The organism is Marivita sp. S6314 (genome assembly GCF_023015985.1).
In the GTDB taxonomy this organism is placed as follows: Bacteria; Pseudomonadota; Alphaproteobacteria; order Rhodobacterales; family Rhodobacteraceae; genus Marivita.
Map to the genome: position 1 here is coordinate 1 of NZ_JALKAO010000001.1, position 228,905 is coordinate 228,905.

Genomic DNA, 228,905 nt, shown 5'->3' on the forward strand with positions numbered 1-228,905 from the left:
GTGCCGTCGCGCCAATGGTACTGCGTCTCAAGACGTGGGAGAGTAGGTCATCGCCAAACCTAATAAATACCTCATATCTCTCGTAAAACGATGAAACATCTAATCCCGATATATTCAGTGTCCCTACCTGTGTCAGGGTGGGACTGCTGCAAACGCATCCGGAATTCTTCATGTCCGCACGATCCGAAACGCCTCGCACGTCACGCCACCTGCGTAGCGCAGAAGAATTGTGCCATCATGGGCATGACGTGCAAACGCGTCGGTCATGACGTCTCGTTCTGCAGGCCAGAAATACGCATAAACCAAATCAAAATCGAACAAGCCAAAACCGTGACCGGTATCAAAATCGGTCATGGCGGCGGAGGCGTCGAACATGGCGCTGGGTTTGTAGCTGCATCGATAAAAGGATGCCGGGATGTGATGCCGGGCGGCCAACTTCCGCGCGGCGCTGACGAGGCGGGGTTCGATCTCTATTCCGGTTGCCGCCCACCCCATGCAAGCTGCGAGGCAAGTGACACTCCCAAGGCCACTTCCCCATTCACAAAATCTTGGACGTGGCTTGTCGACATAGGCAGAGGCTGCTTGCAGAAATTGCGAGGCAATACGGCCATCCGTGCTGACCAAACCTGGAATGCGGTTTGCCCCGGTTTCTGCCGCAAACGACTCGGAGAGGTTCCGGGATGCCGTGATGAACGGCATGTGCTCCGCCGGCGTTTCCCCGGAAAGGGAAATTGGCAAAGCTTCCAGTCCGCGCATGCCTCGTCTCCTGCAAAACACATGGCATAATTTTTTCAGATCACGCGGTCCTCGTCGCAATTTCGCGCCTGTCCGCCGACACCGGTTGATACTATAGCAGACAAATTGCACTTGGGCGTAGGCTTTGACATGGTGCGCAGACGGAAACAGAGGCGGGTCAGATGGCAGACGGAACTTTTGCGGTATTGTTGTTCGTGCTTGGTTTGACGGATATGAGCCTCAACCACTGTGGAACCGAGGCAGGGTGTCTTGGCACGTCGGACACAACGCCGCGATTTTCGCTGTCTGGTGGGGAAGTGCTGGAGCGTCGGGCAGATCCTGCAGGAGAGGTGTACCTGCGCTACGATCTTGGACACAAGCGTGGACCGTTCGGCAATGCTGCAGGTTTGTCGGTTGGCGAAAACGGTGAAACATGGATCGGGTTCGGCTCCACCTATACGATCCCGTTTGGTCGAAGCGGTGCTTATGCGGAACTGCATTCCATGCCGGGTCTGTATTTCGACAATGGCGGGTTCGATCTTGGTGGTCCGATCGCGTTCCGGTCCGGAATCGAACTGGGTTATGAGACCCGCCAAGGCTGGCGCATGGCGCTGAGCTATGACCATCGGTCCAATGCGGGCATTTACGAGGACAATCCGGGGATCGAAACGGTTCAGTTCAAGGTCTCGATTCCACTGAACTAGCGCCGGGTGACCGATTCCACACTTAGAACGGTGGGCAGATGCGCCGCGATCTCGCGCCAGGTCTCGCCGGTGTCCAGCGAGGCGAACACGGATCCGGAATTGGTGCCGAAATAGACGCCCGGCTCCGGTTGCTGATCCACGCACATGGCTTGCCGCAACACGGTAAAAAAGCAGTTTTCCCTTGGAAGACCAACGGTTTGCGCGGTCCATGTCGTCCCGCCGTCCGCACTGCGCCAGACGGCGGCTTTGGCGTCGGGCGGGTAGCGTCCGGCACTGTCGCCGTTCAGCGGGAAACACCACACCATTTCGGGATCAAACGGATGGACCGCGATGGGAAAGCCGAAGGTCGACGGCAGACCAGCGGTGATGTCCTGCCAGGATCGCGCACCGTCAAGACTGCGATACACACCATGATGGTTCTGCTGATAGAGCGTGACCGCGCCATCAGACTGCGCGATCTGCATGTTGTGCACGCAGCCACCGATTTCGGTGTCGCTGCCCCAGGCGGGATGGTCCGATGCGGTGTGCGGGGCGCTGTTGTCGCGGCGGATGCGGCGCTCCCAATCTGCGCCGCCGGTTTCGGTTGCAAAGACGCCGGCGGCGGAAATTCCGACCCACAGGCGCAAAGGGTCGTCAGGGTGCGGAACGATTGTGTGCAGGGTCAGGCCCGCTGCGCCGGGTTGCCATGCATCGCGGCCAGGGAAATCGGCCAAACCGGCAAAGCGGGTCCATGTGGCACCACCATCCGCGCTTTGATAGAGGTTCGCAGGTTTGGACCCGGCATATAGCGTTCCATGCGCCGGGCAGAGCGACCAGATCGCATCAATTTCGCCGTCATACGGGGCGTCCGGGGCAGGGGACATGCCGAACAAAGCCGCATCTTCCGGGTTGTCCCGCGCCCAGGCATCGGCCTCACCGTTGGCCAGCTTGGTCAGGGACCAGGTCGCGCCGCTGTCATTTGAGGCCCACACACCCGCCCCGCTCCAGGCATTACCGCCAGCGGCCCAGATCTCGTCCGAATGGGACGTGCCGACCGCGTGATTGATGGTCCACAGGTCACAATGCGGTCCGCTGACGGTCCAGTCGCTGCGGGTTTCGGTGGATGTCAGCAGGAACAACCCCTTGGTTGTTCCAACCAGAAGCGTCGTGCGCGCGGTCATGATGTGTCCCCCCCGTTGTCTGGCGAGGATATCACAAATTCAGCGCAAACGCTGCTCTGTCTTGGCGTCGAAAAAGAACAGGTGGTCGTGATCAATCACCAGATCCACCATATCGCCTTCCGCTGAGCGCTCGTCCCCGCGTTCTTCGACAACAATCTTTTCACCGCTTGGGCAGGTGATATAGGCATAAGATACACCGCCCAGACTTTCTGTCAGATCAACGCGGTGCTGCCCGCCTTGGCGCATGCCAAGATGTTCGGGTCGAAGGCCGACAAGAACCTCTTGCCCGTCCTGGGCCGAGGATGGTTTTGCCACGCTGCCGCCCAGACCGGTCGATGTCACCTCGGTACCCGACACGGTGCCAGCCACGAAATTCATCGCCGGAGAACCGATGAAGCCCGCGACGAACTTGTTGTCCGGATCGCGGTACAACTCCATCGGAGCACCAACCTGTTCGATGCGGCCCAGACGCAGCACAACGATCTTGTCGGCCAATGTCATGGCTTCGACCTGATCATGGGTCACATAGATCATCGTCGCGCCGATTTCCTTGTGCAGACGGGCGATTTCGACCCGCATTTCCACGCGCAGTTCGGCGTCCAGGTTGGACAGCGGTTCGTCGAACAGGAACACTTCGGGGCCGCGGACAATCGCGCGGCCAATGGCGACGCGCTGGCGTTGTCCACCGGACAAGGCGGCGGGTTTGCGTTTGAGGTAATCATCAAGTTTCAGGATCCGGCTGGCCTCAGCGACCTTTTCCTTGATCTCTGCCGCCGGGTGGCCGTTCATCTTGAGGCCAAACCCCATGTTCTCCTGTACGGTCATATGCGGATAAAGCGCGTAGGTCTGGAACACCATGGCGACGCCGCGATCCGACGGATCCAGCCGCGTGACATCCCGCGTGCCGATGGTGATCTGGCCTTCCGTGGTTTCTTCAAGCCCGGCCACCATGCGCAGCAACGTGGATTTGCCGCACCCGGACGGGCCGACAAACACGCAGAACTCGCCGTCATTTATCTCCAGGTCGACACCGTGGATGACCTGCGTGTCGCCATACCGTTTGATGACCTTTTCAAGCGTCACTCCGGACATGAGGCGTCTCTCCCTTTGATATATATTGTGCTGGCGTGGCAGCGCTGTTTGTCTGCGGAAACAGCCAGCTTTCGGCGTCGGTGGCGATGGCATGCGCGGCCTGTTTCAGCCGGGGACCCAGCGCGCGCAACGCGTCAAGACTTGTCCGCCGGGTGGTGCCCGTTACCGACAAGGCGCCCAGCGGGCGCTGGTGTGCGTTCAGGATCGGAACGGCGACGCAAATGATTCCGGCTTCGTGTTCTTCGCGGTCAAAGCTAAGCCCGTCGCTGTGAATGTCGTGCAATTCCGTGCGCAGGCTGTCCGGGGATACATGTGTGGTTGCGGTAAACCTGTGCCAGCTCTGCTGCGCAAGGGCGGCGTTCAGCTCGGGCTCTGGCAGATACGCCAGCATCGCCTTGCCAACCCCGGTGCAATAGGCGGGGCCAACCTTGCCCGCCTGGCTGAACATTTCGACCGGGTCGCGCGCATTGCGTTTGTCGACATACAGCACCTGTGCGTGATCAAGCTGCGCCAGATGCACGGTTTCGCCGGTTTCAGCGCTCAGCGCGTCAATATGAGGGCGTGCCACGGGCGCCAACGAAGACTGCGCCCAGGCGGCGTGCGCCAAGCGCACGAGCCGCAGACCGGGCGCATAGGTTTGCCGTTCCGGGTCGTATTGCAGCATGCCCTGATTGGTGAGCGTCTGCACAAACCGGTACAGCGTCGCCTTGGGCAGGGCCGAGTCACCCAGCAGTTCGGTAAACCGCACGGGCCGTCCGTAAGACGCAATCTGATCAAGCACAGAAAGGGCCTTGCCCACGGTTCCGTCGTTTTTCAGCGCCGCCGTCATACTCGCGAAATTCCTCCCTTAGCCGCCTGTCGCGTCAAGCGGGCTGTTGACAAGCATAGGTGAGTCGCTGCTATGATTTCAATATGCAAAACTGAGTTTCAAATAATGAAACCTATTTGCACCAGATTTGGGAGCATTAGGGAGGATACCATGCGTTCCACACTCAAAGCGTCAGCACTGGCGCTTGCAGCGGCGTTTGCCGCTCCGGCTGCATTTGCAGAGACACTCAGCGGTGACCTGAAAATTTTCCTCGACACGTCAAATCCGGCGCCGCGCGCGACGATGGAAGCGATGATCGAGCGGTTCGGGGAAAAGCACCCGGACCTGAACATCGAAACGACCGTGATCGACCGCGAAGCGTATAAGACGCAAATCCGGAACTTTCTGACAGCGGACGCGCCGGACGTGGCGACATGGTACGCCGCCAACCGCATGCGCCCCTATGTTGAGGCGGGTCTCTTCGAAGACGTGTCTGATCTCTGGATGGAGCCCGAGATTGCCGAAAACCTGGCCTCCACCAAGGGGGCGATGACCATTGATGGCAAGCAGTGGGGCGTGCCGTACACGTATTACCAGTGGGGCATCTACTACCGCAAAGACATCTACGAAGAGCTGGGCTTGTCCGAGCCAACCAACTGGGACGAGATGAAGTCCAACTGTCAGGCGATCGTCGACTCGGGCCGGGCCTGCTACACCATCGGGTCCAAGTTCCTGTGGACCGCAGGTGGCTGGTTTGACTACCTGAACCTGCGCACCAACGGGTTTGATTTCCACATGGATCTGGCCGCAGGCAACGTCGCCTGGACCGATGACCGCGTGCGTCAGACCTTCGCCAACTGGCGCGAGCTGATCGACATGGGCGCGTTTGTCGAGAACCACCAGAACTACAGCTGGCAGGAAGCGCTGCCCTTTATGGTCAACGGCGAAGCAGCCGCGTATCTGATGGGCAACTTTGCCGTGGCCCCGTTGCGCGAAGCGGGTCTGTCAGACGATCAGCTTGATTTCTACCAGTTCCCGGCCATCAACCCGGATGTCGAACTGGCCGAAGACGCGCCGACCGACACATTCCACATCCCGGCCAATGCCGCGAACAAGGACGCAGCCCGCGAATTCCTGCGCTTTGTTGTGTCGGCTGAGGAACAGACCGAGATCAACAACGGTGCGAACCTTGGCCAGCTGCCGGTGAACGCGTCTGCGTCCATCGACGACGACAAGTTCCTGAACGAAGGGTTCGCAATGCTCAGCTCCAACAGCCCCGGTGGCGTGGCGCAGTTCTTTGACCGCGACTTCCCGGCGGAAATGGCAGCCGAAGCGATGCAGGGTCTTCAGGAATTCATGGTGTTCCCGGACAACCTGAATGACATCCTGAACCGTCTCGAAAAGGTGCGAGCGCGCGTTTACAAATAATCAGGTTGGGCCGGGCAAATGCCCGGCCCACGCCAAACCGGTAGGCCGGGCATTTTGCCCGGCACATCCCGACATATCCGCAAGCCCAAACCCGGTTTTCGCATGTGCCGTGTGGAGGAGACCCGACCATGACCGTCACAGCTTTGCCCGACACCACACCGCCCAAACGTGGGTGGTACAAGCGCAACGAGATTGCGGTGACGCCGTGGCTGTTTCTGGCGCCTGCGATCCTGTTCTTCGCCGTCTATGTCATCATCCCGATCTTCCAAAGCTTTTCGATCTCGCTTTACGATTGGGACGGGCTGGGCGAGGCTGAATTTGTTGGTCTGGGCAATTACGTCGAACTGATGGATGACAGCGCGTTCGAGGTGTCGCTTTGGAACAACCTCAAATGGCTGTTGTTCTATCTGTTGGCGATCCCGGCGGGACTGTTCATCGCGTTGTTCCTGAACCAGACGGTGACCGGCATTCGCATTTACAAATCGCTGTTTTTCTTTCCCTTTGTACTAAGCCAAGTGGTGGTTGGGCTGGTCTTTGCGTGGTTCTACCTGCCCAACGAAGGGCTGTTGTCGAACATGCTGGGATGGTTCGGGTTTGAGCCGATCAACGTGTTGGGCGATCCGACGCTGGCGACCTACGGCATCATCGCAGCCGGGCTTTGGCCGCAGACCGCCTATTGCATGATCCTGTACCTCACTGGCCTGAACGCCGTTGATCCCGAACAGGTCGAGGCCGCGCGCCTTGATGGGGCCAAGGGCTGGAAGATGCTCTGGTACGTGATCATTCCGCAGCTCAAACCGGCCACGTTCATCGCCTTCGTGGTGACGATCATCGGCGCGTTGCGGTCGTTTGACCTCATTTCAATCATGACCAATGGCGGCCCGTTTGGTCAGACCCGCGTGTTGTCTTTTTACATGTTCGAAAAGGCGCTGTCTGAATACGGGTTCCGCATGGGCTACGGCGCGGCAATCGCGGTGGTGCTGTTCCTGATCATGCTGGTCTTCATCGCCTATTTCCTCTGGTCGATGTACCAGGAAGACAAGGGAGCCCGCTGATGTTTCCCCGTCCCATCCAACAGGCCAGCCCGGTTGCACAAACCGCCTACAAGACGTTGTTGCCCATCGCGCTGATCATGTGGCTGCTTCCGCTGATCGCCGTGGCCATGTTTTCGATCAAACCGGCGTCGGATTTCACGCAAGGCAATTACTGGGGCGTGCCGGGGTCGTTTGATTTCTTCAAGAACTACGGACAGGTGTTCTTCAACTCGGACATGCCGCGCTACATGTTGAATTCGGTGCTGATCACCGTGCCAACCGTGATCGGGGCCGTGGCATTGTCGGCGATGGCCGGGTTTGCGCTTGGCATCTACAAGTTCAAATCGAACCTCTGGGTGTTCTTCATGTTCGTCGCGGGCAATTTCGTGCCGTTCCAGATCCTGATGGTTCCGGTGCGCGACCTGACGCTGGATATGGGGCTCTACAACACCAAAACGGGTCTTGTGCTGTTCCACATCGCGTTCCAGACCGGATTCTGCACGCTCTTCATGCGCAACTTTATCCGCGCCTTGCCGTTCCCGTTGATCGAAGCCGCGCGGGTCGAAGGTGTCGCGGAATGGCGCATCTTCTGGTTCGTGGTTCTGCCGCTGATGAAACCCGCACTTGCGGCGCTGGCGGTGCTGATCTTCACCTTCATCTGGAACGATTATTTCTGGGCGATTGTCCTGACCCAAGGCCCGGATGCGCAACCGGTCACTGCCGGGATCACCAGCTTTAACGCGCAGTTCCGGGCCGCCTATCACCTGATGAGTGCGGGAAGTATTGTCGCCGCCTTGCCGCCGGTGCTGATGTTCTTCCTGATGCAGAAACACTTCATCGCCGGTCTGACACTGGGTGCGGTCAAGTAAGATGCGGGCCTGGAGACTGGATGATGGCCGCCAGACGCTTGCGCTGGCGGCGACGGGGGACCGCCTGCCACAGGTTGTGTATTGGGGCGCGCGTTTGCCGGACGACGAGGATCTGAGCATCCTGCAAGCCGCACAAATGATTGACGTGACGGGCGGCATGCTGGACGAAAACCCCGATCTGTCGATCTGCCCCGAGGCGACCCGCAGCTTTCCCGGACAGCCGGGATTGGTTGTGCGCGCGCAGTCCGGCACGCCGATGTTGCCCAAGTTCTGTTATCACGGCGACGATGCAGGCGAGGGGGCGCTGACGCTCACCTACCGGGATGCGGATCACGGTCTGGCGCTGATCTTCAGCTTTGCGATTGATCCAGAGACGCATCTGATCACCGCCAAAACCACGCTGGAGGCAGACGCCCCGGTGCACCTGCACTGGCTGGCCGCGCCGGTTGTGCCTGCGCCGCAACTCTCGGAAGAGATGTATGATTTCAGCGGGCGCTGGTGTGGGGAATTCCAGTTGAACACGACCGCGTGGTCGCCGGGCATGCGTTACCGCGAAAACCGCACCGGGCGCACGGGGCACGAGCATTTCCCGGGGCTTCTGATCCCTGTCCGTGGTGCCACGAATGCGCAGGGCGAGGTTTACGGCTTTCACTATGGCTGGTCTGGCGGGCACCGGATGGTGGCCGAAGAGTTGCCGGACGGGCGGCGTCAGGTGCAGTGGGGGCATGCGTCGCGGCTTGAGGCGGGCGCGGCGACGGTGTTTGAGACCGCGCCGCTGTACATGGTCTATTCCAATGACGGCCTGAACGGCTGTGCCGTTGCGTTCCAGCGCCATCTGCGCGACCGGATCGTAACATGGGCCAAACCGGACGCCCCGCGCCCGGTGCATTACAACTGTTGGGAAGCGGTCTATTTCGACCACAAGGTCGATGTGCTCAAGGACATCGCCAACCGCGCAGCCGATCTTGGGGCCGAACGTTTTGTGCTGGATGACGGCTGGTTCGGGCAGCGCGACGATGACACGCGCAGCCTGTCGGATTGGCAGGTGGACCCGCGCAAATATCCAGAAGGGCTGCACCCGCTGATTGACCATGTGCATGATCTGGGGATGAGCTTTGGCATCTGGTTCGAACCCGAGATGATCAATCCCGACAGCGATCTGCACCGGGCCCATCCCGATTGGGCGCTGGGGTCCGAAGACCAGACCCTTGGCCGCCAGCAAAAGGCCCTGAACATGGCGCTGCCCGAGGTCCGGGATTTCATCTATGACCGCATGGCGGCGGTGCTGCGTGATCACGACATCGACTATATCAAATGGGATCACAACCGTGTCCTACCGATGCCGGACGCCGCCCAGACACGCGGGTCCTACGCGCTGATCGACCGGCTGCGGGCCGAGTTCCCGCAGGTCGAGATTGAAAGCTGCGCCAGCGGGGGCGGGCGGATTGACTTCGGTATCCTCAAACGCACCCAGCGGGTGTGGTTGTCCGACAGCAACGACGCCATCGAACGCCTGCGCATTCAGCACAATGCAGCGCTGTTCCTGCCGTTGGTAGTGACGGGGTCACATGTCGGTCCACGCACCTGCCATACGTCTGGACGGGTGATCGACATCTCCATGCGGGCCTGGGTGGCCGCGCAACGTCATATGGGGTTCGAAATGGACCCGCGCGAACTGACCGAGGAAGAGGCGCGGGTGTTGCGCGAAGTCACCGCGTGGTGGAAGACCAATCGCGATTGGATGGCCGGTGCCGATATTTTACGGCTCGACAGCGCGGACCCGGCTGTTCTGGCAGAACAACAATTGTGCCGGACCGGGGATCGCTTCGTCGTCTTTGCAGGCAAAGAAGACACCAGCCGCCAGATCGCGCCGCGCCCGATCCGCCTGACACGGTTGACGCCGGATGCGATGTACCGGATTGAACTGATCAACCGGGGCACCGCGCATCATCTGTCGCGCGGCACACCAGAGCTGAAATCGACCCCGATCACGGTGTCGGGGGCGTGGCTGATGACGCAGGGGATCACCTTGCCATGGTCGTTCCCGGCAACCATGTGGGTGCTGGAAGGCACCCTGACCGACAAAAAGGAGCGCTGACATGACCAGCCATGCAAGCTTTCACGACCTCAAAGACGCGTCCGTGTTCATCACCGGCGGCGGGTCGGGCATCGGCGCGGCGCTGACGGACGGGTTTCTGGCGCAGGGCGCGCAAGTGGCATTCGTTGGTCGCTCGGACGCCACGGCGTTTGCCGATGACATGGGTGCAAAGCACGGGGCAAAACCGTTGTTTATTCCCTGCGATATCACCGACACCGACGCCCTGCGCGCGGCGATTGCGCAGGCATCTGACGCACATGGGCCGGTGCGCGTATTGGTCAACAACGCGGCCAATGACAAACGCCACACCGCCTTGGAAGTGGACAAGGACTTCTGGGACTGGTCGCTGTCGATCAATCTGGACGCCTATTTCTTTGCCTGCCAGGCGGTCATCCCCGGAATGCAGGCGCAGGGTGGCGGCGCGATCGTGAACTTCAGTTCGATCAGCTACATGATGGGCAACGCGGGCTATGCCGCCTACACCACATCCAACGCAGGCATTACCGGCATGACCCGAAGCCTTGCGCGTGAATTCGGTGTCGACAATATCCGCGTGAACGCGCTGGCGCCCGGTTGGGTGCTGACGCCGAAGCAAAAAGAGCTGTGGGCCGATCCGGACTCGCTTGCCGCGCATCTGGAAAAACAGTGTCTCAAGGAACATCTGGTCGAACAGGACATCGTGGACGCGACGCTGTTCCTGGCGTCCAGGACCAGCCGAATGATGACCGGGCAAACCATCGCCGTGGATGGCGGTGTGGTGACGGTGGCGGCGTGATGGACTGGATCGCGGTGGATTGGGGCACGTCGCATCTGCGCGTCTGGGGCATGGGCCGCGATGGGTCCGTGCGGGTTCGCAAGGACAGTGATGCCGGCATGGGGGGCTTGGATCGCAGCGGGTTTGAACCGGCGCTGCTTGCCCTGATCGGCGACGATCTGGGAACAGGCACCACACCCGTGATCGTGTGCGGCATGGCCGGGTCCCGGCAGGGCTGGGCCGAGGCGAAATACGCCACCGCCCCCTGTTCGCCGCCAAGTGCGGACACCGCAACGCGGGTACAGACCGAGGACACCCGCCTGTCGGTCCATATCCTGCCCGGTGTCAAACAGGACAAACCGGCCGATGTGATGCGCGGTGAGGAAACCCAGATCGCGGGCTTTCTGGCGCTCAACCCGAAATTCGACGGCGTGGTTTGCCTGCCCGGCACCCACACGAAATGGGTGCATATCAGCGCTGGCGAAATTGTCAGCTTCCGCACGTTCATGACGGGGGAGATGTTTGCGCTGCTCTCGGAACACTCTGTTCTGCGGCATTCGATGGCGGGATCCGGCTGGGATGCCCATGCGTTCGAAGACGCGGTCGGCACGGCAATGTCCAAACCCGAAGACATGGCCGCGCGACTTTTTTCGTTGCGAGCCGAAAACTTAGTGCACGATCTTGATCCAAATGCCGCACGTGCGCGCCTGTCCGGGCTGCTGATCGGGTCAGAGCTTGCCGCGACGCGTCCCTATTGGCTGGGTCAGCACGTGGCGCTCATTGGCGATGACACATTGTGCAAGGCCTATGCCGACGCCTTGGGCGCGCAGGGGTTGCCGGTGGAACGCACCGACGCTGAACGCATGACGCTGGAAGGTTTGAAAGCCGCCTATGCCTGCCTGAAGGAGCGCACATCATGAGCCGCAAGATCATCGCCATCCTGCGCGGCGTCACCCCGGACGAGGTGGGTCCCATCACCCAAGCGCTGATCACCGAAGGGATTGATCGGATCGAGGTGCCACTCAATTCGCCGGACCCTTTCCTGTCGATTCAACGCATGGTCGACGCCTTTGGCCAGACTGCGCTGATTGGGGCAGGCACCGTGCTGTTGCCCGACGATGTGTTGCGTCTTGCCCAGATTGGTGCCGGGATGGTGGTGTCGCCTGACTGCAACCCGCGTGTGATCGTGGCGACCAAGCAGGCGGGGATGCAAAGCTATCCCGGCGTGATGACGCCCACCGAATGCTTCACCGCGCTGCGCAACGGGGCGGATGGGTTGAAGCTGTTTCCCGGGTCCTTGATCGGCCCGGACGGGCTTAAAGCGATCAAGGCGGTCTTGCCTGCAGGAACGCAGACCTATGCTGTGGGCGGCGCAGGGCCAAGCAATTTTGCCGATTGGGCCAAGGCAGGTGTGGATGGATTTGGTCTTGGCACAGCGATCTACAGCCCCGGACTGTCCGCCGCAGAGGTGCAGGCCCGCGCAAAGGACATTGTCGTGGCCTATGATGCGGTGATGAACGATGCGTGACGTTTTCAGCGATACTGTCTGCGCCTTGGGCGAGGGACCACTCTGGCACCCGACCGAACAGGCGCTGTATTGGTTCGACATCCTTGGCATGCGCCTTTATCGCCGCAAAGGGGCGGAGGAGACGTTTTGGGAATTTGACGAACACGTGTCCGCCGCCGGATGGGTGGAGGACGGCCAGCTGCTGATCGCCAGCGAAACGGCGTTATCGCATTTCGATACCGCGACCGGGGAAAGCACGTTCCTGCAGCCGCTGGAAAGCGACAACAGCGTCACCCGGTCCAATGATGGCCGCGCCGATCCGTGGGGTGGGCTCTGGATCGGGACGATGGGTAAGAACGCCGAACCCAAAGCGGGCGCGATCTATCGCTATGTCGAGGGCACGCTGCACAAGCTGTTCGACAAGATCACCATCTCGAACGCGATCTGTTTTGCACCGGATCACAGCTGCGCCTATTTCACCGATACGCGCAAGCGCAAGGTGCTGCGGGTGGCCCTGGATGCGGACGGGTTTCCCGATGCCAAGCCAGAGCTTTTCGTCGATCTGACGCAGGACGAGCTGAACCCTGACGGGGCCGTTGTGGATGCGGATGGCAAATTGTGGGTTGCCCAATGGGGCGCGTCGCGGGTGGCGTGTTATGACACGGATGGCAGGTTTGAACGGGCGATCAATGTGCCCGCGGTGCAGACCTCCTGTCCGGCTTTCGGGGGCCCGGACCTTGGCACGCTCTTCATTACGACCGCCGCTGTCGGGCTTGATCCGGCTGGGCCAAACGATGGCATGACCTTTGCTGTGGACGCAGGCACGACCGGACAGAAAGAACACCAGATCATTCTATGAAACGAACGCTTGGCACTTGTTATTATCCCGAACACTGGTCGCGCGACATCTGGGAGGAAGACGCCGCGCGGATGGCGGCGCTTGGCCTGACCTGGGTGCGGATCGGAGAATTCGCGTGGTCGCGGATCGAGCCATCCGAAGGCGCGTTCGATTGGGCGTGGCTGGACGACGCCATCGAGGTGCTGGGGGCTGCGGGACTGAAAGTTGTCTTGGGCACGCCAACGGCCACACCGCCGCGATGGATATGCGACAAACATCCAGACATGTTTGCCGTCGACGCCGAAGGCCGTCCGCGCGGATTTGGGTCCCGGCGGCATTATTGCTTCAGTCACGACGGATATCTGAACGAATGCCGCCGGATCGTGACAGACGTGGCCAAACGCTATGGCCGCAACCCCCACATTGCCGCGTGGCAGACCGACAATGAGTACGGTTGTCACGACACGATCCTGTCTTACTCTGACGCCGCGCGACAGGCGTTTCGCACATGGCTGCGCGCGCGCTATCCGGGGCAGGGCAATGATGGCGACATTGACGCGCTCAATGCGGCCTGGGGCAATGTGTTCTGGTCGATGGAGTACGATGCGTTTGAGCAGATTGATTTGCCTAACCTGACAGTGACCGAACCCAACCCGGCGCATGTGCAGGCGTTCCGGCGGTTTTCGTCCGATCAGGTGGTGGCGTTCAACCGCGCGCAGGTCGAGATCATTCGCCAGTATTCCGACGCGCCGATTTCGCACAATTACATGGGGCGGATCACCGAGTTTGACCATTTCGCCGTGGGCGAGGATCTGGAGATCGCCACATGGGACAGCTACCCGCTGGGCTTTCTGGAAGACCGTGTTGGCGCCAGCGCGGAGGATCAGCGCCACTATGCCCGACAGGGCCATCCTGATTTTCAGGCGTTTCACCATGATCTGTACCGCGCGGTGGGCAAAGACCGCTGGTGGGTGATGGAACAGCAACCCGGCCCGGTGAACTGGGCCCCCTACAACCCCGCGCCGTTGCCCGGCATGGTGCGGCTGTGGACGTGGGAGGCTTTTGCCCATGGGGCCGAGGCGGTGTGCTATTTCCGCTGGCGACAGGCCCCGTTTGCGCAGGAGCAGTTGCATGCCGGTCTCTTGCGGCCCGACAGCGTGGCGGCACCGGGCTTCTTTGAAGCGGAAGAGGTGGCAGAGGAGTTGGCCGATGCGCCCGACATCGGGAACTCGCAAGCCCCCGTGGCGCTGATCTTTGATTACGATGCAGCCTGGGCGTGGGATGTCCAGCCACAGGGGCAGGGGCTGGATTACTTCGCACTGGTGTTCGACCTCTACCGCGCGTTCCGGCGGGCGGGGGTGTCGATCGACATTCTGCCGCCGACCCAGCGGCAGTTCGAGGACTATCGCATCGTGGCCGCGCCCGGGATGATGACGGTTCCCGACGATCTGAAATCCGCGCTGACCGAAGCGTCGGCCCATGTGCTGATCGGCCCCCGCACAGCAGCGCGCGATGCCGATTTCAAGATACCGGTGCCATTGCCGCCGGATTGGCCGGCTCTAGACGCGACCGTGTCACGGCTGGAGACGTTGCGGCCCGACATGCCGATCCCGGTGAGCGGTGGTGGGCAGGTGAAGAACTGGTTTGAACATCTTGAAGGCGGGGCGGAAATTGTCTTTACGACCGGATCTGACATGCCAATCGTCTTGCGGTCGGGGCGCACCAGCTACTGCGGCGGTTGGGGGGATGACGCATTTTTTGACCGTTTGGTAAAAGATCTATGCGCGCAGGCGGATGTGGACGTGTTGGCGCTGCCGAAAGGCGTGCGGGTGCGCGATACCGCAACAGAACGGTTCTGGTTCAATCACAACCCGCATGATGTGGACAGTCCAGCCGGACCATTGTCCCCTGCGGGTGTGATCCGGCAAACCTTAGCCGATAAGCTCGATCAGGTGGGCGGCTGACCCGGACAGGGCGGCATAGTCGTCATCCACCAGATACACCGGGAACTGGTGCATGAAATCGGCGAAACGGCCTTTATCCTTGAACGCAGCTTCGAACCCCAACCGTTTGAGATGCGGTGAAAAATGACGTGCGACGCCGCCGCATAGATAGATCCCGCCGAACGGCAAATGCACCAAGGCCAGATTGCTGGTGGCACGGCCCAGCATGCGGACGAACATCCGCGCGGCCTCTTCCGCGCGGGCGTTGGATCCGTCGTTGACACCTTGCATGATAGCCCCGGCGTCCAGCAAATCGGTGCTGCCTGCCTCATCGCACAGCCACGCGTAAACACGTTCAAAACCGCGGCCCGACAAGACGTCCTCCAGACCCGGTGTGCCGTGCTTGGCGGCAATCCAGTCCAGCAGGCGCAGTTCATCGGTGTCCTGCGCGGGAAGCGACACATGTCCGGCTTCTGACGGGGGAACAAGCGTGCGATCACCCAGCCGGTACACGGCAGCGGCGTTCATGCCGGTGCCAACGCCAACCACAAGCCGCGCGGCATGGGTGCCTGCGGACTGACCTGGCAGGATCGTGGTCAGCACATCCGGCGTCAACCGGTCAAGCGCGTGGCCCTGCGCCTGCAGATCGTTCAAAACCGCCACGGTTGTGGCACCGGTTGCCGCCGCGACGGCCTCGCGTTCCACCAGCCAGTTCAGGTTGGTCAATTCTCCCACGCCGTCACGCACCGGGCCTGCCATGGCGACACAGGCGGCGTCCGGTATCACGGTCTGTTCCGCCATGTAGGCGCGCAGCACGGCGGGCAAGTCCGCATGGTCGGCGTTGCGGAACCGCTTGATGCTGTCCGTGCGGACAATGTCGCCGTCGGTGAGGGCGACACGCGTGTTGGTGCCCCCAAGATCGGCGACCAAAGCGGTTAGGGGATGTGTCATGGTGTCAGGTCCGGGCCAATGCAGATGTCAGCGCGTGATAAGAGGATTTGGGCGTGCGGTCCAGCGTGTCAAAATCAACGTGGATCAGACCAAAGCGTTTGTCATACCCCAGCGCCCATTCGTAATTGTCCATCAGCGACCAGATGAAATACCCCTTCAGCGGCACGCCGTCGGCCATCGCGCGTTGCGCCGCACCAACATGCTGATTGAGGTAGTCGATGCGATGCGGGTCCGCGACCTGACCATCCTTGATCACGTCCGGCGCGGCCATGCCGTTTTCGGTCACGTAAAGCGGCAGGTCGCCGGTATAGTCGCGCGCGGTGCGGGTCAGGAAATTGTACAGCCCGTCGGGATAGATTTCCCAATCCATGTACGTCTTTGGCAGCGGGCCTTCGACCTCTTCATGGCTGGGCCAGGGGCCATCATTGGGCGCAATGATCTTGCGGGTGTAGTAGTTGATCCCACACCAGTCGAGCGGGCTTTGAATGACGCCAAAGTCATCCTGCCAGCCTTTGGGCATGTGGGGCTCTAATCCCTCCAGCACGTTGTCGGGGTAGGTGCCTTTGAACACGCCGGACAGGAAGAAGTGGTTGTAATAGCCGTCATAGAGTGCGGCGGCCTTTTGCGCGGCCGCGCTGTCATCGACCGGGGTGGCCCATTCCATGTTGAAGACACCGCCGAGGTTCGACATGCCCAGCCCGCGCATCGTCTGGATTGCGTGACCATGCGCCAGCAGCACGTGGTGCATCGCATGCGCTGTCGCGCGGATGTCGCGCAGGCCGGGGGCGTGGTGGCCGAGGAAATGCGACAGCCACCCCACGCACCACGGTTCATTGATGGGGGCTACCGAAAACATGCGGTCGCCGATACGGGACATGATCACCTCGGTATAGTCGGCAAACCACTTGGCGATGTCCGGATTGCGCCAGCCGCCCAGATCGGCAAGCGCCACGGGCAGTTCCCAGTGATAGAGCGTTGCGCAGGGTTTGATCCCGCGCTCCAGCATGGCGTCGGTCAGGCGATCATAGAAATCCAGCCCTTCCGCGTTGGGCGTGCCGCGCCCTTCGGGCAGGACGCGGGCCCAGCTGATCGAAAAGCGATAGGCGTCCAGATTGGCGGCGGCCACCAGATCAAGATCGCTTTCATACCGGTGATAGTGATCGCAGGCCCGGTCGCCGTTTTCGGCGCGCACGACATTGCCGGGGGTGGCCGCGAAGGTGTCCCAATGGGTTTTGCCGGCACCGCCAAAGGCATGGCCCTCGATCTGGTAGCTGGATGTGGCCGTGCCAAACAGGAAATCGTCAGGAAACTCCTGTCGTTTGAAAGTCAGCATGTGGGGTTCCTTCAGGCTGGGGCAGGGCCGGTGGACCGCCCGATGATGAGGTCTGCTTCCAACAACCGGGATTGGACCGCTTTGCCGGGATCGGCGATCAGCGACAACAGCATATCCGCAGCTTCGCGCCCGGCGTAGCGAACCGAAGACCGAAGCGCGGTGAAGATCGGAACATCGTCGCCGTTTTCAAGATAGCTCAGCGCGTCGTCAAAGGTGATGATGGACACATCGCGGGCCAGGATCAATCCGGCATCGTGAACGGCGCGCCGTGCGCCAAGCGCGGTGATGATCGACGAGCAGATAAAGGCGGTGGGCGGATCATCCTGCTCCAGCATGTCGCGGGCGGCCCGGTAGCCGAACACTTCGGTCATTTCCTCGCTGCGCATCAGGCGCGGGTCCGGGGTCAGGCCCTTGCCGATCAACCCGGTTTCGTACCCGTTGCGGCGGCGATGCGCGAAATCCATGTGTTCCTGACCATTGAGCAGTGCAATCCGCGTGTGGCCGAGTTCGATCAGAAACTGCGTGCCGCGCTCGAAGGCGCCCCGGTTGTTGACGTCAATCCATGAATAGGGCTGATCGACATCCGTGGACCGGCCATGCACCACGAAGGGCAGGCCAAGCCGGTTGAGCACACCGATACGCGCATCATCGATCACCGGGCCATGCACGATAATCCCGTCCACGGTGCCGCGGGCGCGAATGTCCTGGTAGGCGCGGGTCATGTCCTGATCGGCCACCAGCGACAGCACCATGTCATAGCCCGCGCGGGCATAGGATTCCCCGGCACCCGCGATGAAATCGCCAAAGACCGGGTTCACCATTTCATGTTGGTTGGACACCGGGATCACGTGACCGATCGCCAAGGCCCGCCCGGTGGCAAGCCCCTTGGCGCGGGTGTTGGGGCGATAATTCAGATCCTGTGCCGCCTCCAGAACCCGCTTGCGCGTGGCCTCGTTGACCTCTGGATACCCGTTCAGCGCCCGGCTCACAGTGGTCTGCGACAAGTTCAGATGCTGTGACAGTTGTTTGAGATTCACGCAGGCCATTCCTCAAAGCGCTTTGAATATGTCGCCATAATAATTCACAAAAAAATCTGTGTGAAAAGCCCCTTTGCGCGCGCAAAATTGCTGCAAAGCAGCAAAATATCTGGAGGTTTCACACGATTCAGATGATTGACAGGTGACGTCAAATACGCAATTTTAAAACATCCAAAGCGCTTTGGGGTGATTCCGGAGCGCGATGATAGGGTAAGCGCGACGAAGCGCGACTTGGGAGGTACTTCATGAAAAAGACACTCACTTCGAGTGTGGCCATTGCTGCGCTTTGCGCATCCGCCGCATCCGCAGAAGATCTGACCGTTTTCGGTCCGTGGCTTGGCCCGGATCAGGCACTGGTCGAGCAGGTGCTTGCGGATTTCTCGGAAAAGTCCGGACATAATGTCAGCTACGTTGGCTCGGACAGCTTTGAACAGCAGATTGTTGTGGACGCCGAAGCGGGCTCTGCGCCGAACGTGGCCGTGTTCCCGCAGCCGGGTCTGGCATCCGACATGGCGGCACGCGGGTTCCTGACACCGTTGAAAGACGGCACAGGCGACTGGATTCGCGACAACTACGCGGCGGGTCAGTCCTGGGTTGATCTTGGCACCTATGCGGGTGCGGACGGATCGGACAACCTTTACGGCTTTTTCTACAAGGTCGATGTGAAATCGCTGGTCTGGTATTCGCCTGAAAACTTCGAGGACGCGGGCTACGAGGTTCCGACCACGATGGAAGAGCTGAAGGCGCTGACCGACCAGATCGTTGCCGATGGTGAAACACCGTGGTGCATTGGTCTGGGGTCCGGCGGTGCGACAGGCTGGCCTGCGACCGACTGGGTCGAAGACATGATGCTGCGCACGCAGACGCCTGACGTGTATGACCAGTGGGTCGCCAACGAAATCCCGTTCAACGACGAACGTGTGGTTGCCGCGATCGAAGAATTCGGCGCGTTTGCCCGCAATGACGATTACGTCGCTGGTGGGGCCGGGGCCGTGGCGTCGACCGATTTCCGCGACAGCCCCAAGGGTCTCTTTGCGGCACCGCCACAGTGCTACATGCACCGCCAGGCGTCGTTTATCCCGGCGTTCTTCCCAGAAGGCACCGAAGTGGGCGCGGATGCGGACTTCTTCTACTTCCCGGCCTATGAGGGCAAAGACCTTGGTGCACCGGTTCTGGGGGCGGGCACGCTTTGGGCCATCACCAACGAAAACGATGCTGCACACGATCTGATCGCGTATCTGCAGACGACGGACGCACATGAGATCTGGATGGCCAATGGTGGCTTCCTCACACCACACAAAGGTGTGGACAGCTCCAAGTTCGTGGATGCGCCGACCGCCAAGATGAACGACATCCTGCTGGGCGCCACAACCTTCCGGTTCGACGGGTCCGACCTGATGCCAGGTGGCGTGGGTGCCGGCACGTTCTGGACCGGTATGGTCGATTACGCAGGCGGCGCCGATGCAGGCGACGTTGCCAGCCAGATCCAGGACAGCTGGGACGCGCTGAAGTAAGCGCCTTCTGAACAAAATAGGACTGTCCGGATTTCCGGGCAGTCCGCAGCGAATAGACTGCAAGACCAAGAACCCGCCAAGGGTCCACCAGTGAAGCGCACTGGATCAGCCAACATTTTGGGAGGGACATCATCATGAATCCCGCACTACAAGGTCTTCTGACCATTGCCATCGGTGTCGGTGGGTGTCTGAGTTATTTCTACTTTTCCAACCAGATTCTCGACAAGGTGATCTTTCCGGCGAAAGGGCCGAACGCAGGCAAGAACATCAACCGCGCCAATCTTGTGCGCCCGTGGCTGTTCCTGTTGCCCGCGATCCTCGCGTTAGGGCTATACCTCGCCTATCCCGTCGTCGAAACGATCCGCCTGTCCCTGACAGAGCGTGTGACCCAGCCGGACGGCACAACGACCTATGATTTCGTGGGTCTTGCGAATTACGCGCAGATGGCGTCGGAACCGAAGTTCTGGGAAGCCATGCGCAACAACATGCTGTGGCTGATCGTGGTGCCTGCGATGTCGACGGCCTTTGGCCTTCTGGCGGCGCAGCTGACCGACCGGATCAGCTGGGGCAACATTGCGAAATCGCTGATCTTCATGCCCATGGCGATCTCGTTTGTGGGTGCGGCAGTGATCTGGAAGTTGGTCTATGACGCGCGCCCGCCGGGGACGGAACAGATCGGCGTGCTGAACGCGATCTATGTCTGGCTGTCCGGGAATGACCCGCAGCAGTGGCTGACGGTGCCGTTCTGGAACAGCTTTTTGCTGATGATCGTTTTGATCTGGATTCAAACCGGTTTCGCCATGGTGATCCTGTCCGCCGCCCTGCGCGGTATTCCGGAAGAAACCATCGAGGCGGCGATTGTGGACGGGGCAAGCCCGTTCCAGATCTTCTTCAAGATCAAAATTCCGCAAATCGCTGGCACCATCGTGGTGGTCTGGACCACCATCACACTTGTCGTTCTCAAGGTCTTTGACATCGTGTTCGCGATGACCAACGGCCAGTGGGAAACGCAGGTTCTGGCCAATTACATGTTCGACAAGCTGTTCCGCGCCAATGACTGGGGTGTCGGGTCGGCGAGTGCGATCGTGATCATGCTGCTGGTGACGCCGATCCTTGTCTGGAACGTGCACAACGCCCGCAAAGAAATGCGCTGAGGGAGACTGGATCATGGATAATATCGCAGGAACCAAATCATCCCTCACATGGGCGGTCCACATCTCGGTTGTGGTGCTGGTCGCGCTTTGGCTGTTTCCGACGGTGGGTCTGTTTGTGTCGTCCTTCCGGACGGCAGACCAGATTGCCACATCGGGCTGGTGGAACGCGCTGTTCCCGACGGAACAAAGCCTGACCCTGCGCGCCGCAGGTCCGGATGAGCAGGTGCTGACAGACGGCGTCTACGTGATCGAGGGCAACCTGTTCGCCGGCGAAGACCTGTCGGACGAAATCGACATGTCGGCCTGGGGCACGTCTTCGCGTGACGTTGGGGCCTATGCGCCCGGTGACACGGCAGAGCTGCGCAACGGCAGCAGCATCACCGTCAATGCGGACGGATCGTACCGGATCGAAAGCGCCGTTGAGATGGAGGGCAGTCGCGGACAGCGTGTCTTTGTGACCGCCGAACTGCCCCCGGATTTTACCTTGGACAATTACCGGCAGGTCCTGTTTTCAGGTGATGCCACAGACAGTATGTCCAAAGCCTTCTTCAACACGCTGACCGTGACCATCCCGGCGACCATCATTCCGATCGTCATTGCCGCTTTTGCGGCCTACGCGCTGGCATGGATGGACTTTCCGGGGCGGGCGCTGTTGATCGCGGTGGTCGTGGGTCTTTTGGTGGTGCCGCTGCAACTGGCGCTGATCCCGCTGCTGAAACTGCATCTGGGGATTGGCATTGGGAAAGGGTACCTGGGTACGTGGATGGCCCATACCGGTTTCGGCCTCCCGCTCGCCATATACCTCTTACGCAACTACATGGTCGGTCTGCCGCGTGACATTATCGAAAATGCGCGGGTAGATGGGGCAACGGAGTTTCAGATCTTCGTCAAGATCATCCTGCCGCTGTCCTTCCCGGCGCTGGCCAGCTTTGCCATCTTCCAGTTCCTGTGGACATGGAATGACCTGTTGGTGGCCAAAGTGTTCCTGATCGACGCGACGGGGCAGACGACGGTGATGACGAACCAGATCGTCGAATTGCTCGGTACGCGTGGCGGCAATTGGGAAATCCTTGCCACGGCGGCCTTTGTTTCAATCGCGGTCCCGCTCTTGGTGTTTTTTGCGATGCAGAAATACCTCGTGCGCGGACTTCTGGCCGGGTCGGTGAAGTAATACCGGCCTGACCGCCCCCTGATAACGACCGGCCCATCGTGGCCCAACGAAGGAAAACTCGAATGAGCGTTGCACTTAGCCAAGCCGCGCAATTGCCAGAGATGGACAAAGACTGGTGGCGCGGCGCGGTGATCTACCAGATCTACCCGCGCAGCTATCAGGACAGCAATGGCGACGGCATTGGTGATCTGCTGGGCATTGCACAGCGCCTACCACATGTCGCGTCACTGGGCGTCGATGCGATCTGGATCAGCCCGTTCTTCACGTCCCCGATGAAGGATTTCGGCTATGACGTGAGCAATTACTGCGATGTTGATCCGATGTTCGGGTCGCTGGCGGATTTCGACCATCTGGTCCAAACCGCGCATCAGCTGGGCATGCGGGTGATGATTGATCTGGTGTTGTCGCACACATCAGACCAGCATCCGTGGTTCAAACAAAGCCGCGCCAGCCGCGACAATGCGAAAGCCAACTGGTACGTCTGGGCAGACCCGAAACCCGATGGCACTCCCCCCAACAACTGGCTGTCGATCTTTGGCGGATCGGCCTGGCAGTGGGATGGGCGGCGCGAGCAGTATTACCTTCACAACTTCCTGACATCGCAACCCGATCTTAACTTCCACGAACCCGAGGTGCAGGACGCGCTGCTTGAGGTTGCGCGGTTCTGGCTGGACCGGGGGGTGGACGGGTTCCGTCTGGATACGATCAACTTTTACATCCACGACAAGGAATTGCGGGACAACCCGCCTCTGCCGCCGGAAAAGCGCAACGCGACCATCGCGCCCAGCGTGAACCCGTATAATCATCAGGAACATCTCTATTCCAAGAACCAGCCCGAGAACCTGGACTTCCTGCGCAAGCTGCGCGCCGTGATGGAACCCTATGGCGCGGCGGCCGTGGGCGAGGTGGGTGACGCGCAGCGCGGGCTTGAGATCATGGGCGAATACACCGCCGGTGATGATCTTATGCAAATGTGCTACGCGTTTGAATTCCTCGCCAATGCGCGCCCCACGGCGCAGGACATTGTCGAAGTGATGGACCGCGTTGATGACGTCGCGTCCGAGGGTTGGGCCTGTTGGGCGTTTTCGAACCACGATGTGAAACGCCACGCGTCGCGCTGGAACCTGAATCACGGCGGTCTGAAACTGATGACCACGCTGATGATGTGTCTGCGCGGATCGGCCTGTATTTACCAGGGCGAAGAATTGGGCCTGACCGAAGCCGATGTGGCGTTCGAGGATCTGCAGGATCCTTATGGCATTGAATTCTGGCCGGAATTCAAAGGCCGCGACGGTTGCCGCACGCCCATGGTCTGGGAGCATTCGAACCAGAATGGCGGTTTCACGACAGGCATGCCGTGGCTGCCCGTGAGCCACGAGCACCTGCACAACTCGGTCCAGCATCAGGAGGACGACCCGTCCGCGATCCTGCACCACTACCGCCGCGCCATCGCGTTCCGCCATGCCCATCCGGCGCTGGACAAGGGCGCGCATGACAAGGTCAAGGCCACCGGTTCGGTGATCCATTTCACCCGCACCCATGGTGACGAAACCATCTTCTGTGCCTTCAACATCAGCGATGACCCCGCGGTTATCGACATGCCCAAAGGCAAGTGGGCGCAGATCGGTCTGGAACTGGGGAGCGCCGGACCGCAACCCGATGGAAAATTACATCTTGGCCCGTGGCAACCCAGCCTCGCGCTGAAAATGAAGTCCTGAAACAGCAGGAAAAGGGAGGGACGACATGGCCAATCTCAAGCTGACGGATGTCGAAAAGACATATGCGGGCGCGGTGAACGTGCTCAACAACATCAACCTCGACATCAAGCAGGGCGAATTGATCGTCTTTGTCGGCCCATCCGGCTGCGGCAAGTCCACACTGCTGCGCATGATTGCCGGGCTGGAAAAGATCACCGGCGGCACGCTCGAAATCGACGGTGAAGTGGTCAACGACATGCCGCCCGCGATGCGCGGGATTGCCATGGTGTTCCAGTCCTACGCGCTGTACCCGCACATGACCGTGCGCGAGAACATGAGCTTTGCGCTCAAGATCGCCAAGAAACCGCAGAACGAGATCGACGCGGCGGTGGATCGGGCGGCGAAGATGCTGCAACTGGATGAATACCTCGACCGTCTGCCCAAAGCCCTGTCCGGTGGTCAACGTCAGCGTGTTGCCATCGGCCGGTCCATCGTGCGCGACCCGAAGGTCTATCTGTTCGACGAACCGCTGTCGAACCTTGATGCCGCGTTGCGTGTGGCGACCCGGATCGAGATTGCGCAGCTCAAGGAACAGATGCCCGAGTCGACGATGATCTACGTGACGCACGATCAGGTCGAAGCGATGACGCTGGCGACCCGCATCGTGGTGCTGGCGAATAAAGGCATCGCGCAGGTTGGCCCACCATTGGAGCTCTATGAACGTCCCAATAGCGAATTTGTGGCGCAGTTCATCGGGTCGCCGTCGATGAACCTGTTGCCCGGTGAGATTGTCGGCACGGGTGTGCAAACCACGGTCAAGATGGTTGGGGGCGGCACGGCGGTGTCGGATTACCCGTCCACAGAGGCCGATATGGGGCTGAAGGTGAACGTGGGCGTCCGGCCCGAGGATTTCCTGGAAACCGCCGGCGACTATATCTTCGAAGGCAAGGTGAACATAACCGAAGCGCTGGGTGAGGTGACGTTGCTTTATTTCGAAAAGCAGGGCGATTCGGAAGCGGTGATCGGCAAACTGCCGGGCATCCACGCCGATTTGCGCGGCAAGCCGGTGAAGCTGGGGGCCAGCCCCGACAAGGTGCACGTGTTCCACAACGGCACATCCTTGCTCTATCGGTAAAGCGCCTTCGAAGGCGCTTAACACCCGCGTTTCGAAACGCGGTCACAAGGCCGTTCGAACGGCCTTGTTAAAGACTATTCGAATAGTCTTACGCCACGTCTGGCTGCGTTCTATTTTTGTTCTCATTTTTCGATTGGCGAAACCCGCACCGTCAACTATGTGTTAACCGAGCCTATCGGGGGACAACATGGCCGAGCTGAAGCAAATCGAAGTGCGCGGCGCACGCGAGCACAATCTCAAGAATATCGACGTGGATATCCCGCGGGATCAGCTTGTGGTGATCACCGGGCTGTCCGGGTCGGGGAAGTCCTCATTGGCGTTCGACACGATCTATGCCGAAGGCCAGCGCCGCTATGTGGAATCGCTGAGCGCCTATGCGCGGCAGTTCCTTGATATGATGGAAAAACCCGATGTGGATCACATCGCGGGGTTGAGCCCGGCGATTTCCATCGAACAGAAAACCACGTCCAAGAACCCACGCTCCACGGTCGGTACCGTGACCGAGATTTACGATTACATGCGCCTGTTGTTTGCGCGTGTCGGCACGCCATATAGCCCCGCCACCGGTCTGCCCATTGAGGCGCAGCAGGTGCAGGACATGGTCGACCGCGTGATGGCGATGGAGGAGGGCACGCGCGCCTATCTGCTTGCCCCAATCGTGCGCGACCGTAAGGGCGAATACCGCAAGGAATTCCTTGAACTGCGCAAGCAGGGCTTTCAGCGGGTCAAGGTGGATGGGGAATTCTACGAATTGGACGAGCCTCCGACGCTCGATAAGAAATTCCGCCACGACATCGACGTTGTGGTGGATCGCCTTGTCGTGAAAGAGGGGCTTGAGACGCGTCTCGCCGACAGTTTCCGCACGGCGCTGGATCTGGCCGATGGCATCGCCATTCTGGAAACAGCACCAAGTGACGGCGAACCGGAACGGCACACGTTCTCTGAAAAATTTGCGTGCCCGGTTAGTGGCTTCACCATCTCGGAGATCGAACCGCGTTTGTTTTCGTTCAACGCGCCATTCGGGGCATGCCCGGACTGTGACGGTCTTGGGGTCGAACTGTTCTTTGACGAACGCCTCGTTGTGCCGGATGCCACGCTCAAGATCGCCGATGGCGCGCTGGCGCCGTGGCGTAAGGGCAAATCCCCGTATTTCCTGCAGACCATCGAAGCCATCGCCAAGCACTACGAATTCAACAAGAACTCCCGTTGGAAAGACCTTGATCCCTTTGTGCAGCAGGTCTTCCTCTATGGCTCGGGCGACGAAGAAATCCCGTTCCGGTATGACGAAGGTGGGCGTGTATATCAGGTGACGCGCACTTTCGAAGGCGTGATCCCGAATATGGAACGCCGCTACCGTGAAACCGACAGCAACTGGATCCGCGAAGAGTTCGAGCGCTATCAGAACAACCGGTCCTGCGGCACCTGCGGTGGGTATCGCCTGCGGGAAGAGGCACTGGCGGTCAAGATCGCGGGTCTGCATGTCGGGCAGGTGGTGCAGATGTCCATCAAAGAGGCGTTTGAATGGTGCAATACGGTGCCGGACCACCTGACCAATCAGAAGAACGAGATTGCAAAGGCGATCCTGAAGGAAATCCGCGAACGTCTTGGGTTCCTGAACAATGTGGGCCTTGAATACCTGACCCTGTCCCGCAATGCCGGAACGCTGTCGGGGGGCGAAAGCCAACGTATCCGTCTGGCGTCGCAGATCGGCTCTGGCCTGACGGGCGTTCTGTATGTGCTGGATGAACCGTCCATCGGCCTGCACCAGCGCGACAATGACCGCCTGCTGGGCACACTGAAATCCCTGCGGGATCAGGGCAATACGGTCATCGTTGTGGAACATGACGAAGAGGCGATCCGCGAGGCGGATTACGTGTTCGACATCGGGCCGGGGGCCGGGGTGCATGGCGGGCAGGTGGTCAGCCACGGCACGCCGAAACATGTGGCAGACGACCCGGCATCTCTGACCGGGCAATATCTGTCCGGATCGCGTGAAATCGCGGTTCCGACGACGCGGCGGAAGGGAAAGAAAAAGACGGTCAAGGTGGTCAAGGCCACCGGCAACAACCTGCAGAACGTTACGGCCGACTTCCCACTGGGCAAATTTGTCTGCGTGACGGGGGTGTCGGGCGGCGGAAAATCCACGCTGACGATTGAGACCCTGTTCAAAACCGCCTCCATGCGTTTGAACGGCGCGCGCCAGACGCCTGCACCATGCGAGACGATCAAGGGGTTGGAGCATCTGGACAAGGTGATCGACATCGACCAGCGCCCCATCGGCCGGACGCCGCGGTCGAACCCTGCGACCTATACCGGGGCGTTTACACCGATCCGTGACTGGTTTGCGGGGCTGCCCGAAGCCAAGGCGCGGGGGTACAAGCCGGGACGGTTCAGCTTCAACGTCAAGGGTGGGCGGTGCGAGGCCTGCCAGGGCGATGGCGTGATCAAGATCGAGATGCATTTCCTGCCGGATGTCTATGTCACCTGCGAAACCTGCAAGGGCGCGCGCTACAATCGCGAAACACTAGAAATCAAGTTCAAAGGCAAAAGCATAGCCGACGTTCTTGATATGACGGTTGAAGATGCACAGGAGTTCTTCAAGGCGGTGCCAAGCATTCGGGACAAGATGGATGCGCTGGCGCGGGTTGGTCTGGGATATATCAAGGTGGGCCAGCAAGCGACAACCTTGTCCGGCGGTGAAGCGCAGCGCGTGAAGCTGTCCAAGGAACTGGCAAAACGCTCGACCGGGCGCACGTTGTATATTCTGGATGAACCCACAACTGGCTTACATTTCGAAGATGTACGCAAACTTCTTGAAGTGTTGCATGAACTTGTTGACCAAGGCAATTCGGTGATCGTGATCGAGCACAACCTTGATGTGATCAAAACCGCGGACTGGCTGATCGATATCGGCCCCGAAGGCGGCGATGGCGGGGGTCAAATCGTGGCAACAGGCACGCCGGAACAGGTGGCCGAGGTCACGGCATCCCATACTGGGCGGTACCTCAAACCCATGCTGCAGGCCAAGAAACCCCTCGCGGCCGAGTAATGCAATCAGGCGGCGCGGGCAGTCAGCGCACGCGCTTCGTGTGATTTCAGGATCGGGCGCGCGGCCTGCCATCCGCTTGATTGCAGATCGGCAAGCTCTGGGAACAAGGCAAGGATCTCTGCCTGCGCCTCTGCATCAAAGCTTTTCGACATCATCGGGCCGGGCAGGTAGCTTTCGGAGGCCAGACCGCTGCTGTTCAAAATTTGATGACGGTCGAACAGCAGATGCACATAGGTGACCGGTGTGCCAGAGGCCACACGGGTGACGGTGCTGCCATTCACCAGATCTTTGGCTTTCACCAGAACTTCGGCTTCGCCAAACAGCAGTTCAGCCCAGATGTCGCGCACCAGCACACGGTGCTGCGGCGACAGCCACACGTCAGATTGCGCGCCGTAGGAACCCGCCGCAATCACCACGGGGGCAAAATCGCCCATCGCCTCGGTCTCGCGCGACCCGGCCCAGCGGACGGGCTGGGGGCCATCATCCAGCGTCAGAACCAGATCACCCTCGCGCAGGTCTTGAACGGGTTTCGGGCCGTCGGGCGTGTCAATCATCGTGCCCGCAACAAAGCAGGGCATCTGCGTGACCTGCACAATCGCGGTGTCCGAGTTTCCAAGCCCGTCGGTGATCGAGTAGTTGAAATAGACGGTTTCATTATCGGCATCAGCCAACACGGTCAGCGTGCCATCGGCATTCAACGTGACTTGCTGGCCGGATGTCAGGGTGACGGTGTCGCCCGCAACAACGGCGATGCCGTTGATATGGGTGACGGTGATCGTGCCCGCCGCGTTGACGTCATTGTTGGTGACATCAATCGTCTTTGTGCTGTTCAGACCGACATTCGCGGCGTCATCGACCGCCACAAGGTTGGCTTGCGCGGATCCACCGGCGATCAAGAGGTTTGTATCGTAAGACCCGTCGCTCAGGTCCGCCACCCCGATCTTGATCGTGTTGGCGACGCCCGGATTGACCGGGGCAGACACACTCAAAGTAACGGTAAACCCATCCATTTCAGTGTTATAGGTGTCGTTGTTCGTGCCCGAGAAATTGTCGTTATACAGATTGGGGGATGTGCTTCCGTTGATATTGCCAACCGACACCTGGCCAGATCCGACCGTCACGGTGGCCTGAACACCATTGATCCAGATGCCCACCGTATCAAGATAGGCTGAGTTGATGAATTCCGGGTATTCTTCAGAGCTGATGACAAAATCTAGCGTCAGCATATTGCCGTTCGGCGTGAATTCGGCCTGCAGGAAGGCCACGTCGTAGATACTGGACGCACCGGCAAGCGCGCTGAAATCCGGATCACTGCTTGGCCCGTTGCCATGACTTGTCGTGGTTGACCCCGAGGTGTTCGTGTTCGTGGTTCCGGAGTTGTTGGTAATATCCGTCGCGGTCCCGGTCGACAGGATCACTCCGGTGTCGCCCGGTGTCAGCACCGGCGAAATCGTGTCACCGTTTGTGTAAATGCCCGATGAGATCGCTTCGCCGCTGTAAAAGGTCCGGAGCGGGTCCGAATTGACGGTGATGCCTGCGCCAAAGATGGCTTGCGCCATGTCAAACGCCGAAGCGCCTGTGTTGATGGGAAGATCTTGTGCAATGGGCATACAAACACCGTCTTACGAGAAACCAAAGGTGACCTTGGATCGCGCGGTAAGACGGCATTGATGGGAAGGAATTTAGGTAAATTCTTGGTACATGCGGGGCGATTGTTTCCAATCCTGCCGCAATCAGGATTCGGGCCGTTGTCGCATTTCGCCACGATGACAGGTTTGACCGGGCAGAATGTCCTCTGCCCGGACGTTATTCGCTAACCGTTTCTCTTGCGCGCCTCGAAACGCGGCAACATGGCCGAGAAATCCCGGCCGCGCCCGTCTTCTGCCTCGACAAACCGGGCGTAGAGTTCGGTCGCGGACTGTCCAAGCGGCGTGTCGGCATCCGATGCTTCGGCGGCCTGCTGGCTAAGTCTCAGATCTTTCAGCATCAATTCGGCTGCAAACCCCGGGGTGTAGTTGTTGTCGGCGGGGCTTTGCGGTCCCACGCCCGGCGCCGGACAATAGGCGTTCATCGACCAGCTATAGCCGGACGAGGTGCTGACCACGTCGAACATCGCCTGCCGGTCAAGGCCCAGCTTATCGGCCAGCGCAAAGGCCTCGCAGGTGGCGATCATCGTGACGCCCAGGATCATGTTGTTGCAGATCTTGGCGGCCTGACCGTTTCCAGATGCGCCACAATGCACCGACTTCTGGCCCATGATGTCGAAGAGGGGCAGGGCGGTGGCATAGGCCTTTTCCGATCCCCCGACCATAAATGTCAGCGTGCCTGCTGACGCGCCTCCGATACCACCGGACACCGGCGCATCCAGCGGCAGGAGACCGGCCGCTTCGGCCTCTGCCGCGACGGCGCGGGCGCTTTCGACGTCCACGGTGGAGCAATCCAGCAGGGCTGCGCCGGATTTCATGGCCGGGATCACCTCGGACGCCACGCTGCGCAGGATGTCTCCGTTGGGCAGCATCGTGATGACCACATCTGCGACTGCGGCGGCCTCGGCCGCTGTTGCGGCCCGGGTCACGCCCTCCACACTGACATCCATCGTATCAAAGCCAACCACCGTATGACCGGCGGCTGCCAGATTTGCCGCCATTGGCGCGCCCATATTCCCCAAGCCAATAAATCCGATCTTCATTCCGCGCTCCTCTTGTTCGAATGTCAGTTTCTCACCCATGACCGGGCGCAGCATGGCTGCGACGTCGACGGACGGAACCTTTGCCAGATCATGCCGCCATTTCGGCGATTTGTCTTTGTCGATGATGACCGCGCGGATGCCTTCGATGAAATCACCTTTCTCCATGCTGCGCGAGGTGAAGCGGTATTCAAGCTCGAGCGCCTTGCGGATATCGAGCGTGCCTGCGCGCAGGCGGTGGATGATTTCGAGTGCACATTCCATCGACAGCGGCGCGTTGCGGGACAGCTTCTTGAGCGCCGCTTCGGCAAAATCGCTGCTGTCCCGCGACAGGGTGTTGACGATATCGCTGAGCCGCGCGCCGCCAAACGCCATGTCGATCTGAGGCTGGCTGGTGCGCAGCGGGGCGTCGGGGGGCACCTGTGCCGCGTCTTCCAGCGCCTTGACATCGCCAGTGGCGCAAAGTGTCGATTTCAGCGCAGTCCATTGGTCTTCGGGGATGTACAGGTCGGCAAACCCGACATAGATCGCATCGCCGGGGCCCATTCGGTCGGCGGTGAGGCCCAGATATTCCCCAAGCCGTCCCGGCGCGCGCGCCAGCAGGTAGGACCCGCCCACATCCGGGATCAGACCAATGCCGCATTCCGGCATGGCGATCTGGCTGCTGTCCCCGACAATCCGGTGCGACCCGTGGCATCCAACGCCAACACCGCCGCCCATGGTAAAGCCTTGCAGGAAACTGACCACGGGTTTGGGATATTCGGCGATCAGCGCATTCATCCGGTATTCGTCGCGCCAGAATTTCTGGCCGTAGGCATAGTCGCCCGCTGTGCCGGTGGCATACATTTCGGCAATATCACCGCCAGCGCAGAACGCCTTGTCACCTTCGGCATCAATCACGATCACCTTGACGGTCGACTCTGCGCGCCAGGCCCACAGCGCGGCTTCGATCTCAAGGCACATCTGGTAAGTGAGCGCATTCAGCGCCTTGGGGCGTTGCAACGTGATGCGGCCGGCATGGCCGTCCTGGCGAATGTGGATGTCGGTCATATGCGGGTTGCCTTCTGGTCAGCGGGGGCAGGGGGCGTTGCCCCCTCGGCCTGCGGCCTCACCCCCAAGGTATTTTTGAAACAGAGACGATCAGGAAGCCAGCATTTGGCGGGCCACGATCAGGCGCATGATTTCATTTGTGCCTTCAAGGATCTGGTGGACCCGCAGGTCGCGGACCAGCTTTTCAATGCCGTAATCGGCCAGATAGCCATAGCCGCCATGCAGCTGCAGGCACTGGTCCACGACATTGCTGCCGGTTTCGGTGACGAATTTCTTGGCCATGGCGCAGAATTTCGTGGCGTCCGGCGCGCCGGTGTCCAGCTTCCATGCCGCCTGGCGCAGGAAGGTGCGGGCGGCCTGCAGCTCGATCTCCATATCGGCAAGGCGGAATTGCAAGGCCTGAAACTGGTCGATGGATTTGCCGAAGGCCTTGCGCTCAGCCATGTAGGCCAATGTTGCATCCAATCCGGTTTGTGCGGCGCCCAGCGAACAGGCTGCGATGTTCAAGCGCCCGCCATCGAGACCGGCCATCGCGTATTTGAAGCCCTGACCCTCTTCGCCCAGCAAGTTGTCGGACGGGATCTTGCAGTCGTCAAACTGCACCTGACGGGTGGGTTGCGACCGCCAGCCCATCTTGTCTTCCAGCCCGCCAAAGCTCAGCCCCGGTGTTCCGTCTTCGATCAGGACTGCAGAAACACCCCTTGGCCCGTCTTCCCCGGTGCGCACCATTGCCACGTAGAGGTCAGAATACCCGCCGCCCGAGATGAACGCCTTGGTGCCGTTCAGCGTGTAGCCTTCATTGGTGCGATCCGCGCGGGTTTTGAGGGCGGCCGCATCCGACCCGCTGCCCGGTTCGGTCAGGCAATAGCTGAGCACGGTTTCCATGGTCATGGCCTTGGGCAACACGCGCGCTTTCATGTCGTCGCTGGCGAAGGTGTCGATCATCTTGGCGCACATGTTGTGGATCGACAGGAACGCCGCGACCGAAGGACAGGCCATCGAGAGCGCTTCGAACACCAGTGTCGCATCCAGCCGCGACAGGCCGGTGCCGCCGCTGTCCTCGGACACGTAGAGTCCGGCAAAGCCAAGCGCGCCGATCTGGGGCCACAGCTCTTTCGGGATGGTGCCTTGCGCTTCCCAGTCCCGTGCATGCGGCGCGATATTGTCCTGGCCAAAGGCATAGGCCATGTCGAAAATCGCGGTTTGCTCTTCGCTCAGGGCAAAATCCATCGCGGTGCTCCTCCCGGTGTCTGTGAATTGAACACGCGTTTAATTGCCAACTGTTTCAGGAGTTTTGCAAGCCTCAAAGCCCGTCGTGAAACGCATCGACAAGATCTGCGACAACGGCCCGCATCTGGGCGTCCTGATCCGCGCCCGTTGCTTTGGCCGAGGCCGCAACCGCGCGTTGCCGTGTGGTGCCGTTGCCCTTGGCGACGATGTCCTTGCTGAACTCCACGTCGCGCACGCATTGCAGGACACCGGCGTCTTCTTCGATCAGCTCCATCAACTCGTGCATCAGGTCCGGCATGGAGACAATTTCACCGCGTCCAAAATCGATCAGCCCGTCGCTGATGCCGTAGCGCTGCGCGCGCCAGCGGTTTTCGCCGATGAGAAACGGATCGTAGCGCCGCCAGCGCTGGTTGCGCACCCGCAGCCGCCACAGCATGCGCATCAGGCATTGGTTCAGGGCTGCAAGGGTCAGCGTGTGGTCAATGCTCGGCTGCACATCCATGATGCGCGTCTCCAGCGTGGGAAACTGCGCCGAGGGCCGCAGGTCCCACCAGATCTTGGAACTGTCTTCGATTGTGCCAATGTCGATCAGCACCTGCACCGACCGTTCGTATTCCGACCAGTTGTCAAACTGCGGCGGCAGGCCGGTGCGGGGCAGGTTGTCGAACACCGAAATGCGGTAGGACGCCAGACCGGTATCTTCGCCCTGCCAGAAGGGTGACGAGGTTGAGAGCGCCAGCAGATGCGGCAGGAAATACGCCATCTGTCCCATCAGGTCAGCGCGCAGCGCGTTGTCGTTTAGCCCGACATGCACATGCATGCCGCAGATCAACATCCGCCGGACCACGCCGCCAAGCGCGTCTTGCAGATCGTTGTAACGGTCCTTGTCAGTATGGTGTTGCCGCTTCCAATCGCCGAACGGATGGCAGGAGGCCGCGATTGGGGCAAGGTTGTGCTCTTTCGCGCAGCGCGCGACCGTGCTGCGCAGACGCTTGAGATCCTCCCGCGCTTCGCTGATATTGGCACAGACCTTGGTGCCGATCTCGATCTGGCATTGCAGGAATTCGGGGCTGACCTGTTTTTCCAGTTCCGCCGCGCAGGCCGTCATCAGGTCTTCCGGCGCTTCGGCCAGCGCATAGCTGTCGAGGTCCACCAGCAAGTATTCCTCTTCGATGCCGATTGTGAAGTCTGGTTCCTGCATGACGCGTCCCCCCTACGTGTTATTTCAGGTGAGTTTACGGACTGAGGGAGATTTGTCACTTGTTGCTGGATCAGGCGCTTTCCGCGGCCCCGTCGTTGAGCATTTCGGCAATCGATCTGTGCGGGATGCCAAGGGCTTCCAAGGCGGCTTCCTCGCTATCTTGCACGATGGCAACAACACCACTTTCCGGCGTCCAGCCGTTCTTGCCGATATTGGCCGCCTGACGCCCAATCGGGGTTGTGGCGAGGTAGACCATAAACGTCTCAACACCCGTGCTGGCCAGCGTTTCGATCTTGGCCGCCTGCAATTCCATGAATTTCGGAAAATCCCGGTCGATATCGGTCAGACGCGTCATATCGACAAGGTGCCGCAGACCGGGGCGCGCATCGGGGTTCTGGGCGAAGGCCGCAAAGGCTTCGGCGCTTTCCTGCACCAGCATCACACCGGTGTAGCGCACGAAGACAAGGTTATGCTCTGGAAGAATATCAACAGTAATCGGCATCTCAGCGTTCTCAAAACGACGGTTTAACCACACAGTTGTTGAACAGGATTGATTTTGGATCAATCTGTTACGGAAGGATTGACGTGGCGTTAGTTGTTTCCGCCGCCCGGTTTTTCGAACGCATTTGCCAATGGATCACCCGGCCTTAAACGTCAGCAGGGCGGCGTATTCGCCGCCCTGCAAGGGATCAATCCATCGCTTTGAAGTTGAACTCGCCGCCTTCCTTGATGCCCGAGGGCCAGCGCGACGTGATCGTCTTGGTGCGGGTGTAGAACTTGAAGCTGTCGGGACCGTGCTGGTTCAGGTCACCGAACATGGATTTCTTCCAGCCTCCGAACGTGTGGTAGGCCAGCGGCACAGGGATCGGCACGTTGATGCCGACCATGCCGATGTTCACGCGGTGCGCAAAGTCACGGGCGGTGTCGCCGTCACGGGTAAAGATCGCGGTGCCATTGCCGTATTCGTGATCCATCGCCAGCTTGAGTGCTTCTTCGTAGCTGCCTGCGCGCACGGTGCTCAGGACCGGGCCGAAGATTTCCTGACGGTAGATGTCCATGTCAGGCGTCACCTTGTCGAAGAGGTGCGGACCGACGAAAAAGCCATCCTCATAGCCCTGCAATTTGAAGTCGCGGTTGTCGACAACCAGCTCCGCGCCTTGGTCGACGCCGGACTGGATGAGGCCAAGGATCCGCTCTTTCGCTTCGCGGGTCACAACGGGTCCGAAATCCACATCGTCGCCATCGGTATAAGGGGCCACGCGCAGTTTTTCGATGCGCGGGACCAGCGCGTCGATCAGGCGGTCTGCGGTTTCTTCGCCGACCGGAACCGCAACGGATACCGCCATGCAGCGTTCGCCCGCGGCACCGAACCCGGCACCGATCAGCGCATCAGCGGCTTGGTCAATGTCCGCATCCGGCATCACGATCAGGTGGTTCTTGGCACCGCCAAAGCACTGCGCGCGTTTGCCGTTCGCGGTGGCTCGGCTGTAGATGTACTGCGCGATGGGGGTGGATCCGACAAAGGACACGCCCTGAATGATCTCATGATCGAGCAGGGTATCCACGGCCTCTTTCGTGCCGTTCACCACTTGGAACACACCGGCGGGCAGACCTGCTTCGACAAACAGTTCCGCCAGCATCAGCGGCACGGACGGGTCACGCTCAGACGGCTTCAGCACAACCGCGTTGCCACAGGCAAGGGCAGGGCCAACATGCCACAGCGGCATCATCGCCGGGAAATTGAATGGCATGATCGACGCGACAACACCCAAAGGCTGGCGCATGGAGTACATGTCGATGCCGGGGCCTGCGTCGTCGGTGTATTCCCCTTTGAGCATCTGCGGCGCGCCGATGCAGTACTCGATCACCTCAAGACCACGCTGCAGATCGCCCTTTGCGTCTGGGATCGTCTTGCCGTGTTCGCGGCTGAGCGCCTCGGCCAGAACATCCATGTCGCGGTTCATCAGCGCGACCATCTTCATCATCACGCGGGCGCGTTTCTGCGGGTTGGTCGCGCCCCAGGCAACCTGCGCCTTGGCGGCATCCTCGACAGCGGCCGACACTTCTTCGGGTGTGGCCAGCGGAAGCTTCGCCTGAACTTCACCGGTTGCCGGGTTGTAGACGTCGCCGAAGTTGCCAGAGGTGCCCTTGACCTGAGCGCCGTTGATAAAGTGCGTAAGCTCTTTCATGATATCTCTCCCATTCTGCGCGCACGATAGCCTTGCAAATTTGCGGATCAAAGAGGCAATGTGCCAAAGACGTTTTGCATTTTTGCAAAGGAGCCCGCATGCAAAGCTGGGATGATCTGCGAATTTTCCTGTCCGTGGCGCGGAATGAAACCCTTTCGGGCGCGGGCAAGGCCTTGCGTATGGATCCGGCCACCGTGGGCCGGCGCATCGCCCGGTTGGAAAACGCGATCGGACAAGCATTGTTTGTCAAAAGCCCGCAAGGCTACGCGCTGACCGAAGCCGGCACGCGGTTGGTGGATCACGCCGAACGCGCCGAACAGGCGATGCAGGGGGCCCGGTCGGTGCTGACCGGAGATGCAGAGACGCTGTCAGGCCAGATCCGGATCGGGGCCCCGGATGGTTGTGCAAACTTCGTTTTGCCGCGCGTCTTTGCCGACCTGTCCAAAGCCAATCCTGATCTTGACCTTCAAATCGTGGCCCTGCCACGGGTTGTGAACCTGTCCCGGCGCGAAGCGGACATGGCCATCACCGTCAGCCCGCCCACCGCGTCGCGGCTGTCGTATCAGCGCATCACGGATTACCAATTGCATCTTGCGGCCAGTGAAACCTACCTGTCGACCCGCCCGCCCTTGACGCGGTTGCAGGATCTGCATGCGCATCGGATCGTTGGCTACATTCCGGATATGATCTTTGACAAGGAACTGGACTACCTGAGTGACCTGAACCTTGACCGGGTTGCGCTGGCGTCAAACTCGGCGTCGGTGCAATTGCAGCTGTTGCGACAACATGGCGGTGTCGGCATTGCGCACGATTTTGCACTGCCCTTTGCGCCACATGTCAAACGGGTTCTCACCGGTGAAGTGTCCTTTACACGCAGCTTTTACTTGGTCCGGCATGCCGAAGACCGGCGCCTGGACCGGATCAGCCGCTTTGCCAAAGCGCTTGCGCAAGGGGTCAAATCCGAGGTCGCCAGACTGGAAGCGCTACTTTGACGGCTTGACAGATCACGGTCAGGTGAAGACGCTAAGGGAAATGCGCCGCTACTGGAGGAACCGCTATGACAGTGCAAAAGATCCTGAAAAGTAAAAACAATGACACGGTGGTGACGGTTGCTTCGGGGACGCTTGTTTCCGAAGCTGCGAAAATCCTTGCGGAAAAGCGGATCGGGACGGTTGTCGTGTCGGACGATGGCGTGACCGCAAAGGGCATCCTGTCAGAACGGGACATCGTGCGTGAACTGGCGGCGCGGGGCGGGGCGTGTCTGATGGACACGGTGGACAGTTACATGACCTCGAAACTGGTCACCTGCGAACGCAGCGACAAGGCCGACGACGTTCTGGCCCAGATGACCAAGGGCCGGTTCCGCCACATGCCGGTTGTGGAAGACGGAAAACTGGTGGGACTGATCACGCTTGGTGACGTGGTCAAGGCACGCCTGAATGAACTGGCGATGGAGAAAGATGCGCTCGAAGGGATGATCATGGGGCATTAATGCCGGTGCAAAGCACGACTTGCACTCTCCCGCGTTTTGATGCCAGACAGGCGAAACACCACGACACACCGGAGATCGCCCATGCGCATCGGTCTTTATCCCGGGACATTTGACCCGATCACAATGGGCCATATCGACATCATCCGCCGCGCGTCCGCGTTGGTGGATCGGCTGGTGATCGGTGTTGCCATCAACCGCGACAAGGGCCCGCTGTTTTCGCTGGAAGAGCGGGTCGCCATGATCGAAGCGGAATGCGTGTCACTGACCGAACAGACCGGGATCGAGATTATTGCCCATCCGTTCGAGAACCTGCTGATTGATTGCGCCCGCGATGTCGATGCCTCGCTGATCATTCGCGGATTGCGCGCGGTGGCCGATTTTGAATATGAATTTCAGATGGTTGGCATGAACCGCGCGCTGGACGACAGCATCGAAACCGTGTTTCTGATGGCCGAAGCGCGCCATCAGGCCATTGCATCGAAACTGGTCAAGGAAATCGCGCGTCTGAATGGCGATGTCAGTAAATTCGTCACCGCCCCGGTGCGCGACGCGTTGGTCGCTCGGTTTCGCAATACAAAATGACAAAAGCCGCGCGGGGGCCGCGCGGCTGTGCCTCAGTGTCTGGATGTCCGGAGCTTATCTGCCGTAGACAGCCTGGTACGCAATCCTCTCGGCATCGCCGGGATAGATATCCAGGTCCAGTGCCACATCCAGTGGCATCGATCGGATTTCATTGACTGTACGATTGTACGCGGCCCGCTTTTCAAGACGGTTCCGCAGGGAAGACATAAATTGGGCCATCTGTCAGTCCTTTCGTTGCTCTATGGTCCTGAGCCATTGCGCTGTGAGCGCTAACAGCTACAGAACAACAGATAGTCATGCTGCGCTGCAGCGCAACGGACAGAAGGGAAAGGCCGCCTTGCAGTTTGTGCATTGCTCTTCACAGGGCTGTGAAATGCGTGGCGTGAAAAAACGGGAATTGGTGCGGCAGGTCGGGCAGGGTGCCCGACCGCCAGAGGTCAAATGAGTTTGCCCATCGCAACAGCGGTATCCGCCATGCGGTTCGAGAAACCCCATTCATTGTCATACCATGTCAGGATTCGGACCATCCGGCTGTCCATGACCTTGGTCTGATCCGTGTGGAAGATGGACGAGTGCGGATCGTGGTTGAAATCCGACGATACGAGTTTCTTGTCAGTATAGCCAAGAATCCCCTTCAACGGACCGTTTGCCGCTTCGCGGATCGCGGTGTTGATTTCGTCCACGGAGGTGTCCCGCGTCGCGGTGAAGGTCAGATCAACCACAGACACGTTCGGGGTTGGCACCCGGATCGCCACGCCATCGAGCTTGCCATCCAGTTCCGGTAACACCAGACCAACCGCCTTGGCCGCCCCTGTGGAGGTCGGGATCATGCTCAACGCGGCGGCACGGGCGCGGTACAGATCGCTATGCATCGTGTCCAGCGTTGGCTGATCGCCCGTATAAGAGTGGATCGTCGTCATGAAGCCACGCTCGATCCCGATGGCAGAGTTCAGAACATGCGCGACGGGGGCCAGACAGTTGGTTGTGCACGACGCGTTCGAGACGACAATGTCATCCTTGGTCAGCGTGTCATGGTTCACGCCATAAACAATTGTTTTGTCAGCATCCTTGCCCGGCGCGGAAATCAGCACCCGGCTTGACCCATTATCAAGATGCGCCTGGCACGCTTCTTTCGATTTGAAGATCCCGGTGCATTCCATCACCACGTCCACATCCGACCAGGGCAGGTCGGCAGGGTTGCGGATGGCTGTGACCTTGATCGGCCCACGGCCCACATCAATGCTGTCATCCGTGGTCTTGACCTCGACAGGAAACCGTCCGTGGACGCTGTCAAACTGCAAAAGATGCGCATTGGTCTCTACCGGCCCAAGATCGTTTATGGCCACGACCTCGATATCGGTGCGGCCAGACTCGATGATGGCACGCAGGACGTTCCGGCCAATTCGGCCAAAGCCATTGATGGCAACTTTGATGCTCATGGAAGACTCCTCGCTCATTCGGACAGAGTGCTCTGCCGGATTGTTACCGCTAACAATCAGAACGCGTCGAAGCTGTCAAGCGACGACATCAGGCCGTCTATCGCCAGAAGGCAATCCACTCCAAAAGGTCGAGACCTTTGCCTGCTAGAAAAAGAAGTCCGTCGCCGCCGCTCAGGAAGGCGTCAATCGCGATCCCGCCAAGGATCAGAAGTCCCAAACCAATGGCAATCGAATTGGTCATCGCGCCCACGCCCCTGTGCTCTGGCATCCTGGATGCCAGAGGTACTGAGTGGTGTCCCGTTCGTAAAGCGCTGTTAGTGCAACAGGCGACCCATCGCGCCAGCGACATCCGCCATGCGGGCCGAGAAGCCCCATTCGTTGTCGTACCAGGCCAGGACCCGCACCATGCGCTTGCCCACGACCTTGGTCTGGTCCGGCGCAAAGATTGAACTGTGTGTGGTGTGATTGAAGTCAATCGACACCTTGGGTTCGGGGTCATAGGACAAAACCGTGCCCATATGTGTGGCCGCGGCTTCGGCGACGACTTCGTTCACATCTGCCAGGGTGACGTCCTTCTTGGCGTAGAAGGTCAGATCAACCGCAGACACGTTTGGCGTCGGCACGCGCACGGCGGACCCATCCAGCTTGCCCTTCAGGTTCGGCAGCACTTCGCCAAGCGCCTTGGCGGCCCCGGTTGAGGTTGGGATCATCGCCATCGCGGCAGCACGTGCGCGGTAAAGGTCGGCATGGCGACGGTCCAGCGTTGGCTGATCGCCGGTGTAGCTGTGGATCGTGGTCATGATGCCCGACTCGATGCCAATCGCCTCGTCCAGCACTTTTGCCAGAGGTGCCAGGCAGTTGGTGGTGCAGGACCCGTTCGAGATTATCGTATCGCCCGCCACCAGATCGCGGTGGTTGACGCCGTAGACGACGGTTTTCTGAACATTCTTGGCAGGCGCGGAGATCAGAACCGATTTGGCACCACGGTCCATGTGGATACCGGCCTTGGTGCCGTCATTGAACTTGCCGGTGCATTCCAGAACCACGTCACAGCCGGACCAGTCCAGCTCTTCGGGGTTGTAGGTTGAAAACACTTCCATCGGGCCACGGCCCAGATCCATCGTGTTCCCGCTGACCTTGACGTCGCCGGCAAAGCGCCCGTGTACGCTGTCATAGCGCAGCAGGTGGGCATTGGTTTCGATGGGGCCCGTGGCATTGATCTTGACGACCTGCACGTCATTCCGAGAGCTTTCGGCGATATGTGCGAGGGTGCAGCGTCCGATGCGCCCAAATCCGTTAATTCCCAATGTGACCGTCATGAAACCGTCTCCTGCATCTGCGTCTGCCGCGCGTATACGAACCTATGGTTACCAGGGAAAGAAAAAACCTGAATTTTGCCAGCATGTTAGCGTTAAATGTGGCGGACCGTCCCGTGCTTGCGCTAACAATTTCAATGTTTCAGGAAACAGTTTGCGATAACAGCGCGTTTCGTTGACGGTGCCTTGGAATCAGGGCACTGGCAGCCGGGGCCGGGAGGCACTACCTTTTTATGACCAATGCGAGTGGAGAGACAGTATGAGCGGCTTGTTGGCCTTGCTGGATGATGTTGCGGGCATCGCCAAAGTTGCGGCGGCGTCGGTGGATGATATCGGCGCGGCGGCCGCCAAGGCGGGATCGAAAACCGCCGGGGTTCTGATCGACGACGCTGCGGTCACACCGAAATACCTGCAAGGCTTTGAACCGGCACGCGAATTGCCCATCATCTGGCGCATCGCACGTGGGTCGATCATCAATAAAATGGTGTTCCTGCTGCCCGCCGCATTGCTTTTGTCAAGCTTCGCCCCCTGGCTCATTCCACCCTTGTTGATCCTTGGCGGCAGCTACCTGTGTTTCGAGGGCGCCGAGAAAATTGTCCATGTGCTTCAGAAACATGATGACCATTCCGGAGGGCCGGATGGCAGCCATGACGTCAAAGATCCGACCCATCTGGAAGAGGAAAAGGTTAAGGGTGCGATCAAGACAGATTTCATCCTGTCGGCTGAAATCATGACCATCGCGCTGTCGGTGATCGACAGCACCAATATCTGGATGCAGGGCGCCACGCTGGCATTGGTGGGCCTGATGGTGACAGCGGGCGTCTATGGGGCCGTCGCAGTGATCGTGAAGATGGACGATGTCGGGCTGTGGATGTCCAAGGTCGGGCGCACCGGAGTCACGCGGTCGTTGGGGCGGGGCATCGTGCGGTTCATGCCGTGGCTGTTGAAAACGCTGACCGTGGTGGGGACAGCGGCGATGCTCTGGGTTGGGGGCTCCATCATTGTGCATTCCGTCGCACAGATGGGCTGGCACGGCCCCGAGGACGCGATTCACGATCTGGCAGTGGCACTCGGTGGCGGGTCCGGGTTCCTCGAATGGGCGGTCACGGCGTCGGTCGATTTTGTGCTGGGCTTCATCTGGGGGCTGATCCTGATTCCGATTGGGGTCAAGATCGTGACGCCGATCTGGAATGCGGTCACACCGAAGGGCATTTAACGGCGCGTCGTTAATCCGATTTTAACCGCGAGCACGCGAAGGTCAGGGCATGACCCGACCAACGCATCTTGATCCCGATGAATGGCTACGTGCCGTGTTTTCCGCCAAATCCGTAGGGCGGGGTGGGGTGATCCACCGCGCCACGCGGGATGTGGAACGCTTTGCCGGCCGCAAGGCGTTTCTGGCCGAAGTGCGCAAACGGGGTTTCACCCTTGTTGAAAACGGCAGCCAATTCGTGGTGTTCTGCAACCGCGAACCCGTGCGGCTGGTGGTGGAACGTGATCCACCCCGCCTGTCAGATCGCGCCTTGCCGACTTTTCGCCGCTCTGCGGTTGCCAATCAAAACGCGTCAACGCGTTTATAGCACTGCGATGCCGCAGTGCGGATCGCGTTTCCAAACGCGACCCAGCGCGTCACCGCGCTGGCACGATGCAGCGCTGCATCGTGGCGGTTCTTGTCACGGAACCGCCACTGCAATGGGCTCAGGTGCGCGGGTCCGCCTGCCATTTGCCCTCGACCAGATCACGCACTTTCTGCACAACCGCGTCGGGGGTGATGCCGAACTGTTCGTAGAGCGTTTCGGCGGGGGCAGAGGCCCCAAAGCCGTGCATGCCAACGAACCCGGACTTTTCGCGCTTGCCGCGCTCGCCAAAGAGCCACCGGTCCCAGCCGAAGCGCATACCCGCTTCAACCGCCACGCGGACTGGTCCACCCGGCAAGACGCGTTTGCGGTAGCGTTCGTCCTGTTCTTCGAAAAGCTCCCAGCACGGCATGGACACAACCCGCGTACCAATGCCGTCGGCCTGAAGAATGTCGCGCGCCTTCATCGCGATCTCGACCTCAGACCCGGTGGCCATCAGGATCGCCTGACGTTTGCCGTCCGCATCGGCCAGCACATAGGCGCCTTGCGCGACCATATTCTTGGTCTTGTGCTCTGTCCGCACGGTCGGCAAGCCCTGACGGGTCAGGGACAGAACGGAAGGCGTGCTTTTCTGTGTCAGCGCCAGCTCCCAGGCTTCGGCGGTTTCCACCGTATCGGCCGGGCGGAACACCAGCGTGTTCGGGGTCGCACGGCTGATGGCGAGGTGTTCGACCGGCTGGTGGGTGGGGCCATCTTCGCCAAGACCGATGGAATCGTGGGTCATGACAAACACCGTCGGCACTTTCATCAGCGCCGCCAGACGCATGGCCGGACGGGCGTAATCGGTGAAACACATAAACGTGCCGCCATAGGGGCGGATACCGCCATGCAGCGCCATTCCGTTCATCGCCGACGCCATGCCGTGTTCGCGAATGCCCCAATAGACATAGCGCCCATTCCGGCTGTCCACGTCAAACACACCCATATCGCCGGTTTTCGTGTTGTTCGATCCGGTCAGGTCCGCCGACCCGCCGATGGTTTCCGGAAGGATCGGGTTCACAACCTCAAGCACCATTTCGGAACTCTTGCGGGTCGCCACTTTCGGTGCGGTTTCCGCGATCTGCTTTTTCAGCGCCTTGATGGTCGAGGACAGCTTTTTCGGCGCGTCGCCCGCCATGGTGCGCGCGAATTCGGCCTGCTTGGACGCGGACATTTTCTCAAGCCGCGCCTCCCACGCTTCGCGGTCTGAGACACCGCGACGACCGATGTCTTCCCAGGCAGCCTTGGTGTCGCCGGGCACTTCGAACGGACCGGTGGTCCAGCCCCAAAGCGCCTTGGCGGCTGCGTTCTGGTCGCCGTCGGTCAGGGCACCGTGCCCCTTGGACGTGTCCTGTGCGGCATGCCCCAGCGCGATATGGGTTTTGCAGGCGATCATCGACGGGCGGTCGTCTTTCTTGGCCGCCGTGATGGCCGCGTCGATTTCGGCGGGATTGTGCCCGTCGATTTCCTGTACGTGCCAGCCGGCGGCCTCGAACCGTGCCACCTGATCGGTGCGGTCGGACAGGTCCACGGTGCCGTCGATGGTGATGTTGTTATTGTCCCAGAACACAACCAGTTTGGACAGCTGCTGGCGTCCGGCGATGCCGATGGCCTCGTGGCTCACACCTTCCATCAGGCACCCGTCACCGGCGATGACATAGGTGTAGTGATCCACAAGTTTGGGTCCGAACCGCGCGCGCAGCGCTTCCTCGGCCATCGCGAAGCCGACGGAATTGGCAATCCCCTGACCCAGCGGGCCGGTGGTTGTCTCGATCGCCTGCGCGAGGAAGTTCTCCGGGTGGCCTGCGGTTTTCGCGCCCCACTGGCGGAAGTTCTTGACCTGGTCGAGCGTGATTTCCGGATCGCCACACAGGTAAAGCAGGGAATAGAGCAGCATCGACCCGTGCCCTGCGGACAGGATAAAGCGGTCGCGGTCGTGCCAATCGGGGCGTGACGCGTCGAACTTCAGGTGCTTTTCATAAAGCACGGTGGCAACGTCCGCCATGCCGATTGGCATTCCGGAATGGCCGGAATTCGCCGCAGCGACGGCATCCAGCGTCAATGCGCGGATGGCAGCGGCTTTGCTCCAATGGTCAGGGTTCTGGGCTTTCAGAGTCTCGATATCCACGGGCCGTTTCGTCCTTATCATCAAGGTAAGAGGGGTCTGTTAGCGCGCTCCATATCAGTGTTGGGCCAGAGATCAAGCGGCACACCTGTGCCGGTTGCGTATAGGGGGGCGCAATTTCGGTCTTAGATTGTTAAACTTTCACATTAAGAGGACCGAGCGATTCGTTTCGGGAGCACGGAAAAATGTGTCTGACATCGCAGGATGCGGGCCAGGCGAACAACACACAGGGATCAGGCAAATGACCCAAATTGACGAGCTTCAACATCGCATCACTGCGGCTTTGGACCGCGTGGCACTGGGTGTCGCGAAAATTGACGCACGCGCAGCAGACGTGCCGGACACCCCGTCCGGACCCGAGATTGACCCCGACGAGGTTGCGCGGCTGAAAGAGGCGTTGGACGAAGAGAAACTGGCCAATGCCCAGTTGGAAGAGCGGGTGCGTAAGTTGCACGAAACCCACCGGGCCGAACTGGAAGAGGCCCGCGCCGCCGCAACAGCCGCGGCCGTCGCAGCCGCTGAACCGGCGCCTGCTGCGCCAAGCGTGGATGTCGAAGCGCTGGATCTGGACATACAGCGCCTGCGCCATGCCAACGAAATGCTGCGCACCACCAACGAGGAATTGCGCAGCGCATTGGCCGAGAACGTGGGAGAGCCGCATCTGATCAACAAGGCCATGCTGGCCGAGTTGGAAGGGTTGCGCGCCGCGCGGGCGGTGGAAGCCGCCGAAACCAAAGCGGTGCTGGCGTCATTGACGCCGTTGCTGGAAGCCGCAGCCGATGCCGATGCACAGGAGGCGAACTGATGCCCGAAGTTGAAATCTCGATCGGGGGCCGCAGCTTTGACGTGGCGTGCCAGGAAGGCGAAGAACAGTACCTGCGCTCTGCAGCCAAGATGCTGGACACCGAAGCACAGGTTCTGGCGCAGCAGGTGGGCCGTATCCCCGAAGCGCGGATGCTGCTGATGGCGGGGCTGATGCTGGCCGACAAAACGGCTGGTCTGGAAGACAAGCTGCGCGAGATGGAAGACCGCGCTGCCGGATATGCCTCGGAATTGCGCGCGCTGAAAGATGCGCCGCCGCCCGAACCCGAACGGATCGAGGTGCCCGTGGTGCCTACCGAAGTGACGGAAACCCTGCAAGAGGTGGCCGCGAGGGCCGAAGCCCTGGCGCGCGATATCGAAGAAAAGGCCGGGTAGGGGCACTGCCAGCCCGAGACGCAAAACGGCGCCCGCGAGGCGCCGTTTTCATTGGGTCTTTGCGTGGATGTTACGCGTTGGCTTCGCGGATCTTGTTTGCCGCGTCCTTGTCAAAGGCAACGCCGTTTTCTTCCAGCAGCGCGTCCAGTTCGCCCGACAATGTCATCTCGATGATGATATCGCAGCCGCCGACAAATTCGCTTTTGACATAAAGCTGCGGGATGGTGGGCCAGTCGGAATAGTCCTTGATCCCCTGGCGGATGTTTTCATCGGCCAGCACGTTCACGTCCTCGAACTCGACGCCCATGTAGTTCAGCACCCCGGCCACTTTGCTTGAAAAGCCACATTGCGGCATGGTTTTGGTGCCTTTCATGTACAGCACCACGTCGTTTGATTTGACGGTTTCGTCAATGATTTGTTTCGCGTCAGTCATTGTCTTGCTCCATGCGTTCGCGGCGTTTCCGATCGCGCCGAATATACGGCATCGTTGCGCCGTACGTAATGAGGCCGACCAGCGCAAGCGCGCCAAGGACCGGCCAGGTGTTGTTAAGGAAAGTCAGAATCCAGTCCAAACGATTAGTCCGGCGCCCGCGTGGTCAGCGCAAGGGCATGCAGTTCGCCTTGCGAACCATCCATCTTGCCCTTCAGCGCCGCATAAACCGCGCGCTGTTGCTGAACCCGGTTCTTGCCCTTGAAGCTGTCGTCGATCACTTCGGCGGCGTAGTGATTTCCATCTCCCGCCAGATCGGTGATCGTGATTTTTGCATTTGGAAATTCGGCCCGGATCAGGTCTTCGATTTCCTGCGCTTGCATGGCCATGTGGCAGCACTCCGTCATGTGATCGTGAAAGATGTATGTTGCAGAAACGTTATGCGCAAGGCGGCGACCAAATCAGGCGTCCAGTGCCACCCAAACGGGGACGTGGTCGGACGGTTTTTCGCGGCCACGCACGGCCGATTCAATCCAGCAATCGCTTAGCAAATCGGCGCAGGCCGGGGTCAGCAGGAAATGATCGATGCGGATGCCGTCATTCCGGTCCCACGCGCCCGCCTGATAATCCCAGAACGAATAATGCCCGCCACCATGGGTGCGGGCGCGGAACGCTTCGGTAAAGCCAAGGTTCAGGATTTCGCGGAACGCCTGCCGCGTTTCGGGGCGAAACAGCGCATCCTCGACCCAGCGTTCAGGCTTTTTCGCATCCTCGGCTTGCGGGATCACGTTATAATCGCCTGCCATCAGCGCGGGCATTTCATCATTCAGCAAATCCTGCGCGCGCGCCTTGAGCCGTTTCATCCAGGCCAGCTTGTAATCGTATTTGGGGCCCGGTGCCGGGTTTCCGTTGGGAAGATACAGGCCACAAAGCCGCACGGCGGTGGTGTCGCCGATCACGGTCGCCTCGATCCAGCGCGCCTGTTCGTCGCTGTCATCACCGGGCAGGCCCCGTGTCACATCCTCCAGCGGCAGCTTCGACAGAATGGCGACGCCGTTGAAGCCTTTCTGGCCATGCGTCTCGACCCGGTAGCCCAGGTCTTCCAGCGCCTCGCGGGGGAATGCCTCATCAACCGACTTGATCTCCTGCAACAGCGCAACGTCAGGCGCGCTTTCGCGTAGCCAGTCGGTCAGCGCAGGCAGGCGCGCCTTGATGCCGTTGATGTTAAACGTGGCGATTTTCATGTCGCACCTCCCCGGATTGCCCCTCTATCCCAAGTTGGGGCAAGGCGTACAAGCCGAGAATCTGTCGAATCGACACACGCGATTCTGTCGATTTGCAGTCTCTTCGACGCTGTTCCAACCGCGGTGCTGCCCCGGATCTGACAGCTTTCGGATAGGCCGAAAAGTTATCCCCAGATTTTTGCGCTCTGTGGATAACTGAAACTCCCTCACATCAAGAACAACCTATGAGTGTATCTTGATGTGGATAACTTCCCGTAATGCAATTTAAACGGGATTTACTCTTCTCACATTCAATTTTTGCGTGTCAGCCTGAGGGCATCAACTCAGCAACAGGAGGTCCAAATGACCGCACTTCGTAAAATCGAAATTACTGAAAATTCCGTTGACGCACAGCAGGATACGGGCGTTTCCCGCAGCCTTCATGGCGGTGATGCAACAGCTCTGTTCACATCCGGCTCTGCACCCATGGCGTCAGCCGACGCGCTCTTGGGGGACGCCGTCGAAATGTTCACCTCCGGGTCCGCGCCACTGACCAGCTCAACAGCGCTGACCGGCGACGCAACAGGCCTGTTCACCTCCGGCTCCGCCCCACAAAGCACATCCGCAAGCACCGGTGATGCGGTCGAGCTCTTCACGTCCGGCTCGGCACCGACAACGTCCGACGCTCGCACAGGTGACGCGGTTGAAGCGTTCACATCCGGTTCCGCGCCAACCACGTCCGACGCCCGTACAGGTGATGCAGTTGAGGCGTTCACATCCGGCTCTGCGCCAACCACATCAGACGCCCGCACAGGCGATGCGGTAGAGGCGTTTACGTCCGGCTCAGCTCCGACCACGTCCGATGCCCGTACAGGTGATGCGGTTGAGGCGTTCACGTCCGGCTCTGCACCAACCACATCTGATGCCCGTACAGGTGATGCGGTCGAAGCGTTCACATCCGGCTCTGCTCCGCTGACAAGCGATGCGACAACCGGCGATGCGGTTGAGGCGTTCACCTCGGGGTCCAGCCCAACCACGGCCGAGCGGACCAGCGACGGCGAAGGTTGCGCGCTTTTCACCTCTGGGTCCTGACCCCTGATTTGACCCGGGGCGGGCGGTTGTCCTGTCCCTTCCAAAGGAGATATGGATCATGACAAATGTCATCGAATTTACACCCCCGTCCCGGATCAATCCTCAGGAAGCGCGTCTCGGCGCGCTTCTGAGCTGCTTTGCCGAACACCGCCGGTTTGGTGATGACGTGTTCTGGCTCAAGGAAAACGCGGAAATCCTGAACATTCTGGAAAGCACCGGAACCGGACCGGGCGAAGCCGCGCTTGCGCCTTACGCCGCGTTCTACGAAAGCCTCGAAAAACGCATGCGGTTTTTCCCGCAATATTATCGTTTTTTCCTGTCCATCGCGCTGGACCTCGAAGATCTCGGCATGACGGGCAACCGCGCGGAATCGCTGGTGGCCTGGGCCGATGCGCAGGATTTGCCACAAGCGGAACTGTCCGATCTGCAGCGCCTTGAAGCGGTTCGCCTGATGGCCCGCCGCGGTATTCGTTCCAATGGCGATGTCCCGGCGCTGGAAGACCGCGCGAGGGCCTTCATGGCACGTTCGGACACCTTTGCCTTGCCCAACAAGAAAGCCGCGTACGAGCTGACCCATATCGTGTTCTACCTGAGCGAATATGGTCGGAAGGACCCGCATTTGGACGCCGCTGCCAAGCGCAGTCTGCATTTCGCGGGTCTGCTGGCCTTTATCGAACAAAACGCCGACCTGCTGTCAGAGATTTGCATCGCCATGCATTTCGCAGGGGAGACCCCGCCGGATCTTTGGACAGACTGGCTGCAACGCGAAACAGCGTTGTTTACCGTGCAGGACGGACCCGATGTCAGCGTGCAGGACGATTACCACGAATTCCTTGTCTGCAACTGGCACCAATCCGTTGTTGGCGATGCGGCCTTTGCCAAGGGTTTTGTCTATGACCGCATGCGGTTCGATCACAGCCAATGGCGCGCCGCGCCGATGCGCGAAATGTCCGAAGCGATGTTCAATCTTGATGACGCGCGCAGCGGCGATTGGGGATCAATGCGCCTGCACATGGAAGACGCGCTGTCGCCAGAAGCGATGACCGTGCTGTCCCAGGCCGAAACCTCATCCGCCCATTTCGAAGCGTTTTTCCACGGGTTTGCGCGCGCCGATGCTGGCACGGTCCATTAGACCCTCTCTGTTTCGAAAATACCTCGGGGGAGTCCCGGATCCCATCCGGGACGGGGGCAGCGCCCCCAGTCTACATCGAAAAACTTGTGCCGCATCCGCAAGAGGATGTGGCATTCGGATTTTCGATCACAAACCGCGCGCCGATCAGTTCTTCGGAAAAATCAATCACGGCATTGGACAGGAACGGTAGAGACACCGAATCCACGACCACGCGTTCGCCCTGACCCTCAAGCACCAGATCATCCTCGGCAGGGTCGTCCAGCTTGATTTCGTATTGAAAGCCTGAACATCCCCCGCCTTCCACGGCAATGCGCAAGGCTTTGCCTTCGGCGCTGGCCCCGATTTCGGAAAGCCGCTCGAATGCGCGGGTGGTCACGGTGGGAGGAAGCTGCATATCGCCCTCGGATTGCTTTAAATTCTGCGTTGCCCCGAATATAAGGGCTGTTGGGACAGGCGACAAGAACAGGCGGGCGGCGATGACGGCGCAATTTGCGTGCGATCCGGCAGGATCACGCGGCAGGCTCTATCCGGAAGAGGAAAGTGAATTCCGATCCTGCTTTCAGCGGGACCGGGATCGTATCATCCATGCCTCGGCCTTTCGTCGGCTGAAACACAAGACGCAGGTCTTCATTGAACATGAGGGCGATTACTTCCGCACCCGTCTCACGCATTCTATTGAGGTGGGGCAGGTGGCCCGCACGATCTCCAAAACGTTGGGTCTGGACCTGGAACTGACCGAGGCCGTCGCGCTGGCGCATGATCTGGGGCACACGCCGTTCGGCCATACCGGCGAAGATGCGCTGGATCGTCTGATGCGCCCCTATGGCGGGTTTGATCACAACGCGCAGGCGATCCGGATTGTGACCTCTCTGGAACGGCACTACGCAGATTTCGATGGGTTGAACCTCACCTGGGAAACCCTTGAAGGCATTGCCAAACATAACGGTCCGGTGGGCAAACCGGTGCCTTTGGCGCTGGCGGATTACAACAAGGTTCACGATCTGGAACTGCACACCCATGCCAGCGCCGAAGCGCAGGTGGCGGCCCTGTCAGATGACATTGCCTACAACCACCACGACCTGCATGATGGTCTGCGGGCCGAGTTGTTTTCAACTGATGAGCTGGCCGAGCTTCCCATCGTAAGTGATTGTTTTGCCGAGGTGGATCGCACTTATCCTGGCCTGAACTATTACCGCCGCCGCCACGAGGCACTGCGCCGGTTCTTTGGCCTTCTGGTGTCTGATGTGATCACCGTCACCAAGCGCAATTTGCGCGATCTGGGCCCGCAAACGCCAACCGATATCCGTCACGCTGGCAAGATGATGGTGCAGTTTTCCCCCGGTCTTTGGGCCGATCTGAAGGTGATCCGTGAATTTCTGTTCCACCGGATGTACCGCGCGCCGGATGTTGTTCTGATGCGCAAACAGGTGACGGATGTCATCGACACTTTGTTCCCGCTTTTCATGTCGGATCCGTCCCTTTTGCCCAAGCAATGGCGCAAGGACGTCGCGGAAGTTTCATCGGACACGGAACTTGCACGCATCGTCGCGGATTATATTGCCGGGATGACCGACAGGTTCGCCCTCCAGGAACACGCGCGCCTGACCGGCGCGGATGTCATGGCCGACAGGTCTTAAGAAAGGACAACGGATGGCGACACCAGCAGAGGGGGGACTGACCCCGGTCACCGCAATTGCCTTGATCGGCGCTTTGGGCGTCGGCGCGCAATGGTTGGCGTGGCGCCTGAACCTTCCGGCCATCGTGCTTATGCTGGCCGCAGGCCTTCTGGTGGGGCCGGTCTTGGGGATTCTTGATCCCTCTGTGGCTCTGGGCGATTTGCTGCAACCCATTGTGGCCATCGCCGTTGCCATCATCCTGTTCGAAGGCGGGCTGACGCTGAATTTCAAATCGCTGACGGATGCGGCCACCGGGGTCAAACGGCTGGTCATTGTTGGTGCGCCTGTGGGCTGGGTCCTGTCTGCGTCGGTTCTTCACTATGTCGGCGGGCTGAGCTGGGCCACATCGGCGGTGTTTGGCGGCATTATGATTGTGACCGGGCCGACGGTTATTGCGCCATTGCTGCGTCAGGCGCGGCTAAGACGGCGTCCGGCGGCGTTGCTGCAATGGGAAGCCATCGTCAACGATCCGGTGGGCGCGCTGGCGGCTGTGCTGGCGTTCGAGGTGGTGTTGGTCTGGAGTGCCGCGGCCTCGGCGCAAGAGGCCATCACATCCTTGATCGTCGGCATTGCCATTGCCACGGCCGTCGGGATCGCGTCCGGGCTTGGCCTGTCCCGCGCGTTTCAGCAGGCCTGGGTGCCGGAATACATGAAAGTGCCGGTGTTGTTTGTGGTGGTGCTGTGCACCTTTGCCGCAACGGATTCGGTCCTGCACGAAAGCGGATTGCTTGCTGTGACCATCATGGGGGTGCTGATCGCCAACGCACATCTGCCCAGCCACGCCGAATTGCACCGTTTCAAGGAACACGCGACCATTCTTCTTGTGTCAGGCGTATTCATCCTGCTGGCCGCGAACATGTCCCAGGACACGCTGCGCGCGATGAACTGGCAGACCTTGGCCACCGTTGCCGCCGTGATCCTGTTTGCCCGCCCGGTGACGGTGCTGGTTGCGCTGGCCTTTTCCAACGTGCCTTGGGCAGAGCGCCTGTTGGTCGCCTTCACCGGTCCGCGCGGGGTTGTGCTGGTTGCGGTGGCGGGGCTGTTTGGTGACCGTCTTGTGCAGGCCGGGATCGAAGACGCCGCCGGTGTGTCGGCGCTGGCCTTTGCGCTAGTGGCGGGAACCGTTGTGTTGCACGGGTTTTCGCTCAAACCGCTGGCCAAGGCGTTGGGTTTGACCGCATCGACCACGCCGGGTGTCCTAATTGTCGGGGGCAACAAGTGGTCGGTTGAATTGGGAAAAATCCTGACGCTTCAGGATATCCCTGTCATGGTGTCTGATCCGAACCGAAGCCACCTGCGCGACGCGCGCGAGGCCGGGTTGCGCATCTATTCGGGGGATATCCTGTCCGAAGCCGCCGAGCATTGGCTGGACTTGATGGCTTACGAAAAGGTCATCGCCGCAACCGACAATGACGCTTATAACACGCTGGTCGCCACCGATCTTGCACCGGAATTTGGCCGGGAAAACGTCTACCAACTGAACCGGGAAACCTCGGACAGTGCGCGCTACGCGCTGCCGCCAAAGCTGGGCGGGCGCAAGATTGGCGCAAACGAGACCTACCGTCAGCTCCAGCATCGCATGTGGGATGGGTGGGAATTCCGCGCCACAACCCTGTCTGATGAATTTTCGATGCAGGACTGGCGCGACACCAATCCCGACGGTGTTCTGTTTGCCGAAATTGGCCCGAAGGGGGCGCTGCGCATCCTGAATGCCGACGCCGAGGTCAAGGATCAGCCGGGAACGCGCCTGATCTCGATGGTGCCCATGAAAGAGCATCGCGCAAAAGCGGAGGGACAGGCGTAAGCGCCATTTGACGCCGCGCCCTCAGGTGGTAGAGGACGCCCAAGACAAAGGACGTGTGACATGAACCTCTTTTCCGACATTCGGACGCTTGTAATTGACAGCCTGACAGCGATGGTCGCCGAAGGTGCGCTGCCTGAAGGTTTGGCCTTTGACAATGTCACGGTGGAACCGCCGCGCGACCCTCTGCATGGCGACATGGCCACCAATGCCGCGATGGTGCTGGCCAAACCCGCGCGTCAGAAACCGCGCGATATTGCCGAGGCATTGGCCGCCAAACTTGCAGATGATCCGCGCGTCTCCTCGGCCGAGGTGGCCGGACCGGGATTCCTGAACCTGCGGCTTGATCCGTCTGTCTGGCAATCGCTGCCCAAGGCGATCCTGTCGGCGGGGAAGACCTATGGCACATCTACCGTTGGGCAGGGGAAAAAGGTCAACGTGGAATACGTGTCGGCCAACCCGACCGGCCCGCTGCATGTGGGCCACACGCGGGGCGCGGTGTTTGGTGATGCGCTGGCCTCCTTGCTGGATTACGCGGGCTATGACGTTACGCGGGAATATTACATCAACGACGGCGGCGCGCAGGTCGATGTGCTCGCCAGGTCGGTCTACCTGCGGTATCTTGAGGCGCACGGACAAGAGGTTGCGTTTGAGGACGGCACCTATCCCGGCGATTACCTGATCGAGGTCGGTCAGGCGCTCAAGGACAAGGTGGGCGGCGCCTATGTCGGACAAAGCGAAGATGTCTGGCTCGAAGAGATCCGCAACTTTGCCACTGAAGCGATGATGGATCTGATCCGCACCGATCTGGCCCAGCTTGGTGTGAAGATGGACAAGTTCTTCAGCGAAAAATCCCTTTACGGCACGGGCCTGATCGAATCCGCGATCAAGGATCTTGATGATAAAGGCCTGATCTATCGCGGTGTGCTGGAACCCCCCAAGGGCAAAAAGCCCGAGGATTGGGAACCGCGCGAACAGACACTGTTCAAATCAACCGAACATGGCGACGACGTGGATCGCCCGATCCAGAAATCGGATGGCGCCTGGACATATTTCGCCCCCGACATCGCCTATCACTATGACAAGGTGCAGCGCGGGTATGACCTGCTGATCGACATTTTCGGGGCGGATCACGGTGGCTATGTCAAACGGATGAAAGCGGCCGTCAGTGCCTTGTCCGGTGGCAAGACGCATTTGGACATCAAGCTGACCCAGCTTGTGAAGCTGTTCAAAAACGGTGAGCCGTTCAAGATGTCCAAGCGGGCAGGGACGTTTGTGACCCTGCGCGACGTGGTCGAACAGGTTGGCCCGGATGTGACGCGGTTTGTCATGCTCACCCGCAAGAACGATGCACCGCTGGATTTCGATTTCGACAAGGTGCTGGAACAGTCCAAGGACAACCCGGTCTTCTATGTGCAATACGCCAACGCGCGTGTGCATTCGGTGCTGCGCAAGGCCCGCGATGCCGGGATTGCCGTCGATGACGCGGCCCTTGCGAACACCGACCTGTCTCAAATGACCCATGACAGCGAACTCGCCGTTGCCCGTAAACTGGCGGAATGGCCGCGCCTGGTGGAAATCGCCGCGCGCACAAATGAACCGCACCGAGTGGCCTTTTACCTTTATGAACTGGCGTCCGATCTGCATGCGCTGTGGAACAAGGGCAACGATGTGCCTGACCTGCGCTTTTTGCAGGAAGGCAACACCGAGGCGACACAGGCGAAAATCGCCCTCGCGCGGGCCGTGTCGGTTGTTATTTCCTCTGGTCTTGGTATCTTGGGTGTGACGCCAGTCGAAGAAATGCGCTGACAAAAGCGCCATGGCTGGCCGAGGCAAAGGCAAGAAACACCGGTGGCGTTGACCGCCGGGACAAGAGGCGGACATGGCAGACATGCATATGACGGGCCCCGCACGCGGGGAAGAAACGTCAGGTGGGATTGCGTCGGCAGCCAATTGGCTGGGTGCAGCAATGTCTCTGGCGTTGATCATTGGTGTATCGGTGTGGGGGTATCGGCTGATCATGCGGGACGTCTCGGGCGTGCCGGTGGTGCGGGCGATTGACGGACCGATGCGCGTGGCCCCGGACAACCCCGGCGGCCAGATCGCACGACACGAAGGTCTGGCGGTGAACGATGTGGCTGGAACAGGCGCCTCTGCGCCACCGCCGGAAAAGCTGGTTCTGGCCCCGCAACCCCTCGATATTTCGGACGAAGACATGCCAGTGGCACAGCTTGCGGTCCCGGAAACGCTTAGCGAACAGGAAGTTGTGGCCCTGGCATCCTTGCGTCAGGACGCGGCCGAAGACGAAGCGGCCATCGCGCTGAGTGACATCGTGAACGCCGAAGACCCGATCAAGGCGCTTGCCGATCAGATTGCCGCCAATGCAACGCCCTTGGGCGAAATCGCACCGGATCCGAATGCCGGGTCCTTTGAAGCCGCGGTTGAAGCGCAGGTCGCCGCGATTGCGCCCACGGCCAGTCTTATCCCCGCGTCCGTTCCCGGCGTGTCGCGGTCATTGCGTCCCGCGCCGCGCCCGACCGGGTTGCGTCAGGCGTCATTGTCGGTCCCGACACCTGCGTTGACGGGTGCCTCAGAAATGAAGGCTGCGGACATCCCGGCTGGCACGCGGCTTGTCCAGTTCGGGGCCTATGACAGCCCCGAGATCGCGCGCGAACAATGGATCAAACTGAACGTGCGGTTCAGCGAATACCTGAACGACAAGGACCGCGTGATTGAACAGGCGACTTCCGGCGGACGCGTGTTCTACCGACTGCGCGCGCATGGCTTTGCCGATCTCAGCGACTCGCGCCGGTTCTGTGCCGCGTTGGTGGCCGAAGGCGCTGATTGCATCCCGGTGGTAAGCCGGTGAGCGCAAAACCCTTTGCGGCAGCAATTTATGGCTGCGAGGACGTGCGGTTGTCGAAAGACGAGCGCACGTTTTTTTCTGAGGCAAACCCGTTCGGGTTTATCCTGTTTGACCGCAATCTGAAGGACAGGGACGGCATCCGCGCCCTGACACAAGACTTGCGCGACTGTGTGGGTTGGAATGCGCCGATCTTCATTGATCAGGAAGGCGGTCGCGTCCAACGCCTGCGCGCGCCACTGGCCACAGACTGGGCACCGCCACTGGATCACGTGACGCGGCTTGGTGCCAACGCGGTCGAGGCCATGCGGTTGCGCTACCAGATCATTGCGATGGAGTTGATGGACTTGGGCATCGACGCCAACTGCGCCCCGATGCTGGATATCGCGCGGCCCGAAACACATCCCTTTCTGCAGAACCGTTGCTATGGATCGAGTTTGGATACCGTGGTGTCGATTGGTCGGGCCGTCGCCGACGGATTAATGGCGGGCGGCGTTTTTCCGGTGATCAAACACATCCCCGGCCACGGTCTGGCACAGATGGACAGCCATCTGGATTTGCCGGTCATTGATGCACCTGCCGATGACCTAAAAGCTGCGGACTTTGCCGCGTTCACACCGTTTTCGGACCTCGCCATGGGAATGACCGCGCATCTGGTCTACACCGCCTTGGGCGAAACCGAACCGGCAACCACGTCGCCCAGCATGATCCGGCGCATTCGGGACGAGATCGGGTTCACCGGCCTGCTGATGACCGATGACGTCTCCATGCAGGCCTTGTCTGGCACCGTGCCAGAGCGCGGCGCGGCGTCGATGGCGGCCGGATGTGATGTGATTCTGCACTGCAATGGCGATCTGGCTGAACGACAGGCGCTTTTTGATCGCGTCGGCCCGATGCCGGCGGCCAGCCAGGCACGGGCCGAAGCGGCCCTGAAAACCCGGCCCATACCGCAGGATATTGACATTGCGGACCTCAAAGCCAAGCTGGCGGCATTGGAGCAAAGGTCCGGTGCATGACGGAAACGCCCACAGACATGTTTGACAGCTCTGTCGCCGACCGGTTGGCAGCGGAAGCGTTGATCGTGGATGTGGACGGGTTCGAAGGCCCGTTGGACCTGTTGCTCAACCTCAGCCGTACCCAAAAGGTGGACCTGCGCAAGGTGTCGGTCCTGCAATTGGCGCAGCAATACCTGGCCTTTGTTGAAAAGGCCAAGGAACTGCGGATCGAACTGGCGGCGGACTATCTTGTCATGGCGGCATGGCTGGCCTTTCTGAAATCCCGCCTGCTCTTGCCCCCCGACCCAACCGAGGATGGCCCGTCCGGCGAAGACCTTGCCGCGCATCTGGCGTTTCAATTGGAGCGCCTTCAGGCGATGCGCGACGTTGCGGCCAAGCTCATGGCGCGGGACCAGCTGGGTCGTGACTTCTTTGCCCGTGGTCTGCCGGAAACCGTCGAACGGGTGCGCAAGGTGGACTACACCGCGACCTTGCTGGACCTGATGCAGGGCTATGCCCGCATCCGCACCAAGGATGAATTTCGCCCCTTTGTCATGGACCGCGACGCCGTGTTCACGATGGAGCAAGCGCTGGAACGGATGCGCGGATTGATCGGCTTTGCCGGCACCTGGACCGATATCGCCACCTATATGCCGGACGGTTGGGATGCCGATCCGGTGCGCTGGCGGTCGGCCACGGCGTCGACATTTGCCGCCTCGCTTGAGCTTGCGAAGGAAGGCAAGGTCGAGATACGCCAGTCTGACACCTTCGCCCCGATTGAACTGCGCCGCAGGGAGCCCCGCAGTGACTGACACGCCCGACATCGAAGAAAGCCTGTTCGAAGCGCCCCCCTTGGCAGAACAAGAGCGCATGGTCGAAGCGATCCTGTTCGCCACGGCGGAACCGGTCACGGTGAAAGAGTTGAACGACCGGATGCCGCATGGATCAGACGCAGCCGAAGCCTTGGTCTATCTACGCAAGCGGTATGAGGGCAGGGGTGTGAATGTGGTCAAGGTGGGGGATGCCTGGGCGGTTCGGACGGCTCCCGACCTTGGGTTCCTGATGCAGAAAGAAACGGTCGAGACCCGCAAGCTCAGCCGTGCGGCTGTCGAGACGCTGGCGATCATCGCTTACCATCAACCCGTCACCCGCGCCGAAATCGAAGAGATTCGTGGCGTTTCGGTCAGTCGGGGCACCGTGGACCAGCTTCTGGAAATGGAATGGATCCGCTTTGGCCGCCGCCGCATGACGCCGGGACGCCCGGTCACATTCGTGGTGACGCAGAATTTCCTCGATCACTTTGGCCTCGAATCCGCCCGGGACCTGCCCGGCCTCAAGGAATTGCGCGCAGCCGGGCTGTTGGAAAACCGGCCACCGCCGGGCACCATGCCGCAGGTTGGGGACGGTGATATCGATGCCGAAGAAGAAACCGAAGAGGGCCAGTCCGAGTTGTTCGAGGACTAGGGTTTCCTTCTCGTCACCGCGTCGAGCGACCCGTCCAAATTGCATCAAAATTTGCGAACAATGCCTGAAATTCGACGCAATTGTCTCCTATCTCCTGCGGTGAGGCAGATAATTTGCAGGAATGGAGGACGACATGAACCTCAATCAGATCATCAATATGGTCATGCGCACCGTGATGCGCCGCGTGGTCAACTCGGGCATCAACGCCGGGATGAACGCAGGCCAGAACGCGCTGGCCAAGCGTAAAAAGCCAAGCCAGCCGCACCCGGATGACCGTCAGCCCTGATCGCTGGCAAAGTGTTTGGACAGTTTTAATCCCTGTCCCTGATAGTTCGACTTGATCCCCGCGCCATAAAGCTGGCTCGGGGATTGATCCATTTTCTCATAGACCAAGCGTCCCACGATCTGCCCGTGCTCTAACACGAAAGGCGCTTCGTGGCAGCGCACTTCCAACACGCCGCGCGATCCCGATCCGCCTGCCGCATCGTGGCCGAAACCGGGGTCGAAAAACCCGGCGTAATGCACCCGAAATTCGCCCACCATCGCCAGAAACGGGGCCATTTCCGCAGCATAATCCGGTGGAATATGCACCGCTTCGCGGCTGACAAGGATATAGAACGCGTCTGGATCAAGGATCAGCCGCCCGTTTGACGTGTGCAACTCTTCCCAGAACTCTGACGGCGCATAGTGCCCCAGCTTGTCCAGATCAATCACACCCGTATGAGGTTTGGCGCGGTAGCCCACCAGATCGCCGTTCGCTGGTTTCAGGTCCACCGAAAACCCCAACCCGTCGCTGATCACGGCGGGTCCGCCATTCACCAGTGTCTGTTCGTTGTGCAGCGCGTGCAGGGTGTCGTCCGACAGGATTGATTGCCCATTGCGAAACCGGATCTGGTTCAGGCGCATGCCGGGACGGACCAACACGGAAAACGACCGCGGGCAAATCTCGGCATAAAGCGGCCCGGTATATCCCGGAGCGACGCGGTCAAATTCGGTGCCTTCATCGGTAATTGTACGGGTCAGCAGGTCCAACCGTCCGGTCGAACTTTTGGCATTGGCCACAGCACTGATCCCATCGGGCAGGGACAGACGCTCCATCAAGGGCACCAGGTACACACACCCTTTTTCAAGGACTGCGCCGCCGTTCAGCGAAATGCGGTGCATTTCGAAATCCGCCAACCGGTCTTCGACGCGTTGACCTTTGCCCGCTAGAAACGACGCCCGCACGCGGTAAGCCACGGTGCCCAGGCGCAGATCAAGACTGGCGGGTTGAACCTGACCGTCGACAAAGGGACGCTCGGCGGCGATGACGCCTTGTTCCATCAGCGCGGTGATTTGCTGGTTGGCCAAAACGCCGGTCATATCTGTCGTCCTTGTCCGCAGTTGGCCTTGCATATCAAGCTGGAGACCGCCACGCGAGAGCGATTTTCGCGTGGGCAAAAGTGATAGCGATGTAAATGATTGGTCGGGCTAGCAGGACTCGAACCTGCGACCTTCCGTCCCCCAGACGGACGCGCTACCAGGCTGCGCCATAGCCCGACTGGTGCCTGTCATAACGGTTTTGGATCAGGCCGCAAGGGCGAAAATGCGTGAAATGTCGCGGGCTGTCAGGCCACCAATTTGCGCAGCTTTTCGACAAGTGGCGCAATCTCGCGCGCCGACTCGGGTGTCAGCCGCGTGATCCTGGCCAGCGCAGACAAGGCACCGGCGCGCGGTTCCGTCGGCGGGGCGACGGCGGGTTCAACCTCGTGTTCCGGCTCGGGCGCACTCTCGTCGGCAACCTCTTGCGGCGCATCTTCAACGGCTTCCGCTGCGTTGCGGTCATCAAGGGAGCGCTGCAAGAACCCGGGCAACGGGGTCGGGTCCGGGTTGTCTTCAGCCGCGTCATCTTCGGCGAAGTTTGCCTCTCGTTCCGGGCCCGCTTCGCCGACTGGTTCAGGCGTCTCAAGGGGCTCCGCAATCGTTTCCGCAACGGGCGGCAGAAGGTCGTCCTGCGCAGTGTTCTCCTCCAGTGGAGGTTCGTCTACGGCCTCTTCCGGCGCATCAGCCACAGGGACCGGGTCAACAGTGTCCTTGGCTGCCACAGGGGCAGGGTCCGCAGTTTTGGTGAACGGCACAACCGTGTCCAGCGGTTCGGTGGCAACCACGTCTTCGATCATCACGTCATCGCCGTCGTCGTCTTCTCCAACACTTAATGTACAAAGTGAAGCAACGTGCTTAATACCTTTTTCCCGAAGGATTTTTTGCGCGCCCTTGATGGTCATTCCATCTTCGTGCAGCAGTTTCTTGATACCGCCAAGCAACCGCATGTCGGCGGGACGGTAATACCGTCGACCACCGGCGCGTTTGACCGGTTTGACCTGGGTAAACTTGCTTTCCCAGAACCGAAGAACATGCGCGGGCGTGTCCATCCAGTCAGCCACTTCACTGATCGTGCGGAACGCGTCTGCGGACTTGCTCATGGCGGATTACCTTTTGTTCCCAGCGGCGACCCGGTCTTTCATCAGGTGGGAGGGGCGGAACGTCAGAACACGGCGCGGGTTGATGGGAACCTCTTCGCCTGTCTTGGGATTCCGGCCCACGCGCGCGGCCTTGTCGCGGATCGAGAAGGTGCCAAAGGACGAGATCTTGACCTGTTCGCCAGCGACCAGCGCGTCGGACATATGGTTCAAAACGGACTCGACCAAGTCCGCACTTTCGTTTCGCGACAACCCCACTTCGCGAAAGACGGATTCACTTAGATCCATACGTGTCAGCGTTTTTTGACTCATCGAACAGGCCTCCCCAGTTTGAGCCAGAATGAGGCCAGCCAAATTCCGAGTCAATATCAATGGCTTGCGCGCAGGAATTTAGAGGAAATTTGCCTACCAGCGCAGGACAACGGCCCCCCAGGCCAAACCGCCGCCGATGGCTTCGGTGACAACCACATCCCCGGTCTTGATCTGGCCGCGTTCGACTCCCACCGAAAGGGCCAGCGGAATTGAAGCTGCAGATGTGTTTCCGTGGTCCTGAACGGTGACCACCACATGATCCATCGACAGGCCGAGCTTCTTGGCGGTGCCCTGAATGATCCGGATATTGGCCTGATGCGGGACAATCCAGTCGACCTCATCATTTGACAGGTCGATCTTCTCCATCGCCGTGGTCGCGGTTTTTGCAAGTTTCTCAACGGCGTGGCGGAAGACTTCCTTGCCCTGCATCCGCAAATAGCCGGTCGTATGCGTGCTGACCCCGCCATCGACGTAAAGGATATCCCTGTATTGCCCGTCCGAGTTCAGATCGACGGACAGGATACCCCGGTCAGTCTTGTCCCCAACGCCGTCCTGCGCTTCAAGGATGACCGCCCCGGCACCGTCACCAAACAGCACGCAGGTGCTGCGGTCGGTCCAGTCCATGATCCGGCTGAAGGTTTCCGCACCGATCACCATGACGCGCTTGGCCTGACCGGACACGATCAATGCGTTTGCGTTGGCCATCGCGTAGACGAACCCGGCGCAGACGGCCTGAACGTCAAAAGCAAACCCGCGTGTCATCCCGATGGCGGATTGCACCATGGTGGCTGCTGACGGAAAGGTCAGATCGGCTGTGGAGGTGGCCAGAACGATGGCGTCCAGATCGTTCGCCTCAAGCCCTGCAGATCGCAGGGCCTTTTTCGCGGCCTGCGTGGCCAGATCAGAGGTGGTTTCCCCCTCTGCCGCGAAATGACGCCGTTCAATGCCCGACCGGGAGCGGATCCATTGATCCGATGTGTCCAGTGAGGCTTCGAATTCGGAATTCGGCACCACACGTTCAGGAAGGTAATGCCCAAGTCCAACGACAACCGCGCGTGTGGTCATTTTGGGCTCTCCTCGGTGTCGTGATGGTCAGCAAGTGTGTCGGCCGCAACATCTGAAATCGACGCCAATCGCGCAGCAAGCCGGTCTGAAAAGCCCGATTGTGCCAGTTGATGCGCAAGCCGGATTGCCGCGGACACGCCTGTGGCATCAGCCGATCCGTGCGATTTCACAACCGTGCCGTTCAAGCCAAGAAAAACCCCGCCATTGACGCGGCGGGGATCAATTTTCTTTTGCAGACGGCGCAGCGACGTCAAGGCAAGAACGGACGCAATCTTTGACAGCAGGGAATAGGCAAACGCTTCTTTGAGCCGGTCGCCGATCAGCGATGCGGTGCCTTCGCCGGTCTTCAACGCGACATTGCCGGTAAAGCCGTCGGTGACAATCACGTCGCAGGCCTCACCAGGAATATCGCCGCCTTCGACAAAGCCGACAAATTCGAACTGGGCGCGGTCGGAGGCGTTGGAAATCAGGTCATGCGCCTCTTTCAATTCGGCGCGGCCCTTGTGTTCTTCGGTGCCGACATTGAGCAAACCGACACGCGGACGGTCAAGTTCAAGACCGTTGCGCGCGTAAGACACGCCCATCAGGGCGTATTGCAAAAGATCCTCGGCATCGGCGCGAATATCTGCGCCCACGTCCAGCATCACGTTGAACCCTTGCGGATTGCGCGAGGGCCACAGGATCGCAATGGCAGGGCGGTTGACGCCGGGCAGCTTGCGCAGGCGGATCATCGACAGCGCCATCAGCGCGCCGGTATTGCCACAGGACACCGCGACCGTGGCTTCCTTGTTGCGCACCGCATCAATCGCCGCCCACATGGACGTGTCCTTGCCATGGCGCATGACATGGCTGGGCTTGTCCGTCATCGACACGATGTCGGTTGCGTTGCGAACTTCGCACCGCCCGGCAAGCTCTTTGCGGCGCTCAATCAGACGCGTGAGTTCGGCCTCTGGTCCGCAAACCAGAAACCGAATGTCAGGGTTTGATTGTGCAGAACGAGACATGCCGGAGACAATTGCCTCCGGCCCAAGATCGCCGCCCATAGCGTCGATTGAAAGCACAATTGGCGCATCTCCCGCTTTCATATGATCCTGCGACGAGGTCATGCAGAGAGGTACGCCTTTTCGTTGCTTATGCTGCGTCTTCGTCCAAGTCGATTTCGTCGGCCTGCGCGATCACTTCGCGGTCCGCGTAATGTCCGCAGGACGGGCACACGTGGTGCGGGCGCTTCAGCTCGCCGCAGTTGGTGCATTCGTTCGGGTTCGCAGCGACCAGAGCGTCATGTGCGCGACGGTTGTTGCGACGCGATTTTGATACTTTGTTCTGTTGGACAGCCATGTCTCAACCTCAATTATCTATTACCTGTGGCATGCTCGCCATGCCGCGTTTCGGGTGTGTCCGGCCTCTTACGGGAAACTCGGGCCGGGGGGCAACCCCCCACCTCGGATGAAGGCGCGAACATAGGGGCAAACTTGAAATCCGCAAGCGTTTTCTGGACCGGGCGTCAGGTCTTTTTGTCCAGCTGATCGCGCAACGCCGCCAAACCGGCAAAGGGCTTGGTATCTTCGTCTTTCATGGGCGTCACGCCGTCTTCTGCAAACACCGCTTCTCCCAGATCGACGCCTTCGCTGCGCGGGTATTGGGGCAGGGCAAGCAACAGCGATTCTTCCATCACCGCCACCGCGGAAATGACCGCGCCCAGCAGTTCGGTGCTGGTGTCCTCCGGCATCTCGGTTTCCGCGCCTTCTTCGCCGATGTCGAAATACTCTGCCGGAACGTAGGTGCGTTCCACATGTTCGTCGATCCGGGTTGTGACCGGTTCAAGGGTCACAACACAGGGCTGCACCACGGTTGCCCCCAACGTGCCCCGCAAGGACCAGCCCTGCGCACCCGCCGGCGCAATCTCGCCCTCGAACCGCAGCTTTTTCAGCGCTGACAGCCCCAATTGATCGGCAAGAGCGTCCCGCGCCGCAGCGTCCGGACGGATTTCGAATGGGGTCGGATGCCGCGTCGACAGATCGTGGACGCGGAATTCTCCGGGTTTGAGGGCCGATTGTGGCATATCTAGTGTGCACCCTTTGCTTGAACGCAGGCCAAAGGCCGTGTAATCGAGATAGAAGGCAGTGAACGCCAACGCAAGAGAGGCGCTATGCAGGGCAACGGATCGAGACTCAGGATCGGACTTGGGGCGCTTGCGCTTGTTGTCCTGGCAGGATGCACCGCACAATACCGCACACATGGCTATGTGCCATCCGAAGATGAGCTTCAGCAAATCGTCCCCGGTGTCGACACACGGGGCACAGTCGAGGATCTGGTGGGTGTTCCGTCAACCTCGGGCACGCTGAATGAATCCGGGTTCTATTACATCGAAAGCGACGTGCGCCATTTCGCATGGCGTCGCCCCGAAGTGGTGGACCGCCAGGTGCTGGCCATCACCTTTGATCAGGCGGGTGTTGTCGAAAATATCGAACGCTACGGGTTGCAGGACGGGCAGGTTGTGCCGCTGACACGTCGGATCACGCGGTCTGGCGATGGCGATATCAACTTTATCCGCAAGCTCTTCGGCAATATCGGCGGCATCAACGCAGCAGATTTCTTCAATTGATCATGGCAGACGTCGCAGAATGCGATGTCGCTGCCCCTGATCTGCGGGTTGATCTGGCGCTGGGGGCGTACCGGGCACGGATTGATCGCACGCCAGAGCTACAGGCCGACGCGCTGCAATTGCGCGGGCAGAGCTTTCGTCAGGGGCGGATGGACGCGGATGCCTTTGATGCGGTGTCCTGGCATGGCACGGTGACAGGCCCGCACCGGCAAAATCTTGTGGCCTTCCGCCTGCGGATCGTGTCGGCTGCGCGCTTGTCCAGCACCTATACCGGGCAGGCCTATGATCTGTCGCCCCTGACCAAACGCCACCAGCGGTTTCTGGAACTTGGGCGGTTTTGCCATGCCAATGGCGCGATTGACACCACGGCCATCCGATTGGCCTGGGCCGCCATCGGCACGTTGGTGGATGCCTACGATGTTCACATGCTGATTGGATGCAGTTCGTTCCCGGGCGTCGATCCTGCCTGCCACAGCGCCTGTTTTGCAACGCTCTACCGTCATCATCTTGGGCCAGCTGATCTGCGGCCAAGGGCACGTTCGCCGGACGCCATCGCGCTGTCTGAGTCTGCCGCGCCGGACGTCGCGCTGCCGCCCTTGTTGCGGGCCTATCTGGGTATGGGCGGTTGGGTCGGGGATCAGCTTGTCATCGACCCGGACCTGAAGACCCAACACGTGTTTACCGGGATGGAGGTCGCCGCGATCCCGGAGCCGCGCAAGGCCCGCTTGCGTGCGCTGGCGCTGGCCGCGCAAGGCGATCCGGCTGGCCCCCTTGACCTTACCGGTCCCGCACCGTAGCGCCACGTCATGGCTGTGATACCTCTTTTACAACTCAACGATATCTCGCTCACCTTCGGGGGCGATCCGGTGTTCCATGATCTTGGTCTGATTGTCCAACCGGGCGACCGGGTGGCGCTTGTCGGGCGCAATGGATCGGGCAAATCCACCCTGATGAAAGTCATGGCCGGGCTGGTCGAGGCCGATACCGGCGACCGCGTCGTGTCGCCCGGTGTCAGCGTGGGCTATATGGAACAAGACCCGGACCTGAGCGCCTTTGACACGCTGGGGGAATACGCGATGCACGGGCTCGATCCGTCCGAGCTTTACAAGGTGGAACGCGCGGGCGAGGGGCTGAAATTCGATCCTGACCGTCTGGTCGCCACGGCATCGGGCGGCGAACGGCGTCGTGCGGCCTTGGCCCGGCTGATGGCGCAGGACCCTGAACTGATGTTGCTCGACGAGCCGACAAACCACCTTGATATCGAAGCCATTGGCTGGCTGGAGGACGAACTCAAGCGCACCCGCAAAGGGTTTGTCCTGATCAGCCACGACCGGCGCTTTCTGACCGAACTCACCCGCGCCACGCTCTGGATCGACCGGGGCCAGGTGCGGCGACAGGAAAAGGGCTTTGCAGCTTTTGAGGCCTGGCGCGACAAAACCTGGGAAGAGGAAGACCTCCAGCGTCACAAGATGGATCGCAAGATCAAGGCCGAGGCCCGATGGGCCGTGGAAGGCATCAGCGCCCGACGCAAGCGCAATATGGGCCGCGTACGCGCGCTCAAGGACCTGCGGCAGGAACGCGCGTCACTGATCCAGCGTCAGGACACCGCTGCGATGGCGCTGGCGTCGGGGCCGAAATCCGGACGCAAGGTGATCGAGGCCAAGGGCCTGAAAAAGACCTTTGGCGACACGGTCATTCTGCGGGATTTCTCATTAACCGTGCAGCGCGGGGACCGCGTGGCGTTTGTGGGTCCAAACGGCGTTGGCAAAACCACCCTGATCCGCATGCTGACCGGCGAAATCCCACCGGATGAGGGGACGGTCAAACTGGGCACAAACCTCGTGCCCGCCGTTTTTGATCAGACCCGCGCGCAGTTGAATGGCGATCTCAGCTTGTGGGAAAACCTCACCGGTGACCCCGAGATGCGGGTGTCGGGCAAGGCCGATCAGATCATGGTGCGGGGGATGCCGCGACATGTGGTGGGGTATCTTAAGGAGTTCCTGTTCGATGACAGTCAGGCGCGCGCGCCGGTACGGTCCCTGTCGGGGGGCGAAAAGGCGCGTCTGCTGCTGGCGCGGATCATGGCGCGGGAATCAAACCTGCTGGTTTTGGACGAACCCACCAATGATCTGGATGTCGAAACGCTGGATCTGTTGCAGGATCTGCTGGGCGACTACGATGGCACCGTGCTGTTGATCAGCCACGACCGGGACTTTCTGGACCGCGTCGCCACCACGACCGTTGCCATGGAAGGCAAGGGCCGGGCCACGGTCTATGCCGGCGGGTGGAGCGATTACCAATCGCAACGACAGGCCGAACCGACAACAGCCGCGTCGCCGAAACCGCAAGCAAAACAGGCCCAACCCAAACCCGAGGCCGCCAAGCCAAAGACCGGGCTGAGCTTTACCGAAAAGCACAGGCTTGAAGCGCTGCCTGCCGAAATTGACAGGCTGACAGCCGAGATCGCAAAGCTCGAAGGCCTGATGGCAGACCCAGAACTGTTCACGCGGGAACCTGTAAAGTTCAAGAAAGCCAGCGAAGCACTGGTGGCACGCCAGACAGCGCTGGCCGACGCCGAAGACCTGTGGCTTGAATTGTCGGAAAAGGCCGAAGCCGGGTGACCCTCCGTCGACGGAAGGTCAAAATGCGGTGCCGCATTTTGGCCTGCGCGGGGACCGGCCTATCTCATGCCCATGTCTGACCCGGTTTTTATTGGCGCGCGGATCTATCGCGGATCCAGCTATGGTGCGCATCACCCCTTGTCGATCCCGCGCGTGCCCACGGTCACCGATCTGTGCCGAACGCTGGGATGGCTGCCTACGGACCGGTATCGTACCAGCCCCTGCGCCAAGCCGGGTGCCCTCTATGGCTTTCATTCAAAAGACTACATCACCGCGTTGCAGCGGTCCGAAGTCACGCAGAACACGGATCTTGCCTACGGGCTTGGCACGCTCTCCAACCCGGTCTTTCCGGAAATGTACCGCCGACCCGCCACTGCGGCGGGGGGCGGTTTGCTTGCGGCCGAGCTCGTCCGGACCGGCGGGGTGGCGTATAATCCGGGTGGTGGCACCCATCACGGATTGCCGGACCGCGCCAACGGGTTTTGTTATATCAACGAACCGGTGTTAACGATCCAGCGCCTGCTTCAGATGGGCCTGACGCGGATCGCCTATGTCGATATCGACGCCCATCATTGCGACGGTGTCGCGGTGGCGTTTCATGGATCGCGCCAGGTTCGCATGATCTCGGTGCATGAAGACAAGCGCTGGCCGTTCACCGGCGCGCTTGAGGATAATGCGGGTGGGGCGGCGTTGAATATCCCCGTGCCACGCGGGTTCAACGACACGGAATTTGATCTGATCCTCAATGACCTGATCCTGCCTGCCGTGGACGCGCACGCGCCCGATGCGATCTACCTACAATGTGGCGCGGATGCGGTGACCGAAGACCCGCTGTCGCGCCTGACCTTGTCAAACCGCTGCCATATCCGCGCCGTGTGGGCGTTGCGGCCGTTGGCCTCGCGGCTGATCGTGTCCGGCGGCGGCGGGTACAATCCGTGGAGCGTTGGACGCGCCTGGGCCTGTGTCTGGGCCACATTGGCTGGGCAAGAGATCCCGGACAGGCTGCCACATGACGCGGAACAGATCCTGCGGGGGCTGCGATGGACCCGACGCGCGCACCCAACCGAGCAGATGCTCACAACGCTGCTGGATCCTGCGCGCCCCGGACCGATCTCGGATCACGTGCGCTCAGTGGTCGACGCCCTGCAGCCCCGAATTCGGGGTTTGGGGCAGGGTCAGGCGCAGCATGATCCGACCGTCGGCTGACCCGTCCTCGACCGCAAGCGCGTCATCGGCGCTAAGATGGCGCAACAAAGCGAACTGGACATGGGCCGGGCGCAGCTCTGGCAGGGGCGCGCCACCGGTCATGGACAAGATCGCCCACAAGTCCCGATCCGGCACGCAAACCGGGCCTTGTCCGGTGATGATCAGATCCGGACCGTCTGATCCAACCGACAAAAGCCCGCCTTGTTGCAGCGCCGTTTCCGCGCAGAGCACGGCCAGGTAGGCCAGTTGCACCGCGTCGCGGCCAATATCGTGGTACAGCGTCCATTCTGTGCGAAGGCGGGTGCCGACATAGTGGTCGGCAAGGGTGCGCGCGGCCTGCGCATTGGGAATGGTGCGACTGTCGCCCGCCCCGCCGAAGGCGATGCGGAAAAACTGGATTCGCGCGGTTGCGTTGTCACAGCTTTGCTGGATCAGCATCATTTCCGGACTTGCCGGGCTTGGTGCGGTGAGTGAAACCAGTTCCAACCCATTGGAAATCGCGCCAAGAGGGTTGATAAGGTCGTGGCAAATCCGCGATCCGATCAATGCGGCCAATGAAGATGGGGGGTGCTGCACTATGTTCTCCGACACATGGCAAGGAGCCCACACATGACCGACCTCAACGGCATTCTGGAACCGGGTTCGCTGGTCCGCCACCCGGATGAACCGGATTGGGGCATCGGACAGGTGCAATCCAACATCGGCAATCGGATCACGGTCAATTTCCGCGAGGTTGGCAAAGTGGTCATTGATGGGTCGCGCATTGGCTTGCTTCCAGTGTTTGACGAGTAGATATTCAACCAAAGGTTGATATTTCATTAACGCATTCCGCCCAACTTGTCGCGCGTTTTTCATCGCGTTGCGTGGACCAGAGGCGGGGATTACACTGTCTGTGCAACGTGCTGCGTGGATGAGATGCTTCAGAACGCCCCTTTCTTACATGCGTCCCTGGCGCAAACAGAGGCCGACATCCGTTCCGCGCAACGGCTGCGATACCGCGTTTTTGTGCAGGAGATGGGCAGCGACGGACCCGGTGTCGACCACGCGCGAAGCCTTGAGACAGATGCGTTCGACCCTTATGCCGACCACCTGTTGCTGCGGGATTCGCGGCTTGTGGATGGTGACAATGACGGGGTCGTTGGCGTCTACCGGCTGATGACCCGGGACCACGCCGCCAAAGCCGGGCGGTTCTATTCGGCTTCTGAATTCGATCTTGCGTGCCTGACACAGACCAAGCGGACAGTTCTTGAGCTTGGCCGGTCCTGTTTGCATCCCAAATATCGCGGCGGCGCGGGGTTGCTGGCAATGTGGCAAGCGTTGGCGGGCTATGTTGCTGCGCGGGATATCGACCTGATGTTCGGGGTGGCCAGTTTTCGGGGCACCGATCTGAACAGCCTTCTGCATCCCGTGTCGCACCTGCACGATGCCTATCTTGCGCCTGCGCCCATTCGGGTGCGCTCACGGATGCCACTGCCCATGCCGCTCCTGCCGCGCGATCAGATCAACCGGAAGACCGCGATGCGGGACACTCCGGCGCTGATCAAGTCCTATCTCAAGATCGGTGGCGTCATTGGCGAGGGCGTCTACGTGGACCACGCGTTCAACACGGTGGATGTCTGCCTGCTGCTTGAAACCGACACGCTCAAACAGCAGGGTTTGGCCCGACGGATGAGGTCCTCTGCATGAGCACACCGACATGGGACAGCCATGATCCGATCGAGACCCCTCCGATCACACCGATGGGATGGGTCCGTGTGGCGCTTCGCGGAACCGGTCTCGGGACACTTGTGTTCGGCGGGCTTGCGGTCCTGCTGCTGATCCGGCTTGTGGAACGGCCGATCTTTGGCGTCGATCGCCCGCTGACGCCATATATCACCCAGGCGGTGTGCCGTGCGGCGTTCGTGATCCTGGGTCTGCCGATGCTGGTGCGCGGTCCGCGCATGAAAGTGCGCGGCGCTGTGGTGGCCAACCACAGTTCCTGGCTGGACATCTTTGCCTTGAACGCACGCAAGAATGTCTATTTCGTTTCGAAATCGGAAGTCGCCTCCTGGCCTGGGATCGGCTGGTTGGCGCGCGCGACAGGCACCGTGTTCATCCGCCGCGACCGGCGCGATGCCAAGGCCCAGCTTGCGGTGTTCGAAGAGCGTCTGCAGCACGGGCATCGGTTGCTGTTTTTCCCCGAAGGCACCTCAACCGATGGGGCCCGGGTGCTGGCCTTCAAACCCACATTGTTTGCGGCGTTCTTTTCGGACAACCTGATGCACGACATGCATATTCAGCCCGTGACGGTGATCTATCACCCGCCAGAAGGCGAAGACCCGCGGTTTTATGGCTGGTGGGGGGACATGGGGTTCGGCGCACACTTGATCAAGGTGCTGGCGCAATCCCGGCAGGGCAAAGTCGAACTGGTGTATCACCCACCGGTCCGGGTGGACGCCTTTCCCAATCGCAAATCGCTTGCCAGTCATCTTGAGGCGCAGGTGCGCGGGGGGCATAGCCGATTGGCCGTCTGAGCACGACCACATCCGACGACGCTGTGGGGTCCTCATGGATCGCGGATTTTGTCTGTCCCTGCCGAAACAGCCCGATGATGCCGAAGGTGATAAAACCGATCTGGATCAGAAACGCACCAAGGTTGAATGCGCCCACAAGGCTGATCAATACCAGCAGGGCCGCGATTACCTTGCTTGCCGAATAAACCGCGCCGTTGCCGCAGGTGCGCCCGGATTGAACCAGCGCAAACCCACCAACGTAAATGATCGATCCGATCACACCGCTCAGCTGAAGCAGGTCGGGATACGCGCGCATGAGATCAAGGAGGGCCGACATGAACAGGCTCCGGGAAATATGCCCGACCATCCTTGAACAGATGATCGGGCTCGCGTTCTAAAATGCCGTGCCGGGATCAAATGAGGGTCGACCCCGACACATTTCAAAAAAAGGACTTGTTGGAAACAAAGTGGAACAAATGACTTTGGGCAGCACGAGATTGGATATGTCCAATCAGACCAACAGGGAGGAATATTGATAAAGTCTGCCGTGCTGCGGGGAACTATCCTTTCTACGTCTCTTATACACCTGACGCCGGGTAAGCGCAGGTCAGGAATACCAGACCATGCGACAGGGCCCGTGTGAAAAGGGTGTGAAATCCTGCGTAAGGCATTGAAGGCGGCGCAGACGCTCCGCACTCGACAGCCAAGAAAAAAGCAGCGCGGGATGTGTCCCTGCGCTGCTTTTATGTCATTGTATCAGTGTGTTGAGGTGCCGAGCTTATTCTTCGGTCGGCTCGTCTGCCTCATCCCCCTGATCGGCGATCCATGCAACAGAGACCACTTCTTCATCCGCGCCCGTGTTGAACACCTTCACGCCGCCCGCGCTGCGGGACCGGAAGGAAATGCCGTCCACCGGGACCCGGATGGACTGCCCCTTGGACGTGGCCAGCATGATCTGGTCATCCATGTCGACCGGGAAACATGCCACCAGCGTACCGCCCCGCATGGCCTTGTCGATGGCCTGAACCCCCTGACCGCCACGGCCTCGGACCGGGTAGTCATGGCTTGAGGACAGCTTGCCTGCGCCCTTGGCGGTGATCGTCAGGATCAGGTTCTCTGCCGCCGACATTTCGGCGTAACGTTCCTGCGTAATCGAACCCGGCGCAACACCGTCCTCGTCATCAATCTCGGCGTCATCCGCCAGCCCGGCCACAGCGCGGCGCATCTTGAGATACGCGGCCCGTTCCGCGGGATCAGCTTCGAAATGCCGGATCACCGCCATGCTGACCACGCGGTCGCCGTTGTTCAGGCGAATGCCGCGCACACCGGTGGATTTGCGGCCCTTGAACACCCGGACATCCGTCGTCCGGAAGCGGATCGCGCGCCCGGCATCGGTGACCAGCATCACGTCGTCATCTTCGGACGCGATGCGCGCATTAACCAGTTCGACACCGTCGGGAAGGTCCATCGCAATCTTGCCGTTGCGCATCACATTTGTGAAGTCTGACAAGGCGTTACGCCGCACATCTCCTGCACTGGTTGCAAAGATGATCTGCAGATCGGCCCATTCTGTTTCGTCCCGGTCCACCGGCATGATCGCCGCAATCGACACGCCCGTCGGAATGGGCAGGATATTCACGATCGCCTTGCCCTTGGACGTGCGCCCGCCTTGCGGCAAACGCCAGGTCTTGAGCTTGTAGACCATGCCTTCGGTGGTGAAGAACAACAGCTGCGTGTGCGTGTTGGCCACGAACAGCCGCGTGACGACATCATCATCCTTGGTCGACATGCCCGACAGACCTTTGCCGCCACGCTTCTGCGCCCGGAAATCGGCCAGTGGCGTGCGCTTGATGTAGCCGGACTGGGTCACGGTCACGACCATGTCTTCCCGCTCGATCAGGTCTTCGTCTTCCATGTCGCCGGACCAATCAACGATCTCGGTGCGGCGTGGCACGGCAAACAGGTCTTTCACCTCGCGGAGTTCGTCCGCGATGATGCTCATGATGCGGTCCCGTGATCCCAGAATCTCAAGGTATTCCCGGATTTTCCCGGCCAGTTCTTCCAGTTCGTCCGTGACTTCCTTCACACCGATCTGCGTCAGACGCTGCAACCGCAATTCGAGGATCGCCCGCGCCTGTGTCTCGGACAGGTTGTACGTTCCGTCGTCATTGGCCGTATGGGTCGGATCATCAATCAGCGCGATATAGGGCAGGATGTCCGCCGCAGGCCAGCGCCGCGTCATCAACCGTTCGCGCGCTTCGGCGGCATCGGCAGAGGATCGGATGGTGGCCACGATCTCGTCGATATTGGTGACCGCTACGGCCAAACCACACAGGATATGGCTCCGCTCGCGCGCCTTGCGCAGCAGGTACGCGGTGCGCCGCGCAACAACGTCTTCGCGGAAATCAATGAACGCTGTCAGGAACTTGCGCAGCGTCAGTTGTTCAGGCCGCCCGCCGTTCAGGGCCAGCATGTTGCACCCGAACGACGTCTGCATCGGGGTAAAGCGGAAAAGCTGGTTCAGCACCACCTCGGCCGTGGCATCCCGTTTCAATTCGACCACAACCCGTACACCGTTGCGGTCGGATTCGTCCTGAACGTGGCTGATGCCTTCGATCCGCTTCTCGCGGGCGGCTTCGGCGATCCGCTCGATCATGGTGGCCTTGTTGACCTGGTAGGGGATCTCATCAATCACGATGGCCCAACGATCCTTGCGGATCTCCTCGACGCGGGTCTTGGACCGCACGATGACCGACCCGCGACCTTCAAGATACGCCTTCCGCGCGCCGGAGCGGCCAAGCATGATGCCACCGGTCGGAAAGTCGGGACCGGGCACGTATTCGATCAACTGCTCGGAACTCAGGTCCGGCTCCTCGATCAGGGCCAGCGTGGCATCCACCACTTCGCCCAGATTGTGCGGCGGGATATTGGTGGCCATACCCACCGCGATACCACCGGCCCCATTGACCAGCATGTTCGGGAAGCGGGCCGGCAGGACCGTGGGTTCCTGGTCCTTGCCGTCATAGTTATCCTGAAAATCGACCGTGTCCTTGTCGATATCCGCCAGCAGATAGGCCGCCGGCTTGTCCATGCGCACCTCGGTATAGCGCATCGCCGCCGGGTTATCGCCATCCATCGACCCGAAATTGCCCTGACCATCCAGCAAGGGCAGCGACATCGAGAAATCCTGCGCCATCCGCACCAACGCGTCATAGATCGCAGAGTCGCCATGCGGGTGATATTTCCCCATCACATCGCCCACGGGCCGCGCCGATTTGCGGTAGGATTTGTCGTGGCTGTTACCGCTTTCGTGCATCGCATACAGGATACGCCGGTGCACCGGTTTCAGCCCGTCCCGCAAATCCGGGATCGCCCGGCTGACGATCACGCTCATCGCGTAATCGAGGTAGGATGACTTCATTTCATCCGTGATCGACACCTGCGGCCCGTCATATTTGGGGCGCTCTGGCGGCATTTCGCTATCGTTCTCAGGAGTTTCTGGCGTGTCGCTCACGTGGATTGCCTGCTGTCTGCATGTCTATATTTTGTTGAGGTTACCTATATCAGATGCAGGATGTAGCCTGCAATCCAAATGACCACCACAGCCACATCCCAGAATTGGCACTCAGGCAGCGCGCTGGCTAACACACTGTTTTTGTTGAATAGTAAGGAAATCATGGCAAACTGAGTCGCATAAGAAAAAACGAATGAGGTTGGCATGACTGAACTTAGCGAAACCGAACTCATGTTGCGCGGCTATGGCCTGACTACGGCGCAGCTGTTTTACCGGATGCCGGATTACCAGAACGTGCTGAACACGTTTGTCTGGCAAGAATACGATCTGGCCCCGGATCACCCCAAGCTGTTCGAATTCATCGAATTCTGGCAGGACAGCATCGATGGCCCGCTGCATTCGGTGCAATACACGCACCGCAAAATGCTTGCCTCGGGGGAATGGCAGCAACTGGTGGGTGAATTCACGCTGCACTGAACCAGATCCGCAAAAACCTGCGCGTCCACCCCTCGCCAAGGGCGCATTGATCCGCTTGCGGATTTCGATACGCGTGGGTCGCGGACCAAATTGCGCTTTGCCGGTTGAGGCGAATGGCTGGTTGGCCCCCGATGTGCCGGGTGTTACCCCGCATTCAAAGGTCAGCTTCCTATCTATTTCTATCGACGGCACGCAGACGGCTCATTGTGACTGGCGTGACGCCCAAAAAAGACGCAATCAAAGCATGGGTAAATATGTCTTCATAGCCGGGGAAGGATTGGCGAAACCAATTGAGCCGCTCGGCACCTCCAAGCGCCGCGAGGCACCACTCGCGTTCAGCCTTCTTGCTCAATGCGTCTCGCAGGATTGCATTGGCCCAGTTCCGGATGGGCTCGGATGAGAGCATCAGATCCGAAAGCAGTTCACTGTCCATCCAAGCAAGCGTGGCATCCGTCGTTGCTGCAATGGACACAAGAGACAAGCCGTCCCGCGTTCGCGCGATATTGGGCGTGACAACACAGGGACCCATGTAAAAGCCAACGCAAACGTCCTTGCCGTCCTTGTCACAGATGCTGCTCGCCAGACATCCTTCCAACAGTATGAATTCACGTGTTTCGGGCTGTTCTTGTCGGGAGAGGTGCGCCCCCTTGCTCACGCGCTTTCGTCGCCAGCAAGATGCGAATTCGTCTGCGCAGGCCATATCTGACAAGTCAGGTGACTGCGTGAGAAAGGTCCGTACATCCATCTTGGCAAGCCTTATCAAATGATAATGCGGGTGTCTCCGTCTGGGGCCATGAGTGGCACAGTTCACGGAGGATACAAAATGACGAACGGAAATCTGTCCCGGCACATCGGCGTGGTCGCGATTGGCTGCGGGTCGATTGGGACATCGATCTACCTACTGATGATCAAGGTCACGCTTGCCCACATCGAGGCAATCTCGGGGCACATCCCGTTTGATATGCGGCCTTTAGGCTATGGCCCTGCAGACGCCGCCACGCTTCTTGAGGCACTCGGCGCCGAGGGGCGCGCGTATTATCTTAGTCGCCAGATACCTTTGGACACGCTATATCCGGCGATGCTCGCCTTGACGCTGATCGCCACGTTTCTCTGGATCGGGCAACGGATACCAGAAAGCAAACTGGTCCGCTTCGGTATCGCCCTTTCCGTCAGCAGCGCTGTGTTCGATTACATCGAGAACATTGGTATCGTTGCCATAATCTGGAGCTGGCCCAGTATTTCAGGCCCTCTGGTGTATGCCGCCAGCACAGCCACGATTGCTAAATCCGTCTTCACGACTTTGGCAGTCCTTGTCGTGCTTTTTTCAGGAGTTATCTGGACGCGCCAGCGCAAAGCCAACCTGTGTCTATAGATGCGCAACAGCATCTCCGTTGCGCACAGCCGACTTTGCCTAAACCCCGTAAATCTCGCCGAACTTCGCCTCCAGATACGTCAGCAACGGCGCCTCGGACGGCGCAAACCCGCAGGCGCGTTCGATGACGTCGCGCGGCTCATACAGACCGCCGTAGCGCTGCACGTTGTCCCGCAGCCAGCTTGTCGCCGCAGTGGTATCGCCCGCCGCCAGTTGCGCATCCAGATCCGGCACCGCCTTGCGCAAGGCTTCGTGCAGGCACCCGGCATAGACATTGCCCAGCGTGTAGGTGGCGAAATAGCCAAACAGGCCCACGGACCAGTGTACATCCTGCAACACGCCGTTGGACGGTTTATCGACAGGGTATCCGAAATCGGCCTCGAACCGCGTGTTCCAGGCCTCCTCCAGGTCCGAGACCTCAAGCGTCCCGTCAATCAACTGCCGCTCCAGATCGAACCGCAGAAGCACGTGCAGGTTATACTGCGCCTCGTCCGCCTCGGTGCGGATATAGCCTTTGTTGACCCGGTTCACCGTCCCGTAGAATGCGGCGGGATCGTCGATCCCGAAATCGCCGAAGACGTCAACCATCTGGCCATGCAGCCAGCCTGTAAACGCCTTGGACCGGCCCAGTTGGTTCTCGTAAATCCGGCTTTGGCTTTCATGCACGCCCATCGACACGCCGGATCCCAGCGGTGTCAGCAGGTAGGCCTGATCGATGTTTTGCTCGTAGGCCGCGTGCCCGACCTCGTGGATGGTCGAATAGATGCAGTTGAACGGATCGTTCGCTGCCGTGCGCGTGGTGATCCGCACGTCGTTGCCCGACCCGGAACTGAACGGATGGACCGCCTTGTCCACACGTCCCCGACTCATGTCATAGCCAAACACCTTGGCGATCTGACGCGACAACTTCATCTGCGCGGGTTCATCAAAGGTTCCCGACAACGCGGTTGGGGCAGGGGCACCCAGCACGGCGTCGCGCAGCGCGACCAAGCGGGGCCGCAAGGCGCCGAACATCGCTTCCAGGTCCGCCGCGGTCGCGCCGGGCTCGTAATCCTGCAACAACGCGTCATAGGCATCGCCACCATCCGCCAGTGCCGCGCCTTCCTGACGGCGCAGATCCAGCACACGTTTCAGCGTCGGCGCAAAGGCGGCGAAATCATCATTTGCGCGCGCCTCGGCCCAGACGCCTTGCGCCACCGACGTGGTCCGCGCCAGCTCTGCCGCGAGGTCTGTCGGCACTTTCGACGCGCGGTCGAAACTGCGGCGGATGTGGCGCAGGTTGGCCTTGGCCTCCTCGTCGGTTGGCGTGGATGCCTCCAGCCAATCCCCGACGCGGGGGTCCATGCGGCGGGCGTGCAACACGGCTTCCAGCGCGGCCATTTCCTCGGCCCGTTGGGCGGCCGCGCCGCGCGGCATGGTGGTTTCCTGATCCCATCCCAGACGACCGGCAATCTGGCCCAACGCCTGCGTCTCCCGGGTGAAGGCCATCAGGTCGTCATATGCCGTGCTCATGTGGTCGCTCCTCGAATGGATTGTTCTTTTGGATATCCGGCGCCGAACCGGGCCCGCAGGATCAACACCCACAGGATCACCGCGCCGATCTGGTGGACGATCGCGATTTCGACCGGGGCCATGTAGAGAACGGTCACCACCCCAAGCACCATCTGCAGCCACAGCACCGCGTAAACCGCGTTGAAGCGGAAGCGCGTGTCGGCATTGGGCGATTTGCGCGCCCGCAGCCAGACGACCGTGCCAAAGATCAGCAACAGGTACCCGGCAATCCGATGCATGAACTGTACCAGCCCGGCGTTTTCAAAGAAGTTGCGCCAGATCGGCTCAAGCTCGAACGGGAAGGGGGGCAGGAACGCCCCGGCCAACAAGGGCCAGTCATTATAGGTGCGGCCCGCGTCAATCCCGGCCACCAGCGCGCCCAGCAGGATCTGCAAAAAGGTGAAATGCAGCAGCCCGGTGCCCAGTCCGAACAGCTTGGTTTCGCGCGACCGGCGCGCCTGCATCAGGTCCCGGTCTTCGCGGCCCAGCTCAAACGTGTACCAGGCGATAAAGCCCAGAATGACAAAGGCCAGCCCCAGATGCGTCGCCAACCGGTAAGAGGCCACATCGAGCATCGTGCCGGTCAGGCCCGAGGCCACCATCCACCAGCCAATCGCCCCCTGCAAGCCGCCCAGAACACCCAGAAAAAACAGCCGCCCGGTCCACCCGGTCGGGATCTTGCGAAACGCCAGGAAGCCGAAAAAGCCCAGCGCCCAGACAAGACCGATCACGCGGCCCAATTGCCGGTGGCCCCATTCCCACCAGTAGATGAACTGGAACTCGGCCAAGGTCATCCCGGCGTTTTGCAACTGGTATTCCGGGATCGCGCGGTAGAGATCGAATTCGCGCTGCCAATCCTCGGCCGTCAGCGGCGGGATTGCGCCAGTGATCGGCGCCCAGACCGTGATCGACAATCCGCTGTCGGTCAGACGCGTCAGCCCGCCCACCACGATCATCACCATCACAAGGACAAACAGGATCATCAACCAGATCCGGATCGCGCCGCGCGCGCCGCGTTTGCCTGCGTCGATCATGCCGCCCTTGGGTTCGGTTTTCCGCGGCGTCTCTGCGCCGACCTCTTCAAAGATGCTGCGTTTGCTGCTCATGCCATCTCCGTCATTTTGCCAGACAGTAGGGTTGCACCCGGGGATCGTCCAGTCAGTCGCGACGTTCTTTCCAACGCACCATTTGCCGCAGGACCCCGTGCAGCATTTGCACGTCCGCCCGGGTCAATGGCATGCGCGACCACATGTTGCGCAGATTGCGCTTCATACTGTCCGCCTTGGTCTCGGGGAAAAAGAACCCGGCCTCGTCAAGCCGGTCTTCATAATGCGCCGCCAGCTTTTCCGTTTCGATGGCCGTGGCCCAATCTGTGCCTGCCATCTCGGTTGTGTCCGGCACGATGTCCGACGTCTGCCGTCGCCATTCGTACCCTGTCAGCAGGACGCATTGCGCCAGGTTGAGCGAGGGAAATTCCGGATTGACCGGCACCGAAATGATGGCATTGGCCAGCGCGATGTCGTCATTTTCCAGCCCGGCGCGTTCCGGGCCGAACAGAACCGCCACTTTTTCCCCGGCCGCGATCTTGTCGCGCGCCATTTCCATCGCGCGTTCCGGGGTGACAACGGGTTTCGTCATATCGCGCTGGCGGGCTGTCGTGGCAAAGACAAACGAACAATCCGCCACCGCGTCCACCGTGCGATCAACCAGCACCGCATCGTCCAGCAACCGGCCCGCACCCGACGCCATGGCGACCGCCTTCTGGTTCGGCCAGCCGTCGCGCGGCGCAACCAGCCGCATCCGTTCAAGCCCGAAATTCAGCATGGCACGCGCCGCCGCGCCGATATTCTCACCCATCTGCGGGCGGACCAGCACAAAAGCAGGTTGAGGTGTGTCGCTGGGCATGGTGCCAGTCTCCGTTTTCACAGGTCGAGCGTACCTATTGCGCCATGTCTGAAAGGGCAACCCGCGCAAGCCCTTGGCGGATCGTCCCAAATCATCGTATAGGGGCTCGACCAACCAAGAAGGGGCCGCAGATGTCCGATACAGAGCAGCCGCAAATTTACCTGATCACGCCACCCGAGATCGAACTCAGCCATTTTCCGACAGACCTGTCGCGCGTGCTCGACGCTGTCGAGATCGCCTGTCTGCGCCTGTCGCTGGCGACTCGGGACGAAGACCTCATCCTGCGCGCCGCCGACGTGGTGCGCGAGGTGGCGCATCGCTTTGACGTGGCTTTGGTGATCGACACCCATGTGGTTCTGGCCCAGCGCCTGGGTCTGGACGGTGTGCATCTCACGGATGGCGCACGATCGGTGCGAATGGCGCGCAAGGAACTGGGGGCCGACGCGATTGTCGGGGCCTATTGCAGCCAATCGCGCCATGACGGGATGACCGCCGGCGAGGCAGGCGCGGATTACGTCAGTTTTGGCCCGGTTGGGCAAACCACGCTTGGCGATGGATCGCGGGCCGAAGCTGAACTGTTTGACTGGTGGTCGCAGATGATCGAACTGCCGGTTGTCGCCGAAGGCGGCCTGAGCCTCGACACCGTGCGGGCACTGGCGCCAATGACAGATTTCTTCGGGATCGGCGAAGAGATTTGGCGCAGCGATGACCCGGTGGCCACGCTGCAAGGTCTGACGGACGCGATGGCAGGCTGACCGGGCAGGGGGCTGTCTGCCCCCTCGGCCTTCGGCCTCACCCCCGAAGGGTATTTTCAAACCAGAGAAGCCATCATCCGGTAACCCTGCGTTAAGGTTAATGCGCCATGGTGCCGGGGCGGTACAGGCGGAGGCGCCGATGACCGTAACCGGAGAAGCCCCCTGCCTGATGCGCAGGGGGTGGACCTGTTTTTCGTCTTCTCTGGTTTTTTAAATACCTCGGGGGAGGCCGAAGGCCGGGGGCAGCGCCCCCAATCACAGACGGATCAGGGAATGATACGTGTGTATTTCACACCTTCCAGCGTCGCCCCCAACCGCAAACCCGCCTGGCCAAAGATCACCGCAATCACGGGTGACAAAGACGTTGTGGTTTCTGCGGCAATGGTTTCCCCGCCTTCGGGGATTGCATATTCCACGTTGGCCCCGGCCGCCCAGCCGGGTGAGCGACGGAAGCCCATGAGCGCGTCCTCGGTCATAAAGAACAACACATGCGCATATTGCTGCGCGCCGATCTGTAACCCGGCGCTGGCTTTGGTGGTGGAGTAGTAGTCCACCGTCACGCCGTTCACGCGCAGCGCGCCACGCCCGAACGCGCCACCGATGCCAAGCCCGGCTTCGGTGACCAGCGGCATGACCAGCAGCCCGTTGGCATTCGCCGCCAGTCCCTGGGTGCCGGGGAAGCGGCGGTACATTTCGGCCAGGGTTGCATCCACGCGCGCGTCGATCCGCGCCGCGCCATTGCCACCCACGCCATTGGCGCATCCCGCCAAAAGGAAAGTGCCGCCCAGGCCAAGGGCCAGCTCGCGTCGTGTCAGAGATGTCATCTGTCTGCTCTTTCTTTGCCGATGCCTCTAGGTCCGGCTGTCCCGCCGGTTGCCTCGCACTATAGCAATGACCGCCTGTTCTGTCACGCGGCTTGGATCACAAGTGGCTGATCTCTGCTATCCGTTCAAAAGGCGGGCCGCCGCCGGGGCGAAATAGGTCAGCACCCCGTCACACCCGGCGCGTTTGAACGCCATCAGGCTTTCCAGAATCACATGGTCATGGTCCAGCCAGCCGCGCTCGGCAGTGCCGGCCAGCATCGCGTATTCCCCCGACACCTGATAGGCAAAGGTGGGCACGCCGAACATGTCCTTGGTGCGGCGGCAGATGTCTAGGTACGGCATGCCAGGTTTGATCATCACCATATCCGCGCCTTCACTCAGGTCGCGGGCCACCAGCCGCATCGCTTCATCCGAATTACCCGGATCCATCTGGTAGCCCTTCTTGTCGCCTTTGAACGCGCCCGACGCGCCCACCGCATCGCGGAACGGGCCGTAAAAGGCGCTGGCATACTTCGCGGCATAGCTGAGGATCGACACGTTCTGAAAGCCTTCGCCCTCAAGCGCCGATCGCATCGCGCCGATCCGGCTGTCCATCATGTCGGACGGTCCGATGATGTCCGAACCGGCGCGCGCCTGGCTGAGCGTCTGCTTCACCAGCGCTTCGACCGTGCGGTCGTTTTCGATGTACCCATCCGCGTCCATGTAGCCGTCATGGCCGGTGATGTTGTACGGATCGAGCGCCACATCCGTCATCACCATCAGGTCTGGCACCGCGTCCTTGATCGCACGGGTGGCTCGGTTGGACAGGTTCTCGGGGTTCCAGGCCTCGGCGCAATCCTCGGTCTTCAGCGCCGGATCTGTATAGGGAAAAAGGCAAATTGCCGGGATGCCCAACGCATGTGCCTCGCGCGCCGCTTCGACGACCTTGTCCACCGACCGGCGCACCACACCGGGCATCGACGCCACCGGTTCTTCCACGCCGTCACCATCGCGCACGAAGACCGGCCAGATGAAATCCGCAGGTGTCAGCGTGTTTTCCCGGACCAGAGATCGCAGCGCTTCGGTGCGGCGCAGGCGGCGCAGGCGTGTGGCGGGAAAAGCGGGGGTGATCGGTTTCATTTTGGCGGTCCTTGTCTTTGCCGTATTTGGGTGGCATGGAATGACCGCTGGAACAAGGCCTGCTGCCCCGCAAAGGCCGTCGCAACAAGGGAAAATTTCCGCTTTGGATTGGTACTCCAACGTCTTCGAGCTGATTGATTTGCGGTCTTTTTCGAACTTGTGGTTCTGGATCGCCCTTGCTGTTGTGTGGTCCTCGGCCAGCCATTGGGTGCTGGGCGTGCCTTATGACATGGTGGGCCGGGCCCGGCGCAAAGGTGGGCAGGCGGCGGAGGACCTTTTGGATTTGCTGCGCATCAATACCACCCGATTGCTGTATATCGCGGACGAGGCGGGGCTGTGGATCATCACCGTGGGCACGTTTTTCCTGACGGGTTTCATGATCCTTGGCTGGGTTTACGGCGTCGAGATTGCGCAGGCGTTGTTCCTGCTTGGGTTCCCGATGTCGCTGGTCAGCCTGATCTCTGTGCAAACTGCACGCGCCCTGCATACCGAGGATCACGATCTGGACGCCGTCTTCAAACGACTTTCCCGGCACCGGTTGAGTGTGCAGGCCATCGGCATGGTGTCGATCTTTATCACCGCCATGTGGGGGATGTATCAAAACCTCAGCGTTGGTGTTTTGGGCGGTTGACGTGGGCCGGTCTGCGGGCCACATGACCCCGCTATGAGCACATCCAAGCACATCACGATGGGCGGCGCACCCGAAGGGTTCGACGCGAAACTGGTCCTGGCCGAAGCGGAAAAAGCCGGCGGCGCGGTTTGTCACGTCGCGCGCGACGACAAACGGGCCGCCCAGATGGCCGATGCCTTGCGGATCTTCGCCCCCGACGTGCCGGTGTTCCTGTTTCCCGGTTGGGATTGCCTGCCATATGACCGGGTGTCCCCCAATCCCGATATTTCGGCCGCGCGGATGGCGACGCTGGCGGCGCTGACCCACGGGATGCCGTCAACCTATGTGTTGCTGACCACCATGAGTGCCGCGACGCAGCGGGTGCCGGCGCGTCAGGTGCTGACAGAAGCCGCGTTCAAGGCCGGTGTGGGCAACCGCATCGACGAAGCGGCATTGCGCGCATTTCTGGTGCGCATGGGCTTCAGCCAGGCCCCCACGGTGCTGGAGCCCGGCGATTACGCCATCCGGGGCGGCATCATCGACATCTATCCGCCGGGGGATGGCGGTCCGGTGCGGCTGGACCTGTTCGGCGATGTGCTGGACGGGGCGCGCCGGTTTGATCCGGCGACACAGCGGACGACGGAAAAGCTCGACTTTGTCGAATTGGCCCCGGTGTCCGAGGTCATTCTGGACGAGGCCGCCATTACGCGGTTTCGCCAGAACTACCGGATTGAATTTGGTGCGGCGGGCAGTGACGATCCGCTGTACGAGGCCGTCAGTGCGGGCCGCAAACAGGCGGGGATGGAGCATTGGCTGCCCTTCTTCCATGACACGCTGGAGACCCTGTTTGACTATCTTCCGGGTGTGACCATCACGCAGGATGATCAACTGACACCGGCGCGCCTGTCGCGGTGGGACGGGATCGTGGACCAGTACGAGACCCGCAGACATGCGCTGTCTCAGAAGGCCCGGATGGATACGGTCTATAAACCCGTGTCACCGGAACAGCTTTATCTTGATGACGACGCCTGGGTGCAGGCCCTGGGCGACCGGCGCGTGGTGCAGTTCCATCCGCTGCCACAGGCCTCCGGACCCGGCGTTGTGGATGCAGGCGGTCGGATCGGGCGCAACTTTTCGCCCGAGCGTCAGCTTGAAAATGTCAGCCTGTTTGCCGCGCTGGCCGACCATGTGCGCCAGAAAATGGCGGACGGGCCGGTGTTGATTGCGTCCTATTCCGAAGGCGCGCGGGAACGGTTGACCGGTCTGATCGAAGACGAAGGTCTGACAGAAACGATCCCGGTCAATACGGCTGCGCGCGTAGGCAAGCATGGTCTGCACCTGACGGTCTGGCCATTGGAACACGGCTTCGAAGCGCCGTGGGGGGATCGCCGCCTGACGGTGATTTCAGAACAGGACGTGCTGGGCGATCGCCTGATCCGCAGCCCCAAGAAACGCCGCCGCGCGGATAATTTCCTGACCGAGACCCAATCGCTCAGCCCCGGCGATCTGGTGGTGCATGTGGATCATGGCATTGGCCGCTATCTGGGGATGGAGGTCATCACTGCCGCCGGGGCCGCGCATGAATGCCTGCTTCTGGAATACGCGGAATCCTCCAAGCTGTATCTGCCGGTCGAAAACATCGAACTGCTGTCGAAATACGGTCACGAGGAAGGGCTGCTCGACAAACTGGGTGGCGGCGCGTGGCAGGCCAAGAAGGCCAAGCTGAAAGAGCGCATCCGCGAGATGGCGGACAAGCTCATTCGCGTTGCTGCCGAACGCGCGTTGCGCAAGGCCCCGGTGATGGACCCACCGCCCGGCGCGTGGGACGCGTTTTCCGCACGCTTCCCGTATCAGGAAACCGACGACCAGTTGCGCGCCATCGAAGACGTGATGACAGACATGCATTCCGGGCAACCGATGGACCGGCTGATCTGTGGCGATGTCGGATTTGGCAAAACCGAAGTGGCAATGCGCGCGGCGTTTGTTGCGGCGATGTCCGGTGTACAGGTGGCTGTCATTGCGCCCACCACCTTGCTGGCGCGTCAGCATTACAAAAGCTTTGCCGAACGATTCCGTGGCTTCCCGCTTGAAGTGCGTCCGCTGTCGCGCTTCGTGTCGACCAAGGATGCCAGTGCAACCAAGGACGGTCTGGCCCGTGGCACGGTGGATATCGTGGTGGGCACCCATGCCTTGCTGGCCAAGGGTATCCGGTTCCAGAACCTGGGTCTGCTCATCATCGACGAAGAACAGCATTTCGGGGTGGGCCACAAAGAGCGGCTCAAACAGTTGCGGTCGGACATCCACGTCCTGACCCTGACCGCCACACCCATCCCGCGCACGCTGCAATTGTCGCTGTCAGGTGTGCGCGACCTGAGCATCATCGGCACGCCGCCTGTCGACCGGCTTGCGATCCGCACCTACGTGTCCGAGTTTGACGCCGTCACGATCCGCGAAGCGCTGTTGCGCGAACACTATCGCGGCGGGCAATCTTTTTACGTGGTTCCCCGCATCAGTGACCTGCCTGAGATCGAGGAATTCCTGCGCGAACAGGTGCCGGAAGTATCCTATGTCGTGGCCCATGGGCAAATGGCGGCGGGTGAATTGGACACCCGCATGAACGCCTTTTACGACGGCAAATACGATGTTCTGCTGGCGACCACGATTGTGGAATCCGGTCTTGATATCCCGACCGCCAACACGATGGTGGTGCACCGGTCCGACATGTTCGGCCTGAGCCAGCTCTATCAGATCCGGGGCCGGGTGGGCCGGTCGAAAACCCGCGCCTATGCGTATCTCACCACCAAACCACGGGCCAAGCTGACCGCTACGGCGGAAAAACGTCTGCGGGTGTTGGGCAGTCTCGACACGCTGGGGGCTGGCTTTACGCTGGCGTCGCAAGACCTTGATATCCGTGGCGCAGGCAACCTTTTGGGCGAAGAACAATCCGGCCAGATGCGCGATGTGGGGTACGAACTCTACCAATCCATGCTGGAAGAGGCGATTGCCAAGATCAAATCCGGGGAAATGGAGGGCCTGTCCGAAGCCGACGACCAATGGGCACCGCAGATCAATCTGGGTGTGCCGGTTCTCATTCCCGAAGATTACGTGCCCGATCTTGACGTCCGTCTGGGTCTTTACCGTCGCCTGTCGTCACTCAGCACCAAAGTGGAATTGGAAGGCTTTGCCGCCGAACTGATCGACCGCTTCGGCAAGCTGCCGCGCGAGGTCAACACGCTTCTACTTGTGGTGCGGATCAAGGCCATGTGCAAACGCGCGGGCATTGCCAAGCTGGATGGCGGGCCGAAGGGGGCCACGATCCAGTTCCACAATGACAAGTTCGCATCGCCCGAAGGGCTGGTCGATTTCATCCGCGATCAGAAGGGCCTTGCCAAGGTCAAGGACAACAAGATCGTGGTCAGACGCGACTGGGCGAAAGACAGCGACAAGATCAAGGGCGCCTTCGCCATCGCGCAGGATCTGGCGATCAAGGTGAAGGAAGCCAAAAAGCGCAAGGACGCGACGAAAGCCAAGGCCTGACGGCGCTGTCAGGTCGGCGTTTTGCGCGGGCGCAGCGCGGGCAACTTGAGATGGGAATGCACGCGGACTTCGTTTGACGCAGAGACCGACACGACGCGAAGATACTGCGCGCCTGCAGAGGGATCATCGGCGTGATCCTCGCTCAGACCGGCTACCACAGCCCCGTTCCGCGGCTTGCGCGCGTGGTTCGCGATCAAGGCCCGACGGGACGGGCATTGGAACGTGTTGCAGATATCGGCCCGCAAATGCCGGGGCAGGGTGCAGCCCTGCGCGCCGTGATAGACACAGCTGTTCTTGGTCGACGCCTCGGGATAGTAAGAGCGGTACATCTCAAGAATGTCATCGCGGCTTTTGGTGGGATGCGTCCAACGGATGTAATGCATCGTCTCCTCGGTCAGAAAACCGTGCCGATCCCCTCCCAGCGTGCAGCAATCGCCCTGACAGGCGATACAGGCGGCATTGTAGACAAAGGGTTCGGGCTGTTCGTCCTTGCGGCGCGTGGCGTAGTCGGGATCCTCGTCCGGGCGCGGCAGGTCATCGGGGTCGTCTGCGGCGTCAAAGCTTTTGTCGATCACCGTCTTCAAATGAGTTTCGAACGCTATCCGGTGGGGTTCCGGCAGCGGGATGATCGGCAGATCAATGTAGGGCGCTCGCCCGGTGGCGATTGTCCGCAAGTCCGGGTGCCCGATTTCAGCGGCCGCCTGTTTGATCACCCTTTGCGTGCGGGTCTTCGCAATCGCCGCAGCCTGTGCGTCGGCATCTTCCACCGATTTGACCAGCGCAGCCGTGTCCTGCACGCGTTTACGGGTCTGGCAGGCGGGACGGTCGCAAACCCCGTTGCGAGCCGTTGTCGTCTTGTCCAGCCGTTGATGACACATCGGACAGACCGCAGCACCGTGCGCGGCATGAAAGGGTTGGTGAACCATAGACAGGGCGCTTTCAAATAAGGCGGAACGAAAGGGGCTATTCAAAAAGGGCAGTCGGGATATGTGCAGTCTTGCAGAAAGCGTCTTATCTGCCAATGGCGTCCTTTTCCGGCAAAACCCGTTCAGACGATGAACGGGTCCTCTGCCAGGCCGACAAGCTGCACGAGAAATGCGCCGGTTCCGTCGCTTGCCAGAGCCGCGTCATACCGCGCGTCTGCGGCAGACAACGCGGCGGTCAGGCTGTTGTCGCTGCCGTCAAAGAGGTTCAGGATTTCGGTGGCATGATCCGGATCGCTCAGACCCAGAGTGGCCGAATAGTAAAGCCCGATATCAATCCGCGCATCGAGAAATGCCTGATCCGCCGCTTTCTGCGCCACAAAGCCAGCGTCCGCACCATCGGGAGCCTCTGATCGCGCGCCCTCAAGAACCTTGAGCACAAATTGCCCACGGCTGACCGCACCATTGGCCAAGGCAGTGGACCAAAACGCAAATCCGGCATCGTCCGGGGCGCGGCCCAGGGCGTTCTGGTAGACTGCGGTCACGAACGTGGCATCCGGTCCGTCCAAAGGGAAAACCACTTGCGCCTCGTCGGATGCGGCAAACGCCTCGGCGATCTGGGGCAGGGTTCGCCCATCGGCAAACGCGTTGGCCCAGAAGGCCAGCCCCAAGGCATCCGGTGCCCGGTCGAAGTAACTCAGATAGACCTCGGCAAGGCTGCGCAGGTCCTCGGTCGACAACGCGGTGCCGCCATCGAACTTGCCAAGGGCAAAGCCCTGACCGTCAAAATCAAGCGTTTCGATGTCGATCAGCGTGTCTGTCCCGTCAGCGCCACTGCGGTCGGTCAGGGTGATCTCGGTGTCAATCGACAAGGTGTATAGGTTTTGCGGTCCCGACAGCACCGCCAGATCTGATCCGCCCTGTCCGTCAAGGATGTCATCGCCAGCCGCGCCGGTGAAACTGTCATCGCCCTGCGTTCCGGACAGCATGTCATCGCGGTCCGATCCCGGCACCACGTTGCCCGCCAGCGCGGTCAGGTCAAAGCCAGCCGTGTCGGCAACGGCCACGACATGCGCCGCGATCACGGCATGGCCCGCGCCGGTGGGGTGGATGCCGTCAACGCTGAAATAGCTTTGATCGTCCAGAGCCGCATCATCGGCGAAGATATCGCTGGTGACATTGTCGAACCCGAACGCCTCTGGCGTGTCCTCGATCTCTTCCACCAGCGCCGCAATGTCGATGAAAAGCGCGTTTTGCCCGGGTGTGGTGTTCAAGTCGTCGACATAGGCGTCCAATCGGGTGTTGAAGCCTTCGGCGATATTGTTCCAAAGCGAGGCGATCAGTGGACTTTCCGCCGCCCGGTTGCCCAGAAACGCCCCGCCAACCGTGGGCTGCCCCAGGATCAGGAAATTCGACGCGCCTACCGCTTGCAGCGTTTCCACCGTGGTTTCGATGTTTTGAGTGATCGACGGGCCAAGATTCAGGATCTGGAACAGTTCTACGAGGTTTGCATCCGCAAACTGCAGGAAATCATTGCCACCAATCCAGATCACGAACACATCCTGATCATCCGGGGCCGGGATATCGCCGGACGCCACCAGCGCGGCAAAACCTTCGGCCTGTTGGACGGCACCGGGCAGGGTGGGTTTGCTGTCTGAATCCGACACCGCACCGCTATGTGCAAAGTTGATCCCGTTCAGATCGGACCCGCTCAGGAATCCCTGCGCATTCGGGGCCTGGCTGATCGACGTGGCAGCGGGCGCGACCGCCAGATCGTTGCGGATGTTTTCGTGCCAGACCAGACCGTTGGACGCGCGCCCGGCGAAAAACAGGTCAATCGGTTCGTCCTGAAGCTGTACCGCAGACGCGCCATCGTCTGACAGGCTGTCACCAAAGATATAAAGCTGACCCGTTTTGGGCATCACCGCCCCCTTGCTGGTTACTCTGCCGCGCGCGGTCGGCGCGTTGTGACCAAGTGTAAAGACAGAACCGTCAGGCGCAATGCACCGCGTCACACAAAGCGGCATCGTCCTGAAATTGTGAAGATTGGAGCGGGTAACGGGAATCGAACCCGTAACTTAAGCTTGGGAAGCTCGCGTGATACCTTTTCACCATACCCGCGCTAAGGCCGGGATACGCAGAGCGCACAGGCGCGTCAAGCGGTGTTGGCGGCAAAAACCGATCCGCAGATTGTTCCGGATTTCACGGGCTCTGAATCATCGCGTTTTCCCATTCGCGCAAAAAGACCCTGCGTTTCTGGGCATCAAGATAGGTCATCAAGGCAGGCTCCAGCGTGATGATCGCTTTTCCGGCATTTTCTTCGCCGGATTTGAGCGGCGGCAACGGCGTGTTTTCGCCTCCTTGTGATTGGGTCGAGATCAGATGAGCCACAAACGCCTCGGCAAGATCCGGTTGCGTCGTCGAACCGGACACAAGCGCGGTGCGCATCATGGTGGTGGGGAAATCAGACGGCAGGATCACGTGAATCCTGTCGGAAATGTCGTCACGCGCCACGGCGTAGCTGCCCAGCACGTTGTAGGCCACGGCAATACTGCCATCGGCCAGATCGTCAATCATATCACCGGAACAGCAATAAAGCCGGGTCTGCAACCCGCCCATCACCTCCATCAGGCGCCAGTAGGTCTCGGACGCGCGCGCGTCTTGTGTGGCAAACAGGTATCCCAACCCCGATTGCCGCACATCATAGGTGCCCAGCCGCCCGCGAAACCGGTCCGGATCGGCGCGCAGCGTCTCGATCAGATCCTGCCGCGTTTGCGGGATCGCGGCCCCTTCAAAGGCGGCCCGGTTGACCACGATGGCGGCGGGTTCCTGGGTAAAGGCAAACAGGCTGTTGCGCCATTCCGCCCAGTCGGGGTGGTCCAGCCCGTCCAAGCGCCGGGCAAACCCGTCATTGGCCAGCTTCAATTGCAGGTCCATGGCGCTTGAGATGACCACATCATACTGATCCGGCGCGGCACGAAAGATCCGGTCAAGACTGGCCGTGCTGGTCACCAGATACTCGATGGACACGCCCGGAGATGCCGCAAGAAAGCTGTCGACCACCGGGGCAAACAGATCGGTGTCCGTGCTCGACAACACACGCAACGGGGGCTGGTCTGTTTGAGGGCCAAACCGCTGTTGATCCTCCCAGTCCTGCGCCTGCGCGGCAAAGCCCACGGCCCAGACAATTAGAACGATAATGTAACGCATGCGCCGCCCTCCGGCCGGTTGCTCAGATCAAGAATACCGCCATGCGCCTCGGCCACGTCCTGCGCAATGGTCAGACCCAGACCGGACCCGATGGTCCCGGCAGCATTGTCACCGCGCGTGAACCGGTCCGCGAGGGTGTCAATCTGCGCATGGGGAAAGCCCTGGCCTTCGTCCACCACCACCACTTGCGGCGTCGGCGTATTGGTGACGCGCACCAGCACCAGACTGTCACCGGGCGCGTATTTCAGTGCATTGTCCAGAATATTGCGCACCGCGTTCTGAACCAGAATGGCATCCCCCGAGATCACAACCGGTTCAGGCCCGTCCAGACGCACCGTGACGTCCTTCAATTCGGCCACCGGGGTCAACCGCACCACAAGGTCCTGCACAAGCTCCACAAGATCAAAGGTGTCGCGCTCAAGGTGGTCGGCGCGGAAGGTGATCATCGCATGATCCAGCAACTGCCCGGCTGCGCGTGAACTTTCATCAATTGCGCGCATCATGGACCGCACGGTCGCCCGGTTTTCCTCTCGTCCGACACGCTGCAACATGGCTTCGGCATGGGACCGCACCGTGGCCAGCGGGGTGCGCACCCGGTGCGCGGCCTCTGCGATAAAATCCTCGGACCGATTGAGCGACTGATCCAGCCGTCCCATCAACGTATTAAGCGAAGACACCAGTGGCACCATCTCGGTTGGCACCGGCTTGTCGAACGGGCGCAAATCCTGCGGTCCGCGCTTGGTGACCGACTGGGTCAGACGCTGCAACTGGCCGATGGTGCTGGAACTGGCCCAAAGCGCCAGAGCCGTGGCCAGCAGGAAAAACCCAATCCCGAACCCGGCAACGGTGCGCGAAATCCGGTTCAGTGTACCCGACAGCGCATCCTGCGTCTGGGCGACAATCACCGTGATCGTCGTGCGCTGGTCTGCGCCGATCAGCGTCCGGCTGGCACTGGCGCGGCGCACGGCGGTGCCCATGATCTCGGCGGTGGCGTAGGCGGGCAGGGCCGGCGCGCGGGTGGCATCGCGCGTCAGGCTTGCGTAGCCGGACAGCAAGGTGTCATCCTGGTAAATCGCATGAAACACCCGATCATCCGACGGTGTGCTGAGCATGGACAAGGCGGAATAGGGAAAATCCACTTCCACCTGCCCATCCTGAATAATCGCCGTATCAAGGATCGAGGTCACGGACGCGCCAAGCACCTGATCCTGCCCTTGTTGCGCGATCTGTGCCGCATAGCTGCGCACCAGCAGCACAAGAAACAAAGCGAGGATCGCTGCCCCGCCAATCAGGATCAGCGCCAGCCGGTTGCGCAGGGATCCCGAGACGCGCAGCGGATCAGACATTGTCCAGCCGGTAGCCCAGACCACGATGCGTGGTGATGGTCAGACACGAACCTTCGAGATGTTTACGCAGGCGCGCGATATATACCTCAACCGCGTTCTCCGACACATCGTCATCATAGGAAAACAGACGGTCGACCAGTTTCTGCTTGGGAAAGATCTGGCCCGGCGCGGTGATCAGGACCTCAAGCAAACGCAGTTCGCGGTTGCGCAAGAACGTCTGCGTGCCATGTACGGTGATATGTCCCGCGACCGGGTCAAATGTCACGTCCCCCAGCGTCACGACGGTCTGTGCCGTCCCGTGTTTGCGCCGCAGAACGGCACGGCAGCGGGCCTGCAATTCGGCATGGTCAAAGGGCTTTGTCACGTAATCATCCGCGCCAAGATCCAGCATGCTGATTCTGTCGGATACCTGTGATCGCGCGGTCAGCACGATGACAGGCGTGTCCGATTGACTGTTTCGATGGGCCTTGAGAAAGCTGCGGCCGTCGCCATCGGGCAGCATGATATCAAGCAGGATCAGGTCATACTCGCCGGTCTCCAGAAACCCGGACGCATCGGCGATTGTCAGCGCATGATCAACAACATGCCCGTCAAAGCTCATGCGGGATGCGATCGCCGCCCCCAGCTCTTCATTGTCTTCCACTAGCAGAAATCGCATCGCGTTTTCCCAGTCTTTTTCATCCGTGACAGGTTTGTGTCAGGTTGTCATGGTTGTGTTGGTCAACTGAGCCGCGCTGCGGACGGTTGTCAAATGGGAGGAAACACAATGAAACCACTGAAACTGGGCCGCCGAGCCCTGATGGCGTCGGCTGTTGCCGCGCTGAGCTTTGGAACACCGGCCTTCGCGGACGGCCATCAGGTTGTGGACAGCATCCACTTCATCATCCCCGGCGGCGCCGGTGGTGGCTGGGATGGCACCGCGCGGGGCACGGGCGAAGCGCTGACCAATGCGGGCCTTGTTGGCTCTGCATCATACGAAAACATGTCCGGTGGCGGCGGCGGGAAAGCCATCGGCTACCTGATCGAAAACGCCGAAAGCAACCACGGGTCGCTAATGGTGAACTCCACACCGATCGTGATCCGGTCGCTCACAGGGGTGTTCCCGCACAATTTCCGGGACCTGACATTGGTGGCCGGCACGATTGGCGACTATGCCGCGATGGTTGTGTCCAAAGACAGCCCGATCAATTCCATGGATGATTTGCTTGCGGCCTATGACGGGGACCCAAGCGCAACCGCCATCGGCGGCGGTTCGGTTCCCGGCGGGATGGACCACCTTGTTGCGGCCATGGTGATGGAAGCGGCGGGCAAGGACGCACTGGGCGTCAAATACATCCCATATGACGCGGGCGGCAAAGCCATGGCGGCGTTGCTGTCAGGCGAAATAGCAGCGCTCTCCACCGGCTTTTCCGAGGCGGTCGATCTGGCCAATGCGGGCGAAGTGAAGATCATCGGTGTCACAGCCCCCGAACGCGTCGACGCGGCACCGGATGCGATGACCATGAAAGAGCAGGGCATCGACACCGAATTCGTCAACTGGCGCGGTTTCTTCGGGGCGCCCGGTTTGCCGGAAGACAAACTGGCGATGTATCAGGACGCTCTGACCAAGATGTACGAAACCGAGGAGTGGGAAGACGTTCGCGCCCGCAACGGGTGGGTGAACATCCACAACAATGGCGATGACTTCAAAGCGTTCCTGGAAGAACAGGAAAAGGTCATCGGTGACCTGATGAAGAAGCTCGGCTTCCTCTGATCCAAATGTGCGGCTGACGCCGCGCAGATACTCTTGTGCGAGGGGTTTCACCCCTCGCGCTCCCTAAGGTATTTTCGGCAAGAGGAAGGGGAGGCTGTGCTCCCCTCCCATTGGTGAAGGCAAAACCTTCCCCTTGCACGGTCATCGGCTCCTCAGCCTGTACCGTGTCCTTGGAATATCGGCATTTGATTAAAAATGTCTTTCCTCTTGCCCAAAATACCTCGGGGGAATTCGCCAAAGGCGAATGGGGGCAGCGCCCCCAAAACACAATGGGAGGGGAAAGACATGGCACTCGACAGATGGATTGCTTTGGTGCTCTTGGGCATCTGCGGCATTTACGGATACGCCGCGTGGTTCACCATGGACGCGGGCCTACCGCCCTTCATGCAGCGCAACCCGATCTGGCCCTCAACCTTCCCCAAAGTGCTCAGCATCCTTGCCATGGGGGCGGCGCTCGTGATCGTCCTCGGCCTTGAAAAGGGGGAGGAAAAGATCGGTGAGATCGACTACCGCAAAATCTGGGAATACAATCTCGGGCAGGCGCTCCTGCTGCTGGCCCTTATGGTCGCCTACGCGCTGCTGCTCCGCCCCATCGGGTTCATCGGCGCAACGGCAGGCTTCCTGATCCTCGGGTCGGTCATCCTTGGCGAACGACGCTGGCTTTTGATGATCGTGGTCGCCGCCATTGCCACGGGGGGCGTCTGGTATCTGGTCTCCGAAGTGCTTGGCATCTTCATGGCCCCGCTGCCCGCAATGATGAGAGGCTGACATGCTCGAAGGACTTCTGATCGGCCTGCAAACGGCCTTTTCGCTGCAGAACCTGATCATGGTGATCGGGGGCTGCCTGATCGGGACATTCATCGGGATGCTGCCTGGCCTTGGCCCCATGTCGATCATCGCGATCATGATCCCGGTGGCGATCTCCATGGGCGATCCGTCCGCCGCTCTGATCCTGCTCGCCGGTGTCTACTACGGCGCGATCTTCGGGGGATCGACCTCCTCCATCCTGCTCAACGCGCCGGGCGTTGCAGGCACCGTCGCCAGTAGCTTCGACGGCTACCCGATGGCCCGCCAAGGCAAGGCGGGCAAGGCGCTCACCATCGCCGCCATCGCGAGTTTCGCGGGCGGCACCATTGGCGCGCTTCTCCTGATGGTCTTTGCGCCCGCGCTGTCGTCGGTCGCGCTGCTCTTCCACTCTGCCGAATACTTCGCGCTCATGGTTGTGGGCCTCTCCGCCATCGCGGCCTTCGCGGGCAACGGGCAGGTGGCCAAGGCGCTGCTCATGACACTTCTGGGCCTCATCATGGCCACCGTCGGCGAAGGCGCGCTCTTCAACATGCCGCGCTTTACGATGGGGCTGATGGACCTGCAGTCGGGCTTTGGCTTCATCACGCTCGCCATGGCGATGTTCGCGCTGCCCGAGGCGCTGTTCCTTGTCCTCAAACCGCGCGACACCGCGGGCCCCGACAACGAAATCAAGGACCTGCGCATCACCCGGCAAGAGGCCAAATCCATCGCGCCCGTCATCGGCCGCCAGTCGGTGCAAGGCTTCTTCATCGGCGTCCTGCCGGGGGCAGGGGCCACCATCGCGTCCTTCCTCGGCTACGCGGTCGAACGCAACATCGCGCCGAAGAAGGAGCAGGAGGAGTTCGGCAAAGGCTCGATCAAGGGCCTCGCCGCCCCCGAGACCGCCAACAACGCCGCCTGCACCGGGTCGTTTGTACCGCTCCTGACGCTGGGCATCCCCGGTTCCGGCACCACGGCGATCCTGCTGGGGGCGCTCATTGCGCTCAACGTCACTCCCGGCCCGCGCCTGATGATCGACGAACCACAGGTGTTCTGGGCCGTCATCATGTCGATGTTCATCGGCAACCTCGTGCTCTTGATCCTCAACCTGCCGCTCATCCCCTACATCGCCAAGGTCCTGAGCGTGCCGCGCACGTTCCTCATTCCGTTCATCCTGTTCTTCACCCTGATGGGCGCCTATATCGGCCAGAACAATGCGACCGAGCTGCTGATCCTCGTGGGCTTCGGCATCTGCGCGACGATCCTCAAATTCGCCGACTACCCGCTGGCCCCGCTGCTGATCGGGTTCATCCTGGGCGGCATGCTCGAGGACAACTTCTCCCGCTCCATGCAGCTTTACGACGGCATCTCTTTCATCTGGGAGCGCCCCATGACCCTCGGCCTGCTGGTGATTGCGGTTATTTTGGTGGTGCTGCCAAGCTGGCGGACGCGGCGAGAACGCGCGAAAGAGCGCAAGGCGCGCGGGATCGCCGAAGGGGATTGATTGGGGATTGGCCTGTGCCAGAACGCGTTCCCGTAGGCCGGGCTTAAGCCCGGCACGGAGCGAACAGGCGGGCAAAAGCCCGCCCTACGACAATCACACAAGCCGGGCGACCGCCAGCCCTTGGGAGGGCGATCCAACCGCTGCTCCAAAGCGCTTTATGCCAGCCAAGCCCGCCGGTCCGATGGGAGACGCGAGACCCAAGCCAAATCGCCATCCCGCCGGAACGGGCTGGCGATCACCCGGCGGCTTCGCCGCTGTTCGGGTAGGGTACATGAAACCGGATAATGGGAGCGTCGTAGGATATGCGCTTGCACGCACCCGAAATTTTGTGATTTTGCTGGTAGTGCTTTGCGCGATACAATTCGCTGACCATTGCTAACACCACCTTAATCCTTGAAACAGTCTTGAGACTTATCTGTGAGAATAACCGTAGGCTTTCCAATAAAAAACCACGTTGAGGTCATGGAGGGTTGGCCGATTACGCGTGACAATCTAACGTTCCTAATCGAGCGAGAAAAAAATAAGGCTATTAAGATCTTACTATCGGTCGACGGGGTGGATGTGAAGCACGCACCGTTAGTTGCAATGGGAGCCGACGAAGGTGTCTCAGCAAGCATCACGATTAGAAGTGACGAATATGTTCAGTTGGCCATAAATGAAATCTTGAAGTGGCAAACGGTCATAAGTGGTATTCAGATCTTTGATATTAATTTCGATGAATATGAAGTCAGCTATCACCCCGAAACCTCCGACGAAGAAGAGAAAATTCTTCTTAAATCATATAAAGGTTCATATGAAAGCCTGAATAACGAATGTGATTTCGAACAGATTGGACGAGCCTTTTGTGTAAAAGATGTTGATGTAGAGCGAATTGAGTATACGTCACACTATCGCGATGGCCGGTTGGCATTCGAAGTGGGAAGATACATCGACGCTTATAATCACTTCTTCTTATTTCTAGAGACTCGCTACTGTGACGGTAAGACGCAAACAAATTTACAGACAAAGTTACTGTTGGAAGCGGGGCATTTCATATCGGCTTTGAAAGAGTCCATCAAGGAGTATTCTTCTCATGGAGCGGCAAAATCTAAGCATTTGGAGCCATTGTTTTCTCCCGAAGCTACAGATGAGAAGAAGGTGAAATGCATAATCAATTTACGTGGTCGTCTCCGCCATCATTCTCTAAAAAACCCAAATCGATGGGATCCCAACAAGCATGACGAGTACAAGCAACCAGCTCAATTGCTACAAGCAATCGTTTCGAAGGTCGTAATCAATAGCTCCATATCTGATATCTATTCAAAAGATAGCCTAAAAATGTTCCAGGATATCTCAACGAGCACTGGATTTGAGACGAAATTAATTGTTCATACAAAACGATTGAACAAGGAGCCCGCTCTTACCATAAATATGAGTTACCCAACAGTAATACTATCCTCAAAGCTATGTCGAACGGTGCTTATAAACGCAATTGAAGCTTGCGCGCAGAACCTACAACACTTTGACACAGTGCGTTTGGATGCTATCGATGACCGTCATGGATTAGACGTTCTTATTTCTGAGCTTGGGGTTTGGGCATATACAAAGGAAAGGGCATTCGAATTTTCCGATTCCACAGAACAAGCATCTTGTATCTTTGAAAGATATAGAGGAGGAATAGTGATTAAGGAAGAATTCTCGGTACCAATAAATGCTTCGACTCTAAAAATACATCATGCATGGAGTTTATTGAAGTATTGTTTTGAAAGAATAGATCACGCTAACCCAACTACGCGAATATTGAGCCTAAAAATTGTCGCCAGTATAAGCGGGCGACCCATACTGAATTATCGAGTAGGCGCTCAAATAAGAAACTAAAGATGTATTGGCTAAAAGCTCGCAACATGATCCCAAGCGCGACCGAGAATATGCATTCAATTTCACCCCCGCCGCCTCCTCCGCACACGCCCCCCATCACTGCCATCCCCCTGCGCATTGAACCCCACAACCGGCAGTGTCACCACTTTCCCCAACTCCGGGAAGGGGTCGGTGGCGTGGGGGATGGCGTTGGCGGCGACGAAGTGCTCCTGGAATTTCGGCTCGATGGCGGTTTCGACCTTGGTGATCTCGCGGACGGTGCGGGTGATATGGGATCGGGCGGTGAGGTTGCAGAGGGCGATGCGCGCACCTGTGCCGGCGGCGTTTCCGGCGCTGGTAACCTTATCTAAAGGAACGTCTGGAATCATTCCCAGAACCATCGCGTGTTTGGCTGAGATGTGGGCCCCGAACGCCCCGGCCAGCACAACGCGGTCCACGGTGTCGACGTTCATTTCGTCCATCAAAAGGCGTGCGCCCGCGTAAAGAGCGGATTTGGCAAGCTGAATGGCGCGGATGTCGCCTTGGGTGACGGTGATGCGCGGGCCTCCGTCCGCTGTGGCGTCGTGGATCAGGTAGGCATGGGTGCGGCCTTCCGGGATGCTGCGCGCCGTCCCGGTCTGCGCGGCGGACCCGATCAGGCCCGAGGGGTCCATCAGCCCCGCCATGCGCAGCTCGGCCACGGCCTCGATGATGCCCGACCCACAGATGCCGGTGATGCCGGTGCCTGCGGTCTGGGTCCAGAACTCCGGGTCGTCGGACCAGAGGTCACAGCCGATGACCTTGAAGCGCGGGTCTTTGGTGACGGGATCAATGCGGATCGCCTCGATCGCACCGGGGGCGGCGCGTTGCCCGGAACTGATCTGCGCGCCCTCGAACGCGGGGCCGGTGGGCGACGAACAGGCCAGCACGCGCGTAGTGTTGCCCAGCAGGATTTCCGCGTTGGTGCCGACATCGACGATGAGCACAAGGTCCTCGGACTTGCCCGGCTCTTCGGACAGCGCGACAGCGGCGGCATCCGCCCCCACATGGCCCGCGATACAGGGCAGGATGTGGATCTGCGCCGACGCGGGCAGGGCGTTGAGGTGCAGGTCAGCCGCCGTGAGGTTCATCGCCTCGGAGGTGGCGAGCGCAAACGGGGCCTGACCCAGTTCGACCGGGTCGATGCCCAGAAGCAGGTGGTGCATGACCGGGTTGCAGACGAAGACCGTCTCAAGGATCAGGTCGGGCGTGATCTGCGCCTCTGCCGCGATTTCCGTGGCCAGCGTGTTGATCGCCTCACGCACCGCGCGGGTCATTTCCATATCGCCGCCGGGGTTCATCATTGCGTAGGACACGCGGGACATCAGGTCTTCACCAAAGCGGATCTGCGGGTTCATGATGCCGGAACTGGCGACAACTTCGCCGGTATCGAGGTTCGTCAGATGCGCCGCGACGGTGGTGGAGCCGAGGTCAATCGCCAGCCCATAAAGCCCGCCTTCATGCAGGCCGGGCCACGCCGCGATGATCGTGGGCGTGGCGGCGTGGTGGGTCTTGTGCAGGGCAACGGTGATTTTCCATTGGCCTTTGCGTAGGATCGGTTGCAGCCCGGTCAGGACCGGGAACGCACAAGTGACGGTGTCGATGTCCCACTGCGCCTTGAGCGCGCGCGCGACGCGCTCGAGATCGCCGGTCGGTTCGTGCATGTCGGGTTCGTCGACTTCGATGTAGTAAAGCCGCGTGGCCGGGTCCATTTCGATCACCCGCGCAGAGGCGGCCTTGCGTACAACCTGCCGGTGCACCTGGGATTCGGGCGGGACGTCGATGACGATGTCGCCCATGACCTGCGCCTGACAGCCCAGACGCCGCCCCGGTTTCAGCCCGCGCTTTTCATCATACCGCGCCTCGACCTTGTTCCAGTCGGACAATGCGCCGTCGGCGGCTGTTAACCCGTGTTTAGGAAATTCACCGTAAGACGGGGTGATCTGGCATTTCGAACAAATCCCGCGCCCGCCGCAGACGGAATCCAGATCCACACCCAACTGCCGGGCGGCGGTCAGGACCGGTGTGCCCACGGGAAAGTGCCCGCGTTTGCCGGAGGGGGTGAAAACGACGAGAGGATCTTGGTTGGACATGGAACACCCTGTGTGTGTGATTGCTGTGGATCATAGGCGCGCACGGGTTTGGAAAAAGGAGAATTGCGTCACAATCTTGGTGTTGAGCGGCATTCATCGCATCGTTGACCGGACCACCAGAACAATGCGACGGTGCAAGGGTTAAACAATAGGCGGGCGGCATGCGAATTATCCTGGCACTCCTGACACATGGCGTGGCATTGGCCGTTGGTTTTGCGCTTGGGATCTACTTTTTGCCAATCCTGACCGCGCCCCCGGCACCCGATGCCGCGGTGCTTCAGGCGGAAGCGGCGAAGGCGCAGTTTTCAGCAACGTTGACACGAGATTTGCGGGGCAGTGACCGTCTGCATTGGGGCGAAGGCACGATCAGTGTGTCATCGGATATGATCGTGCATGAAGGTGCGCTGGCACCGGGGCCGGATTACAAGCTTTATCTGCTGAAGCAATTTGTTGAACATGAAGATGAATTCGAGCCGATCAAGTCGGACGCGGTGCAGATCGGCGATGTGAAAAGCTTTGGCGGGTTCCTGCTGGACATACCGGACGGCGTGGACGTGACCGCGTATAACACTGTTCTGATCTGGTGTGAGGCGTTTGGGGAATTCATCACGGCGGCGCAGTACCAGTAACGCCGATCGCCCCGCGCCGTCTTTGGACGGGCAGGGGATCTGCGTGTGATCCTTGGAGAAAGCGGCGCCGCTTGAGGTGCTGACGGTTCTCTCGTGTATCCGCAATTCAATGCGGGACCTGTACTTTGGGGATACCAAAGCCTGTTCAGACCGGTCTCTCATGGTCGGCCTTCCGGCGTCAGAGAGAGTGCGTGTTTTGCAATGTCATGAACCACCAATACCCTGCCGCGCTCCGCGACCTGGGGACAGTGTTGGTTCACGAAATTTTGTCATCACAAAACCCGCGTGTCAGGATCGTGTCGCGGCATGGGAGTGACCCTTCCCGCTCGATGCGCATCGTGGGGGAGGGTATGCCCAAGTAGTTGTAAACAAGAGGATAATGGTGCGGACGGTGCCAAGAGCTTTGCAAAGCACTTGGCCCGGTGAACAACCGGGATGCCGCCTTTTGGAAAAAGGCGGCTAAGCCTTTTTACAAAGGCTTTCCCGCCGTACCCGCCAGCCAGCGCAGGATTTCCCCACGGTTGCCATCCAGTTCGGGGGCCGCTGTGCGCACGGCGGGATCGCCGAGACCGGACATCTTGATCGGGTTGCCCGCAGCCTTGAACGCCGGGCGTCCATTGCGATCCAACACATCGACCACCATGTTCCGGGCCAGGATCTGGGGATCCCGCAAGACCTGATCGACGCTTTGGATCGGCCCGCTTGGAATCCCGGCTGCCCCGAGTTTGGCAATCCAGTGGGCGCGGGTCTTGTCGATGGTCACGGCCTCGATCAGACGTTTGAGAAGGCGGGCATTGTCCACCCGCGCGGGGTTGGTCGCGAACCGCGGATCGTCCGACAAGGGCAGGTTCAGCGCGACGCAGAGCTTTTCGAACAAAACATCATTGCCCGCCGCGATCACGAACAACCCGTCGCTGGCGTGGAAGGTTTCAAACGGGGCGATACTGGGATGGCGCGCGCCCGTCGGGACTGGGGGAGTTCCGGTGACCGTTGTGATGGCGATGGCGTGTTCGAGGATCGCCAGTTGCGCATCGAGCATGGCAATATCAACCTTGCGCCCGATCCCGGTTTTCGTGCGGTCCACCAATGCGGCCAAGACCCCCTGCGCGAGGTACATGCCCGCGATGATATCCCCGATGGAGGCCCCGACGCGTACCGGGTCGCGCCCCTTTTCGCCGGTGATCGACATCACGCCGCCGCGCGCCTGCACCACCATGTCATAGGCGGGGCGTTTGGCGTCCGGTCCGGTGTGGCCGAACCCGGACACCGCGCCGTAGATCAGTTTCGGAAACTGCGCGTGAAGGTCGTCATACCCATAGCCAAGCCGCTCCATCACGCCCGGACGGAAGTTTTCCAGAATGATGTCGGCATGCGGCAAGAGCCGTTCGAAGATGTCGCGATCAGCGTCGGATTTGAGGTCCAGCGCGATGGATTTCTTGGAATGGTTGATGGCTGCGAAATAGGCAGATTTGCCGCCAACGAACGGCGGAAAGGCACGGGTGTCATCCCCGCTTTCGGGGCGTTCGATCTTGATCACCTCGGCACCCAGATCGGCCAGCGACATCGAGCAGAACGGCCCCGCCAGCACATGGGTGAGGTCAAGGATTCTGATGCCCGCAAGTGGATCGGTCATGGGTCTGCCTGTGTCTGCGTTTTTTTCCTTCAATGAACGCCGGTGGCGCTGCGCTTGCAAGCTGGATTTTGCGCGCGCAGCAGGGTCGGCGGATTTTCGGCGCTCAGGCGCGGGTGCTCCGTGCGTCGAAGATGAAGCCGAGCAGGTTCATCAGGACCTGGGCGGCCAGGATGGAGGTCGAGCCGGTCGGGTCGTAATCCGGGGCCACTTCCACGAGGTCGATGCCGACGATGTCATGTGAGCGGGCGACGTGCTGCAGCAATTCCAGCACATCGTAATACAGGAACCCGCCATGGCTGGGCGTGCCGGTGCCCGGTGCGATCGAGGGGCAGAACGCGTCAATGTCGATGGTGATATAGATCGGTGCCTTGGGCGGCAGCCGCTTGGCAACGCCATCGGGGCCAAGCGCCCGCGCCTGGCGCACCGACAGGATATCCGACCCCCGGGCGCGGGCGTCTTCGTAGCCTTCGCGCGCGGTCGAGCTGACATTGCGGATGCCGACCTGGGTCATCCCGGACACCCATGGTTTTTCCGAGGCCCGGCGCATCGGGTTGCCATGTCCATTGCGCACCCCGTGCCGTTCATCGACGAAATCGAGATGGGCGTCGATCTGCAGGATATGGATCGGGTCATGGCCTTCGAACGCGTCAATGCAGGGGATGTTGATCGAATGATCGCCCCCGATTACCACGGGCAGGGCCCCGGCGGCGCGGATGGCGCGTACACCTTTGGCGATATTGGCGTGGCTTTGCACGGTGTCGGTATGCACGATATCGGCGTCGCCCAGATCCACGATCCGCGTGTTGGCCAGATACGTGACATCGTCTTCGTGGTCATAGGCCCCGGCATGCCCAAAGCTGAACAGCGTGGAGGCCTCGCGCACCCCGCGCGGACCGAACCGCGCGCCTGCGCGCCATTGGGTCCCCGCGTCAAAGGGGGCACCCAGAATCGCGACATCGGCGTCAATGTGGCTCCAATCGTCCTGATAGGGGCTGCGAGCAAAGGTGCAGATTCCGGTAAAGGGCAGATTCAGGCGTCCGGCCTCGTATCCATGGGTCATGGTGATCCTCGTGACTTGTTTTTCCCGACAGTGGTCCAGCCGATCTGCAAGGTAAAGGCCGAACCGAACGGGCACGTCCTGGCCGATTTGGGCTTTCCCCCAAACGGAACCCGTGCAATAGGGACGTGCCTAACGATGCTGTCCGTGGAAAGGGATTCCGATGGAGATTCGAGAGGCTCTCACCTTTGATGATGTATTGCTGGTGCCTGGCGCGTCCGAAGTGCTGCCGGCCACAGCGGATACCCGCACGCGGGTGACCAAAACCATCGCGTTGAACATTCCCTTGTTGAGTTCGGCCATGGACACGGTGACCGAAGGCCGGATGGCCATCACCATGGCCCAGGCGGGCGGCATGGGGGTCATTCACAAGAACCTGTCCGTCGAGGATCAGGCCCGCGAAGTGCGGCGGGTAAAGCGGTTCGAATCCGGCATCGTCTACAGCCCCGTGACGCTGCGGGTGGATCAGACGCTGGCCGACGCCAAGGCCTTGATTGAGCGTTATAATTTTACCGGGTTCCCGGTGGTCGATGACAAGGGCCGCGTGATGGGCATTGTCACCAACCGCGATATGCGGTTTGCCACGTCGGATGACACGCCTGTCAGCCTGATGATGACCTCTGACAACCTGGCGATCCTGCGCGAACCTGCGGACCGGGAAGAGGCGATCAGCCTGATGCGCGCGCGCCGGATTGAAAAGCTGCTTGTGGTCGATGCCGACAACAAGCTGACGGGTCTTCTGACCTTGAAGGACACCCAACAGGCGGTTTTGAATCCGACCGCGTGCAAGGATGATCTGGGCCGCCTGCGTGTCGCGGCCGCCACATCGGTGGGCGAAGCCGGGTTCGAACGCACGCAGGCGTTGGTGGATGCCGGGGTGGATATCGTGGTGATCGACACCGCGCATGGCCACAGCGCCGGGGTGATCGAGGCGGTGACGCGGGCCAAAACGCTGTCGAATGAAGTTCAGGTGATCGCGGGCAACGTGGCCACAGCCGAGGCCACACGTGCCCTGATTGACGCAGGAGCGGATGCAGTCAAGGTGGGTATCGGGCCGGGTTCAATCTGTACAACGCGGATGGTGGCCGGTGTGGGTGTGCCGCAACTGACCGCCATCATGGATTGTGCGCAAGCTGCGGGCGAGACGCCCGTGATCGCCGATGGCGGCATCAAGTTCTCGGGCGATTTTGCCAAGGCCATCGCGGCAGGGGCCTCTTGCGCGATGGTGGGCAGTATGATTGCCGGCACCGATGAAAGCCCCGGCGAGGTGATCCTGTACCAGGGCCGCAGTTTCAAAGCCTATCGCGGTATGGGGTCCATCGGGGCGATGGCGCGCGGATCGGCGGATCGGTATTTCCAGAAGGACGCGGCCAATGACAAGCTGGTACCCGAAGGGATCGAAGGCCAGGTGCCGTATAAAGGGTCCGCGGGCGCGGTGATCCATCAGTTGGTCGGCGGTCTGCGCGCCGCCATGGGCTATACCGGCTGTGCCACGGTCGAGCAGATGCGCAGCCAGTGCAAATTCGTGAAAATCACCGGGGCGGGGTTAAAGGAAAGCCATGTGCATGACGTGCAGATCACCCGGGAATCGCCGAATTACCGCCTTGCCTGATCTTCTGGACCTGCACACATGACGCCCGCCGCCCGATGGGCCGCAGCCGCGCAGATCATGGATCAGATCACGGCGGGTGACCCGGCCGAGAAAGCGCTGACCACCTGGGCGCGTAAATCGCGCTTTGCCGGATCCAAGGACCGCGCGGCGATCCGCGATCATGTCTTTGATATCCTGCGTTGCTGGCGCAGTACTGCGGCGCTTGGCGGCGGCGACACGGGGCGTCAGCTTGTTCTGGGTCGGTTGCGGCAGATCGGGGTCGATCCCGAGCTTGTCTTTACCGGTGATGGCTACGCGATGCCGCCCTTGACCGCCGAGGAACGTGCCGCTGGGTGTGCGCCGAAGGGGGCCGAGGCAGGTGATCTTCCCGATTGGCTTTATGACATGTTTGTCAGCTCTTTGGGCGATAAAGCTAAAGCGCATGCTGAAGCGCTGCGGCATCGGGCATCGGTGTTCCTGCGGGTCAATATGTTGAAGTCGGATGTGGCCACGGCGCAGGCGGCATTGGCGGATGCATCAATCCCCACACGCCCTCACCCGCTGTCAAACACCGCGCTGGAAGTTCTGGAGAACCCGCGTCGGGTGTCACAAAGCACCGCCTATCTGACCGGGCAGGTGGAACTGCAGGATGTGGCCAGCCAGGCGGTTGTTGACGCATTACCGTTAACCAAAGGCATGCGCATTCTGGACTATTGTGCAGGTGGCGGTGGCAAAACCCTTGCGATGGCGGCACGATTGCACGGTCCGGTCGACGCGCATGACCATGATCCGAGCCGCATGACGGATATTCCGACCCGTGCGGCGCGTGCGGGCGCGGATGTTGTTCTGACAGCTCAGCCGAAAGGGGTATACGATCTGGTGCTGGCGGATGTGCCATGTTCCGGCAGCGGTTCGTGGCGGCGCGCGCCCGAGGCCAAGTGGCGGTTGACGCCCGAGATGCTGACATCGGTGATCGCCACTCAGGCGAGTATTCTCGACACCGTCCAGACCCTTGTCGGCCCCAAGGGTGTGCTGGCCTATGCGACCTGTTCGGTCCTGCCGAGCGAAAATGAAGATCAAATTGATGCCTTTCTTGAGCGGGCACCGGGTTGGACATGCACGTTGCAACAGCGTTTCGATCTTGATCAGGGGGGCGACGGGTTCTTTTTGGCGCTCTTGACGCGTTCCTGAAGACGAAATACAACTTAAAGATGTGTTCGACTTAAGTGTCGCTTAATCATCTTGAGGTCAGATGGCGGGAATGGTCTTCCGAGGACTGTCATAATGACGTATTTCGACCGATCCGCTCCGGTAACCCGACAACTGGGGTCCGCAACTGGCCTGTGCGCGATCTTTGCCAGCCTGTGCTTTGTGCTTGGCGTGGTTGCGCCACATGCGACGGTGCAAGCCGGATTCTTTGCGGCCGGTTTCGCTTTCTCACTTGCGTTCCTGGGGATCTGGCTGGTCTCCAAGTGGCGTGAGCGACAACAAAAACAAGCGTTTGCGAAGCTGGCTTTGCTTGTTGAACACGATGTTGCCGCCTGTCTTCTGACCGATCTGGACGGGCGCGTCCTGCGCCGCAACCGGGCGGCCGGAAAGACGTTGAAAGCGTCCAAGGGGCAGTTGCTGCGCACGCTTATCGGCGCGCATGTTGCCGATGCCTCAGGCCTGATTCACCGCGTGCAATGCGCCGCTGTGGACGAGGGAATCGCCTCGGAAACCGTGGTTTTGCCCGACAAACATATGCGAATCTGTGCACATCAGGTCGGACGTGACGCGCTGCTATGGCGGCTTGAACTTTTTGAAGATCGCAACCCGAGCGCCAAACAATCGGTCGACTATCCCACATTGACCATTGGACGCAGCGGAACTGTTCTGTGGATGAACGAAGCCGCGCGCGCGCTGGCTGGCGGACGGGTGCGGACGCTAAGCGACATCGTGGCGGATACGCCGGTCATCTCCGGGCGCACGCATATGGTTGGGTCGGCCGGAAACGCATCTGACTATATAGTCAATCGGCATGATGCCGGATTGGGACGCGAAGAAGTGGTGTTTGTCCCGGTGGAACACCCTACGGATCCCGGCTCAAGGGATGCGGGGTTCGAAGACCTTCCCGTGCCACTGTTGAAGTTGCGACCCGATGGCGTAATCGACCGCGCGAACAAGTCTGCGCGTGCCTTGCTGAACATTGCGGATGTGGGATCGCAGACCCTCTCGGATGTGATGGAGGGATTGGGACGGTCAATCCCGGATTGGCTGGCTGACGCGGCAACGGGGAAGGGCCTTCGGCGATCAGAATTCCTGCGGCTCACACGGGCAGATCGCGAGGTGTTCGTGCAAGTCACCCTGACGCGCATCGTGGAAGGCGGAGAAAGCCTTTTGATTGCCGTGTTGAATGACGCCACCGAACTCAAAAGCCTTGAGGCGCAGTTCGTGCAGGGGCAAAAGATGCAGGCCATAGGGCAACTTGCAGGCGGCGTCGCGCATGATTTCAACAATTTGCTAACGGCGATATCCGGCCATTGTGACCTGTTATTGCTGCGCCATGATCAGGGGGATCCGGATTACGCCGATTTGATTCAAATCCACCAGAATGCCAATCGCGCGGCGGCCTTGGTGGGGCAATTGCTGGCGTTTTCCCGAAAGCAGACTTTGCGCCCCGAACAGCTTGATCTCAGGGATACGTTGTCGGATTTGACCCATCTTCTGAACCGACTGGTTGGTGAGAAGGTCGCTTTGCAGCTGCGGCAGAACCCGGTTTTGCCAGCAATCCGCGCGGATAAGCGTCAGCTTGAGCAGGTGATCATGAACCTCGTGGTCAATGCACGCGACGCGATGGCGGACGGTGGCACGATCCTGATCGAAACCGATGAACAGGTGCTGGAGGATGACCTGCAAAACGGCCGCGCCAAGGTTCCGGCCGGGGCCTACGTCGTGGTGCGGGTTAAGGACGAAGGCAGCGGCATACCGCAAGACAAGCTGGAGAAAGTGTTCGAGCCGTTCTACACGACAAAGCGGACCGGAGAGGGAACCGGGCTGGGACTGTCAACGGTGTATGGCATCGTCAAACAAACCGGCGGGTTCATCTTTGTGGACAGTGTTCCGGGCAAAGGCAGCACCTTTACCTTGATGTTCCCGGTCTGCGATGACCCAGACGCGGACGTGCCTGAAGTTCAGGAGCGTGCGGAAGACGTGCCGATGAGCTTTGATGGCGGTGTGGTTTTGCTTGTGGAAGACGAAGCGCCGGTGCGCGCGTTTGCCTCGCGTGCGCTGGAACATCGCGGGTTCAAAGTGATCGAGGCCGATTGCGCCGAAACTGCGTTGGATCTTCTGAAGGACCAAACCCTCAAGGTCGATGTGTTTGTCACCGACGTGGTGATGCCCGGGCTGGATGGCCCAAGCTGGGTCCGCAAAGCGCGCGCCGACCGACCGGATGTTCCGGTGGTCTTCATGTCCGGCTATGCGGAAGACGTGTTCAAATCCCAGGGGTCGCGCATTGAAGCCTCGGCCTTTATCGCGAAACCATTTTCACTGACAGAACTGACATCGGTGGTGAACCAACAGATGTTGTCACCGACTGAAACATATGCCTCCGGCGCACCCCAGTAACTGCACAAGTCATCTGTCCGGCAAGGATGCCCAAAGGGCGAAGTCGTCTTGCCTGACCGCCCGCAGTTTCACCATCGTGTTCGCCGACGCGGTCAAATCCGCTTGCGGCGACACGTTCACGCGCGGGATATCGGGCAGAGAGCCAAGCCGTGAGGTCAGAAACGCCCTTAAACCGGACTGGTTTTCGTACCGGAAAAGATGCTGCACGGATGTGCCATTGGGGCGGGCTTCGACGAATTTCGCCTGGCTTCCAACATTTGCATAGGCTGGCGGTGTGTCTTCGCAACACCCCTGCAAGAACGCATCAAAGCTGACATGTTTTGTGGAGGCGGGTCGACTATCCAAAGCCGGTCGCTGGCGATACCGATACCAGCTGCCGAACCAGTCCATCGGTTCTCGGATCACCGCCACAAGTTCAAGATCATCACCACCCATCTTATCAAACATCGGACGAAAGAACCGGTTATAGCGATACAGCGGCGCGTGTTTGAGCTCGGGCGGATCCGAGATCACCATGGACGCCCTTTCGCCTAAGGCCTGCGCATAGGCATGGGTTCCGGTCTTGGGCACCGACAGCAGCACCAAACGTTCCTTCCAAAATACCAGCATCGCGGTCTGCCTCCCTCAATCCGTGCCGCCATAAACCACTCCTTAACCAGAACGCGCAACAGTGGGCGTGAAATTAAAGATTGAAATGTTCTACTTTTGATCTCATAACCAATGAGAACAAGAGGCGAACAAAAGCAGCAATTGCCGCCCGGCAGCGGGTGTGGAATAAGGATCAAAAGCAATGGCAACGGCAGATCTTCTGACAATGGACAGCAAGCGCGACGCGAACAAGCAAAAGGCTCTCGATTCGGCCTTGGCCCAGATCGAACGGCAGTTCGGAAAGGGTTCGATCATGAAATTGGGCGGTGACAACGCCCTGCGGGATATCGAGGCAACATCGACCGGGTCGCTGGGCCTGGACATTGCGCTTGGCATTGGCGGGCTTCCCAAGGGCCGGATCATTGAGATCTACGGGCCGGAAAGCTCGGGCAAGACAACGCTGACGCTGCATTGCGTGGCCGAAGAACAGAAAAACGGCGGCGTCTGCGCCTTTGTGGACGCGGAACACGCGCTTGACCCGCAATATGCCAAGAAACTGGGCGTTGATCTGGAAGAGTTGCTGATCTCGCAGCCAGACACCGGGGAACAGGCGCTGGAAATCACCGATACATTGGTGCGGTCCGGCGCGGTCAACCTTGTCGTTGTGGATTCGGTTGCGGCCTTGACCCCGAAATCGGAACTTGAAGGCGACATGGGCGACAGCAGCGTTGGCGTACAAGCCCGCCTGATGAGCCAGGCGATGCGCAAACTGACGGGATCGATTGCACGGTCGAACTGCATGGTGATCTTTATCAACCAGATTCGCATGAAGATCGGTGTGATGTTTGGCAGCCCGGAAACCACCACCGGCGGCAATGCGCTCAAATTCTACAGCTCGGTGCGTTTGGACATCCGCCGTATTGGCGCGATCAAAGATCGCGACGAGGTGGTCGGCAACGCCACACGTGTCAAAGTGGTCAAGAATAAGGTGGCCCCGCCTTTCAAACAGGTCGAGTTTGACATCATGTATGGCAAAGGCATCTCGAAAATGGGCGAATTGATTGACCTGGGCGTCAAGGCGGGCGTCGTGGAAAAATCGGGCGCGTGGTATTCCTATGGCGATGAACGCATTGGCCAGGGCCGCGAGAATGCCAAGACGTTCCTGCGCGAAAACACCAGAACCGCGCTTGAGATCGAAGACAAGATCCGCGCGGCCCATGGTCTGGAGTTCGACATGGATCGGAATTCGCCCGAGGATGATGACATCGTCGAATCCTGATCCGGCACGCTGAACCGCGCGCCTTTGCGGCGGTGGGTTTGGCACAGAAATGACAGCAATCGGGCAGGGCGGCACATCGGGCCGCCCTGTTTGCATATTGGACCGGTCTCTGCGGTGGACAGCCCTGCGACCAAGGGCTATTTCACGGCGAACCGCAATGCCCGCTAAGTCAGGTCCAATATGCCCACGCTGAATGATATCCGTTCCACTTTCCTGAACTACTTTGAAAAGCAGGGGCACGAAGTTGTCGCATCAAGCCCGCTTGTGCCGCGCAATGACCCGACCTTGATGTTTGCCAATTCGGGTATGGTTCAGTTCAAGAACCTGTTCACAGGCGTCGAACGGCGGGAGTATACGCGCGCAACCACGTCGCAGAAATGTGTCCGTGCCGGGGGAAAACACAACGATCTGGACAATGTGGGCTACACCGCCCGCCATCACACGTTTTTTGAAATGCTGGGCAATTTCAGCTTTGGGGATTATTTCAAGGACGAGGCCATCGCCTTTGCCTGGGAGCTGATCACGCGGCATTTCGAGATCCCGGCGGACCGGCTTTATGTCACGATTTACCACACCGATGATGAGGCGTTCGAGATCTGGAAAAAGGTCGGCGTGCCCGAGGATCGGATCATCCGCATCGCGACATCGGACAATTTCTGGCAAATGGGGCCAACCGGCCCGTGCGGACCCTGTACCGAGATTTTCTACGATCACGGCGATCATATCTGGGGTGGCCCTCCGGGAAGCCCCGAGGAAGACGGTGACCGGTTTATCGAGATCTGGAACATCGTTTTCATGCAGAACGAACAGTTCGAAGATGGCTCGATGAAGGCGCTCGACATGCAGTCGATCGACACCGGCATGGGGCTGGAGCGGATCGGCGCGTTGCTGCAGGGCAGCCACGACAATTACGACACCGACACCATGCGGGCGCTGATCGAAGCCTCTGCGGATATCAGTTCCTCTGATCCGGACGGACCGGGCAAGACGCATCATCGTGTAATTGCCGATCATCTGAGATCGACGTCGTTCCTGATCGCCGATGGGGTGATGCCGTCGAATGACGGGCGGGGGTACGTGCTGCGCCGGATCATGCGGCGCGCGATGCGACATGCTCATCTGTTGGGGGCCAAAGACCCAATGATGCACCGGCTGGTGCCTGCGCTGGTGCGCCAGATGGGGGCCGCCTATCCCGAGTTGGGACAGGCGCAGCCGATGATCGAAGAGACTCTTCGGCTTGAGGAGACGCGCTTCAAACAAACGCTGGATCGCGGGTTGAAGCTGCTGGATGACGAACTGGCGGGTTTGGCGGCGGATGCGCCGTTGCCAGGGGCTGCGGCGTTCAAGCTGTATGACACCTTTGGGTTCCCGCTTGACCTGACGCAGGACGCGTTGCGCGAAAAGGGCCGCACCGTGGATACCGACGGGTTTGATGCCGCGATGGCGGAACAGAAGGCCAAGGCGCGCGCCGCTTGGTCCGGTTCTGGCGAGGCCGCGGATGCCGCTGTCTGGTTCGATCTGGCAGAAGCGCATGGCGCGACGGATTTCCTGGGCTATGACACCGAAAGCGCCGAGGGTCAGATGCTGGCGCTTGTTCAGGACGGTGCAGCCGTTGATGCGCTGAAAGACGGGCAATCGGGATGGGTCGTTCTGAACCAGACGCCGTTTTATGGCGAATCCGGTGGCCAGGTTGGCGATACCGGCTGGTTGCGGCGGCTGGAGAACGAAGATGACATCGCCGAAGTCACGGACACCCAGCGCATGGCGGGCGGCAAGGTGATTGCGCATCACGTGACGGTCAAATCGGGGACCTATTCCAAGAACGAAGCGGTCCAGCTTGAGGTGGATCACCGTCGGCGATCTGCCATTCGGGCGAACCATTCGGCCACACACCTGTTGCACGAAGCATTGCGGCGCGCGTTGGGGGATCACGTCGCGCAGCGCGGGTCGCTGAATGCGCCGGATCGGCTGCGGTTTGATTTCAGCCATGGCAAAGCCCTGACGCTGGATGAATTGCGCGCGGTGGAAGCCGAAGTGAACGCCTATATCCGTCAGAACGCGCCGGTCGAGACGCGGATCATGACGCCGGATGATGCGCGCGCGCTTGGGGCGCAGGCGCTGTTTGGCGAAAAATACGGCGATGAAGTGCGCGTCGTGTCGATGGGAACGCAGTCCGGGTCTGGCAAAGGCACCAATGGCAACACCTATTCGCTGGAATTGTGCGGCGGCACGCATGTGTCCCGGACCGGCGACATCGGCATGATGGTCACCCTGGGCGACAGCGCGTCGAGCGCCGGTGTGCGCCGGATCGAGGCGCTGACCGGGGCCGAAGCGTTTGCTTACCTGTCGCAACAGGATCACCGGCTGGCCGAAACCGCGCTGGAACTGAAAGCGCAGGCCGCAGACGTTCCGGCACGGGTGCGGGCGCTGCTGGACGAGCGCAAGGCGTTGAGCAACGAGGTCGCGCAGTTACGCCGCGAACTTGCCATGGCCGGCGGGGCCGGTCAGGGTGGCGGGTTCGAAGCGCGTGAGATCAATGGCATCAAGTTCATGTCGCAGGTCCTGAGCGGGGTGTCAGGAAAAGACCTTCCGCCTTTGATTGACGAGCATAAACAACGGCTTGGGTCTGGCGCTGTGTTGCTTATTGCTGATACCGGCGGCAAAGCCGCCGTGGCTGCAGGGGTCACTTCTGATCTGACAGGCACCGTTTCAGCGGTTGATCTTGTCAAAGCCGCCGTGCCAGAATTGGGCGGCAAGGGGGGCGGTGGCCGTCCGGATATGGCCCAGGGTGGCGGCGCGTCGTCAGAGAACGCCGAAGCCGCCATCAAGGCCGCCGAAGCCGTTTTGGGAGGATAATCATGCCTGCGCTGTGGATTGCTCATGTGACTGTGACGGACCCCGAGGCCTATGCGAAATACGCGGAATTGGCCGGGCCTGCGATTGCCAAACATGGCGGTGTGTTCATTGCCCGGGGCGGACGCTATGTGCAGCTTGAAGGGCAGGAACGCCCCCGCAACGTGGTGGCAAAGTTTCCATCGGTCGAAGACGCCGAGGCCTGTTACAACAGCCCCGACTACCAGCAAGCGCTGAACCACGCGCGGGATGCTTCCGAAAGAGAACTGTTGATCGTCGAAACCTCTGAGTGATTGAACTCAAAGACCTTTTGGCGCGCCATTGGCAAGATGGGTGCGTCGCGTGGCTTGGCGTGCGGTCTGCGCGCCATGCGGACATGTTGCCCGTAACAGAAGCGGGATTGGCGGTCGATGGCCTGAAGGGCGATCACGCACGTCCCGGAAAACGCGCGGTAACACTCATTCAAGCAGAGCATCTTCCGGTTATCGCGGCATTGATCGGACGAGAGACCGTTCCTCCAGAGGTCTTTCGCAGAAACATAGTCGTGTCTGGTTTGAACCTTAACGCATTGCGCGGATCCGTGCTGAGCGTTGGGTCATCGCTTGTGCGCATGACAACCGTTTGCGCACCGTGTTCGCGCATGGAAACGGCATTGGGCCACGGTGGATACAACGCGATGCGGGGGCATGGTGGGTGGTGTGCCGAAGTGATCGCGCCCGGTCATGTCGCCCTTGGCGATGCTGTGATCGTCAAAGGCTCATAACGCGGTTTGTGGCGAACGCATTAACTGGACTTGGACATCCGCTTGCGTTCATGCGGATCAAGGTAGCGCTTGCGCAGACGAATAGCGTTCGGCGTGACCTCCACCAGTTCGTCATCGTTGATATAGGCGATGGCTTCTTCCAGCGACAGGATCACCGGCGTTGTCAACCGCACCGCTTCGTCCGTGCCGGAGGCCCGCACGTTGGTCAGCTTCTTGCCCTTGAGCGGGTTCACCTCAAGGTCGTTTTCACGGCTGTGTTCGCCGATGATCATGCCTTGGTAGACGGGCGTTTGCGCACCGATCATCATCTTGCCGCGATCTTCAAGGTTCCACAGCGCGTAGGCGACAGCTTCGCCGTTTTCCATCGAGATCAGCACACCGGCCCGACGGCCCGGAATCGACCCCTTGTGAGGGGTCCAGCCGTGGAAGACGCGGTTCAGAACGCCTGTGCCGCGCGTGTCGGTCAGGAATTCACCATGATAGCCAATAAGGCCACGCGACGGGACATGCGCAATGATGCGGGTTTTGCCCGCACCGGCGGGGCGCATTTCGGCCAGTTCGCCTTTGCGTGCGCCGGTCAGTTTTTCGATCACGGCACCCGAGTATTCGTCGTCCACGTCGATGGTGGCTTCTTCGACGGGTTCCATCATCTGGCCGTCGATTTCTTTCATGATCACCTGCGGGCGCGAAATGGACAATTCGAACCCTTCGCGGCGCATGTTTTCGATCAAGACACCCATCTGAAGTTCGCCGCGGCCCGACACCTCGAACGCTTCGCCACCGGGTGTGTCGGCGATCTTGATGGCGACGTTGGTTTCGGCCTCTTTCATGAGGCGGTCCCGGATGACGCGGGACTGCACCTTCTTGCCGTCACGGCCTGCCAGCGGGCTGTCGTTGATGCCGAAGGTCACCGTGATGGTGGGCGGATCAATCGGTTGCGCCTCAAGCGGCTCATCCACCGCCAGCGCGCAGATCGTATCGGCCACGGTGGCTTTCGACATGCCCGCGATGCTGACGATGTCGCCCGCGAGCGCTTCTTCGATGTCCTGCTGTGCCAGACCACGGAACGCCTGGATCTTGGTGACGCGGAACTGTTCGATCTTCTGGCCCACGCGGCTGAGCGCCTGCACGGTGGCCCCCACCTTGAGACGGCCTGCTTCGACGCGGCCGGTCAGGATGCGGCCGACAAACGGGTCGGCGCCCAATGTCGTTGCAAGCATTTTGAAATCTTCGTTCTGATGCGCGATCTGCTTGGGGGCAGGAACGTGGTTCACGATCAGGTTGAACAGCGCATCAAGGTCCTTGCGCGGGCCGTCAAGCTCTGCATCGGCCCAGCCGGATCGGCCAGAGGCGTAGAGATGCGGGAAGTCGAGCTGATCTTCGTTGGCGTCCAAGGTGGCAAACAGGTCAAAACACTCGTCCAGCGCGCGGTCGGGTTCGGCGTCGGGCTTGTCGACCTTGTTCAGAACCACGATGGGGCGCAGGCCAAGTGCCAGCGCCTTGGAGGTGACGAACTTTGTCTGCGGCATCGGGCCTTCGGCAGCATCGACAAGCAGCACGACGCCGTCCACCATCGACAGGATGCGTTCGACCTCACCGCCGAAATCGGCGTGGCCGGGAGTGTCGACGATGTTGATGCGGGTGTTTTTCCATTCCACGCTTGTGGGCTTGGCAAAGATCGTGATCCCGCGTTCGCGTTCAAGGTCGTTGCTGTCCATGGCGCGTTCGGCCACAGCCTGATTGGCGCGGAATGCACCGGATTGCTTGAGCAGTTCGTCCACCAGCGTTGTCTTGCCGTGGTCAACGTGTGCGATGATCGCAATATTGCGAAGGTCCATTGGGGTATCTCGTACAGGAAGAAGTTGCGCGGGGGTTACAAGCCCCGTTCCCAGAACACCAGCAAAAAAGCCGTGCCATGTGGGTGTGCCGCAGTCCGGCCACAACCCCACATGCCGGGCCTCACCAGAGTGTGACCGGACACCGGCGGGTTTGCACTGATCGCGAAGGCGCGATTGGGCGGGGTTTGGCCGGATTTGCGATGCTTTGGCAAAGGGTCTCACAAATCAATCCGCCGCGCGCCATGTCTGCGCTGTGCACCGCGTCAGATGACGGGCAGGGCAGTCCTGTTTTGTCTGCGCGGACCAACTGAGAGAAAGGACATCTCATGAAACGCATCTTGCTTGGCACGGCGGGCCTCTGGCTTGCCTCGACCGCAGCTTTTGCCGGCAGCGCAGGCGCGCCGGCGGTGGAACCGGTGATCGCAGATCCGATCGCGGTGACGCCGGCCCCGATGGGGGGCGACTGGACGGGCGCTTACGGGGGTTTGAGCCTTGGGAACCTGTCGGCCGATGCCGATGATCTGGACGATAGTGAAATGGTCTACGGCCTGCATGGCGGGTACGATTACGATTTCGGGCAATTCGTCGTGGGCGGCGAACTGGATTACCAGACCGGGAGTGACATTTCGCTGGGAGACATCGACGTTGACGACGTGCTGCGCGTCAAGCTGCGCGGCGGTTATGATCTGGGCCGGGCGCTGGTCTATGGCACGGTGGGTGCAGCCCAGCTGGGCACCAGCATCGGCGATGATACCGGCCTCGTCGGCGGTTTGGGGATGGAATACAAGGTGACCGAGCAGTTTACCGTTGGTGGTGAATTCCTGGCCCACCGGTTCGATGATTTCGACGATACCGGTCTTGATGTGGACGCCAACACCCTGTCGCTGCGCGGAAACTTCCGGTTCTAAGCGATTGGCATGGCATGCTCTGTGCGCCCTGTTAGTGGCGCACAGATATTATCGGTTCAATGCGTCGCGGTGTTCGACAGGAGGTTGATGACCAGGATCCCGCCGATGATCATCGCCAGCCCCGCAATGGCGGCGAGATCAAGCTTTTGACCGAACACCACGAAGCCGATGATCGAGATGAAGATGATCCCGAACCCGGACCACATCGCATAGGCCACCCCGACCGGGAACGTCTTTAATGCGATGGCCAGAAGGTAGAACGCCACACCGTAGGAAATGACGACGATAATCGAGGGTGCGGGTTTGGTGAATTGCTGACTGGCTTGCAGGGCCGTTGTGCCGATGGTTTCGGCCAGAACGGCAAGCATCAGAATAAGATAGGGCATGGGGCGGTCCTTATGATCTGGGCAGACCATGCCCCAAGGGCGCATGGGGGGCCAGCCCCCCAAACCCCCGAGGTATTTTCAAAACAGAGACAGGCAGACCGGTGTCAGGTCAGGTGAATATTGAAGCGGGCCCGGAGGTTTCTGTCGGTCTCGGCGTCAAACCGGGCACGGGACGGGTGGGCGAGGATTGCCTCTTTGCGGGCAGTTGCGCCTTCGACCAGCACCGGCTGTCCCTGTTCGACCCATTCCTTGGGTGATGCGCGATTGCCCAGGGACGGGTAGACATAATCCCGTTGCATGCGGTTGAGCGTGTCATCGCTGCCCAGATAGTGACCGGGACCCCCAAGGCAGGTGGCGCGCATGACGTCCAGGCTCAGGTCATCTTCGCGCACCTCGATCCCGCGCACGCAGCGCATCGCCTGTCCAATCAGGTCATCGCCGAGGATCAGGCTTTCGTGACAAAACCCAAGCAGGGAGGCATGCATGCCTGCCGCTTCGTACACCATGTTCAACCCGGACAGACCCGCCATGACATTGGAACACATCTGTTCCCATCCCGCTTGCATATCGGGCAACTTGGTATCGGCAATGCCAGCGGCGGCACCGCCGCACAGCCCGTAATACTGGTGCATCTGTGCGCATCCGGCGGTCAAAAGCGCTTGTTCGCCCGACCCGCCGGACATCGCGCCGGTGCGCAAATCCGAGACGAAGGGCCAGGTGCCAAAGATCGCGGGGTGACCCGGCGCGATTGCGTTGACATAGACAAGTCCGGCCAGACATTCCGCCGTCGCCTGCACAATGGCCCCGGCGATGGAGGCGGGCGCGGTCGCCCCGGCCTGACCTGCGCTGAGCAGCAGAACGGGCATGCCGCCGCGAATGCAGGCTTCCATCACTTCGCAGGATTCGGTGGCGAATTTCATCGGCGGCACAACAAAACAGTTGCTGTTGGACACAAACGGCCGCGCGCGCCACGCGTCTTCGCCGCCTGCCATCATGTGCAACATCTCAAGCGCATGGGGGACAAAGCCGGGTTCGGTAAAAGACGTGCCCACATGTTTGGTGGTGCCCGAACAGCAAGCATAGATTGTATTGAGGTCCATTTCCAGATTGTCGGTGACATCGCGGGCCACCATGGGGCGTTGCAGGAAATGGATATTGTCCAGCTGATCGGCGATGCGGGCGGCATCGTGCAGATCCTGCAGAGTGCTGTCGCGATAGGACCCGGTCCTTACATCGACCAGATGTACAGCCGCCCCGGCGGTGCCATAGTGAACACGGGTGCCGGACAGATCGAGATCATGCGCCGCATCACGTCCGCACAGCGTAACCGACCGGTTCGCCAGCGCCAGCATGTCTTCGACCAGGGCGCGTGGAAAACGGATGCGCCCGTCATCGCCCAGCGTGGCGCCTGCCTTGGTCAGGATGTCGATCCCCGAAGCGGGCGCATCGCTCAGCCCGATCTCTTCCAGCGCGGTCAGGGCGGCGGCATGGATGCGGTCAAGGTCCGGGTCTGCAAGCGGCCGGTAGCGACCGCCGGACATGCCCGGGCGGATCGGGCGCAGGCTGTCGGCGAGAGGGTTTGCACGCGCTTCGCGGCGGGCAGCCCGGCCTCCGGCGCGGCGGGGGGACAGTTCGGTCATGGTCAGGTCTTTCAAACAAGGGGCGGTTCAGGGTGACTGCGGCGTCACTCTGAGGGTCGTCCTCTTGCAGCGCGGCCCCGTCTTGCGCCGATGGTGCGCAAGATCAGGTTCAGCGCGGGCCGTTCTGGGCGCATGGGCTCCTCCTGTCCGTAGAGGAAGGCTGCGGCGGGTCGGGCGTGGTTTCTGCGCCAATCACGACATGATGTCGTTTTTCGGCAGGTTGGACCTGTTGAACGGACCGGCGTGCCGGTCAGGCCGCTACCATCGACCGGATGCGCCAGCGCCACCAGAGCGCCCCCCACCAAAGCTTCCGCCAGAGGAGGAGCGCGTTGGAGAAATGGTGTAAAGGTCGCGCTTGCGGAAACTGCAGGCGCTGCACCGGGTCAGCGCCTCGCCCTGACCTTTGACCGCGCGCGTGGCTTTGGTGAGTACGTTGCGTTTGCGGCTGAGGGTGCGTCGGCCACAGTTCGGGCAGCGGCGCAGTTTGGTCAGCACGTCGCCAAACCACCGGCGTCCGACGATCAGGCCTGCGCCCAATAACGCGATGACGACGAAGATGATGTCGGTGGGAATGCCCGCCGACGGCGCGTCAGCGCCGGATGAAAACGGAAGCGCGATGGAGGTGAGGACATCCTCCACACCGGTTGTGATCCCCTGCGAATAGTTATCATTGCTGAATGCGGGCAGGAACGATCGGTTGATCACCTCGGCCGCAACGCGATCCCAGTCGCGGCCATAGCCCGCACCCAGCTCGATCCGCATGGCGCGATCCTCTTTCAGGATCAGGACAAGAATACCGTCGTTGCGGCTCGCATCGCCGATGCCCCAGTGATTGAACAGCCCGGTGGCGAAGGCCTCCATGCTGGTTTCTGGCGCATAGGGCTGTTGCGAGGGTAGGGTGAGCACCGCGAATTCGATGCCCGTGTCCTGCCGGACGCCTGTCAGACGCGCATGCAGCGCGTCTTCCTCGGCGTCTGACAACAGATCCGCCAGATCGGTGATCGTGGTGCGGGTGTAGTCGGGATAGGTCTGCGCCAAAACGGGCAGGGCGCAAAGACAGACAAGGCAGATCAGCAGGTTGCGCAGCATGGGTTACCCCGTCAGCGCCGCATTCAGACGCTCATCCAGCTTTTCAAGGAAGCCCATGGTGGTCAGCCAGCTTTGTTCGGGACCAACCAACAGCGCGAGATCCTTGGTCATGAACCCGGCTTCCACCGTTTCAACGATCACCCGTTCCAGCGTTTCGGCAAAGGCGCGCAGGCTGATGTTTTCGTCCAGCTTGGCCCGGTGTTTCAACGCCCCGGTCCACGCGTAGATGGATGCGATGGAGTTGGTGGAGGTCTGTTCACCGGCCTGATGCTGACGGTAATGGCGCGTCACGGTGCCGTGGGCGGCTTCGGATTCGACGATCTTGCCATCGGGGGTCATCAGTTGGGACGACATCATGCCCAAAGACCCGAAACCCTGCGCCACAGTGTCGGATTGCACGTCGCCATCATAGTTCTTGCACGCCCAGACGAACCCGCCGTTCCATTTCATCGCACAGGCGACCATGTCGTCGATCAGGCGGTGTTGGTATTCGATGCCCTTGGCGTCGAACTGATCCTTGAATTCGGCGTCGAAGATTTCCTGAAAGATTTCAAGAAACCGGCCATCATATTGTTTCAGAATGGTATTTTTTGTGGACAAGTACACCGGCCAGCCGATGTTGAGACCGTAATTGAACGACGCACGCGCAAAATCGCGGATCGAGGCGTCAAGGTTATACATCGACATGAAGACGCCCGCGTCTGGTGCGTCGAACACCTCGCGTTCGATCACCGTGCCGTCTTCACCTTCGAACTTCATGGTCAGTTTGCCGGCACCCGGAAACTTGAAATCGGTCGCCTTGTACTGGTCGCCGAAGGCGTGACGGCCCACCACGATGGGCTGCGTCCATCCCGGCACAAGACGCGGCACGTTGCGGCAGATGATCGGCTGCCGAAAAATCACACCACCCAGGATATTGCGGATCGTGCCGTTGGGGCTGCGCCACATTTCCTTGAGGCCAAACTCTTCGACCCGCGCTTCATCCGGTGTGATGGTGGCGCATTTGACGGCGACGCCGACCTCTTTGGTCTTTTCGGCTGCATCAATGGTGATCTGGTCATTGGTGCGGTCGCGTTCTTCGATCCCCAGATCGTAGTAGAGCAGTTCGATATCCAGATAGGGCAGGATCAGCTTTTTCTTGATGAAATCCCAGATGATCCGGGTCATTTCATCGCCGTCCATTTCGACAATCGGATTATCAACTTTGATCTTCGACATGCTTTGGTCCCTTTGGGTCGAATTATGCGGCGGGTGTGGGTGCCCCGACATCCCGTTTGGCCATCATGCGCATTAACGCAATGGCTGCCAATGCCTCGATCAGGATGGCCACAGCCAATGGCAACGGTGTGCCGTTGAACAAAAGCCCAACCGGGATCGCAAGCAGGGCTGCCACCACGGTCGAGACGGCGGCGATGACGCTGGCGGCGGTTCCGGCGATGTGGCCCATCGGTTCTTGCGCGATGGCGTTGAGATTGCCGATGGTCATACCTGCCTGAAAAAACAGCGAGAATTGCCAGAAAATAAACACCGCAAAATAGAGCGATGCGCCGATCTGGCCGACACCGTAAAGAAGGATCACGCCGACCATCACAGCAGAGATCACCACCTGCGCCATGAACATGGTGGTCACCATGAACCGCATGCCAAGGCGCGTGACCAAGGCCGCGTTCAGAAAGCCGGAGCTTGCCGCGGCCACCGCGATTCCGCCGAACCAGTAGGGAAAGCTATCTGCGCGGCCAAAAGTGATATCAAAGATCTGCTGGGTGCTGGACAGCACCGAAAACAGCATCCCCATGCCAACACATTGCACCAAAACGGAAATCCGCACGATAGGGTGGCTCAGCACTTCGATGAGCGCGTGTTTGAGCGGTTGAAATTGGAACGGACGCCGGTTTTCCGGTGCAAGCGTTTCCGGAAGCCGCGTGGCGAGCCAAATCGCGGTCAGCGCCGAGAAGACGACGAACATGTAAAACACCGCGCGCCAGCTTGACCACGCAATCAACCATGCGCCCAGCAACGGGGCAATTGCCGGAACGATGGTGAACACGATCATGATAAAGGACACGATCCGCGCCATCTCGCGTCCCGAATGCAGATCGCGTGTCACCGCCATTGCGACGACACGGGGACCCGCCGCCCCAAGACCCTGCAAAACGCGTGCAGCCAGAACACCTTCGATGCTGCTGGCTTGCGCCGCCCAGATCGCGCCGACCATATAAACAGCCGCCCCCCCCAGCATCACGGGTTTGCGGCCGAACGTGTCGGATAATGGACCGGTGAAAAAGGTGCCGACGCCCATGCCAAGCACAAAGCTGGTGATGATCAATTGCGCACGGTTGAGATCGCCCGGCGACAATTCGGCCCCGATTGCAGGCAACGCGGGCAGCATAGCGTCGATCGACAACGCAACGGTTGCCGCAAGCATTGCCATCAAGGCAATGAATTCGTTGCGCGGCATGGCGTGGGGCATAATGGCTCCTGAAAGGGTCAGCGCAGCCCTAACATCCCTGATCTGCAGGGAATAGGGACAACCGACAGTTTGGCGTCACGTGCGGTCGGTGCTGTCTTTCGACGGGTCGGTATCTTCGTTGGCCGCCTTGTGCGAGTCGCCCAAGCGGGCCACCAGCCATTCGACATGTTCTTCACGCTTGCGCATCGCAAACGCGCCGAATTGCTGGATGGCCACGGCAAACACACCCAGGCCCACGACAATGAACACCGTGGTTCCGATCTTGCCGATGGCCGTTTCTGGAACAAGGCTGCCATACCCCACGGTGGACAGGGTGATGACGGTGAAGAAATAGGAATCCAGCCAGCTCCACCCCTCGGCCCAGCGAAAAAACACCGTTCCGCTTGCAATAACGGTGCCCAGCGTTGCCAGGATCGTGATAACGCGAAACCCGTCGATCATGCGGTCTGCGCGGCTCCCTCCGCGATGTCGTCCATCACTTTCAGCCAAAGCTCAGTTGGCTGAGCGCCGGGGACCGCATGCTGGTTGGCGACAATGAAGGTCGGCACCGAGGTGATGCCCATTCCGCGCGCCGCCGCATCGCGGTCAACGATTTCGCGGCGGTCTTCCTCGGTCTTGAGCAGACGCAGGATCACGCTTGCGTCCAGACCTGCGCTGTCGGCGATGTCGGCCAGGACATCGACGTCACCAATATCGCGGCCATCCACGAAATAGGCCTGAAACAGCGCATCCACCACTTCGGTCTGGCGTTGTTCGATCCCCGCCCAATGGATCACCCGATGGGCATCCAGCGTGTTTGGTGTGCGTTTGATCGCTTCAAGATTGATCGTCACTCCGGCCTTTTCGGCATGTTCCACAACTGGTGCATAGGCCTGCACCGCGCCGTCCTGCCCGCCGAATTTTGCCTCAAGGTATTCGCGTCGGTCTATTCCACCTGCAGGCATGTCAGGGTTGAGCTGAAACGGATGCCAGGTGATGACAAACGGATGATCCGGGCGTTGCGCCAACGCACGGTCCAGATTGGCTTTGCCGATGTAGCACCACGGGCAAATCGGGTCGGACATGATGTCGAGCTTGACCATGCGAGGTTCCTTATCCTGAACGTGGGCCGGGCATACCAGAGTCCGTTCCGAATGATAAGGTCCGTGCCGTCACAGGGGGGACAGGTCCGGCAACCCGCGGCGCACCAGTTTGCCATTGGCATTGCGCGGCATCGCCGCGACCCGCCGGTACACGCGCGGCTGTTTGTACCGGGCCAGCCGGGTGGCCGCCCAGGATTTCAGGGCTTCTTCGTCCAGATCGGTGTCTGCCACATAATACGCGGCGATCACGCGGGTGTCGGCCTTGATCTCGATATCGGTGACGCCAACCTCGTGCAGGCCCGGGAACGGCATCAGCGCGGCCTCAACCTCCAGCGGGCTGACACGGTAGCCGCCCGCGTTCATCAGATCATCGGCGCGCCCGTGATAGAGGATATCGCCGTTCTCCGTTTGCTCACCGGTGTCGCCCGACAGGAACCAGTCACCGCTATATTTCGCCTGTGTGGCCTCTGGTTGATCCAGATAGCCGAGCATCAGGCCCGGATCGGATTTGTGAATGGCGATCATGCCGGTCTGTCCGGCTGGCACCGGGTCGGTGTCACCCAGAATCGCCACCCGGCGTCCCGGCTGCGGCCATCCAAGGCTCGTCTCGGCCACCTCTGGATCGCCCGGTGCGGTGGAAATGAAGGTGGAGCATTCCGACATGCCGAAAGCCTCGTAAATCCGGGTTCCGGTGCGGTTGTACCACGCATCGCGAATACTGGCGGGCAGCTTTTCCCCGGCGGATAATCCGTGTCGCAGTTTCGGCAGATCAATCGTGTCGGACTTGAGGATATTCCGATAAACGCCCGGAGCTGCGGCAAAAATGCTGGCTTCATTGCGTTTCAGCAAGAGCGGGATCTGCGCGTGTTCGACCCCTTGCGCGGGGATCAAGGCGGTGGCTCCCTTGGTCCAGGGGTCCAGCAATCCGGTGCCCAGCGTATAGGTCCAGTTGAACGCACCGGCATGCATCAAACGGTCGGCTTCGGTCAGGCCGTACCAGCCCTCGATCATCATGCCCCGCGCCCAGATGGCCCGATGCGCGTGGCACACGGCGCGCGGGGTGCCAGAGGTTCCGGAGGTGAAGATGATATAGGCCATCCGGTCAGGATCGCCGAACACGTAAGATGCAGGCGGCAGCGTGGCCCAATCGGCCATATCCGCGGTCGACAGGATACGGGGATGGGACGGGCACGGCGTGACGCCGTCATGCAGAATGGCGGCGGGTTTCGTGATCTGCGCCACCACCTCCACTTCGCGTTCGGTCAGCTGCGACGAGGTGGGAATGGGCACGATGCCCACCGTGATCGCGGCAAGAAAGGCCACCGGAAACTCAACCGTGTTTCCGACACGCATCAACAGGCGGTCACCGGGGGTCAGACCTGAAACGAGCAAACCCGTCGCACAGCCAAGGATTGCCTGTTCCATCCGCGCATAGCTCCACCTTTCGGCGCCGGTGGGCTTCACAATTGACAGGGCAATCTTGTCCGGCAGGCGCGCCGCGTGCGTCAGCACATGGGCGGTCAGATTGAACGGTGACGGGCAGGGCGGGTATGCTGCGGTATCGGATCGGGATGTCATGCCCTAGCCCTATGAGCCTGAACCGGCAGGTGCAAGCGCACGTTGCGCGCACAGTGCCGCGTGGCTATAGCTGGGGCATGTCCGACGATCCCAAAACCCTGATCCGTATTGCCCGCGACAATGGCGCAGAAGACCATCCCGAGCCGGTCAACCTGGGCGAACGCGTGCGCGATTTGCGCAAGGCGCGCAGTTGGACGCTGGAACAGGCGGCCCAGCAAGCGGGTTTGGCGCGTTCTACATTGTCGAAGATCGAGAACGGTCAAATGTCGCCGACCTATGACGCGCTGAAAAAGCTTGCGACCGGATTGCAGATCTCTGTGCCGCAACTGTTCACGCCTCCACAGCGGGAAAAGGTCAATGGTCGGATGGCCATGACCGCGTCGGGACAAGGTCAACGTCATGCCACAACCACTTATGAACATGAACTTTTGGCCGAAAATCTGACCAAGAAGCAAATGTTGCCCTACCGCGCGCGGGTGCGGGCGCGCAGTTTCGAGGAATTCGACGGCTGGGTGCGCCATGACGGCGAAGAGTTTCTATACGTGCTGACCGGCGTGATCCGTCTTTACACCGAATTCTATGAGCCGATTGAAATGAGGCGCGGCGATAGTGCGTATTACGATTCCACGATGGGACACAATGTGGTTTCGGTGTCGGATGAAGACGCAAATATCCTTTGGGTGACGTCGCTTAGCTAAGTCACTTAAGTCTATGATTTTAGTATGCGCGCTAAGCTATTGAAGTAAAGCGTATCCAACCTGAACCAAGGCACGTCACGCAGGCACCAGACATGCCTGCGCGCGTCTTACCGACCCCACTCCCTCGTGGGGTTACTCGTCTTCCCACCACCAGACATTTGGCTGCCAGCCGATCCAGTCGCCGTAGATTGGCAGTTCCTCCGGGTATTTCAGTTCCTTGGCATGGGCGACGCGGCTGATGTTGAACTGATAGATCGGGATCACGTAGCGCCCGGTGGTCAGGACACGGTCCAGCGCGCGGGTCGCGGCGATGAAATCGTCCCGCGTGGTCGAATTCAGGATCGCATTGATGATGCTTTCTGCCGCAGGGGAACACATGCCCATCCAGTTGCGGGTGCCGGGCGCGTCCACGCCGTCGCATCCCCAATACAGCATTTGTTCATTGCCGGGCGACAGGGACAGGCCACGCCGGTAATAGGTCATGTCGAAATCGTAATTCGTGGTCCGTTCCTTGTACTGGGCGCTGTCGATGGTGGTAACGGTGGGTTCGATGCCCATGCGTTCCAGTGACCGGGCGAACAGATCAATGATCGACCCGTTTTCCGCGCTGCCCTGGCTGAGCACGATTTCAAACGTATAGGGCGTGCCATCCGGGCGCGTCATGACGCCGTCCTGAATGGTGTAACCGGCGTCCTCCATCAGCGCGATGGCCTTGCGGATGTTGCTGCGATTGCGTTCCGTGCCATCGCTGACGGGCAGGGCATACCCGTCAATCGCGCCGGGCAGCAGATCATCTGCAAAGGGCTCCAGCAGGTCTTTCACACGGCCTTCTGCCGGGCCCTGCTGCATGCCCAGAACCGAGTTCGAAAAATACGACGTGATGCGCGGCTGCTTGGAGCCGGTCATCGTTTCGTTGATGAATTCGAAATTGAACGCATGCAGCATCGCGTCGCGCACACGCCAGTCGCTGAACGCCGGATTGCGCGTGTTCATCACGAAACCGGTGATCCCGGAAGGGCGTTCGTGGGGCAGCACCGATTTGATCACGTCGCCGCTGTCAATCGCCGGGAAATCGTACTGTGTCTCCCATTTTTCGGCGTTGAACTCGCGGCTGGAATTCAACTCACCGGCCTTGAAGGCTTCGAACATCGCGGTGCCGTCGCCATAAAACTCCATCCGGATCTCATCGAGGTTGCCCTGACCGCGCATGAACGGCACGTCTTTGCCCCAATAGTCGGGATTGCGCTTGAGGCTGACAAAGCGACCAGCTTCGAAATCGTCGATCACGTATTCAGCCGAAGAAATCGGAATGACATCAATGCCAGACGCGGTGAAATCCTTACCGTCCCATTGCGCTTTCTTAAGGATGGGTCGCATGCCGATCAGCAGCGCCAATTCGCGATCTTCGACACCAAAGGTGAACTTGACCGAACGCTCGCCGGTTTGTTCCATCGAGGCGATCTTGCCCCATGCCCCGTGGTAGCGGGGGTGACCTTGCGTCCCCAGCGTCTCGTAGGACCACATCACGTCTTCGACCGTGACCGGGGTGCCATCCGAGAATCGGGCCTCGGGTCGCAAGGTAAATTCGGCCCATTCGCGGTTAGGTCCGACCTCAATCGATTCGGCCAGCAACCCGTACAGCGTGAAAGGTTCGTCGTAACTGCGGCCCATCAGGCTTTCATGTGCCAGAAAGCGCAGTTGCCACGGAACGGACCCTTTCGCGATATGCGGATTGAGGCTGTCGAACCCGCCAACTTCACCGGTGACAATCCGTCCCCCGGTGGGCGCGTCGGGATTCGCGTAGGGCAGAGACACAAAATCCGGTGGAAGCTGCGGGTCGCCATACATAGCTATGCCATGTTTCGGTTCGGCAAAGCCCATTTGCGCGCTGAGCGCGACCGTCAGTGCGGTGCCGCCAAGCCATTTCGGTTGGAAAAAATCCGATCTCATTTTCGCAACAATCCCTGTCTGCCCTTGTTTTATTGACAATGACGGTAACGAGGCTTTTCAGCCATTTCAAACTTTTAGCTTGGACGAACGCAAAAGATTGCCTATAAAGGGGTCACTGCTCGATAGGTTTCTTGCCTGTATGAAACCTGCCTCAATAACTTAACCCCAGCTTCGCGCTGGGGTTTTTTTTGTCCGGATTTTTTCCGACTTTATCCACAGGGACTCCTCCGAACGGTCAGTGTAGCAAGGGCCAACGCGCCCTTCGTCATGTGGCGGTTCTGGGCTGACCAAGTCGCGGAATAGGGTCTCTGATCGCAGGACATGCGGGTTTGGCGAATCGATTCGCAGGGATCGCTGCGCCCGATGCGAGTCGGGTTTTGTATTATGCATCCGCAGCATATAGATTGCTGCGAAAGCAAAGCACACAGAGTAGGAACCGCTATGTCGCTCAAGGGAAAAACCGCCGTCATCACCGGGTCAAATTCGGGGATCGGGTTGGGTGTTGCGCGTGAAATGGCCAAGGCTGGCGCGGATGTGGTGATCAATTCGTTCACCGATACCGACGACGATCACGCGCTGGCCGCCGAGATCGGGAAAGAGTCTGGCGTGACCGCCCGCTACATTCAGGCAGACATGTCAAAGGCGGATCAATGCCGCGCCCTGATCGAAAAGGCGGGCGCGTGCGATATCCTGATCAACAATGCCGGCATTCAGCATGTGGCCCCGATTGATCAGTTCCCAACGGAAAAGTGGGACGCGATTATTGCCATCAACCTGTCCTCGGCGTTTCACACAACGGCGGCTGCCTTGCCAATGATGCGCAAAGCGGGATGGGGGCGGGTTGTGAACATCGCATCCGCCCACGGGCTGACGGCCTCTCCGTATAAGTCGGCCTATATCGCGGCCAAGCATGGGGTCGTGGGGTTGACCAAGACCACCGCGTTGGAAACCGCGGAAGAGCCGATCACGGCGAACGCGATTTGCCCAGGCTACGTTTTGACGCCGCTTGTTGAGGCACAGATCCCCGACACGATGAAAGAATACGACATGAGCCGGGAAGACGTGATCAAGAACGTCATGCTGAAACGGCAACCGTCGAAAGAGTTTGCGACCGTTGAGCAGATGGGCGGCACGGCGGTGTTCCTGTGTTCGGATGCGGCTGCACAGATCACCGGTACGACGATTTCGGTGGATGGCGGCTGGACCGCGCTGTGACGAGACGCTTGGCAGGAGGGGCGCTGCCCCTCGGCCTGCGGCCTCACCCCGAGATATTTCAGAAACAAAGACGCAGGGCAGCATGGTAAAGATCAATCTGGCACTGCAGGGCGGTGGAGCGCATGGCGCGTTTACGTGGGGCGTGCTGGACCGGCTGTTGGAAGAGGACGATATCGAGATCGCCGCGATCACCGGCACATCTGCAGGTGCGCTGAACGGCGCCGCCTTGAAGGCCGGCTGGCTGAAAGACGGGCGGGCTGGCGCGCGCGAAAACCTTGACTGGTTGTGGACGCAGGTGGCGCGGCTGGACGACGTGTCCGTGCCAAGATGGATGCAGGCCTGGCTGCCGGAGCCTGCAACGATCAGCAAATCGATCGAGTATTCGCCGATCTACATGCTGGGCGACGCGTTGGGGCGCATGGTGTCGCCCTATGCGTGGGGGCCGCTTTACCAGAACCCGCTGGAAAAGATCGTCGACAGGTTCGATTATGGACGTGTCTGCGCTTTGGAAGGACCGGAATTGTTCATCTGCGCAACGCAGGTGCGCGACGGCAAGGTGCGCATTTTCCGTGGGGACGCGATTTCAACGCAGTCCATTCTGGCATCTGCCTGCCTGCCAACGCTGTTTCAGGCGGTGATGGTAGAAGACCCGCAAACCGGTAATATGGAAGCGTTCTGGGATGGCGGTTATACCGGCAATCCGGCCTTGTTCCCGCTGTTTGATGCGTCGCTGCCCGATGACGTTTTGATCGTGAACATCAATCCATTGGAACGTGACGAGATTCCGGTGATGCCAAACGAAATCCAGAACCGGATCAACGAGATCAGTTTCAATTCGTCCCTGCTTCGGGAATTGCGGGCAATTGAATTTGTGCAACGGCTGATCGACGCCGGGTCCGTGAAGGAAGGCGCGATGAAGAAGATGCGCGTGCACATGGTCGCCGATGACGACCTGATGAACGATTTGTCTGTGGCCACGAAAATCGTGCCCGTGCCGTCCATCATCGCCCGCCTGAAAGAGGCCGGGCGTCGCGCCGCCGGAGATTTCCTGGCGCATCACAAGGATGATCTGGGGCATCGTCAGACCGCAGATCTGACCACGATGTTCGGCTAAGCCGCCTTGGCCGGACGGGTGGGGTCCTTGGCGTTCGGGTAGACCAACCCAGCGGAGATTACGAGCTTGGCCGCATCTTCGATGGTCATTTCCAGTTCAATGATGTCTTCGCGGGGAAAGAACAGCAGAAAACCCGAGGTCGGGTTGGGCGTTGTGGGCACAAAGATCGACACAAGCCCACCAACGGTTTCGGCTTTTTCCGCCACTTCGCCGCGCGTGTCGGTTGAAATAAAGCCAATCGCCCAGATGCCCTTGCGCGGGTATTGGATCAGGCAGGCCTTTTCGAAATTGCGTTCGGATTGCGCAAAGATGGTTTCCGCAATCTGTTTGACGCCGCTGTAGATCGACCGGATCACCGGCATACGTTCCACAAGGCTTTCGGCAAAGCGGATGAACGACCGCCCGATCAATCCCTTGGCCACCCATCCGACAAAGATGGTGAACAGGAAAAAGATGATCACCCCGATCCCGCGCAGGTTGATCCCGATATATTGCTCGGGGTTGAACCACCCAGGCACCAACGGCAAGACAAATCCATCGACCCAGCCCATGATCGACCAGATCAGCCAGATGGTCAGGCTGACCGGGGCGATGACGACGATCCCGGTCAGAAAGCTTGCCCGCAAACGCGAAAACAGGCCCGGACGGCGCGGTGTCGGAGTAAAGGGGGATGTCATAAACAGTCCGTCGCTTGTTCGACCAAAAGTTAAGTTGTGCAAGCGCCATCTACAATGGGTCGGACGGTTTGCCCCCGGAATTTCACTTCAGAGACGTCAATTCCTGCGCAATCTTCGCGCCAAGGCGCGCATTGTTGAGCACAAGCGCGATATTGGCGTCCAGTGACCGTCCATCCGTCAGCTCAAATATGCGCTGCAGCAGGTAGGGTGTCAGATCCTTGCCGGAAATCCCGTGTGTGTCCGCGTCTTGCGTCGCACGCTTGATGATCGGGTTGATCTCGGATTGCGGAACTTCCGCCTCGATCGGGATCGGGTTTGTGACAAGCTGGCCGCCCGGAACCCCAAGCGCTTTGCGCATCACGTGGGATTTGGCGATGGCGGCAGGGTCGTCTGCGCGCAACGGGGCTTTCAAAGACGACGCGCGCGACCAGAACGCGGGCAGGGTGTCCTGGCCGTACGCCATCACCGGCACGCCGAGTGTTTCAAGCACTTCAAGCGTTTTTGGCAGGTCCAGAATGGCCTTTGCCCCGGCACACACCACGGTCACCGGCGTTTGCGACAGCTCTTGCAGGTCGGCCGAGATGTCAAAGCTTTGATCGGCTCCGCGATGCACACCGCCGATGCCGCCCGTGGCAAAGACAGAAATCCCGGCCAGATGGGCGGCAATCATGGTGGCGGCCACCGTGGTGGCGCCGGTGCCGCCTTTGGCAATGCAGACGGCCATGTCGGCGCGGCTCAATTTGGAGACCTGCTTGGCTTGTGCAAGCTCTTCAAGCTGCGTGTCGGTCAGACCGACATGCAGCACGCCCTTGATGACGGCGATGGTGGCAGGCTCTGCCCCGGCCTCGCGGATGGTGTCCTCGATCGCGCGGGCAGTCTCAAGGTTTTGCGGCCACGGCATGCCGTGCGTGATGATGGTGGATTCCAAGGCCACCACCGCACGGTTTTCATTCATGGCAGCTTGGACGGATGCCGAGATTTCAAGGGGGAGTTGTGTCGTCATGGTCAAGTTCCTCCGGCCACGTAGGCCGCTGCTGTCGCTAATGCGCGGTGAAGCGCAACGTCTCGTTTAGCGCCGCGCAACTCAGACACAATATGCGCGGCCATAAATGTATCGCCCGCCCCGGTGACACGGGTCACCATGACTTCGGGGGGCCGTTCAGCCAGAATGCCGTCCTTGGTGGCGTCGCAGGTTACATTGCCGCCATCCGTGACCAAGGCCCGCGCGGCCCCGCGTTCGATCAGGGCGGCACCGGCCTGCGGCGCGTTGTTAAAGCTTGTCTGGCACAAAAGCCCGGCTTCTTCGAGGTTCACATAGAGCACGCCGCGTCCGGTGCGCAGGAACGGCAGAAGGCGTTCCGCCTTACCGGGCGATGCTGGCGCGATGCGCAGGTCTGCCTTGGCAAATGCCGGATGGCGCGCGATCTGGTCCAGCAGGGCTTCGGTCAGGTTTCCGTCAAGCGCAATCGGGCCGGGGAAGGGCGCTTCGACAAAGCCAAGCGGTCCGTCAATCAACGGGCGCAGGATCTTGTCACCCGCCTGTTCCAGCGAATGCGCATCCGCGATGGCCGCGATCAATCCGTTCGCCCCTTCAACCGCCATGTATTGATCCGTGGGCAAATCTTCGGACCGATAGAGATGATCTGTCTGCAGCCCAAGGCTCTGACAGGCCGTCACCAGCTCGTCGCCTTCGGAATCGCGCCCCACAACACTCAGAAGGGCCGGGGACAGATCAAACCGCGCAAGGGTCATCGCGATATTGAGCGCAACGCCGCCGGGCAGGCGCGTAATATGACCCGGCACATCGCTGCCGCTTTTCATGTGGCGATCCGACCGGCCGATCACGTCCCAAAGAACCGAACCGATGCAAAGAATATCAGGGCGCTGTGTCATGCCCCGTCATCGCGCGCGCGCGCCGTCTGTGCAAGAGGGGCGACACGAGAAATCTCAACCGCATAGGCATTGTTGCGCTTATCTCTTTGTGGCAGGGCTGCAATCAAAACGTGGATCCCCGTGGAAAGAGAGATCGTGATGATGAAGCGAACCTTGATGCGCCCCGATGGACTGCCGGACAGTGCCTCGACACCGGTCGTCACCCCTTTGATGCCGTCGGTTGTCTATGCCAGTGAATCGCCGGACCGGCTGGACGACCAGTATGAAGGCCGTGCTGCAGGCTATACCTATGCGCGCGAAGGGCATCCGAACGCCGATGTGCTGGCGCGCCGGATTGACACGATGGAGCAAGCGCCGGTTCCCGGGCTTGTGGTTGGCTCCGGCATGGCGGCGGTGACGGCGGTGTTGCTGGGGATGTGCAAATCGGGGGATCACGTGGTGGGCGGAGACCAGCTATATGGCCGGTCCCTGCGCATGATGCGCGATGATCTGCCCCGGTTGGGGATTGAAACGACCCTCGCCGATCCAACCGATGCCAACGCCATTGCCGCCGCGATCCGGCCCAACACCCGGCTGGTGCTGATCGAGGTGGTGTCCAACCCGACGCTGCGGATCGCCGATGTCGAAGGCATTGCAGAAATCTGCCGCCAGAAGGATGTGCTGCTGGTTGTGGACAACACCTTTACCACGCCCCGCGCGGTGAAACCGTTCGCGCTGGGGGCGGATGTCGTGCTGCATTCGGTGACCAAGCTGCTGGCGGGGCATTCCGATGTCACGCTGGGCTGGGTCGCGGCGCGGCAGGCCGAGCATGCGAAGGTGATCTATGATTTCGCCGTGACAACCGGCCTGACACCCAGCCCGTTTGATTGCTGGCTGGCGGAACGGGGGTTGATGTCGTTTGACCTTCGGTTCGACCGGGCAGAGGCAACGGCGGCGCGACTGGCCGACCACCTGGGCGCGCACCCATTGGTCAAACGCGTGCTGTTCCCGACGCGCCCCGATCATCCGGACCGCGCCCGCGCGCAGGGGCTGCTGCAGGGGCATGGCTGTAACATGGTCAGCTTTGAACTGGAGGGCGGGCGCGTGATGGCAAACGCGTTTACCAAAGGCGCGGATCAGATCGCCTTTGCCCCAACCCTGGGCGATGTCGGCACCACCCTGTCGCATCCCGCCAGTTCGTCGCACCGGGCACTGACACCGGACGCCCGCGCGGCTTTGGGCATGTCCGAAGGGTTCTTTCGGGTGTCGGTGGGTTTGGAAGACCCCGAGGCACTGATCGCGGCGTTTGATGCAGGGCTGGCTGCCGCACAGGCGGCCAAATGACAGCATCGCCGCGCGATATCCTTCGGGTGCTTGGCATCCCGGCGCTGTTGATCGCGCCCGATGAACGGATTGCGGCCGCCAATGACGCCGCCGAGGCGTTGCTGGGCAAGAATATCGAAGGGCGTCACTTCATCGCGGCGCTGCGCCAGCCGATCCTGCTTGAGACCATCGAACAGGTGCAGCGGGATGCCACGTCCCGGGACACGCGGTTTTTGACGAATGACGGTCAGCACGACGTGACATACCGGGTGACCTGCGGCCCGGTGCCGATGGAGGGCCAGCACGGCGTTCTGGTGTCCTTTGTCGATATCACGCCGGTGGAACAGGCGGGCCAGATGCGGCGCGATTTCGTGGCCAATGTCAGCCACGAATTACGCACGCCATTGACCGCGCTTTTAGGCTTTATCGAAACGCTTCAGGGGCCAGCGCGGTCCGATCCCGCCGCGCAGGAGCGGTTTCTGGGCATCATGGGCTCCGAGGCGGAACGGATGAACCGGCTGGTGTCGGATCTTCTGTCGCTCAGCCGTGTCGAAGCGGACGAGCGGGTGCGACCGGTCGATGCAGTGGATCTGGGTGTCCTTGTGCACCAAACCCATCACAGCCTGTCACATCTGGCCAAGGATGCCGGGATCACCCTGTCGGTGGACGTGCCGGATGGCACGGTTTCGGTGCCCGGAGATGCCGATCAATTGCGGCAGGTTCTGACCAACCTGACGGAAAACGCGATCAAGTATTCAGGTGAAGGCAGCGCGGTTAAGATACATCTGGGACGGCCCACCTACGAAAACCGTCTGCGCGGGCAGGGGGTGCGGATCGAGGTGGAAGACAGCGGACCGGGCATTGACGCGGTGCATTTGCCGCGCCTGACGGAACGGTTTTACAGGGTCGACAACCACCGGTCGCGGGAATTGGGGGGCACAGGACTGGGCCTTGCCATCGTCAAGCACATCCTGAACCGGCATCGCGGGCGGCTTCAGGTGCACAGCCGTCTGGGCGAGGGCACCCGGTTCACCGTCATCCTGCCGGTGGAGGCCTAGGCGTTTCCGTGAACGGAAATGATCGGATGCGTCACCGCATCCGTCTCTACCCAAGCGCATACCCGGCACCGCGCACGGTGCGCAGCGGGTCATCGCCACCCGCCCGTGTGAGCGCCTTGCGCAACCGGCCGACATGCACGTCCACGGTGCGGGTGTCGACATAGATGTCACGGCCCCACACCCGGTCCAGTAGCTGCTCGCGCGACCACACACGGCCCGGTTTTTCCATGAACGTGGACAACAGCCGGAACTCAGTGGGGCCCAGCTTCACCTCTTCGCCGCCCCGCGTCACCCGATGGGTTTCCGCATCCAGAACGATATCAGCATAGTCCAGCCGCATCCCCGCCGCCGCCGGACGGGTCCGGCGCAATTGCGCGCGGACGCGGGCCATCAGTTCGATCACCGAATAGGGCTTGATCACATAGTCATCCGCACCGGTTTCCAGCCCGCGCACGCGGTCCACCTCTTCGGATCGGGCCGATAGCATGATGATCGGGACATGGCGGGTGTCGGACCGCGTCTTGAGTTGGCGGCAGACCTCGATGCCCGACACATTGGGCATCATCCAATCCAGCACGATGATGTCGGGCTGTTCCTCTGCGACCAGCAACAACGCCTCTTCGCCGTTTTCGGCGCGGACCACGCGGAAGCCTTCGGCCTCAAGATTGTAGCCCAGCACCTCGCGTTGCGCGGGTTCGTCTTCGACCACCAGAACTGTCGGCTGTCCCACCCCCATGCCTTAGGCTCCGGGCACCGGGGTGGCGGACAGGTCCGCATCGGTCGACGTCACATCATCCTTCTGGCGCGGCTCTTCCGGCTTTTCGCCGGTGACAAGAAACACCACCTGTTCGGCAATCGACGTGACGTGATCGCCCATGCGTTCCACGTTCTTGGCGATGAAGTGCAGGTGCATACACGGCGTGATGTTGCGCGGGTCTTCCAGCATGAAGGTCAGGAATTCGCGGAACAGCGTGTTGTACATCTGGTCAATGTCCACGTCCCGTTCGATCACGTCGCGCGCCAGCGCATCGTCGCGCTGGATATAGGCGTCCAGCGCATCCTTGAGCATCCGCTGCACATCCCGCGACATGCGGCGCAGTTGCGACGCAGAGCCGTTGATCTGTGGCATGGTCATCAACACCGCGTTTCGCTTGGCCAGGTTCTTGGCCAGATCGCCGATGCGTTCCAGCGTCGCGCTGATACGCATCACCGACAGGATCACGCGCAAATCAATCGCGGTGGGCGCGCGCAGGGCGATGACGCGGGCGGCCTCTTCGTTCAGAAGCTCTTCGAGATCGTCAATCGCCTTGTCCCCGTTGCGGACCTTTTCGGCCAGTTCGGGGTCGCGGGTTTCCAGCGCCTGCGCGCTGTCAAGGATCGCCTGTTCGACCAGACCGCCCATTTTCATGATGCGGGCCTGAATACCTTCCAGATCGCGGTCAAACGCGCTTGAGATATGGTTTTGCATGCCGTTCATCATCTTATCCAATCCGTCCGGTGATGTAGCTTTCGGTGCGGCTGTCTTCGGGGTTGGTGAAAATCTTGGACGTGTCATCGTATTCCACGAGGTTGCCAAGATGGAAGAACGCCGTTTTCTGGCTGACCCGCGCGGCCTGCTGCATCGAATGGGTGACGATCACCACCGCGTAATTCTGGCGCAACTCGTCGATCAGTTCTTCGACCTGCGCGGTGGCGATAGGGTCAAGCGCAGAGCAGGGCTCGTCCATCAAAAGCACTTCGGGCTCGGTGGCCACCGCACGCGCGATGCACAGGCGCTGTTGCTGACCGCCCGACAGACCCGTGCCGGGGGCATCAAGGCGGTCCTTCACCTCGTCCCAGATCGCACCGCGCCGCAGGGCTTTTTCGACGATCTCGTCCAGCTCGGCCTTATTGCGGGCCATGCCGTGAATCCGGGGGCCGTAGGCGATGTTGTCGTAGATCGATTTCGGAAACGGGTTGGGTTTTTGAAACACCATCCCCACCTTGGCGCGCAACTGCACCGGATCGACCCGCTTGTCATAGATGTCTTCGCCGTCGATCCGGATGTCGCCGGTCACGCGGCAGATGTCGATCGTGTCGTTCATCCGGTTCAGACAGCGCAGAAAGGTGGATTTGCCACAGCCGGACGGGCCGATAAAGGCAGTCACGGTCTTGTCGTCAATGGCGACCGAGACGTCTTTGATTGCATGGTTGCCGCCATAGTACACCTGTACGTCACTGGCTTGGATTTTGACGTCGGTCACGGCCGTCTCCTGTTTGGTCACTTGGGGTGCATCGTACATGGGTCAGGGTCCTTTCTACCAGCGACGCTCGAACTTACGGCGCAGCAAGATGGCGACAAGGTTCATCGCCAGCAGGAAAACGAGCAGGACAATGATGCCGCCCCACGCTTTTTCGGTGAAAACCGCGTCAGAGCGCGCGGCCCAATTGTAGATCTGTGCCGGCATGGCAGAGTTGGGGCCTTCCAGACCGCCGACAAAGCTGTCTGGATAGCGGGCAACAAAGCCAACCATCCCGATTAGAAGCAGCGGCGCGGTTTCGCCAAGCGCCTGTGCCAGACCGATGATCGTACCGGTCAGTATGCCCGGCATGGCCAGTGGCAGGACGTGGTGAAACACGGTCTGCATCTTGGACGCGCCGATCCCAAGCGCGGCACCACGGATGCTGGGCGGCACGGCCTTGAGCGACGCGCGGGTCGAGATGATGATCGTCGGCAACGTCATCAGCGTCAGCACCAGCCCCCCCACCAGTGGCGCGGATTGCGGCAAGTGCATGAACTGGATGAACACCGCAAGGCCGAGGATACCAAACACGATGGACGGCACAGCGGCGAGGTTCGAGATGTTCACTTCGATCAGGTCAGTGAAACGGTTCTTCGGGGCAAATTCCTCAAGATAGATAGAGGCGGCAACGCCAATGGGCAGCGCAAGGATCAGCACCACAAACATCATCAGGAACGAGCCGAGTACCGATGCGCCGATGCCCGCACCGCCGGGGTTGTCGACGCCCGTGTCCACACCTGTGAGGAACACCCAGTTGAAGGCAGAGCGGATGAGGCCCGCATCGCGCATGTCATCTACCAGATCAAAGTCAGCGTTGATGAAAAAGCGGTTGCCTTCCTCGGTCACGTCATCGCGGCCAAAGGTGCCTTTGAGGTAGCGGTCCACACGCGATGACGCGGCCAGTTCGAACGCGACGGGTTGGTCGATCTGATCCGGGTTTTCGCGGTAGAACGCGCGGATGGTGCCGCCGACGCTGCCCAGAAGACGATCCACGGCGGCGGCGTCAAATTCCCGGTCAATGCCACGCTCCCGCAGTGTTTCCGACAATGCGGTGATAAACAGGGTGTTATACTCGGCGGTTTTAAGCAGCTTGCTTTCCGCCGCGTCGAACTGGTCCTGCGTCAGCGTAAACTCAACCTCGACCACCGCGCGTTTGAATGCGGGCAGGCCGTTGGTCAGGATCGCCGTGACCAGCATGACCAGAAACAACAAACCGGTGACGACAGCCGCCATTCCGTACAGCTTGAACCGTTTCTCAGCGGCGTTGCGCTTGGCGGTGCGGGCGTCGATCTCGGTCAGGGATTTGACCTTGCGTTCGGGTGTGCCGGTCGCCGTTGGCATGGAGGCATCGGTCATTCGTATTGCTCCCGGTATTTGCGCACGATGTAGAGGGCGAAGACATTCAACCCCAGCGTTACGATGAAAAGGGTCATCCCAAGCGCGAAGGCGACAAGCGCCTCGGGCGAGGAAAAGTCGGCGTCGCCTGTCAATTGGCTGACGATCTTGGCTGTGACCGTGGTCATCGCCTCGAACGGGTTGAGGTCAAGCCGGGCTGCAGCACCGGCCCCCAGCACAACGATCATCGTCTCGCCAATCGCGCGGCTGGCCGCCAGCAGGATCGCACCGACAATGCCGGGCAAGGCGGCAGGCAGGATCACCTGGCGGATGGTTTCGGATTTCGTCGCGCCAAGCCCGTAAGACCCGTCGCGCAGCGCTTGCGGCACCGCGTTGATGATATCGTCGGACAAGGACGACACAAACGGGATGAGCATGATGCCCATCACCAGACCTGCCGTGATCACCGCTGTCCCGGCCTGCATCCAACCCACACCGTCCGGGCCAAAGATGCCAAGCAGAAACGGCCCGACCGTCAGAAGCGCGAAAAGGCCGTAAACAATCGTCGGAATACCGGCCAGCACTTCCAGCAACGGCTTGGCAACGCCCCGCACTTTCGGGCCTGCGTACTCTGCGAGGTAAATCGCCGAGAACAGCCCGATGGGCACCGCCACCAACAGCGCGATGATCGAGATATAGAACGTGCCCCACAGAAGCGGCAGGATGCCGAGCTCCGACCCGCCGCCAAAACTGGGCGACCACGTAAGCGAGAAGAAAAAGTCACTGGCCGGGTACACGCGGAAAAAGGCAATCGCGTTAAAGACAAGGCTCAGCACGATGCCGATGGTCGTCAGGATCGCGATGCAGGCCGCCGCGATCAGAACATAGCGGATGCCACGTTCCACAACATTGCGGGCGCGGAAATCCTTGTGCGTCCGTTGATACGCCCAGCCGAACCCGACGATGGCCACGGCAAGCACGAGAATAGACATCACCAAGCGTCCGGTCGCGGCCTTGGTCCGGTAGTCTTGCGCCGATGTCAGGATATCTGTTGACACGTCCGACCCAAGCGCCACGCCCACATTCCCCAACCGGGTCCGGATGCCGGACAGATCGCTGCCCATTGCGTCAATGTCTGCCTCGGTCATCACACCTTGTGCAACCGCTCGGTCAAGACCATCCGCCAGGCGGCGCACGTCGCTCATCACCAGACTACTGGACGATCCGTCTGCCACCGCGCTGACCGGCAGATCCGCCAATACCGCGCTGTTCACCCAGAACGGCTGCGCCAGCAGCCAGAGCAGCATCAGAGAAATGGCAGGCACACCGGTCATCATCGCCACGTAGGAGCCGTAATAGCTTGGCAAGGAATGCAAATTCCGGATGCGCCCGTCACCCGACGCCAATGCGCGCCGACGTCCGATCACATAGCCGAGCGCGGCCAGCGCAAGCACAATCACCGTCAACCAGAGTATCGGCATAAGGCCACCTGTAAGGGAAATTCAAAGGGCAGGGCGGCGCACTGCGCCACCCCGAAAGTCAGCCGTTGGGCTTACATGTTCTGACCGATGGTCTGCTCGTCCGCGATCATCTTTTGCGTGGTCGCCAGCTCCGGATCAGACACAAGCCCGTATTGCGCCAGCGGGCCAGACGGACCGGCAAGCTCGTCCGCCACAAAGAACCCTGCGAATTCCTTCAAACCAGGGATCACGCCGATATGCGCTTTCTTGATGTAGAAAAACAGCGGCCGGGACACCGGGTATTCGCCAGAGGCAATGGTGTCGGTTGTCGGCGCAACACCGGACATTGTCGCCACTTTCAGCTTGTCGGTGTTGTTTTCGTAGAATGCGAGACCGAACACGCCGACGCCATTGGCATTGCTGTCGATGCGGGCAAGGGTTTCGGTATAGTCCCCGTCGATATCAACCGAACGCCCGTCGGTGCGCACGGACATGCAGGCGTGTTCGGCATCGTCTTCAGACATGCCGCTGTCCAGCATGGCCTGCAGCGCACCGCTGTCTTCACAACCTTTCAACAGGACCTTTTCTTCAAACACTTCGCGTGTGCCGTGCTTTGTTCCCGGGATAAAGGCCGCGATTTCAACGGCGGGCAGGGCGGCGTTCACGTCCGCCCATTGCGTATGGGGGTTGTCGACAATCGCGCCGTCGACCAGCACACGTTCCCCGATCGCATTGAACCAATCCGTCGGCTCAAAGGCTGTGAACGCGGGGCCGTTGGTTTGGCTGGCGAAGACGATCCCGTCATAACCGATCCGCACTTCGATGATATCGGTCACACCGGCATCCGCGCAGGCCTTGATTTCGTTCTCGCGGATCGCGCGCGATGCGTTGGCAATGTCGATGGTGTTTTCGCCAACACCTTCGCAGAACCGTTTCAGGCCTGCGGACGACCCACCCGATTCTACAACCGGTGTCGGGAACTCTGTGTTTTCACCAAACGCTTCGGCCACGATGGATGCGTAGGGCAGGACGGTCGATGATCCGGCGATCTGAACATTGTCCCGTGCCGCAGCGGTCGTTGCAGATACGGCAGCAATGGCCAGAACCGATATAGAGAGTTTGACAGACATCAGGTCAGCTCCTTGAACTCAACATTTCCCGGTCATCCCATCGACGACCGCAAGCGCATCCCTAGGCGCGTTTCGCCATGCTTTTGTGACACTTGCGTAACGGTTTTATGACAAGCTGTGCGGTGCTGAAGAAATCTGCGGGTTGGCGTTTTAAAGAATTGATTTTGCGTTTTTATTTGTTGAACGTTGACCAAACGTAAGATCACGCCCGAGCCAGAGGATTTGCCTCTTTGTACAATCATCTCTGTCGGCATTCCCCGAATCCGGCGGTGCTGTGACAGTGGGGTCAGCATCAAGGCTTGCCTGTTGCCGGATCGGCTATGAACAATGACACTCTGTTGAAAGGGGGCAAAATGCTTGAACCGAAAACAGCCGCTGCCATTGTCCGCGCCGTTGAACAGGGCTTTGATCAACAGATCGCGTTTACGCAGGATCTGATCCGGTTTCCATCGACGCGCGGACAGGAACACGCGGTGCAGGAATTTGTGTATGACGCGCTAAAGCAGCGCGGCTACGCGATGACCCAGTTCCCGATGGACCGGGCTGCCATCGAACGACACGAAGGGGGCGGCAAATTCAGTGTGGACCACTCGGATGCGCCCATTGTCATCGGCACATACTCCCCCTTAGAAACGCGCGGTAAATCCCTGATATTGCAATCACATACCGATGTGGTTCCAACCGGTCCACGTGATATGTGGCGGTTTGATCCGTTCGATCCGCAGATCGACGGAGACTGGCTTTACGGTCGGGGCGGTGCGGATATGAAGGCCGGTCACGCCGCGATGATCTTTGCAATGGATGCGTTGAAATCTGCCGGTCTTGCGCCTGCCGCCCGGGTCGAAATCCAATCTGTGGTGGAAGAGGAATCGACCGGCAACGGCGCGTTGATGACCTATCTCAATGGCCACACGGCAGATGCGGTTTTGATACCCGAACCTGAGGAAGAGATGCTGGTCCGCGCCAATGTCGGAACACTCTGGTTCGAGATTGAACTGCGCGGCGTGCCGGTCCATGTGCGCGAAATGGGCGAGGGTGCCAGTGCCATCGACGCCGCGTATCGCGTGATAGCCGCCTTGAGAGAGATCGAGGAAAGATGGAATGCCGAACGACATAAACATCCGTATTTCAACGATCTGGAGCATCCGATTAATCTGAATATCGGCAAGATCGAAGGCGGCGATTGGGGATCTTCCGTACCTGCGTGGTGCCGGTTTCAATGCCGCATCGCGATCTATCCCGGAACGTCCGCCGCAGATGCGGCCGCGGAGATCGAAAACCATCTTTCCCAGTTCGTGAAGACTGACCGCTATCTCTCTGACAATCCTCCGAAAGTCACATTCAACGGGTTCTTCGCTGAAGGCTATGTTCAGGAACCGGGATCTGCCGCAGAAGAGGTTCTTGCCCGTGCGCATCATGCGGCAACCGGACAACCGCTAAAAAGCTTCACGACACCGGGATACCTCGATTGCAGGGTTTACCGGCTGTACAACAACATTCCATCGCTGTGTTACGGGCCAATCTCGGAAAACATCCACGGATTTGATGAACGCGTCAGCCTGTCATCCGTGCGCCGTATCACCAGTGCGATGGCGCTGTTCATTGCGGAATGGTGCGGGACGGTTGAACTATAGGGGGTCGCCGAATTTGTGAACTCTAATTCTTATAATCAGTATTATGTAATTAAATGATTGATGCAAAAAGCCGGTGTTCTGGTTTATACTTACTTGATTGTAAGACCCGAAGACCAATACGCTTTTCCGATGACACCACTCCAGAACGCAGCGCTTTTAGACTTGACGCACGCCGGCAGCATCGAAGAGCTGTGGGACCTGCACTGTCGACGCATGGCAAGCTTCGGGTTCGACCGGCTCCTCTATGGCTTCACGCGGTTTCGCACGGCAACGTCGCTTGGCGATCCGAACGATTTCATCATCCTGTCGAACATCGATTCCGATTACGTGTCGCAGTTCATTCACAACGGATTGTACCGTCACGCCCCGATGGTGCGCTGGGCTGTCGACAATGATGGCGCGGCCAGCTGGACCGTGTTGCAGATGATGATGGACAGCGGCACCGTGACAGAGCCGGAAAAGCGCATTCTGGAGTTTAACGCGAAACATCAGATCACGGCCGGGTTCTCGATCAGTTTCCGAAGCCTGTCGGATCGTGCCAAGGGCGCGATTGCGTTGATCGCAGAACCCGGCATGGCGCAGCGCGATGTCGATGCGATGTGGGACACGTCCGGTGAATTGATCCAGTTGATGAACAACATCGTGCACCTGAAGATTCTCACCCTGCCCTATACGCCGCCGAACCAGGCGTTGACCAAACGCCAACGGGAAGCGCTGGAATGGGTTGGCGGCGGCAAAACCATGCAGGACATTGCGACGATCATGGGATTGACCACGGCAACGGTTGAAAAACACCTGCGGCTCGCGCGTGTCGCCTTGAACGTGGACACGACGGCCCAGGCGGTGCTCAAGGCCGCGCTGCAGAACCAGATGTTTGTAAGCGACGGGTAAGGTGTGAAAAAACTGTGAGGTCAGGAAATCCAGACTTTCTTGACCTAACGTTAACTGGCACAGTGATCATGTTCCGTGAGTGGTGGCAATTTTGGCCTGGGAACGTGAGGCCCGCATCCTTTGTATTTCCTGGCTCTGCGGGTCTCGTTTAAAATGCGCGATGTGTCTGGTGGTACAGCGGCTGTCCCGGCTGGTTTCCCAATGACATGTTACAGTCAACGTCTTCCCCAAAAGACAGGGCGCGCGCATGAAAAAAGCGGCGCTGTTGGTAGCAACAGCGCCGCTTTGATTGTCAAAGGTCAAAGACCGAAACAGACTTAGCCCTGAACGGCTTTTGCAACCTCTGCTGCAAAGTCTTCTTCTTTCTTTTCGATGCCTTCACCAACTTCAAGGCGCACAAAGCCGGTGATGTCGACGCCAGCTTCCTTGGCCGCTGCTTCAACGGTCAGGTCCGGGTTGATCACGAAAGACTGGCCCAACAGCGTGACTTCGCTGAGGAATTTCTTCATGCGGCCCACGATCATCTTTTCGATCACGGAGTCCGGCTTGCCGGATTCCTTGGCGATATCGATCTGGATCTGACGCTCTTTTTCGACAACCGCCGGGTCAAGGTCTGCCTCGGACAGCGACGCGGGGTTCACAGCCGCGATGTGCATCGCAACCTGCTTGCCGAACGCTTCGTTTTCGCCGGACAGCGCAACCAGAACGCCGATCTTGCCCATGCCGTCTGCGGCTGCGTTGTGCACGTAGGACACGACCTGCGTGCCTTCGACAGTCGACATGCGACGCACGGACATGTTTTCGCCGATGGTGGCGATCTTGTCGGTGATGGTTTCTTCAACGGTCTTGCCGCCGATGTCGGTTGCCTTGAGCGCTTCGACAGAGTCCACTGTCAGAGCGGCGGTAGCAATATCGCCAACCATCGCCTGGAAGTCTGCGTTCTTGCCAACAAAGTCGGTTTCCGAGTTCACTTCAACCGCAACGCCTTTGCCGCCCGCAACCTGAACGGCCACAAGACCTTCGGCCGCCGTACGGTCGGATTTCTTGGCGGCCTTGGCCAGGCCCTTGGTGCGCAGCCAGTCAATGGCCGCTTCCATGTCACCACCGGTTTCGACCAGTGCTTTCTTGGCATCCATCATGCCAGCCGCGGTCATCTCGCGGAGTTCTTTAACGAGTGCTGCTGTGATCGCCATCTCGGCTCTCCTCAAATCTGTCTGGAATGGCTCGGGCGGCCGTATCGCCGCCCTGCCCTGTCAATTGTGTATCGCGGTGCGATCAGCTTGCGGGCGCTTCTGCTGCTGCAGGGGCTTCTTCCGCTACAACTTCTTCAACCGGCGCTTCTTCAAGCGCGCCAAGGTCAACGCCAGCCGCGCCCATCTGGGCAGTCATGCCGTCAAGCGCGGCACGTGCCGCCAGATCACAGTAAAGGCTGATGGCGCGCGCCGCGTCATCGTTGCCCGGGATGATGTAGTCCACACCATCGGGCGAGCAGTTTGTGTCAACCACGGCCACAACCGGGATCCCCAGCTTGTTGGCTTCGGCAACGGCCAGCGCTTCTTTCTTGACGTCGATGACGAAAAGAAGATCCGGGGTGCCGCCCATTTCGCGGATACCGCCCAAGGACGCCTGCAGTTTGCCCTGATCGCGCTCCATGCCAAGACGTTCTTTCTTGGTCAGGCCCTCGGCGCCGGTTTCCATCTGCTCGTCAATCTGCTTGAGGCGGCTGATCGACTTGGACACGGTCTGCCAGTTGGTGAGCGTGCCGCCCAGCCAACGGTGGTTCATGTAATACTGCGCGCATTTCTCTGCGGCATCTGCGATCGGCTGCTGCGCCTGACGCTTGGTGCCGACAAACAGAACGCGGCCGTTCTTGGCCACGGTTTCACGGATCACGTTCAACGCTGCGTCGAGCATCGGAACGGTCTGTGTCAGGTCCATGATATGGATGCCATTGCGCGCGCCATAGATAAACTCGCCCATGCGGGGGTTCCAACGCTGCGTCTGGTGGCCGAAGTGAACGCCAGCTTCAAGCAGCTGACGCATGGTGAACTCTGGAAGAGCCATGTGTCGTATCCTTTCCGGTTTCAATCCTCAGCGGGGGTATCAGCCAGATGGCCAACCGGTGGACGTTTGAGGATGTCTCCCCCAAAGGCCCGACCCCGCCTGCGGTGTCAGTGGCGCGCGTATAGCGTTGGTTTTGGGAAGGCGCAAGAGCGGATGACGACGCGGTTGTCGCAGGAATACTGCGGCTTGTACTATGCTGATTTTTGCCGATGCCCGGAAGCGTTTAATCCGGTGCCGGACACGACGCTTCGATCACGCGGCGCTGGGAACCGTCCATTCCGCGATGCGGTCCGGGGTCAGGATCTTGTCGCGCAGACGCATGAAGGACTGTGTTGCCTGTACATGCAAAAACGACAGGATCGGGTCTGCCATCAGCGATGACAGCCGTTGCGACACCGCGTCTTGGTGGCGCAGGATTGATGCGTCCTGCGCGCCATTCTTGTTCTGGCGATTGTAGAACTTCGAATTCAGATAATACTTATTGCTCTTGCGGCCCATCCCGTCGCCACGGTTATTTTTCATCAGGAAGATGTCGTGAGACCGGATGGCATAATGGTTAATATAGGCGTTTTCCCAGCTCAGGTGTTCGCCCGGAAAGCGATAGCGCGATTGCAACGGATGATAGAGCGCCGCATTGTTGCAACTCACGCCCGCGCTGTTCAGCAGGACAACGTCCTCGGTCAGGGGCGATTTCGGCATATGGTCGATGGCCGCGCCAAACCGGTTTGGTCGAAACAGCGTTTTGTGCTGCGCATTCGGCAGCCGGGGGCGGGCCTGTGACGCCGTGAACGTTGGCAGGATCGGTTCGCCGTTCCAGCGGGTGCGTCCACTGTCTCCAAACGGACGCCACATCAGGGCAAGCGCATCACCGGGATCCGCGATGGACAGCAGGTCATCAATCCTGCCCTGCCCGGCCCGGATGTTCAGAAACTCATCCGCATCGATATGCAAAACCCAGTCCAAGGCCCGGATGTCGTCATTGGCCATGAAGTACCGCAAGGCAGATTGCTGCGGGCCCAGCCCTTCTTCCATCGGGTTGCGAATATGGGTGACGTATCCAAGCTCTTGCAACCGCTCAAGCATGAGATCGGTGCCGTCGGTACAATCATTGGTCGCAACGTAGATGCGGTCGAAACCAAGCAAACTGTGATATGCTACCCATTCCAAAAGAAACGGACTTTCGTTGCGCATACATGAAAGTATGGCGCTGGTTTGGGGGCGCGCTGGTTCGGTCATTTGATGCCGCGTATGTTTTTTCTGCCTCAGGCAGCAGTAGAAACCGGGAACGGGCATCGGGCAACCTTCACCCGAATCGTCACGAACACGGTGTTGCGAATTGGCCATTGGCCGCACCGCGCAACAGCGGTGCATCTGGTCCATTTTCGTTGCGGCGTACACCGTACCGCGCCTATGCTACCGATATATTTACCAGTACTTTTTTCGGGAGTTTTTGCAATGAACCATCAGGGACAACTCATTCGATTAAAGCGCCTGACCAACGACATCGTCAACGAACGCATCGCGTTGATGGGCGGCGCTCCGGGTGCACGGACCGGCAAACATGCGGAACTGGCTCAGAAGATCGACGCCTGGAGCCAAACGGTCGAGGAATTGACCGCCGCGCTTGGGCGGTCTCTGAAATCCAGGTCACACTTCAATCACATGGTCTATCAGCAGCAACGGTTCTCGCCGCATGCCTATTCGGCGCGACAGAGCTTTCAAAGCAAAGAAGCCAATATCCGCGACGTGTCCCAAGCCTTGATGGATCTTGAAGAGGCGCTTCGCGATCTGATGTCCGCCTTTTTCACCGGCAACGGCCCCGAAGCAAAGGCGTTGGAAGGGATTGCCGATGTCATGTCCAACTGGATGAAGCGCGTCAAACACGCGGACGAAGGCATCATGGGCCCGGTACCCGTGCAATTACAAACGGCGGTTGTGCAAGCGTATGAACAAAGCCCCGCAGGCGGCGCACGGTCTGCGCCGCCCACGGTGATCGATATCTTTACATTGCTGTTGGCGTATATCGTTTTGCTGAAATCCTTCAACAAGTCCAAGTGATCCAACGCTTACAGGAACACCCGTTCGACAAACCAATACGCCCCGACCAGCGCAATCGCAGCCGAGGCCGGAATGGCGACGTATTTGCGATAGGCATCAAGCTGATCAACCAGAGTCGCGGACACAACGCATAGCGCTGACAAGGCCGCCAGCGGCCAGAAAAAGACCATGGCAGAGGCGCCCATGACGGTCTGGAACCCATCTGTGTTCATGGCGAACCCAAGGCCAAAGAACACGGCCGCCAGAACGGCATAGCCGCCTTGCGCAGGGGCTACCGGGGCTTCGCCCCTGTCGACCCGCAAGGCATACCAGACGATCAGGAAGGCAATGGCAATCACCGTCAATTGGCCAAGCTCGACACCGATATTGAACCCGATCAACGCGGGGATCACCTGACCGTCGGGCAATCCGAATTCGCCCAAGACGCTGGCAAATCCCAACCCGTGCAAAAGCCCGAACCCGAACACGACATAGGGTCGCCATCGGCTCAGGTTGTCGGACAAGATGTTTTCGACCGCAACGTAAACGATAGACGCCGCAATCAACGGCTCCACGATGCTGCCCGGAAGCGTCACGATGCCGAGCACCGCCATCGCCAGCGTGACCGTGTGGGCCAAAGTGAACGACGTCACCTGCCAGAACAGCGGGGTAAACCGTGTCGACAGGAAAAACAGGCCCAGAACAAACAGGATATGGTCCAGCCCCTTGGGCAGAATGTGATCAAAACCAACCGGGATATAGGTCCCGAAGGTCTGCCATCCGCTCGCGGCATCGCCGCCCGAAAGCTGGATCGGGCCGCTGCTTTGGCCGCCTTCCAGATAGCCGGTATACGGCTCGTCCACCCCTTGCTGGCGCAGCACAAGCGCGCCGTATTCGGCGGGCCAGGTCAGGCTCAGGGTCGTCTCGTCTGCGGGCATCGGTCCTTCCAGTGTCAGAACCGTATCGCGCGGAAGTGCGGTGTTGCCGACCTCTGCAACCTCGATCCCCTGCAGGGACAACGCCACCGCAGTGTCGCCCGCCATTACCGACAAGCTGTCAATAAAACCCGGGATTTTCAGGGACAGCACATCGCGCAGAGCCGCCGGATCAAGCGCGCGCAGCCGGTCCACCTCGTCGGATTGATCTAACGTGTCGGTGTTTTCAAGGCCATCAAGGCTGACCTCCGCGGCCAGCGCTTCCCCGTTCAGCGTGATCGTCAGGCGCACCTGATCGTCAACAACTTCAAGATCCCCGATGGCGGGTCGCACTTCATGCGCCACGGCTGCGGTGATCCACAGCAAAGATGCACATATTGCAAAGAGAAATTTCACAAACTTTTCCTTATACGTCTGTCGATGACGATGGCTCACCAGCCAATCGGGTCAAGACCCTTTTTGGCCAAGCCAGTCACACGCGACAGAATTAAACGACCGTCAGACCGGATTTAAATCGGCGCATGTTTTCCTGATAGAAGAACGCACTCTTGCGCAGCCCGTCGATGGCCGCGTCATCAAGCTGACGCACCACCTTGCCCGGCACGCCCATCACCAGAGACCCATCTGGGATTTCTTTGCCCTCGGTGATCAGCGCCCCTGCCCCGATCAGGCAATTCTTGCCGATTTTCGCACCGTTCAGAATGGTCGCGCCCATGCCGATCAGGGAATTGTCGCCAATCGTGCATCCGTGCAGCATGACCTTGTGACCAATAGTGCATCCGGCCCCGATGGTCAGCGGATACCCCATATCGGTGTGCAACACGCAGTTCTCCTGCACGTTCGACCCGGCCCCGACGGTGATAAGCTCGTTGTCCCCGCGCAGCGTCGATGAAAACCAAATGCTCGCGCCCGGCTCGACCCGGATTTTTCCGATTACATTCGCATCCGGTGCGATCCAGCTGTCTTCGGCCACTTGCGGGGCCACACCATCCAAAGCGTAAAGGGTCATGACAAATCCTCGAATTCCTGTTGAAGCTTGCGCACATGTTCCACCAGTCCCGGCTGCTGAAGCCGGCGCAATCGGGTGGCAGAGACGATGGTTTTCAGATGCTCGAATGTCTGGTCCAGATCGTCATTGACCAGAACGAAATCGTAACTGCCCCAGTGGCTGATTTCATCCCAGCTTTTCAGCATCCGCTTGCCGATCGTCTCGGCGCTGTCCTGTCCCCGGCTTTCCAGTCGACGGCGCAGTTCACCAATGGATGGCGGAAGGATAAAGATCGACAGGGTATGTGGTCCGAGCGCGGAATTGACGATCTGCTGCGCGCCCTGCCAGTCGATGTCGAACAGCACGTCGCGGCCCGCTTCGATTGCGGTCTGCACCGGCTTGCGGGGACTGCCGTAGAAATTGCCAAACACATGCGCATGCTCCAGCATATCGCCCGCATTTACGTCTTTCTTAAACGCGTCTTCCGACAGGAAATGGTAATGATCACCGTCAACCTCACCGGGACGCGGCGCGCGGGTGGTGGCGGACACCGAAAAGCTCAGCGATGTGTCCCATTCCAGCAACCGCCGGGACAAGGTCGACTTGCCCGCGCCGGATGGTGAGGACAAGATAATCAAAAGCCCGCGACGTGTGCTCATGGCTTACTCCACATTTTGAACCTGCTCGCGCATCTGCTCGATGACGGATTTCAATTCAAGCCCAACCGCCGTTAAAAGTGATGATTGAGCTTTGGAACATAACGTGTTGGCTTCACGATTAAATTCCTGCATCAAGAAATCCAGCTTACGGCCAACTGCGCCTTTCGTGCCCAGCAAATCCGTGGCCGCAGCAACATGGGCCGTCAGACGGTCCAGTTCCTCGGTAACGTCCACCTTCACCGCGATCAGGGCCAATTCCTGCGCGATGCGCTGCTCGTCGATGCCGTCCTGCGCGTCCAATACGCGAGCCATGGCAGTACGCATACGCTCGGCCTGTTCGTCCTTGCGCGCCTCGGCCACCTCTGTCGCCTGCGCCACTAGCTGCGAGACCTGCGCAATCTGTCCGGTCAGCACCTCGGCCAGGGCCGCGCCTTCTGCCTTGCGGGACGCCAGAAAGCTGTCGAGCACCGGTTCGAAATCCCGGGTCAACACGGTCCGGACCTCGCCGGGATCGGCTTGCTGATGCGGAACATCCATCACGCCGCGCACCGAAATCAGGTCAGCCGCGCTTGAGGCGGTCAGCGACAGACCACGCGCCATCGCTTCTTCCTCGATCCGCAGCATCGCGCTCAACACCCGGTCAAGCTGACCCTCGTTCAGTTCTTGCGTGGGCTCGGACGTGTTGGACTGCAATCGCAACGACACCGTGATGCTGCCGCGGGCCACGCGCTTTGACAGCATCGCCCGCAAGGCCTGTTCAAGCCCCTCGATCCAGTCCGGAACGCGGATACGGATATCCAGACCCCGGTTGTTGACGCTCCGAAGATCCCAGGTCCAGCTCAGGCCAAGCGCCTCTCCCTGCCCCGATGCAAAACCCGTCATGGACTGCCGCATAGATCCCCACTGTGTCTGCGTCGCTTTCCCATCGGTTACGCGTTGCGGTGCAGCGATGCAAGGCACGCGGGCGCGGTACACGGCCTCCCGAAGGGTTAACCAAGTGTTAAGATCACAGAACAATTTGAAGGACATTTGTGTTAAAACCGGACCCGGGAAATGGGTACGGGAGTCACGCCATGTACAGCACATCGCTGGTAGCTCAGGCCTTGACGCATCATCAGGCCAACGCGGTTCAAACGGTGGATCGCTACTGGCATCGGCTGGCCGCGCAGGACGGGATACCAACCCGTGCCTCGATTGACCCGCAGGCCATTCAGGATGCGCTGGAATACGCATTTATCGCCGAACATCTGGCCGCCGGACATGCCAAGCTGCGTGTCGCCGGGGGATCACTTAGCACGACCCTGGGCATGGAGGTCACCGGGATGCCGTTGGCTGTGATGATCACCCCATCGGACCGCACCGCCTTTGCCCGGGAAATCGCGCGCACGCTGGACACGCCAAGACTGCTTTCCATGATGCTCTGCGCCGCCACGCACCCTGGCCAGGGTGACCTGACAGCCAGCTTGCGCATCTATCCACTGCGCGACACGCGGGGCGTGACCAAGATGCTGGGCACGTTCGTCACCACCGGCCCGGTTGGCCGCACACCGCGCCGGTTCCGGATCACGTCGATCAACAGCACACCCATTTTCGGGGCGCGGCCAATATCAGGCATCCCCCTGATAACACGTGGGCATCTCAGCCTCGTGGTTTCAAATTGAAAAAGGCGGGTCCAACGACCCGCCTTTCCATAGACATCAATCGCAATCGGCTTAGCCCACTTTTGCAGCAGCTTCGGCTTCGCGGCGCGCGGTCAGTTCTTCGGCCACAAGGAACGCCAGTTCCAGCGACTGCGACGCGTTGAGACGCGGATCGCAAGCCGTGTGATAGCGGTCGCTCAGATCTTCCTCGCTCACCGCCCGGACACCTCCGGTGCATTCGGTCACATCTTGACCGGTCATCTCGAAATGCACGCCACCCGGCACGGTGCCTTCTGCGTTATGCACTGCAAAGAAGTCTTTTACCTCGCGCAGCACGCTGTCGAACGGACGGGTCTTGTACCCGGTGGACGACTTGATCGTGTTGCCGTGCATCGGATCACAGACCCAGGTCACGTTCGCGCCCTCCTCGGCAACGGCCTTGATCAGGCGCGGCAGATGTTCGCCAACCTTGCCCGCACCGAACCGCGCGATCAGGGTCAGCTTGCCCGCCTCGTTTTCGGGGTTCAGCTTGGACATTAGGATCTTGAGGTCTTCTGCCGTGGTGGTCGGACCGCATTTCAAACCCACCGGGTTCAGAACGCCCCGCGCAAATTCCACATGTGCGCCATCGGGCTGCCGGGTGCGGTCGCCGATCCAGATCATGTGACCCGACCCCGCCAACCACTTGCCAGACGTCGAATCCTGACGTGTCAGCGCTTCTTCATACTCAAGCAAAAGCGACTCGTGGCTGGTGTAGAAATCCACCGACTGCAGCGACGGTGCCTTGTCGCTGTTGATGCCAGCGGCTGTCATGAAGTCCAGCGTGTCGCTGATGCGGTTGGCCATATCGCGGTACTTCGAGGCGTTCTCGCCCTCGGTGAAGCCCAGCGTCCAGCCATGCACCTGATGCACATCCGCAAAACCACCGGTCGAAAACGCGCGCAGCAGGTTCAGGGTTGCCGCCGCCTGTGTGTAGGCCTGCAGCATCTTGGCCGGATCCGGAACGCGGGCCTCGGCCGTGAACGGCAATTCGTTGATGATATCGCCACGGTAGCTTGGCAATTCCACGCCATCGACCGTTTCGGTCGGCGCGCTGCGTGGTTTGGCAAACTGGCCAGCCATCCGGCCCACTTTGACCACCGGCACCTTAGCGCCGTAGGTCAGAACCATGGCCATCTGCAACATCACTTTGAACGTGTCACGGATTGCGTTGGCGCTGAACTGGTCGAAGGCTTCGGCGCAATCGCCGCCCTGAAGCAAAAACGCCTCGCCGCGCGATGCCGCGCCCAGTTGCGATTTCAACCGCCGCGCTTCGCCTGCAAAAACCAGCGGCGGATATTTGGCAAGCTGGGCCTCGACTGCCTCCAGCTTTGCGGTATCCGTATAGTCAGGCATCTGTACCCGCGGTTTCGCGCGCCAGCCTGATTTTTGCCACTCGGTCATTGTTTTTACTCCGTTGATCCAATGTCATCGTTAGCGTTAGCGGCCCCGCTATACAGAAGCTGCGCCGGTCTGACCATATCAGAAATGGTCTCGGGGTGCTTGACCCAGTCGCCGAGTTCTGACCATCTGAACCGCAAGGTGCCGCAGAGCACGTCGGAGGGTCGGATCAATGCTGCCAACACGTCAAACGGTTGAACTGGATCAGGTTCCCGACAAACCCCGCCGGTTCGTCTTTGCGCTTTTGCCTGATTTTACCATGTTATGTTTCGCAGCAGCCGTTGAATCCCTGCGCATCGCCAATCGGATGGCCAACCGCAAACTGTATGATTGGGTGATCGTCGGGGAAGGCGGGGATGAGGTGACATGCTCGGCCGGGGTGTCGTTCCGCGTGGACAGTGACCTGACCGAACTGAATCGCGATGACGTGATCCTGATCTGTGGTGGGATAGATGTCCAAACCGGGACAACCAAACGCGTGATCAACTGGCTGCGCCGCGAAGCCCGGCGCGGGTTGTCCATCGGCGGGTTGTGCACAGCGGCCTATACGCTGGCCACAGCGGGGCTTCTGGATGGCAAACGCGCCACCATTCACTGGGAAAACCAGGACAGTTTTACCGAAGAGTTCCCCGAGGTCGAACTGACCAAGTCGATCTTTGTCGTCCACGGCAACCGGATCACAACCGCCGGCGGGACAGCGTCGGTAGATTTGATGCTCAAGATCATCGCGGACGACCACGGCGAAGAACTGGCCGGGGCTGTGGCGGACCAGCTTATCTACAACTCCATCCGCACCGATCAGGACACCCAGCGGCTGTCCGTCCCGACCCGCATCGGGGTTCGGCATCCCAAGCTGTCCAAGGTCATCCAGATGATGGAGCAGAACATCGAAGAACCGATCAGCCCGTCGGTTCTGGCGCAACAGGTCGGCATGTCGACGCGACAGCTGGAACGCCTGTTCCGCCGCTACCTGAACCGCAGCCCGAAGCGGTATTACATGGAACTGCGCCTGCAAAAAGCGCGCAACCTGCTGATGCAGACGGATATGAGCGTGATCAACGTGGCCTTGGCCTGCGGGTTTGCGTCACCCTCGCATTTCTCAAAATGCTACCGCGCGCATTACGAGACCACGCCCTACCGAGAACGCGGCGCACATGCGTCGCGGTTGTCGGTTTAGCAACACACCAAAAAAGAGATGCGTTTTGGTTCACTTTAGGTAAACTTGTACAGGAAACGGCGCAGGCTTGGTCGCTCACACCTTACTGTGCCCATCACGTCAGGGGGTACGGTTTGGCTTTTTCGCTATCACCACAAGGTATGCCGACGATCGACGCACGATCAAAATACGACGCAGCCATCGCCTACCTTCGCAGATCCGACATGGCCCGATCCATACTGGACGAATTGCAAACAGTTCCGGAACAGATTGTCATTAAAATCGGCCCGGACATCGAACCAAAATACCGTCATCCGAAAGTGGACGATGGTGCGGACGGCGGAATTGTGGAATGGAATCCGGACATGTCACTTGACGTGTTCGACAGTCCAAGAGAACGCCCAAGCGCATCTTGGGTGCGCAACAAAAGAGAACGCTACGGGCTGTTCTGGAGAAAATCCCGGCAAATCCGTGAATATGGGACGCTGTCCCCGGCCATCGCTTTGATCCATGAATTGGGTCATGCCTACCAGTTTTTCGGAGATCGCGCAGGATATCGTTCAGCCATGACCAAGGCTGGATCACCTCAAGAAGACAATGTCGTTGGCGGCATCGAAACCGTTGTTATCACAGAATTGCGGCAGCTTGGTCATGATGAAGGCATCCGGTGGTATTACGGACATACGGCTTGATCCCGGTCAGGACCCCACCGCCGACATCCGATACAGCGCCCCGTTGCCAATGCTCAGGAACCATAGATCGCCATTCGGCCCCTGCCGGACATCCCGCACGCGTTGCGTGCTGTCGCCCTGGATTTGTTCGACCTCGCGCAAAGGCGATCCATCCAGTCGCGCGATGTAGTCGAATTTCAGCGACCCGGCGAACATGTCGCCATTCCAGTCCGACACCGGGCCATCCGTATAGAACGTCAAACCTGACGGCGCGATAGAAGGGTCCCAATAGGTTTCCGGTTGTTCCATTCCCTCTTTCGCGGTGCCTTCGCCAATCGACCGGCCGGAATAATGCCGACCGTACGAAATCACCGGCCAGCCATAGTTGGCCCCCTTGCGAACCCGGTTGACCTCGTCCCCGCCGCGCGCGCCGTGCTCTGTTACCCAGAACTGGCCGCTGGCATCGAACGCGGCCCCTTGCGGGTTGCGATGACCGTAGGACCAAATCTCGGGCAATGCGCCCTCTGTTCCGACAAAAGGGTTGTCCGCTGGCACCGACCCTTCGCGCGTGATGCGCAGCACGGATCCGTTGTGCAGGTTTTGGTCCTGCGCAGACGGGCGATCCCCGCGATCTCCAACCGTGAGATACAGCGTGCCGTCCGGCGCTTCGACAATCCGCGACCCGAAATGCCGCCCGCCGCTGGAGCCCGCGGCAATTTCGAAAATGGTCTTGTGATCCGTCAGCGCTGTGCCATCGGCATTGAGCGTGGCCACCGTCACCGCCGTGCCGCTGCCGCGCGATTGGCGCTTGGCATGGGTGAAAATAAGCTGCCGGGTCTGCGCAAAGTCGCGCGGCACCAACACGTCGAGCAACCCGCCCTGCCCGTCCACCAACACATCCGGCGGATTGCCCAAGGTGACAGCGGTATCACCGGGCGTCACCAAAAGCACATCGCCGCCGCGCTCTGTGATGACGATTTTACCATCCGGTAAAAATCCGAAAGCCCACGGCGTCTCAAGCCCGGTCACCGCCGCAGAGACCTGCATCTGGCCTGCCGATGTCTCCAGAGTTTCCGAAAGCGTTTGCGCACTTGTCGCAAAGGGCAATGCTGCAACAAGGAAGGCGCAGGACAAGCGGTTCAGATAGGGCATGAAAACACTCCGGATTGTTCTGTTTCTGCCTTTCGATATGGCCGGTGCCGCGCGCAGGACAACCGAACCAACAGAGTTGTGAAGCCGATCTGATTCCAAAACAACTGTTCCCGCGCTGTTGACAATCGCACGTAACCGACTGAAATCAATAAAGACTGGACATGTCGCATACCGCTGCGACAGGGCTTTTCTTTTCCTGCGCCGAACTCTAATCTGACCGCTGAACATCACAATGTTCCAATATGGGAGTGACATAATGAAAAAACTGCTGACAGCCACGGCGGCTGGCGCCCTGATTGCAGGCTCTGCCTTTGCTCAGGACAACGAAATCAAAATGGGTGTCCTGCTGGGCTACACAGGCCCGATTGAATCCCTGACACCGGCCATGGCCGCGGGTGCCGAAATGGCGATGGCAGAAGTGACCGAAAGCGGCGCTCTGCTGGGTGGCGCGACAGTGACATCCGTACGTGCTGATTCCACCTGCGTGGACAGCGCGGCGGCCACCGCCGCAGCCGAACGCCTGATCACCAGCGACGGTGTCAGCGCGATCATGGGGGCGGACTGTTCAGGTGTGACCGGTGCGGTTCTGGCAAACGTGGCAGTGCCGAACGGCATGGTGATGATCTCGCCATCCGCGACATCGCCTGCCTTGTCCGCCGCTGAAGACAATGGCCTGTTCTTCCGCACGGCTCCGTCTGACGCGCGTCAGGGGGCTGTGTTGGCGGAAGTGCTGGTTGAAAAAGGCATCACCAGCGTTGCTGTGACCTACACCAACAACGATTACGGCAAAGGCTTTGCCGACGCGTTCCAGTCGTCGTTCGAAGCGGCAGGCGGATCGGTGACGCTGACCGCGCCACATGAAGACGGCAAGGCGGATTACTCTGCCGAAGTCGGCGCATTGGCGTCTGCCGGTGGCGACGCCTTGGTCGTTCTGGGCTACGTGGACCAGGGCGGCGCTGGCGTTATCCAGGGGGCGCTGGATTCCGGCGCGTTCGACATGTTTGCGCTGGGCGATGGCATGATCGGCGACGCGCTGACCGAAGCTTTTGGCAGTGACATCGACGGCACAATCGGAACCGCCCCGGGCAGCGACAATGCCGGTGGCGCAACCTTTGCAGAGATGGCAACGGCGGCAGGCATCGACGGCACCAGCGTGTATGCCGGTGAAAGCTATGATGCGGCAGCGCTGATGCTATTGGCGATGGCCGCCTCGGGTTCCAGTGATCCGGCAGACTATGTTGGCAAGATCGAAATGGTCGCCAACGCACCGGGCGAGCCGATCATGCCTGGTGAACTTGCCAAGGCGATCGAGATCCTCGCAGGTGGCGGCGACGTGGACTACAACGGCGCAACCGGTGTTGAACTGGTTGGTCCGGGCGAAGCCGCTGGCAGCTATGCCGAATACGTCGTCGACGGTGGCGCATTGACCGTGGTTGGCTACCGCTGATTGCGGGCCTTCTGAACTGACAATAGACGGCGCAGGTTTTCCTGCGCCGTTTCAAATTGATAAGGGGCGTTTTTCACGCTTTGGGTGAAGAATGATCGAGGTCAAAAACCTCCATCGGCATTTTGGCGGGTTCCGCGCCGTGGATGGCGCAACACTGGAAATCGAGACAGGGTCCATCACCGGGCTGGTGGGGCCAAACGGGGCGGGCAAGACCACCTTGTTCAACGTGGTGGCCGGGGTTCTGCCGCCCACCTCTGGGCAGGTGTTCATGGGGGGTGAGGACATCACGGGCCTGCCGCCACATGCGTTGTTTCACAAGGGCTTGCTGCGCACCTTTCAGATTGCGCATGAGTTCAGTTCGATGACCTGCCGCGAAAACCTGATGATGGTTCCCGGCGGACAGACCGGTGAGACACTGTGGAACACCTGGTTCGGACGCAAGCGCATCGCGGACGAGGAACGCGCGCTGCGTGCGAAGGCCGACGAGGTGCTGGAATTCCTGACCATTGAGCATTTGTCGGATCACAAGGCCGGTCAGGTATCCGGTGGGCAGAAAAAGCTGCTTGAGCTGGGCCGCACCATGATGGTCGACGCGCGCATCGTGTTTCTGGACGAGGTTGGTGCGGGGGTGAACCGGACACTTCTGAACACGATTGGCGACGCGATTATCCGTCTGAACAAGGAACGCGGCTACACGTTCTGCATGATCGAGCATGACATGGATTTCATCGGACGGCTGTGTGATCCGGTGATCGTGATGGCCGAGGGCAAGGTGCTGTCCAAGGGCACCATTGACGAGATCAAATCCGATGAACGGGTGATCGAGGCCTATCTTGGCACGGGGTTGAAGAACAAGGAGGCGGTGTCGTGAAGATGATGGATTTGCGCCGCCTGACGGCGTCGCCGGTGGGGGGCTCTGCCCCCGGCGCTGCGCGCCTCCCCCGAGGTATTTTCGGCAAGAGGAAAGATCACGAGGTGTCCTGTGGCTGAGCCGTTTCTGATTGGCGATGGGATGACAGGCGGCTACGGCAAGACCGGCCCGGACATTCTGCACAATTGCACCATTGCGGTCGAACGCGGTGAAATCGCGGTGATTGTCGGCCCCAACGGGGCTGGGAAATCGACGGCCATGAAAGCCGTGTTCGGTATGCTGGACCTGCGCGAAGGCGCGGTGCGGCTTGATGGCGAGGACATCACCCATCTGACGCCGCAGGCACGGGTGCGGCACGGCATGGGGTTCGTGCCGCAGGTGGCCAACATCTTTACCTCCATGACCGTGGAAGAGAACCTGGAGATGGGCGCGTTTATCCGCGAGGACGATTTCTCGGGCACGATGGAGCAGGTGTACGACCTGTTCCCGATCCTGCGGGAAAAACGGGCGCAGGCGGCTGGGGAGCTGTCGGGGGGGCAGCGCCAGCAGGTGGCGGTTGGACGCGCGTTGATGACGCAGCCCAAGGTGCTGATGCTGGATGAACCCACCGCCGGGGTGTCGCCCATCGTGATGGACGAACTGTTTGATCGGATCATCGAAGTGGCGCGGACCGGGATTTCGATCCTGATGGTGGAACAGAACGCGCGGCAGGCGCTTGAGATTGCCGATAAGGGCTATGTGCTGGTGCAGGGTGCAAACGGCTATTCAGGCACCGGCAAGGATCTCTTGGCGAACCCGGATGTGCGCCGGTCGTTCCTTGGGGGGTAGACGTGGATTTTACGATTTCTGACAAGACGAAACCGGGGGCGGTGACATGGATTTTCTGAACGGCATCGTGGCGCTGGCCAACTTTGTCCTGATCCCCGCGATTGCCTATGGCAGCCAGTTGGCGTTGGGGGCGCTTGGGGTCACTCTGATCTACGGGATCTTGCGGTTTTCCAACTTTGCCCATGGCGACACGATGGCGGCTGGCACGATGTTTGCCGTGCTGACGACCTGGGGGTTGCAGGCGATGGGGGTGAGTCTTGGGCCCCTGCCCACCGCACTGTTGGCCATTCCGTTCGGCATCCTGGGGGCGGCCGCGCTGGTCTTGTTGACCGACCGGTATGTCTACAAGTTCTACCGCGCTCAAAAGGCGAAACCGGTGATCCTTGTCATCGTGTCGATGGGGGTGATGTTCATCTACAATGGCTTCACGCGCATCGTGATCGGGCCGGATGATCAGCGGTTCGCCGATGGTGAACGCTTTGTGATCTCGGCCCGCGATTTCCGCGAAATGACCGGTCTGGCCGAAGGGCTGGCGCTGCGCACGTCCCAGGTGATTACAGTGATCACAGCGGTTGTCGTTGTGGCTGTGCTGTTCTGGTTCCTGAACAAGACCCGCACCGGCAAATCCATGCGGGCGTTTTCGGACAATGAGGATCTGGCCCTGTTGTCGGGCATCAACCCAGAGCGCGTTGTTCTGGTGACCTGGCTGATCGTGGCGTCGCTCGCCACCGTGGCAGGGGTGCTTTACGGGCTGGACAAGTCCTTCAAACCGTTCACCTATTTCCAGCTGCTGCTGCCCATTTTTGCCGCCGCCATCGTGGGCGGGCTGGGCAATCCGTTGGGCGCGATTGCCGGGGGATTCGTGATCGCGTTTTCCGAAGTGGGGATCACCTATGCGTGGAAAAAGGTGCTGGTCTATTTCATGCCCCCTGCCCTTGAACCCGAAGGTTTGGTTCAGATGCTGAGCACGGAATACAAATTCGCGGTCAGCTTCGTGATCCTTGTGATTGTCCTTCTCTTCCGACCAACCGGTCTGTTCCGGGGGAAAGCACTATGAAGACGTTTTTGCTGTTTGGGCTTGTTGCCTGTCTGATCCTTGGAACCGGACTGCTGCAAAGCTGGAACTCGGCGCTGCTCATTCTGAACATGGGGCTGGTCAGCGCGGTGATGGCGTTGGGCGTCAACCTGCAATGGGGTCTTGCCGGGCTGTTCAATGTCGGGGTGATGGGCTTTGTGGCCCTTGGGGGTTTGGCGGTTGTGTTGATCGCCATGCCGCCGGTTGAAGAGGCCTGGGCCGCGGGTGGCGGGCAGATCCTTTTGGGTCTGGTTTTGGGTGCCATGACCATTGTCGCCGCGGTTCTGATGTGGTCGCGCACCAGCGGGCGGGTCCGGGGCTGGGCCACGGGCGGCGTCTTGCTGGTTGGCGTGATCGCCTATCGCATGGTGCTGGACCCCGCGGTCGACCGGGTTGAGGATGTTAATCCTGCGCTGGCCGGTTATCTGGGCGGGCTGGGGTTGCCGGTTCTGATCGCGTGGCCTGTGGGTGGATTGCTGGCCGCAGGTGCGGCCTATGTGATCGGCAAAACGGCGCTTGGCCTGCGATCTGACTACCTTGCGATTGCGACGCTGGGGATTGCAGAGATCGTGATTGCGGTCCTCAAGAACGAGGACTGGATGGCGCGCGGCGTCAAGAACGTGATCGGCCTGCCCCGTCCTGTGCCATACGAGGTTGATCTGCAGAATGATCCTGCCTTTGTGGAACGGGCCGCCGGGTTCGGGTTGGATGCGACCACGGCGTCAACGATTTACGTCAAGATCGAATACGGGCTGCTGTTCGCCGGGGTTCTGATCATTCTGCTGGTGCTGTCGCAGCTTGCGCTGAACAGTCCCTGGGGCCGAATGATGCGGGCGATCCGCGACAACGAAACAGCGGCGCGCGCCATGGGCAAGGACGTCACCGCGCGGCACCTGCAGGTGTTCGTGCTGGGCTCTGCCATCTGTGGCATCGCGGGTGCCATGATGACCACGCTGGATGGTCAGCTGACGCCGGGCACCTATCAGCCGCTGCGCTACACGTTCCTCATCTGGGTGATGGTGATCGTTGGCGGGTCGGGCAACAACCTTGGGGCTGTGCTGGGCGGGTTCCTGATCTGGTTCCTGTGGGTGCAGGTCGAACCGATCGGGCAATTGCTGATGACGCTGATCACTGCGGGGATGGCCGATGGCTCGTGGCTCAAATTGCATCTTCTGGACAGTGTTCAGCACATGCGTCTGTTGACCATGGGGCTGATCCTGTTGCTGGTGCTGCGCCTGAACCCGCGCGGGTTGCTGCCCGAAAAATAGTGTCGCATCTGGTATGAGACCTTTCGGCAAGTGACGGGCCGCATGCAAACACCTAGCCTGAGATGGCGGGCGGAGCCTCTTGTTCCGCCTGTCCGGACGGCTAATGTGGGCGAATGACGATGAGGGATACACCGATAACCGCGCTAACGGCTCTTGTTGTTGACGATCACCCGCTGTTCTGTGACGCGCTTGCGCTCACGCTCCGGTCGATTGCCGAGTTTGAAGATATCCAGACCGTCGGGACGCTGGATGCCTCGTTGGACAAGGTTCAGGACGCGGGCGCCTTCGATCTGATCCTGCTGGATCTCAACCTGCCGGATGTAAACGGGCTGGATGGGCTTGTCCGGCTGCGCACAGCCGCGCCGAAATCCAGAATCCTGATTGTGTCGTCGATGGCCGATAACCGGATGATTGCACATGCGCTCAAGGCCGGGGCTGATGGGTTTGTTCCCAAACATTCGCAGCGTGCGGTGTTCCGCAAGGCTTTTGATGCCATGCGCGACGGTCAGGTTTTTGTGCCAGACGGGTATATCGATCCGCAAGGTGCCGACAGCCCGCGCGAGGCCCCGGAAGACGCCCTGTCGCGGTTGGCGTCGCTGACCAACCAGCAGGCACGCATCCTTAATCTGATCTGCGAAGGCAAGCTGAACAAGCAGATCGCCTATGACCTGTCGATTGCCGAAACCACGGTCAAGGCCCATGTCACAGCCATCATGCGCAAGCTGGGTGTGCACAGCCGGACGCAGGCTGTCCTGATTGCGCAGGAAGCGCGATTCAACCGGGTCTTGCCAACCGACATGTGACGCCCTTATGGTTGGGGATAGCCAACTCGTAGGGACAGCCGATTGGAAGGAAACCAGGGATTTCCTGACGCCAAAGACACTGAGACCGACGCCGGGGTTATCGCCTTCGCCCAAGTGCATTGCGACGACCCAACTTCTGTAGATCAAATTTGCGACCAGCTTGGACCGGGACCTTTCGAGCTTGTTTGCCTGTTTGTGTCATCTGACGCGGATTTCCGGTCTTTGGTCACGAAAGCGTCCGACCGCTTTGGGGCGGCGGACGTTTTGGCGTGCACAACGGCTGGCGAAATCGGTCAGGCGGGGTACGAAGAACACCAGGTGATTGCCATCGGCTTTCGCAGCAGTCACTTTAATGTCCTGACATATGCGATTGAAAACCTTGACGTCATTGACGAACAAACCGTCACGGACAGACTGATCGAAGCGCGCCTGTCGCTGGCCAAGCAAACGCCCGAATGGATGTCGGATTTCGCGTTTCTGATGATCGACGGGCTGAGCCTTCGGGAAGAGCAACTGACCGCGTTTCTGTCCGCCGGGTTGGGGCCGACGCCCCTGTTTGGGGGCTCATCCGGTGACGGTACGAAATTTGGTCAGACCTGGCTGGCGCGAAACGGGGTGATCCTGCAGAATGCCGCCGTCGTGGTGCTGGCGCGCTGCGACCGGCCGATCCGGGTGTTCAGCCTTGATCACCTGATCCCGACAGAACAGCGCATGGTGGTCACAGCGGCCTCTCCGGATGCGCGGATTGTCCATGAGATCAACGCAGAACCTGCAGCACTTGAATATGCACGATTGCTGGGTCTGGATCCGAAACAGCTGGATCAGTTCACCTTTGCCGAACATCCGGTGGTGGTGCGGCTGGGGGATGTCCACCACGTCCGCGCCATCCAGCAGGTCAAGCAAAACCACGATCTGGTGTTCTTTTCGGCGATCAATGACGGGATGGTTCTGACGCTGGCGACCCATGATGACATCGTTGAACACCTTGATCGGGGTTTGTCCGATCTGGCGCAGCATGCCACGCCGGAAATAATCCTAGGGTGCGACTGTATCCTGCGGCGCATCGAAGCCGGACGCATCCAGAAACTGCGCGCCGTGTCTGACGTTCTGACAGCCCATAACGTGGTTGGCTTTTCGACCTATGGCGAACAAATCGGCGGTTTGCACGTGAACCAGACGTTAACCGGTGTCGCCATCTACCCGCCGGTGAAAAGGACCGTGTAGATGTCGTTGATCAACCCGAATGACAGCCTTGAACGGCAGAACGAAAAGCTGCTGAGAATCGCTGACAGCCTGATGCGGCGGGTGGAATTCGGTGTGTCGCAATCCGGGGCGGCCTATGCCCAGTTCGAACGTGCCGCGTTGCTGGAAAAGCGGGTGCGCGAACGCACGCTGGAACTCGAACGCACGCTGGATCTTTTGCATGATGCCAACGCCCAACTGGCGCGGGCCAATGCCGAAACCGAAGCAGCGCGGCGCAACCTGGCAGATGCCATCGAAACGATTTCGGAAGGCTTCGCGCTGTTTGATCCCAACGACATTCTGGTCATGTGCAATTCGCGCTTTTGCCGCGATTTCAGCGACACGGCCCGCGATCTGAAGCCGGGCATTCCGTTTGACAGCTATGTTGACCGCATCAGCCGGTCCGCCTTTCTGCACCTGCCCGATCACGAAGACCGCAACACCTGGGCCAAGATGCGCCGCAAGCGGCACAAGGACCGGCGCGTGATGTTCAACGTGCAGCTTGAAAACGACCGCTGGCTTCAGGTGTCGGAACACCGCACCGGCAACAACGGAACGGTGATCCTGCAAACCGATATCACCGACATCATGCGGGTCGAACGGCAGGAACAGGCCAAGCTGCGCGACAAGCAGACCCGTATGATCCGGGCGACCCTGGATCACCTCAACCAGGGGGTGTGCATCTTTGACGAAAACGCCTGTCTGGTGGGTTGGAACCAGAAGCTGGGCAGTCTTTTGTCCCTTCCGGCCAGACGAATGCGGATTGGCGCGTCGTTCATCGGGCTGCTGGATGAACTGGACGACGAGTTTGAATTCACGCGCGGCAGCGATCGTGGCTCGTTTCGCCGCTGGGCCATGTCGGACGGGTTGCGGCAGCCGATTTCCTTTGAGGTCAAACGCGGTGACAGCGCCGTGCTGCACATCTTCGGGCGTGCCATGCCGGATCGTGGCTTTGTGATTTCCTGCACCGATGTCACCGCCGAACGGGAAGCCGCGCAAAAGCTGTATGAGTTGAACGAAATTCTTGAACAGCGTGTCATGGAGCGGACGCTGGAACTGGAGGACGCCTTGACCGCGGCGGAACGCGCCAACGCGTCCAAATCCCGCTTCGTCGCGGCGGCCAGCCACGATCTGCTGCAACCCTTGTCCGCAGCAAAGCTGTTCATGGCATCCCTGACGGACAAGATCGCGTCCCCGAATGATCAAGCCGTGCTGGCCAAGGCGGAAACCGCCCTTGGTGCCGCGGAACAGATCATCGACGCGCTGCTGAACATCTCGAAGCTGGAATCCGACGGGTTGAGTTTTGACATCCGCCCCGTGGCCCTGCGCGAAGTGTTTGACCCGCTGCGCGACGAGATGGAGATATTGGCCGCGCAGAAAGGGCTTCATCTGAAGATCGTTGACAGCTCGCATGTGGTCGAAAGCGATCCCGCCTACCTGCGCCGCATTGTGCAGAACCTTCTGGCCAATGCCATCCGCTACACAGAGACCGGCCGCATCGTGGTCGGGGCGCGCAGGAACGGCGATTCCGTTCGGATCGAGGTGTGGGACACCGGCCCCGGGATCGCGGAAGAAGACCAGAATTCGATTTTCGAAGAATTCCGCCGGCTCGATACCAAGGCCAGCAACAATGACGGTCTGGGATTGGGTTTGGCGATTGTGGAACGGGCCTGCGCGCGCCTTGGTCATCCGCTTGGGCTTTGGTCCGAACCCGGACGCGGATCTTGCTTTATGCTGAACGTGCCACTTGCGCGCAACGTGCAAGCCAACGCGCCTGCCAAAACGCTGGCGTCGTCCCCGTTGGGACTGACCAAAGCGGGTTTGATCGTGCTTCTGGTCGAAAATGACCCGCAACTGCGCCGCGCCATGTCGATCCTGATAGAAAGCTGGGGGGTCAGCGTGATCGAGGCCGAAGATGCCGAAGCGGCTTTGGCGTTGCTGGACGATCTGCAGATCACACCGGACGCGCTGCTGTTTGACTACCAGCTTGGGGAGGGCGCGACAGGGACGGACTTGTTCGAAAAGCTCAGCGCCCAGTTCGGGCGCGTGCCCTGCGCGATCATTTCGGCCGAACGCTCGGCCTTTCTGCGGCAGGAAACCAAGCGCTTAAAGATTGATTTGTTGCTCAAGCCGGTGGATCGGACAAAGCTGGTCGAATTTCTGCATATCGCGGCGCTGGAAGCGGACCGCTAAGCTATTCCGCCACCTTCTTGGCCTGCCCGTCTGGCGACAGCATGAATTCTTTCATGCGTTCGACAATTGGCTCGGGCCAGCGCCGTGTCCGCATCGCCATGCCTTCGGACAGAACCAGCGTTCCCGTGATCGACACGCGGTTTTCCGCACCGGTGGTGCCGATGATTTCAAGCCAGATGCTGCTGCGCCCGATGTCGCGCACCGCCAACCGCCAGGTCAACCGGTCGCCCAAGCGGCTTGGAGCCGGGAACTCGGCCTTGATGTCCACGAATGGCAGGCACAAACCGTCACTGCCCTGTATCTGGCTCATCGGCCAGTCCAGCGCCTCGTCGAGCCAGTTTTCGATGACCGTGTGGACCATGTCGAAATAGCGCGGCAGAAACACGATCCCGGAGGGTTCACAATCACGCAACATGACGTCGTGCACATAGGTGTATGCCGGCATCCTGACTCACTCCGTATGGTTCGCGGTAACATGCCCGGACTGGCCCGGAACTCTGCCCATTTCTTACAAAAAAGACGCGATTTTCAACATCTTTCGTGTTCGCAGCCCACTTAAGTCGCAAATGAGCCGGTATCGACGCACGCGATGTCCGGAAAATCACTTCGCAATCACGATATCCGCGCGCAATCCGCCCAGCCGGTCACTGTCGCCCAAGCGCAGGACACCGCCATGCACCCGCGCGATGTCGGCGGCGATGGCCAGCCCCAAACCAACACCGGACCCCTGATCCTGATTGCGCGCCGGATCCAGCCGCACGAACGGGCGCAGCGCCGCCTCGCGATCTTCGGCGGCGATGCCCGGCCCGTCATCTTCGACCCGTATGCGCAGCGATTTGTCGGTCAGCGCCACGGACACTTCGCATTTACTGCCATACCGGACCGCGTTCCCAATCAGGTTTTCAATCGCGCGCTGCATCGCCGTGCGCCGCAACATCGCGTCCCCCTGCCCTGATGTGTCGACCAGCTCAACCGCCACACCCGACCGCTTGCACCCGTCAACGATCTCCTGGATGTACTCCGGGATCGGCGTGGCTTCGGGTTGCGCGCTTTCCGCATTGCCCCGCGCGAAATCCAGAAACGCGTCAATCAGCTTTTGCATATCGTCAATGTCGCGTTCAAGCGGCGCGCGGTCTTCGTCCGCCAACATCGACACCCCCAGACGCAAGCGCGTCAGCGGCGTGCGCAGATCATGGCTGACACCGGACAACATCATCGTGCGCTGTTCGATCTGACGCTCGATCCGCGCGCGCATGTCCAGAAACGCATGCCCCGCCGCCCGCACCTCGACCGCACCGGACGGTGAATACGGCACGTTGCGCCCCCGTCCAAACGCTTCGGCGGCCCCGGCAAGCCGCGTGATGGGGCGCAATTGGTTGCGCAGGTACAAAAACGCGATCAGCGTCATCAACCCGCCGAACACCACCATATTGACCAACAGTTGATGCGGGTTCGACGCAGAGGCGCGCTCGCGGTTGAATTCGACCACCACAAGCGGCCGGTCATCGCGTTCGATCCAAACCAACACCGTGCGGTCATCGACCAGATGGATCCTGCGAAACCCGATCACATCGCGGGCAATTGTCCGGGTCACCACGATGCCCGAAAAATCATACCACCGGCGCATGTTCTGGGCTGGCATGGTGACGTCCGCAGGATCCAGAAAATCAATCCGCAACGCGCGGGCGAGCGCCGGTTCATCCACCCAGTCGGGATCCAGCGTCGCGTTGATCTCCCGCGCGATTTCGCGGCTCATCTGTTCGGTCACACCCTCAAAATGCCGTTGGATAAAAACAATCGATACCACAAGTTGCAACGCAACCACCGGCAGGATCAGGATCAGGGCAGCACGACCGTAAAGGCCGCGCGGCATGTAGCGTTTCAACCAGTCAAACTTCATGACGGCACGCTAGCGCAGCCCCCGGCGAAACGAAATGTCTTGTCACGAAGTGGTTGCAAATCGGGCAAAGCTCCTGTTGCTCTTGCGGGTATGAAGACCGATCCACAGCCAGAGTTTCAACCCGCCATTGGCACAGCCGAGGAAATCGCGCCGGGCCTGCGGCGTGTGGTGGCCAACAACCCGTCGCCGATGACGTTTCGCGGCACCAACACCTATCTTGTCGGTACCAGCGATCTGGCCGTAATCGACCCGGGCCCGAAAGACACCGCACATCTGGCGGCCCTGCTGAGCGCGATTGGCAACGCGCGGGTGTCGGCCATCCTGGTGACCCATGCCCATCTTGACCATTCACCGCTGGCCAGTGATCTGAGCCGTCACACCGGCGCGCCTGTCTACGCGTTCTCGGACGCGCTGGGGGGCCGCAGCGCGATCATGCAGGACCTGGCCAAAAGCGGGTTGATGCAAGGCGGCGAAGGCGTGGACGCATCGTTCCAGCCGGATCACACGCTGGCCGATGGCGAGACCGTCAGCGGCACCGACTGGTCGCTGACCGCTGTGCACACGCCGGGCCATTTCGGCAATCATTTGAGCTTTGCCATGGGGGACATGCTGTTTTGTGGCGATCTGGTGATGGGATGGGCCAGTTCGCTCGTGTCTCCGCCGGATGGGGATCTGACCGATTTCATGGCCTCCTGCAGGCGGTTACAGTCGATGCGCTGGCATAGCTTCCATTCCGGCCACGGCGCACCGATCACAGAACCGGCGGCGCGGCTTGATTGGCTGATTTCGCATCGGTTGACTCGCGAAGCATCGCTGCTTCAGGAACTGGAGCGCGGACCGGCCACCTGTTCTGACCTGGCAAACCGCGTCTACCACGACACAGCCCCCGCATTGCTGCCTGCCGCCACCCGCAACGTCTTGGCGCATATGGTTGATCTTTATGGAAAAAACGCTGTGACGGCTGACGGCACGCTATCGGCCAACGCGGTGTTTCGCCGGCTTTGAAAAGAACTCACATTTTTTCAACAAACCCTCTGGACGCGCCCCAACACTGTTGCTAAACCCCGCCTCGTGTTCCGGCGTAGCTCAGCGGTAGAGCAGTTGACTGTTAATCAATTGGTCGTAGGTTCGATCCCTACCGCCGGAGCCAAAATCTAAGAAAGCTACGAAACCACATGTGGTCCGGCGGCCCGATATCCCGCTAGGCGACAAGCAGTCCGCCGCGTTCGCGTTGATCGTTGAAGGTTTTGAGGCTGATCGTTGTGGTTGAGCCCGCATCCACCGGTTCCGGGTCATTGATAAAGACGGTTCCGCCGTCATCCCCCTTGGTGCTGCATCCCGTGATCACGACGATATGGCCATAGCCTTTCCAATGGGACGCACACCAGATCGGGCCGCGAAAGCCAATCGTTGCCATCAGGCTGATTGCAGTGAAATCGTGGTCCTTGGACGGTAGGAACTTCAATCCTTCGGCAAGGGCCAAGGTCACGAAATCGGCTTTCTGAATGCCTTGGTCGGCGACCCATTTGTTGGGCAGGCCCTGCACCGGCCCCTGTGCGTAATAGTAGCTCACCATGCACACCGAGGCGTACCAGCAGCTCATTGCTTTTTTCTGCGCCACCAACGGCACATCCAATTTGATCTCGGCCATCTTGCAATTCCTCTTTGATAAAATACGACGTCAAAAAAGAGCGCGTTCTCATGACCGCGGTTGTTTTCAGGGTGACGTAACGTCACCCTAAAATCAAGCGTCTTGGCGTTAACGGGTCGCAAGACTTGGCCGGAATCCGCCTTTTCCCGTCCGCCCGGTGACCCGCATAATCGTGGTGCCATCGACACGAACCTGCATGTCTAACCTGGCCCCGGGTTGCGCAAGGCCGGTGCAACTGGCACCCAGTCAGGGCACGAACCGGAGCGCGCAGATGTCGAAAACCGTCTTTCTGATCAACGGACCGAACCTCAACCTGCTGGGAAAGCGTGAGCCCGAGATTTACGGGGCAGACACGCTGGACGATGTCACCGCGCGCTGTGCCGCGCTGGCCGATGCGCATGGTCTGCGGCTTGAGGCGATGCAATCCAATTCCGAAGGGGCGCTTGTCGACATCATCCACAAAGCGCGCGATGCGGCCGCTGCGATTGTGATCAATCCGGGTGCCTATTCCCACACCTCCATCGCGATTCTGGATGCGTTGCAGGCCTATGAGGGGGTGGTGATCGAAGTGCATATTTCGAACATCCACAAACGCGAGGCCTTCCGGCACCATTCTTTCGTGTCGCAACGCGCGGATGGCATTGTCATCGGCATGGGTGTCGAAGGGTATGAACTGGCGATGCGGCGCGTTGTCAGTGTCTTGACCTGACGGTCAGAGGTCAGAACGGCCCGTCTTCCAACACGCCATTGGCAGACATCTGCGCATAAAGCAGACCTTCGCGCAGCCCGCGATCGGCCACCGACAACCGGTCTGTCGGCCAGCAGCGCAGCAAGGCCTGAAGGATCGCCGCCCCCGACATGATCAGCGCCTGCCGGTCTTGTCCGATCCGCGGATCGCGCCTGCGCCCTTCGGGGCCCAGATGCAGGTAGCCTGAAATCACCTTTTCGATCTGGTCGGATGTCATTCTCAGACCGTCAACCTTGTTGCGGTCGTACCGTTTGAGCCCGAGATGGCTGGCCGCCACGGTGGTCACGGTTCCGGACGTGCCGACAATCTGGAACCCCTCCCGCGTTTGTTCATCCTTGTAGGGCGCAAACTCGGCGAGGTTCTCTTCGAAATACCAGCTCATCAGCGCATAACGCGCGGAGTCGCTTTCCACGTCCGAGAATTGATCCCGCAGCGTGGCAACCCCCAGCGGGACGCTGATCCAGTCCACCACCTTGGCCGCTGGGAAAGGACTGTTTTGCGTGTGAAACCCCGCGTGCAACCGCATGATCGCCTTGGGGCGTTCGATTGCAGGGACAGCGCTGAGGTCGATCCAGACCAGTTCCGTTGATCCCCCGCCAATATCCACAACCAGCAGCTGTTCGGTTTTGGTGCTGACCAGCGGCGCGCAGGAAATCACCGCAAGGCGGGCTTCCTCTTCGGTCTGGATGATCTCAAGCGTCAGCCCCGTTTCCCGTTTGACCTGACGGATGAAATCACGCGCGTTATGGGCACGACGGCAGGCTTCGGTCGCCACCAGCCGCATCTGTTTGACCTCGTGCCGCCGCAGCTTTTGCTGACACACGCGCAACGCCGAAATCGTCCGGTTCATCGATGCACGGCTGAGTCTGCCGGACTTTTCAAGGCCCGAGCCCAATTGGACGGATTTGGAAAAGCTGTCGACCACGTGGAATTGGTTGCCCTTGGGTTGGGCAATCAACATCCGACAACTATTTGTACCCAGATCCAGCGCGGCATACAGCTCGGATGGATCGGGCCTGGACGGCGCGGGGCTCTCTACCGGTTTCGGGAATGCGCCCGCACCTTTGGGACGCTTTGGCGCCATCGTTCTGCGCCTTCCGAATATCTAAGTTACCTTGAACCTAAGCATGGTTTGCCGTCACCGCAAGATTCGTCGCACATCCAAGGCAAGTTGGTCCGGACATCTCGAAAAATTGTGTGTGCGGGTCGTCCCGAAGCATCGCAAGCCGCCCATACAGGCCCTATTGTCTGACAGAGGGTCGCGGACAGAAGCGGACAAGTCGAAAAATGACCCTTTGTCGGAAACCGCGTCAATTACGAAGGCGGTACGCGCAGTCGAAGGAATCGCACAATGGCGGACGTCACAATCGTGTATTGGCGGGACATCCCGGCCCAGGTCATCGTCGGAAAAGGCCGTCGCGGGGCCAAGGCGCAATTGAGCGAACGGTTCGAACAGGCGATTGATCGTGCCGCGATGAAGGTCGGTGCGGCCGATACCGACAGTTACCTGGCCGAATGGCGCAAGGCTGCGCCCTATTCGGTGGACGGCGATGCACAAGACGTCTGCACCGCCGAAGCCAACCGGATCGAAACCGAATACGACAAGGACCGGCTGAAGGCGCTGATTGACAACGAAGGTTGGGCGTAAGCTCCGTGACTCTGAAGGAGGCCATCATGGCACTTTTGAACTTCCGCAAGCGTGAAGACACGCGCCCTGCCGGCACACCGGAAATGGAAAGCTTCCTCAAAGGCTATTCCATCGAGGTCATGCCGCGCACCGCCGAAAAGGTCGATGATTTCAAGACGCTGCTCGCCCCCGGCACACGCGTTTACATTGCCCATATCGAAGGCACACCGATCGAAGAGATGGTCGCCACGGCCAAGCGGCTGGCGAAGGACGGCTTTCCGGTCATGCCGCATTTCCCGGCGCGCATCATCAAGGACGCGGCCACGCTTGGCGACTGGATTGCCCGCTACCAGGGCGAAGCCGGTGTTGATCAGGCGTTGCTTCTGGCGGGTGGCGTGGCCAAACCGCATGGTGACTTTCACAGCTCGATGCAGCTGATGGAAACGGGCTTGTTTGACGCGGCCGGGTTCAAACGGTTGCACGTGGCCGGTCATCCCGAAGGCAACAAGGACATCGACCCCAAGGGCGGCAGTGCCAATGTCGACGAGGCGCTGCGCTGGAAACAGGCGTTTTCGGAACGCACCGACGCCAAGATGGCACTGGCCACACAGTTCGCCTTTGATCCGGACCCGATCATCAAATGGGTGGACGACCTTTCCGCAGCGGGCATCGCCCTGCCCGTTCATATCGGCATTGCCGGTCCGGCCAAGCTTCAGACCCTGATCAAATTCGCCATTGCCTGCGGTGTTGGCCCGTCCCTGAAGGTCCTGCAGAAACGCGCTATGGACGTGTCCAAGCTGTTGTTGCCCTACGAGCCGACAGACGTGCTGTCCAAACTGGCAGCGCACAAGGCGGCCAACCCCGATTTCAATATCGAACAGGTCCATTTCTTCCCGCTTGGCGGCATCACGTCGAACGCAACCTGGGCCATCAACAATGGCGGGTCTGCAACAGCACCCGTCTCGGCACGATAAACGACGATGCCCGCCCTGCTATTTGATCTCGACGGCACGTTGCTGAATTCGGATGCAATCCATGAACAGGTGTTCAAAGAGCTGTGGACCGCGCGCGGATTGACGATGCACGACGGGTTCTACATGGACCACGTCCACGGTCGTCTGAATGTCGACGTGTTTGCGGAATTTCTGCCGGACGAACCTGACCCGCAGGGCCTGAGCGAATGGAAAGAAGCCCAGTTCCGCGACCGGCTGCCCACCCCCTACCCGGCAATGCCGGGGGCACTGGCGCTGTTGGACCGCGCGCAGGCGGCAGGATGGAACGTGGCCGTTGTGACCAATGCGATGCGCCTGAACGCCGAGGCGATGTTGACCGCCATTGGCCTGCGCGCCTATTTCGATGTGATCGTGATCGGTGAAGAATGCGATCACGGAAAACCGCATCCCGACCCGTATCTTGTGGCGATGCAGGCGTTGAACGAGGCCCCCAGCAATTGCATCGCCTTTGAAGACAGCCCGTCCGGCATGCAGGCCGCTGCCGCATCCGGGGCGTATTGCATTGGCGTGAGATCGGGCATCAGCGATGCCGCCCTGCGTGCCGCCGGGGCTGCCCTCACAATCCAGGATTTCAACGACCCCGCGCTGTCAGACATTCTGACCCGCCTTGAAGGAGACGCCGCATGACCCGGACCATTGTCGAGTCAAAGACCAAAACCGCCATCATCGGCTTTGACCAGCCCTTCTGCGTGATCGGGGAACGGATCAACCCGACGGGGCGCAAGATCCTGAACGAAGAGCTTGAACGCGGCGATTTCAGCCGTGTTGAGGCGGATGCCCTGGCGCAGGTCGCGGCCGGTGCCACGATCCTCGATATCAACTCGGGCGCGGTGTTTTCCAACAAGATGGCTGAAGACCCGCGGTATGCCGACAACAACTTTGTCGAACCCACGCTGATGAAAGAACTGGTGGAACGGGTTCAGGCCGTCACAGATTGCCCGCTCTGCATCGACAGTTCTGTTCCCGGCGCGCTGGAAAACGGTTTGGCCGCCGCTGAAGGTCGGCCATTGCTGAATTCGGTCACCGGCGAAGAGGACCGTCTGGAACTGGTGTTGCCGCTGGTCAAGAAATACAACGTCCCGGTTGTGGCGATCTCGAACGATGACACCGGCATCAGCGAAGACCCCGATGTGCGCTTTGCCGTGGCCAAGAAAATCGTCGAACGTGCAGCCGATTTTGGCATTCCCGCCCATGACATCGTGGTCGATCCGCTGGTGATGCCCATCGGTGCAATGGGAACCGCCGGGTTGCAGGTGTTCACGCTGGTCCGTCGCTTGCGCGAAGAGCTGGGGGTGAACACAACCTGCGGCGCGTCGAATATCTCGTTCGGCCTGCCCAACCGGCACGGGATCAACAACGCGTTTCTGCCCATGGCCATGGGCGCTGGCATGACCTCTGCGATCATGAACCCGGTCGCGCTGCCTGTTGGCCCAACAAAACTGGCGGAAAAGAAGGCCGAAGTCGAAGCTGCCGGGATCGTGCTGCCCGCGGACATGGATGACGAAACCTTCTGCATGCTGTTCGGCTTGGGATCAACCAAACCCAGACCGGGCAAAGAGATGGAGGCCATTCGCGCGGCCAACTTCCTGACCAACAACGATGACGGCGGCAGCGCCTGGATCGAGTTCAACAAACAGCCACCCAAGGCCGGTCAGGAAGGCCGGGGTCGTGCGGGGCGTGTCGGGGGACGTCGGCGGAGGGCATGACGCCGGTCACGTCCGGTGAATGATTGGGCTTGGACGGGGTTCAGGGAGACACTGCCGACATGATCCTACCGGGATTCACCAGAATTTAATGGGAAGCGTAAAGAATCTTCGTACGAAGATTCTTGGCTCCCACAGTAAATTCTGGGGATAAACGCGAATGCAAAGGTCCCGACGATATCACTATTGCCTTATCCCGAAATCGGGTAGTGGGTCACTTTGGAAATTGAATAGTTTGCACCATAGCGCGCGCGTGACTATCTTAGGGGCATGACAGACAAACCCAAGAGACCCAGAGACGCCAACCAGCTTGCCCACATGATAGCGGAGCTGGCTACAGGAGATGTTGAGCCAGAAAAAGAGAAAGACCCCTCTGCGGTTGAGAGGGGCCTTAAGGGTGGCTCAAAGGGTGGGAAGGCTCGCGCTAGTCGGATGACGCCTGAGGAAAGATCAGAGTCGGCGAAGCGTGCTGCTCGGGCGCGCTGGTCTCAGTAGATTCATTTTTTTCATCCTGCTTTTTTGCAAAACTGCGCCCAGGATACCATTCTTTTAAGCCCCACATCCCGCGCTGCGGGCTGACAATATCACCAACTTGCTTTTGGCGTCGGTTAAGAATTGATCCGACACTGTTTGTTTTATTGCCGGTAAGTAAAAGCCCGCCAGCTTCCATCGCATCAACAAGATCAGAAGGCGACATAGGCTTGCGCTTGTTTGCAAGAATGACCTTGGCAGCATCATAGACTTTCATGCCAAGAAATGGGTTGTCTCCGTCAATAATGGGCGCTTGATCTTCGGTTTGTTGGCGTTCGGTCTCTTGTTTGACGACTGACGCTGAGATACCCGCCATCTGGCGCAGGTTTTCTATGGTGCGGTTCAGTTCGTCACGCTTCGCCTCTAAGTCGGCGATTACCGCCAAGTAAGGGCTTTGATCATTTTGAGTTGCCATTTTGGCTCTCCTTTCATATAAGAGCCACACGCAGCAGCACTCGCTTGCCGCATGTGACATACCTCAACCGGTGTTGTTTTGAGGCGGTTCAAACCCTTCTTGGACCCATCGTCTTAAACCTCGCTGTGACAGGGCTGAGCGTCATTCAACCCACGGCATGCCAGTGCCGTGGGTTTCTTCTTATACGATTCCCCGGCCCAATCAAGCGCAAACACAACACAAACGGCATGTTCTGCAAATATTCCGCTTGGAATCCCGCTTTTTTGCTTGAAACTGACCATATGCGTAGGCTAATATTGATGCATGAACAAGCTAGACCACAAAACCCGCGCCCTGATCCTTCGCCTCTTAGTCGAAGGTAACAGCATTCGCGCCACTTCTCGCATTGCCGATGTAAGCAAAAACACTGTCAACAAACTGCTTATTAATGCGGGCAAGGCTTGCGCCAAGTATCACGACGAAAATGTGCGCAACGTAAAAGCAACGGTAATTCAATGTGATGAAATCTGGTCGTTTACCTATGCCAAGCAAAAGAACGTCAAGACAGCAACGGCAGCACCAGAGGGCGCAGGCGACACATGGACGTGGACAGCAATCGACAGTGATAGCAAGCTGATCGTGTCCTACATGGTGGGTGGGCGTGACAGTGAATATGCAATTGAGTTTATGGACGATCTACGAGCGCGCTTGGCGAACCGGGTGCAACTCACCACAGATGGCCACAAAGCGTATCTAGAAGCCGTAGAGGGTGCGTTCGGTGGCGATGTAGACTATGCGCAGCTTATCAAGCTTTACGGCGATGCTGGCGGCAAGACAGCGGCCCGCAAGTATTCGCCCGCCGAGTGCACCGGCATCAAAAAGCGCACGGTTGAAGGCAACCCTGACAAGGCGTTGATTAGTACGTCGTATGTTGAGCGCCAAAACCTCACCATGCGTATGCACATGCGCCGCTTTACGCGCCTGACCAACGGTTTTAGCAAAAAAGTTGAAAACCACATGCACGCGGTCGCGCTGCACTTCATGTATTACAATTTCGTCAAGGTGCATCAGACTTTGAAGGTGACGCCTGCGATGGAAGCGGGTTTGACGGATCGCCTCTGGGATGTTGCTGATCTGGTCGCTATCGTTGACGCGAACGAACCTGCACCCAAGAAGCGGGGTCCGTACAAAAAGCGTCAGCCGGGAAATTCAAAGTGACCCACTACCCGAAATCGCAACACCTTTGCGCCCGGCAAGGTCCGTGAAATACTGCCACGCCACGCGACCAGACCGCGCGCCCCGCGTCGCCTGCCATTCAATCGCTTCGGCACGCAGCGTCTCGTTGTCGATCTCGACCGAATAGGCCTCGCAATAGCCCCGGATCATCGCAAGGTAGTCATCCTGCGAACACGGATGAAACCCGAGCCATAACCCGAACCGATCCGACAAGGACACTTTCTCCTCGACCGCTTCCGCAGGGTTGATCGCTGAACCCCGTTCGTTCTCGATCATATCCCGGGGCATCAGGTGACGCCGGTTGGACGTGGCATAAAACACGACGTTCTCCGGACGCCCTTCGACACCGCCATCCAACACCGCCTTGAGCGATTTGTAATGCTGGTCGTCATGGCTGAAGCTCAGATCATCGCAGAACAACAAAAACCGGTGCTTGGCGTCTCGCAAAACGTTCAGCAATCGCGCCACGCTGGGCAGGTCTTCGCGCTGCAACTCGACCAGTTTCACTGAAAGGCCTTCGGCCAATACGGCGGCATGCACCGCTTTGACGAGACTGGATTTGCCCATGCCCCGCGCGCCCCACAGCAGCGCATTGTTGGCGGGCAATCCCCGCGCGAACTGACGGGTGTTGGCCAACAGCGTGTCGCGGCTGCGGTCCACCCCGATCAAGAGGTCAACCGGCACCCGGCTGACCTTGGTCACCGGCTGCAAACGGTCGGGATCGACATGCCACACAAACGCATCGGCACCTTCGAAATCCGGGGCAGCCTGCGGCGCAGGCGCCAGTCGCTCCAGCGCCGCTGCAATCCGGTCCAAAGGATCACTCACTTCCGCGCACTCTCGTCTTCGTCAAATTCCTTGAGCAGCGGGTCGTCCTCCAGATCCTCGGCAGGATCATCTTCAAACCACAGCCCCTGCGCGCGCAGTTCTTTTTCACGCTTCTTTTCCACCGAGCGCACCAGAATGATCGACACTTCGTAAAGCCCGTAAACCACGGTGAACAGAATGAGCTGCGTCACAACATCCGGCGGCGTCACCAGCGCGGCCAGCACAAGGATGCCGATCATCGCGTATTTGCGAACGCTGCCCAGCCCATCGGCCGAAACCAGACCGGCCTTGCCCATAAGTGTGAGAAGAACCGGCAACTGGAAGCACAGCCCAAACGCCATGATGAACACAAGCGATGTCTGCAGGCTTTCATTGACCTTTCCGAAGAAGGTGATCTTCAGTCCCGTGTCGGTGGTCGGAACCATCGCTGTCGAGTCCACCTCCACCGCGCCGGACAATAGGTTGGCGAAAAGCGACGGCGCATCGGTGAAGCCCAGGAAAAATGCCATCGCAAGCGGCGTGACAACGAAATGCGCAAACGACGCCCCCAACAGGAACATCACCGGCGAGGCGATGATGAACGGCAAAAAGGCTGACTTTTCAGACTTGTAAAGACCCGGCGCAATAAACCGCCACATCTGGTGCGCAATCACCGGAAAGGCCAGCGCAAATCCGAACACAAGGCCGATGCGGAACAGCACAAACAGGTATTCCTGCGGGCTGGTGTATTGCAAGGTCGGCGCCGGATCCCCCAGCGCGCGCAGCGTTTCCTCGATCGGAACAAGCAGGAAGCGCAGCACATGTTCGGCCAGAAAATCACCCTGGATCGGAATGAACAGGATACAAATGCCCGCAAACAGCGCCAGAACGGATCGGATCAGCCGGGTCCGCAATTCGGCCAGATGCTCAATCAGCGGGGCGCTGCTGTCTTCGATATCGTCGTCGCTGGCACTCATCTCAGGCGTCCTTCTTTGGCGCGGCGTCTGCCTCTGACTGCAAAGCCGCCTCCATCTCTTCCGCCTTCTTCGCGGCCTCGTCTGCTTCACGCTTCTTGCGATCCGCGGCGGCCCGGGCCGCGCTGGCCTCGATCTTTTTCTTGGCCTCCTGACGCTCTGCCGAAAGCTTGCCGGTGTTGCTGTTGGGATCAAGGTTCGTCATCGACTTGGCCGCATCGCGCACCCCATCCATGGCGCTGCCAACCGGGCTGGTCGCCGCCTTGAACGTCTTCTGAACATCCCGCACGCCGCTTTCATCAGCGGCATCGTTCATCGCCCGCGAGAAATCGCGCGCCATGCCACGGGCCTTGCCCATGAAGATGCCCACCTTGCGAAACAGCACAGGCAGGTCCTTGGGGCCGACAACGATCAGGGCCACAACCCCGATCACCAGCAACTCGGCAAAGCCAAGATCGAACATCTGCGTTAGACCTTGTCTTTGGTGTCTTCGGTCTTGGGGGTCACGTCCTTGGCGTTTTCGACCTTTTCGTCCTCAAGCTCTTGCTTGCCCTCGTCCACACCTTTCTTGAACGCGGTGATGCCCTTGCCCACTTCGCCCATCAGCGACGAGATCTTGCCCCGGCCGAACAACACCAGAACCACAACGGCGATCAGCAGAAGGCCCGGCAGACCGATATTTCCAATACCCATGACGTCTCTCCTTCCTGGCAGGCCTTGGCCTGCGTTGACTGTCAGGCCCGTGTTTACTGCGATGTGGTCGGGTCGGAAAGAACGAAAACGCCGCATTCAAGGGTGAATTTGTCAAGAGCTTGTCAGTTGACAGATTTTTGTCAGTATCCACCCCCACTCAGTTGGAGAATCACATGAAACGGGTAGACCGTCTGTATGCCTTGATGCAGCGCCTGAAAGACGGGCATTTGCACACCGCCGAAGCCATGGCTCAGGATCTGGGCGTATCGGTGCGCACGATCTACCGCGACATGGACACGCTTGCCGCGTCGGGTGTTCCGGTCGAGGGCGCGCGCGGGTCGGGCTATACCGCCCGTGCGATGATCACCCTGCCGCCGCTGAACCTCACGCAAACCGAACTGGAGGCTTTGCATATCGGCCTGGCCGCCGTCGGCGCGGGCGACACGCCGGACTTGGCCGAAGCCGCGCAAGCGTTGTCGGACAAGATCGACGCGGTGCTGCCCGAAGATGTGGACACGCCGACCGGGCGGTTCGGCTTTGCCACCTACCCGTTTGCCGAACCCGCGCACGGCTTTCGCCATATGCCCGCCTTTCGCAAGGCGATCCGGGCGCGTCAAAAACTGCGCCTGACGCTGGAAGACGATACGATGTTGCACGTCGTGCGTCCGTTGCACCTTGATTACTGGGGCCGCATCTGGACCTGCGTGGTCTGGGATGAAACGGCCGAGTCCTTTGCCACGTTCCGCATTGACCGCGTTCAGGACCTGACACCTTTGCCGGGATTGTTTGTCGATGAGGTGGGCAAACGGTTGAAGGATTTTCACGCCTTGCAGTCCTAGGGCCAGAGTGGTGTTCTTGCGCCTGAACAGGCCAGCACCGCTGGGCCAGGAGGACACGCGTGGGCATCCGCCTCTTTTCAGACAAATCCCGTCCCGTGCATCTGGGCCCGTTTCCGCTGGAAAATGCAGTCCGCGGGGCAATGCCGGATATCTCCACCATCCCGCGTCCCGAACCGCTGACCTTCAATCGACCAGAGACACCCGTGTCGATCGTCAATGCCATGGCCGAGTATCAGGCCATGATGGATGCGATCCGCGACGGGTTCGTCAACACCGCCCGCGCCACCTGCCCCGATGATTTAACAGAACGCGCCAATCACCTGAAAGCATTTGGCTATTTCTCTGACGCGTCGATGGTCGGCATTGGCGCTTTGCCCCCCGAAGCACATCTGGACAGGCCCATACGGAACCCCGACATTGATCGTCTGGCCCACAGTCTTCAGACACAGCAAACCAAAACGCTGGCCTCTGGCATTGACCTGATCATGGCGGACCTCAAGGAGTCGATGCAGGCACCGCCCAAGACCATCGACGCGCATCGCGCCGCGCTGGTGTTCCTCTATGAAATTCCCCGCGATCCTGAACCGGACGAACCTGGCACCGACTGGATCGCGGACGCGCAATCCCATCGCGCCTGTCTGCGTGCGACCGAAACCGCCGTGGTGATCGCCAACTATATCCGTCTGCTGGGTTGGGACGCTAAAGCTCATTCGGCCACCACCACCGATGTCGATCTGAACATCTGTTCAGTCGCCGCCGGACTGGCCTTTGTGCAGGACGGCAGGTTGATGAACCCCTGGCTTCAGGATCGCTTTGGCGTCGCGGTGGTCACCACGGACATGCCATTGACCCATGACCTGCCGTTGTCGGACATCCAGCCGCGCCACGTCACCCATGGTCTGGGCTGGGCATTCGGTGCAACATCGGCCCGGTCCGCGTTGAATGGCGAGCCCTTTGCCAAACGCCGCTACAAGGACGGCCCACACCCGTTCGAAACGCTCAAACGGGTCGACACACCCACCACCTATATCGACGAACCAAACGTCCCCCGCGTGCCAAAACGGGCGGATCTCTTTGCACGCGCGCAATTCGGGGACATGGGTAAAAAAGTGCAGGATGGCGCAAAGGGCGGGTATTACGTCCGCAAAGCCGCACCATCCTCGGCGCAGCGCCGCATGCTTGGCGCGCTTGTGCTGCTGCAAGACGGCGATCCTGCCTCGACCCCCGTTCAACCTGATCCACAGCGCCATGCCGACGCAATCAAGGCCACGGCCTACTGGCTGGGTGTTGACGCGGTCGGGATCAGCCGCTGTCCGGACTGGACCTGGTACAGCCACGACGCCCGGGGCGACCCCATTGATCCGCCCCATGATCAGGCGATCAGCATGATCATTGACCAGGGGTTTGAAACTATGGAAGGCGCATCCGGCGATGACTGGATCAGCGTCGCGCAATCCATGCGCGCCTACCTGCGGTTTTCGCTGCTGGGCGGTGTCATCGCCCGCCAGATCCGCAATCTGGGCTACAAAGCCAAGGCGCACAGCGTCATGGACGGCGAAGTCCTGCAACCGCCGCTGTTGCTGTTAAGCGGCTTGGGCGAGGTCAGCCGCATCGGCGAGGTGATCCTCAACCCGTTCCTTGGCCCGCGCCTGAAATCCGGTGTTGTGACCACGGACATGCCTTTGGCGCATGACAAACCCATCGATTTCGGCCTGCAACGGTTCTGCAAAAGCTGTAACAAATGCGCCCGCGAATGCCCCTCCGGCGCGATCACCGCCGGGCCGAAACGAATGTTCAACGGGTACGAGATCTGGAAATCCGACAGTCAGAAATGCGCCACCTACCGCATCACCACCGAAGGCGGGGCGATGTGCGGGCGCTGCATGAAGACCTGCCCGTGGAACCTTGAAGGGCTGTTTGCCGAAAAGCCGTTCCGCTGGGCCGCGATGACCATCCCGCAAGCGGCACCCGCGCTTGCCAAACTGGATGACGCCGTCGGGCGCGGTGGGCTGAACCCGGTCAAGAAATGGTGGTGGGATCTGGAACTGCAGGAGGATGGCGGCTACCGCCCAACCCAACATCCCGTCAACGCGCGCGATCTGCAAAAAGACCTCGACCTGAAATACGAAGACCAGACGCTGGCCGTCTACCCCGCGCCTCTGGCGGCACATCCCTATCCCTACCCGGATCTGATGGACCGCGAGGCGGGCATCGCCGCCTATGCCGACATGGTCAGCGCCGAAGAACACAAAACGCGGCTGGCACAGGGCGACACCTCCCATCTGCACCGCGTCAAACCCGCCTCAGACAGCCCGGTGATTCCGGTCATCGTCAGCAAGGTCGAACACATGGCCCCGGCGGTGACCAAGTACGAATTCCGATCCCTGAACGGTGCGGCGCTGCCCGCATGGCAGGCAGGCGCGCATCTTGATCTCGTGGTGGCCCCCGAATACCAGCGGCAATACTCCATGTCCGGGGATCCTGCGGACAGGTCCGTCTACCAGATCGGCGTTCTGCGCGAAGATCAGGGCCGGGGCGGGTCCGCCCTGTTGCACCGGATCTTTACCGAAGGCCGCAAGGTGTTTGTCTCGCACCCGATCAATCATTTTCCCTTGGTCGAAACGGCGTCCAAGACATGGCTGATGGGGGGCGGGATCGGTGTGACCCCGATGATTGCCATGGCGCACCGGCTGCACGCACAGGGGCGCGATTTTGCCCTGCATTATTCGATGTCAACGCGGTCCGAGGCGGGCTACCTGACCGATCTCGCAACCGTGCCGTGGTCCAACAAGGTCCACATCCACGTCAGCGACGAAGGCACCCGCGCCGATCTGGACACGATTTTGCCGGACTATTGCGACGGACAACATGTCTATACCTGCGGACCTGACGTCTACATGCACGCCGTCATTGACGCCGCTGATAAAAAAGGATTTCCCGAAGAGGCGCGGCATCTGGAATACTTCGCCGTTCCCGATCAACCCGAGTATATCAACCACCCCTTCACCCTACGCTTAAAAGACGGACGCAGCTTTAACGTGCCCGCCGACAAATCGCCGACCGATGTGTTGATCGAACACGGGGTTGCGGTGGATGTGAAATGCTCCGACGGCATCTGCGGCGTGTGCAAAGCCCGCATTCTGGAAGGCCGCGTCGAACACCGTGATTTCGTGTTGTCCAAGGCGCAACGCGAGGATCACATCATCCTCTGCCAGTCGCGTGCCGCTGACGTACACGGCGAGATCACGGTGGATCTTGAAACCTGAGACCATCGCCCCGACGCGCACCGCGCCGGGGCAACTGGGGCTTATCCGTCAGAGGCCGGAAGCAACCCTTCGGTCTGTGCAACCGCCAGTTCATCGGCATTCAACAGGCCATCGCCATCCGCATCCACCGTGATGAACGTGTCGGTTGTCATCTCGGGCAGGATGGCCTGCACCTCTTCGAGCGACAGCATCCCGTCACCATTGCCGTCTGCCGCCATGTAATCCGCGGCCACAGCGGCGACGGGTGCTGCGATCAGGCCCAGAACGAACAGTTTCGTGAGTGAGAGTTTCATTGATGTCTCCATGTCAAACGTGAACTGAAGCGCCGCGCCATTGCGGCCTTCACACGGTATGAGGCGAAACCTGCGCCCCGCATCCCGGCCTCTTTGCGATGCGCACAGTCCTGCCAGAACCGGGGCGCGTCATGCGCAAGCCGTTGCTGAAAAAGCGCGGGACATTGCCATCGGCGGAAAGCCCCGGGCTGGCCGGGGATTTTCCCGCTGTCATACCGGAGGCATGGATATGACCCACCTTCCCCGCCTCAAGGCCCGTGCCCGCCGTCTGGCCCGCAGCCCCGCCGATGCCGAAGACCTGTGCCACGATGCCTGTCTTGCGCTCCTCGAACGCGAGGCCAAGGGCGCCCGGATCGACCGCCCCTTGCCCTACATGATGACCGCCCTGCGCCACGCAGCGCAGGCCCGGTTCCGATCCGCCGCCCGTCAGGACAGTCTGGACGAGGATGATCATCCGCAGGCGGACGACGCGTCGCTGGCATGTTTCTGCACCGAAGTGCTGGCGCATCTCGACACCCTGCCCCAAACCGACCGCGCGCTGCTGCGCCGCGTGGCGTTTGAAGAGATCACACCAAGTGAGCTGGCAGCGGAACTTGATATCCCTGTCGGCACCATCATGTCGCGTCTGGGCCGCGCGCGGGCGCGGTTGAGAGAGGCCGTGGGGATCACGTCGGCGTTTTAAGTGGGCTCCGCCCCGGTCCGGGGCTCTCCCGAGGTATTTTCGAACCAGAGAAGAAAAAAAGGGGGCCACTGGGACCCCCTTCCTAGTTTCGCTCGTCAAGCTCTGAATTTGTTCACCGCTCGGAATATTTCTGCCTGCGGCCTGACGCGCGTCAGAGGCAGGCGCACCTGCCTCGTGACTGGGTAAGTTTTAGCTACACCCGCTTGTTCCGCCGCAGGTGTTGCACTTCATGCAGGTCCCATTGCGCACCAGCGTGTAGTTGCCGCAATCGCCGCAGGCTTCGCCTTCGTAGCCCTGCATCTTGGCGCGGGTCACGGCGGTCATCGCGGTTGTGGACGTGGTGGTTGTTTGCGTGGCCACCGCTGTTGCAACACCGCCGGTTTCCGGCACAAGCGTGTTGAGCGCCGTGACCGGGTCCGCACCGCCAAAGGCAACCGCCCCAGCCTGACCACCCTGCAACACGATCAGTTCCTGTGGCAGACGCTTGCGCAGGTAGCCGGTGGAACTGATCTGCTTGAGCACTTCGAGCGACTTGGATGCTGCCGTGTCAGACAGTTCCTGTACGTTCGACACGCCTTCTTCTTCGCCACGGCCCAGATCGTCGAAGGACGCGCCTTCGGGTTTGACGTGCGCCAGGTCGGTGCGGTCGAGGTACGACACAGCCAGTTCACGGAAGATGTAGTCAAGGATCGACGTCGCGTTCTTGATGCTGTCATTGCCCTGCACCATGCCCGCCGGTTCGAACTTGGTGAAGGTGAAGGCATCGACGAATTCTTCGAGCGGCACGCCGTACTGAAGGCCCACGGACACGGCGATGGCGAAGTTGTTCATCATCGCGCGGAAGCCCGCACCTTCCTTGTGCATGTCGATGAAGATCTCGCCCAAGGACCCGTCTTCATATTCGCCGGTGCGCAGATAGACCTTGTGACCACCAACGATGGCCTTCTGTGTGTAGCCTTTGCGGCGCTCCGGCATCTTTTCGCGGTGCGACTTGGCGATTTCCTTGATAACCACCTTCTCGACGATCTTCTCGGCCAGCACCTGAGCCTTTTCCGTCATCGAGCCGCTTTCCAGCACCTCTTGCGCATCTTCGTCGTCTTCGACCAAGGCGGCAGCGAGAGGCTGGGACAGTTTGGAGCCGTCACGATAGAGCGCGTTGGCCTTTGTGCCCAAGGACCAGCTCAGCTCATAGGCTTTTTGGCAGTCTTCGATGGTCGCATCGTTGGGCATGTTGATCGTCTTCGAGATCGCGCCCGAGATAAACGACTGCGCCGCGGCCATCATGGTGATGTGGCTGTTGACCGACAGGAAGCGCTTGCCCTTCTTGCCGCACGGGTTGGCGCAATCAAAGATCGGCAGATGCTCGTCCTTGAGATGCGGCGCGCCTTCCAGCGTCATCGTCCCGCAGACGTGATCGTTGGCGGCGTCAATCTCGGCCTTCGTGTAGCCAAGGTGACGCAGCAGGTCGAAGGTCGGGTCGTTCAACTTCTCCGCCGGAATGCCCAGCACTTCGCGGCAGAACTCTTCGCCCAACGTCCACTGGTTGAACACGAAGCGGATGTCAAAGGCCGCTGCCAGTGCGTTGTCGACCTTTTCCAACTGAGCCGGGCCAAAGCCGTGACCGATCAGCGACGTGTGGTTGATGCCCGGCGCATTCCCGATGGACCCATGACCCACGGCGTAGGACACGATTTCTTCGATCTGTGCCGATCCGTAGCCCAGTTTTTCCAAAGCCGCCGGAACGGATTGGTTGATGATCTTAAAGTAACCACCACCTGCGAGTTTCTTGAACTTCACCAATGCGAAGTCCGGCTCGATCCCTGTCGTATCGCAATCCATGACGAGGCCGATGGTGCCGGTCGGTGCAATCACGGTGGCCTGCGCATTGCGGTAGCCGTGCTTTTCGCCCAACCGAAGCGCCTCGTCCCAGGACGACATCGCCAGATCAATCAGCTTGCTGTCCGGGCAGTTGGCGTGGTCCAGCGCGACCGGCTTGACCGACAGGTTGTCGTAGCCATCCGTCGCGCCGTAGGCGGCGTTGCGGTGGTTGCGGATCACACGCAACATGTGGTCGGCGTTTTTCTTGTAGCCGGGGAACGGCCCCAATTCGCCCGCCACTTCGGCGGATGTGGCGTAGGACACACCTGTCATGATCGCGGTCAGTGCGCCACACAATGCGCGGCCTTCGTCGCTGTCATAGCTGTAGCCCAGGTTCATCAGCAGGCCGCCGATATTGGCATAGCCCAGACCCAGCGTGCGGAAGTCATAGGATCGCTGCGCGATTTCCTTGGACGGGAACTGCGCCATCATGACCGAGATTTCGAGCGTCAGCGTCCACAGGCGTGTCGCATGCATATAGTCGTCGGCCTGAAACTCCCCATCCTTGAGGAAGGTCAACAGATTCATAGACGCCAGGTTACAGGCCGTGTCGTCCAGGAACATATATTCAGAACAAGGGTTTGAGCCGCGAATCTCACCATCTTCGGGGCATGTGTGCCACTCGTTGACCGTGTCGTGGAACTGGATGCCGGGATCGGCACAGGCCCAGGCCGCGTGACCCACATCTTCCCACAGATCGCGCGCCTTGATCGTCTTGGCGACAGACCCGTCGGTGCGGCGGATCAACTCCCAATCGGCATCGTCTTTGACCGCCTGCAGGAACGCATTTGTGACGCGGATCGAGTTGTTGGAGTTCTGGCCGGAAACAGACGCATACGCCTCGGAGTCCCAGTCGGTGTCATAGGTCGGAAATTCGATCGACGCATATCCTTGACGCGCATAGTCCAGCACGCGCTTGATATAGGTCTCGGGGATCATGACACCCTTGGCCGCGCGAATTGCACCCTTCAAGGCATTGTTTTTCTTGGGATCATAGGCGTCTTCTTCCAGCCCGTCCCATGTGCCAATCGCGTCAAAGATCGCATTGAGCATCTTTTCGTGCATCTTGGATCCGGCGACGATAGAGGCAACTTTCTGCTCTTCCTTCACCTTCCAGTTGATGAATTCTTCAATATCCGGGTGGTCCGCGTCACAGATGACCATCTTGGCCGCCCGGCGCGTTGTGCCGCCCGATTTGATCGCACCCGCTGCGCGGTCGCCGATCTTGAGGAACCCCATCAGGCCCGACGACTTGCCACCGCCCGACAGCGGTTCATCCGCCGCGCGCAGGCTGCTGAAGTTGGTGCCGGTGCCAGAGCCGTACTTAAAGAGACGCGCTTCACGCACCCAGAGATCCATGATGCCGCCGTCGCCCACCAGATCGTCCGCAACAGACTGGATAAAGCAGGCATGCGGCTGTGGGTGTTCATAAGCCGAGGAGGACTTGGTCAACTCACCCGTCTTGTAGTCGACATAAAAGTGGCCCTGGCTGGGGCCATCGATGCCATACGCCCAGTGAAGACCGGTGTTGAACCACTGTGGCGAGTTTGGCGCGGCCTTCTGCGTGGCCAGCATGAAGCGCATTTCGTCGAAATAGGCCTGTGCGTCTTCTTCTGTGGTGAAGTAGCCGCCTTTCCAGCCCCAATAGGTCCACGCGCCCGCAAGACGATCAAACACCTGCTTGGAAGAGGTTTCCCCGGTGCGCACTGTGTCGTCGCTCTCGGGGGCCGCGCGCCACAGGAAGCTGGGCACGTCTTTTTCTTTGACCTTTTTCAGGGAAACCGGAACGCCTGCCTTCCGGAAGTATTTTTGTGCGATGACGTCACTTGCGACCTGGCTCCAACTCGCGGGAACCTCCACATTGTCGAGCTTGAAAACAACAGTCCCGTCGGGATTGCGAATCTCGGATGTGGTCGAGACAAACTCGATCCCCGCATATGCGTCCTGCCCTGCCTTCGTAAATTTTCTTTCGATTTTCATCGCACCGGTCTCTTTATCTAATACTACCCCAAGGCCCCTGTCAGAGCCGCGATAAGCACGAGCGTTCCGGGTCCACGCACGGCAGTGCGCGCAGACGATGCGCCTTACAGCTGTCTTCCGGTATTCCCGTCCCTCTTATCGGCCCAGACACAACATCTAGTGGTTGATCGAACCGACCCGCACAAATTGACGGAAGTCTCACGGTCTCGTCAACACGTTTTTTGGCGAAATCATCATAGATTTTGGGTTGACCAACAAAGACGCCACAACCGCTGGTGATTCACATGTGGACGACCGGTGTATAGACCTGTGGAAAAGATGTTCGGGAAAAATCGTGGGGCGTCAGAAAGTTATCCACAGGGCCTCACAAAGTGAATGACGTCCAGGATTGCCATCATGTCCTGCCCATATTCAGCACATTCGAATCGCGCCCCAGAACAACTGTTGTCGTCCGCACACGGTCCCACCACGAAAACAGCAAAATGGCGAAACCCCTGCCATCGGTTGACGTATTCTTAATCTTTTTTGAAATGGTCGGGACGGCAAGATTCGAACTTGCGACCTACGGTACCCAAAACCGTCGCGCTACCAGGCTGCGCTACGCCCCGACTGAGGCGTCGTTTAGCGGTGCCTGCCGGGATTGAAAAGTGCTTTTTTCACAAAACGTCTAAGAAGCGCAGGACCAGGCGGCGGAATTCACCGGGATGGCGGGATGGCGCATTTCCGTGCCTGCGTCGATCCCCAGCACGCGGGCCATGCCGCCATTGATTTCCAGAACAAACTGGATGTTCGTTCCCCCCGGAATCGCGGTCAGATCGCCGGGGATCGCGTTTTCATGCACATGCTGCACAACACCGGCCCCGTCTGCAAAAATCATGTCCAGCGGGATCAGGGTGTTTTTCATCCAAAAGGAAACCGGCTGCTCGCGCTCATAGACAAACAGCATGCCGGACAGGCGCGGCATCGACTCGACAAACATCAAGCCCTGGCTGCGGGTTTCCGGAGTGTCCACAACATCAACGGAAATCCGCGCAGACCCCCAGTCGCCGCGCAGATAGACGACATCCTCAGAACATGCAGTTTGCGCAAAACCCGGCGACGCCGCGATGGCCCAGGCCAGTATTACTCCAAGCCACTTTCCCACGCGAGCACCTCGACAGCCATGCGCCCCCGCGTGCTGTCAATGGCGCGCAGCGCGAGCGCTTCGCCCGGCAACAAATCCGAAAGGCCTGACCGGCGCAAGACTTCGACATGAATAAACACATCTTCGGACCGCCCGTAGACATTCGCAAAGCCAAATCCCTTGGCCTTGTCGAACCATTTCACACGCGCAGGTTCCAGTGTCGCAGCCGCGATGACTTCTGGCGCAACACCGCTGAACTCTTCCAACGGCGCCACATCCGCCGTATCCGGCGGCGCGATCTCCAGGACCTCTACGGCTTGCAACCCGCGTCCGGTGGTTTGCACCACCACATCTATACGCGCCCCGTCAGCGACAGATCCCTGACCGTAGTTACGCAAGACATTGGCATGCAAAAGGATATCCGGACCACCTGTGTCCGACACCAAGAACCCAAATCCCTTCGCGGGATCGAACCATTTCACGTAACCTGAAACGCGTGTAGCAGCTTCTAGTGACTGTTCCACAATCTTATCCAACATCAAATTCCCACCTGTAATTGTGGCGCTGGATTTTGGCTATGCAAGCCAAAAACATAGGAAATCTGGAATGGGACCACGCCCCACATTTCACGTGACGTGAGCGTCAAGGATTTAAGCGGCTGATATTCCACGCCTTTTCCCCTTGCGCCCGAGTCCACCTGAATCGGTCGTGTAGCCGAAACGCCCCATCTGCCCAGAACTCTATTTCGATCGGAGTGATCCGAAAACCACCCCAAAACGGCGGGCGGGACGGGTTAACACCAAGTTTCGGCGTCAGCCTGGCCACTTCTGCCATCAGCTCGGCCCGCGATCCCAACGGTTGCGACTGCTTCGAGGCCCACGCCCCAAGGCGGCTTTTCAGGGATCGGGACGCATAATAGGCATCCGCCTTTTCACCCTCTTCGCGGGTGACCGTGCCGCGCACCCGGATCTGCCGGTGCAGCGACTTCCAATGCAAGACAAACGCCGCCTTGCCAGCGGCCTCGATCTCGCGTCCCTTCACGCTGGTGTAATTGGTATAGAAAACAAACGCGTCGTCCTCGATCTCCTTCAGTAGGACCATCCGCACATTGGGCATCCCGTCCGGATCCACCGTCGACAAGGCGATTGCGTTGGGATCATTGATCTCGGAGGCCTCTGCCTCTTTCAGCCAATTGCGCGCGATCTCGAACGGATCATCGCCGGCAAATTGTCCGCTACGCTCAGTCATTTCGTACTCCACCACACTATTTCGCCTAGTCCCGCTTATGTGCGTTTGTCCACAAAAACGTCGAGTCACCCAACCACCGCCTGACAATCGGTCACACGTACTGCCTTGCTGCTTTATCGCGCTTCGCCTAAACGAACCCGGTATCAGTTACGAAGGGGCACACCACCATGCAGAACGGGATTATGGCTGGAAAGCGCGGACTTATCATGGGTCTTGCCAATGACAAGTCGATTGCATGGGGCATCGCGCGCGCCTTGGGCGACGCCGGGGCCGAGCTTGCGTTTTCCTATCAAGGTGACGCGCTGAAAAAACGCGTCGATCCCTTGGCGGCGCAATTGGGGTCTGACATCGTGCTGCCCTGCGACGTCAGCGACGAAGCTTCCATGGATGCGCTGTTTGCCGGTCTCAAGGACCGCTGGGACACACTGGACTTCGTTGTGCATGCCATCGGCTTTTCCGACAAAAGCGAACTGCGCGGGCGCTACGTCGACACGACGCGCGCCAATTTCAACATGACGATGGACATCTCGGTCTATTCGTTCACCGCCATCATGCAACGCGCTGAAAAGATGATGACCAATGGCGGTTCTGCCCTGACCATGACCTATTACGGTGCGGAACGGATTATGCCGCATTACAATGTCATGGGGGTCGCCAAAGCCGCGCTGGAATCCTCGGTCCGGTATCTTGCCGAAGACCTGGGCAAGGACGGCATTCGCGTAAACGCCATCTCCGCAGGCCCGATCAAGACACTGGCCGCATCCGGCATTGGCGATTTCCGCTACATCATGAAATGGAACGAATACAATTCGCCCCTGCGCCGCAATGTCACCATCGACGACGTGGGCAAATCCGCGCTTTACCTGTTGTCCGATCTCGGGTCCGGCGTGACCGGCGAAACCCATCACGTCGATGCGGGCTATCACGTCGTCGGCATGAAGGCGGTGGATGCACCGGACATGAGCAAAGAGTAAGCGATGACCACGGCGCAGTTCATCGCGTTCAACCTCACCTTGCTGGCCGCCCTTGCCGCGCCGGGACCGGCCCTGTTGTACGCGCTGCGCCAATCCGTGGCCGGTGGCTTCGCTGCAGGCGTGGCCACGGGGGCCGGGCTTGCCACGATGGCTGCCTTGTGGACCACCGCGGCATTGCTGGGGCTGAATGCGGTTTTTGCGGTGGTGCCCTGGGCCTATCTCGCGCTCAAGACCGCAGGCGCATTGTACCTGCTCTGGATCGCGGTCCAGCTTTGGCGCAACGCCGCGTCTCCGGTCAGTGAAACCGTCCATCCCGGCGCCAGGGCGTTTCTTGGCGGATTGCTTGTCAATCTGGCCAACCCCAAATCCGTCCTCTTCGCGGGCGCGGTTCTTGTGGTGATCTTCCCACCCGACCTGTCCCTGGCGGCCAAGGCGGCAATCGTCGCCAATCACCTGCTGGTCGAACTGATCGCCTACACCCTCTTTGCCGCCTGCCTGTCCAGCCCCCCTGCCCGTTCAGGCTATCTGCGCTTGAAACCTGTGATTGACCGCGCGGCGTCGATCCTCCTTGGCGCGCTGGGGCTGCGCCTTCTGTTCGGGCGCTGATCCATGACCGGTGCCGCCATCCTCAGCATCGCGCTCATCCACCTCGCCGCCGCGATGAGCCCCGGACCGTCCTTTGTTGTGGCCGTCCGCACGGCGGTGTCCGAAGGCTTCAGCACGGCAGTGGCGCTTGCGATCGGGTTCGGCCTTGGTGCGGTGCTCTGGGCGGCTGCGGCAATGGCCGGGCTGGCGCTGCTCTTTGAACTTGTCCCGCAGATGTTTCTCGCGCTCAAACTGGTGGGCGGGGCGTTTCTTGTGTTTATCGCCATCCAGATGTGGCGTTACGCCAAGGACCCGTTGCCGGATACAAGTGCCTTGCCCCCGCGCAGCAAGGCCTCCGCGATCTGGTTTGGCTTTGTCACCTTTGCCTGCAACCCGAAAACGGCCGTTTTCTTCGGCGCGGTCTTTGTCGGGCTGGTGCCAGCAGATACACCGCTCGGCATCCGGGCGCTTTTGCTGGCGATTATCTTTACCAACGAAACCATCTGGTACATCGTTGTGGCGCGGCTGTTTTCCATGCCGCATGCCCGCACCGTTTACGCCCGCCTGAAAACCGGGATCGACCGCGCGTTTGGAAGCCTTATCGCGCTTTTTGGCCTGCGCATCGCATTGTTCTAACTGCCAAGGAGACCCCCATGACCGACCGCCTGCCTCATGAAAAAGGCTTCCACGTAAGCTGGGACCAATTGCACCGCGACGCCCGTGCGCTCGCATGGCGGCTCGACGGGCAAGGCCCCGATGACGGGTCCTGGAAAGCCGTTGTCGCCATCACCCGCGGCGGCATGGCACCCGCGATGATCATCGCCCGCGAACTGGATATCCGCATGGTGGATACGATCAGCGTCAAAAGCTACAACCACCAGACCCAGTCCGAACCCCGCGTGATCAAAAGCCCCGACATGAATGTGGTGGGCGACGGCACCGGCGTTCTGGTGATCGACGATCTGGTCGACACCGGCAAAACGCTCGAAGTGGTGCGCGCCACCATGCCGAACGCCCATATCGCCACCATCTATGCCAAACCCATGGGCCGCCCGCAGGTCAACAGCTTCATCACCGAGGTCAGCCAGGACACCTGGATCTTCTTCCCCTGGGACATGGCGCTGCAATATGTCGAACCCTATCGCGGCACAGACTGACAGTCCTGCTTCCTCTTGCCCGAAATACCTCGGGGTGAATTGGCCACAGGCCAAGAGGGGCAGCGCCCCTCCACACCACACATAAAGCGCGCCGCAGGCGCACATTTGGACATGACAGACATGACATCACGCACCCAAACCACGTTTGCGCCTCCGGTGATGGAGGCGCGCCGCTGGCTCGACGGCGTGTCTTTTTCCGACGATCATCCCCTCATCAATGTCAGTCAGGCCGCCCCGGTCGATCCGCCCCCGGCCCCGATGCGGGCCGCAATGGCGGACGCGCTGGGAGACCCCGACACCCACCTTTACGGCCCGGTCCTTGGCCTGCCCGCCCTGCGCACCGAACTTGCCGCGCAATGGTCCGATCATTACGGCGGTTCAGCCAAAGCGGAAAACATCGCCATCACGTCCGGCTGCAATCAGGCCTTTGCCGCAACTATTGCGGCGATCTGCGATCAGGCAGACGAGGTGATCCTGCCCACGCCGTGGTATTTCAACCACAAAATGTGGCTCGACATGTCCGGCGTGACAGCGGTGCCCCTGCAAACCGGTGACGACCTGATCCCCGATGCAGATGCCGCCGAAGCCCTGATCACCCCAAGGACACGGGCCATTGCCATTGTCAGCCCCAACAATCCCGGCGGCGTGGAATATCCGGCGGCCACCCTGCAGGCCTTCTTCGATCTGGCGCGCCGTCACGGGATCAAACTGATCGTTGATGAAACCTACCGCGATTTCGACAGCCGCACCGCCCCTCCGCATCCGCTTCTGTCCGATCCCCATTGGGACGACACGCTGATCCAGCTCTATTCCTTTTCCAAGGCCTACCGCCTGACCGGCCACCGCGTCGGGGCGATCATCGCGCAGCCCGCGCTGTTGGCCGAGGTTGAAAAATTCCTCGACACGGTTGCGATCTGCCCAACCCAACTGGGCCAGAAAGCAGCACTTTGGGGGTTGCAGAACCTGCGCGACTGGCTCGCCGGGGAACGCCGCGAAATCCTCGATCGACGCGCGGCCATACACGACAACATGCCCCGACTCGAAGCCGAGGGTTGGCGGCTCATGGGTTGCGGAGCCTATTTCGCCTATTTGACACATCCCTTTGCCCAAAGCAGCGCCGATCTGGCCCCGAAACTGGTGTCAGAGATCGGTGTACTTGCCCTGCCCGGCACGATGTTTCACCCGGCCTCGGATCCCGCAGGCGCACGGCAATTCCGTGTCGCCTTTGCCAATGTCGATCGGGCCGGGATCATGACCCTGTTTGACCGTCTGGCCAGCCTCGACTGGCCTCTTGCGACCCCGCCATCCGGCGCGTAGACACGTCGCAGCAACCGCATCAGGCAAGAGGCACCGTTCATATGGCCATGGGCAAAGGCAAACTGTCAAAGACCTTTATCTGGATCCTCATGGGTCTGTTGTTTGTCGGTCTGGCCGGCTTTGGCGCAACCAGCCTCACCGGCACCGCGCGCAGTGTCGCCACGGTGGGCGAAAAAGAGGTGTCCACCGATGCCTACGTGCTGGCCTTGCGCAACGAAATCAACGCCTTTGCCGCACAAGCGGGCCGCGCGGTTCCAATGTCCGAAGCGCAGTCGCTCGGCATCGACCAGCAGGTTCTGGCCCGGCTGATCACCGCCCGCGCGCTTGACAACGAGGCGGCCAATATCAGCCTGTCGGTTGGCGATGACGTGGTGGCCGACCAGTTGCTGCAAGTGCCGTCTTTCCAGGGCACCGATGGCAGCTTCAACCGCGAAGCCTATCGCTTTGCCTTGCGCAATCAGGGCCTGTCGGAAGCCCAGTTCGAAGAACAGCTGCGCGAAGACACCGCCCGCACGGTCCTGCAAAGCGCGCTGATTGCGGGCAACACCCTGCCCGACACCTATGTCGACACGCTTCTGGCCTATACCGGCGAAACCCGCAGCTTCACCTGGGCGCGTCTGGGTGGCTCTGACCTGCAAACCGGTTTGCCGGAACCGTCAGACGCCGATCTTCAGGCCTATTACGACGAAAACATCGACGCCTATACCCTGCCCGAACTGCGCGACATCACCTATGCGTGGATCACGCCGGAAATGATCGTTGACACGGTCGAGGTGGACGACGCCACACTGCGGGCCGCCTATGACGAACGGTTTGCAGAGTTCAACCTGCCCGAACGCCGTCTTGTGGAACGGCTGGTCTATAGCGACGACACCGCCGCCAGTGCCGCGCTGGAGCGCGTGAACACAGGGGCCACGTTCGAGGATCTGGTCTCGGATCGGGGCCTCACGCTTACCGATGTCGATATGGGCGATGTGACCCGTGATGATCTGGGGGATGCGGGAGACGGCGTGTTCTCTGCGGAAACCGGTGCCGTTGTCGGTCCGCTGCCGTCCAATCTGGGCCCGGCCCTCTATCGCATCAATGCCGTTCTGGATGCCCAGAGCACCAGTTTCGAAGACGCGCGCGCCGATTTGCGCGGGTCACTGGCGCTGGACCGCGCGCGCCGCGTGATCGAAACGCTGGCGCAGACCATGGATGATGATCTTGCCGCTGGCGCGACGCTGGAAGAAATCGCCGATGGCACCGATATCGAGATTGGTCAGATCGACTGGTTCCCCGGTACGGACGGGGCCATTGCCGCCTATGACGCCTTCCGCGACGCCGCCAGCGCGTTGACCGAAGATGACTTCCCGCAGGTCGAACAGCTTGGCGATGGCGGTGTGTTTGCCATGCGTCTCAACCGCATCCAGCCCCCCGCGCCGCAACCGCTTGAAGACGTGATTGATCAGGTGCGTCAGGGCTGGGACACGCGCGAACTGACGGCGCAGCTGATGGTGAATGCCGAAACACTCGCGGCGTCGCTTGCCAACGGGGCGACGTTCGAAGACCTGAACCTGACGCCCAATCAGGAAACCGATCTGGGCCGTAACGCGCAGATCACGGATCTGAACCCCAACCTGCTGACCGCGGTGTTCGAAATGGGCGAAGGCGACACTCGGGCGCTTGCCGGGACAGGCGACGTTTTGATCCTCCGGCTGGATGAAATCACCCCCGTCAACCGCGATGACGCCGATATCCAGCTTTTGGCTGACGCGCTGCGCAACCAATCCGCCAACAGCATCGCCGAAGACCTGTTCCGCGCCTTCGCGACGGACGTGCAGGTGCGCGGTGGTGTCGAAGTAAATCAAACAGCGATCAACGCTGTGCATGCGGTTATTCAATAGACCATGGCCAGTTTGACCCCCGATTTCGACAGCTTCGCCCGCGCCTATGACGCCGGCGAAAATCAGGTTGTCTATGCCCGCCTTGCCGCCGATCTCGACACGCCCGTGTCGCTGATGCTCAAGCTGACCGGTGCGGCCAAGGATGCCTTTGTGCTGGAAAGCGTCACGGGCGGTGAAGTGCGCGGACGCTATTCCATCATCGGCATGAAGCCCGACGTGATCTGGAAGTGCCACGGCACCAAAAGCAGCCTGAACCGCGCCGCGCGCTACGATCCGGACGCGTTCGAGGATCAAACCGACGATCCGCTGACAGCGTTACGTGCGCTTATTGCAGAGTCGCGGATCGACCTGCCTGACGGCCTGCCCCAGGCGGCCGCCGGTCTGTTCGGATATCTGGGCTACGACATGATCCGCCTGGTCGAACACCTGCCCAACGTGAACCCCGATCCGCTGGGCCTGCCCGACGCGGTCATGATGCGCCCGTCCGTGGTGGCCGTGCTGGATGGCGTCAAGGGTGAGGTCACAGTCGTCTCTCCGGCCTGGATCAGCGACGGGTTAAGCGCACGTGCCGCCTATGCCCAGGCCGCAGAACGCGTGATGGACGCGGTGCGGGATCTTGAACGCGCCTTGCCACAACAGGCGCGCGAAATGGGTGATGCCGCCGAAATCGCACCGCCTGTGTCGAATTTCACCCATGACGGCTACAAGGACGCGGTCGAGAAAGCCAAGGATTACATCCGCGCCGGTGACATCTTTCAGGTGGTGCCTGCACAGCGTTGGACGCAGGATTTCCCGCTTCCGCCATTCGCACTTTATCGGTCTTTGCGAAGAACCAATCCGTCACCGTTCATGTTTTACTTTAACTTCGGCGGCTTCCAGGTCATCGGGGCCAGCCCCGAGATTCTGGTGCGCGTGTTCGGCGACGAAGTCACGGTCCGCCCCATCGCAGGCACCCGCCCGCGCGGCGCGACCCCGGAAGAGGACAACGCGCTTGAAGCCGATCTGCTGGGCGACGCCAAGGAATGCGCCGAACACCTGATGCTGCTTGATCTGGGCCGCAACGATGTTGGCCGCGTTGCCAAGATCGGCACCGTTCGCCCGACTGAAAAGTTCATCATCGAACGCTACAGCCACGTGATGCACATCGTTTCCAATGTCGTGGGCGAATTGAGCGAAGACCAGGACGCGCTGTCTGCGCTCTTGGCAGGTCTTCCTGCCGGCACAGTCAGCGGCGCGCCCAAGGTGCGCGCGATGGAGATCATCGACGAGCTGGAACCTGAAAAACGCGGCCTGTATGGCGGCGGCGTCGGGTATTTCAGTGCGGGTGGCGACATGGATATGTGTATCGCCCTGCGCACCGCCCTGGTTAAGGATAAAAAGCTTTATATTCAGGCAGGGGGCGGCGTGGTCTATGACAGCGATCCCGAGGCCGAGTATCAGGAAACCGTGCACAAATCGAACGCCATCCGCCGTGCCGCTGCGGACGCCGCGCGCTTTACCGGCAATGGCAACGACTGACCAATAGGGCGGATTGGGGGCCAGCCCCCAAACCCCCGAGGTATTTTTGAAACAGAGATATGCAGAGGGTCTTAGAAGGCCTAGCGGGACGCCGCAGCGAACCCTTGCAAGCGCTCGATCATTGCGCGCAACCCGTTTGAGCGTTGCGCCGACAGGTGATCGTTCAGACCCAGCCGCCCCAGTTCGGCGCGGGCATCAATGGCAGCAACGTCCGCGGGGGGCAAACCGTCATAAAGCTTGCGCAGCACCGCGATCAGCCCGTTCACGATCATCGCGTCGCTTTCGCCCTCGAACCGGAGCACACCCTTCTCGATCTGCGGATGCAGCCACACCTGGCTCGCGCAGCCATCCACCTTGGTGGCGGGCACTTTCAACGCGTCCGGCAACGGCTCCATCGCCTTGCCCATCTCGATCACCATCCGGTAGCGATCTTCCCAGTCGTCCAGAAATTCGAAATCTTCAACAATCTCTTCAAACGCGGCGCTGGCCATTGCGAACTCCCGTGGTCTGTCAGTGTCCCGAACACCTATTCAGCGCGGTCAGAAACGTCCAGCCCGGGCTTCACGCTTTTCAACTGCGACGCAATCGGTTACGTCGAAAGAAGACAGGCAAAGGGACCGACCATGCGCAAATCAGCGACGCTCTTGATCCTCGCAACTGTGGCGTTGACGGGCTGTGCCGCCATCAACGAGTCCCGGTTCAATCCGCTCAACTGGTTTGGCTCAAGCCAACCCGACCCATCGGCCATGAACCCCGCAGACAGTGAAACCAACCCGCTGATCCCGGCACGGCGCATTTCGTTCTTTCGCAACAACCAGCCAGAGGCCTTTGAAGGCCGTCCGATCGCGGATGTGACCGAGCTGTTGATCGAACGCCGCCCCGGTGGCGCGATCATTCGTGCCACAGGTCAGGCCAGCCGCGTCGGGCCCTACGACGTGCGGCTGATGGCGAACGAGGCGGACAGCACGGATGACACGCTGGTGTTGGATCTGCGCGCCCTGCAACAACCCGGACCGCGCAACACCGGGCCCCGCGCGCGTCAGGTCACCGTGGCCGTCTGGATCACCGATCAGGACTTGCGCGGCATCCGCACCATCACGGTGCGCGGGGCAAACAATGCCCGGTCCTCGCGGCGCTAAGCGCTAAATCTCGATGATCTGAACCTGCTTGCCCTTCGCCGCAAGCGCCACGCGGCCATCACACAGCCGCAACGCATCATCGCCAAACACCTCGCGCCGCCAGCCACGCAGCGCGGGAATGTCCCGCTCTCCGGAGGCCAGCGCATCCAGTTCCGACGCGGTTGCAATCAGCTTTGACGCCACACCGGACGCTTCGGTCTTGGCCTTCAGAAGCACCCGCAGCAAATCCGCCAGCGCCGGGTTCACCTGGGCCGACTGGCGCGGGTTTTCCAGGGCGGGCAATTGGTCTTTCGGCAGGCTTTGGGCGCGGTGCACCGCCTTGAGAATGCCATCGGCGATATCGCCCTTGCGCGCATCCCGCAGCAGCAACCGGGACCGTCCAAGTTCGGCCATGTCCTTGGGCTTGGTCGAGGCTAGTTCAACCAGAGCATCGTCCTTGTACACGCGGCTGCGCGGGATGTTGCGCTCTTGCGCGTAGGCTTCGCGGAACTTGGCCAGTTCTTTCACGATCGCCAGGAACCGCGGCGCATTTGACCGCGTCTTGACACGCATCCAGGCATCATCGGGATGGGTGACATAGGTTTCAGGCGCCAGCAGCGTGGCGATTTCCTCTTCGACCCATTTGTCGCGCCCGGTATCGCTCAGGCGCTTTTTCAGGAATTCGTAGATCTGGCGCAGATGCGTAACATCGGCCAGCGCATAGGTCTTCTGGCTGTCGGACAGCGGGCGGCGTGACCAGTCGGTGAACCGCGAAGACTTGTCCAGCGACTGCTTGGCGATCTTGCGCACCAGAGTTTCGTACCCCACCTGTTCGCCAAATCCCGCCACCATCGCGGCCACCTGGCTGTCAAACAGCGGTTCGGGGATCACGCCGTGATCAATGTAGAAAATCTCAAGATCCTGCCGCGCGGCGTGGAACACCTTGACCACATCCGGATTGCGAAACAGGTCCAGCAACGGGTCCAGAGACAGCCCATTGCTGAGCGGATCGACCAGAATGGCATCGGTTTCGCCATCCCCCCGAAAGGCCAACTGGACCAGACAAAGTTTGGAATAATAGGTCCGTTCACGCAGAAACTCGGTGTCAACGGTCACATATGACGTCTCTGCTGCGCGTTTGCAAAACGCAGCCAGATCGGTCGTCGTGGTCACTATGTTCATGTATCGGGTCGTTCTTTATTCAATTTTTTTATGCACCCCGCCCAAGATATAGCGGAAAAGCGAAACCCTGCATAGCGCAAGTTCCCCACAGTTCAAGGCAGGTCGAGCCGACTGCGATCCCCCGCAGCCACCCGGCGCAGAATTTTCGGATAAAGAACATGCTCTTGCGCCAATACGCGGTCTGCAAGTTTTTTTGGCGTATCCCCCGGAAGGATCGGAACGCGAGCCTGCCCCAGCACTTGACCGCCATCCAGCTCTGCGGTGACCTCATGCACCGAACAGCCCGCTTCGGCGTCGCCCGCCGCAATGGCGCAGGCGTGGGTGTTGAGCCCCTTGTACTTGGGCAACAGCGACGGATGAATGTTGAGCATCTTGCCCTGCCAGCGCGTCACAAACCCTTCGGTCAACACCCGCATAAACCCGGCAAGGCAAATCAGATCGGGCCGCGCGGCGTCCAGCACGTCGTTCAGCTTGTCCTCGAACGCGGCTCGGTTCGCGCCGAACGGCCTGTGATCCACCACCGCCGTCATGATGCCCCGGGCGCGGGCTTTCTCCAGACCTCCGGCCTCAGCCGTGTTGGACAGCACCAGCACCGGACGCGCCGGGTGGTCGCCCGTCATGTCATCCACCAGCGACACCATGTTGGACCCGCCGCCCGAAATCAGGATCGCGACCCGCTGGGTCACAAAAGCGAGCCGGAATAGGCAACACCGGGCGTAGCGGTGACGGTGCCGATTTCGGACACGGTTTCACCCGCCTCCGTCAGCAAGGCTTTGATCTTTTCACTCTGCGCCGCGTCCACGACAAGGATCATGCCGATGCCGCAATTGAAGGTCTTCAACAATTCCGCTTCCGCCATGCCGCCGGTTTTGGCCAGCCACTGGAACACGGGCGGCAAATCCCATGCCGACAGATCAATCTGCGCGCCCAGTGTGTCCGGCAGCACACGGGGCAGGTTTTCGGTCAACCCGCCACCCGTGATATGCGCAAGCGCGTGCACCCCGCCTTGTTCGATGGCCGCAAGCGCCTGCTTGACATACAACCGCGTTGGCGTCAGCAGCGCCGCGCCAAGCGACCCATCGGCCCAGGGGCACTCCGCGTCCCAGCCAAGCCCCGACACCTCGACCAGACGCCGCACCAGCGAATAGCCGTTGGAATGCACCCCGTCAGACCCAAGACCCAGCAAGACATCGCCCTCGGTCACATCACGTGGCAGGTCCGACCCGCGCTCCATCGCGCCCACGGAAAACCCGGCCAGATCGAAATCCCCCTCGGGATACATGCCCGGCATTTCGGCCGTTTCACCGCCAATCAACGCGCAGCCCGACAGCGCACAGCCTTCGGCGATGCCTTCGATCACCCGCGCGGCAGTGTCGGTGTCCAGCTTTCCGGTTGCGAAATAATCCAGGAAAAACAGTGGCTCCGCGCCCTGGCACACCAGATCGTTGACGCACATTGCCACCAGATCAATCCCCACGCCATCCACATGGCCGGTATCAATCGCAATCCGCAGTTTTGTGCCCACGCCATCCGTGGCCGCTACCAGAACCGGGTCACTGTAGCCCGCGCCCTTGAGATCAAACAGCGCGCCAAAGCCACCCAGCCCGGACATCACACCCGGACGGATCGTGCGTTTGGCGGCGGGTTTGATCCGCTCCACCAGCGCGTTACCCGCGTCGATATCCACACCTGCATCTGCATAGGTGATGCCGTTTTTTCCGTCTGTCATGCCGCGCCCTCCGGTGGTCGCGCGTGCATTAGCGCAGGTGGTGCGACGAGTCCATCACACAGGCCCCGCGCCTCTTGACGCGCCTAGGCACTCTGGTACTGAAACACACATGGCGGGCCTGTAGCTCAATTGGTTAGAGCAGAGCGCTCATAACGCTTTGGTTGCGGGTTCAAGTCCTGCCGGGCCTACCATTCCTCCATTTTCAGCGCATACGCGCTCATTTTCTCCGCCCCTTGGTGCCGCGCTTGACGAAGCGCGGGCGCAGCGTTGACCCTGAAGACACCGATTTTTCTGAAATCCGTGACTCAAGGTGCTCAAAATGATGTTTTTTCATGATCGCCACTTTCCAAAGTCTGGCGAATTTATCCGGAATGAGATGCCCCATTTCGCCCAAAAGAACCCAAAACCGTTCGGCGTTTTTGTCGATTACATCGGCGGCGATCGTGCGCTCGCCCTGTCCGCAACCAGCGCCGGAACCTACCCAAGGGTGAAGATTTCCAAAGACATCCGCAAGGACTGCAATCTTCCTGGAAATGCAGTCGCCAGCGGGTGTTTCTGTCCGGTGCGGCCGGATTTCATTTATTTTCCGGACTGGTGTGTGGAATCTTTTGAAGAAGGAAGCATGAGCAAGTGGAACTTTGCCGGAAAGCTTCTGCACGAAGCTGTGCATTGGGGTCGCTTCAAAAATGGTCTGTCGAGTCGCATCAATGACAACGAAGCCGGGCGGTTGTTTGAAATCGACGCCGGTTTCTCCAACAGCAAAGGTGACTATTGGAACAGAAAACCGCGCGACATCGACGACATTTAGGAAACGAACGCCCCTAAAGCACACGCGGCCTTCACAACACGCACTGCGACACATCCGGGGTTGTGGCCCGCCAGCGCAGCGCGTCTGCAATCATTTGCGGGACCGCCGGGTGAAGACCAATCGGATCGAGAACCGTCCCGGTAAATCCGGACGCTGCAACAGCGGCTGGCAGATCCTCCAGAACGTGACCGCGACGGGCTGCGAAATACGGCAGGCAGATGGCCGTGTCCGGTAATCCGGTCAGCACGGTTTCCAGCGACGGGTCTTCTTCAACGAATCCGCAACGCACCGATTTCAATTGAACCTCGTCCGCAACCCGCCGCGCGAAATCGCGGGTGGCCTCGGAGACGCGGGTCGATTTTCCCGACCCGTGCCCGGCAATGACAAGATCAATGTCGGACGGCTCAAGCGTACGATCCGTACAGATCGTCCGCAGCCACTCCGCCGCCAACATCGGCAAGGTGCAGTCCATCCCAAAGCTGACCAGTTGCGGGCCCACCACCTTGGCCAGCCGTTTTGGCAGTTGCACCCGTGTGAACCAGCCATCCGCCATGAACATCGGATAGATCAACGCCCCCGGCCGCTCTGCGCTCAGCGCTTCGACCCGGCCGGGCGCCGCCAGCGTCACCCCTTCAACCCGCGCATCGGGCAACAGGGCATCCACGGCTGACGCAAGCTCCGCGATCTCGGCCTCGCCGACATCCGGGTCCGAAGGTTGCCCGTGGCTGATCAGAAGTGCGTCAAACTGCATGTCATGTTCCGCTTTGGTGTCTTGGTCAGACCCTAGCGCGGCGACATGCGAATGGCACCATCAAGACGGATCACTTCGCCATTGAGCATCGCATTTTCAACGATATGCCGCACCAGCTGCGCGTATTCGGACGCATGCCCAAGGCGCGACGGGAACGGCACCTGGGCGCCAAGGCTGTCCTGCACCTCTTGCGGTAGACCTTCGAGCATCGGCGTCTTGAACAAACCCGGCGCAATGGCGCAGACCCGGATGCCCAAAGACGCCATATCGCGGGCCATGGGCAGGGTCAGACCCACCACACCGCCCTTGGACGCGGCATAGGCGGCCTGCCCCACCTGCCCTTCGAACGCCGCGATAGACGCCGTGTTGATCACAACGCCGCGCGACCCGTCGGCGTCCAGCGGATCGTTCCGCGACATCACCGCCGCTGCCTGGGACGCGACGTTGAACGTACCAATCAGATTGACGTTGATCACCTTGGCAAATAGCGCCGGATCATGGGCGGCACCCTTCGAGACGGTTTTGGCCGCAGGTGCCATACCGGCACAATTCACCGCCACATGCAGCGCGCCGTACTCCGATGTGATCCGCTCCATCGCAGCGGCAACGCTTTGCGGATCGCTGACGTCGGTCTGGATAAACAAACCGCCCAGCGTAGCCGCGGTTTTCTCACCGATCTCGGCGTTCAGGTCGAGGATCACAACCTTGGCCCCGGCCTCGGCCAGTGCCGTGGCGGCGGCTTCACCCAATCCGGAGGCACCACCGGTCACGGCGGCAATTGTCTGTTCTGAAATCTTCATGTTGGTGATCCCCTGTGTCTGGCCGATGCTATGGCTGCCCGGAAATGACACGCCAACCCGGCCGTCTTCAAGCCCGACCGTCGGATTGTTTTCTTTCAGCAGGTCATCCGATGCAGCAGAGTTGTGCGTGCCGCCCTCTGGTCCTATGTGTGAAGTCCCGCAACACAGGCAAGTCGGACCCCTCGTGGCCAAGAAAAAGAAACGCAAACACATGCCCGGCGGCTGGCAGGACTGGATCACCGACCGCATCCTGCGCGGAGCGATCTGGCTGGCCTTGCGATTGCCGATCCGGCAACGCCTTTGGGTCATGGGGCGGCTGGTACGCCATGTGGTGGCACCCTTGGCCGGGTATCGCCAGCGGGCGATGGACAACCTTGCCCATGTCTGGCCCGACATGGACATCGCGGATCAAAGGCGTCTGGCCGACCGGGTGGCCGACAATGCCGGGCGCACCATGATCGACAATTATGACGTCCCGTGCCTACTGCACCGGATGGAGACGGCGTGCGTTTCCGGCGAAGGGCTTGCGCATATCGAGGCCGCCAAGGCTTCGGGGCGACCTGTTCTGTTTGTCACTGGCCATTTTGGAAATTTTGAAGCCCCGCGTGCCGCATTGGTGTCGCGCGGTTACAGGATTGGCGGGCTTTACCGCCCGATGTCCAACCCCTTTTTCAACGCGCATTACGCGGCCAACATGCATGCGCTGTCTGATCCGGTGTTTGAGCAGGGACGGCGCGGCACGATGGGGTTGATCAAACACATCCGCGAAGGCGGCATGGGGGTGCTGCTGTTCGACGTCTATGACAGCGCAGGCAACACCTTTGATTTTATGGGACAACCCGCCCCAACGCTGACATCAGCGGCGGATATCGCGTTGAAAACCGGCGCGCTCATGGTGCCGTTCTTCGGCATTCGACAGCCAGACGGGATCAGTTTCGAAGCGGTCTTCGAGGCCCCCATCGACCATGGTGATCCGGTTGACATGATGCAGGCCGCCACGCGACGCCTGGAAGCACGCATCCGGGCACATCCGGAACAATGGTTCTGGATCCATCGACGCTGGAAGCCCAAGCGTCAGCGCAAGCGCGCCGCCGCCAAGATGGGTCCGTGATTCTTGGCCTGAACCAGAACAACAACCGGGGCATTGCCCGTGATGTTCACGGTCTCTGACAAGGCCGTCCGGCCATTCCAATCCCCGATATCGCGCCATTCGGTGACGATATGGGTATAGGTGATATCCTTGCCCGCGTTCTCTCCGCGCGGGATCGACACGGTTTGATGCGGCGTGTACCGGACCAGAATGATGTCCGCCGCCTGCATGCCCGACCGCGCCGGGGCGGCAATGCGCAATGAAGATCCGGTCCGGGCCAGATCAAGCGGAACCACCATGCCCTTTTGCGCGTATTCCTGCACTGCATCAGACACGTCCATCGGGCGATTGCCGATCACGTCCTTTGATCCGTTGATCACCATTTGCGGGGTATAAATCGTCCGGCTGTCAAACGACCGGGCATAGCCGCGCTGACGTTCGGTGAACGCGGCATGGGCAAACTGGTCTTTCCAGCCGATATAATCCCAGTAATCCACATGAAGCGCGAGGGCGATCACGTTGTCACGTTTCCCCAGACGGCCCAACAGCTCATCCGCAGGTGGGCAGGACGAGCATCCTTGCGACGTAAAAAGTTCGACCACAACAGGCGATGTGTCGGCTTTGGCAGCCTGGCCTGTTGCGCCAAGCATCAGCGCTGTCACAAGTGTTAGTAGCGTCCGCATTCTGTAATGTCCCGTCCGTGTGTTCCCCGACAGAACACCTAGACCTGTCGGATTGAAATAACCAATCAAGGTTTTGCGAGAGCCTGCGATCAAACCGATAGGAAACGCGCATCCGGAGAATTGTGTGCAATAGTATACCAAAAACGTCGCACCCCCCTTGATTGGCAGTCGGCCATAGGGCAAAGAGCAACCAGAATTCCTCGTTTATCTCGCTTAAGGAGCCATGTCATGCCCATTACAGTTGGTCAGGACTCCGCCAAAACCCGCAAGACTTTGACGGTCAACGGCGCGTCCATCGCGTATTACTCGATCCCCGCCGCCGAGGCTGCCGGATTGGGATCCTTCTCCAACTTGCCCGCCTGTCTGAAGGTGGTGCTGGAAAACATGCTGCGCTTCGAGGACGGCAAGACTGTCACCGTCGATGACATCAAGGCGTTTGGCACCTGGGGCGAACAGGGCGGCAAGAACCCGCGCGAGATTGCCTACCGCCCGGCCCGCGTTCTGATGCAGGACTTTACGGGTGTTCCGGCGGTTGTGGATCTGGCGGCAATGCGCGACGGGATCGTGGCGCTTGGCGGTGATCCCGAAAAGATCAACCCGCTGAACCCTGTTGACCTGGTCATCGACCACTCGGTCATGATCGACGAGTTCGGCAATCCGCGCGCGTTCCAGATGAACGTGGACCGCGAATACGAACGCAACATGGAGCGCTACACCTTCCTGAAATGGGGACAGCAGGCGTTCAACAACTTCCGCGTTGTGCCCCCCGGCACCGGCATCTGCCACCAGGTGAACCTTGAATACCTGGCCCAAACCGTCTGGACCGATGCGGACCAGAACGGCGATCAGGTCGGCTACCCTGACACGCTTGTCGGCACCGACAGCCACACCACCATGGTCAACGGCGCCGCCGTTCTTGGCTGGGGCGTTGGCGGGATCGAGGCCGAGGCCGCGATGCTGGGCCAGCCGATTTCCATGCTCATTCCCGAGGTTGTCGGCTTTGAGCTGACCGGCCAGATGATGGAAGGCACCACCGGCACCGACCTCGTGCTGAAGGTTGTCGAGATGCTGCGCGAAAAAGGCGTTGTTGGTAAGTTTGTTGAATTCTATGGCAAAGGTCTCGACACCCTGCCGCTGGCGGACCGTGCGACCATCGCCAACATGGCCCCCGAATACGGCGCGACCTGTGGCTTCTTCCCGATCGACGACGAAACCCTGCGTTACCTCAAGACCACCGGCCGCGACATGGATCGCATCGCGCTGGTCGAAGCCTACGCCAAGGAAAACGGCTTCTGGCGTGACGCGGACTATGCACCGATCTACACCGACACGCTGACGCTGGACATGGGCACCATCGTTCCGGCAATTTCCGGGCCAAAACGGCCACAGGATTATGTTGCGCTCGATGTCGCGGCGCAGACATTTGGGGAATACATCAGCGGTCAGCGGCCCGGCTATAAGGCCGATCAAGAAGAAAAAGAAGAATGGTATGACGAAGGCGGCGCATTGGCCCCGCGCAACATTCCGGGCGACATCGGCAAGCACAAGCGCGCCAAGGTAAAAGGCGAAGATTACACGATCCACGATGGCACCATCGTGATCGCCTCGATCACCTCCTGCACCAATACATCGAACCCCTATGTCATGATCGGCGCAGGCCTTGTGGCGCGCAAGGCGCGGGCACTGGGCCTCAACCGCAAGCCTTGGGTCAAGACGTCGCTCGCACCCGGTTCCCAGGTTGTCAGCGCCTATCTTGAGGCCGCCGACCTTCAGGAAGATCTCGACGCCATCGGCTTCAACCTCGTGGGCTACGGCTGCACCACCTGCATCGGCAACTCCGGCCCGATTCAGGCAGAGCTTTCCGAAGCGATCAACGAAGGCGACATCATCGCCACCTCCGTGCTGTCGGGCAACCGCAACTTCGAAGGCCGGATTTCACCGGATGTGCGTGCGAACTACCTCGCGTCGCCCCCGCTCGTGGTGGCCTATGCCCTGGCCGGTGACATGAATGTGGACCTGACAAAAGATCCGCTGGGTCAGGACAAGGACGGCAATGATGTGTTCCTCAAGGACATCTGGCCAACCCAGGCCGAGATTGCGGAACTGGTCGAAAAGACCGTGACACGCGACGCGTTCCAGTCGAAATACGCCGATGTCTTCAAGGGCGATGAAAAGTGGCAGGCGGTCGAAACCACGAACGAAAAGACCTATGACTGGCCGCCAACCTCGACCTACGTCCAGAACCCGCCCTATTTCCAGGGCATCACGATGGACACCAAGAAGATCGAGAATATCGAAGGTGCCAAGGTGCTCGCGCTTCTGGGCGACATGATCACCACCGACCACATCTCGCCTGCCGGATCGTTCAAGGAAACCACCCCTGCGGGTCAGTACCTGATCGAACGTCAGGTTCCGGTGCGCGAATTCAACTCTTACGGATCGCGCCGGGGCAACCACGAAATCATGATGCGCGGCACCTTTGCCAATATCCGCATCAAGAACGAAATGCTGGATGGCGTCGAAGGTGGCTACACCAAAGGCCCGGACGGCGCGGAAACGTCGATCTTTGATGCGGCGATGGCGTATCAGGACGCGGGGACACCGCTCGTGGTCTTCGGCGGCGAACAGTATGGCGCAGGGTCATCCCGCGACTGGGCGGCCAAAGGCACGGCGCTGCTGGGTGTCAAAGCGGTCATCGCGGAAAGCTTTGAACGTATCCACCGGTCCAACCTTGTGGGCATGGGTGTCATCCCGTTCGAATTCACCGGCGGTGACACGCGGAAATCACTGGGCCTGACCGGCGACGAAACCGTGTCGATCCACGGTCTGGATACCATCACCCCGCTGGCCGAGGTGCCCTGCACGATCACTTACGCGGACGGGACCGAGAAAACGATCACGCTGAAATGCCGGATCGATACCGGGATCGAGATCGAATACATCGAAAACGGCGGCGTCCTGCATTACGTGCTGCGCGATCTTGCCGGTCGGGATGCGATTGCGGCCGAGTAAGCGTTGAAGACAAAAACCGGAACAGACGCGCCTTTGGTGCGTCTGTTCCAAGTGTTCCGGACACCCGGTTCTTAGTTGGGAACCGGCACGCACGCGCCGCCCTCAACATAGCTTGACGGATTGCGTCCGCGCCAAACGATGTCGCCTTCGGGACCGAAACACAGCACAAGCCCTTCGAAGCTTGTCATCATGTCATAAGGCAAGTCCCGAACCGGGTCGCACTGCGTTTCGGTCGGCGCAACAACATAGCCGCCGATCCCCATCGCCATCGCCGCACAAAACACGCCGCCTCTATGCCCGCGCGCCACGCGGCAATTCGGCAACCAAACCTTGTCCACAAGACCATTTAATTGGTTGAATAGGTGGATATTGTCGGCCGAAAACCCTTGCCCAAGCTGCAAATACCCCGACGACCCGTGACAACTCAGGACGAGGTTCTTTAACCGTCCGCGCCGGGCACTTCGGGCAACTTCAGCAATCCACTCGACGATATGTTCCGGGCTTTCCGTCGATGCAATGTCCCACGTGTTCCACATCCGGTACCGCCGCGTCAGATCTCCTTGACTGACACGGGGATCATTGACGGCCATATTGGGTCTGGGCAAGCGGTACATAAAAGCGCTCCGAAAAAGGGTTTATCAAATAAATTGTGTGTTTGCATGATACGCAAACCACCCTGCCCGGTCGATAGTCCGGTTATTTGATCAGCACCGCGCGCGATTTTTCGGCAGCCCGCCTGCGCGGTTCTCTTTTTCTGGCACATCCTGTCGCATGTGACAGCTTGGCCCCTACACTTTTGTCGGGCTTACCCCCATCTGCATGTCTCTACAGGCGACATAACCCACGAGTTGAGACATGAAACTGCTGACCATTCTTCAGACTGCAGCCCTGCTTGTGATTGCCGGGGCAAGTGTCTTTGCCGGAACCGCCGCGCCCGTGTCCGGCTTGCTGCCGTAACAGTCCTAGTCTGCCTGCGCGGCTTCTAGCGCGGGCACGAACCTTTGTTCATAATCCGACCCGACCAGAGGTCCGGCAAAGCGGTACAGAACCGTGCCATCACCATCGACGATGAACGTCTCGGGCGGCGCTGTGACCCCCCAGTCGATTGACGTGCGCCCGGCGGGATCGAACGGCACCGCAGAAAACGGATTTCCATCATCCTCAAGATACGACTTGGCCGCGGATTCGCGATCCCGGATGTTCACACCGATGATCGACATGCCCTCGGCCTGCATTTCCAGCAGCTTCGGATGTTCCAACCGGCACGGCGGGCACCAGCTGGCCCAGAAATTAACAAGCGTGACCTCGCCCGTTGTCAGCATCTCGGGCGTAAAGGCGTCATACCCGTCCAGCGCCGTTTCCGTGATGGGCGGAGCCTGTTGGCCAACGCGGGTCGACGGCAAGCCTTGCGGGTCTTCACGGAACATTCCGACATAGGCCAGAACCGCAAATGCCCCAAAGATCACGGGCGGCAGCACCATCAGGGGCGAGATTTTAGCCATCCCGCGGCCTCCGGTTTTCAACCTCGTCCAGCGTGGCGCGGACCTTGCGCGCGCGGCGCAGGCTGATCATCACGATCGCGGCCAGAAGCGCCAGCGTCACGCCGTAGGAACTCAGCACCTCAAAGGCGTATTTTCCAAGATCCGGCATCACGCCTGCCCTTCCCGCGCCAAGAGCGCGCGCGTTCGGCGCGCCCGAATTTCGGTCTGTGTGCGCAGGAACACCAGCGCGATGAACAGCAAAACAAACCCGGCGATGCAGACCAGCAGCGGGAACCAGAACACGTCCGAGATGTTCTCTTCTTTATCAAGGCTCAGCGTCGCCCCTTGGTGCAGGCCCTGATTCCAGAAATTGACAGCATAGCGGCTTAGAATCGCAAAGACCGACCCGACCAGACACAGGATCGACGTCAGATCCGCCGCTGTGTCATCGTTTTCAATCGCGGACCACAGCGCCATGTATCCGAGGTAAAACAGGAACAGGATCAGGAAGGACGTCAAACGCGGGTCCCAGGCCCACCATGTGCCCCACATCGGCTGCCCCCAGAACGCGCCCGTGGCCAGGGCGATCACGGTCATCACAGCGCCCACCGGCGCCGCAGCCCGCGCAGCCAGCGCCGACACATGGTGACGTCGCACGATCCAGATCAGCGAGGCCACCAGCATCATCAACCACGCATTGATGGCCATCAGCGCGGACGGCACGTGAATGTAGATGATCTTGACGGTCGATCCCTGCCGGAAATCATTCGGGGTAAAGAAGAACCCCCAGATCAGGCCAACGACCAATGACACGCCCGCAAGCGCCCATATCCATGGCAACACCTTGTCGGTGGTGCGGATAAATTTTACCGGATTTGCGTATTCCCACAAAGACATATGCAGCAGGTAGGTGGTTTTTATCGCGCCTTCAATTCAAATTCGCGCCAAGCGACGCGTTACCGCAGATTGATCCGCAAAACCGCCGCGCTGGCAAAGGGCAAAAGGGCAATCACCCCGAAACTGATCCCCGCCAAAAGCAGCAAAGGTGTCTGAACGGTCAGCCCTTCTGCCCCCCGGCGCGCGACCTCGGCCCCGAAGATCAACGTCGGCACGTAAAGCGGCAGAACCAGCAGCGACATCAGCAAGCCACCGCGCTTCAGACCCACTGTCAACGCCGCCCCAAACGTGCCGATCACGCTCAGCGCCGGGGTGCCAAGGGCAAGGCTGATCACCACCCACTGGTAGGCCGGCAGCGGCAGGCTCAGCAGCACGCCCAGCACCGGCGCGGCCAGGACCAACGGCAGACCGGTCGTGATCCAATGCGCCAGCGCCTTGACCGTGACAATGCTTTCCACAGGCAGCGGTGCAGTGGCCAACAGATCAAGCGTGCCGTCTTCCCAATCCAGCGCCAGAATACGGTCCAGCGACAACAGGCACGCCAACAAGGCCCCGATCCACAGGATGCCGGGCGCGATCCGTGCCAGCAAATCTGTTTGCGGGCCCACACCAAAGGGCACCAGAACGGTGACAATCAGGAAAAACGCCAAGCCAAGGCCAAACCCGCCGCCGGCCCGGATCGACAGCACAAGATCCCGCAGCAACAGGGCGCTCATAGAAACGCCTCGTCCATATGACGCGCGCGCGGGGAGGCTTTGAACGGTGTCAGATCCAGTACGCGCGCCTCTTCAAGCCCAAGGTCGATATGGGTGGCCATCAAGGCACTGCCCCCGGACCGCAGATGCCCCCGCACCGCTTCGGCAAAAAGTGCGACCGACGCCACATCAAGCGACACGGTGGGTTCATCCAGCACCCAGATCGGGCGTCCGGTGACCATCAGCCGCGCCAATCCCAGCCGCCGCTTCTGACCGGCGGAGAGCGTGCCTGCCATGCGGTTGCGCAACTCGATCAGATCAAAGGAATGCAAGGCGGATTCGATATCCTTTACGGCAAAGACCGAGGCCCAGAACTTCAGGTTTTCGGTGACGCTCAACATCGCCTTGAGCCCGTCTGAATGGCCCGCATAGGCCATCTGATCCTCGGCCCCCGTGACGGTTCCGGCTTCAACCGGCTGCAAGCCCGCCACACTGCGCAACAGCGTGGTTTTGCCAACGCCGTTCGGACCGCGAAGCACCAGCGCCTCGCCCGGAGACAGGTCAAACGAGACCCCTTCAAGGATCGCCATGCCACCCCGGGTGACGGCAAGATCGCGGACAGCCAATACCATGCCCCCGGCTTAACCCACGGGCGATGGGGCGAAAAGCGCGAAAGTGTCGCTTGTCCGTCGCGGGTCCGTTTCCGTCACCGGAAACGCCAAGATGCGTCGCCGCATCTTGCCCGGCTCAGGTCACCGGCAGAAGCGCAACCGCAACCCGCCGCCCTTCGGACAACAGCACATTGTAGGTGCGACAGGCCGCCGGGGAACTCATGACCTCGACCCCAAGACCCGCCTCTTCCAGCTGCGTGCGCAGATCGGCCGGAATATGCGCAACCTCCTTGCCGGTGCCGATAAACAGCACGTCGACCTCGCCTGCCAAATCAAGCAGCGTGGCCGCGTCGTCATACCCCGCCCAGGGGCGCGTTCCGGAATGCCCGGTCATCACCGGCGCGTCATGTGCCTTGCCACCGATGCGAAAAAACCCCGGTCCGTACCCGTCAATGGGTTCGGCATCATTATACACAACTTCGTTCAGTCGCATCTCTGGTTCCCTTGCTCAGACTGTGTCCCAGATGGGCAGCCCCATCACTGTCGCCACCGCAATAATGACATAGGCCGCCACGCGATAGAAGCGATCCCGTTCGGGACGGAACAGCGCCTGCCCAATCAGCGCGCCCACCGCGTAAGGCACAAGAAACAGGATCCCAAGCGCCACGGCCTGAACCGTCAAAATCCCCTGCAGATACATCAAGGGCAGGATCAACAAGCTTGTAGTGGTCAGAAACACCACCGTCGTGGCGCGGGTCACGGCAATCGGGTCGCGCCCGGCCAATTGAAACAACACCATGATTGGCCCGGTCAGCCCGCTGACCCCGCCAATGAACCCCGCAGCAGCCCCAACGCTTGCGCGGGACAGGACACTGGGTTCCAGCTCGTACCTCCATCCGGCGATCAGCGCGCAGAGCGTGATGGCGCACACGGCGACCACGACCCAGCGGATGACGGTGACATCGGTCACCGTCAGAACCCAGATGCCAAGCGAGGCCGACACCGTGGCGCTGACGATCAAGATGGTGACGGCCTTGCGATCCACCATCGGCAGCGCCTTGGGAAAAACCGTCACAAGCGACGACATGGCCGAGACAGAAAATGCGGCGATGGCGACGGCGGGCGGTAGGAAGACCGTGGCCACCGGCAAAAACACCAAGGCCGCGCCAAACCCGGCAAAACCGTACACGATCCCCGCAACAAGCGTCGCCAGAAGCAACCAGTCCAGCCCCGCTGTGTCCAGCGCGGCCAGAAGGAACTCAGGCATCGACGTTCGAGAACTGGTTGCCCGTGGTGTCGGTTGGCTTGGTCCAGTCGCGTTTGACACCCAGCCACAGCAGGATCGCCGAGGCGACAAAGATCGACGAATACGTCCCCACGATCACACCCCAGATCATCGCAAACACGAAGCCCCGGATCACGTCACCGCCCAGCACAAACAGCGCAATCAACGCCAGAAGCGTGGTCGCCGAGGTCATGAAGGTTCGGCTGAGCGTTTCGTTGATCGAGATGTTCAGAACCTCCTTGAGGTCCTTTTTCTTGTACTTGATCAGGTTCTCGCGCACGCGGTCAAACACAACCACCGTATCGTTCAGCGAATAGCCCACAATCGTCAGCAAGGCCGCGATAATCGCCAGATCGAACTTGATCTGCAGCTCGGAAAAGATGCCGATGGTCAGGATCACGTCATGCACAAGCGCCGCAACCGCGCCCAGGGCAAACTGCCATTCGAACCGCAACCAGATGTAGATCAACACCGCGCCAATCGCCAAAATCACCGCAATCGCGGCGGTCTGGATCAATTCGCCCGACACTTTCGGCCCAACCGATTCCACCGAGACGAACTTGATATCCGGCACAACCTCGGCCAAGGCCGCTTCAACCTGCTGGATCACGGCGACGCTGACGGCCTCTTCCCCGTCCTGCGCTTGAATTCGCACCATGGCGACGTTCTGATCTGGTCCGAAGGTCGGATCGAACACTTCGGAAATGGTGATGTCGCCCAGTTCCAGCGCCGCAATCGCATCGCGGTAGACGCCGACATCAACCGGTTGCGCGCTTTCCGTGCGGATCGTTGTGCCACCCCGGAAATCGATGCCGTAGTTCAGCCCCTGCAAAAAGAAGGACACAAACGACAGCGCCATCAAAAAGGCCGAGATGCCAAACCACAGCTTCCAGCGGTTGAAGAAATCGAAATTCGTACCCTGCTTGACCAATCGCAACCGCATATCAGACCTCAATCGTTTTCGGGCGACGGCGTTCGAACCACATGATGATCAGAAGCCGGGTGACAAAAATTGCCGTGAAGACCGAGGTCAGAATGCCAAGGCCCAAAGTGATGGCGAACCCGCGCACCGGGCCAGAGCCCATGACAAACAGGATCACAGCGGTGATAAACGTGGTGATATTCGCGTCCAGAATGGCCGATAGCGCTTTTTCATAGCCCAGCTCAATGGCCCGCGCCGGGCCTTTGGCGGTTTTCAGTTCTTCGCGGATGCGTTCAAAGATCAGCACATTGGCATCCACTGCCATCCCGACCGTCAGAACAATCCCCGCGATCCCCGGCAAGGTCAGCGTGGCCCCGATCAGGCTCAGCAAGCCAAAGATCAGACCGATATTCACGATCAGCGCGACATTGGCGAAGATTCCGAACAACCCATAGCTCAGCGCCATGAACACCAGCACAGCCGCAAACGCGACCATGGTGGCGATGCGTCCGGCATCAATGCTGTCCTGCCCCAATTCCGGGCCGATGGTGCGTTCTTCCAGAAACTCCAGCCCTGCCGGCAGGGCCCCGGCGCGCAGAAGCACCGCAAGCTGCGTGCTTTCCTCGACCGAGAAATTGCCCGTGATAATGCCCGATCCCCCCGGAATATGGCTTTGGATGACGGGCGCGCTGATAACTTCGGCATCCAGCACAATCGCAAACGGATTGCCGATATTGGCCGCCGTATAATCGCCGAACTTGCGCGCCCCTGCCGGGTTGAACCGGAAATTCACCGCCGGTCGGCCGTTCTGGTCAAAGGCAGGCTGCGCATCGACAAGCTCTTCGCCGGTCACGACGGGGGATTGCTCAAGGATGTAAAACGTCCCCGGCTCGTCCATCGACGGCAGCAACTCGTTGCCGACACCCGCCGCCGCGTTGGCATCGGAACTGCGTCCGACAACCGGCTGGAACGTCAGTTGTGCGGTGGTGCCGATGATTTCTTTCAGCTCTGCCGCAGATCCGATCCCCGGCACCTGGATCAGGATACGGTCCGTGCCCTGCCGCTGGATGGTCGGTTCCCGCGTGCCAACCTCGTCAATCCGGCGACGAATGATCTCCAGACTTTGCAGCATTGTCCGTTCGTCGGTGGCGATCTGTTCGGCCTCTGACAGGGTGACGATGATCTCGTCCCCTTCGGCCCGGACCTCAAGGTCGTTGCTCAATGCGCCGGTCAGCGACACCACGGGCTGCGCCAGACTGCGCACCAGTTCCAAGGCACGGGCCATGCCCTCGGGTTCAGAGATCCGGACACGCAGTTCGTTCGGTGCGGATTGTTGCAACCGAATGGTGCCCACCGTGGCGCGTTCCGGGCGCAGCACATCGCGCACCTCGGGCCACAGCGCGTCCATCCGTGACGCGTAGACGTCCTCGACCTGCACTTCGGCCAAAAGATGCGCGCCGCCGCGCAGATCAAGGCCAAGATTGACCAGACCAGAGGGCAGGAATCCCGGCCAACTTGCGCTTTGCTCCAGAAGCTCGGGCGTTTCGCCCGAAACCTCTATCGCGGCAACGGCATCATTGTGTTGCTCAACACGGGGATAAAACAGGTTTGGCAGAGCCAATACCAGACCCACCGCAACCGTGGTCCAGATCAGAAGGCGCTTCCACAGATCGATCTGAAGCATGGGCGAGAGGTCCGATACGAAAGTGAAGGATTAGGTGTTGGCGGGTTCGGTCTTGGAGACAACCTGCGCAATCGTGTTCTGTACCACGCGCACCTTGACGCCTTCGCTCAGTTCGACGTCCAGTTCGTTGTTTTCCTTGACCTTCATCACCTTGCCGATCAACCCGCCCTGGGTGATCACAACATCGCCGCGACGCAGGCCTTCGACCATCTTCTGATGCTCTTTCATCTTTTTCTGCTGCGGACGGATCAGCAGGAAATACATGATCGCAAAGATCAGAATAAGCGGGACAAACTGGGCAATTGCGCTGCCATCCATGGGCGTGCTCCTTCAAGGTGGCGGGGCACACCCCGCATATGTTGTGGATCGTCAAATTTGGGCGGAACCTATGTTGCCCGTCTGGGCTTTGCAAGCCGCGTTCCAACTGTTTTGCAAGGGCTTTGTCGCATGCAATTCGCAAGTCTGCGCAGCAGGCAAATCACCCGACCGGCGGTCAGGCCTTGTACGACCGCGCGACTTGCGCCTTAAGTCCGTCCATGAAGTTCGCAATTCCGCCTTTTGTGCTGACCTGTCTTGCCGTGTCCGCAAGTGCGCAGGAATTGCCCGTTCTGCCCGTGGACAAGCACGAAAACTGGCAGGCCATCGGACGCGTGAACGCCGCAGGGTTCCGCAAACGCGAGATGTGCTCGGGCACGTTGATTGCCGCCGACACGGTTCTGACAGCCGCGCATTGCCTTGCCGGAACAGATGGCATCGGTCCCAAACCCGAAGAATTTACCTTTGTGGCAGGCTGGCTGCAGGGCGAAGCCGTGGACTCCGTGCGCGGTGCTGCGGTCTGGGTGCATCCGGACGCCTATGTGCAGGGCGTGCTGGATATCCGCTACGATATCGCTCTTCTCACGCTGGACCGTCCGGCGCAGGTCACGCCGTTGCCTTTGGCCACTGCCCCCACGTCAGACAATTTTGGCGTGCTGGGCTATTCGACCCGTCGCCCGCATATGCTGGGGGCCGCCTTTGACTGTACGGGCACGGAAACGTCGCATCTGTTGCGCCTGAGCTGTCCCGTCACCCCCGGCAATTCCGGCGGTCCGGTCGTCACAAAGGTCGGTGACAGCTGGCAGATCGCGGCGGTGATCAGCGCCATGGGGCAATCGGGCGCTCTGGCGGTGCCGGTCTCTCGCCTGCCCGCGCCGTAAGCCTCTACCATATGCCGGCATTCCGGTGCATAAGGCCGCCGAAACCACACGCGAGTCAGAAGGACCAGACCCATGCATGATATCCGAGCCATCCGCGAAAACCCCGCTGCGTTCGACGCCGCGCTGTCGCGTCGTGGGTTGGAGCCGGTCTCGTCCGAGATCCTGCGCATCGACGAAGACCGCCGCGCCGCGATTCTGGCCGCCGAAACCGCGCAGGCGGATCAAAACAAGGCCGCCAAGGAAATCGGCAAGGCAAAGGCATCGGGTGACGAGGCCGCGTTCCAGAAACTGCGTGATGAGGTCGCCGCGAAAAAGGCCGCCGTTGGCGACCTGCAGGCCCGCGCCAAGGAACTGGACGAAACGCTGACCACCCTTCTTGTCGGGTTGCCGAACCTGCCGTTTGACGATGTGCCGGACGGTGCAGACGAAGCCGACAATGTCGAGGTGCGCCGCTGGGGCACGCCGCGCAGCTTTGATTTCAAACCTCTGGAACATTTCGAAATCGCGGGCGTTCAACCCGGAATGGATTTTGAAACCGCCGCGAAACTGTCTGGCTCGCGCTTTGTCGTGATGTCGGGCGCGATTGCGCGGCTCCACCGGGCCCTGGCACAGTTTATGCTCGACACGCATATCAGCGAAAACGGTCTGACCGAAACATGGACCCCAGTCCTGGTGCGCGACGACATGATGTACGGCACCGGGCAATTGCCGAAATTCGGCGAAGACAGCTACCAGACCACCAATGGCTGGTGGCTGGTGCCCACAGCCGAGGTGACATTGACCAACATCGTCAACGGCATGACGGTCGAGGAAAGCTATCTGCCCCGCCGCTACGTGGCCCATACCCAGTGTTTCCGCTCCGAAGCGGGAAGTGCCGGCCGCGATACCGCGGGCATGTTGCGCCAGCACCAGTTCGAGAAAGTCGAAATGGTGTCGATCACGCATCCCGACAAAAGCCGCGACGAACTGGATCGCATGACCGGCTGCGCGCAACGCATTCTGGAAAAGCTGGGCCTGCCCTATCGCACCGTGGTGCTTTGTGTTGGCGACATGGGCTTCGGCGCGCGTCAGACCCATGACATCGAGGTCTGGTTGCCGGGCCAGAACACCTACCGCGAAATCAGTTCGGTGTCGGTCTGCGGTGATTTTCAGGCCCGCCGCATGAATGCCCGCTTCAAACCCGCAGACGGTGGCAAGCCGGAATACCTGCACACGCTCAACGGCTCCGGCCTTGCGGTGGGCCGCTGCCTGATTGCCGTGCTCGAAAACGGTCAGGAAGCAGACGGCTCAGTCACCCTGCCCGAGGCACTGAATCCGTGGCTTGGCGGCAAGACCCGCATTTCCGCGACAGGAGAGATGGTATAAATCATGGCACGCGTCTGGTCCGTTCTGGTCTTTGTCGCCGCGATCGCATTTGCGGCCTCACCCTGGTTTGTGCAGGGCTTTAACGGGTTCGAAGCCGATCAATTCCCCGTGCCTCAGGAAAACCCGCCGGTGCAACCGGCGGGCTATGCCTTTTCGATCTGGGGGCTGATCTACCTCTGGGGCATCATCGGTGCCGGGTTTGGTCTGCTCAAACGCAGCGATGACCCGGATTGGGCCGCCATGCGCCCGCCGCTGTTCTTCAGCCTTGCGGTTGGCGCGACATGGTTGCCGGTTGCCAACCAATCGCCGGTCGCGGCCACCGTGCTGATCTGGATCATGCTGGGCACCGCGTTTCTAAGCCTGTTTCGGGTCGGTGACACCGACCGCTGGCTGCAACAAGCCCCGGTGGCGATCTATGCAGGGTGGCTGACGGCGGCGTCAGCGGTGTCTGTTGGCCTGATGCTGGGCGGATACGGCATCCTGACGGAAACACTGGCCGCCATCGTTGCGCTGGGGTTGGGCCTGACCATCGCGCTGATTGCGCAGTACCGCCTGCACCGCGCGCCGGAATACGGCGTCACGGTGATCTGGGCGCTGGTCGGTGTGATTGTCGCCAATACCGGACCGCTCAACATCGCGGTGGTTGGCCTCTGTGTGTTGGGCATCATCGCCATTCTGGCCTTGCGCGGCACGGACACGGAATAACGAAACCCCTGTTTGCGTCGACGCAAACGCACGGATGCGTCGACGCATCCGGCGCGTTACCCCATCGCGCGCAGGCGTTTGATCAGGCTCGATGTGTCCCAACGCCCGCCGCCAAGCTTTTGAACGTCCTTGTAGAACTGATCCACCAGCGCCGTCACCGGCAAGGACGCATCGACTTCGTTGGCCGCATCCAGGCAAATGCCCAGATCCTTGCGCATCCAATCCACCGCAAACCCATGATTGAACTCATCGTCGATCATCGTCTCATAGCGGTTCGACATCTGCCACGATCCCGCCGCCCCCTGGCTGATCACCTCAACCACCGCGCGGCCATCCAGACCGGCCTTCTCGGCAAAGTGCAGTGCTTCGCTCAGCCCCTGCACAAGACCGGCAATCGCGATCTGGTTGCACATCTTGGTCATCTGCCCGGCCCCGGACTCTCCGATCCGGCGACAAATCCGGGCATAGGCATCAATAATCGGCTCCGCCCGGCCATACGGCTCCGCATCCCCACCGCACATCACCGACAGGACGCCATTCTCGGCCCCCGCCTGCCCGCCCGAGATCGGCGCATCGACAAAGGAAATTCCCGCGTCACCCGAAGCGGCATAAAGCTCGCGCGTGACCTTTGCAGACACCGTGGTGTGATCGACAAACACCGTCCCCGCAGACATCCCGGCAAAAGCGCCATCGTCCCCCAGACAGACACCGCGCAGGTCATCGTCATTGCCAACGCAGGACATGACAAACTCACAGCCCTGCGCGGCCTCCCGTGGCGTGGCCGCCTGCCCGCCGCTATGCTCTGCCGCCCAGGCCTCGGCCTTGGACGCGGTCCTGTTGTACACCGTGACGTCGTGTCCGGCCTTCACCAGATGCCCCGCCATCGGATACCCCATGACGCCCAATCCCAGAAACGCAACTTTTGCCATGCCCACTCTCCCCGTTCGTTTGGTCAAATTTCGCTGTCATTACCTGACGCTGCCCCGCCCCCTTGGCAAGGGCTTGCGTGTTCTGTAGGGCGTTTGCCATGGGTTTTCAGGGCCGTTTCGGCCTCGCGTGAAGGGTAGAAACAGCGTGGCGCTGATATTCAGAGCATTGGTTTGGGTGACGACGGCTGCACTTATCGTCGGGGTTCTGGGTGTCCTGAGCGTCTATTACCTCGCATCGCGGTCCCTGCCCGAATACGACAAGCTCATTCAGGTGTCCGGGCTGACGGCGGATGTCGAGATCGTGCGCGACAATTCCGGCGTGCCCCATATCTTCCCCGCCTCCGACCGTGACGCGTTTTTTGCATTGGGCTATGCCCACGCGCAGGACCGCCTATGGCAAATGACCCTGCTGCGGCGCACCGCGCAGGGCCGCCTGTCTGAAATGTTCGGCACCCGAACCGTTGAAACGGACAAGCTGTTGCGCCGTCTCGACCTGTATACCCTGGCCGTCCAATCGGTGTCGGTTCAGGATGCCGCAACGCTCGACGCGCTTGAGGCCTATTCCGCCGGGGTCAATGCCCGCATCACCGAGATCAACCGCGACAGCCTTGGCCGCGGCGCGCCAGAGTTCTTTGTCTTCAACGCGCCACTTGCGCCGTGGCAACCGGCGGATTCCCTTGCGCTGGTCAAGCTTATGGCGCTGCAGCTTTCGGGCCATCTGAGCGAAGAAGTGCTGCGCGCGCGCACGTCGCTGCTGCTGCCGGATGAAAACCGGCTCGCCGACCTACTGCCCGACATTCCCGGTCAGGGTGTGGCCGCCCTGCCGGAATATGCCAGCCTTGTACCCGGCGTGGACACCACCCGGACCTTCGCATCGGTCCCTGCACAATCCAAGTTCTGGCCGGTTCCGGAACGCGGGTTGGCCGGGGCCTCGAATGCGTGGGCGGCGGATGACACTCGGTCGGCCACCGGATCAACATTGCTGGCCAACGATCCGCATCTGAAATTTACCGCCCCCGCAACTTGGTATCTGGCACGATTGCAGCTCTCGAACGGCGGCGTCATCGGCGCGACCATCCCCGGCATCCCTGCGATCATGGCCGGGCGCTCTGAATCCATCGCCTGGGGGCTGACCTCGTCGTATCTGGACGATCAGGATGTCTTCATCGAAGAACTGAACCCCGACAACCCCGAGGAATACAAAACCCCGGACGGCTACAAAACCTTCGTCACCCGCCGCTCGATTATCGAGATCAAGGACACCACCCCGGTCACGCTGACCCTGCGCTGGACCGACAACGGCCCCGTCCTGCCCGCCACCCAGTTCGATCTGGGCTCCGTCACGCCCCCCGGCCATGTTGCCGCGCTGTCCTGGACGGCGCTCAGCCCACGCGACACGTCGATGTCGGCGGCCATCGGGATCATGTTTGCACAATCCGTCGAAGACGCCTTCGACGTGTCCAAAGCCTACGTGGCCCCCTCGCAAAACCTGACGGTGATCGACGCGGACGGGATCGGGATGAAGCTGATCGGGGCCATGCCGCGCCGCGATGCGGATCATCAAAGCCAGGGGCGCTTGCCGTCCTTGGGCTGGCGCGCCGAAAACCGCTGGCAAGGGGTGTTCCCGGATGACGCCAACCCTGTGTTCCTGAACCCAACCGGCGGGATCGTCGGCAACACCAACAACAAGATCGTCGATCGCCCGTTCCCGCTGCATGTCAGCTTTGACTGGGGCGACAGTCAGCGTGTGATGCGCTGGCAGGGCTTGATGCAGGGGCGCGAGGTTCACACCCGCGACAGCTTTGTCGAAGCGCAGCTTGATACTGTGTCCATCACCGCGCGGTCGCTTTTGCCGCTGATCGGGGCCGATCTGTGGTTCACCGGCGAAGCCGCACCCGAAGGATCGCCCGAACGCCTGCGTCAGCGCGCGCTGGAACTGCTGGCCAACTGGAACGGCGAGATGAACGAACATCTGCCCGAACCTCTGATCTATTCCGCGTGGCTCCGCGCGCTGCAGGAACGGCTGATCCGCGACGATCTTGGCCCGCTGGCATCCGAATTCACGCGGGTCGAGCCGCTGTTTATCGAACGCGTCTACCGCGACGTGGACGGCGCAAGCGCGTGGTGTGACGTGATCCGGTCCGCAGTTGTGGAAAGCTGTTCCGACATTTCACGTCTGGCGCTGGACGATGCGCTGATCTGGGTGTCCGAAACCTATGGCACCGCGCTTGAATCGCTGCGCTGGGGCGACGCGCATCAGGCGACCCATGATCACACGGTGTTGGGCGACGTGCCTCTGTTGCGGTATTTCGTGAACATCCGTCAAAGCACATCCGGCGGTGACCATACCCTGATGCGCGGGCGCGCGTCGGGCAAAGACCCGGCCCCCTACCAGAACGTCCATGGGGCCGCCTATCGCGGCGTCTATGATTTCGCCGATCCCGACAGTTCCGTGTTCATCCTGTCCACCGGTCAATCCGGCCATTTCCTGTCGCGGCACTATGACGACATGGGCATCCTGTGGCGGCGCGGTGAATACATCCCGATGTCGCTGGATGACGGGCTGGCCCGCGCCGCATCGGTTGGGATCACCCGGTTGGTTCGTCAGTAACGCTTACAGCGTTTCGAACTTCCGCGCGTCCTTGGCCGACCAACGCACCTTGAGCGTATAGCCGGTTTCGTCCTGCGTTTCCTCTTCGACCACGGCTTTGTCGAACAGCCACGCGCGTTTGCGCCCGTCCTCAAACCCAAGGTGCAGCACCTCTTCGCGGCGGTCCCCTTCCAGACGCACATTCACCGCGTCCAGCAAGGCCTCCAACCCGTCCCCGGTCAGCGCTGATGTTGCGAACACCGCATCATCCCGCGCAGCCCGCGCCAGAACGGCCTCTCGGTCCTCGTCTGGCATCGCATCGGTCTTGTTCCAGACCTCGATCATGGGGGTTTTGTCGGCCACGCCCAACGACGTGAGAATGTCGCGCACGTCCTGCGCCTGTTCCTCGGTTTCGTCGTGGCTGATATCGCGCACATGCAGGATCAAATCAGCAGCCAGCACCTCTTCCAAAGTCGCGCGAAACGCCGCGACCAGTTCAGTGGGCAGGTCCGAGATAAACCCAACCGTGTCCGACAGGATCACATCCGGCCCATCGGGCAGTTTGACCGCCCGCATCGTCGGGTCCAGCGTGGCAAAGAGCATGTCTTTCGCCATCACCTCGGCCCCGGTCAAACGGTTGAACAACGTCGATTTGCCCGCGTTGGTATAGCCCACCAAGGCAACAATCGGATAGGGCACCTTGGCCCGCGCCGCGCGGTGCAATCCGCGCGTCTTGACCACCTTTTCCAACTGACGCCGCAAGCGCACCAATTGGTCGTCAATCGCCCGGCGGTCGGCCTCGATCTGGGTCTCACCCGGCCCCCCCACGAAACCCAACCCTCCGCGCTGGCGTTCCAGGTGGGTCCAGGCCCGCACAAGACGCGTGCGCTGATAGCTCAGCGCTGCCATCTCGACCTGCAACACCCCTTCACGGGTCGCGGCGCGGTCGCTGAATATCTCAAGGATCAGACCTGTGCGGTCCAACAACTTGACGCCCCACGCCTTTTCAAGATTGCGCTGCTGCACGGGCGTCACCGGCCCGTCAATCAGAACCAGCTCGATCTCCTGCGCCTTGAACGCCGACTCCAGTTCTTCGATCTTGCCGGACCCGAACAGCGCCCCCGGTTGCGGTTTGGGCAAACGCACCACGTCATGCCCGATCACCTCTAGCCCCGGCAAAGCTGCGGCCAGGGCCACGGCTTCGGCCAAAGCCGGTTCCGCCGCGCGCCGCGTCCGATCACTGGTGATGTCAGGATGCAGAACCCAGGCGCGGGTCACATGCGCCTTGTGTTCCTTCAACTTTCGCCTTCGCCGTCATACAGATTGATCGGCTGTGCTGGCATGATGGTTGAAATGGCATGTTTATAGACAAGCTGCGACTGGCCATCGCGGCGCAACAGCACACAGAAATTGTCAAACCACGTAATAACACCCTGCAATTTGACGCCGTTGATCAAGAAAACGGTGACCGGCACCTTCGTCTTGCGGACGTGATTGAGAAAAGCGTCCTGAAGATTCTGCTTATCGGATGCCATAAAAAATTGCCTTTATTCTTGCTTTTGCCGCGCGGGTGGTGGTGATTTGTCGCCACTATGTCGTGGGGTTCCCCTAAATTCCAGTGGAAAAACAACGAATATCCGGATGACCGTCAGAGTGGGTCAATCACGCCAGAGATCCGGCGTCAAAATCACCACCAGCGCAAGCATCTCAAGACGCCCCATAACCATCGCCACAGCGGCGATCAATTTGGGTCCCGGACCCAGCTCAATCAGGCTCAATCGCCCGGCTTCCACCACTTCGACCAGCGGTCCGCAATTGGTCAGACTGGCCAGGGCAAGCACCAAAGACTGTTCAAACGGAATGTTGAACGCCGCAAAGGCAACCGTTGTAACCGCGATGGTGATCGCGAAGATCATGAAGAACACCCAGGCGATAAAGGCGCCCTCGCGCCGGGTTTGCCGCGACACCAACCCCGACCGCCCGACAGAGGACGGATGCACAAGCCGGTCCACCTCGCGCATGCCGTTGATGATCAGGGCAAAGACCCGCAGCAGCTTGACCCCGCCCGCCGTGGTCGCAACACCGCCTCCGATCAACGCCAGCCCCAACAGGATCAGGCCCGGCGTCTCAAGCCCCGACCACGCCTGCGCATCCACCCAGTCCACGCTGGCAAAGCCATGTGTCGTCAGGAACGACAACACAGTAAACGCAGCCCCCCAGAAGGCCCGGATCGCCGCCAGAAAGTTGTTCTGATCCCCGATATCCAGCGCCGCAAAGAAATGCCGCAGCAACAGCAGAACCGGAATGCCAATCACGATGGCCATGCCAAGCCGGAACTCCGGATCATTGAGCAAGCCGGATTTGTGCCGTGTGCCGGTGTCCTGCGAAAACGTCATGCGGGACAGGGCGAAAAGCAGAAACACCGCCATGATCGCTTCGCCCGCAAATCCGCTGCTGGCCCCTTCCGGCCCGCCCACCGGCGAAATCCCCGAGGTCGACATCACGCTCATCGCATGAACCAGCGCGACAAAGGGCGTGTCTCCGACGATCAGCAGCAACACCCACAAGGCCAGCGTCAGAAGCGCATAGGTCGGCGCCAGCACAGCCGCGCTTTTGGCAAGCCGCGTCGCCGGGTTGGCGGTATCGCGCCGCGCCGCGCCGGCCACGATGTCCTGTCCCGGCTCACCCAGCGATGTCACCTCGAACCCGCCCAGGTTCAGCGGCGCAAGAATCGCTGCCGCCGCAATCCATGTCAGCAGCCCGCCCATCCACGCCACCTGCGCACGCCACAGGTGTTCCGCCATCGACAACCGCTCGGCCGGGAAAAGGGGCATTCCAGTTGTCGACAGGCTCGACACCATTTCGAAATACGCATTCAGAAAGGTCGTGGTCTGCACCGCCTCGTAAAACGGCACCGCCAGAATGGCCGGCAACACCAGAAACGTGCCCAGCAGCGCCAGCAATTGCCGGATGGCGTTGCGATTGTGCAGCCGGTTGGCCATGGCAAAGGCGATCAACGCACAGAAGATCAGGCCAATCAGCCCGGAATAGAAAAAACTGCGCGCGTCGTGAAAGGATTCCGTCCACAGCGCAACCACCGCCGGAACGATCATCGAGATCGACGCAACACCCGTCAGCAACAACAAGAGAGGCAGTCGATACAGCAGGGCCATGGATCAGAAGAAATCGATAGAGACCTGCAGCAGACGCTCGACCTCTGCCACATCGCCCGCCAGGCTGAAGATCACGATCTGATCCCCCTCTTCGACCACCAAGGCGCCGGTTGGACGAACAACCTTGTCGCCCTTGCGCAAGGCCCCCACGATCACCCCTTCCGGGAAGTCGATGTCGCGCATCTTCTTACCGGCCATGGGTGAGGTCGACAGCACCTCTGCTTCGATCACCTCGGCCTCGGCATCGCCGATGGAATAGACCGCGCGCACCCGGCCATGCCGGAAATGCCGCAGGATCGAACTCACCGTGACCGAGCGCGGGTTGATATAGGCGTCGATGCCCAGCGGATCCATCAACGGCTCCAGCGTCGGGTCATTGATCAGCGCAATCGCCATCGGGCAGCCTTCGGACTTTGCCCGCACCGCCGCCAGCATGTTGGTCTTGTCGTCATCGGTGACGCACAACACCGCGTCCGCCCGTTCGATATTGGCCTCGGCCAGCAGGCTCACATCCAGACCGTCGCCGTTCAGAACAATCGTCCGCTCCAGCGCTTCGGCCGCGCGTTCGGCCACCTTGCGGTCCCGCTCGATCACCTTGACCCGAATGCGATCCGCGCGCTCTTCCAACTCCCGCGCCACCATCAGCCCGACATTGCCGCCGCCGATGATCACCACGCGCTCCTGTTTGCGCAGCGTCTTGCCAAACACCTCCATGGTGCGCCGCACGTCTTCGTTGTGCACCATGACGTAACAGGCATCGCCGGGGAAAATCTGGTCCCCGGATTCCGGCGCAAACAACGTGCCGTCCCGCCGGATGCCCACCACGATGGACCGCAGGGTCGAAAACAGGTCGGTCAGCTGTTTCAACGGCGTGTTGATGATCGGACAATCCTCGTCGATGGTCAGCCCCATCAACGCCGCCTCCCCATCCAGGAATTTCTCGGTGTCAAACGCCGCCGGAGCGTTCAGCCGCTGCAACGCCGCCTCGGCCACCTCCATCTCGGGGCTGATCACCACGTCAATCGGCATGTGATCGCGGCGGTAGAGGTCGGAATAAATCGCCGTCAGATAAGATTTCGACCGCAACCGCGCGATCTTGCGCGGGATCGCAAACACCGAATGCGCCACCTGGCAGGTCACCATATTGACCTCGTCCGAATGGGTCGCCGCGATGATCATATCCGCATCCCGCGCCCCGGCCTGATCCAGCACATCCGGATAAGAGGCAAACCCCGCAATCCCCTGAACGTCCAGCGCATCCGTCGCGCGGCGCACAAGTTCGGAATTGTTGTCGACAACTGTCACGTCATTGCGCTCACCCGACAGATGCCGCGCAATCTGCCAACCGACC

At 60.2% G+C, this 228,905-nt stretch carries 213 protein-coding genes, 5 tRNA genes and 1 pseudogene (1 of these 219 running past the window's edge); 105 read left to right on the forward strand and 114 right to left on the reverse strand.

The features are described from left to right. Positions 1-168 precede the first annotated feature (168 nt). Positions 169-756, reverse strand: a complete 588-nt coding sequence (locus tag MWU54_RS00005) for a class I SAM-dependent methyltransferase (RefSeq protein ID WP_247079998.1) — start codon at positions 754-756, stop codon at positions 169-171. A 161-nt stretch (positions 757-917) separates the two neighbouring features. Here MWU54_RS00005 and MWU54_RS00010 point away from each other — a divergent pair, with 161 nt between their 5' ends. Then, positions 918-1,439, forward strand: a complete 522-nt coding sequence (locus MWU54_RS00010; RefSeq protein WP_247079999.1) for an acyloxyacyl hydrolase — start codon at positions 918-920, stop codon at positions 1,437-1,439. On the opposite strand, the gene MWU54_RS00015 is transcribed toward MWU54_RS00010, so the two are convergent. The 3 genes from MWU54_RS00015 to MWU54_RS00025 are packed head-to-tail and all read right to left on the reverse strand — an operon-like array spanning position 1,436 to position 4,520. After that, entirely contained in the window at positions 1,436-2,599 is a 1,164-nt protein-coding gene (locus MWU54_RS00015) for an exo-alpha-sialidase (protein ID WP_247080000.1), read from the reverse strand. The two genes, MWU54_RS00010 and MWU54_RS00015, sit on opposite strands and share 4 nt — an antisense overlap. A gap of 39 nt (positions 2,600-2,638) precedes the next feature. Beyond that, entirely contained in the window at positions 2,639-3,691 is a 1,053-nt protein-coding gene (gene ugpC, locus MWU54_RS00020) for a sn-glycerol-3-phosphate ABC transporter ATP-binding protein UgpC (RefSeq protein ID WP_247080001.1), read from the reverse strand. Beyond that, the gene (locus MWU54_RS00025) at positions 3,672-4,520 is read right to left on the reverse strand and encodes an IclR family transcriptional regulator (RefSeq protein ID WP_247080002.1); all 849 of its coding nucleotides are present in this window, start codon (positions 4,518-4,520) and stop codon (positions 3,672-3,674) included. Before MWU54_RS00025 ends, ugpC (MWU54_RS00020) begins: the two co-directional genes overlap by 20 nt. A 150-nt stretch (positions 4,521-4,670) precedes the next feature. On the opposite strand from MWU54_RS00025, the gene MWU54_RS00030 reads away from it, so the two are divergent. The 9 genes from MWU54_RS00030 (at position 4,671) to MWU54_RS00070 (ending at position 14,991) form a co-directional block, all read left to right on the forward strand. After that, on the forward strand, positions 4,671-5,927 hold the full coding sequence (locus MWU54_RS00030) for an ABC transporter substrate-binding protein (protein WP_247080003.1): 1,257 nt from the start codon (positions 4,671-4,673) through the stop codon (positions 5,925-5,927). A 128-nt stretch (positions 5,928-6,055) separates the two neighbouring features. Further along, positions 6,056-6,982, forward strand: a complete 927-nt coding sequence (locus MWU54_RS00035) for a sugar ABC transporter permease (RefSeq protein WP_247080004.1) — start codon at positions 6,056-6,058, stop codon at positions 6,980-6,982. Beyond that, on the forward strand, positions 6,982-7,830 hold the full coding sequence (locus MWU54_RS00040; RefSeq protein ID WP_247080005.1) for a carbohydrate ABC transporter permease: 849 nt from the start codon (positions 6,982-6,984) through the stop codon (positions 7,828-7,830). The genes MWU54_RS00035 and MWU54_RS00040 overlap by 1 nt, the downstream gene beginning before the upstream one ends. 1 nt (position 7,831) lies before the next feature. Beyond that, complete coding sequence (locus tag MWU54_RS00045) at positions 7,832-9,928, forward strand: alpha-galactosidase (protein WP_247080006.1); 2,097 nt, start codon at positions 7,832-7,834, stop codon at positions 9,926-9,928. A 1-nt stretch (position 9,929) separates the two neighbouring features. Next, a complete protein-coding gene (locus MWU54_RS00050; protein WP_247080007.1) occupies positions 9,930-10,703 on the forward strand; it encodes an SDR family oxidoreductase in 774 nt (257 codons plus the stop codon). Then, on the forward strand, positions 10,703-11,602 hold the full coding sequence (locus tag MWU54_RS00055; protein ID WP_247080008.1) for a 2-dehydro-3-deoxygalactonokinase: 900 nt from the start codon (positions 10,703-10,705) through the stop codon (positions 11,600-11,602). The genes MWU54_RS00050 and MWU54_RS00055 overlap by 1 nt, the downstream gene beginning before the upstream one ends. Further along, the gene (locus MWU54_RS00060; protein ID WP_247080009.1) at positions 11,599-12,210 is read left to right on the forward strand and encodes a 2-dehydro-3-deoxy-6-phosphogalactonate aldolase; all 612 of its coding nucleotides are present in this window, start codon (positions 11,599-11,601) and stop codon (positions 12,208-12,210) included. The genes MWU54_RS00055 and MWU54_RS00060 overlap by 4 nt, the downstream gene beginning before the upstream one ends. Further along, a complete protein-coding gene (locus tag MWU54_RS00065) occupies positions 12,203-13,048 on the forward strand; it encodes an SMP-30/gluconolactonase/LRE family protein (protein WP_247080010.1) in 846 nt (281 codons plus the stop codon). The genes MWU54_RS00060 and MWU54_RS00065 overlap by 8 nt, the downstream gene beginning before the upstream one ends. Continuing rightward, positions 13,045-14,991, forward strand: coding sequence for a beta-galactosidase (locus MWU54_RS00070; protein WP_247080011.1), 1,947 nt, complete (start codon positions 13,045-13,047; stop codon positions 14,989-14,991). The genes MWU54_RS00065 and MWU54_RS00070 overlap by 4 nt, the downstream gene beginning before the upstream one ends. Here the strand turns inward: MWU54_RS00070 and MWU54_RS00075 are convergent. Genes MWU54_RS00075 through MWU54_RS00085 form a run of 3 tightly spaced genes read right to left on the reverse strand, consistent with a single transcriptional unit; the run spans position 14,959 to position 18,291 of the window. Continuing rightward, positions 14,959-15,921, reverse strand: coding sequence for a glucokinase (locus tag MWU54_RS00075; protein ID WP_247080012.1), 963 nt, complete (start codon positions 15,919-15,921; stop codon positions 14,959-14,961). The genes MWU54_RS00070 and MWU54_RS00075 overlap by 33 nt on opposite strands. Positions 15,922-15,925: 4 nt before the next feature. Beyond that, a complete protein-coding gene (locus MWU54_RS00080) occupies positions 15,926-17,254 on the reverse strand; it encodes a GH1 family beta-glucosidase (protein ID WP_247080013.1) in 1,329 nt (442 codons plus the stop codon). Positions 17,255-17,265: 11 nt separating this feature from the next. After that, a complete protein-coding gene (locus MWU54_RS00085) occupies positions 17,266-18,291 on the reverse strand; it encodes a substrate-binding domain-containing protein (RefSeq protein ID WP_247081004.1) in 1,026 nt (341 codons plus the stop codon). A gap of 245 nt (positions 18,292-18,536) precedes the next feature. On the opposite strand from MWU54_RS00085, the gene MWU54_RS00090 reads away from it, so the two are divergent. The 6 genes from MWU54_RS00090 to uvrA all read left to right on the forward strand — a co-directional run bounded on the left by MWU54_RS00090 (position 18,537) and on the right by uvrA (position 28,011). Continuing rightward, the gene (locus MWU54_RS00090) at positions 18,537-19,805 is read left to right on the forward strand and encodes an ABC transporter substrate-binding protein (RefSeq protein WP_247080014.1); all 1,269 of its coding nucleotides are present in this window, start codon (positions 18,537-18,539) and stop codon (positions 19,803-19,805) included. Positions 19,806-19,939: 134 nt separating this feature from the next. Continuing rightward, entirely contained in the window at positions 19,940-20,959 is a 1,020-nt protein-coding gene (locus MWU54_RS00095; protein ID WP_247080015.1) for a sugar ABC transporter permease, read from the forward strand. A gap of 13 nt (positions 20,960-20,972) precedes the next feature. Next, complete coding sequence (locus MWU54_RS00100; RefSeq protein WP_247080016.1) at positions 20,973-22,130, forward strand: carbohydrate ABC transporter permease; 1,158 nt, start codon at positions 20,973-20,975, stop codon at positions 22,128-22,130. A 62-nt stretch (positions 22,131-22,192) separates the two neighbouring features. Continuing rightward, positions 22,193-23,848, forward strand: coding sequence for an alpha-amylase family glycosyl hydrolase (locus MWU54_RS00105; protein WP_247080017.1), 1,656 nt, complete (start codon positions 22,193-22,195; stop codon positions 23,846-23,848). A 25-nt stretch (positions 23,849-23,873) separates the two neighbouring features. Further along, the gene (gene ugpC, locus MWU54_RS00110; protein ID WP_247080018.1) at positions 23,874-24,962 is read left to right on the forward strand and encodes a sn-glycerol-3-phosphate ABC transporter ATP-binding protein UgpC; all 1,089 of its coding nucleotides are present in this window, start codon (positions 23,874-23,876) and stop codon (positions 24,960-24,962) included. A 187-nt stretch (positions 24,963-25,149) separates the two neighbouring features. Then, positions 25,150-28,011: an excinuclease ABC subunit UvrA gene (gene uvrA / locus MWU54_RS00115; RefSeq protein WP_247080019.1), complete on the forward strand. Its 2,862-nt coding sequence runs from the start codon at positions 25,150-25,152 to the stop codon at positions 28,009-28,011. Positions 28,012-28,016: 5 nt separating this feature from the next. Here uvrA and MWU54_RS00120 read toward each other — a convergent pair whose 3' ends face one another. The 7 genes and pseudogenes from MWU54_RS00120 to MWU54_RS00150 form a co-directional block, all read right to left on the reverse strand. Further along, entirely contained in the window at positions 28,017-29,621 is a 1,605-nt protein-coding gene (locus tag MWU54_RS00120) for a Hint domain-containing protein (protein ID WP_247080020.1), read from the reverse strand. 203 nt (positions 29,622-29,824) lie between these two features. After that, the gene (mmsB, locus tag MWU54_RS00125) at positions 29,825-30,739 is read right to left on the reverse strand and encodes a 3-hydroxyisobutyrate dehydrogenase (protein WP_281495947.1); all 915 of its coding nucleotides are present in this window, start codon (positions 30,737-30,739) and stop codon (positions 29,825-29,827) included. Further along, positions 30,737-31,747, reverse strand: a pseudogene (locus MWU54_RS00130) (enoyl-CoA hydratase/isomerase family protein); the annotation flags it as partial. The gene mmsB and the pseudogene MWU54_RS00130, both read right to left, overlap by 3 nt. A 90-nt stretch (positions 31,748-31,837) precedes the next feature. Further along, positions 31,838-32,977, reverse strand: a complete 1,140-nt coding sequence (locus tag MWU54_RS00135) for an acyl-CoA dehydrogenase family protein (protein WP_247080021.1) — start codon at positions 32,975-32,977, stop codon at positions 31,838-31,840. A 73-nt stretch (positions 32,978-33,050) separates the two neighbouring features. Beyond that, positions 33,051-34,178 (reverse strand): carboxylate-amine ligase, encoded by a 1,128-nt coding sequence (locus tag MWU54_RS00140; protein ID WP_247080022.1) that lies wholly within the window; start codon positions 34,176-34,178, stop codon positions 33,051-33,053. A gap of 70 nt (positions 34,179-34,248) precedes the next feature. Then, entirely contained in the window at positions 34,249-34,680 is a 432-nt protein-coding gene (locus tag MWU54_RS00145; protein WP_247080023.1) for a hypothetical protein, read from the reverse strand. A gap of 187 nt (positions 34,681-34,867) precedes the next feature. Beyond that, on the reverse strand, positions 34,868-36,367 hold the full coding sequence (locus tag MWU54_RS00150) for a CoA-acylating methylmalonate-semialdehyde dehydrogenase (RefSeq protein WP_247080024.1): 1,500 nt from the start codon (positions 36,365-36,367) through the stop codon (positions 34,868-34,870). 98 nt (positions 36,368-36,465) lie between these two features. Here MWU54_RS00150 and MWU54_RS00155 point away from each other — a divergent pair, with 98 nt between their 5' ends. The 3 genes from MWU54_RS00155 to coaD all read left to right on the forward strand — a co-directional run bounded on the left by MWU54_RS00155 (position 36,466) and on the right by coaD (position 38,441). Continuing rightward, the gene (locus MWU54_RS00155) at positions 36,466-37,359 is read left to right on the forward strand and encodes a LysR family transcriptional regulator (RefSeq protein ID WP_247080025.1); all 894 of its coding nucleotides are present in this window, start codon (positions 36,466-36,468) and stop codon (positions 37,357-37,359) included. A gap of 65 nt (positions 37,360-37,424) precedes the next feature. Further along, positions 37,425-37,859 (forward strand): CBS domain-containing protein, encoded by a 435-nt coding sequence (locus MWU54_RS00160; protein ID WP_247080026.1) that lies wholly within the window; start codon positions 37,425-37,427, stop codon positions 37,857-37,859. Positions 37,860-37,940: 81 nt separating this feature from the next. Then, positions 37,941-38,441 (forward strand): pantetheine-phosphate adenylyltransferase, encoded by a 501-nt coding sequence (gene coaD, locus MWU54_RS00165; RefSeq protein WP_247080027.1) that lies wholly within the window; start codon positions 37,941-37,943, stop codon positions 38,439-38,441. A gap of 437 nt (positions 38,442-38,878) precedes the next feature. On the opposite strand, the gene gap (MWU54_RS00170) is transcribed toward coaD, so the two are convergent. The 3 genes from gap (MWU54_RS00170) to gap (MWU54_RS00180) all read right to left on the reverse strand — a co-directional run bounded on the left by gap (MWU54_RS00170) (position 38,879) and on the right by gap (MWU54_RS00180) (position 41,199). Continuing rightward, positions 38,879-39,880, reverse strand: coding sequence for a type I glyceraldehyde-3-phosphate dehydrogenase (gene gap, locus MWU54_RS00170; protein WP_247080028.1), 1,002 nt, complete (start codon positions 39,878-39,880; stop codon positions 38,879-38,881). A 97-nt stretch (positions 39,881-39,977) separates the two neighbouring features. Continuing rightward, the gene (locus MWU54_RS00175) at positions 39,978-40,121 is read right to left on the reverse strand and encodes a hypothetical protein (RefSeq protein ID WP_247080029.1); all 144 of its coding nucleotides are present in this window, start codon (positions 40,119-40,121) and stop codon (positions 39,978-39,980) included. A 73-nt stretch (positions 40,122-40,194) separates the two neighbouring features. Next, a complete protein-coding gene (gene gap, locus MWU54_RS00180; protein WP_247080030.1) occupies positions 40,195-41,199 on the reverse strand; it encodes a type I glyceraldehyde-3-phosphate dehydrogenase in 1,005 nt (334 codons plus the stop codon). A gap of 256 nt (positions 41,200-41,455) precedes the next feature. Here gap (MWU54_RS00180) and MWU54_RS00185 point away from each other — a divergent pair, with 256 nt between their 5' ends. Together MWU54_RS00185 and MWU54_RS00190 are read left to right on the forward strand one after the other, a co-directional pair. After that, a complete protein-coding gene (locus MWU54_RS00185; RefSeq protein WP_247080031.1) occupies positions 41,456-42,412 on the forward strand; it encodes a DUF808 domain-containing protein in 957 nt (318 codons plus the stop codon). A gap of 49 nt (positions 42,413-42,461) precedes the next feature. Continuing rightward, positions 42,462-42,776: an aspartate aminotransferase gene (locus MWU54_RS00190; protein WP_348647584.1), complete on the forward strand. Its 315-nt coding sequence runs from the start codon at positions 42,462-42,464 to the stop codon at positions 42,774-42,776. A gap of 118 nt (positions 42,777-42,894) precedes the next feature. On the opposite strand, the gene tkt is transcribed toward MWU54_RS00190, so the two are convergent. Next, entirely contained in the window at positions 42,895-44,940 is a 2,046-nt protein-coding gene (gene tkt, locus MWU54_RS00195; RefSeq protein ID WP_247080032.1) for a transketolase, read from the reverse strand. A gap of 238 nt (positions 44,941-45,178) precedes the next feature. Between tkt and MWU54_RS00200 the strand changes: the two genes are divergently transcribed. Then, a complete protein-coding gene (locus MWU54_RS00200; RefSeq protein WP_247080033.1) occupies positions 45,179-45,742 on the forward strand; it encodes a hypothetical protein in 564 nt (187 codons plus the stop codon). Continuing rightward, positions 45,742-46,134 (forward strand): cell division protein ZapA, encoded by a 393-nt coding sequence (locus MWU54_RS00205; protein WP_247080034.1) that lies wholly within the window; start codon positions 45,742-45,744, stop codon positions 46,132-46,134. Before MWU54_RS00200 ends, MWU54_RS00205 begins: the two co-directional genes overlap by 1 nt. 70 nt (positions 46,135-46,204) lie before the next feature. On the opposite strand, the gene grxD is transcribed toward MWU54_RS00205, so the two are convergent. The 3 genes from grxD to xth form a co-directional block, all read right to left on the reverse strand. Next, positions 46,205-46,567: a Grx4 family monothiol glutaredoxin gene (grxD, locus tag MWU54_RS00210; RefSeq protein ID WP_247080035.1), complete on the reverse strand. Its 363-nt coding sequence runs from the start codon at positions 46,565-46,567 to the stop codon at positions 46,205-46,207. Positions 46,568-46,710: 143 nt separating this feature from the next. Further along, positions 46,711-46,953, reverse strand: a complete 243-nt coding sequence (locus MWU54_RS00215; RefSeq protein WP_247080036.1) for a BolA family transcriptional regulator — start codon at positions 46,951-46,953, stop codon at positions 46,711-46,713. A 72-nt stretch (positions 46,954-47,025) separates the two neighbouring features. Continuing rightward, positions 47,026-47,808, reverse strand: a complete 783-nt coding sequence (gene xth / locus MWU54_RS00220) for an exodeoxyribonuclease III (protein ID WP_247080037.1) — start codon at positions 47,806-47,808, stop codon at positions 47,026-47,028. 465 nt (positions 47,809-48,273) lie between these two features. Here xth and MWU54_RS00225 point away from each other — a divergent pair, with 465 nt between their 5' ends. Then, on the forward strand, positions 48,274-48,879 hold the full coding sequence (locus MWU54_RS00225) for a DUF6749 family protein (RefSeq protein WP_247080038.1): 606 nt from the start codon (positions 48,274-48,276) through the stop codon (positions 48,877-48,879). A 58-nt stretch (positions 48,880-48,937) separates the two neighbouring features. Continuing rightward, the gene (locus MWU54_RS00230) at positions 48,938-50,011 is read left to right on the forward strand and encodes a hypothetical protein (protein WP_247080039.1); all 1,074 of its coding nucleotides are present in this window, start codon (positions 48,938-48,940) and stop codon (positions 50,009-50,011) included. Between the two features lie 70 nt (positions 50,012-50,081). Here MWU54_RS00230 and MWU54_RS00235 read toward each other — a convergent pair whose 3' ends face one another. Beyond that, the gene (locus MWU54_RS00235; RefSeq protein WP_247080040.1) at positions 50,082-50,405 is read right to left on the reverse strand and encodes an iron-sulfur cluster assembly accessory protein; all 324 of its coding nucleotides are present in this window, start codon (positions 50,403-50,405) and stop codon (positions 50,082-50,084) included. Positions 50,406-50,487: 82 nt separating this feature from the next. Between MWU54_RS00235 and MWU54_RS00240 the strand changes: the two genes are divergently transcribed. The 8 genes from MWU54_RS00240 to MWU54_RS00275 all read left to right on the forward strand — a co-directional run bounded on the left by MWU54_RS00240 (position 50,488) and on the right by MWU54_RS00275 (position 59,096). Beyond that, the gene (locus MWU54_RS00240) at positions 50,488-51,648 is read left to right on the forward strand and encodes a deoxyguanosinetriphosphate triphosphohydrolase (protein WP_247080041.1); all 1,161 of its coding nucleotides are present in this window, start codon (positions 50,488-50,490) and stop codon (positions 51,646-51,648) included. A 13-nt stretch (positions 51,649-51,661) separates the two neighbouring features. Continuing rightward, positions 51,662-53,491 (forward strand): sodium:proton antiporter, encoded by a 1,830-nt coding sequence (locus MWU54_RS00245; RefSeq protein ID WP_247080042.1) that lies wholly within the window; start codon positions 51,662-51,664, stop codon positions 53,489-53,491. 60 nt (positions 53,492-53,551) lie between these two features. Then, entirely contained in the window at positions 53,552-55,297 is a 1,746-nt protein-coding gene (argS, locus tag MWU54_RS00250; protein WP_247080043.1) for an arginine--tRNA ligase, read from the forward strand. A 73-nt stretch (positions 55,298-55,370) separates the two neighbouring features. Beyond that, positions 55,371-56,357 carry an SPOR domain-containing protein gene (locus MWU54_RS00255; protein WP_247080044.1) on the forward strand — a complete coding sequence of 329 codons (987 nt, stop codon included), beginning with the start codon at positions 55,371-55,373 and terminating at the stop codon, positions 56,355-56,357. Then, on the forward strand, positions 56,354-57,367 hold the full coding sequence (locus MWU54_RS00260) for a glycoside hydrolase family 3 N-terminal domain-containing protein (RefSeq protein WP_247080045.1): 1,014 nt from the start codon (positions 56,354-56,356) through the stop codon (positions 57,365-57,367). Before MWU54_RS00255 ends, MWU54_RS00260 begins: the two co-directional genes overlap by 4 nt. Further along, on the forward strand, positions 57,364-58,158 hold the full coding sequence (locus MWU54_RS00265) for a ScpA family protein (protein WP_247080046.1): 795 nt from the start codon (positions 57,364-57,366) through the stop codon (positions 58,156-58,158). The genes MWU54_RS00260 and MWU54_RS00265 overlap by 4 nt, the downstream gene beginning before the upstream one ends. Next, on the forward strand, positions 58,151-58,810 hold the full coding sequence (gene scpB, locus MWU54_RS00270) for an SMC-Scp complex subunit ScpB (RefSeq protein ID WP_247080047.1): 660 nt from the start codon (positions 58,151-58,153) through the stop codon (positions 58,808-58,810). The genes MWU54_RS00265 and scpB overlap by 8 nt, the downstream gene beginning before the upstream one ends. 133 nt (positions 58,811-58,943) lie before the next feature. Then, positions 58,944-59,096 (forward strand): hypothetical protein, encoded by a 153-nt coding sequence (locus MWU54_RS00275; RefSeq protein WP_247080048.1) that lies wholly within the window; start codon positions 58,944-58,946, stop codon positions 59,094-59,096. Here MWU54_RS00275 and MWU54_RS00280 read toward each other — a convergent pair. The 8 genes from MWU54_RS00280 to MWU54_RS00315 form a co-directional block, all read right to left on the reverse strand. Continuing rightward, positions 59,087-60,172, reverse strand: coding sequence for a 2'-deoxycytidine 5'-triphosphate deaminase (locus tag MWU54_RS00280; RefSeq protein ID WP_247080049.1), 1,086 nt, complete (start codon positions 60,170-60,172; stop codon positions 59,087-59,089). The genes MWU54_RS00275 and MWU54_RS00280 overlap by 10 nt on opposite strands. Before the next feature lie 100 nt (positions 60,173-60,272). Continuing rightward, positions 60,273-60,349: transfer RNA gene (locus tag MWU54_RS00285), tRNA-Pro, on the reverse strand. 68 nt (positions 60,350-60,417) lie between these two features. Further along, on the reverse strand, positions 60,418-61,272 hold the full coding sequence (locus MWU54_RS00290; protein WP_247080050.1) for a MerR family transcriptional regulator: 855 nt from the start codon (positions 61,270-61,272) through the stop codon (positions 60,418-60,420). 6 nt (positions 61,273-61,278) lie between these two features. Beyond that, positions 61,279-61,581, reverse strand: a complete 303-nt coding sequence (gene ihfA / locus MWU54_RS00295) for an integration host factor subunit alpha (protein WP_247080051.1) — start codon at positions 61,579-61,581, stop codon at positions 61,279-61,281. Positions 61,582-61,674: 93 nt separating this feature from the next. Then, positions 61,675-62,646, reverse strand: a complete 972-nt coding sequence (locus tag MWU54_RS00300) for a beta-ketoacyl-ACP synthase III (protein WP_247080052.1) — start codon at positions 62,644-62,646, stop codon at positions 61,675-61,677. Then, entirely contained in the window at positions 62,643-63,752 is a 1,110-nt protein-coding gene (gene plsX, locus MWU54_RS00305; protein WP_247080053.1) for a phosphate acyltransferase PlsX, read from the reverse strand. The genes MWU54_RS00300 and plsX overlap by 4 nt, the downstream gene beginning before the upstream one ends. Before the next feature lie 25 nt (positions 63,753-63,777). Beyond that, positions 63,778-63,984: a 50S ribosomal protein L32 gene (gene rpmF / locus MWU54_RS00310; RefSeq protein ID WP_247080054.1), complete on the reverse strand. Its 207-nt coding sequence runs from the start codon at positions 63,982-63,984 to the stop codon at positions 63,778-63,780. Between the two features lie 166 nt (positions 63,985-64,150). Further along, positions 64,151-64,708 carry a DUF177 domain-containing protein gene (locus tag MWU54_RS00315; protein ID WP_247080055.1) on the reverse strand — a complete coding sequence of 186 codons (558 nt, stop codon included), beginning with the start codon at positions 64,706-64,708 and terminating at the stop codon, positions 64,151-64,153. An 87-nt stretch (positions 64,709-64,795) separates the two neighbouring features. On the opposite strand from MWU54_RS00315, the gene bamE reads away from it, so the two are divergent. From bamE to MWU54_RS00335, 4 genes are all read left to right on the forward strand, one after another. Further along, positions 64,796-65,251 (forward strand): outer membrane protein assembly factor BamE, encoded by a 456-nt coding sequence (gene bamE / locus MWU54_RS00320; RefSeq protein WP_247080056.1) that lies wholly within the window; start codon positions 64,796-64,798, stop codon positions 65,249-65,251. Between the two features lie 2 nt (positions 65,252-65,253). Then, positions 65,254-66,048 carry a GNAT family N-acyltransferase gene (locus MWU54_RS00325; protein WP_247080057.1) on the forward strand — a complete coding sequence of 265 codons (795 nt, stop codon included), beginning with the start codon at positions 65,254-65,256 and terminating at the stop codon, positions 66,046-66,048. A gap of 9 nt (positions 66,049-66,057) precedes the next feature. Beyond that, positions 66,058-67,872, forward strand: a complete 1,815-nt coding sequence (locus MWU54_RS00330) for an ABC-F family ATP-binding cassette domain-containing protein (protein ID WP_247080058.1) — start codon at positions 66,058-66,060, stop codon at positions 67,870-67,872. 72 nt (positions 67,873-67,944) lie between these two features. Further along, on the forward strand, positions 67,945-69,078 hold the full coding sequence (locus tag MWU54_RS00335; protein WP_247080059.1) for an acetoin utilization protein AcuC: 1,134 nt from the start codon (positions 67,945-67,947) through the stop codon (positions 69,076-69,078). On the opposite strand, the gene MWU54_RS00340 is transcribed toward MWU54_RS00335, so the two are convergent. After that, positions 69,001-69,654, reverse strand: a complete 654-nt coding sequence (locus tag MWU54_RS00340) for a histidine phosphotransferase family protein (protein WP_247080060.1) — start codon at positions 69,652-69,654, stop codon at positions 69,001-69,003. The genes MWU54_RS00335 and MWU54_RS00340 overlap by 78 nt on opposite strands. Positions 69,655-69,687: 33 nt before the next feature. Here MWU54_RS00340 and MWU54_RS00345 point away from each other — a divergent pair, with 33 nt between their 5' ends. The 4 genes from MWU54_RS00345 to MWU54_RS00360 all read left to right on the forward strand — a co-directional run bounded on the left by MWU54_RS00345 (position 69,688) and on the right by MWU54_RS00360 (position 71,943). Next, positions 69,688-69,870, forward strand: a complete 183-nt coding sequence (locus MWU54_RS00345) for a DUF3553 domain-containing protein (RefSeq protein ID WP_247080061.1) — start codon at positions 69,688-69,690, stop codon at positions 69,868-69,870. A 123-nt stretch (positions 69,871-69,993) separates the two neighbouring features. Continuing rightward, the gene (locus MWU54_RS00350) at positions 69,994-70,764 is read left to right on the forward strand and encodes a GNAT family N-acyltransferase (RefSeq protein WP_247081006.1); all 771 of its coding nucleotides are present in this window, start codon (positions 69,994-69,996) and stop codon (positions 70,762-70,764) included. Beyond that, positions 70,761-71,591 carry a lysophospholipid acyltransferase family protein gene (locus MWU54_RS00355; protein ID WP_247080062.1) on the forward strand — a complete coding sequence of 277 codons (831 nt, stop codon included), beginning with the start codon at positions 70,761-70,763 and terminating at the stop codon, positions 71,589-71,591. Before MWU54_RS00350 ends, MWU54_RS00355 begins: the two co-directional genes overlap by 4 nt. Before the next feature lie 34 nt (positions 71,592-71,625). Next, a complete protein-coding gene (locus MWU54_RS00360; protein WP_247080063.1) occupies positions 71,626-71,943 on the forward strand; it encodes a hypothetical protein in 318 nt (105 codons plus the stop codon). A 405-nt stretch (positions 71,944-72,348) separates the two neighbouring features. On the opposite strand, the gene gyrA is transcribed toward MWU54_RS00360, so the two are convergent. Next, positions 72,349-75,045 (reverse strand): DNA gyrase subunit A, encoded by a 2,697-nt coding sequence (gene gyrA / locus MWU54_RS00365; RefSeq protein WP_247081007.1) that lies wholly within the window; start codon positions 75,043-75,045, stop codon positions 72,349-72,351. A gap of 243 nt (positions 75,046-75,288) precedes the next feature. Here gyrA and MWU54_RS00370 point away from each other — a divergent pair, with 243 nt between their 5' ends. Next, on the forward strand, positions 75,289-75,561 hold the full coding sequence (locus tag MWU54_RS00370; RefSeq protein ID WP_247080064.1) for an usg protein: 273 nt from the start codon (positions 75,289-75,291) through the stop codon (positions 75,559-75,561). A gap of 169 nt (positions 75,562-75,730) precedes the next feature. Here MWU54_RS00370 and MWU54_RS00375 read toward each other — a convergent pair whose 3' ends face one another. Then, positions 75,731-76,306, reverse strand: a complete 576-nt coding sequence (locus tag MWU54_RS00375; protein WP_247080065.1) for a Crp/Fnr family transcriptional regulator — start codon at positions 76,304-76,306, stop codon at positions 75,731-75,733. Positions 76,307-76,384: 78 nt separating this feature from the next. Between MWU54_RS00375 and MWU54_RS00380 the strand changes: the two genes are divergently transcribed. Then, complete coding sequence (locus tag MWU54_RS00380; protein ID WP_247080066.1) at positions 76,385-76,933, forward strand: hypothetical protein; 549 nt, start codon at positions 76,385-76,387, stop codon at positions 76,931-76,933. Positions 76,934-76,972: 39 nt separating this feature from the next. On the opposite strand, the gene MWU54_RS00385 is transcribed toward MWU54_RS00380, so the two are convergent. The 3 genes from MWU54_RS00385 to MWU54_RS00395 are packed head-to-tail and all read right to left on the reverse strand — an operon-like array spanning position 76,973 to position 80,389. Then, complete coding sequence (locus MWU54_RS00385; protein WP_247080067.1) at positions 76,973-78,445, reverse strand: carboxypeptidase M32; 1,473 nt, start codon at positions 78,443-78,445, stop codon at positions 76,973-76,975. Beyond that, entirely contained in the window at positions 78,442-79,590 is a 1,149-nt protein-coding gene (gene ctaA, locus MWU54_RS00390; RefSeq protein WP_247080068.1) for a heme A synthase, read from the reverse strand. The genes MWU54_RS00385 and ctaA overlap by 4 nt, the downstream gene beginning before the upstream one ends. 52 nt (positions 79,591-79,642) lie before the next feature. Beyond that, entirely contained in the window at positions 79,643-80,389 is a 747-nt protein-coding gene (locus MWU54_RS00395) for an RNA methyltransferase (protein WP_247080069.1), read from the reverse strand. Between the two features lie 131 nt (positions 80,390-80,520). Here MWU54_RS00395 and MWU54_RS00400 point away from each other — a divergent pair, with 131 nt between their 5' ends. Then, entirely contained in the window at positions 80,521-81,144 is a 624-nt protein-coding gene (locus tag MWU54_RS00400; protein WP_247080070.1) for a thiamine phosphate synthase, read from the forward strand. Between the two features lie 266 nt (positions 81,145-81,410). Here MWU54_RS00400 and MWU54_RS00405 read toward each other — a convergent pair whose 3' ends face one another. Next, positions 81,411-81,968, reverse strand: coding sequence for a YSC84-related protein (locus MWU54_RS00405; RefSeq protein WP_247080071.1), 558 nt, complete (start codon positions 81,966-81,968; stop codon positions 81,411-81,413). Positions 81,969-82,085: 117 nt separating this feature from the next. Then, positions 82,086-83,087 (reverse strand): porphobilinogen synthase, encoded by a 1,002-nt coding sequence (hemB, locus tag MWU54_RS00410; protein WP_247080072.1) that lies wholly within the window; start codon positions 83,085-83,087, stop codon positions 82,086-82,088. A 103-nt stretch (positions 83,088-83,190) separates the two neighbouring features. Between hemB and MWU54_RS00415 the strand changes: the two genes are divergently transcribed. Both MWU54_RS00415 and mfd read left to right on the forward strand, forming a co-directional pair. Next, entirely contained in the window at positions 83,191-83,718 is a 528-nt protein-coding gene (locus tag MWU54_RS00415) for a component of SufBCD complex (RefSeq protein ID WP_247080073.1), read from the forward strand. Positions 83,719-83,751: 33 nt separating this feature from the next. Then, on the forward strand, positions 83,752-87,234 hold the full coding sequence (gene mfd, locus MWU54_RS00420) for a transcription-repair coupling factor (protein WP_247080074.1): 3,483 nt from the start codon (positions 83,752-83,754) through the stop codon (positions 87,232-87,234). An 8-nt stretch (positions 87,235-87,242) separates the two neighbouring features. Here the strand turns inward: mfd and MWU54_RS00425 are convergent, their stop codons facing one another. The 6 genes from MWU54_RS00425 to MWU54_RS00450 form a co-directional block, all read right to left on the reverse strand. Next, positions 87,243-88,160, reverse strand: a complete 918-nt coding sequence (locus MWU54_RS00425; protein WP_247080075.1) for a hypothetical protein — start codon at positions 88,158-88,160, stop codon at positions 87,243-87,245. A 122-nt stretch (positions 88,161-88,282) separates the two neighbouring features. After that, positions 88,283-90,079 carry an SGNH/GDSL hydrolase family protein gene (locus tag MWU54_RS00430; RefSeq protein ID WP_247080076.1) on the reverse strand — a complete coding sequence of 599 codons (1,797 nt, stop codon included), beginning with the start codon at positions 90,077-90,079 and terminating at the stop codon, positions 88,283-88,285. 125 nt (positions 90,080-90,204) lie between these two features. Next, positions 90,205-90,278, reverse strand: a tRNA-Gly gene (locus MWU54_RS00435). An 81-nt stretch (positions 90,279-90,359) separates the two neighbouring features. Continuing rightward, entirely contained in the window at positions 90,360-91,367 is a 1,008-nt protein-coding gene (locus MWU54_RS00440) for an ABC transporter substrate-binding protein (RefSeq protein ID WP_247080077.1), read from the reverse strand. After that, a complete protein-coding gene (locus MWU54_RS00445) occupies positions 91,346-92,713 on the reverse strand; it encodes a sensor histidine kinase (protein WP_247080078.1) in 1,368 nt (455 codons plus the stop codon). The genes MWU54_RS00440 and MWU54_RS00445 overlap by 22 nt, the downstream gene beginning before the upstream one ends. Further along, positions 92,706-93,371, reverse strand: a complete 666-nt coding sequence (locus tag MWU54_RS00450) for a response regulator transcription factor (protein ID WP_247080079.1) — start codon at positions 93,369-93,371, stop codon at positions 92,706-92,708. Before MWU54_RS00450 ends, MWU54_RS00445 begins: the two co-directional genes overlap by 8 nt. A gap of 108 nt (positions 93,372-93,479) precedes the next feature. Between MWU54_RS00450 and MWU54_RS00455 the strand changes: the two genes are divergently transcribed. The 4 genes from MWU54_RS00455 (at position 93,480) to MWU54_RS00470 (ending at position 98,613) form a co-directional block, all read left to right on the forward strand. Then, a complete protein-coding gene (locus tag MWU54_RS00455) occupies positions 93,480-94,466 on the forward strand; it encodes a tripartite tricarboxylate transporter substrate-binding protein (protein ID WP_247080080.1) in 987 nt (328 codons plus the stop codon). Between the two features lie 285 nt (positions 94,467-94,751). Further along, a complete protein-coding gene (locus MWU54_RS00460) occupies positions 94,752-95,234 on the forward strand; it encodes a tripartite tricarboxylate transporter TctB family protein (RefSeq protein ID WP_247080081.1) in 483 nt (160 codons plus the stop codon). Position 95,235: 1 nt separating this feature from the next. After that, entirely contained in the window at positions 95,236-96,756 is a 1,521-nt protein-coding gene (locus MWU54_RS00465; RefSeq protein WP_247080082.1) for a tripartite tricarboxylate transporter permease, read from the forward strand. Between the two features lie 417 nt (positions 96,757-97,173). Then, positions 97,174-98,613 carry a hypothetical protein gene (locus MWU54_RS00470; RefSeq protein ID WP_247080083.1) on the forward strand — a complete coding sequence of 480 codons (1,440 nt, stop codon included), beginning with the start codon at positions 97,174-97,176 and terminating at the stop codon, positions 98,611-98,613. 62 nt (positions 98,614-98,675) lie between these two features. On the opposite strand, the gene MWU54_RS00475 is transcribed toward MWU54_RS00470, so the two are convergent. Then, the gene (locus MWU54_RS00475) at positions 98,676-100,724 is read right to left on the reverse strand and encodes an ASKHA domain-containing protein (RefSeq protein WP_247080084.1); all 2,049 of its coding nucleotides are present in this window, start codon (positions 100,722-100,724) and stop codon (positions 98,676-98,678) included. 161 nt (positions 100,725-100,885) lie between these two features. On the opposite strand from MWU54_RS00475, the gene MWU54_RS00480 reads away from it, so the two are divergent. Beyond that, positions 100,886-101,353, forward strand: a complete 468-nt coding sequence (locus MWU54_RS00480; protein WP_247080085.1) for a DM13 domain-containing protein — start codon at positions 100,886-100,888, stop codon at positions 101,351-101,353. A 469-nt stretch (positions 101,354-101,822) separates the two neighbouring features. On the opposite strand, the gene MWU54_RS00485 is transcribed toward MWU54_RS00480, so the two are convergent. Both MWU54_RS00485 and MWU54_RS00490 read right to left on the reverse strand, forming a co-directional pair. Continuing rightward, positions 101,823-102,986: a CoA transferase gene (locus tag MWU54_RS00485; RefSeq protein ID WP_247080086.1), complete on the reverse strand. Its 1,164-nt coding sequence runs from the start codon at positions 102,984-102,986 to the stop codon at positions 101,823-101,825. 103 nt (positions 102,987-103,089) lie between these two features. Next, positions 103,090-104,046 carry an agmatinase gene (locus MWU54_RS00490; protein WP_247080087.1) on the reverse strand — a complete coding sequence of 319 codons (957 nt, stop codon included), beginning with the start codon at positions 104,044-104,046 and terminating at the stop codon, positions 103,090-103,092. 160 nt (positions 104,047-104,206) lie between these two features. Between MWU54_RS00490 and guaB the strand changes: the two genes are divergently transcribed. The 3 genes from guaB to MWU54_RS00505 all read left to right on the forward strand — a co-directional run bounded on the left by guaB (position 104,207) and on the right by MWU54_RS00505 (position 109,243). Continuing rightward, positions 104,207-105,655, forward strand: coding sequence for an IMP dehydrogenase (gene guaB / locus MWU54_RS00495; RefSeq protein ID WP_247080088.1), 1,449 nt, complete (start codon positions 104,207-104,209; stop codon positions 105,653-105,655). Positions 105,656-105,673: 18 nt separating this feature from the next. Continuing rightward, the gene (locus MWU54_RS00500; RefSeq protein WP_247080089.1) at positions 105,674-106,825 is read left to right on the forward strand and encodes an RsmB/NOP family class I SAM-dependent RNA methyltransferase; all 1,152 of its coding nucleotides are present in this window, start codon (positions 105,674-105,676) and stop codon (positions 106,823-106,825) included. Between the two features lie 93 nt (positions 106,826-106,918). Next, on the forward strand, positions 106,919-109,243 hold the full coding sequence (locus tag MWU54_RS00505; protein WP_247080090.1) for an ATP-binding protein: 2,325 nt from the start codon (positions 106,919-106,921) through the stop codon (positions 109,241-109,243). A gap of 9 nt (positions 109,244-109,252) precedes the next feature. Here the strand turns inward: MWU54_RS00505 and MWU54_RS00510 are convergent, their stop codons facing one another. Next, on the reverse strand, positions 109,253-109,852 hold the full coding sequence (locus tag MWU54_RS00510; RefSeq protein ID WP_247080091.1) for a gamma-glutamyl kinase: 600 nt from the start codon (positions 109,850-109,852) through the stop codon (positions 109,253-109,255). 181 nt (positions 109,853-110,033) lie between these two features. Between MWU54_RS00510 and recA the strand changes: the two genes are divergently transcribed. The 4 genes from recA to MWU54_RS00530 all read left to right on the forward strand — a co-directional run bounded on the left by recA (position 110,034) and on the right by MWU54_RS00530 (position 114,726). Beyond that, complete coding sequence (recA, locus tag MWU54_RS00515) at positions 110,034-111,110, forward strand: recombinase RecA (RefSeq protein ID WP_281495920.1); 1,077 nt, start codon at positions 110,034-110,036, stop codon at positions 111,108-111,110. A gap of 180 nt (positions 111,111-111,290) precedes the next feature. Then, entirely contained in the window at positions 111,291-113,966 is a 2,676-nt protein-coding gene (gene alaS, locus MWU54_RS00520) for an alanine--tRNA ligase (RefSeq protein WP_247080092.1), read from the forward strand. 2 nt (positions 113,967-113,968) lie between these two features. Continuing rightward, positions 113,969-114,256 (forward strand): DUF1330 domain-containing protein, encoded by a 288-nt coding sequence (locus MWU54_RS00525; protein WP_247080093.1) that lies wholly within the window; start codon positions 113,969-113,971, stop codon positions 114,254-114,256. An 83-nt stretch (positions 114,257-114,339) separates the two neighbouring features. Further along, on the forward strand, positions 114,340-114,726 hold the full coding sequence (locus MWU54_RS00530; protein WP_247080094.1) for an MOSC domain-containing protein: 387 nt from the start codon (positions 114,340-114,342) through the stop codon (positions 114,724-114,726). Positions 114,727-114,746: 20 nt separating this feature from the next. Here MWU54_RS00530 and typA read toward each other — a convergent pair whose 3' ends face one another. Next, positions 114,747-116,564: a translational GTPase TypA gene (gene typA, locus MWU54_RS00535; RefSeq protein ID WP_247080095.1), complete on the reverse strand. Its 1,818-nt coding sequence runs from the start codon at positions 116,562-116,564 to the stop codon at positions 114,747-114,749. Between the two features lie 326 nt (positions 116,565-116,890). On the opposite strand from typA, the gene MWU54_RS00540 reads away from it, so the two are divergent. Next, positions 116,891-117,472 carry an outer membrane beta-barrel protein gene (locus MWU54_RS00540; protein WP_247080096.1) on the forward strand — a complete coding sequence of 194 codons (582 nt, stop codon included), beginning with the start codon at positions 116,891-116,893 and terminating at the stop codon, positions 117,470-117,472. A gap of 56 nt (positions 117,473-117,528) precedes the next feature. On the opposite strand, the gene MWU54_RS00545 is transcribed toward MWU54_RS00540, so the two are convergent. The 8 genes from MWU54_RS00545 to MWU54_RS00580 form a co-directional block, all read right to left on the reverse strand. After that, a complete protein-coding gene (locus MWU54_RS00545; protein ID WP_247080097.1) occupies positions 117,529-117,858 on the reverse strand; it encodes an SMR family transporter in 330 nt (109 codons plus the stop codon). Positions 117,859-117,962: 104 nt separating this feature from the next. Then, complete coding sequence (locus tag MWU54_RS00550) at positions 117,963-119,498, reverse strand: trimethylamine methyltransferase family protein (protein WP_247080098.1); 1,536 nt, start codon at positions 119,496-119,498, stop codon at positions 117,963-117,965. Between the two features lie 258 nt (positions 119,499-119,756). After that, positions 119,757-120,587 (reverse strand): TPM domain-containing protein, encoded by an 831-nt coding sequence (locus MWU54_RS00555; protein ID WP_247080099.1) that lies wholly within the window; start codon positions 120,585-120,587, stop codon positions 119,757-119,759. A 3-nt stretch (positions 120,588-120,590) separates the two neighbouring features. Then, a complete protein-coding gene (locus MWU54_RS00560; protein ID WP_247080100.1) occupies positions 120,591-121,805 on the reverse strand; it encodes an NADP-dependent isocitrate dehydrogenase in 1,215 nt (404 codons plus the stop codon). Between the two features lie 22 nt (positions 121,806-121,827). Next, complete coding sequence (locus MWU54_RS00565; protein ID WP_247080101.1) at positions 121,828-123,057, reverse strand: multidrug effflux MFS transporter; 1,230 nt, start codon at positions 123,055-123,057, stop codon at positions 121,828-121,830. Positions 123,058-123,132: 75 nt separating this feature from the next. Continuing rightward, complete coding sequence (locus MWU54_RS00570; protein ID WP_247080102.1) at positions 123,133-123,498, reverse strand: potassium channel family protein; 366 nt, start codon at positions 123,496-123,498, stop codon at positions 123,133-123,135. Then, complete coding sequence (locus tag MWU54_RS00575) at positions 123,495-124,139, reverse strand: DsbA family oxidoreductase (protein WP_247080103.1); 645 nt, start codon at positions 124,137-124,139, stop codon at positions 123,495-123,497. The genes MWU54_RS00570 and MWU54_RS00575 overlap by 4 nt, the downstream gene beginning before the upstream one ends. Before the next feature lie 69 nt (positions 124,140-124,208). After that, complete coding sequence (locus MWU54_RS00580; RefSeq protein WP_247080104.1) at positions 124,209-125,717, reverse strand: class I adenylate-forming enzyme family protein; 1,509 nt, start codon at positions 125,715-125,717, stop codon at positions 124,209-124,211. Between the two features lie 77 nt (positions 125,718-125,794). Here MWU54_RS00580 and MWU54_RS00585 point away from each other — a divergent pair, with 77 nt between their 5' ends. After that, a complete protein-coding gene (locus MWU54_RS00585) occupies positions 125,795-126,415 on the forward strand; it encodes an XRE family transcriptional regulator (RefSeq protein WP_247081009.1) in 621 nt (206 codons plus the stop codon). Positions 126,416-126,547: 132 nt separating this feature from the next. On the opposite strand, the gene MWU54_RS00590 is transcribed toward MWU54_RS00585, so the two are convergent. Continuing rightward, positions 126,548-128,365, reverse strand: a complete 1,818-nt coding sequence (locus MWU54_RS00590; RefSeq protein ID WP_247080105.1) for an extracellular solute-binding protein — start codon at positions 128,363-128,365, stop codon at positions 126,548-126,550. Between the two features lie 441 nt (positions 128,366-128,806). On the opposite strand from MWU54_RS00590, the gene MWU54_RS00595 reads away from it, so the two are divergent. Further along, the gene (locus tag MWU54_RS00595) at positions 128,807-129,580 is read left to right on the forward strand and encodes a 3-hydroxybutyrate dehydrogenase (RefSeq protein ID WP_247080106.1); all 774 of its coding nucleotides are present in this window, start codon (positions 128,807-128,809) and stop codon (positions 129,578-129,580) included. Between the two features lie 82 nt (positions 129,581-129,662). After that, a complete protein-coding gene (locus MWU54_RS00600) occupies positions 129,663-130,694 on the forward strand; it encodes a patatin-like phospholipase family protein (protein ID WP_247080107.1) in 1,032 nt (343 codons plus the stop codon). Here MWU54_RS00600 and MWU54_RS00605 read toward each other — a convergent pair. The 3 genes from MWU54_RS00605 to MWU54_RS00615 form a co-directional block, all read right to left on the reverse strand. After that, entirely contained in the window at positions 130,691-131,371 is a 681-nt protein-coding gene (locus tag MWU54_RS00605; RefSeq protein ID WP_247080108.1) for a DUF502 domain-containing protein, read from the reverse strand. The two genes, MWU54_RS00600 and MWU54_RS00605, sit on opposite strands and share 4 nt — an antisense overlap. Positions 131,372-131,453: 82 nt before the next feature. Next, positions 131,454-132,374, reverse strand: coding sequence for a pseudouridine-5'-phosphate glycosidase (locus MWU54_RS00610; protein ID WP_247080109.1), 921 nt, complete (start codon positions 132,372-132,374; stop codon positions 131,454-131,456). Between the two features lie 2 nt (positions 132,375-132,376). Then, positions 132,377-133,264: a PfkB family carbohydrate kinase gene (locus MWU54_RS00615; protein WP_247080110.1), complete on the reverse strand. Its 888-nt coding sequence runs from the start codon at positions 133,262-133,264 to the stop codon at positions 132,377-132,379. A gap of 141 nt (positions 133,265-133,405) precedes the next feature. On the opposite strand from MWU54_RS00615, the gene MWU54_RS00620 reads away from it, so the two are divergent. Both MWU54_RS00620 and MWU54_RS00625 read left to right on the forward strand, forming a co-directional pair. Continuing rightward, positions 133,406-134,587 (forward strand): aminotransferase class V-fold PLP-dependent enzyme, encoded by a 1,182-nt coding sequence (locus MWU54_RS00620; protein ID WP_247081010.1) that lies wholly within the window; start codon positions 133,406-133,408, stop codon positions 134,585-134,587. Next, positions 134,584-135,624: an ATP-binding protein gene (locus tag MWU54_RS00625; RefSeq protein ID WP_247080111.1), complete on the forward strand. Its 1,041-nt coding sequence runs from the start codon at positions 134,584-134,586 to the stop codon at positions 135,622-135,624. The genes MWU54_RS00620 and MWU54_RS00625 overlap by 4 nt, the downstream gene beginning before the upstream one ends. Before the next feature lie 46 nt (positions 135,625-135,670). On the opposite strand, the gene phoB is transcribed toward MWU54_RS00625, so the two are convergent. The 6 genes from phoB to MWU54_RS00655 all read right to left on the reverse strand — a co-directional run bounded on the left by phoB (position 135,671) and on the right by MWU54_RS00655 (position 141,834). Beyond that, positions 135,671-136,360: a phosphate regulon transcriptional regulator PhoB gene (phoB, locus tag MWU54_RS00630; RefSeq protein WP_247080112.1), complete on the reverse strand. Its 690-nt coding sequence runs from the start codon at positions 136,358-136,360 to the stop codon at positions 135,671-135,673. 3 nt (positions 136,361-136,363) lie between these two features. Beyond that, a complete protein-coding gene (gene phoU / locus MWU54_RS00635; RefSeq protein WP_247080113.1) occupies positions 136,364-137,101 on the reverse strand; it encodes a phosphate signaling complex protein PhoU in 738 nt (245 codons plus the stop codon). A 4-nt stretch (positions 137,102-137,105) separates the two neighbouring features. Beyond that, positions 137,106-137,906, reverse strand: coding sequence for a phosphate ABC transporter ATP-binding protein PstB (gene pstB, locus MWU54_RS00640; RefSeq protein WP_247080114.1), 801 nt, complete (start codon positions 137,904-137,906; stop codon positions 137,106-137,108). Positions 137,907-137,921: 15 nt separating this feature from the next. After that, complete coding sequence (gene pstA / locus MWU54_RS00645; protein WP_247080115.1) at positions 137,922-139,262, reverse strand: phosphate ABC transporter permease PstA; 1,341 nt, start codon at positions 139,260-139,262, stop codon at positions 137,922-137,924. After that, on the reverse strand, positions 139,259-140,722 hold the full coding sequence (gene pstC / locus MWU54_RS00650; RefSeq protein WP_247080116.1) for a phosphate ABC transporter permease subunit PstC: 1,464 nt from the start codon (positions 140,720-140,722) through the stop codon (positions 139,259-139,261). Before pstC ends, pstA begins: the two co-directional genes overlap by 4 nt. A 71-nt stretch (positions 140,723-140,793) precedes the next feature. Then, positions 140,794-141,834 carry a substrate-binding domain-containing protein gene (locus MWU54_RS00655; protein WP_247081011.1) on the reverse strand — a complete coding sequence of 347 codons (1,041 nt, stop codon included), beginning with the start codon at positions 141,832-141,834 and terminating at the stop codon, positions 140,794-140,796. Between the two features lie 350 nt (positions 141,835-142,184). Here MWU54_RS00655 and MWU54_RS00660 point away from each other — a divergent pair, with 350 nt between their 5' ends. Both MWU54_RS00660 and MWU54_RS00665 read left to right on the forward strand, forming a co-directional pair. Continuing rightward, positions 142,185-143,465: an ArgE/DapE family deacylase gene (locus MWU54_RS00660; RefSeq protein ID WP_247080117.1), complete on the forward strand. Its 1,281-nt coding sequence runs from the start codon at positions 142,185-142,187 to the stop codon at positions 143,463-143,465. A 129-nt stretch (positions 143,466-143,594) separates the two neighbouring features. Continuing rightward, positions 143,595-144,356: a LuxR family transcriptional regulator gene (locus MWU54_RS00665; RefSeq protein WP_247080118.1), complete on the forward strand. Its 762-nt coding sequence runs from the start codon at positions 143,595-143,597 to the stop codon at positions 144,354-144,356. 317 nt (positions 144,357-144,673) lie between these two features. On the opposite strand, the gene tsf is transcribed toward MWU54_RS00665, so the two are convergent. The 3 genes from tsf to MWU54_RS00680 form a co-directional block, all read right to left on the reverse strand. Then, complete coding sequence (gene tsf / locus MWU54_RS00670; RefSeq protein WP_247080119.1) at positions 144,674-145,549, reverse strand: translation elongation factor Ts; 876 nt, start codon at positions 145,547-145,549, stop codon at positions 144,674-144,676. A gap of 82 nt (positions 145,550-145,631) precedes the next feature. Beyond that, the gene (gene rpsB / locus MWU54_RS00675) at positions 145,632-146,420 is read right to left on the reverse strand and encodes a 30S ribosomal protein S2 (protein ID WP_247080120.1); all 789 of its coding nucleotides are present in this window, start codon (positions 146,418-146,420) and stop codon (positions 145,632-145,634) included. A 252-nt stretch (positions 146,421-146,672) separates the two neighbouring features. Next, positions 146,673-147,800: a glycosyltransferase family 2 protein gene (locus MWU54_RS00680; protein WP_348647597.1), complete on the reverse strand. Its 1,128-nt coding sequence runs from the start codon at positions 147,798-147,800 to the stop codon at positions 146,673-146,675. A gap of 75 nt (positions 147,801-147,875) precedes the next feature. Here MWU54_RS00680 and MWU54_RS00685 point away from each other — a divergent pair, with 75 nt between their 5' ends. Beyond that, on the forward strand, positions 147,876-148,478 hold the full coding sequence (locus MWU54_RS00685) for a hypothetical protein (RefSeq protein WP_247080122.1): 603 nt from the start codon (positions 147,876-147,878) through the stop codon (positions 148,476-148,478). Positions 148,479-148,486: 8 nt separating this feature from the next. On the opposite strand, the gene MWU54_RS00690 is transcribed toward MWU54_RS00685, so the two are convergent. The 4 genes from MWU54_RS00690 to MWU54_RS00705 form a co-directional block, all read right to left on the reverse strand. Continuing rightward, a complete protein-coding gene (locus MWU54_RS00690; protein WP_247080123.1) occupies positions 148,487-149,788 on the reverse strand; it encodes a HupE/UreJ family protein in 1,302 nt (433 codons plus the stop codon). Positions 149,789-149,879: 91 nt separating this feature from the next. Continuing rightward, positions 149,880-150,401: a gamma carbonic anhydrase family protein gene (locus MWU54_RS00695; RefSeq protein WP_247080124.1), complete on the reverse strand. Its 522-nt coding sequence runs from the start codon at positions 150,399-150,401 to the stop codon at positions 149,880-149,882. Further along, the gene (gene gmk / locus MWU54_RS00700) at positions 150,398-151,039 is read right to left on the reverse strand and encodes a guanylate kinase (protein ID WP_247080125.1); all 642 of its coding nucleotides are present in this window, start codon (positions 151,037-151,039) and stop codon (positions 150,398-150,400) included. Before gmk ends, MWU54_RS00695 begins: the two co-directional genes overlap by 4 nt. Before the next feature lie 3 nt (positions 151,040-151,042). Further along, complete coding sequence (locus MWU54_RS00705; protein WP_247080126.1) at positions 151,043-151,921, reverse strand: YicC/YloC family endoribonuclease; 879 nt, start codon at positions 151,919-151,921, stop codon at positions 151,043-151,045. A gap of 191 nt (positions 151,922-152,112) precedes the next feature. Here MWU54_RS00705 and MWU54_RS00710 point away from each other — a divergent pair, with 191 nt between their 5' ends. Further along, a complete protein-coding gene (locus MWU54_RS00710; protein ID WP_247080127.1) occupies positions 152,113-152,700 on the forward strand; it encodes a PAS domain-containing protein in 588 nt (195 codons plus the stop codon). Between the two features lie 51 nt (positions 152,701-152,751). On the opposite strand, the gene MWU54_RS00715 is transcribed toward MWU54_RS00710, so the two are convergent. Further along, the gene (locus tag MWU54_RS00715) at positions 152,752-154,122 is read right to left on the reverse strand and encodes a 3-deoxy-7-phosphoheptulonate synthase class II (protein ID WP_247080128.1); all 1,371 of its coding nucleotides are present in this window, start codon (positions 154,120-154,122) and stop codon (positions 152,752-152,754) included. A 169-nt stretch (positions 154,123-154,291) separates the two neighbouring features. Here MWU54_RS00715 and MWU54_RS00720 point away from each other — a divergent pair, with 169 nt between their 5' ends. Then, positions 154,292-155,296, forward strand: coding sequence for a GlxA family transcriptional regulator (locus MWU54_RS00720; RefSeq protein WP_247080129.1), 1,005 nt, complete (start codon positions 154,292-154,294; stop codon positions 155,294-155,296). 140 nt (positions 155,297-155,436) lie between these two features. Beyond that, on the forward strand, positions 155,437-155,967 hold the full coding sequence (locus MWU54_RS00725) for a M91 family zinc metallopeptidase (RefSeq protein ID WP_247080130.1): 531 nt from the start codon (positions 155,437-155,439) through the stop codon (positions 155,965-155,967). A gap of 6 nt (positions 155,968-155,973) precedes the next feature. Here MWU54_RS00725 and MWU54_RS00730 read toward each other — a convergent pair whose 3' ends face one another. Next, positions 155,974-157,098, reverse strand: a complete 1,125-nt coding sequence (locus tag MWU54_RS00730; protein ID WP_247080131.1) for a PQQ-dependent sugar dehydrogenase — start codon at positions 157,096-157,098, stop codon at positions 155,974-155,976. A 256-nt stretch (positions 157,099-157,354) separates the two neighbouring features. Here MWU54_RS00730 and MWU54_RS00735 point away from each other — a divergent pair, with 256 nt between their 5' ends. The 8 genes from MWU54_RS00735 to MWU54_RS00770 all read left to right on the forward strand — a co-directional run bounded on the left by MWU54_RS00735 (position 157,355) and on the right by MWU54_RS00770 (position 166,825). Next, positions 157,355-158,545 (forward strand): ABC transporter substrate-binding protein, encoded by a 1,191-nt coding sequence (locus tag MWU54_RS00735; RefSeq protein WP_247080132.1) that lies wholly within the window; start codon positions 157,355-157,357, stop codon positions 158,543-158,545. 91 nt (positions 158,546-158,636) lie between these two features. Then, the gene (locus tag MWU54_RS00740) at positions 158,637-159,416 is read left to right on the forward strand and encodes an ABC transporter ATP-binding protein (protein ID WP_247080133.1); all 780 of its coding nucleotides are present in this window, start codon (positions 158,637-158,639) and stop codon (positions 159,414-159,416) included. 111 nt (positions 159,417-159,527) lie between these two features. Then, the gene (locus tag MWU54_RS00745) at positions 159,528-160,244 is read left to right on the forward strand and encodes an ABC transporter ATP-binding protein (RefSeq protein WP_247080134.1); all 717 of its coding nucleotides are present in this window, start codon (positions 159,528-159,530) and stop codon (positions 160,242-160,244) included. 46 nt (positions 160,245-160,290) lie between these two features. Next, positions 160,291-161,301 (forward strand): branched-chain amino acid ABC transporter permease, encoded by a 1,011-nt coding sequence (locus MWU54_RS00750; protein WP_247080135.1) that lies wholly within the window; start codon positions 160,291-160,293, stop codon positions 161,299-161,301. Continuing rightward, entirely contained in the window at positions 161,298-162,587 is a 1,290-nt protein-coding gene (locus MWU54_RS00755) for a branched-chain amino acid ABC transporter permease (RefSeq protein WP_247080136.1), read from the forward strand. The genes MWU54_RS00750 and MWU54_RS00755 overlap by 4 nt, the downstream gene beginning before the upstream one ends. A gap of 119 nt (positions 162,588-162,706) precedes the next feature. Further along, positions 162,707-163,390: a response regulator transcription factor gene (locus MWU54_RS00760; protein WP_247080137.1), complete on the forward strand. Its 684-nt coding sequence runs from the start codon at positions 162,707-162,709 to the stop codon at positions 163,388-163,390. Positions 163,391-163,504: 114 nt separating this feature from the next. Beyond that, positions 163,505-164,614, forward strand: a complete 1,110-nt coding sequence (locus MWU54_RS00765) for an FIST N-terminal domain-containing protein (protein ID WP_348647598.1) — start codon at positions 163,505-163,507, stop codon at positions 164,612-164,614. Then, positions 164,615-166,825, forward strand: coding sequence for a PAS-domain containing protein (locus MWU54_RS00770; RefSeq protein ID WP_247080139.1), 2,211 nt, complete (start codon positions 164,615-164,617; stop codon positions 166,823-166,825). A 1-nt stretch (position 166,826) separates the two neighbouring features. Here the strand turns inward: MWU54_RS00770 and MWU54_RS00775 are convergent, their stop codons facing one another. Both MWU54_RS00775 and MWU54_RS00780 read right to left on the reverse strand, forming a co-directional pair. Then, positions 166,827-167,270 (reverse strand): acyl-CoA thioesterase, encoded by a 444-nt coding sequence (locus MWU54_RS00775; RefSeq protein ID WP_247080140.1) that lies wholly within the window; start codon positions 167,268-167,270, stop codon positions 166,827-166,829. Positions 167,271-167,426: 156 nt separating this feature from the next. After that, on the reverse strand, positions 167,427-168,725 hold the full coding sequence (locus MWU54_RS00780; RefSeq protein ID WP_247080141.1) for an ATP-binding protein: 1,299 nt from the start codon (positions 168,723-168,725) through the stop codon (positions 167,427-167,429). Between the two features lie 90 nt (positions 168,726-168,815). Between MWU54_RS00780 and MWU54_RS00785 the strand changes: the two genes are divergently transcribed. Together MWU54_RS00785 and MWU54_RS00790 are read left to right on the forward strand one after the other, a co-directional pair. Further along, positions 168,816-169,730 carry an MBL fold metallo-hydrolase gene (locus MWU54_RS00785; RefSeq protein WP_247080142.1) on the forward strand — a complete coding sequence of 305 codons (915 nt, stop codon included), beginning with the start codon at positions 168,816-168,818 and terminating at the stop codon, positions 169,728-169,730. Positions 169,731-169,800: 70 nt separating this feature from the next. Next, positions 169,801-169,875 (forward strand) — tRNA-Asn (locus MWU54_RS00790). A gap of 51 nt (positions 169,876-169,926) precedes the next feature. Here MWU54_RS00790 and MWU54_RS00795 read toward each other — a convergent pair. Continuing rightward, positions 169,927-170,376, reverse strand: a complete 450-nt coding sequence (locus MWU54_RS00795; RefSeq protein WP_247080143.1) for a papain-like cysteine protease family protein — start codon at positions 170,374-170,376, stop codon at positions 169,927-169,929. A 271-nt stretch (positions 170,377-170,647) separates the two neighbouring features. On the opposite strand from MWU54_RS00795, the gene aroQ reads away from it, so the two are divergent. After that, entirely contained in the window at positions 170,648-171,085 is a 438-nt protein-coding gene (gene aroQ, locus MWU54_RS00800; protein ID WP_247080144.1) for a type II 3-dehydroquinate dehydratase, read from the forward strand. A 10-nt stretch (positions 171,086-171,095) separates the two neighbouring features. On the opposite strand, the gene MWU54_RS00805 is transcribed toward aroQ, so the two are convergent. After that, positions 171,096-172,208 carry a Ppx/GppA phosphatase family protein gene (locus MWU54_RS00805; RefSeq protein WP_247080145.1) on the reverse strand — a complete coding sequence of 371 codons (1,113 nt, stop codon included), beginning with the start codon at positions 172,206-172,208 and terminating at the stop codon, positions 171,096-171,098. A 267-nt stretch (positions 172,209-172,475) separates the two neighbouring features. Here MWU54_RS00805 and MWU54_RS00810 point away from each other — a divergent pair, with 267 nt between their 5' ends. From MWU54_RS00810 to MWU54_RS00825, 4 genes are read left to right on the forward strand one after another with little or no spacing between them, the layout of a single operon-like run. Then, positions 172,476-172,772, forward strand: coding sequence for a virulence factor (locus MWU54_RS00810; RefSeq protein ID WP_247080146.1), 297 nt, complete (start codon positions 172,476-172,478; stop codon positions 172,770-172,772). Positions 172,773-172,798: 26 nt separating this feature from the next. Then, on the forward strand, positions 172,799-173,725 hold the full coding sequence (locus MWU54_RS00815; protein ID WP_247080147.1) for a methylenetetrahydrofolate reductase: 927 nt from the start codon (positions 172,799-172,801) through the stop codon (positions 173,723-173,725). Positions 173,726-173,731: 6 nt separating this feature from the next. Beyond that, positions 173,732-174,391, forward strand: coding sequence for an HAD family phosphatase (locus MWU54_RS00820; RefSeq protein WP_247080148.1), 660 nt, complete (start codon positions 173,732-173,734; stop codon positions 174,389-174,391). Further along, the gene (locus MWU54_RS00825) at positions 174,388-175,470 is read left to right on the forward strand and encodes a methyltetrahydrofolate cobalamin methyltransferase (protein WP_247080149.1); all 1,083 of its coding nucleotides are present in this window, start codon (positions 174,388-174,390) and stop codon (positions 175,468-175,470) included. The genes MWU54_RS00820 and MWU54_RS00825 overlap by 4 nt, the downstream gene beginning before the upstream one ends. A gap of 421 nt (positions 175,471-175,891) precedes the next feature. On the opposite strand, the gene MWU54_RS00830 is transcribed toward MWU54_RS00825, so the two are convergent. Continuing rightward, a complete protein-coding gene (locus MWU54_RS00830; RefSeq protein WP_247080150.1) occupies positions 175,892-176,413 on the reverse strand; it encodes a winged helix-turn-helix domain-containing protein in 522 nt (173 codons plus the stop codon). A gap of 303 nt (positions 176,414-176,716) precedes the next feature. Here MWU54_RS00830 and MWU54_RS00835 point away from each other — a divergent pair, with 303 nt between their 5' ends. Further along, complete coding sequence (locus MWU54_RS00835) at positions 176,717-177,610, forward strand: IS1 family transposase (protein ID WP_247080151.1); 894 nt, start codon at positions 176,717-176,719, stop codon at positions 177,608-177,610. On the opposite strand, the gene MWU54_RS00840 is transcribed toward MWU54_RS00835, so the two are convergent. From MWU54_RS00840 to MWU54_RS00855, 4 genes are read right to left on the reverse strand one after another with little or no spacing between them, the layout of a single operon-like run. After that, complete coding sequence (locus MWU54_RS00840; RefSeq protein WP_247080152.1) at positions 177,602-178,456, reverse strand: ATP-binding protein; 855 nt, start codon at positions 178,454-178,456, stop codon at positions 177,602-177,604. The two genes, MWU54_RS00835 and MWU54_RS00840, sit on opposite strands and share 9 nt — an antisense overlap. After that, entirely contained in the window at positions 178,453-179,412 is a 960-nt protein-coding gene (tatC, locus tag MWU54_RS00845; RefSeq protein WP_247080153.1) for a twin-arginine translocase subunit TatC, read from the reverse strand. The genes MWU54_RS00840 and tatC overlap by 4 nt, the downstream gene beginning before the upstream one ends. Position 179,413: 1 nt before the next feature. Beyond that, entirely contained in the window at positions 179,414-179,872 is a 459-nt protein-coding gene (tatB, locus tag MWU54_RS00850; protein ID WP_247080154.1) for a Sec-independent protein translocase protein TatB, read from the reverse strand. Positions 179,873-179,877: 5 nt separating this feature from the next. After that, positions 179,878-180,102 (reverse strand): twin-arginine translocase TatA/TatE family subunit, encoded by a 225-nt coding sequence (locus MWU54_RS00855; RefSeq protein ID WP_247080155.1) that lies wholly within the window; start codon positions 180,100-180,102, stop codon positions 179,878-179,880. Between the two features lie 173 nt (positions 180,103-180,275). Between MWU54_RS00855 and MWU54_RS00860 the strand changes: the two genes are divergently transcribed. Then, complete coding sequence (locus tag MWU54_RS00860) at positions 180,276-180,941, forward strand: YafY family protein (protein ID WP_247080156.1); 666 nt, start codon at positions 180,276-180,278, stop codon at positions 180,939-180,941. A 59-nt stretch (positions 180,942-181,000) separates the two neighbouring features. Next, on the forward strand, positions 181,001-184,207 hold the full coding sequence (locus tag MWU54_RS00865; RefSeq protein WP_247080157.1) for a reductive dehalogenase: 3,207 nt from the start codon (positions 181,001-181,003) through the stop codon (positions 184,205-184,207). Positions 184,208-184,248: 41 nt separating this feature from the next. On the opposite strand, the gene MWU54_RS00870 is transcribed toward MWU54_RS00865, so the two are convergent. Further along, positions 184,249-184,500 carry a hypothetical protein gene (locus tag MWU54_RS00870; RefSeq protein WP_247080158.1) on the reverse strand — a complete coding sequence of 84 codons (252 nt, stop codon included), beginning with the start codon at positions 184,498-184,500 and terminating at the stop codon, positions 184,249-184,251. Positions 184,501-184,729: 229 nt separating this feature from the next. On the opposite strand from MWU54_RS00870, the gene MWU54_RS00875 reads away from it, so the two are divergent. Next, a complete protein-coding gene (locus MWU54_RS00875) occupies positions 184,730-185,182 on the forward strand; it encodes a sigma-70 family RNA polymerase sigma factor (RefSeq protein WP_247080159.1) in 453 nt (150 codons plus the stop codon). Between the two features lie 189 nt (positions 185,183-185,371). Here the strand turns inward: MWU54_RS00875 and MWU54_RS00880 are convergent, their stop codons facing one another. The 5 genes from MWU54_RS00880 to pdxH all read right to left on the reverse strand — a co-directional run bounded on the left by MWU54_RS00880 (position 185,372) and on the right by pdxH (position 191,423). Beyond that, positions 185,372-189,040 (reverse strand): vitamin B12-dependent ribonucleotide reductase, encoded by a 3,669-nt coding sequence (locus tag MWU54_RS00880; protein ID WP_247080160.1) that lies wholly within the window; start codon positions 189,038-189,040, stop codon positions 185,372-185,374. A gap of 531 nt (positions 189,041-189,571) precedes the next feature. Continuing rightward, positions 189,572-189,648, reverse strand: a tRNA-Pro gene (locus MWU54_RS00885). Between the two features lie 59 nt (positions 189,649-189,707). Next, on the reverse strand, positions 189,708-190,163 hold the full coding sequence (locus MWU54_RS00890) for a DUF192 domain-containing protein (RefSeq protein ID WP_247081012.1): 456 nt from the start codon (positions 190,161-190,163) through the stop codon (positions 189,708-189,710). After that, positions 190,163-190,702, reverse strand: coding sequence for a cold shock domain-containing protein (locus MWU54_RS00895; protein WP_247080161.1), 540 nt, complete (start codon positions 190,700-190,702; stop codon positions 190,163-190,165). Before MWU54_RS00895 ends, MWU54_RS00890 begins: the two co-directional genes overlap by 1 nt. 103 nt (positions 190,703-190,805) lie before the next feature. Continuing rightward, positions 190,806-191,423: a pyridoxamine 5'-phosphate oxidase gene (gene pdxH / locus MWU54_RS00900; protein WP_348647599.1), complete on the reverse strand. Its 618-nt coding sequence runs from the start codon at positions 191,421-191,423 to the stop codon at positions 190,806-190,808. Between the two features lie 155 nt (positions 191,424-191,578). On the opposite strand from pdxH, the gene fabI reads away from it, so the two are divergent. From fabI to trpE, 7 genes are all read left to right on the forward strand, one after another. After that, the gene (gene fabI, locus MWU54_RS00905) at positions 191,579-192,385 is read left to right on the forward strand and encodes an enoyl-ACP reductase FabI (RefSeq protein ID WP_247080163.1); all 807 of its coding nucleotides are present in this window, start codon (positions 191,579-191,581) and stop codon (positions 192,383-192,385) included. 3 nt (positions 192,386-192,388) lie between these two features. After that, complete coding sequence (locus MWU54_RS00910) at positions 192,389-192,991, forward strand: LysE family transporter (RefSeq protein ID WP_247080164.1); 603 nt, start codon at positions 192,389-192,391, stop codon at positions 192,989-192,991. A 3-nt stretch (positions 192,992-192,994) separates the two neighbouring features. Beyond that, positions 192,995-193,606, forward strand: a complete 612-nt coding sequence (locus MWU54_RS00915; RefSeq protein WP_247080165.1) for a LysE family transporter — start codon at positions 192,995-192,997, stop codon at positions 193,604-193,606. Between the two features lie 17 nt (positions 193,607-193,623). Further along, positions 193,624-194,127, forward strand: coding sequence for a xanthine phosphoribosyltransferase (gene gpt / locus MWU54_RS00920; protein ID WP_247080166.1), 504 nt, complete (start codon positions 193,624-193,626; stop codon positions 194,125-194,127). A 120-nt stretch (positions 194,128-194,247) separates the two neighbouring features. Continuing rightward, a complete protein-coding gene (locus tag MWU54_RS00925) occupies positions 194,248-195,444 on the forward strand; it encodes an aminotransferase (protein ID WP_247080167.1) in 1,197 nt (398 codons plus the stop codon). Between the two features lie 41 nt (positions 195,445-195,485). After that, positions 195,486-197,330: a peptidyl-prolyl cis-trans isomerase gene (locus MWU54_RS00930; RefSeq protein WP_247080168.1), complete on the forward strand. Its 1,845-nt coding sequence runs from the start codon at positions 195,486-195,488 to the stop codon at positions 197,328-197,330. 3 nt (positions 197,331-197,333) lie between these two features. Then, a complete protein-coding gene (gene trpE / locus MWU54_RS00935; protein WP_247080169.1) occupies positions 197,334-198,848 on the forward strand; it encodes an anthranilate synthase component I in 1,515 nt (504 codons plus the stop codon). Between the two features lie 80 nt (positions 198,849-198,928). On the opposite strand, the gene MWU54_RS00940 is transcribed toward trpE, so the two are convergent. Then, positions 198,929-199,339 (reverse strand): SufE family protein, encoded by a 411-nt coding sequence (locus MWU54_RS00940; protein ID WP_247080170.1) that lies wholly within the window; start codon positions 199,337-199,339, stop codon positions 198,929-198,931. Between the two features lie 132 nt (positions 199,340-199,471). Between MWU54_RS00940 and MWU54_RS00945 the strand changes: the two genes are divergently transcribed. Further along, the gene (locus tag MWU54_RS00945; protein WP_247080171.1) at positions 199,472-199,987 is read left to right on the forward strand and encodes a hypothetical protein; all 516 of its coding nucleotides are present in this window, start codon (positions 199,472-199,474) and stop codon (positions 199,985-199,987) included. 3 nt (positions 199,988-199,990) lie between these two features. Here the strand turns inward: MWU54_RS00945 and rnd are convergent, their stop codons facing one another. The 3 genes from rnd to purM form a co-directional block, all read right to left on the reverse strand. Further along, on the reverse strand, positions 199,991-201,148 hold the full coding sequence (gene rnd, locus MWU54_RS00950; RefSeq protein WP_247080172.1) for a ribonuclease D: 1,158 nt from the start codon (positions 201,146-201,148) through the stop codon (positions 199,991-199,993). Positions 201,149-201,240: 92 nt separating this feature from the next. Beyond that, positions 201,241-201,834, reverse strand: coding sequence for a phosphoribosylglycinamide formyltransferase (purN, locus tag MWU54_RS00955; RefSeq protein ID WP_348647585.1), 594 nt, complete (start codon positions 201,832-201,834; stop codon positions 201,241-201,243). After that, positions 201,831-202,877 carry a phosphoribosylformylglycinamidine cyclo-ligase gene (gene purM, locus MWU54_RS00960; RefSeq protein WP_247080173.1) on the reverse strand — a complete coding sequence of 349 codons (1,047 nt, stop codon included), beginning with the start codon at positions 202,875-202,877 and terminating at the stop codon, positions 201,831-201,833. Before purM ends, purN begins: the two co-directional genes overlap by 4 nt. A 114-nt stretch (positions 202,878-202,991) precedes the next feature. On the opposite strand from purM, the gene MWU54_RS00965 reads away from it, so the two are divergent. Then, positions 202,992-203,068: transfer RNA gene (locus tag MWU54_RS00965), tRNA-Ile, on the forward strand. Between the two features lie 128 nt (positions 203,069-203,196). Continuing rightward, entirely contained in the window at positions 203,197-203,685 is a 489-nt protein-coding gene (locus tag MWU54_RS00970) for a hypothetical protein (protein ID WP_247080174.1), read from the forward strand. A gap of 31 nt (positions 203,686-203,716) precedes the next feature. Here the strand turns inward: MWU54_RS00970 and MWU54_RS00975 are convergent, their stop codons facing one another. Both MWU54_RS00975 and MWU54_RS00980 read right to left on the reverse strand, forming a co-directional pair. Continuing rightward, positions 203,717-204,436, reverse strand: a complete 720-nt coding sequence (locus MWU54_RS00975; RefSeq protein ID WP_247080175.1) for a CbiX/SirB N-terminal domain-containing protein — start codon at positions 204,434-204,436, stop codon at positions 203,717-203,719. A 32-nt stretch (positions 204,437-204,468) separates the two neighbouring features. After that, the gene (locus MWU54_RS00980; protein ID WP_247080176.1) at positions 204,469-205,236 is read right to left on the reverse strand and encodes an SDR family NAD(P)-dependent oxidoreductase; all 768 of its coding nucleotides are present in this window, start codon (positions 205,234-205,236) and stop codon (positions 204,469-204,471) included. Between the two features lie 184 nt (positions 205,237-205,420). Between MWU54_RS00980 and MWU54_RS00985 the strand changes: the two genes are divergently transcribed. Continuing rightward, on the forward strand, positions 205,421-206,347 hold the full coding sequence (locus MWU54_RS00985; RefSeq protein WP_348647586.1) for a lysophospholipid acyltransferase family protein: 927 nt from the start codon (positions 205,421-205,423) through the stop codon (positions 206,345-206,347). Here MWU54_RS00985 and MWU54_RS00990 read toward each other — a convergent pair. After that, the gene (locus MWU54_RS00990; protein ID WP_247080177.1) at positions 206,311-207,009 is read right to left on the reverse strand and encodes a DUF1223 domain-containing protein; all 699 of its coding nucleotides are present in this window, start codon (positions 207,007-207,009) and stop codon (positions 206,311-206,313) included. The two genes, MWU54_RS00985 and MWU54_RS00990, sit on opposite strands and share 37 nt — an antisense overlap. 228 nt (positions 207,010-207,237) lie before the next feature. On the opposite strand from MWU54_RS00990, the gene acnA reads away from it, so the two are divergent. Next, positions 207,238-210,021, forward strand: a complete 2,784-nt coding sequence (gene acnA, locus MWU54_RS00995; protein ID WP_247080178.1) for an aconitate hydratase AcnA — start codon at positions 207,238-207,240, stop codon at positions 210,019-210,021. A gap of 71 nt (positions 210,022-210,092) precedes the next feature. Here the strand turns inward: acnA and MWU54_RS01000 are convergent, their stop codons facing one another. From MWU54_RS01000 to yajC, 11 genes are all read right to left on the reverse strand, one after another. Continuing rightward, positions 210,093-210,626, reverse strand: coding sequence for a hypothetical protein (locus MWU54_RS01000; RefSeq protein ID WP_247080179.1), 534 nt, complete (start codon positions 210,624-210,626; stop codon positions 210,093-210,095). Positions 210,627-210,983: 357 nt separating this feature from the next. Further along, positions 210,984-211,523, reverse strand: coding sequence for a DsbE family thiol:disulfide interchange protein (locus MWU54_RS01005; protein WP_247080180.1), 540 nt, complete (start codon positions 211,521-211,523; stop codon positions 210,984-210,986). Beyond that, positions 211,516-211,674 carry a heme exporter protein CcmD gene (ccmD, locus tag MWU54_RS01010; RefSeq protein WP_247080181.1) on the reverse strand — a complete coding sequence of 53 codons (159 nt, stop codon included), beginning with the start codon at positions 211,672-211,674 and terminating at the stop codon, positions 211,516-211,518. The genes MWU54_RS01005 and ccmD overlap by 8 nt, the downstream gene beginning before the upstream one ends. Continuing rightward, positions 211,671-212,399 (reverse strand): heme ABC transporter permease, encoded by a 729-nt coding sequence (locus MWU54_RS01015; RefSeq protein WP_247080182.1) that lies wholly within the window; start codon positions 212,397-212,399, stop codon positions 211,671-211,673. The genes ccmD and MWU54_RS01015 overlap by 4 nt, the downstream gene beginning before the upstream one ends. A 59-nt stretch (positions 212,400-212,458) precedes the next feature. Beyond that, positions 212,459-213,115, reverse strand: coding sequence for a heme exporter protein CcmB (ccmB, locus tag MWU54_RS01020; RefSeq protein WP_247080183.1), 657 nt, complete (start codon positions 213,113-213,115; stop codon positions 212,459-212,461). Then, positions 213,112-213,726, reverse strand: a complete 615-nt coding sequence (gene ccmA / locus MWU54_RS01025; RefSeq protein ID WP_247080184.1) for a heme ABC exporter ATP-binding protein CcmA — start codon at positions 213,724-213,726, stop codon at positions 213,112-213,114. Before ccmA ends, ccmB begins: the two co-directional genes overlap by 4 nt. 115 nt (positions 213,727-213,841) lie before the next feature. Next, on the reverse strand, positions 213,842-214,198 hold the full coding sequence (locus MWU54_RS01030) for an Mth938-like domain-containing protein (RefSeq protein WP_247080185.1): 357 nt from the start codon (positions 214,196-214,198) through the stop codon (positions 213,842-213,844). A gap of 15 nt (positions 214,199-214,213) precedes the next feature. Then, positions 214,214-214,972 carry a sulfite exporter TauE/SafE family protein gene (locus MWU54_RS01035; protein ID WP_247080186.1) on the reverse strand — a complete coding sequence of 253 codons (759 nt, stop codon included), beginning with the start codon at positions 214,970-214,972 and terminating at the stop codon, positions 214,214-214,216. Then, positions 214,965-215,933 carry a protein translocase subunit SecF gene (gene secF, locus MWU54_RS01040; RefSeq protein WP_247080187.1) on the reverse strand — a complete coding sequence of 323 codons (969 nt, stop codon included), beginning with the start codon at positions 215,931-215,933 and terminating at the stop codon, positions 214,965-214,967. Before secF ends, MWU54_RS01035 begins: the two co-directional genes overlap by 8 nt. A gap of 1 nt (position 215,934) precedes the next feature. After that, positions 215,935-217,596, reverse strand: a complete 1,662-nt coding sequence (gene secD / locus MWU54_RS01045; protein ID WP_247080188.1) for a protein translocase subunit SecD — start codon at positions 217,594-217,596, stop codon at positions 215,935-215,937. 30 nt (positions 217,597-217,626) lie between these two features. Then, on the reverse strand, positions 217,627-217,914 hold the full coding sequence (yajC, locus tag MWU54_RS01050) for a preprotein translocase subunit YajC (RefSeq protein ID WP_247080189.1): 288 nt from the start codon (positions 217,912-217,914) through the stop codon (positions 217,627-217,629). Positions 217,915-218,132: 218 nt separating this feature from the next. Between yajC and MWU54_RS01055 the strand changes: the two genes are divergently transcribed. The 3 genes from MWU54_RS01055 to MWU54_RS01065 all read left to right on the forward strand — a co-directional run bounded on the left by MWU54_RS01055 (position 218,133) and on the right by MWU54_RS01065 (position 220,862). Beyond that, entirely contained in the window at positions 218,133-218,792 is a 660-nt protein-coding gene (locus MWU54_RS01055; protein WP_247080190.1) for a trypsin-like peptidase domain-containing protein, read from the forward strand. Positions 218,793-218,864: 72 nt separating this feature from the next. After that, positions 218,865-220,157, forward strand: a complete 1,293-nt coding sequence (serS, locus tag MWU54_RS01060) for a serine--tRNA ligase (RefSeq protein WP_247080191.1) — start codon at positions 218,865-218,867, stop codon at positions 220,155-220,157. Between the two features lie 3 nt (positions 220,158-220,160). Beyond that, on the forward strand, positions 220,161-220,862 hold the full coding sequence (locus MWU54_RS01065) for a hypothetical protein (RefSeq protein WP_247080192.1): 702 nt from the start codon (positions 220,161-220,163) through the stop codon (positions 220,860-220,862). Positions 220,863-220,918: 56 nt separating this feature from the next. Here the strand turns inward: MWU54_RS01065 and MWU54_RS01070 are convergent, their stop codons facing one another. Beyond that, on the reverse strand, positions 220,919-221,818 hold the full coding sequence (locus MWU54_RS01070) for an NAD(P)-dependent oxidoreductase (RefSeq protein WP_281495928.1): 900 nt from the start codon (positions 221,816-221,818) through the stop codon (positions 220,919-220,921). Between the two features lie 118 nt (positions 221,819-221,936). Between MWU54_RS01070 and MWU54_RS01075 the strand changes: the two genes are divergently transcribed. Continuing rightward, positions 221,937-224,402, forward strand: a complete 2,466-nt coding sequence (locus MWU54_RS01075) for a penicillin acylase family protein (RefSeq protein ID WP_247080194.1) — start codon at positions 221,937-221,939, stop codon at positions 224,400-224,402. A 3-nt stretch (positions 224,403-224,405) separates the two neighbouring features. Here MWU54_RS01075 and hflX read toward each other — a convergent pair whose 3' ends face one another. From hflX to trkA, 4 genes are all read right to left on the reverse strand, one after another. Next, a complete protein-coding gene (hflX, locus tag MWU54_RS01080; RefSeq protein WP_247081015.1) occupies positions 224,406-225,659 on the reverse strand; it encodes a GTPase HflX in 1,254 nt (417 codons plus the stop codon). Positions 225,660-225,676: 17 nt separating this feature from the next. Continuing rightward, entirely contained in the window at positions 225,677-225,916 is a 240-nt protein-coding gene (gene hfq, locus MWU54_RS01085) for an RNA chaperone Hfq (protein WP_072776954.1), read from the reverse strand. Between the two features lie 123 nt (positions 225,917-226,039). Then, positions 226,040-227,554: a potassium transporter TrkG gene (locus MWU54_RS01090; RefSeq protein WP_247080195.1), complete on the reverse strand. Its 1,515-nt coding sequence runs from the start codon at positions 227,552-227,554 to the stop codon at positions 226,040-226,042. Positions 227,555-227,557: 3 nt separating this feature from the next. Next, positions 227,558-228,905, reverse strand: the 3' portion of a protein-coding gene (trkA, locus tag MWU54_RS01095) for a Trk system potassium transporter TrkA (RefSeq protein ID WP_247080196.1). Its footprint extends 29 nt past the window's final position; the window shows 1,348 of its 1,377 coding nt (coding positions 30-1,377); its start codon lies beyond the right edge, outside the window; it ends in the stop codon at positions 227,558-227,560.

What these genes read in the sequence shown, in the direction of transcription:
- MWU54_RS00735 (WP_247080132.1), top strand. Translation starts at nt 157,355, where the DNA reads ATGAAAAAACTGCTGACAGCCACGGCGGCTGGCGCCCTGATTGCAGGC.
- argS (WP_247080043.1), top strand. Translation starts at nt 53,552, where the DNA reads ATGAACCTCTTTTCCGACATTCGGACGCTTGTAATTGACAGCCTGACA.
- gmk (WP_247080125.1), bottom strand. Translation starts at nt 151,039, where the DNA reads ATGAGCACACGTCGCGGGCTTTTGATTATCTTGTCCTCACCATCCGGC.
- purM (WP_247080173.1), bottom strand. Translation starts at nt 202,877, where the DNA reads ATGACAGACGGAAAAAACGGCATCACCTATGCAGATGCAGGTGTGGAT.
- MWU54_RS00975 (WP_247080175.1), bottom strand. Translation starts at nt 204,436, where the DNA reads ATGCAGTTTGACGCACTTCTGATCAGCCACGGGCAACCTTCGGACCCG.
- MWU54_RS00730 (WP_247080131.1), bottom strand. Translation starts at nt 157,098, where the DNA reads ATGCCCTATCTGAACCGCTTGTCCTGCGCCTTCCTTGTTGCAGCATTG.
- MWU54_RS00385 (WP_247080067.1), bottom strand. Translation starts at nt 78,445, where the DNA reads ATGAGCACGGCATATGACGACCTGATGGCCTTCACCCGGGAGACGCAG.
- MWU54_RS00925 (WP_247080167.1), top strand. Translation starts at nt 194,248, where the DNA reads ATGACATCACGCACCCAAACCACGTTTGCGCCTCCGGTGATGGAGGCG.
- tsf (WP_247080119.1), bottom strand. Translation starts at nt 145,549, where the DNA reads ATGGCGATCACAGCAGCACTCGTTAAAGAACTCCGCGAGATGACCGCG.
- MWU54_RS00050 (WP_247080007.1), top strand. Translation starts at nt 9,930, where the DNA reads ATGACCAGCCATGCAAGCTTTCACGACCTCAAAGACGCGTCCGTGTTC.
- MWU54_RS00780 (WP_247080141.1), bottom strand. Translation starts at nt 168,725, where the DNA reads ATGAAGTTTGACTGGTTGAAACGCTACATGCCGCGCGGCCTTTACGGT.
- MWU54_RS00355 (WP_247080062.1), top strand. Translation starts at nt 70,761, where the DNA reads ATGAGCACACCGACATGGGACAGCCATGATCCGATCGAGACCCCTCCG.
- MWU54_RS00570 (WP_247080102.1), bottom strand. Translation starts at nt 123,498, where the DNA reads ATGATCGACGGGTTTCGCGTTATCACGATCCTGGCAACGCTGGGCACC.
- rpmF (WP_247080054.1), bottom strand. Translation starts at nt 63,984, where the DNA reads ATGGCTGTCCAACAGAACAAAGTATCAAAATCGCGTCGCAACAACCGT.
- MWU54_RS00100 (WP_247080016.1), top strand. Translation starts at nt 20,973, where the DNA reads ATGGATAATATCGCAGGAACCAAATCATCCCTCACATGGGCGGTCCAC.
- recA (WP_281495920.1), top strand. Translation starts at nt 110,034, where the DNA reads ATGGCAACGGCAGATCTTCTGACAATGGACAGCAAGCGCGACGCGAAC.
- bamE (WP_247080056.1), top strand. Translation starts at nt 64,796, where the DNA reads ATGCAGGGCAACGGATCGAGACTCAGGATCGGACTTGGGGCGCTTGCG.
- MWU54_RS00375 (WP_247080065.1), bottom strand. Translation starts at nt 76,306, where the DNA reads ATGGATGTACGGACCTTTCTCACGCAGTCACCTGACTTGTCAGATATG.
- MWU54_RS00695 (WP_247080124.1), bottom strand. Translation starts at nt 150,401, where the DNA reads ATGACCCTTTACGCTTTGGATGGTGTGGCCCCGCAAGTGGCCGAAGAC.
- MWU54_RS00140 (WP_247080022.1), bottom strand. Translation starts at nt 34,178, where the DNA reads ATGCAGGAACCAGACTTCACAATCGGCATCGAAGAGGAATACTTGCTG.
- MWU54_RS00460 (WP_247080081.1), top strand. Translation starts at nt 94,752, where the DNA reads ATGGCACTCGACAGATGGATTGCTTTGGTGCTCTTGGGCATCTGCGGC.
- MWU54_RS00795 (WP_247080143.1), bottom strand. Translation starts at nt 170,376, where the DNA reads ATGGCCGAGATCAAATTGGATGTGCCGTTGGTGGCGCAGAAAAAAGCA.
- MWU54_RS00360 (WP_247080063.1), top strand. Translation starts at nt 71,626, where the DNA reads ATGGATCGCGGATTTTGTCTGTCCCTGCCGAAACAGCCCGATGATGCC.
- MWU54_RS00540 (WP_247080096.1), top strand. Translation starts at nt 116,891, where the DNA reads ATGAAACGCATCTTGCTTGGCACGGCGGGCCTCTGGCTTGCCTCGACC.
- mmsB (WP_281495947.1), bottom strand. Translation starts at nt 30,739, where the DNA reads ATGGGTGAGAAACTGACATTCGAACAAGAGGAGCGCGGAATGAAGATC.
- uvrA (WP_247080019.1), top strand. Translation starts at nt 25,150, where the DNA reads ATGGCCGAGCTGAAGCAAATCGAAGTGCGCGGCGCACGCGAGCACAAT.
- rpsB (WP_247080120.1), bottom strand. Translation starts at nt 146,420, where the DNA reads ATGGCTCTTCCAGAGTTCACCATGCGTCAGCTGCTTGAAGCTGGCGTT.
- MWU54_RS00685 (WP_247080122.1), top strand. Translation starts at nt 147,876, where the DNA reads ATGAACCATCAGGGACAACTCATTCGATTAAAGCGCCTGACCAACGAC.
- MWU54_RS00095 (WP_247080015.1), top strand. Translation starts at nt 19,940, where the DNA reads ATGAATCCCGCACTACAAGGTCTTCTGACCATTGCCATCGGTGTCGGT.
- MWU54_RS00500 (WP_247080089.1), top strand. Translation starts at nt 105,674, where the DNA reads ATGACGCCCGCCGCCCGATGGGCCGCAGCCGCGCAGATCATGGATCAG.
- tatB (WP_247080154.1), bottom strand. Translation starts at nt 179,872, where the DNA reads ATGTTCGATCTTGGCTTTGCCGAGTTGCTGGTGATCGGGGTTGTGGCC.
- grxD (WP_247080035.1), bottom strand. Translation starts at nt 46,567, where the DNA reads ATGACTGACGCGAAACAAATCATTGACGAAACCGTCAAATCAAACGAC.
- yajC (WP_247080189.1), bottom strand. Translation starts at nt 217,914, where the DNA reads ATGGATGGCAGCGCAATTGCCCAGTTTGTCCCGCTTATTCTGATCTTT.
- tatC (WP_247080153.1), bottom strand. Translation starts at nt 179,412, where the DNA reads ATGAGTGCCAGCGACGACGATATCGAAGACAGCAGCGCCCCGCTGATT.
- MWU54_RS00150 (WP_247080024.1), bottom strand. Translation starts at nt 36,367, where the DNA reads ATGAAAGAGCTTACGCACTTTATCAACGGCGCTCAGGTCAAGGGCACC.
- MWU54_RS00855 (WP_247080155.1), bottom strand. Translation starts at nt 180,102, where the DNA reads ATGGGTATTGGAAATATCGGTCTGCCGGGCCTTCTGCTGATCGCCGTT.
- MWU54_RS00205 (WP_247080034.1), top strand. Translation starts at nt 45,742, where the DNA reads ATGCCCGAAGTTGAAATCTCGATCGGGGGCCGCAGCTTTGACGTGGCG.
- MWU54_RS00290 (WP_247080050.1), bottom strand. Translation starts at nt 61,272, where the DNA reads ATGAGCAAGTCCGCAGACGCGTTCCGCACGATCAGTGAAGTGGCTGAC.
- guaB (WP_247080088.1), top strand. Translation starts at nt 104,207, where the DNA reads ATGGAGATTCGAGAGGCTCTCACCTTTGATGATGTATTGCTGGTGCCT.
- MWU54_RS00830 (WP_247080150.1), bottom strand. Translation starts at nt 176,413, where the DNA reads ATGGCAACTCAAAATGATCAAAGCCCTTACTTGGCGGTAATCGCCGAC.
- MWU54_RS00560 (WP_247080100.1), bottom strand. Translation starts at nt 121,805, where the DNA reads ATGTCGAAGATCAAAGTTGATAATCCGATTGTCGAAATGGACGGCGAT.
- MWU54_RS00370 (WP_247080064.1), top strand. Translation starts at nt 75,289, where the DNA reads ATGACTGAACTTAGCGAAACCGAACTCATGTTGCGCGGCTATGGCCTG.
- MWU54_RS00350 (WP_247081006.1), top strand. Translation starts at nt 69,994, where the DNA reads ATGCTTCAGAACGCCCCTTTCTTACATGCGTCCCTGGCGCAAACAGAG.
- MWU54_RS00625 (WP_247080111.1), top strand. Translation starts at nt 134,584, where the DNA reads ATGACAGCATCGCCGCGCGATATCCTTCGGGTGCTTGGCATCCCGGCG.
- MWU54_RS00600 (WP_247080107.1), top strand. Translation starts at nt 129,663, where the DNA reads ATGGTAAAGATCAATCTGGCACTGCAGGGCGGTGGAGCGCATGGCGCG.
- ugpC (WP_247080018.1), top strand. Translation starts at nt 23,874, where the DNA reads ATGGCCAATCTCAAGCTGACGGATGTCGAAAAGACATATGCGGGCGCG.
- gyrA (WP_247081007.1), bottom strand. Translation starts at nt 75,045, where the DNA reads ATGCCGCCAGAGCGCCCCAAATATGACGGGCCGCAGGTGTCGATCACG.
- MWU54_RS00005 (WP_247079998.1), bottom strand. Translation starts at nt 756, where the DNA reads ATGCGCGGACTGGAAGCTTTGCCAATTTCCCTTTCCGGGGAAACGCCG.
- MWU54_RS00555 (WP_247080099.1), bottom strand. Translation starts at nt 120,587, where the DNA reads ATGCTGCGCAACCTGCTGATCTGCCTTGTCTGTCTTTGCGCCCTGCCC.
- MWU54_RS00430 (WP_247080076.1), bottom strand. Translation starts at nt 90,079, where the DNA reads ATGCCCAAAACGGGTCAGCTTTATATCTTTGGTGACAGCCTGTCAGAC.
- MWU54_RS00025 (WP_247080002.1), bottom strand. Translation starts at nt 4,520, where the DNA reads ATGACGGCGGCGCTGAAAAACGACGGAACCGTGGGCAAGGCCCTTTCT.
- MWU54_RS00810 (WP_247080146.1), top strand. Translation starts at nt 172,476, where the DNA reads ATGGCGGACGTCACAATCGTGTATTGGCGGGACATCCCGGCCCAGGTC.
- MWU54_RS00175 (WP_247080029.1), bottom strand. Translation starts at nt 40,121, where the DNA reads ATGACCAATTCGATTGCCATTGGTTTGGGACTTCTGATCCTTGGCGGG.
- MWU54_RS00230 (WP_247080039.1), top strand. Translation starts at nt 48,938, where the DNA reads ATGACAAATGTCATCGAATTTACACCCCCGTCCCGGATCAATCCTCAG.
- MWU54_RS00805 (WP_247080145.1), bottom strand. Translation starts at nt 172,208, where the DNA reads ATGGCGCCAAAGCGTCCCAAAGGTGCGGGCGCATTCCCGAAACCGGTA.
- MWU54_RS00475 (WP_247080084.1), bottom strand. Translation starts at nt 100,724, where the DNA reads ATGTCCAACCAAGATCCTCTCGTCGTTTTCACCCCCTCCGGCAAACGC.
- MWU54_RS00970 (WP_247080174.1), top strand. Translation starts at nt 203,197, where the DNA reads ATGATGTTTTTTCATGATCGCCACTTTCCAAAGTCTGGCGAATTTATC.
- serS (WP_247080191.1), top strand. Translation starts at nt 218,865, where the DNA reads ATGCATGATATCCGAGCCATCCGCGAAAACCCCGCTGCGTTCGACGCC.
- aroQ (WP_247080144.1), top strand. Translation starts at nt 170,648, where the DNA reads ATGTCGAAAACCGTCTTTCTGATCAACGGACCGAACCTCAACCTGCTG.
- MWU54_RS00090 (WP_247080014.1), top strand. Translation starts at nt 18,537, where the DNA reads ATGAAAAAGACACTCACTTCGAGTGTGGCCATTGCTGCGCTTTGCGCA.
- ccmB (WP_247080183.1), bottom strand. Translation starts at nt 213,115, where the DNA reads ATGAGCGCCCTGTTGCTGCGGGATCTTGTGCTGTCGATCCGGGCCGGC.
- typA (WP_247080095.1), bottom strand. Translation starts at nt 116,564, where the DNA reads ATGGACCTTCGCAATATTGCGATCATCGCACACGTTGACCACGGCAAG.
- MWU54_RS00145 (WP_247080023.1), bottom strand. Translation starts at nt 34,680, where the DNA reads ATGCCGATTACTGTTGATATTCTTCCAGAGCATAACCTTGTCTTCGTG.
- MWU54_RS00870 (WP_247080158.1), bottom strand. Translation starts at nt 184,500, where the DNA reads ATGAAACTCTCACTCACGAAACTGTTCGTTCTGGGCCTGATCGCAGCA.
- MWU54_RS01065 (WP_247080192.1), top strand. Translation starts at nt 220,161, where the DNA reads ATGGCACGCGTCTGGTCCGTTCTGGTCTTTGTCGCCGCGATCGCATTT.
- MWU54_RS00160 (WP_247080026.1), top strand. Translation starts at nt 37,425, where the DNA reads ATGACAGTGCAAAAGATCCTGAAAAGTAAAAACAATGACACGGTGGTG.
- MWU54_RS00185 (WP_247080031.1), top strand. Translation starts at nt 41,456, where the DNA reads ATGAGCGGCTTGTTGGCCTTGCTGGATGATGTTGCGGGCATCGCCAAA.
- MWU54_RS00750 (WP_247080135.1), top strand. Translation starts at nt 160,291, where the DNA reads ATGGATTTTCTGAACGGCATCGTGGCGCTGGCCAACTTTGTCCTGATC.
- gpt (WP_247080166.1), top strand. Translation starts at nt 193,624, where the DNA reads ATGACCGACCGCCTGCCTCATGAAAAAGGCTTCCACGTAAGCTGGGAC.
- MWU54_RS00035 (WP_247080004.1), top strand. Translation starts at nt 6,056, where the DNA reads ATGACCGTCACAGCTTTGCCCGACACCACACCGCCCAAACGTGGGTGG.
- xth (WP_247080037.1), bottom strand. Translation starts at nt 47,808, where the DNA reads ATGAAAATCGCCACGTTTAACATCAACGGCATCAAGGCGCGCCTGCCT.
- MWU54_RS00525 (WP_247080093.1), top strand. Translation starts at nt 113,969, where the DNA reads ATGCCTGCGCTGTGGATTGCTCATGTGACTGTGACGGACCCCGAGGCC.
- MWU54_RS00075 (WP_247080012.1), bottom strand. Translation starts at nt 15,921, where the DNA reads ATGACACATCCCCTAACCGCTTTGGTCGCCGATCTTGGGGGCACCAAC.
- MWU54_RS00065 (WP_247080010.1), top strand. Translation starts at nt 12,203, where the DNA reads ATGCGTGACGTTTTCAGCGATACTGTCTGCGCCTTGGGCGAGGGACCA.
- MWU54_RS00615 (WP_247080110.1), bottom strand. Translation starts at nt 133,264, where the DNA reads ATGACACAGCGCCCTGATATTCTTTGCATCGGTTCGGTTCTTTGGGAC.
- MWU54_RS00895 (WP_247080161.1), bottom strand. Translation starts at nt 190,702, where the DNA reads ATGTTGGATAAGATTGTGGAACAGTCACTAGAAGCTGCTACACGCGTT.
- MWU54_RS00820 (WP_247080148.1), top strand. Translation starts at nt 173,732, where the DNA reads ATGCCCGCCCTGCTATTTGATCTCGACGGCACGTTGCTGAATTCGGAT.
- MWU54_RS00485 (WP_247080086.1), bottom strand. Translation starts at nt 102,986, where the DNA reads ATGACCGATCCACTTGCGGGCATCAGAATCCTTGACCTCACCCATGTG.
- MWU54_RS00910 (WP_247080164.1), top strand. Translation starts at nt 192,389, where the DNA reads ATGACCACGGCGCAGTTCATCGCGTTCAACCTCACCTTGCTGGCCGCC.
- acnA (WP_247080178.1), top strand. Translation starts at nt 207,238, where the DNA reads ATGCCCATTACAGTTGGTCAGGACTCCGCCAAAACCCGCAAGACTTTG.
- MWU54_RS00345 (WP_247080061.1), top strand. Translation starts at nt 69,688, where the DNA reads ATGACCGACCTCAACGGCATTCTGGAACCGGGTTCGCTGGTCCGCCAC.
- MWU54_RS00235 (WP_247080040.1), bottom strand. Translation starts at nt 50,405, where the DNA reads ATGCAGCTTCCTCCCACCGTGACCACCCGCGCATTCGAGCGGCTTTCC.
- MWU54_RS00585 (WP_247081009.1), top strand. Translation starts at nt 125,795, where the DNA reads ATGTCCGACGATCCCAAAACCCTGATCCGTATTGCCCGCGACAATGGC.
- MWU54_RS00060 (WP_247080009.1), top strand. Translation starts at nt 11,599, where the DNA reads ATGAGCCGCAAGATCATCGCCATCCTGCGCGGCGTCACCCCGGACGAG.
- MWU54_RS00705 (WP_247080126.1), bottom strand. Translation starts at nt 151,921, where the DNA reads ATGACGGGTTTTGCATCGGGGCAGGGAGAGGCGCTTGGCCTGAGCTGG.
- MWU54_RS00265 (WP_247080046.1), top strand. Translation starts at nt 57,364, where the DNA reads ATGACGGAAACGCCCACAGACATGTTTGACAGCTCTGTCGCCGACCGG.
- MWU54_RS00490 (WP_247080087.1), bottom strand. Translation starts at nt 104,046, where the DNA reads ATGACCCATGGATACGAGGCCGGACGCCTGAATCTGCCCTTTACCGGA.
- MWU54_RS00835 (WP_247080151.1), top strand. Translation starts at nt 176,717, where the DNA reads ATGAACAAGCTAGACCACAAAACCCGCGCCCTGATCCTTCGCCTCTTA.
- MWU54_RS00225 (WP_247080038.1), top strand. Translation starts at nt 48,274, where the DNA reads ATGGCGTCAGCCGACGCGCTCTTGGGGGACGCCGTCGAAATGTTCACC.
- MWU54_RS00715 (WP_247080128.1), bottom strand. Translation starts at nt 154,122, where the DNA reads ATGACCGAGTGGCAAAAATCAGGCTGGCGCGCGAAACCGCGGGTACAG.
- MWU54_RS00440 (WP_247080077.1), bottom strand. Translation starts at nt 91,367, where the DNA reads ATGCGTTACATTATCGTTCTAATTGTCTGGGCCGTGGGCTTTGCCGCG.
- MWU54_RS00940 (WP_247080170.1), bottom strand. Translation starts at nt 199,339, where the DNA reads ATGGCCAGCGCCGCGTTTGAAGAGATTGTTGAAGATTTCGAATTTCTG.
- MWU54_RS00330 (WP_247080058.1), top strand. Translation starts at nt 66,058, where the DNA reads ATGGCTGTGATACCTCTTTTACAACTCAACGATATCTCGCTCACCTTC.
- pstB (WP_247080114.1), bottom strand. Translation starts at nt 137,906, where the DNA reads ATGTACGATGCACCCCAAGTGACCAAACAGGAGACGGCCGTGACCGAC.
- MWU54_RS00710 (WP_247080127.1), top strand. Translation starts at nt 152,113, where the DNA reads ATGTACAGCACATCGCTGGTAGCTCAGGCCTTGACGCATCATCAGGCC.
- rnd (WP_247080172.1), bottom strand. Translation starts at nt 201,148, where the DNA reads ATGAACATAGTGACCACGACGACCGATCTGGCTGCGTTTTGCAAACGC.
- MWU54_RS00465 (WP_247080082.1), top strand. Translation starts at nt 95,236, where the DNA reads ATGCTCGAAGGACTTCTGATCGGCCTGCAAACGGCCTTTTCGCTGCAG.
- MWU54_RS00660 (WP_247080117.1), top strand. Translation starts at nt 142,185, where the DNA reads ATGCTTGAACCGAAAACAGCCGCTGCCATTGTCCGCGCCGTTGAACAG.
- ihfA (WP_247080051.1), bottom strand. Translation starts at nt 61,581, where the DNA reads ATGAGTCAAAAAACGCTGACACGTATGGATCTAAGTGAATCCGTCTTT.
- fabI (WP_247080163.1), top strand. Translation starts at nt 191,579, where the DNA reads ATGCAGAACGGGATTATGGCTGGAAAGCGCGGACTTATCATGGGTCTT.
- MWU54_RS00245 (WP_247080042.1), top strand. Translation starts at nt 51,662, where the DNA reads ATGGCGACACCAGCAGAGGGGGGACTGACCCCGGTCACCGCAATTGCC.
- MWU54_RS00930 (WP_247080168.1), top strand. Translation starts at nt 195,486, where the DNA reads ATGGCCATGGGCAAAGGCAAACTGTCAAAGACCTTTATCTGGATCCTC.
- MWU54_RS00055 (WP_247080008.1), top strand. Translation starts at nt 10,703, where the DNA reads ATGGACTGGATCGCGGTGGATTGGGGCACGTCGCATCTGCGCGTCTGG.
- MWU54_RS00255 (WP_247080044.1), top strand. Translation starts at nt 55,371, where the DNA reads ATGGCAGACATGCATATGACGGGCCCCGCACGCGGGGAAGAAACGTCA.
- hemB (WP_247080072.1), bottom strand. Translation starts at nt 83,087, where the DNA reads ATGAAACCGATCACCCCCGCTTTTCCCGCCACACGCCTGCGCCGCCTG.
- MWU54_RS01030 (WP_247080185.1), bottom strand. Translation starts at nt 214,198, where the DNA reads ATGCGACTGAACGAAGTTGTGTATAATGATGCCGAACCCATTGACGGG.
- pstC (WP_247080116.1), bottom strand. Translation starts at nt 140,722, where the DNA reads ATGCCGATACTCTGGTTGACGGTGATTGTGCTTGCGCTGGCCGCGCTC.
- MWU54_RS00045 (WP_247080006.1), top strand. Translation starts at nt 7,832, where the DNA reads ATGCGGGCCTGGAGACTGGATGATGGCCGCCAGACGCTTGCGCTGGCG.
- MWU54_RS00755 (WP_247080136.1), top strand. Translation starts at nt 161,298, where the DNA reads ATGAAGACGTTTTTGCTGTTTGGGCTTGTTGCCTGTCTGATCCTTGGA.
- MWU54_RS01055 (WP_247080190.1), top strand. Translation starts at nt 218,133, where the DNA reads ATGAAGTTCGCAATTCCGCCTTTTGTGCTGACCTGTCTTGCCGTGTCC.
- MWU54_RS00010 (WP_247079999.1), top strand. Translation starts at nt 918, where the DNA reads ATGGCAGACGGAACTTTTGCGGTATTGTTGTTCGTGCTTGGTTTGACG.
- MWU54_RS00015 (WP_247080000.1), bottom strand. Translation starts at nt 2,599, where the DNA reads ATGACCGCGCGCACGACGCTTCTGGTTGGAACAACCAAGGGGTTGTTC.
- MWU54_RS00980 (WP_247080176.1), bottom strand. Translation starts at nt 205,236, where the DNA reads ATGAAGATTTCAGAACAGACAATTGCCGCCGTGACCGGTGGTGCCTCC.
- ctaA (WP_247080068.1), bottom strand. Translation starts at nt 79,590, where the DNA reads ATGAGCAGCAAACGCAGCATCTTTGAAGAGGTCGGCGCAGAGACGCCG.
- MWU54_RS00080 (WP_247080013.1), bottom strand. Translation starts at nt 17,254, where the DNA reads ATGCTGACTTTCAAACGACAGGAGTTTCCTGACGATTTCCTGTTTGGC.
- MWU54_RS00240 (WP_247080041.1), top strand. Translation starts at nt 50,488, where the DNA reads ATGACGGCGCAATTTGCGTGCGATCCGGCAGGATCACGCGGCAGGCTC.
- gap (WP_247080028.1), bottom strand. Translation starts at nt 39,880, where the DNA reads ATGAGCATCAAAGTTGCCATCAATGGCTTTGGCCGAATTGGCCGGAAC.
- MWU54_RS00275 (WP_247080048.1), top strand. Translation starts at nt 58,944, where the DNA reads ATGAACCTCAATCAGATCATCAATATGGTCATGCGCACCGTGATGCGC.
- MWU54_RS00880 (WP_247080160.1), bottom strand. Translation starts at nt 189,040, where the DNA reads ATGAAAATCGAAAGAAAATTTACGAAGGCAGGGCAGGACGCATATGCG.
- MWU54_RS00335 (WP_247080059.1), top strand. Translation starts at nt 67,945, where the DNA reads ATGTCTGACCCGGTTTTTATTGGCGCGCGGATCTATCGCGGATCCAGC.
- pstA (WP_247080115.1), bottom strand. Translation starts at nt 139,262, where the DNA reads ATGACCGATGCCTCCATGCCAACGGCGACCGGCACACCCGAACGCAAG.
- ccmA (WP_247080184.1), bottom strand. Translation starts at nt 213,726, where the DNA reads ATGGTATTGGCTGTCCGCGATCTTGCCGTCACCCGGGGTGGCATGGCG.
- MWU54_RS00545 (WP_247080097.1), bottom strand. Translation starts at nt 117,858, where the DNA reads ATGCCCTATCTTATTCTGATGCTTGCCGTTCTGGCCGAAACCATCGGC.
- MWU54_RS00380 (WP_247080066.1), top strand. Translation starts at nt 76,385, where the DNA reads ATGACGAACGGAAATCTGTCCCGGCACATCGGCGTGGTCGCGATTGGC.
- phoB (WP_247080112.1), bottom strand. Translation starts at nt 136,360, where the DNA reads ATGGGGGTGGGACAGCCGACAGTTCTGGTGGTCGAAGACGAACCCGCG.
- MWU54_RS00395 (WP_247080069.1), bottom strand. Translation starts at nt 80,389, where the DNA reads ATGCCCAGCGACACACCTCAACCTGCTTTTGTGCTGGTCCGCCCGCAG.
- MWU54_RS00400 (WP_247080070.1), top strand. Translation starts at nt 80,521, where the DNA reads ATGTCCGATACAGAGCAGCCGCAAATTTACCTGATCACGCCACCCGAG.
- coaD (WP_247080027.1), top strand. Translation starts at nt 37,941, where the DNA reads ATGCGCATCGGTCTTTATCCCGGGACATTTGACCCGATCACAATGGGC.
- MWU54_RS00215 (WP_247080036.1), bottom strand. Translation starts at nt 46,953, where the DNA reads ATGGCCATGCAAGCGCAGGAAATCGAAGACCTGATCCGGGCCGAATTT.
- MWU54_RS00105 (WP_247080017.1), top strand. Translation starts at nt 22,193, where the DNA reads ATGAGCGTTGCACTTAGCCAAGCCGCGCAATTGCCAGAGATGGACAAA.
- MWU54_RS00565 (WP_247080101.1), bottom strand. Translation starts at nt 123,057, where the DNA reads ATGCCCCACGCCATGCCGCGCAACGAATTCATTGCCTTGATGGCAATG.
- MWU54_RS00325 (WP_247080057.1), top strand. Translation starts at nt 65,254, where the DNA reads ATGGCAGACGTCGCAGAATGCGATGTCGCTGCCCCTGATCTGCGGGTT.
- MWU54_RS00450 (WP_247080079.1), bottom strand. Translation starts at nt 93,371, where the DNA reads ATGCGATTTCTGCTAGTGGAAGACAATGAAGAGCTGGGGGCGGCGATC.
- MWU54_RS00740 (WP_247080133.1), top strand. Translation starts at nt 158,637, where the DNA reads ATGATCGAGGTCAAAAACCTCCATCGGCATTTTGGCGGGTTCCGCGCC.
- MWU54_RS00405 (WP_247080071.1), bottom strand. Translation starts at nt 81,968, where the DNA reads ATGACATCTCTGACACGACGCGAGCTGGCCCTTGGCCTGGGCGGCACT.
- MWU54_RS00155 (WP_247080025.1), top strand. Translation starts at nt 36,466, where the DNA reads ATGCAAAGCTGGGATGATCTGCGAATTTTCCTGTCCGTGGCGCGGAAT.
- MWU54_RS00915 (WP_247080165.1), top strand. Translation starts at nt 192,995, where the DNA reads ATGACCGGTGCCGCCATCCTCAGCATCGCGCTCATCCACCTCGCCGCC.
- ugpC (WP_247080001.1), bottom strand. Translation starts at nt 3,691, where the DNA reads ATGTCCGGAGTGACGCTTGAAAAGGTCATCAAACGGTATGGCGACACG.
- MWU54_RS00425 (WP_247080075.1), bottom strand. Translation starts at nt 88,160, where the DNA reads ATGGTTCACCAACCCTTTCATGCCGCGCACGGTGCTGCGGTCTGTCCG.
- MWU54_RS00030 (WP_247080003.1), top strand. Translation starts at nt 4,671, where the DNA reads ATGCGTTCCACACTCAAAGCGTCAGCACTGGCGCTTGCAGCGGCGTTT.
- MWU54_RS01015 (WP_247080182.1), bottom strand. Translation starts at nt 212,399, where the DNA reads ATGTCTTTGTGGGAATACGCAAATCCGGTAAAATTTATCCGCACCACC.
- MWU54_RS00510 (WP_247080091.1), bottom strand. Translation starts at nt 109,852, where the DNA reads ATGCTGGTATTTTGGAAGGAACGTTTGGTGCTGCTGTCGGTGCCCAAG.
- secD (WP_247080188.1), bottom strand. Translation starts at nt 217,596, where the DNA reads ATGCTTCAGATCGATCTGTGGAAGCGCCTTCTGATCTGGACCACGGTT.
- MWU54_RS00315 (WP_247080055.1), bottom strand. Translation starts at nt 64,708, where the DNA reads ATGCCACAATCGGCCCTCAAACCCGGAGAATTCCGCGTCCACGATCTG.
- MWU54_RS00550 (WP_247080098.1), bottom strand. Translation starts at nt 119,498, where the DNA reads ATGACCGAACTGTCCCCCCGCCGCGCCGGAGGCCGGGCTGCCCGCCGC.
- MWU54_RS00825 (WP_247080149.1), top strand. Translation starts at nt 174,388, where the DNA reads ATGACCCGGACCATTGTCGAGTCAAAGACCAAAACCGCCATCATCGGC.
- MWU54_RS00785 (WP_247080142.1), top strand. Translation starts at nt 168,816, where the DNA reads ATGAAGACCGATCCACAGCCAGAGTTTCAACCCGCCATTGGCACAGCC.
- MWU54_RS01090 (WP_247080195.1), bottom strand. Translation starts at nt 227,554, where the DNA reads ATGGCCCTGCTGTATCGACTGCCTCTCTTGTTGTTGCTGACGGGTGTT.
- MWU54_RS00760 (WP_247080137.1), top strand. Translation starts at nt 162,707, where the DNA reads ATGAGGGATACACCGATAACCGCGCTAACGGCTCTTGTTGTTGACGAT.
- MWU54_RS00480 (WP_247080085.1), top strand. Translation starts at nt 100,886, where the DNA reads ATGCGAATTATCCTGGCACTCCTGACACATGGCGTGGCATTGGCCGTT.
- MWU54_RS00120 (WP_247080020.1), bottom strand. Translation starts at nt 29,621, where the DNA reads ATGCCCATTGCACAAGATCTTCCCATCAACACAGGCGCTTCGGCGTTT.
- MWU54_RS00815 (WP_247080147.1), top strand. Translation starts at nt 172,799, where the DNA reads ATGGCACTTTTGAACTTCCGCAAGCGTGAAGACACGCGCCCTGCCGGC.
- alaS (WP_247080092.1), top strand. Translation starts at nt 111,291, where the DNA reads ATGCCCACGCTGAATGATATCCGTTCCACTTTCCTGAACTACTTTGAA.
- MWU54_RS01005 (WP_247080180.1), bottom strand. Translation starts at nt 211,523, where the DNA reads ATGGCTAAAATCTCGCCCCTGATGGTGCTGCCGCCCGTGATCTTTGGG.
- MWU54_RS00040 (WP_247080005.1), top strand. Translation starts at nt 6,982, where the DNA reads ATGTTTCCCCGTCCCATCCAACAGGCCAGCCCGGTTGCACAAACCGCC.
- MWU54_RS00575 (WP_247080103.1), bottom strand. Translation starts at nt 124,139, where the DNA reads ATGGTCAAGCTCGACATCATGTCCGACCCGATTTGCCCGTGGTGCTAC.
- MWU54_RS00200 (WP_247080033.1), top strand. Translation starts at nt 45,179, where the DNA reads ATGACCCAAATTGACGAGCTTCAACATCGCATCACTGCGGCTTTGGAC.
- MWU54_RS00665 (WP_247080118.1), top strand. Translation starts at nt 143,595, where the DNA reads ATGACACCACTCCAGAACGCAGCGCTTTTAGACTTGACGCACGCCGGC.
- MWU54_RS00605 (WP_247080108.1), bottom strand. Translation starts at nt 131,371, where the DNA reads ATGACATCCCCCTTTACTCCGACACCGCGCCGTCCGGGCCTGTTTTCG.
- mfd (WP_247080074.1), top strand. Translation starts at nt 83,752, where the DNA reads ATGAGCACATCCAAGCACATCACGATGGGCGGCGCACCCGAAGGGTTC.
- MWU54_RS00725 (WP_247080130.1), top strand. Translation starts at nt 155,437, where the DNA reads ATGCCGACGATCGACGCACGATCAAAATACGACGCAGCCATCGCCTAC.
- MWU54_RS00070 (WP_247080011.1), top strand. Translation starts at nt 13,045, where the DNA reads ATGAAACGAACGCTTGGCACTTGTTATTATCCCGAACACTGGTCGCGC.
- MWU54_RS00875 (WP_247080159.1), top strand. Translation starts at nt 184,730, where the DNA reads ATGACCCACCTTCCCCGCCTCAAGGCCCGTGCCCGCCGTCTGGCCCGC.
- MWU54_RS00445 (WP_247080078.1), bottom strand. Translation starts at nt 92,713, where the DNA reads ATGTCTGATCCGCTGCGCGTCTCGGGATCCCTGCGCAACCGGCTGGCG.
- MWU54_RS00135 (WP_247080021.1), bottom strand. Translation starts at nt 32,977, where the DNA reads ATGGATTTTGCCCTGAGCGAAGAGCAAACCGCGATTTTCGACATGGCC.
- secF (WP_247080187.1), bottom strand. Translation starts at nt 215,933, where the DNA reads ATGCGGTTGCGATTGGTCAAGCAGGGTACGAATTTCGATTTCTTCAAC.
- MWU54_RS00455 (WP_247080080.1), top strand. Translation starts at nt 93,480, where the DNA reads ATGAAACCACTGAAACTGGGCCGCCGAGCCCTGATGGCGTCGGCTGTT.
- MWU54_RS00280 (WP_247080049.1), bottom strand. Translation starts at nt 60,172, where the DNA reads ATGACCGGCGTTTTGGCCAACCAGCAAATCACCGCGCTGATGGAACAA.
- MWU54_RS00580 (WP_247080104.1), bottom strand. Translation starts at nt 125,717, where the DNA reads ATGACATCCCGATCCGATACCGCAGCATACCCGCCCTGCCCGTCACCG.
- hfq (WP_072776954.1), bottom strand. Translation starts at nt 225,916, where the DNA reads ATGGCATCCGATAAGCAGAATCTTCAGGACGCTTTTCTCAATCACGTC.
- MWU54_RS00610 (WP_247080109.1), bottom strand. Translation starts at nt 132,374, where the DNA reads ATGACGACACAACTCCCCCTTGAAATCTCGGCATCCGTCCAAGCTGCC.
- MWU54_RS00990 (WP_247080177.1), bottom strand. Translation starts at nt 207,009, where the DNA reads ATGCGGACGCTACTAACACTTGTGACAGCGCTGATGCTTGGCGCAACA.
- MWU54_RS00190 (WP_348647584.1), top strand. Translation starts at nt 42,462, where the DNA reads ATGACCCGACCAACGCATCTTGATCCCGATGAATGGCTACGTGCCGTG.
- MWU54_RS01035 (WP_247080186.1), bottom strand. Translation starts at nt 214,972, where the DNA reads ATGCCTGAGTTCCTTCTGGCCGCGCTGGACACAGCGGGGCTGGACTGG.
- MWU54_RS00680 (WP_348647597.1), bottom strand. Translation starts at nt 147,800, where the DNA reads ATGGACCAGATGCACCGCTGTTGCGCGGTGCGGCCAATGGCCAATTCG.
- MWU54_RS00595 (WP_247080106.1), top strand. Translation starts at nt 128,807, where the DNA reads ATGTCGCTCAAGGGAAAAACCGCCGTCATCACCGGGTCAAATTCGGGG.
- phoU (WP_247080113.1), bottom strand. Translation starts at nt 137,101, where the DNA reads ATGAACGGCATGCAAAACCATATCTCAAGCGCGTTTGACCGCGATCTG.
- MWU54_RS00590 (WP_247080105.1), bottom strand. Translation starts at nt 128,365, where the DNA reads ATGAGATCGGATTTTTTCCAACCGAAATGGCTTGGCGGCACCGCACTG.
- MWU54_RS00860 (WP_247080156.1), top strand. Translation starts at nt 180,276, where the DNA reads ATGAAACGGGTAGACCGTCTGTATGCCTTGATGCAGCGCCTGAAAGAC.
- plsX (WP_247080053.1), bottom strand. Translation starts at nt 63,752, where the DNA reads ATGACCTCGTCGCAGGATCATATGAAAGCGGGAGATGCGCCAATTGTG.
- gap (WP_247080030.1), bottom strand. Translation starts at nt 41,199, where the DNA reads ATGACGGTCACATTGGGAATTAACGGATTTGGGCGCATCGGACGCTGC.
- MWU54_RS00720 (WP_247080129.1), top strand. Translation starts at nt 154,292, where the DNA reads ATGCTGCCAACACGTCAAACGGTTGAACTGGATCAGGTTCCCGACAAA.
- MWU54_RS00620 (WP_247081010.1), top strand. Translation starts at nt 133,406, where the DNA reads ATGAAGCGAACCTTGATGCGCCCCGATGGACTGCCGGACAGTGCCTCG.
- MWU54_RS00505 (WP_247080090.1), top strand. Translation starts at nt 106,919, where the DNA reads ATGACGTATTTCGACCGATCCGCTCCGGTAACCCGACAACTGGGGTCC.
- MWU54_RS00775 (WP_247080140.1), bottom strand. Translation starts at nt 167,270, where the DNA reads ATGCCGGCATACACCTATGTGCACGACGTCATGTTGCGTGATTGTGAA.
- MWU54_RS00770 (WP_247080139.1), top strand. Translation starts at nt 164,615, where the DNA reads ATGTCGTTGATCAACCCGAATGACAGCCTTGAACGGCAGAACGAAAAG.
- MWU54_RS00945 (WP_247080171.1), top strand. Translation starts at nt 199,472, where the DNA reads ATGCGCAAATCAGCGACGCTCTTGATCCTCGCAACTGTGGCGTTGACG.
- MWU54_RS00300 (WP_247080052.1), bottom strand. Translation starts at nt 62,646, where the DNA reads ATGACCACACGCGCGGTTGTCGTTGGACTTGGGCATTACCTTCCTGAA.
- trpE (WP_247080169.1), top strand. Translation starts at nt 197,334, where the DNA reads ATGGCCAGTTTGACCCCCGATTTCGACAGCTTCGCCCGCGCCTATGAC.
- MWU54_RS00530 (WP_247080094.1), top strand. Translation starts at nt 114,340, where the DNA reads ATGTTGCCCGTAACAGAAGCGGGATTGGCGGTCGATGGCCTGAAGGGC.